At 71.2% G+C, this 175,884-nt stretch carries 170 protein-coding genes, 1 tRNA gene, 1 pseudogene and 1 riboswitch (1 of these 173 running past the window's edge); of the genes and pseudogenes, 77 read left to right on the top strand and 95 right to left on the bottom strand.

Going from position 1 to position 175,884, the window contains the following annotated elements; translation table 11 throughout:
- Positions 1-161: 161 nt before the first annotated feature.
- Positions 162-266: a DUF6368 family protein gene (locus AB0I28_RS29520; RefSeq protein ID WP_357498771.1), complete on the bottom strand. Its 105-nt coding sequence runs from the start codon at positions 264-266 to the stop codon at positions 162-164.
- Between the two features lie 703 nt (positions 267-969).
- Between AB0I28_RS29520 and AB0I28_RS29515 the strand changes: the two genes are divergently transcribed.
- The 4 genes from AB0I28_RS29515 to AB0I28_RS29500 all read left to right on the top strand — a co-directional run bounded on the left by AB0I28_RS29515 (position 970) and on the right by AB0I28_RS29500 (position 8,332).
- A complete protein-coding gene (locus AB0I28_RS29515; protein ID WP_357498769.1) occupies positions 970-2,184 on the top strand; it encodes a crosslink repair DNA glycosylase YcaQ family protein in 1,215 nt (404 codons plus the stop codon).
- Between the two features lie 55 nt (positions 2,185-2,239).
- Entirely contained in the window at positions 2,240-6,439 is a 4,200-nt protein-coding gene (locus AB0I28_RS29510; protein ID WP_357498767.1) for a glycoside hydrolase family 38 C-terminal domain-containing protein, read from the top strand.
- An 80-nt stretch (positions 6,440-6,519) separates the two neighbouring features.
- Positions 6,520-7,707 (top strand): hypothetical protein, encoded by a 1,188-nt coding sequence (locus tag AB0I28_RS29505; protein WP_357498766.1) that lies wholly within the window; start codon positions 6,520-6,522, stop codon positions 7,705-7,707.
- A gap of 52 nt (positions 7,708-7,759) precedes the next feature.
- On the top strand, positions 7,760-8,332 hold the full coding sequence (locus AB0I28_RS29500; RefSeq protein ID WP_357498764.1) for a hypothetical protein: 573 nt from the start codon (positions 7,760-7,762) through the stop codon (positions 8,330-8,332).
- On the opposite strand, the gene AB0I28_RS29495 is transcribed toward AB0I28_RS29500, so the two are convergent.
- Complete coding sequence (locus tag AB0I28_RS29495) at positions 8,329-9,039, bottom strand: alpha/beta fold hydrolase (protein WP_357498762.1); 711 nt, start codon at positions 9,037-9,039, stop codon at positions 8,329-8,331. The genes AB0I28_RS29500 and AB0I28_RS29495 overlap by 4 nt on opposite strands.
- 286 nt (positions 9,040-9,325) lie before the next feature.
- Here AB0I28_RS29495 and cysS point away from each other — a divergent pair, with 286 nt between their 5' ends.
- The 6 genes from cysS to AB0I28_RS29465 all read left to right on the top strand — a co-directional run bounded on the left by cysS (position 9,326) and on the right by AB0I28_RS29465 (position 17,181).
- Positions 9,326-10,753, top strand: coding sequence for a cysteine--tRNA ligase (gene cysS / locus AB0I28_RS29490; RefSeq protein ID WP_357498761.1), 1,428 nt, complete (start codon positions 9,326-9,328; stop codon positions 10,751-10,753).
- A gap of 2 nt (positions 10,754-10,755) precedes the next feature.
- On the top strand, positions 10,756-11,805 hold the full coding sequence (gene rlmB / locus AB0I28_RS29485) for a 23S rRNA (guanosine(2251)-2'-O)-methyltransferase RlmB (RefSeq protein ID WP_357498760.1): 1,050 nt from the start codon (positions 10,756-10,758) through the stop codon (positions 11,803-11,805).
- An 85-nt stretch (positions 11,806-11,890) separates the two neighbouring features.
- A complete protein-coding gene (locus tag AB0I28_RS29480) occupies positions 11,891-12,466 on the top strand; it encodes a Uma2 family endonuclease (protein WP_357498758.1) in 576 nt (191 codons plus the stop codon).
- A gap of 75 nt (positions 12,467-12,541) precedes the next feature.
- A complete protein-coding gene (locus AB0I28_RS29475; RefSeq protein WP_357498756.1) occupies positions 12,542-15,076 on the top strand; it encodes an Hsp70 family protein in 2,535 nt (844 codons plus the stop codon).
- Between the two features lie 79 nt (positions 15,077-15,155).
- Positions 15,156-16,571: an MFS transporter gene (locus AB0I28_RS29470; RefSeq protein WP_357498754.1), complete on the top strand. Its 1,416-nt coding sequence runs from the start codon at positions 15,156-15,158 to the stop codon at positions 16,569-16,571.
- A 10-nt stretch (positions 16,572-16,581) separates the two neighbouring features.
- Positions 16,582-17,181, top strand: coding sequence for a TetR/AcrR family transcriptional regulator (locus AB0I28_RS29465; RefSeq protein ID WP_357498752.1), 600 nt, complete (start codon positions 16,582-16,584; stop codon positions 17,179-17,181).
- Here the strand turns inward: AB0I28_RS29465 and AB0I28_RS29460 are convergent.
- Complete coding sequence (locus tag AB0I28_RS29460; protein ID WP_357498750.1) at positions 17,162-17,980, bottom strand: methyltransferase domain-containing protein; 819 nt, start codon at positions 17,978-17,980, stop codon at positions 17,162-17,164. The genes AB0I28_RS29465 and AB0I28_RS29460 overlap by 20 nt on opposite strands.
- A 112-nt stretch (positions 17,981-18,092) precedes the next feature.
- Here AB0I28_RS29460 and AB0I28_RS29455 point away from each other — a divergent pair, with 112 nt between their 5' ends.
- The 6 genes from AB0I28_RS29455 to AB0I28_RS29430 all read left to right on the top strand — a co-directional run bounded on the left by AB0I28_RS29455 (position 18,093) and on the right by AB0I28_RS29430 (position 24,558).
- A complete protein-coding gene (locus AB0I28_RS29455; RefSeq protein WP_357498748.1) occupies positions 18,093-19,742 on the top strand; it encodes an Hsp70 family protein in 1,650 nt (549 codons plus the stop codon).
- A gap of 58 nt (positions 19,743-19,800) precedes the next feature.
- Positions 19,801-21,468, top strand: coding sequence for a fumarate hydratase (locus AB0I28_RS29450; RefSeq protein WP_357498746.1), 1,668 nt, complete (start codon positions 19,801-19,803; stop codon positions 21,466-21,468).
- A 252-nt stretch (positions 21,469-21,720) separates the two neighbouring features.
- Positions 21,721-22,239, top strand: coding sequence for a SigE family RNA polymerase sigma factor (locus AB0I28_RS29445; RefSeq protein ID WP_357498744.1), 519 nt, complete (start codon positions 21,721-21,723; stop codon positions 22,237-22,239).
- A 41-nt stretch (positions 22,240-22,280) separates the two neighbouring features.
- Complete coding sequence (locus AB0I28_RS29440) at positions 22,281-23,393, top strand: hypothetical protein (protein ID WP_357498742.1); 1,113 nt, start codon at positions 22,281-22,283, stop codon at positions 23,391-23,393.
- A gap of 102 nt (positions 23,394-23,495) precedes the next feature.
- A complete protein-coding gene (locus AB0I28_RS29435; RefSeq protein ID WP_357498740.1) occupies positions 23,496-23,888 on the top strand; it encodes a hypothetical protein in 393 nt (130 codons plus the stop codon).
- Between the two features lies 1 nt (position 23,889).
- Complete coding sequence (locus tag AB0I28_RS29430; RefSeq protein ID WP_357498789.1) at positions 23,890-24,558, top strand: SUMF1/EgtB/PvdO family nonheme iron enzyme; 669 nt, start codon at positions 23,890-23,892, stop codon at positions 24,556-24,558.
- Here the strand turns inward: AB0I28_RS29430 and AB0I28_RS29425 are convergent.
- Together AB0I28_RS29425 and AB0I28_RS29420 are read right to left on the bottom strand one after the other, a co-directional pair.
- A complete protein-coding gene (locus AB0I28_RS29425) occupies positions 24,555-25,946 on the bottom strand; it encodes a class II fumarate hydratase (RefSeq protein WP_357498738.1) in 1,392 nt (463 codons plus the stop codon). The genes AB0I28_RS29430 and AB0I28_RS29425 overlap by 4 nt on opposite strands.
- Before the next feature lie 81 nt (positions 25,947-26,027).
- On the bottom strand, positions 26,028-26,435 hold the full coding sequence (locus AB0I28_RS29420; RefSeq protein ID WP_357498736.1) for a winged helix DNA-binding protein: 408 nt from the start codon (positions 26,433-26,435) through the stop codon (positions 26,028-26,030).
- A gap of 62 nt (positions 26,436-26,497) precedes the next feature.
- Between AB0I28_RS29420 and AB0I28_RS29415 the strand changes: the two genes are divergently transcribed.
- Positions 26,498-26,953, top strand: coding sequence for a MarR family winged helix-turn-helix transcriptional regulator (locus AB0I28_RS29415; RefSeq protein ID WP_357498734.1), 456 nt, complete (start codon positions 26,498-26,500; stop codon positions 26,951-26,953).
- A 922-nt stretch (positions 26,954-27,875) separates the two neighbouring features.
- Here the strand turns inward: AB0I28_RS29415 and AB0I28_RS29410 are convergent.
- The 12 genes from AB0I28_RS29410 to AB0I28_RS29355 form a co-directional block, all read right to left on the bottom strand.
- Positions 27,876-29,384 (bottom strand): serine hydrolase domain-containing protein, encoded by a 1,509-nt coding sequence (locus AB0I28_RS29410; RefSeq protein ID WP_357498732.1) that lies wholly within the window; start codon positions 29,382-29,384, stop codon positions 27,876-27,878.
- Positions 29,385-29,426: 42 nt separating this feature from the next.
- Positions 29,427-29,741: a thioredoxin domain-containing protein gene (locus AB0I28_RS29405; protein WP_357498730.1), complete on the bottom strand. Its 315-nt coding sequence runs from the start codon at positions 29,739-29,741 to the stop codon at positions 29,427-29,429.
- Entirely contained in the window at positions 29,738-30,058 is a 321-nt protein-coding gene (locus tag AB0I28_RS29400) for a hypothetical protein (RefSeq protein WP_357498728.1), read from the bottom strand. Before AB0I28_RS29400 ends, AB0I28_RS29405 begins: the two co-directional genes overlap by 4 nt.
- Positions 30,058-30,783, bottom strand: a complete 726-nt coding sequence (locus AB0I28_RS29395) for a hypothetical protein (protein ID WP_357498726.1) — start codon at positions 30,781-30,783, stop codon at positions 30,058-30,060. The genes AB0I28_RS29400 and AB0I28_RS29395 overlap by 1 nt, the downstream gene beginning before the upstream one ends.
- An 11-nt stretch (positions 30,784-30,794) precedes the next feature.
- Positions 30,795-31,415, bottom strand: coding sequence for a hypothetical protein (locus AB0I28_RS29390; RefSeq protein ID WP_357498724.1), 621 nt, complete (start codon positions 31,413-31,415; stop codon positions 30,795-30,797).
- Positions 31,408-31,899, bottom strand: a complete 492-nt coding sequence (locus AB0I28_RS29385) for a hypothetical protein (RefSeq protein WP_357498722.1) — start codon at positions 31,897-31,899, stop codon at positions 31,408-31,410. The genes AB0I28_RS29390 and AB0I28_RS29385 overlap by 8 nt, the downstream gene beginning before the upstream one ends.
- A gap of 8 nt (positions 31,900-31,907) precedes the next feature.
- The gene (locus AB0I28_RS29380) at positions 31,908-32,222 is read right to left on the bottom strand and encodes a hypothetical protein (RefSeq protein ID WP_357498721.1); all 315 of its coding nucleotides are present in this window, start codon (positions 32,220-32,222) and stop codon (positions 31,908-31,910) included.
- A gap of 1 nt (position 32,223) precedes the next feature.
- Complete coding sequence (locus tag AB0I28_RS29375; RefSeq protein WP_357498719.1) at positions 32,224-32,661, bottom strand: hypothetical protein; 438 nt, start codon at positions 32,659-32,661, stop codon at positions 32,224-32,226.
- 95 nt (positions 32,662-32,756) lie between these two features.
- Positions 32,757-33,953, bottom strand: a complete 1,197-nt coding sequence (locus AB0I28_RS29370) for a sigma-70 family RNA polymerase sigma factor (protein ID WP_357498787.1) — start codon at positions 33,951-33,953, stop codon at positions 32,757-32,759.
- A gap of 2 nt (positions 33,954-33,955) precedes the next feature.
- On the bottom strand, positions 33,956-34,336 hold the full coding sequence (locus tag AB0I28_RS29365; protein WP_357498717.1) for a YciI family protein: 381 nt from the start codon (positions 34,334-34,336) through the stop codon (positions 33,956-33,958).
- Positions 34,337-34,347: 11 nt separating this feature from the next.
- Positions 34,348-34,767, bottom strand: a complete 420-nt coding sequence (locus AB0I28_RS29360) for a hypothetical protein (RefSeq protein WP_357498715.1) — start codon at positions 34,765-34,767, stop codon at positions 34,348-34,350.
- Between the two features lie 229 nt (positions 34,768-34,996).
- A complete protein-coding gene (locus AB0I28_RS29355) occupies positions 34,997-37,702 on the bottom strand; it encodes an AAA family ATPase (protein ID WP_357498713.1) in 2,706 nt (901 codons plus the stop codon).
- Positions 37,703-37,933: 231 nt separating this feature from the next.
- Between AB0I28_RS29355 and AB0I28_RS29350 the strand changes: the two genes are divergently transcribed.
- Both AB0I28_RS29350 and AB0I28_RS29345 read left to right on the top strand, forming a co-directional pair.
- Entirely contained in the window at positions 37,934-38,401 is a 468-nt protein-coding gene (locus tag AB0I28_RS29350) for an SgcJ/EcaC family oxidoreductase (protein ID WP_357498711.1), read from the top strand.
- Between the two features lie 20 nt (positions 38,402-38,421).
- Positions 38,422-39,978 carry a multicopper oxidase domain-containing protein gene (locus AB0I28_RS29345; RefSeq protein ID WP_357498709.1) on the top strand — a complete coding sequence of 519 codons (1,557 nt, stop codon included), beginning with the start codon at positions 38,422-38,424 and terminating at the stop codon, positions 39,976-39,978.
- Positions 39,979-40,024: 46 nt separating this feature from the next.
- Here the strand turns inward: AB0I28_RS29345 and AB0I28_RS29340 are convergent, their stop codons facing one another.
- Positions 40,025-40,465 carry a hypothetical protein gene (locus AB0I28_RS29340; protein ID WP_357498707.1) on the bottom strand — a complete coding sequence of 147 codons (441 nt, stop codon included), beginning with the start codon at positions 40,463-40,465 and terminating at the stop codon, positions 40,025-40,027.
- Positions 40,462-41,295, bottom strand: a complete 834-nt coding sequence (locus AB0I28_RS29335; protein ID WP_357498705.1) for an alpha/beta hydrolase — start codon at positions 41,293-41,295, stop codon at positions 40,462-40,464. Before AB0I28_RS29335 ends, AB0I28_RS29340 begins: the two co-directional genes overlap by 4 nt.
- Before the next feature lie 278 nt (positions 41,296-41,573).
- Between AB0I28_RS29335 and helR the strand changes: the two genes are divergently transcribed.
- Positions 41,574-43,703 carry an RNA polymerase recycling motor ATPase HelR gene (gene helR / locus AB0I28_RS29330; RefSeq protein WP_357498703.1) on the top strand — a complete coding sequence of 710 codons (2,130 nt, stop codon included), beginning with the start codon at positions 41,574-41,576 and terminating at the stop codon, positions 43,701-43,703.
- A 24-nt stretch (positions 43,704-43,727) separates the two neighbouring features.
- Here helR and AB0I28_RS29325 read toward each other — a convergent pair whose 3' ends face one another.
- Positions 43,728-44,648 (bottom strand): hypothetical protein, encoded by a 921-nt coding sequence (locus tag AB0I28_RS29325; RefSeq protein ID WP_357498701.1) that lies wholly within the window; start codon positions 44,646-44,648, stop codon positions 43,728-43,730.
- A 59-nt stretch (positions 44,649-44,707) separates the two neighbouring features.
- Positions 44,708-45,841, bottom strand: coding sequence for an erythromycin esterase family protein (locus tag AB0I28_RS29320; RefSeq protein ID WP_357498699.1), 1,134 nt, complete (start codon positions 45,839-45,841; stop codon positions 44,708-44,710).
- 81 nt (positions 45,842-45,922) lie between these two features.
- On the opposite strand from AB0I28_RS29320, the gene AB0I28_RS29315 reads away from it, so the two are divergent.
- Positions 45,923-46,675 carry a TioE family transcriptional regulator gene (locus AB0I28_RS29315; RefSeq protein ID WP_357498697.1) on the top strand — a complete coding sequence of 251 codons (753 nt, stop codon included), beginning with the start codon at positions 45,923-45,925 and terminating at the stop codon, positions 46,673-46,675.
- A gap of 76 nt (positions 46,676-46,751) precedes the next feature.
- On the top strand, positions 46,752-46,997 hold the full coding sequence (locus AB0I28_RS29310) for a hypothetical protein (RefSeq protein WP_357498695.1): 246 nt from the start codon (positions 46,752-46,754) through the stop codon (positions 46,995-46,997).
- Positions 46,998-47,087: 90 nt separating this feature from the next.
- Here the strand turns inward: AB0I28_RS29310 and AB0I28_RS29305 are convergent, their stop codons facing one another.
- Entirely contained in the window at positions 47,088-47,231 is a 144-nt protein-coding gene (locus AB0I28_RS29305; RefSeq protein ID WP_357498693.1) for a DUF397 domain-containing protein, read from the bottom strand.
- A gap of 200 nt (positions 47,232-47,431) precedes the next feature.
- Between AB0I28_RS29305 and AB0I28_RS29300 the strand changes: the two genes are divergently transcribed.
- The 3 genes from AB0I28_RS29300 (at position 47,432) to AB0I28_RS29290 (ending at position 49,377) form a co-directional block, all read left to right on the top strand.
- Complete coding sequence (locus AB0I28_RS29300) at positions 47,432-48,370, top strand: SDR family NAD(P)-dependent oxidoreductase (protein WP_357498691.1); 939 nt, start codon at positions 47,432-47,434, stop codon at positions 48,368-48,370.
- Positions 48,371-48,652: 282 nt separating this feature from the next.
- The gene (locus AB0I28_RS29295) at positions 48,653-48,892 is read left to right on the top strand and encodes a hypothetical protein (RefSeq protein WP_357498689.1); all 240 of its coding nucleotides are present in this window, start codon (positions 48,653-48,655) and stop codon (positions 48,890-48,892) included.
- 92 nt (positions 48,893-48,984) lie between these two features.
- Positions 48,985-49,377: a hypothetical protein gene (locus AB0I28_RS29290; RefSeq protein WP_357498687.1), complete on the top strand. Its 393-nt coding sequence runs from the start codon at positions 48,985-48,987 to the stop codon at positions 49,375-49,377.
- Positions 49,378-49,457: 80 nt separating this feature from the next.
- Here the strand turns inward: AB0I28_RS29290 and AB0I28_RS29285 are convergent, their stop codons facing one another.
- The gene (locus tag AB0I28_RS29285; RefSeq protein ID WP_357498685.1) at positions 49,458-49,943 is read right to left on the bottom strand and encodes a hypothetical protein; all 486 of its coding nucleotides are present in this window, start codon (positions 49,941-49,943) and stop codon (positions 49,458-49,460) included.
- Between the two features lie 88 nt (positions 49,944-50,031).
- Positions 50,032-50,562, bottom strand: a complete 531-nt coding sequence (locus AB0I28_RS29280; protein ID WP_357498683.1) for a MarR family transcriptional regulator — start codon at positions 50,560-50,562, stop codon at positions 50,032-50,034.
- 82 nt (positions 50,563-50,644) lie between these two features.
- On the opposite strand from AB0I28_RS29280, the gene AB0I28_RS29275 reads away from it, so the two are divergent.
- The 3 genes from AB0I28_RS29275 to AB0I28_RS29265 are packed head-to-tail and all read left to right on the top strand — an operon-like array spanning position 50,645 to position 53,177.
- Positions 50,645-51,574 carry an EamA family transporter gene (locus AB0I28_RS29275; protein WP_357498681.1) on the top strand — a complete coding sequence of 310 codons (930 nt, stop codon included), beginning with the start codon at positions 50,645-50,647 and terminating at the stop codon, positions 51,572-51,574.
- 2 nt (positions 51,575-51,576) lie between these two features.
- The gene (locus AB0I28_RS29270; protein WP_357498679.1) at positions 51,577-52,449 is read left to right on the top strand and encodes an SDR family oxidoreductase; all 873 of its coding nucleotides are present in this window, start codon (positions 51,577-51,579) and stop codon (positions 52,447-52,449) included.
- Between the two features lie 17 nt (positions 52,450-52,466).
- Positions 52,467-53,177: a DUF6333 family protein gene (locus tag AB0I28_RS29265; RefSeq protein ID WP_357498677.1), complete on the top strand. Its 711-nt coding sequence runs from the start codon at positions 52,467-52,469 to the stop codon at positions 53,175-53,177.
- Here AB0I28_RS29265 and AB0I28_RS29260 read toward each other — a convergent pair.
- Complete coding sequence (locus tag AB0I28_RS29260) at positions 53,174-53,425, bottom strand: hypothetical protein (protein ID WP_357498676.1); 252 nt, start codon at positions 53,423-53,425, stop codon at positions 53,174-53,176. The two genes, AB0I28_RS29265 and AB0I28_RS29260, sit on opposite strands and share 4 nt — an antisense overlap.
- 19 nt (positions 53,426-53,444) lie before the next feature.
- On the bottom strand, positions 53,445-54,527 hold the full coding sequence (locus AB0I28_RS29255) for a hypothetical protein (RefSeq protein WP_357498674.1): 1,083 nt from the start codon (positions 54,525-54,527) through the stop codon (positions 53,445-53,447).
- Positions 54,528-54,913: 386 nt separating this feature from the next.
- Between AB0I28_RS29255 and AB0I28_RS29250 the strand changes: the two genes are divergently transcribed.
- Both AB0I28_RS29250 and AB0I28_RS29245 read left to right on the top strand, forming a co-directional pair.
- Complete coding sequence (locus AB0I28_RS29250) at positions 54,914-55,171, top strand: hypothetical protein (protein WP_357498672.1); 258 nt, start codon at positions 54,914-54,916, stop codon at positions 55,169-55,171.
- A 246-nt stretch (positions 55,172-55,417) separates the two neighbouring features.
- Positions 55,418-56,587: an FAD-dependent monooxygenase gene (locus AB0I28_RS29245; RefSeq protein WP_357498671.1), complete on the top strand. Its 1,170-nt coding sequence runs from the start codon at positions 55,418-55,420 to the stop codon at positions 56,585-56,587.
- Between the two features lie 108 nt (positions 56,588-56,695).
- On the opposite strand, the gene AB0I28_RS29240 is transcribed toward AB0I28_RS29245, so the two are convergent.
- Entirely contained in the window at positions 56,696-56,977 is a 282-nt protein-coding gene (locus AB0I28_RS29240) for a hypothetical protein (protein WP_357498669.1), read from the bottom strand.
- Between the two features lie 429 nt (positions 56,978-57,406).
- The gene (hppD, locus tag AB0I28_RS29235) at positions 57,407-58,576 is read right to left on the bottom strand and encodes a 4-hydroxyphenylpyruvate dioxygenase (protein WP_357498667.1); all 1,170 of its coding nucleotides are present in this window, start codon (positions 58,574-58,576) and stop codon (positions 57,407-57,409) included.
- Positions 58,577-58,708: 132 nt separating this feature from the next.
- On the opposite strand from hppD, the gene AB0I28_RS29230 reads away from it, so the two are divergent.
- Positions 58,709-59,197: an Lrp/AsnC family transcriptional regulator gene (locus AB0I28_RS29230; protein ID WP_357498665.1), complete on the top strand. Its 489-nt coding sequence runs from the start codon at positions 58,709-58,711 to the stop codon at positions 59,195-59,197.
- Positions 59,198-59,369: 172 nt separating this feature from the next.
- On the opposite strand, the gene AB0I28_RS29225 is transcribed toward AB0I28_RS29230, so the two are convergent.
- Positions 59,370-60,323, bottom strand: coding sequence for a helix-turn-helix domain-containing protein (locus AB0I28_RS29225; RefSeq protein ID WP_357498663.1), 954 nt, complete (start codon positions 60,321-60,323; stop codon positions 59,370-59,372).
- 70 nt (positions 60,324-60,393) lie between these two features.
- On the opposite strand from AB0I28_RS29225, the gene AB0I28_RS29220 reads away from it, so the two are divergent.
- From AB0I28_RS29220 to hisC, 3 genes are read left to right on the top strand one after another with little or no spacing between them, the layout of a single operon-like run.
- Positions 60,394-61,308 carry an alpha/beta hydrolase gene (locus AB0I28_RS29220; protein ID WP_357498661.1) on the top strand — a complete coding sequence of 305 codons (915 nt, stop codon included), beginning with the start codon at positions 60,394-60,396 and terminating at the stop codon, positions 61,306-61,308.
- A 59-nt stretch (positions 61,309-61,367) separates the two neighbouring features.
- Positions 61,368-62,252, top strand: a complete 885-nt coding sequence (locus AB0I28_RS29215) for an RDD family protein (RefSeq protein ID WP_357498659.1) — start codon at positions 61,368-61,370, stop codon at positions 62,250-62,252.
- Positions 62,227-63,309, top strand: coding sequence for a histidinol-phosphate transaminase (hisC, locus tag AB0I28_RS29210; RefSeq protein ID WP_357498657.1), 1,083 nt, complete (start codon positions 62,227-62,229; stop codon positions 63,307-63,309). Before AB0I28_RS29215 ends, hisC begins: the two co-directional genes overlap by 26 nt.
- A gap of 300 nt (positions 63,310-63,609) precedes the next feature.
- Here hisC and AB0I28_RS29205 read toward each other — a convergent pair whose 3' ends face one another.
- Positions 63,610-64,278 carry a helix-turn-helix domain-containing protein gene (locus AB0I28_RS29205; RefSeq protein WP_357498655.1) on the bottom strand — a complete coding sequence of 223 codons (669 nt, stop codon included), beginning with the start codon at positions 64,276-64,278 and terminating at the stop codon, positions 63,610-63,612.
- 61 nt (positions 64,279-64,339) lie between these two features.
- Here AB0I28_RS29205 and AB0I28_RS29200 point away from each other — a divergent pair, with 61 nt between their 5' ends.
- Complete coding sequence (locus AB0I28_RS29200) at positions 64,340-65,566, top strand: MFS transporter (protein ID WP_357498653.1); 1,227 nt, start codon at positions 64,340-64,342, stop codon at positions 65,564-65,566.
- Between the two features lie 96 nt (positions 65,567-65,662).
- On the opposite strand, the gene AB0I28_RS29195 is transcribed toward AB0I28_RS29200, so the two are convergent.
- Entirely contained in the window at positions 65,663-66,748 is a 1,086-nt protein-coding gene (locus AB0I28_RS29195; protein WP_357498651.1) for a hypothetical protein, read from the bottom strand.
- 555 nt (positions 66,749-67,303) lie between these two features.
- On the opposite strand from AB0I28_RS29195, the gene AB0I28_RS29190 reads away from it, so the two are divergent.
- The 3 genes from AB0I28_RS29190 to AB0I28_RS29180 all read left to right on the top strand — a co-directional run bounded on the left by AB0I28_RS29190 (position 67,304) and on the right by AB0I28_RS29180 (position 70,959).
- Positions 67,304-69,001 carry an NAD-binding protein gene (locus AB0I28_RS29190; protein ID WP_357498649.1) on the top strand — a complete coding sequence of 566 codons (1,698 nt, stop codon included), beginning with the start codon at positions 67,304-67,306 and terminating at the stop codon, positions 68,999-69,001.
- A gap of 52 nt (positions 69,002-69,053) precedes the next feature.
- Positions 69,054-69,722: a nitroreductase family protein gene (locus AB0I28_RS29185; protein ID WP_357498647.1), complete on the top strand. Its 669-nt coding sequence runs from the start codon at positions 69,054-69,056 to the stop codon at positions 69,720-69,722.
- A 73-nt stretch (positions 69,723-69,795) separates the two neighbouring features.
- Positions 69,796-70,959, top strand: a complete 1,164-nt coding sequence (locus AB0I28_RS29180) for a serine protease (protein WP_357498645.1) — start codon at positions 69,796-69,798, stop codon at positions 70,957-70,959.
- Positions 70,960-71,054: 95 nt separating this feature from the next.
- Here AB0I28_RS29180 and AB0I28_RS29175 read toward each other — a convergent pair whose 3' ends face one another.
- Positions 71,055-72,254 (bottom strand): serine hydrolase domain-containing protein, encoded by a 1,200-nt coding sequence (locus tag AB0I28_RS29175; protein ID WP_357498644.1) that lies wholly within the window; start codon positions 72,252-72,254, stop codon positions 71,055-71,057.
- Between the two features lie 139 nt (positions 72,255-72,393).
- On the opposite strand from AB0I28_RS29175, the gene AB0I28_RS29170 reads away from it, so the two are divergent.
- A complete protein-coding gene (locus AB0I28_RS29170) occupies positions 72,394-72,867 on the top strand; it encodes a sigma factor (RefSeq protein ID WP_357498643.1) in 474 nt (157 codons plus the stop codon).
- A gap of 21 nt (positions 72,868-72,888) precedes the next feature.
- Here the strand turns inward: AB0I28_RS29170 and AB0I28_RS29165 are convergent, their stop codons facing one another.
- Positions 72,889-73,761: an A/G-specific adenine glycosylase gene (locus tag AB0I28_RS29165; RefSeq protein WP_357498641.1), complete on the bottom strand. Its 873-nt coding sequence runs from the start codon at positions 73,759-73,761 to the stop codon at positions 72,889-72,891.
- Positions 73,762-73,826: 65 nt separating this feature from the next.
- Here AB0I28_RS29165 and AB0I28_RS29160 point away from each other — a divergent pair, with 65 nt between their 5' ends.
- Positions 73,827-74,504, top strand: coding sequence for a hypothetical protein (locus AB0I28_RS29160; RefSeq protein ID WP_357498639.1), 678 nt, complete (start codon positions 73,827-73,829; stop codon positions 74,502-74,504).
- A gap of 436 nt (positions 74,505-74,940) precedes the next feature.
- On the opposite strand, the gene AB0I28_RS29155 is transcribed toward AB0I28_RS29160, so the two are convergent.
- The gene (locus tag AB0I28_RS29155; RefSeq protein ID WP_357498637.1) at positions 74,941-75,339 is read right to left on the bottom strand and encodes a nuclear transport factor 2 family protein; all 399 of its coding nucleotides are present in this window, start codon (positions 75,337-75,339) and stop codon (positions 74,941-74,943) included.
- Positions 75,340-75,415: 76 nt separating this feature from the next.
- On the opposite strand from AB0I28_RS29155, the gene AB0I28_RS29150 reads away from it, so the two are divergent.
- Positions 75,416-76,030 carry a helix-turn-helix domain-containing protein gene (locus AB0I28_RS29150; protein WP_357498636.1) on the top strand — a complete coding sequence of 205 codons (615 nt, stop codon included), beginning with the start codon at positions 75,416-75,418 and terminating at the stop codon, positions 76,028-76,030.
- Positions 76,031-76,093: 63 nt separating this feature from the next.
- Here the strand turns inward: AB0I28_RS29150 and AB0I28_RS29145 are convergent, their stop codons facing one another.
- From AB0I28_RS29145 to AB0I28_RS29125, 5 genes are all read right to left on the bottom strand, one after another.
- Positions 76,094-76,855, bottom strand: a complete 762-nt coding sequence (locus tag AB0I28_RS29145; RefSeq protein ID WP_357498634.1) for a maleylpyruvate isomerase family mycothiol-dependent enzyme — start codon at positions 76,853-76,855, stop codon at positions 76,094-76,096.
- A gap of 1,384 nt (positions 76,856-78,239) precedes the next feature.
- On the bottom strand, positions 78,240-80,795 hold the full coding sequence (locus AB0I28_RS29140; RefSeq protein WP_357498632.1) for an ATP-dependent Clp protease ATP-binding subunit: 2,556 nt from the start codon (positions 80,793-80,795) through the stop codon (positions 78,240-78,242).
- A gap of 548 nt (positions 80,796-81,343) precedes the next feature.
- On the bottom strand, positions 81,344-81,703 hold the full coding sequence (locus tag AB0I28_RS29135; RefSeq protein ID WP_357498630.1) for an Lsr2 family protein: 360 nt from the start codon (positions 81,701-81,703) through the stop codon (positions 81,344-81,346).
- Between the two features lie 149 nt (positions 81,704-81,852).
- The gene (lysS, locus tag AB0I28_RS29130; protein WP_357498628.1) at positions 81,853-83,355 is read right to left on the bottom strand and encodes a lysine--tRNA ligase; all 1,503 of its coding nucleotides are present in this window, start codon (positions 83,353-83,355) and stop codon (positions 81,853-81,855) included.
- A 107-nt stretch (positions 83,356-83,462) separates the two neighbouring features.
- Positions 83,463-84,209 carry a class I SAM-dependent methyltransferase gene (locus tag AB0I28_RS29125; RefSeq protein WP_357498626.1) on the bottom strand — a complete coding sequence of 249 codons (747 nt, stop codon included), beginning with the start codon at positions 84,207-84,209 and terminating at the stop codon, positions 83,463-83,465.
- A 321-nt stretch (positions 84,210-84,530) separates the two neighbouring features.
- Between AB0I28_RS29125 and AB0I28_RS29120 the strand changes: the two genes are divergently transcribed.
- Together AB0I28_RS29120 and AB0I28_RS29115 are read left to right on the top strand one after the other, a co-directional pair.
- Positions 84,531-84,677 carry a hypothetical protein gene (locus tag AB0I28_RS29120; RefSeq protein ID WP_357498624.1) on the top strand — a complete coding sequence of 49 codons (147 nt, stop codon included), beginning with the start codon at positions 84,531-84,533 and terminating at the stop codon, positions 84,675-84,677.
- 84 nt (positions 84,678-84,761) lie between these two features.
- On the top strand, positions 84,762-84,917 hold the full coding sequence (locus AB0I28_RS29115; RefSeq protein ID WP_357498622.1) for a hypothetical protein: 156 nt from the start codon (positions 84,762-84,764) through the stop codon (positions 84,915-84,917).
- Between the two features lie 60 nt (positions 84,918-84,977).
- Here AB0I28_RS29115 and AB0I28_RS29110 read toward each other — a convergent pair whose 3' ends face one another.
- From AB0I28_RS29110 to AB0I28_RS29080, 7 genes are read right to left on the bottom strand one after another with little or no spacing between them, the layout of a single operon-like run.
- Positions 84,978-85,739: a type III pantothenate kinase gene (locus tag AB0I28_RS29110; RefSeq protein WP_357498620.1), complete on the bottom strand. Its 762-nt coding sequence runs from the start codon at positions 85,737-85,739 to the stop codon at positions 84,978-84,980.
- 14 nt (positions 85,740-85,753) lie between these two features.
- Positions 85,754-86,650: a carboxylating nicotinate-nucleotide diphosphorylase gene (nadC, locus tag AB0I28_RS29105; protein ID WP_357498618.1), complete on the bottom strand. Its 897-nt coding sequence runs from the start codon at positions 86,648-86,650 to the stop codon at positions 85,754-85,756.
- Positions 86,647-88,329: an L-aspartate oxidase gene (locus AB0I28_RS29100; protein WP_357498617.1), complete on the bottom strand. Its 1,683-nt coding sequence runs from the start codon at positions 88,327-88,329 to the stop codon at positions 86,647-86,649. Before AB0I28_RS29100 ends, nadC begins: the two co-directional genes overlap by 4 nt.
- Positions 88,326-89,795: a peptidase S10 gene (locus AB0I28_RS29095; RefSeq protein ID WP_357498615.1), complete on the bottom strand. Its 1,470-nt coding sequence runs from the start codon at positions 89,793-89,795 to the stop codon at positions 88,326-88,328. The genes AB0I28_RS29100 and AB0I28_RS29095 overlap by 4 nt, the downstream gene beginning before the upstream one ends.
- A gap of 18 nt (positions 89,796-89,813) precedes the next feature.
- Positions 89,814-90,257, bottom strand: a complete 444-nt coding sequence (panD, locus tag AB0I28_RS29090; protein ID WP_357498614.1) for an aspartate 1-decarboxylase — start codon at positions 90,255-90,257, stop codon at positions 89,814-89,816.
- Positions 90,257-91,093 carry a pantoate--beta-alanine ligase gene (gene panC, locus AB0I28_RS29085; protein ID WP_357498612.1) on the bottom strand — a complete coding sequence of 279 codons (837 nt, stop codon included), beginning with the start codon at positions 91,091-91,093 and terminating at the stop codon, positions 90,257-90,259. Before panC ends, panD begins: the two co-directional genes overlap by 1 nt.
- Positions 91,090-91,983, bottom strand: coding sequence for a DUF2520 domain-containing protein (locus tag AB0I28_RS29080; protein ID WP_357498610.1), 894 nt, complete (start codon positions 91,981-91,983; stop codon positions 91,090-91,092). Before AB0I28_RS29080 ends, panC begins: the two co-directional genes overlap by 4 nt.
- 633 nt (positions 91,984-92,616) lie before the next feature.
- On the opposite strand from AB0I28_RS29080, the gene AB0I28_RS29075 reads away from it, so the two are divergent.
- The gene (locus tag AB0I28_RS29075) at positions 92,617-93,258 is read left to right on the top strand and encodes an SIMPL domain-containing protein (RefSeq protein WP_357498608.1); all 642 of its coding nucleotides are present in this window, start codon (positions 92,617-92,619) and stop codon (positions 93,256-93,258) included.
- Here the strand turns inward: AB0I28_RS29075 and AB0I28_RS29070 are convergent.
- The 4 genes from AB0I28_RS29070 to AB0I28_RS29055 are packed head-to-tail and all read right to left on the bottom strand — an operon-like array spanning position 93,209 to position 96,796.
- Entirely contained in the window at positions 93,209-93,736 is a 528-nt protein-coding gene (locus AB0I28_RS29070) for a hypothetical protein (protein ID WP_357498606.1), read from the bottom strand. The two genes, AB0I28_RS29075 and AB0I28_RS29070, sit on opposite strands and share 50 nt — an antisense overlap.
- A 6-nt stretch (positions 93,737-93,742) precedes the next feature.
- Complete coding sequence (locus AB0I28_RS29065) at positions 93,743-94,807, bottom strand: hypothetical protein (RefSeq protein ID WP_357498605.1); 1,065 nt, start codon at positions 94,805-94,807, stop codon at positions 93,743-93,745.
- Complete coding sequence (locus AB0I28_RS29060; protein WP_357498603.1) at positions 94,808-95,728, bottom strand: hypothetical protein; 921 nt, start codon at positions 95,726-95,728, stop codon at positions 94,808-94,810.
- 39 nt (positions 95,729-95,767) lie between these two features.
- Positions 95,768-96,796 (bottom strand): hypothetical protein, encoded by a 1,029-nt coding sequence (locus AB0I28_RS29055; protein WP_357498601.1) that lies wholly within the window; start codon positions 96,794-96,796, stop codon positions 95,768-95,770.
- A gap of 49 nt (positions 96,797-96,845) precedes the next feature.
- Here AB0I28_RS29055 and AB0I28_RS29050 point away from each other — a divergent pair, with 49 nt between their 5' ends.
- Together AB0I28_RS29050 and AB0I28_RS29045 are read left to right on the top strand one after the other, a co-directional pair.
- On the top strand, positions 96,846-97,847 hold the full coding sequence (locus AB0I28_RS29050) for an SAM-dependent methyltransferase (protein ID WP_357498599.1): 1,002 nt from the start codon (positions 96,846-96,848) through the stop codon (positions 97,845-97,847).
- A 2-nt stretch (positions 97,848-97,849) separates the two neighbouring features.
- Positions 97,850-99,001: an NADH-quinone oxidoreductase subunit D gene (locus tag AB0I28_RS29045; protein WP_357498598.1), complete on the top strand. Its 1,152-nt coding sequence runs from the start codon at positions 97,850-97,852 to the stop codon at positions 98,999-99,001.
- Between the two features lie 24 nt (positions 99,002-99,025).
- Here the strand turns inward: AB0I28_RS29045 and AB0I28_RS29040 are convergent.
- Together AB0I28_RS29040 and AB0I28_RS29035 are read right to left on the bottom strand one after the other, a co-directional pair.
- A pseudogene (locus AB0I28_RS29040) lies at positions 99,026-99,142 on the bottom strand.
- A 90-nt stretch (positions 99,143-99,232) separates the two neighbouring features.
- Positions 99,233-100,210 carry a hypothetical protein gene (locus AB0I28_RS29035; protein WP_357498596.1) on the bottom strand — a complete coding sequence of 326 codons (978 nt, stop codon included), beginning with the start codon at positions 100,208-100,210 and terminating at the stop codon, positions 99,233-99,235.
- A gap of 139 nt (positions 100,211-100,349) precedes the next feature.
- Between AB0I28_RS29035 and AB0I28_RS29030 the strand changes: the two genes are divergently transcribed.
- A complete protein-coding gene (locus tag AB0I28_RS29030) occupies positions 100,350-100,628 on the top strand; it encodes a hypothetical protein (protein ID WP_357498594.1) in 279 nt (92 codons plus the stop codon).
- On the opposite strand, the gene hutI is transcribed toward AB0I28_RS29030, so the two are convergent.
- From hutI to hutU, 5 genes are all read right to left on the bottom strand, one after another.
- Positions 100,625-101,785 carry an imidazolonepropionase gene (gene hutI, locus AB0I28_RS29025; RefSeq protein ID WP_357498592.1) on the bottom strand — a complete coding sequence of 387 codons (1,161 nt, stop codon included), beginning with the start codon at positions 101,783-101,785 and terminating at the stop codon, positions 100,625-100,627. The genes AB0I28_RS29030 and hutI overlap by 4 nt on opposite strands.
- A 289-nt stretch (positions 101,786-102,074) precedes the next feature.
- Positions 102,075-102,842, bottom strand: a complete 768-nt coding sequence (locus AB0I28_RS29020; RefSeq protein ID WP_357498590.1) for a hypothetical protein — start codon at positions 102,840-102,842, stop codon at positions 102,075-102,077.
- Entirely contained in the window at positions 102,839-103,432 is a 594-nt protein-coding gene (shbA, locus tag AB0I28_RS29015) for an RNA polymerase sigma factor ShbA (RefSeq protein ID WP_357498588.1), read from the bottom strand. Before shbA ends, AB0I28_RS29020 begins: the two co-directional genes overlap by 4 nt.
- A 47-nt stretch (positions 103,433-103,479) precedes the next feature.
- Positions 103,480-104,301 (bottom strand): M55 family metallopeptidase, encoded by an 822-nt coding sequence (locus tag AB0I28_RS29010; RefSeq protein ID WP_357498587.1) that lies wholly within the window; start codon positions 104,299-104,301, stop codon positions 103,480-103,482.
- Positions 104,301-105,980, bottom strand: a complete 1,680-nt coding sequence (gene hutU / locus AB0I28_RS29005) for a urocanate hydratase (protein ID WP_357498585.1) — start codon at positions 105,978-105,980, stop codon at positions 104,301-104,303. Before hutU ends, AB0I28_RS29010 begins: the two co-directional genes overlap by 1 nt.
- A 156-nt stretch (positions 105,981-106,136) precedes the next feature.
- Between hutU and AB0I28_RS29000 the strand changes: the two genes are divergently transcribed.
- The gene (locus AB0I28_RS29000; protein WP_357498583.1) at positions 106,137-108,599 is read left to right on the top strand and encodes a S8 family serine peptidase; all 2,463 of its coding nucleotides are present in this window, start codon (positions 106,137-106,139) and stop codon (positions 108,597-108,599) included.
- On the opposite strand, the gene AB0I28_RS28995 is transcribed toward AB0I28_RS29000, so the two are convergent.
- The gene (locus AB0I28_RS28995; RefSeq protein ID WP_357498581.1) at positions 108,596-108,916 is read right to left on the bottom strand and encodes a cupin domain-containing protein; all 321 of its coding nucleotides are present in this window, start codon (positions 108,914-108,916) and stop codon (positions 108,596-108,598) included. The two genes, AB0I28_RS29000 and AB0I28_RS28995, sit on opposite strands and share 4 nt — an antisense overlap.
- A 71-nt stretch (positions 108,917-108,987) precedes the next feature.
- Between AB0I28_RS28995 and AB0I28_RS28990 the strand changes: the two genes are divergently transcribed.
- Together AB0I28_RS28990 and AB0I28_RS28985 are read left to right on the top strand one after the other, a co-directional pair.
- Positions 108,988-109,929, top strand: coding sequence for a helix-turn-helix domain-containing protein (locus AB0I28_RS28990; RefSeq protein ID WP_357498580.1), 942 nt, complete (start codon positions 108,988-108,990; stop codon positions 109,927-109,929).
- A 41-nt stretch (positions 109,930-109,970) separates the two neighbouring features.
- Positions 109,971-110,879 carry a methyltransferase domain-containing protein gene (locus tag AB0I28_RS28985; protein WP_357498578.1) on the top strand — a complete coding sequence of 303 codons (909 nt, stop codon included), beginning with the start codon at positions 109,971-109,973 and terminating at the stop codon, positions 110,877-110,879.
- Here the strand turns inward: AB0I28_RS28985 and AB0I28_RS28980 are convergent.
- Positions 110,876-111,469 (bottom strand): TetR/AcrR family transcriptional regulator, encoded by a 594-nt coding sequence (locus tag AB0I28_RS28980; RefSeq protein WP_357498576.1) that lies wholly within the window; start codon positions 111,467-111,469, stop codon positions 110,876-110,878. The genes AB0I28_RS28985 and AB0I28_RS28980 overlap by 4 nt on opposite strands.
- A 138-nt stretch (positions 111,470-111,607) precedes the next feature.
- Here AB0I28_RS28980 and AB0I28_RS28975 point away from each other — a divergent pair, with 138 nt between their 5' ends.
- Together AB0I28_RS28975 and AB0I28_RS28970 are read left to right on the top strand one after the other, a co-directional pair.
- Positions 111,608-112,576, top strand: a complete 969-nt coding sequence (locus AB0I28_RS28975; protein ID WP_357498574.1) for an ATP-binding cassette domain-containing protein — start codon at positions 111,608-111,610, stop codon at positions 112,574-112,576.
- Positions 112,573-113,394, top strand: coding sequence for an ABC transporter permease (locus AB0I28_RS28970; RefSeq protein WP_357498572.1), 822 nt, complete (start codon positions 112,573-112,575; stop codon positions 113,392-113,394). Before AB0I28_RS28975 ends, AB0I28_RS28970 begins: the two co-directional genes overlap by 4 nt.
- A gap of 41 nt (positions 113,395-113,435) precedes the next feature.
- Here AB0I28_RS28970 and AB0I28_RS28965 read toward each other — a convergent pair whose 3' ends face one another.
- A complete protein-coding gene (locus AB0I28_RS28965) occupies positions 113,436-114,818 on the bottom strand; it encodes an MFS transporter (protein WP_357498570.1) in 1,383 nt (460 codons plus the stop codon).
- Between the two features lie 95 nt (positions 114,819-114,913).
- Between AB0I28_RS28965 and AB0I28_RS28960 the strand changes: the two genes are divergently transcribed.
- The gene (locus AB0I28_RS28960) at positions 114,914-115,801 is read left to right on the top strand and encodes a LysR family transcriptional regulator (RefSeq protein WP_357498568.1); all 888 of its coding nucleotides are present in this window, start codon (positions 114,914-114,916) and stop codon (positions 115,799-115,801) included.
- A gap of 1 nt (position 115,802) precedes the next feature.
- On the opposite strand, the gene murQ is transcribed toward AB0I28_RS28960, so the two are convergent.
- Complete coding sequence (gene murQ, locus AB0I28_RS28955) at positions 115,803-116,717, bottom strand: N-acetylmuramic acid 6-phosphate etherase (RefSeq protein ID WP_357498566.1); 915 nt, start codon at positions 116,715-116,717, stop codon at positions 115,803-115,805.
- A 136-nt stretch (positions 116,718-116,853) separates the two neighbouring features.
- Here murQ and AB0I28_RS28950 point away from each other — a divergent pair, with 136 nt between their 5' ends.
- Positions 116,854-117,483 carry a hypothetical protein gene (locus AB0I28_RS28950; RefSeq protein WP_357498563.1) on the top strand — a complete coding sequence of 210 codons (630 nt, stop codon included), beginning with the start codon at positions 116,854-116,856 and terminating at the stop codon, positions 117,481-117,483.
- A gap of 1,334 nt (positions 117,484-118,817) precedes the next feature.
- On the opposite strand, the gene AB0I28_RS28945 is transcribed toward AB0I28_RS28950, so the two are convergent.
- The 5 genes from AB0I28_RS28945 to AB0I28_RS28925 form a co-directional block, all read right to left on the bottom strand.
- Positions 118,818-120,059 (bottom strand): threonine/serine exporter family protein, encoded by a 1,242-nt coding sequence (locus AB0I28_RS28945; RefSeq protein ID WP_357498561.1) that lies wholly within the window; start codon positions 120,057-120,059, stop codon positions 118,818-118,820.
- Positions 120,060-120,074: 15 nt separating this feature from the next.
- Positions 120,075-121,484: a sugar porter family MFS transporter gene (locus tag AB0I28_RS28940; RefSeq protein WP_357498559.1), complete on the bottom strand. Its 1,410-nt coding sequence runs from the start codon at positions 121,482-121,484 to the stop codon at positions 120,075-120,077.
- A 61-nt stretch (positions 121,485-121,545) separates the two neighbouring features.
- Positions 121,546-122,712 carry a hypothetical protein gene (locus AB0I28_RS28935; protein ID WP_357498557.1) on the bottom strand — a complete coding sequence of 389 codons (1,167 nt, stop codon included), beginning with the start codon at positions 122,710-122,712 and terminating at the stop codon, positions 121,546-121,548.
- A 120-nt stretch (positions 122,713-122,832) separates the two neighbouring features.
- Positions 122,833-124,083: a hypothetical protein gene (locus AB0I28_RS28930; protein WP_357498555.1), complete on the bottom strand. Its 1,251-nt coding sequence runs from the start codon at positions 124,081-124,083 to the stop codon at positions 122,833-122,835.
- The gene (locus AB0I28_RS28925) at positions 124,083-124,589 is read right to left on the bottom strand and encodes a SigE family RNA polymerase sigma factor (protein WP_357498553.1); all 507 of its coding nucleotides are present in this window, start codon (positions 124,587-124,589) and stop codon (positions 124,083-124,085) included. The genes AB0I28_RS28930 and AB0I28_RS28925 overlap by 1 nt, the downstream gene beginning before the upstream one ends.
- A gap of 166 nt (positions 124,590-124,755) precedes the next feature.
- Here AB0I28_RS28925 and AB0I28_RS28920 point away from each other — a divergent pair, with 166 nt between their 5' ends.
- Both AB0I28_RS28920 and AB0I28_RS28915 read left to right on the top strand, forming a co-directional pair.
- The gene (locus tag AB0I28_RS28920) at positions 124,756-125,436 is read left to right on the top strand and encodes a copper homeostasis protein CutC (RefSeq protein ID WP_357498551.1); all 681 of its coding nucleotides are present in this window, start codon (positions 124,756-124,758) and stop codon (positions 125,434-125,436) included.
- Positions 125,437-125,538: 102 nt separating this feature from the next.
- Positions 125,539-125,856, top strand: coding sequence for a hypothetical protein (locus AB0I28_RS28915; protein WP_357498549.1), 318 nt, complete (start codon positions 125,539-125,541; stop codon positions 125,854-125,856).
- A 53-nt stretch (positions 125,857-125,909) separates the two neighbouring features.
- Here AB0I28_RS28915 and AB0I28_RS28910 read toward each other — a convergent pair whose 3' ends face one another.
- The 3 genes from AB0I28_RS28910 to groL all read right to left on the bottom strand — a co-directional run bounded on the left by AB0I28_RS28910 (position 125,910) and on the right by groL (position 129,256).
- Positions 125,910-126,902 (bottom strand): S41 family peptidase, encoded by a 993-nt coding sequence (locus tag AB0I28_RS28910; protein WP_357498547.1) that lies wholly within the window; start codon positions 126,900-126,902, stop codon positions 125,910-125,912.
- A 105-nt stretch (positions 126,903-127,007) separates the two neighbouring features.
- Positions 127,008-127,475 carry a hypothetical protein gene (locus AB0I28_RS28905; RefSeq protein WP_357498545.1) on the bottom strand — a complete coding sequence of 156 codons (468 nt, stop codon included), beginning with the start codon at positions 127,473-127,475 and terminating at the stop codon, positions 127,008-127,010.
- Positions 127,476-127,633: 158 nt separating this feature from the next.
- Complete coding sequence (gene groL / locus AB0I28_RS28900) at positions 127,634-129,256, bottom strand: chaperonin GroEL (protein ID WP_357498543.1); 1,623 nt, start codon at positions 129,254-129,256, stop codon at positions 127,634-127,636.
- 293 nt (positions 129,257-129,549) lie between these two features.
- On the opposite strand from groL, the gene AB0I28_RS28895 reads away from it, so the two are divergent.
- The 5 genes from AB0I28_RS28895 to AB0I28_RS28875 all read left to right on the top strand — a co-directional run bounded on the left by AB0I28_RS28895 (position 129,550) and on the right by AB0I28_RS28875 (position 135,548).
- Complete coding sequence (locus tag AB0I28_RS28895; protein ID WP_357498541.1) at positions 129,550-130,593, top strand: GNAT family N-acetyltransferase; 1,044 nt, start codon at positions 129,550-129,552, stop codon at positions 130,591-130,593.
- A 5-nt stretch (positions 130,594-130,598) separates the two neighbouring features.
- Positions 130,599-131,624, top strand: a complete 1,026-nt coding sequence (locus AB0I28_RS28890) for a GNAT family N-acetyltransferase (protein WP_357498539.1) — start codon at positions 130,599-130,601, stop codon at positions 131,622-131,624.
- A gap of 50 nt (positions 131,625-131,674) precedes the next feature.
- Positions 131,675-133,354: a phenylacetic acid degradation protein PaaN gene (gene paaN / locus AB0I28_RS28885; RefSeq protein ID WP_357498537.1), complete on the top strand. Its 1,680-nt coding sequence runs from the start codon at positions 131,675-131,677 to the stop codon at positions 133,352-133,354.
- Positions 133,355-133,674: 320 nt separating this feature from the next.
- Positions 133,675-133,878: a cold-shock protein gene (locus AB0I28_RS28880; RefSeq protein ID WP_357498535.1), complete on the top strand. Its 204-nt coding sequence runs from the start codon at positions 133,675-133,677 to the stop codon at positions 133,876-133,878.
- A gap of 128 nt (positions 133,879-134,006) precedes the next feature.
- Positions 134,007-135,548 carry a hypothetical protein gene (locus AB0I28_RS28875; protein ID WP_357498533.1) on the top strand — a complete coding sequence of 514 codons (1,542 nt, stop codon included), beginning with the start codon at positions 134,007-134,009 and terminating at the stop codon, positions 135,546-135,548.
- Here the strand turns inward: AB0I28_RS28875 and AB0I28_RS28870 are convergent.
- The 7 genes from AB0I28_RS28870 to AB0I28_RS28840 form a co-directional block, all read right to left on the bottom strand.
- A complete protein-coding gene (locus AB0I28_RS28870) occupies positions 135,452-136,453 on the bottom strand; it encodes a GNAT family N-acetyltransferase (protein WP_357498531.1) in 1,002 nt (333 codons plus the stop codon). The genes AB0I28_RS28875 and AB0I28_RS28870 overlap by 97 nt on opposite strands.
- Before the next feature lie 82 nt (positions 136,454-136,535).
- The gene (locus AB0I28_RS28865) at positions 136,536-137,558 is read right to left on the bottom strand and encodes a GNAT family N-acetyltransferase (protein ID WP_357498529.1); all 1,023 of its coding nucleotides are present in this window, start codon (positions 137,556-137,558) and stop codon (positions 136,536-136,538) included.
- Between the two features lies 1 nt (position 137,559).
- The gene (locus AB0I28_RS28860) at positions 137,560-138,588 is read right to left on the bottom strand and encodes a GNAT family N-acetyltransferase (protein WP_357498527.1); all 1,029 of its coding nucleotides are present in this window, start codon (positions 138,586-138,588) and stop codon (positions 137,560-137,562) included.
- A gap of 7 nt (positions 138,589-138,595) precedes the next feature.
- The gene (locus AB0I28_RS28855) at positions 138,596-139,618 is read right to left on the bottom strand and encodes a GNAT family N-acetyltransferase (RefSeq protein WP_357498526.1); all 1,023 of its coding nucleotides are present in this window, start codon (positions 139,616-139,618) and stop codon (positions 138,596-138,598) included.
- The gene (locus AB0I28_RS28850) at positions 139,615-140,646 is read right to left on the bottom strand and encodes a GNAT family N-acetyltransferase (RefSeq protein ID WP_357498524.1); all 1,032 of its coding nucleotides are present in this window, start codon (positions 140,644-140,646) and stop codon (positions 139,615-139,617) included. Before AB0I28_RS28850 ends, AB0I28_RS28855 begins: the two co-directional genes overlap by 4 nt.
- Positions 140,643-141,671: a GNAT family N-acetyltransferase gene (locus AB0I28_RS28845; protein ID WP_357498522.1), complete on the bottom strand. Its 1,029-nt coding sequence runs from the start codon at positions 141,669-141,671 to the stop codon at positions 140,643-140,645. The genes AB0I28_RS28850 and AB0I28_RS28845 overlap by 4 nt, the downstream gene beginning before the upstream one ends.
- The gene (locus AB0I28_RS28840; RefSeq protein ID WP_357498520.1) at positions 141,659-142,690 is read right to left on the bottom strand and encodes a GNAT family N-acetyltransferase; all 1,032 of its coding nucleotides are present in this window, start codon (positions 142,688-142,690) and stop codon (positions 141,659-141,661) included. Before AB0I28_RS28840 ends, AB0I28_RS28845 begins: the two co-directional genes overlap by 13 nt.
- 128 nt (positions 142,691-142,818) lie before the next feature.
- Here AB0I28_RS28840 and AB0I28_RS28835 point away from each other — a divergent pair, with 128 nt between their 5' ends.
- The 8 genes from AB0I28_RS28835 to AB0I28_RS28800 all read left to right on the top strand — a co-directional run bounded on the left by AB0I28_RS28835 (position 142,819) and on the right by AB0I28_RS28800 (position 150,242).
- The gene (locus tag AB0I28_RS28835; protein ID WP_357498518.1) at positions 142,819-143,670 is read left to right on the top strand and encodes a helix-turn-helix domain-containing protein; all 852 of its coding nucleotides are present in this window, start codon (positions 142,819-142,821) and stop codon (positions 143,668-143,670) included.
- Positions 143,667-144,677, top strand: a complete 1,011-nt coding sequence (locus AB0I28_RS28830; RefSeq protein ID WP_357498516.1) for an adenylosuccinate synthetase — start codon at positions 143,667-143,669, stop codon at positions 144,675-144,677. Before AB0I28_RS28835 ends, AB0I28_RS28830 begins: the two co-directional genes overlap by 4 nt.
- Before the next feature lie 73 nt (positions 144,678-144,750).
- Positions 144,751-144,866: riboswitch (SAM riboswitch) on the top strand.
- Between the two features lie 14 nt (positions 144,867-144,880).
- The gene (thrC, locus tag AB0I28_RS28825) at positions 144,881-146,140 is read left to right on the top strand and encodes a threonine synthase (protein WP_357498514.1); all 1,260 of its coding nucleotides are present in this window, start codon (positions 144,881-144,883) and stop codon (positions 146,138-146,140) included.
- A 572-nt stretch (positions 146,141-146,712) separates the two neighbouring features.
- Positions 146,713-146,949: a hypothetical protein gene (locus AB0I28_RS28820; protein WP_357498512.1), complete on the top strand. Its 237-nt coding sequence runs from the start codon at positions 146,713-146,715 to the stop codon at positions 146,947-146,949.
- An 85-nt stretch (positions 146,950-147,034) separates the two neighbouring features.
- Complete coding sequence (locus AB0I28_RS28815; protein ID WP_357498510.1) at positions 147,035-147,898, top strand: aminoglycoside phosphotransferase family protein; 864 nt, start codon at positions 147,035-147,037, stop codon at positions 147,896-147,898.
- A gap of 51 nt (positions 147,899-147,949) precedes the next feature.
- Positions 147,950-148,456: a winged helix DNA-binding protein gene (locus tag AB0I28_RS28810; RefSeq protein ID WP_357498508.1), complete on the top strand. Its 507-nt coding sequence runs from the start codon at positions 147,950-147,952 to the stop codon at positions 148,454-148,456.
- A gap of 104 nt (positions 148,457-148,560) precedes the next feature.
- The gene (locus tag AB0I28_RS28805; protein WP_357498506.1) at positions 148,561-149,367 is read left to right on the top strand and encodes a hypothetical protein; all 807 of its coding nucleotides are present in this window, start codon (positions 148,561-148,563) and stop codon (positions 149,365-149,367) included.
- Positions 149,368-149,543: 176 nt separating this feature from the next.
- Positions 149,544-150,242, top strand: coding sequence for a hypothetical protein (locus tag AB0I28_RS28800; protein WP_357498504.1), 699 nt, complete (start codon positions 149,544-149,546; stop codon positions 150,240-150,242).
- Between the two features lie 77 nt (positions 150,243-150,319).
- Here AB0I28_RS28800 and AB0I28_RS28795 read toward each other — a convergent pair whose 3' ends face one another.
- The 5 genes from AB0I28_RS28795 to AB0I28_RS28775 form a co-directional block, all read right to left on the bottom strand.
- Positions 150,320-151,201, bottom strand: coding sequence for an ABC transporter permease (locus AB0I28_RS28795; RefSeq protein WP_357498502.1), 882 nt, complete (start codon positions 151,199-151,201; stop codon positions 150,320-150,322).
- Positions 151,198-153,771: an alpha/beta fold hydrolase gene (locus AB0I28_RS28790; protein WP_357498499.1), complete on the bottom strand. Its 2,574-nt coding sequence runs from the start codon at positions 153,769-153,771 to the stop codon at positions 151,198-151,200. The genes AB0I28_RS28795 and AB0I28_RS28790 overlap by 4 nt, the downstream gene beginning before the upstream one ends.
- A gap of 43 nt (positions 153,772-153,814) precedes the next feature.
- Positions 153,815-154,330, bottom strand: coding sequence for a type II toxin-antitoxin system VapC family toxin (locus tag AB0I28_RS28785; protein ID WP_357498497.1), 516 nt, complete (start codon positions 154,328-154,330; stop codon positions 153,815-153,817).
- Complete coding sequence (locus AB0I28_RS28780) at positions 154,327-154,590, bottom strand: type II toxin-antitoxin system Phd/YefM family antitoxin (protein WP_357498495.1); 264 nt, start codon at positions 154,588-154,590, stop codon at positions 154,327-154,329. Before AB0I28_RS28780 ends, AB0I28_RS28785 begins: the two co-directional genes overlap by 4 nt.
- A gap of 163 nt (positions 154,591-154,753) precedes the next feature.
- Positions 154,754-155,260 carry a hypothetical protein gene (locus tag AB0I28_RS28775; RefSeq protein WP_357498493.1) on the bottom strand — a complete coding sequence of 169 codons (507 nt, stop codon included), beginning with the start codon at positions 155,258-155,260 and terminating at the stop codon, positions 154,754-154,756.
- A 125-nt stretch (positions 155,261-155,385) separates the two neighbouring features.
- Here AB0I28_RS28775 and AB0I28_RS28770 point away from each other — a divergent pair, with 125 nt between their 5' ends.
- Positions 155,386-156,042 carry a hemolysin III family protein gene (locus AB0I28_RS28770; protein WP_357498491.1) on the top strand — a complete coding sequence of 219 codons (657 nt, stop codon included), beginning with the start codon at positions 155,386-155,388 and terminating at the stop codon, positions 156,040-156,042.
- 23 nt (positions 156,043-156,065) lie between these two features.
- Complete coding sequence (locus AB0I28_RS28765; RefSeq protein WP_357498489.1) at positions 156,066-158,264, top strand: AAA family ATPase; 2,199 nt, start codon at positions 156,066-156,068, stop codon at positions 158,262-158,264.
- A 36-nt stretch (positions 158,265-158,300) separates the two neighbouring features.
- Here AB0I28_RS28765 and AB0I28_RS28760 read toward each other — a convergent pair whose 3' ends face one another.
- The 7 genes from AB0I28_RS28760 to AB0I28_RS28730 form a co-directional block, all read right to left on the bottom strand.
- The gene (locus AB0I28_RS28760) at positions 158,301-159,188 is read right to left on the bottom strand and encodes a hypothetical protein (protein ID WP_357498487.1); all 888 of its coding nucleotides are present in this window, start codon (positions 159,186-159,188) and stop codon (positions 158,301-158,303) included.
- The gene (locus tag AB0I28_RS28755) at positions 159,181-160,059 is read right to left on the bottom strand and encodes a hypothetical protein (RefSeq protein ID WP_357498485.1); all 879 of its coding nucleotides are present in this window, start codon (positions 160,057-160,059) and stop codon (positions 159,181-159,183) included. Before AB0I28_RS28755 ends, AB0I28_RS28760 begins: the two co-directional genes overlap by 8 nt.
- Positions 160,060-160,198: 139 nt before the next feature.
- A complete protein-coding gene (locus AB0I28_RS28750; protein ID WP_357498483.1) occupies positions 160,199-161,059 on the bottom strand; it encodes a class II fructose-bisphosphate aldolase in 861 nt (286 codons plus the stop codon).
- A 15-nt stretch (positions 161,060-161,074) separates the two neighbouring features.
- Entirely contained in the window at positions 161,075-161,998 is a 924-nt protein-coding gene (locus AB0I28_RS28745) for a 1-phosphofructokinase family hexose kinase (RefSeq protein WP_357498481.1), read from the bottom strand.
- Entirely contained in the window at positions 161,995-163,101 is a 1,107-nt protein-coding gene (gene nagA / locus AB0I28_RS28740) for an N-acetylglucosamine-6-phosphate deacetylase (protein WP_357498479.1), read from the bottom strand. The genes AB0I28_RS28745 and nagA overlap by 4 nt, the downstream gene beginning before the upstream one ends.
- The gene (locus AB0I28_RS28735; RefSeq protein WP_357498477.1) at positions 163,098-164,021 is read right to left on the bottom strand and encodes an ROK family protein; all 924 of its coding nucleotides are present in this window, start codon (positions 164,019-164,021) and stop codon (positions 163,098-163,100) included. The genes nagA and AB0I28_RS28735 overlap by 4 nt, the downstream gene beginning before the upstream one ends.
- A gap of 29 nt (positions 164,022-164,050) precedes the next feature.
- Positions 164,051-164,929, bottom strand: coding sequence for a sugar isomerase (locus AB0I28_RS28730; RefSeq protein ID WP_357498476.1), 879 nt, complete (start codon positions 164,927-164,929; stop codon positions 164,051-164,053).
- Between the two features lie 147 nt (positions 164,930-165,076).
- On the opposite strand from AB0I28_RS28730, the gene AB0I28_RS28725 reads away from it, so the two are divergent.
- From AB0I28_RS28725 to AB0I28_RS28710, 4 genes are read left to right on the top strand one after another with little or no spacing between them, the layout of a single operon-like run.
- A complete protein-coding gene (locus tag AB0I28_RS28725; protein WP_357498475.1) occupies positions 165,077-165,862 on the top strand; it encodes a DeoR/GlpR family DNA-binding transcription regulator in 786 nt (261 codons plus the stop codon).
- A 45-nt stretch (positions 165,863-165,907) separates the two neighbouring features.
- The gene (locus AB0I28_RS28720; RefSeq protein WP_357498474.1) at positions 165,908-166,687 is read left to right on the top strand and encodes an HAD-IIA family hydrolase; all 780 of its coding nucleotides are present in this window, start codon (positions 165,908-165,910) and stop codon (positions 166,685-166,687) included.
- The gene (locus AB0I28_RS28715) at positions 166,687-166,947 is read left to right on the top strand and encodes a DUF3263 domain-containing protein (protein ID WP_357498472.1); all 261 of its coding nucleotides are present in this window, start codon (positions 166,687-166,689) and stop codon (positions 166,945-166,947) included. Before AB0I28_RS28720 ends, AB0I28_RS28715 begins: the two co-directional genes overlap by 1 nt.
- A gap of 14 nt (positions 166,948-166,961) precedes the next feature.
- Positions 166,962-167,261 carry a GNAT family N-acetyltransferase gene (locus tag AB0I28_RS28710; RefSeq protein ID WP_357498470.1) on the top strand — a complete coding sequence of 100 codons (300 nt, stop codon included), beginning with the start codon at positions 166,962-166,964 and terminating at the stop codon, positions 167,259-167,261.
- 612 nt (positions 167,262-167,873) lie between these two features.
- Here AB0I28_RS28710 and AB0I28_RS28705 read toward each other — a convergent pair.
- The 4 genes from AB0I28_RS28705 to AB0I28_RS28690 all read right to left on the bottom strand — a co-directional run bounded on the left by AB0I28_RS28705 (position 167,874) and on the right by AB0I28_RS28690 (position 172,369).
- Complete coding sequence (locus AB0I28_RS28705) at positions 167,874-168,836, bottom strand: NAD-dependent epimerase/dehydratase family protein (RefSeq protein ID WP_357498468.1); 963 nt, start codon at positions 168,834-168,836, stop codon at positions 167,874-167,876.
- A gap of 47 nt (positions 168,837-168,883) precedes the next feature.
- On the bottom strand, positions 168,884-170,062 hold the full coding sequence (locus AB0I28_RS28700; protein WP_357498466.1) for an aminotransferase class V-fold PLP-dependent enzyme: 1,179 nt from the start codon (positions 170,060-170,062) through the stop codon (positions 168,884-168,886).
- Positions 170,063-170,103: 41 nt separating this feature from the next.
- Positions 170,104-171,324, bottom strand: a complete 1,221-nt coding sequence (locus AB0I28_RS28695; RefSeq protein WP_357498465.1) for an APC family permease — start codon at positions 171,322-171,324, stop codon at positions 170,104-170,106.
- A gap of 112 nt (positions 171,325-171,436) precedes the next feature.
- A complete protein-coding gene (locus AB0I28_RS28690; RefSeq protein WP_357498463.1) occupies positions 171,437-172,369 on the bottom strand; it encodes a DUF6528 family protein in 933 nt (310 codons plus the stop codon).
- Positions 172,370-172,550: 181 nt separating this feature from the next.
- Between AB0I28_RS28690 and AB0I28_RS28685 the strand changes: the two genes are divergently transcribed.
- Both AB0I28_RS28685 and AB0I28_RS28680 read left to right on the top strand, forming a co-directional pair.
- Positions 172,551-172,623 (top strand) — tRNA-Thr (locus AB0I28_RS28685).
- 129 nt (positions 172,624-172,752) lie between these two features.
- Positions 172,753-173,067: a hypothetical protein gene (locus AB0I28_RS28680; protein ID WP_357498461.1), complete on the top strand. Its 315-nt coding sequence runs from the start codon at positions 172,753-172,755 to the stop codon at positions 173,065-173,067.
- On the opposite strand, the gene AB0I28_RS28675 is transcribed toward AB0I28_RS28680, so the two are convergent.
- The 3 genes from AB0I28_RS28675 to AB0I28_RS28665 all read right to left on the bottom strand — a co-directional run.
- A complete protein-coding gene (locus AB0I28_RS28675) occupies positions 173,048-173,491 on the bottom strand; it encodes a hypothetical protein (protein ID WP_357498459.1) in 444 nt (147 codons plus the stop codon). The genes AB0I28_RS28680 and AB0I28_RS28675 overlap by 20 nt on opposite strands.
- A 27-nt stretch (positions 173,492-173,518) precedes the next feature.
- Positions 173,519-174,037, bottom strand: coding sequence for a hypothetical protein (locus AB0I28_RS28670; protein ID WP_357498457.1), 519 nt, complete (start codon positions 174,035-174,037; stop codon positions 173,519-173,521).
- Between the two features lie 62 nt (positions 174,038-174,099).
- Positions 174,100-175,884, bottom strand: partial view of a DNA repair ATPase gene (locus AB0I28_RS28665; RefSeq protein WP_357498455.1) — the 3' end only. 3,165 nt of this gene lie beyond the right edge of the window; only the last 1,785 of its 4,950 coding nucleotides appear in the window; the start codon falls outside the window, past its right edge; its stop codon occupies positions 174,100-174,102.

The raw sequence follows: 175,884 nt of genomic DNA, 5'->3' as shown, positions 1-175,884 counted from the left end.
AGCAGGGTCCAGGGACGGAGTCCTTGGTGGGGGTCTGGGGGCGAAGCCACCCAGCGGGGGTGCTGGGGGCGGAGCCACCCAGCCGGATCTAACGCGAGGGACCGGTGCTGGGGGCGAAGCCACCCAGCCGATCGAACACCGCGAGCCGCGCACATCCACACCTACTTCACGAGGTGGAACCCAGGCTGCGCCAGCCAAGCCTCCAGAAACGCGGCGTCCCCGACGTGCACCACGAAACCGCCGCCGTACGTGACCGTCCACGGCACCGGCACCTGCACCGCACCGCACGCCAGATGCGTCGCCCCCGGCGTTATCCACAACCCGTCAGTTATCCACAGGCCCGGCGGTCTTGCCCTTAACAGCCACGTCTGGCGATCTTCTACAGTCAGAAGTGGGAGGCGGACCGGGTGGCCCCTCCGTTTCGATCCGGCGAAGAACAACCCGCTCCACGACCGGCTTCCACCGGCTCCGAATCGGCCTCCACGAGAACATCCGCGACCCCGGCGACCCCGGCGACCTCAGGCGTGGTCAGGCCGATCGGCGCCGGGTCGACCACGCGGAACCAGGCTCCGTCCTGGCGGAGACAGAAGCCCGAGAGCCACGCGGCGGCGGCCTCGTGGGGAACGGCGATGCCTGGGAGGAGCAGAGAGAGCGCGGGACCGGCCATGCGCCGAGCCTGCCTCACCCGGGCACAGGTGGTCGTCGCAAACCCGGCTGGGCGGCTCCGCCCCCAGCACCCCCGCCGGGACTCCGTCCCGGACCCTGCCAGGGACTCCGTCCCTGGACCCTGCTGGGAGGCTTCGCCCCCAGACCCCTGACCAGGGACTCCGTCCCTGGACCCGGAGCTCTGCGCGAGCTGCGGGCCCTACGGCGTTGGCCGACAGCCCAGCCCGACCCCACAACCCCACCCACCCCCCGTTCCTCCCCAATCCGCCCACACCCGCCCCACCCACCTGCCACCATCCCCCCATGACCACGGCATCCACACCGGCGTCCACACCCACACCCAAACCCCCACCCGAAAAACTCCGCGCCTGGTGGGCCCACCGCCAAGGCCTCCTCCCCCCGACCCCCACCCCGTCCCCATCCCCACCCGCGAACACCCTCGCCGCCACCGGCTGGGCCCGCTCGGTCGGCGGCGCGAACCCCTACGTCACCCTCTTCGCCCGCTCCCGCACCTCCCGCGCCGCCGCCGACGACGCCGCGGCCGCCCTCGACATCCACGAGCTCCCCTCCGCCCGCGGCTGCACCTACGTCCTCCCCGCCGCCGACTACGCCCTCGGCCTCACCCTCGCCCGCCCGGGCGCCCAAGCCGCCGTCAAGGTCCTCACCCGCCTCGGCGTCCCCGACGGCGAGGTCGACCGCCTCGCCGCCCAGGTCCGCACGGTCCTCGACGAGGCCTCCACCCCCCTCCTCCCCGCGGAGCTGCGCGAACGTCTCGGCGACGCCGTGCGCAACCTCGGCGACGAGGGCCGCAAGAAGGGCGCCTCGACGACCCTGCCCGCCACGCTCGGCGTCCTCCAGGCCGCCGGCGAGATCCGGCGCGTGCCGGCCGGCGGCCGCCTCGACCAGCAGCGTTTCGCCTACACGCGCTGGGACGCCACCGGGACCGTCGCCGACGCCGGCCCCGAACTCGCCCGCCGCTACTTCGCCTGGACGGGCGGGGCCTCCCTGGCCCAGTTCCGCTGGTTCTCCGGCTTCGGGGCCCGCGACGCCAAGGCCGCCGTGGCCGACCTGGAGCTCGTCGAGGTCGCCGGCACCGACCTGCTCATGAGGCGGGAGGACGCCACCGCCTTCGCCGATTTCGAGCCCCCTGCCGAGCCGTCCTACGCGCTGGTGTGCTGGATCGACGGCCTGATCCTCCTGCGCCGCGACCTCGCCTCGATGCTCGACGCCGCCGACGCCCGGCGCTCGGTCGTCGGCCACACGCTCGGCGGGCTCTCCGACCTCGCCACACAGGCCATTGTGGACAGAGGACGGCTCGTCGGCCTGTGGGAATACGACCCCGGCGCCGGCGAGATCGTGTGGGCGTCCTTCGTCCGGCCCGACGACGCCCTGCGCGCCGCCGTCGCCGAGACCCAGGACTACGTCCGCGACCAGCTCGGCGACCTGCGCGGATCGAGCATGGACACCGCGAAGGTTCGCAAACCGCGCATCGAGGCGATCAAGGCTCTCAAACTTTGATCATCGGCCCGGTGGCCGGGTTTCTTTTCGCCGAGTTCCGGATAAGGTGCCACGCATGACGGCACGCATCGAAGCAGTGGAATCGACCGATCTTTTCGTCGGCAGCCGAGCGGAACCCCTGCAGGTGATCCGGGTGACCGTCGCACGGGACGGCGGTGCGCACACCGTCACCGTCAGTGGCCGCAGTGTCAACGGCACCGCCGAAGTGCCCGCCGGCACCGGTGAGCTGGCCGTGGAGGTCGGCTGCGACATCGATGCGAATGTGCCGGACAACGATGTCGCCGTGACCCTCACCGACGCCGACGGCGCCGAACTGGCCCGCACGACCACCACGATCGAGCGCCACGAACTCGGCTGGACGATGCACCTCGTCTCCCACTTCCACTACGACCCGGTGTGGTGGAACACCCAGGCCGCCTACACCAGCCCCTGGGAGTTCCTGGCCGGCGACGGCTCGACCCGCCCCCTGTGGGCCGCCAACGGATTCGCCCTCGTCGAGGCGCACATGGACCTCGCCCTGCGCGACCCGTTGTACAAGTTCGTGCTCGCCGAGATCGACTACCTCAAGCCGTTCTTCGACACCCACCCCGAGCGCCGCGCCGACCTGCGCCACCTGCTGTCGACCGGTCAGGCCGAGCTGCTGGGCGGCACCTACAACGAGCCGAACACCAACCTCACCGGTCTTGAGACCACCATCCGCAACATCGTCTACGGCGTCGGCTACCAGCGCGGCATCCTCGACGGCGACCCCCGGACCGCCTGGCAGCTCGACGTCTTCGGCCACGACCCGCAGTTCCCCGGCCTGCTCGCGGCCGCCGGGCTGACCGGTTCGGCGTGGGCGCGCGGCCCCTTCCACCAGTGGGGCCCGATGCTGAAGAACTACGACGACTCCCCCGGCGACGCCACCGTCATGCAGTTCGACAGCGAGTTCGAGTGGATCTCCCCCTCCGGCATGGGCGTGCTCACCCACTACATGCCCAACCACTACGGCGCCGGCTGGCGGATGGACTCGGCGTCCACGCTTGAGGACGCCGAAAGGCAGAGCTACGAGCTCTACCAGGGCCTCAAGCCCGTCGCCGCAACCCGCAACATTCTCCTGCCGGTCGGCACCGACTACACCCCGCCGAACAAGTGGGTCACCGCGATCCAGCGCGACTGGAACGAGCGCTACGTCTGGCCGCGCTTCGTGTGCGCGACCCCGCGCGACTTCCTCGACGCCGTCCGCGACGAACTCGCCGCCCGGGGCGCCTCGCCCTCGCCGCAGTCGCGGGACATGAACCCGGTCTACACCGGCAAGGACGTCTCCTACATCGACACCAAGCAGGCGCAGCGGGCCGCCGAGGTCGCCGCGCTCGACGCCGAACGCCTCGCCGTGTTCGCCGGGATGCTCGACGGGCACGGCTATCCGCACGCCGCCCTGGACAAGGTGTGGCGGCAGCTCGCCTACGGCGCCCACCACGACGCGATCACCGGCTCGGAGTCCGACCAGGTCTACATCGACCTGCTCACCGGCTGGCGCGAGGCCTACGACCTGGCCGCGGGCGCCCGCGACGCCGCGCTGGACGCCCTGGCCGCGCGTGTCTCGGACGAAGGCGTCGTGGTCACCAACACCCTGTCGTTCCAGCGGGACGGGCTCGTCCGCGTCGCGCTGCCCGAGGGCGTCGACACCGCCGGGATCACCGACGAGGCGGGCGAGACCGTCGCCTCGATCGTCACCGACGGCCACGTGACCTTCCACGCGAGCGACGTCCCGTCGCTGGGCTGGCGCACCTACCGGCTGGTGCCGGGCCAGGGCGACGGCGGATGGACCCACGCCGAGGGCGCCAGAATCGAGAACGCGCACTTCGCGGTCACCGCCGACGCCGGCCGGGGCGGTGGACTGTCCAGTGTGGTCGACAAGGCCACCAAGCGGGAACTGCTGCGCGACAACGGACTCGGCAACGAGCTGCGCGTCTACGAGGAGTACCCGACGCACCCGCAGTTCGGTGAGGGGCCGTGGCACCTGCTCCCCTCGGGGCCGGTCCGCAGCTCCTCCGACTCCGCCGCCGAGGTGTGGCGCGAGGAGTCGGCGCTCGGCCAACGGCTGGTGATCCGGGGCCGCGTCGAGGACGTCGACTACGAGCAGACCGTCACCCTGCTGCACGACACCGAGCGCATCGACTGCCGCACCAGGGTTCTGGACTTCACCGGCGCCGACCGGCTGCTGCGCGTCAAGTTCGCCTGCGACGTTCCCGGCGCCCTTCCGGTCTCGGAGGTCTCGGCCGGCACCATCGGCCGCGGCTTCGCGCTGCCCGATGTGGACACCGCCAAAGCCCCGTGGACGCTGGACAACCCGGCCAACACCTGGTTCGGGCTGTCGTCGACCGCGCAGGTCCTCATCCTCGGCGGCGACGGCGAACCGGTCGGCAAGCGCGCCGTCGGCGTCGCCGAGATCGTCGCCCCCGAGGGCGTCGACGTGCGCGGACTGGTCGTCGAACTGGCCCGGATCGGCGTCACCGCGACGACCTCGCGCGCCGACGGCCCCCGCTACGGCTGGCTGCACGTCGACTCCAACCTGCCCGACTTCCGCGTCATCGTCGGCGGTCCCGACGTCAACCCCGTCGCCGCCGAGATCCTCGACAGCGCCGGCCAGGAGTACCGCGACGACTTCGACGAGCAGGTCGAGGGCGGGCAGCCGCGCGTCTGGGTGCCCGCGAACCGGCCACTGCGCGAGGTCTGGGAGCCCAACGCCGACCTGCGCGACCTGCGGGCGCTCCCGGCGCTGATCGTCGCCACCCCCGACGGCCTCGTCAACCCCGGCACCTCGGTCATCGTGGCGAGCACGCCCGGCGTCGAGGCCGTCGCCGACGACCTCGACGAGTACACCGTCGCCCTGCTCACCTACGGGATCCCCGGTTTCGCCGTCGACGCCACCGGCGCACTGCACGCGTCGCTGCTGCGTTCCTGCACCGGCTGGCCGTCGGGTGTGTGGATCGACCCGCCGCGACGGACCGCGCCCGACGGGACCGCTTTCCAGTTGCAGCACTGGACGCACGAGTTCGACTACGCGCTCGTCGCCGGCGCCGGTGACTGGCGGGAGAACGCGCTGCCGTCGAAGGGCCTGGAGTTCTCGACGCCGCTGCACGCCCGCTTCGCCGACGGTACGGGCGAACTGCCCGGGACGCACTCGCTGATGTCGGTGACGCCGGAGCGCGAGGTGCTGCTCACGACGCTGAAGGCGGCCGGGAACCCGATCGCCGAGGGCGCCACGCCGGTCGAGGACGGTTCGGTGACCATCCGCCTGCACGACGCCACCGGGCTGGGGTCGCGCGCGACGATCTCCTTCGCCGGCGGCCGGGAGACTCCACTGTGGACGGCCGATCTGCTGGAGGCCCGCGGTGAACCCGTCGAGGGCTCCACGATCGAGCTCGCCGGCAGCGAGATCGCCACGCTCATCGCCGAACCCGGGCACTCCGGCGCGATCGGCCCGGTCCTCGGCGCCGACACCGAGGTCGCCGAGCCGGTCTACGCGCGCTACTGGCTGCACAACAGGGGCCCGGCGCCGATCGGCTACCAGCCCGTCGGGATCGCGATCTCGCCGAACCTCGTTAACGTCGAGCCGGGCCAGGAGCTGGAGCTGGAGGTGCGGGTGTCGAGCCAGCGCACCGACGCCGAGGTCGCCGGGCAGGTGCACGTGATCACGCCGTGGCGTGACGACGACCTGGAGCTCTACGACCTCCAGCCGCGCGGCCACGCCGTGCAGACCCTGTCGATGCAGGTCCCCGACGACCTTCCGGACGGCGTGTACTTCATCCAGGCCCGCACGCACGACGGCCGGCACACGATCGAGGACACGCTCACCGTCGTTTGTGGAGCGTCGGACGTGCTGCCCGTCGGGGATCCCGAGAAGGCCTGGGACGAGTCGGCGAACGGCACGACCGCCGACACCGGCCGCGCCACCGGCCTGACCGCCGACCTGGCGACCGAGTCGCTGATCCTGGCCGCCGGCGAGAGCGCCGCGGTGGTCGCGCGTCTGGAGAACGGAACGGAGACGGTGATCTCGGCGGAGTTGCAGCTGGCCTCGCCGTGGGGGACGTGGGACCTGTTCCCCGAGGCGATCAAGGGCGCGACGATCGAGCCGGGCCGCACCGAGGACGTGGAGTTCCCGGTGCGCGTCCCGCGCGGTACGCCGCCGGGGCACTACTGGGCGATGGTGAAGGTCATGTGGTTCGGCCGGGTCGCGTACCTGCCGACCCTGCGAGTCGAGGTGCGCTGACCCCAAAGGCTGCCCCTTCGCCCTGTCAGGCCGCGCCACACCCGCCTTAGCGTCGAAACGGACGAAAGGTGGGTGTGGCCATGGCCATGGGAATGGAAGTGGAGATCCATCGCAGGATCACCAACGCGGCGGGGGACACGCTCGACGGGGACACGCCGTTGTTCTGGCACTGCTGGTTCAACCTCGTCAGCGACAAGATCGCGCCGGGCGGCGGCGCCGCCTTCTCCAACATGGAGTTCGTACTGGGCCACTTCGACCAGAAGACGGTGGCACCGGCCGTCGCGCTGACGAAGCTGACCAGGCGTGTCCAGGAGATGCGGAGCATCTGGACGCAGCTGTACGCGCAGACCGGAAGGCTGGGCACGGTCGTGCCGAGGGAGCAGCCCGATCACGCGCTGACCTACCACGACGACCCCGAACACGGTCGGACCGAGGGCCTGCTCGTCGGCCCGAGTCTGGCCGCCGACGACCAGCTGCTCTACGTGCACTACACGGTGGGTTTCGCGCCGCTGCAATGGCGGGACATGCTGCGCGGAGTCGCCGCCGTCGCCCGCCCCGACAACGCCGCCTCGCGGGCGCGGACACATGTCCTCAACGGCCTCGCGGTGGCGAGCGCGATCGTCGAGAGCCTGGACGAGGCCGTCCGGGGGTCGATGCCGGTCGCCGCCGCGACCGAGCTGGTCCGCGAGGAGCTGATCGGGCATCTGGCCCTGGTGTACATGCACGCCGGCGTCTTCATCGACCGGACGCTGACGCTCCACCTGGAGAGCCTGCGGAGGCGGGCGGTGCGGCAGGCGCGGATCGCCGCCGTGGCGCAGCAGCTGGGGTTCGAGTCCGGGCAGCCCAAGAACAAGATCGCCGCGCTCCCGCGAGCCGACCTGGCGCAGCTCTTCGGCGTCCTCTCGCAGGCCTCGCGGGAGGTCCTCTCGGAGAACATCGACGTGATCCTCGACGGCCTCGCCAGGAAGTTCGAGGAGACCCACCAGCTCGATTTCCCCGAGGGCTTCGAGCTGGAGAGCCCCGAGGACGGCTCGGCGACCCTCGGGGAGTTCGTCCGGGCCGGCCTCGACGGTGCCGACCGGATCAGCCAGCAGGTGCTCTTCGGCGGCATGAACCTGGTCGGGGTCGACGACTCGGTCCCCTCCCACCCGATGATCCCCTTCGAGTTCCGCAGCATTTACGCCGGCCGCGTCAGCTGGGCCCAACTTCTGATCGACGCCACGAAGATCCTGAACTGGTCGCGCGACCCCCGGCAGATCCTCGCCTGACACCGCCGTGCGCGCCGCGAGCCCCGCGCTCGCGGCGCGTTACCGTTCCTCCATGGCGCACGATCATCACCACGATCACGACCACGAGCCCACCGTGCTGGGCTACCTCGACGGCTCCCCCGTCGCCGTCGGCCTCCTCGACGAGCGGGTCGCGCGGCTGCGCGAGGGTCCCCGTTCGGCGGCGCTGCCCGTCCCGGGGAGTTCGGAGGACCGGCAGCTGCGCCGCTGGGTGGCGCAGGTGATCCTCACCGAGCGCCTGTGCGCGGCCGACTTCGGTGAGGGCGGGGACGTCCCGCTGGTGCGGCTCGACCCGCGCGAGTCCGTCGAGCTCGGCTCGATCAACTCCGCGGCCTACGAGGGCAGCCCGGCGGTCCGCGCGGCCTTCGAGCGCGTCACCGCCGAGGTCGAGGCGCCCGAGGAGGAGATCGCGTCCTACCTGTCGGCGACCTCGCACCGCCCGCGGCCGCCCGGCGCCGACGAGGCCCGCGAGCACGTGCGCGCGGCGGCCCGTCGGCGGCACTTCGTGATCTGGCTCGACGTGCAGCGCGAGGCCCGCGTCCGGCTGGTCCACGGCCTTGAGCACCCCGGCGACCCGTCGCAGCCGGACAACCACCACCAGCACTAGGGCCGGGTTTCACGGGCGGGCGGCCGGGCGGGCGCGAAGCCGTCGATGAGGGCGGCGAGTTCGGCCGGGGCCTTGCCGACGACGAGGTGCCCGACCGGGATCTCGGTCAGGCGCGCGCCCGGAATCCGCCCGGCCATCGCCGCGATCTGGTCCTGCGGGAGGTGACTCGACTCACCGCCGGCGACCACGAGCGTCGGCGCGGTGATGGCCGCCGACCCTTCCCGCCGGTCGCTCGACGGGTCGTTGAGCTGCCCGATCACCTGCGGGCGCAGCGCCCAGTCGTAGTCCAGCTCGCCCTCCGGGCGCACCGGCGGCGCGATGCCGAGCGGCACCGGCGGCGGTGTCTCGATCAGCAGGAGGCCGGCGACGCGCTCGGGTCGCGCGGCCGCGAAGAGGTGCGCGGCGATTCCGCCCATGGAGTGGCCGGCGACCACGGCGGAGGCGATGCCGAGGGCGTCCATGAACGCGGCGACGTCGTCGCGCATGGCCTCGAAGGAGTACTCGCCGGGCCAGGCGGAGGCGCCGTGGCCGCGCGCGTCGGGGGCGTAGACGCGCCATCGCGGGGAGAGCGCCTCGACGACCTCCTCCCACGCGGCACCGCTGCCGGAGGCGCCGTGCAGGAGGAGCAGCGGTGCGCCCTCGGCCGGGCCCCAGGTTCGGTAGGCGAAGCGGAGGCGGGGGGTATCGATGAAGATCGCTGGGTGCACCGGGTGAGCCTAGGCCTCGCGTGGGTGCATGAGGGCTAACGGGGATGCACGCCTGGCGGGCCGCCGAATCCGGGCACACGTCATCGCCGACCCCAAGGGGGCCCCAGAAACCACGATACGGCGCAGATGTGACATTTCCGTCGGACGGCGGTGTGTGGCCGGGTGTGCGGAGGCTGTCGACCCGCCCGCGCCGTACCCCGCACACACGCCCCCAACCTGCCCTCGCACCCACCCCCACAACGCCCGCAGTCCACACGGCCGCAATAGGCAGAGATACCCTGTATCGGTGAACCTGAGACTTCATGACACCAGCACCCGTACGGTGCGCGACTTCACGCCGCGCGTGCCCGGAGCGGCCAGTGTCTACCTCTGTGGTCTCACCGTTCAGGCCCCGCCGCACATCGGCCATCTCCGCGGCGGCGTGAACTACGACGTCCTCCGCCGCTGGCTGACCCATCACGGCCTTGACGTCAACTTCGTCCGCAATGTCACCGACATCGACGACAAGCTCCTGGCCAAGGCGCTCGAACACGATCGCCCGTTCTGGTCGATCGCCTACGAGAACGAGCGCCTGCTGGCGGCCGACTACGCCGCCCTCGGCGTGCTGGAGCCCACCTACGAGCCGCGCGCGACCGGGCACATCCCGGAGATGCTGACGCTCATCGGCGAGCTCATCGAGAAGGGGCACGCGTACCCCGCCGGCGACGGTTCGGGCGACGTGTACTTCGACGTGCGCAGCTTCCCCGCCTACGGGAGCCTGTCCGGGCAGCGCCTCGATCACATGCAGGCCGCCACCGACGCGCCCGAGCGCGCCAAGCGCGACCCTCGCGACTTCGCCCTGTGGAAGGGCGAGAAGCCCACGGAGCCGTCGAACGCCTTCTGGGACACCCAGTACGGCCGCGGGCGCCCGGGCTGGCACCTGGAGTGCTCCGCGATGGCCCGCCGCTACCTCGGCGACACCTTCGACATCCACGGCGGCGGGATGGACCTGGTCTTCCCGCACCACGAGAACGAGGTCGCGCAGTCGCAGGCCGCCGGGCTCGGCTTCGCGCGCTACTGGGTGCACGTGGGGATGCTCAACCTCAACGGCGAGAAAATGGCCAAGTCGGTGGGCAACGTCGTCGACCTGACCGCGCTGCGCAAGCACGTCCGGCCGGTCGAGGTGCGCTACTACCTGGCCGTCCCGCACTACCGCTCGAAGATCGACTACACCGAGGAGGCTCTCAAGGAGTCGGCCTCGGCGTACCGTCGGCTGGAGGGCTTCGTGCGGCGTGCCGCCGAGCGCCTGGGCGCCGACGAGGTGCGCGCCGACCTCGGCGAGCTGTCCCCCGACTTCGTCGCCGCCATGGACGAGGACCTCAACACCTCCGCCGCGATGGGCGCGGTGCACGAGGTCACCCGCGAGGGCAACTCCGCCGCCGACGCCGGTGACGACAAGGCCTTCGGCTTCGCCGCCGCCTCGGTCCGGCGCATGCTGGACGTCTTCGGCCTGGACCCGCTGTCTCCACAGTGGACCGAGGTCGACGGCGGCGGCGATCTGCGCGGCACTCTCGACGCGCTGGTCGCCTTGACCCTCGAACAGCGGCAGGCCGCCCGATCCCGCCGCGACTACCCCACTTCCGACATGCTCCGCGATCAGCTGACCGCTGCCGGTGTACAGGTCGAGGACACACCGCACGGTCCACGTTGGACGTACGAAACGAAGAAGGGCTGAACATGCCGGGCAACTCAGAGCGCCGCGGGAGCGTACGCTCCTCCGCCAAAAAAGGCGCCTCCAAAGGCTCCGGAGGACAGGGCAAGAAGGCCCTGGAAGGCCGCGGCAAGACGCTCGGTGCGACCGATCGTCCGTGGCACAAGGAATTCACCGGCGACGACAAGCCGCGCAAGACCCGCCGCAAGCAGGAGCGGGTCCGTCGTGAGGCCGCCGCCGAGGGCCGCGTGTCGCACATCGGGAAGAAGGCCCCGACCGGCCGTACCCCCGTCCGCCGCAAGGACCCCGACTCGCCCGAGGTGCTGGTCGGCCGCAACCCGGTCGTCGAGGCGCTGCGCGGCGGCGTTCCCGCCACCGCTCTCTACGTGGCGCGCGGGATCGAGCTCGACGAGCGCACCCGCGAGGCCGTGCGCCTCGCCGGGAACAAGGGCATCGCGATCCTCGAAGTCTCGCGCGCCGAGCTGGACCGGATGTGCAACCGGGCCCTGCACCAGGGCCTCGGACTCCAGGTCCCGCCGTACCACTACGAACCGCTCGGCGACCTGATCCGCATCGCCCGGGAGAGCGCGCCGGGACTGCTCATCGCCCTTGACGGCGTGACCGACCCCCGCAACCTCGGCGCCATCGTGCGTTCCGGGGCCGCTTTCGGCGCCCACGGGGTGTTCCTCCCCGAGCGCCGGTCCGCCGGTATGACGGCCACGGCCTGGCGCGCGTCGGCCGGCGCCGCCGCCCGCACGCCGATCGCGCGGGTGACGAACCTGACGCGGGCGCTCAAGGAGTGCCAGGAGGCCGGTTTCCTGGTCGTCGGGCTCGACGCCGACGGCGAACTGGAGCTGCCCGACCTGGCGGCGGCCGTGGACCCCATCGTGATCGTCGTCGGGTCGGAAGGGCGCGGACTGTCGCGCCTGGTGGCCGAGACGTGCGATCTGCGCGTGTCGATCCCGATGGCCAACGCGGTGGAGTCGCTCAACGCGTCGGTCGCCGCGGCGGTCACGCTGGCCGAGGTGGCGCGGCGCAGGAGTTCCTTAGGGGCATCGCCGGGGGCGGCCGCTTAGGCGAAACACGACACAAGATCAGATTTCCGACAGTTCATGGCGATCACCTCCGGTCGACTACGCTCGTCAACCGGAGGTGATCGCCATGACCGCAGTCTCGCGGCAGTCGGTAGGCACGGGCTGGGATGCCGCCTTGAGCCACGGCGGCCCCTGGACGGAGAGCGACTTCAACGCTCTGCCTGACGGGCTGCGCGCCGAACTGCACTACGGAAGGCTCATCTTGACTCCCAGCGCCACTTTCGGCCACGGAAACGTCATTCGCCGCATCTGCGCGATGTTCGACCTGTTCGTCGACGACCCGGACCAGGTGGGACAGCAGACCGACGTCCGTCTCGCCGACGGCCAGGTCTACTTCTGTCCGGACTTCCTGGTGCTGCGCGAGCCCGGGGAAGGCCGCCCCATCGCGGCCGCATCGGTGTTCATCGTCGGCGAGGTCCGGTCTCCCGGCGGCGGCAAGGAGTACACCGAGAAGATGTCGGAGTACGCGGCGGCCGGAATTCCGGGCTACCTCATCATCCGGGGAACGAAGGCTCAGGGCTACAGCGCCCAGTATTACCTGCTACGGGACGGCAGGTACGAGCTGGTCGAGAAGACCGACCCCGGCGCGATCCTCACGATCACCGAGCCGATGGCGGCCACTCTCAACCTCAGCCGTCTCTGAAACGCCCCCACCAGCCCCTTTGCCCCCATCGCCTAGGATCGACCGGGCACACCCCGACCCCTGGAGCGATCCCCGATGGCGACACCCCAACCCGGTTACCTGCTAGGCGTGGACCTGGGCACCTCGAACACCGTCGCCGTCATCCGCTGGCCCGACGGCCGCACGCGCCCCCTCCTGGTCGACGGAACGCCCGTGATGCCCTCCTCGGTCTTCGTCGACGAGTCCGGCCACATCCACGTCGGCCGCGACGCCCAGCGCCTCGCGCAGACCGACCCCTCCCGCTTCGAGCCGAACCCCAAGCAGCGCACCGACGAGCAGGCGATCCTCCTCGGCGACCGCGAGGTCCCGACCGTGGCGCTGCTCACCGCGATCCTGCGCGCCGTGGCCGACAAGGCGGTCGAGGCGATCGGCTTCCTGCCGCCGGCGATCCTGACCTACCCGGTTAAGTGGGGCTCGATGCGGCGCGACATGCTCCAGGACGCCGCCGCGAAGGCCGGCTTCCCGCCCGTGCACCTGGTCCCCGAACCGATCGGCGCCGCGCACTACTTCGCGCAGGTCATGAAGCAGCCGATCCCGGTGGGCGCCTCGGTCGCGGTCTTCGACTTCGGCGGCGGCACCCTCGACATCGCCGTGGTCCGCAACGAGGGCATGGCCGGTTTCCAGGTCCTCGGCGACGGCGGCCTGAAGGACCTCGGCGGCCTCGACATCGACGAGGCCCTCGTCGAGCACCTCGGCCGCACCATCGACCACAACGCCCCCGAGCTGTGGCAGAGGCTCGTGCACCCGCAGTCCACAACGGACAAACGCGGCCGCCGCCAGTTCTGGGACGACGTGCGCGGCGCCAAGGAGATGCTGTCGCGCACGACGGTCGCGCCGGTCGCCGTCCCCGGCGTCGACATCTCGCTGCACCTGACCCGCGACGAACTCGAACGCCTCGCCACGCCGCTGCTGGAGCGCGCGGTCATCGAGACCCAGCGCGTGATCAGCGCCGCGAGCCTCACCCCGCAGCAGCTACACGGCCTGTTCCTGGTCGGCGGCGCCAGCCGGATCCCGCTGGTCAGCCGGATGCTGCACCAAAAGCTCGGCATCGCGCCGATCGTCCTCGAACAGCCCGAACTGCCCGTCGCCGAGGGCGCTTTGGCCGCCGTGCCGCAGCACCAGCTGCACGAGCCGATGTCACTGGCGCAGACCAGCGGCGTCCCCGCCGGCCCCGCCGAGCCGTACACGCCGCCGCACGGCGCCGAGTCGCCGCACAGCATGAACGCCCCGCCGGAGAACTTCCTCGCGCCGACGGTGACCACGCCGTGGTGGAAGAAGAAGTCGTACTGGATCTCCGGAACGGCGGCGCTTCTGGTCCTCGTGATCGCCGGCTGGTGGATCCTGCGCGACCCCTACCCGCAGGAGCCGATGCACGGCCTCACGGACGTGGGCACGGTCGCTCTGGCCGCCGACGGCAAGGCCGACAGCTACTCGCGGGTCGACATCGAAAGCGGCGTCGCCTACTACTTCGCCACCACCGGCGTCGGCTCCACCACCGGCGAGGTCGTCGCCGTCGAACTGGAGTCCGGGAAGGAGAAGTGGCGCACCCCCGTGACCACCACCTCCACCTGGGGCAACGTGTGGGCCGAGAACGGCATCGTGACGATGAGCGCCGACAACAGCGCCGACCCGGACCTGATGTACGTCATCGACGCCGAGAAGGGTGGCGTGCTGTCGACCATCCCCCGCACCTCCTACGACGACTTCCTCGTCGTGGGAGACCGCCTCATCAAGCGCGAGGAGGCCGCCAAGAAGGTCCACGGCTACGACGCCTCGGGCAAGCAGGTGTGGTCCTTCGACTCCGAGGGCGACGTCAGCGAGGCGATGATCTGGGAGACCGCCGTCGAGCCGGCCAACAGCTCCGCGGAGGAGTCGAACCGCGTCTACGCCAAGGACACCAAGGGCACCGTCACGGTCTGGGAGACCGAGAAGGGCGAGCAGGTCGGGCAGGGCGTGATCGTCAAGGACGCCACCGCCGACGACCTGTTGGTCTACGGCGACGTCGTCTACGTGGCCAGCGGCGCCAACGGTTACAGCCTCGCGGCCTACGACGTCAAGACGATGGCCAACATCGCCACGATCCAGCTGGACGGCGCCGAGCGCACGCCCGAGGAGGTGACGGTCTGCGGCGAGCAGCGGATCTGCGTGCGGGAGAAGGCGATCGGGACCGATCCCAAGGCGAAGGTGACCGTCGTCGACGTCTCCGACGGCCTCAAGGCCGAGTGGACCACGCCGGAGGAGCAGGACGTCAAGGCGGTGACCGTGGTCGGCGAGTCCCTGGTGATCCAGTGGGAGGACTCGGAGTCGAAGACGATCACGAACATCTACGACGGGGACTTCGACAAGGTCGGCGGCGACCACTTCGGCTCGTACACGCGCATCGACTCCGGGAGCCTGCTGGCGTATCCCTGGACGGGTTCGCCGGGCGCGTCGACGATCACCGGCCTGGGCGCCCTGGACAGCAACGAGACGGTGCTGGGGCAGGTCGACGCGTCGGCGTGCAACGCCGACGCGATGTATCTCGCGTGTGTGACCGAGGCGGGCTACAAGGTCTGGAAGTTCCGCGACTAACCCGAACACCCGCGTTCGACTTAATCACATATCCGCGCTACCGTAACTCGAACATGCCTGTTCGAGTTACGGAGACGCGATGCACCCCCATCACGCACCACCCCACGCGACGCCCCACCCCCGCCGCTGGCGGGCGCTGGTCCTGCTCTGCCTGGCGCAGGCGATGCTCGTCGTCGACATCACCGTCGTCAACGTCGCCCTGCCCTCCATCGGCGCCGATCTCGACCTCGGCCGCGAGTCCCTGACCTGGATCGTCACCGGCTACACGCTCACCTTCGGCGGCCTGATGCTGCTCGGCGGGCGGCTCGCCGACGTCTTCGGCCGCCGCCGCGTGCTGCTCGCCGGCCTCGCCCTGTTCACGCTGGCCTCGCTGGCCGCCGGACTCGCCGGGGACGGCGCCGTCCTGCTCGCCGGGCGCCTCGCCCAGGGCGTCGGGGCGGCGCTGCTGTCACCGGCGGCGATGTCGACGGTCACAACGATGTTCCACGGCCGCGAGCGGCATCGCGCGCTCGGCGTGTGGGCCGCGATCGGCGGCGGGGGCGCGGCCCTCGGCGTGCTGATCGGCGGCCTGCTGACGGCCGGTCCGGGCTGGGAGTGGGCGTTCATCGTCAACGTACCGATCGGGCTGCTCGTCCTGGCGCTGCTGCCGCGCCTGCTGCCCATCGAGTCCACTTCGGACCGGCTCGGCCGGATCGACCTTCCCGGCGCGGTGACGGTGACCCTCGCGACGGCCTCGCTGGTGTACGGGCTCGTCCGCGCCGGCGACGACGGCTGGGGCTCGATCACCGCGCTGGCACCGATCGGGGCCGCCGCGGTGCTCTACGCGGTCTTCGCCGCCGTCGAGCGCCGGTGGCCGCAGCCGCTGGTCCGCCTGCCGCTGCTGACCCGCCGCACGACGCTCGCCGGAGTGTTCCTGATGCTGGTGGCCACCGGCCTGCTCATCTCCTTCTTCTTCCTGGGATCCCTTTACCTGCAGGGGGTCCGGGAGATGACGCCGCTGCGCACCGGCCTGCTCTTCCTGCCGGCGGCGGTGACGGTGACACTCGGCGCGCATCTGGCCGGGAACCTCGTCGGCAGGATCGGGCCGCGCGCGGTCGCCGTCGCCGGACTGTTCATCGCCGGGGCGGGCGCCGGATGGCTGGTGTGGGCGCTGGACCGCTCCGTCGCGGTCGGGTTCCTGCCGGGCTTCGCCGTCGCCGCCGCCGGACTCGGCGCGCTGTTCGTCACCGCGACGACCACCGCCATGTCGGCCGTCGACCACCGCGAAGCCGGCGTGACATCGGGGATCGTGACGACCTTCCACGAGCTCGGCGGGTCGATCGGCGTGGCGGTCATGTCGACGGTGGCCGCCGCAGGCATCGAGGGCGGCTCCGCGACCGGCTTCACCAGTGCCTTCGCCGTCTGCGCGGTCACGGCGGGCCTCGCGGCGCTGATCTGCCTGCGACTCGTGCCGAGTGGGCGCATCGACACCTCCGGGATGACGATGGCCCACTAGGCTGCCGGTCATGTCCGACTCCGTCCCCCCGTCGGCGCGGCCGCCCCGCCGCGCCGACGCGCAGCGCAACATCGACCGGATCCTCGACGCCGGGCTCCGCCTCTACGGCAGCGCGCCCGGCGTGAGCATGTCCGACGTCGCCAAGGAGGCAGGGGTCGGGCGGGTCACGCTCTACACGCACTTCCCCTCGCGCGCCGACCTCGCCCGCGCCGTCGTCGAGCGCGCCATCGACGACGCGGTGCGCTCGGTCGCCGGCCTCGACCTGTCGGACCTGCCCGCCGACGAGGCCCTGCTGACCCTGCTGCGCACGCAGTGGCACACCCTCGACCGGCATCGCGCGCTGCGCGGCAACGTCCGGTCCGATGTGGACCCCGACTGGCTCCGCGAGCGCCACGACCCCGCCATGGGAAACCTCGAAGCGCTGGTGGAGCGCGGGATCGCCGAGGGCCTGTTCCGCACCGACCTTCCGCGCGAGTGGTTGCTGGCGGCGATGTACCACCTCATCCACGCCGCCGCCGACGAGCTGTCGGCGGGCCGTCTCGACGAGGACCGGGCCGTCGACGTGCTCGGTGAGACGCTGCTGTCGGTGCTCAGGCCTTCGACGCCGTGAAGATCGCCGTTCCGGGGATCACCTTGCCGCGCAGGGGACTCCAGCCGCCCCAGACGTGACCGTTGCCCTCGGGCCACTCGGGTTCGGTGAGGTCTTCGAGGCGCAGGCCGGCCGCCGCGATCGCGCGGACCCAGTCGCCGACGGTCCGGTGATGCTCCACATAGGTCACCGCGCCGTCCTCGTCCTCCTCGACGTAGGCGTTGCGGTCGAAGTATGAGTGCACGGCGGCCAGTCCCGGCTCGCCCGGGTCGTCGAGGAAGCACCAGCGGATCGGGTGGGTCACGGAGAACACGATCCGGCCGCCGGGCCGCAGGACGCGGGCGACCTCGCGCAGCGCGCCGGCCGCGTCGGCGACGAAGGGCAGAGCCCCGTAAGCGGAGCAGACGATGTCGAAGACGCCGTCACCGAAGGGAAGCACCTGCGCGTCGGCCTGGACGGTGGGGAGCACGACGTCGGTGGTGACGTCGATGCGCCGGGAGTGCTGGAGCTGGCGCCAGGACAGTTCGAGCGCGACGACCTCGGCACCCTGCGCGACCAGCCAGCGGCCGCATTGCCCTGCACCGGCACCGATCTCAAGGATCCGCTGCCCCTTGACCTCGCCGAGGAGGCCGACCTCGGCCTCGTCGATTCCCTCGGGGCCCCAGACGAAGGCGGCCTCGCCGAGGAAGTCGCCGTGCTCGGCCTGGTAGGCGTCGGCGGCTCCGTCCCACCACCGCCGGTTGCCGGCCGCGCTCTCGGCGGTGGAGGCGGGACGCCTGACGACGCGTGCGGTGTCGGTCGGATAATCCGGTGCGGTCACCGGAGCATTGTCCCCGGCCGGGCCGCCGCGCAGGTCAGCGGGTCGGGCCGCCGCGGCCCCGCCGGCCGTGGGACGCGGGCGGCGCCACACCCGAGATCCCTAAACTGTGGCGATGAGCGGATACCGGCTTGGCGTCGACTACGGGACATCGCACACCGTCGCGGTCCTCGCCGGACCCGACGGCCGGACCCGCCCGCTGCTGTTCGACGGCACCCCGCTGCTGCCCTCGGCGGTCGCCGCCGACGGTGACGGCCATTTACTGACCGGAGCCGAAGCCCTGCGCACGGCCCGGGTCGCGCCGGCCTCGATCGAGCCGAACCCGAAGCGGCGGATCACCGACGGGGACGTGCTGCTCGACGGGCGCTCCCACCCGGTGGTCGCGCTGATCTCGGCGACGCTGCGCACGGTCGCCGAGGAGGCCGCGCGAGTCGCCGGTGAGATGCCGCGCATCACCGTCACCCACCCTGCCGGGTGGGGCGCGTCGCGCCGGGGAGTGCTGGCCGCGGCGATCGCCGACGCCGGCTACGACACGGCCGTCTACCTGCCCGAACCGGTCGCCGCCGCACGCTTCTTCACCGCGCTGCCCGGCGGAGGCGTGGCCGTCGGCGCGCACATCGTCGTCTACGACCTCGGCGCCGGAACCTGCGACGTCGCCGTCCTGCGCCGCACCGCCGACGGCTTCGACGTGGTCGGCGTGGGCGGACTCGACGACGTCGGCGGCCTCGATCTCGACGCGGTGGTCGTCGACATCCTCGGCCGGGCGGTCGGCGGCACCGAGGAGTGGCGGCGGCTCCTCGACGGCGATCCGGGCACGAACCCGAGGCACCGCCACGCGCTGTGGCAGGACGTCCGCGCGGCCAAGGAGAGCCTGTCGCGGCGGTCGAGCGCGCTGGTGCACGTGCCGGTCCTCGACCGCGACCTGCCCGTCTCACGCGAGGACTTCGAGGCGACGGCCAGGCCCGTCCTCGACCGCACGATCGCGCTGACCCGCAACGTGATCGCCTCCAGCGGCCTCGCACCCGGCGCGGTCGCGGGGCTCTACCTCGTCGGCGGCGCCAGCCGCGTGCCCCTGGTGGCGACGATGCTGCACCAGGCGACCGGGATCGCGCCGACCGCGCTCGACCAGCCCGAACTCGCCGTCGCCGAGGGCGCGGCGATGGCGCCGGTCGTGGCGAGCCCGCGAGCGCCCGCACCGAGCCCGGCTCCCGCCCCACCGCCCGTGGCCCCGCCGCCGCCGGCGGCCTGGCAGCCTCCTGCGGTGCCCGCGCGGCAGGCTCCCGCGCCTCCCGCCGTCGAAGCGCCGTCCGAGGAGACCTGGTTCCACTTCAAACCGTCGCAGGACCTCGTCAACCGGCGGCGGCTCCTGCGCGGCGCCATCGTCGTCGCCGGCGCCCTCCCGCTGCTCTTCGGGGAGTTCCTCGCCAAGGACATGGGGCTGGCACCGTACACGACCGCCGTCGTCCTGCTCGTCCCCTTGGCCGTGGCCGCCGGGATCGCGTGGTCGGTGCTCCGCGACATCACCGACTCCAGCGTCCTCGTCCACAGCGAGGGCGTCACCATCCGGCGCAAACGCCGCACCGCCGTCTACCCCTGGAAGCGCGTCACGCACATGCGGGTCGACGACGGCAGGCTGGTGATGTTCCTCTCGGAGCCGTTCGAGCGGATCGTCGTCGGCACCGTCGCGTGGCTGCGCCTGGACGCCCCGCGCTTGGCCGCGTCCGTACGCCACTTCTCCTCGGGCCGCTTCGATCCACGGATATGACGGCGGTCACCGTGACCCGGCGGACGCCCGGGCCGCACCCGCGAGCGGCGGGGATATCTTGGTCGTCGTGACTTCTGAGTTCGCCTACACCGACCTTCTCCCCCTCGGCCCCGACACGACGGAGTATCGGCTGCTGACCACCGACGGCGTCGAAGCCGTCGAAGGTCCAGGCGGACGGCGACTGCTCACCGTCGAACCGGAGGTCCTCACCGCGATCACCGCCGAGGCGATGCAGGACATCTCCCACCTGCTGCGCCCGGCGCACCTCGCGCAGCTGCGGTCGATCCTCGAAGATCCCGAGGCCTCCCCCAACGACCGCTTCGTCGCGCGCGACCTGCTCAAGAACGCCAACATCGCCGCCGGCGGCGTCCTGCCCATGTGCCAGGACACCGGCACCGCGATCATCATGGGCAAGCGCGGCCGCCACGTCCTCACCGACGGCCGTGACGCCGAGCACATCTCCCGTGGCGTGTTCGACGCCTACACGAAGCTGAACCTGCGCTACTCGCAGATGGCCCCGCTGAACATGTGGGACGAGAAGAACACCGGCTCCAACCTGCCCGCGCAGGTCGAGCTGTACGCCGAGGGCGACGACGCCTACAAGTTCCTGTTCATGGCCAAAGGCGGCGGCAGCGCCAACAAGTCCTTCCTGTACCAGGAGACCAAGGCCGTGCTCAACCCGACGCGGATGATGCAGTTCCTTGAGGAGAAGCTGCGCTCGCTCGGAACCGCGGCCTGCCCGCCCTACCACCTGGCGATCGTCGTCGGCGGCACCAGCGCCGAGTTCGCGCTGAAGACCGCCAAGTACGCCTCGGCGCACTACCTCGACGCGCTGCCGGCCACCGGATCGCCGATGGGGCACGGGTTCCGCGACGTCGAGCTGGAGGCCGAGGTGCTGGAGCTGACGCGCAAGTTCGGCATCGGCGCGCAGTTCGGCGGGAAGTACTTCTGCCACGACGTTCGCGTGATCCGCCTGCCCCGCCACGGCGCATCGCTGCCCGTCGCCATCGCCGTGTCCTGCTCGGCCGACCGCCAGATGCTCGGCAAGATCACCGCCGAGGGCGTGTTCCTGGAGCAGCTGGAGACCGACCCGGCGAGCTACCTCCCGGAGACGACCGCCGAGGACCTCGCCGGCGAGGCCGACGTCGTCCGCGTGGACCTCAACCGGCCGATGAGCGAGATCCGCGCGGAGCTGTCGAAGTACCCGGTGAAGACGCGGCTGTCGCTGACCGGCCCGCTCGTCGTGGCCCGCGACATCGCGCACGCCAAGATCGCCGAGCGCCTCGACGCCGGCGAGGAGATGCCGCAGTACCTGCGCGACCACGCCGTCTACTACGCCGGTCCCGCCAAGACCCCCGAGGGATACGCCTCCGGTTCCTTCGGCCCCACCACGGCCGGGCGCATGGACTCCTATGTGGAGAAGTTCCAGGCCGCCGGCGGCTCCTTCATCATGCTGGCCAAGGGAAACCGGTCGAAGGCCGTGACCACGTCGTGCGCGACCTACGGCGGCTTCTACCTCGGCTCGATCGGCGGCCCGGCCGCGCGCCTCGCGCAGGACTGCATCAAGAACGTCGAGGTCCTGGAGTACCCGGAGCTGGGCATGGAGGCCGTGTGGAAGATCGACGTCGTCGACTTCCCGGCGTTCATCGTCGTCGACGACAAGGGCAACGACTTCTTCGCCGAGACGAGCAAACCGGTGCTGACTCTCCAGACCCCCCGGCGGTGATCCGACAGCCCTCGGAGGTCTCTCCTCCGGGGGCCCGGATCTTCCACGAGATGTTCACTCTCGTCGTCCGAACGCGCCCACGAGCAAGCATCTACGGCTCCGCTCGGCGGCCAGAACCCTTACGCACCAACGCCACTCGGATATCCGCGCGCCTTTTTCCGGCCCGCATGCAGCGCCGGACCACCCGGCGGTGTCCTTGGATGTCATGAGACGTTTCCCCTTCCACCGGAGCCGACGTGAGCGGGGCCCCACGTGAGCCCGGAGCATGAGCGCGAGTTCCGCGACTTCACCGCCGCCCAGACCCCGTCGCTGCTTCGCCTGGCGTACCTGCTCACCGGGGACGTCCACCTCGCGCAGGACCTCGTCCAGTCGGCGCTGGCGTCCTGCGCCGGGCGCTGGCACCGCATCCGCAACCGCGAACAGCCCTTCGCCTACGTCCGCAAGGCGATGTACCGCTCCCAGTACAACGCCTGGCGGGCCAGGCGACGCAAACCCGAGTCCATCATGGACACCCCTCCCGAGCGTCCCGTCGGCCGCGACCACGCCGACGAGGTCGCCGAGCGCCATGACCTGCTCGCCGCGCTCGCCCGGCTCCCCTACCGCCAGCGGCTGATCGTCGTGCTCCGGCACTGCGAGGACCGTCCCGAGGCGGAGGTCGCGCGCATGCTCGGCATCGCCGCCGGGACGGTGCGCAGCCAGGCGTCGCGCGGGATCGCCAAGCTGCGGGAGATGCACGAGGCGAGTGAGCACCGAACGGAGGCACTGCGTTGAAACCCGAGGAAAGAATCATCGAGAGACTTCGTTCCGTCCCGATGCCCGGCGACCTGGCACCGCCGGCCGGTTTCGCCGACGAGGCCCTGCGCCGCCGGGCGCGCCGCCGTTCGCTGCGGACGATGACCGTCGTCACCGTGGTGTGCGTGCTGGCGGCGGGCGCGACGGCTGTCGCGAACAACACCGAGCAGGGCGCACCGTCGGCCGGCCCCTCCCCGTCGAGCTCGTCGACCGCTCCGCCCGACGACGTCGTGCTGCGTCCCGGCGGTGGCCCCCGGGTGGTCCACAGCTTCCACGACAACTGGTCGAGTTACCTCCTCGACCTGCGCACCGGTGAGTACCGGACCGTTCCCTTCGGCACCGTCGTCTCGCCCGACCAGCGGCACGTCGCGGTCGACGCGGAGGGTGGCGTGGGCGTGGCCGAACGGGACGCCTACCTCGACGCCGGCGAGGCGGCCGTCACCTGGATCGCCCACTCGCCGGTCCAAACCGACGACCTCGGAGGCGAGGACTGGTCGCTCGACGGCACCAAGTTCGTCACCTCCGTCCTGCAAGGCCCCAACTCCTCGCTGCCCCCGCACAACTCGATCACCAGCCATGACACCACTACCGGTGTCACCAGGGCGACTCCCGTTCCCGACGGCGTCGACATCACCGACATCACCTGGGCGCCCGACTCGCAGGGCTTCATGGTCGCCGTGGACCGCCAGGACGGTCCGTCGGTGCTGCGTTCCCTCTCCTTCGACGGTGTCCTCGGCGAGCCGGTCGAACTGGACGGCGAGGGCCCCATCGAGCTCGAAGGCTTCTCCCCGGACGGGGCCCGCCTGCTCTACGGCTACCTTTTCCAGCGCGAGGACGGCGAGGAGCTGGCGCGGACCGTCGTCATGGACACGGTCTCCGGCGAGACGACCGTGGCCCTGCCCGACAGCACCGACGCGGACCCGGCGGACGTGGCGAGCCTCGCCTGGGCCGACGAGACCAGCTTCGTGGTTCGCACGCGTGTCTCGCAGGAGCTGGGGTGGGGGCCGGTCGAGCTGTTCAGCGCCGTCGACGGCGGCCTCATCCGAGCCCTCGACTGGACCGACAGAGCGGGCTTCGTCAGCGTCGGCTCCTCGGCCGGTCTCCCGCCCGAAGCAGCCGACCTCGGCTTCTGAGCACGACGGTGCGGGCGGCGGATTCGAGCCGCCCGCACCGTTTCGACCTCTTCCGGGCGATTGATTCCCCATCGCCTTGCCGATTCCGCGTAGGCTGCCCGGATGGAACGGGAACGCCTCATCGAGCTGCTCACCGACGACACCGGCAGCGCCGCTGCCACTCCGGCCGCGGGCACCTGCCGCCGCGGCCTCGTGGACGGCGCCGAGTTCGTCGTGTACGAGGAGACCCTTCCCGCCGAGAGCCTGGCGGCGACCTACGCGCGCCGCGAGCTGCACCTGTCCAAGCTCGGGCTCGACTCGCTGGGCTTCGCCGAGTCGGTGCGGGGCCTGTCGGCGCTGCCGGCCGACACGCAGCTGCGTCTCGGCCACGTCGGCGTCGAGGACCCGCCCTTCTCCTTCGTGCTGTTCTTGGACAAGGAGGCGACGCGAGTCGTCGGGTGTGTCGGTGTGGCGCGCAACGATCCTCCTAAAGGGACGGACGAGGGCGGTCTCTGACATCGCCGACGGGCTGCTCACCGTCCACAAAGGATCGGTGCACCTCGCCGACCGCCGCACGCAGAGCACGTGGACCGTCGAGCTGGAGACCTTTCGGCTCGCCCGATATCCCGTCACCCGCGCCCAGTACGCCCACGTCACGGGGCAGACGCCCGGCACCACCCGGGGCGACCGCCTCCCGGTCGAGTCGGTGTCCTGGTGGGACGCGATCGCCTACTGCAACACGCTTTCCGCTCTCGAAGGGCTCACGCCGCCCTACCGCGTCGACGGCGAGGAGGTCGAGTGGGACGCCGCCGCCGACGGCTACCGCCTGCCGACCGAGGCCGAGTGGGAGTACGCCTGCCGCGCGGGGACGAACGGTCCGCGGTACGGGCCGATCGACGCGATCGCCTGGTATCGCGGCAATTCCGGTGAGCGCGTGCACGAGGTCGGGGAGCTTCGGGCGAACCCGTGGGGCTTCCACGACATGCTCGGCAACGTCTTCGAGTGGTGCTGGGACCTCTACGATCCCGAGGTCTACGGGACCTACCGGGTGCTGCGCGGCGGCGGATGGTTCGACGAGCACTGGAGCTGCCGGGCCTCGGTCCGCCGCCGCAGCCACCCGAGCTTCGCGGTGGACGACGTGGGGTTTCGGGTGGGGCGGTCGGGGGCTCCGACCGCCTCCGCCTAGCGGGTCATCGCCAGCACGTCGAGCGCCTTGTCGAGTTCGGCCTCGGTCAGCCTGCCTTGGGCGACGTGCCCGCGCTCGATCACGACCTCGCGGATCGTCTTGCGCTCGGCGAGCGCCTGCTTGGCGATCGCCGCCGCCTCCTCGTAGCCGAGGACGCGGTTGAGGGGCGTCACGATCGACGGCGAGCCCTCGGCGTACTCCCGCGCGCGCTCGACGTTGGCCTCCAGGCCCACGACGCAGCGCTCGGCGAAGACGCGTGAGACGTTGGAGAGCAGAGTGATCGACTCCAGGAGGTTCTTCGCGATCACCGGGAGCATCACGTTCAGCTCGAAGTCGCCGGCCGCGCCCGCGAAGCCGATGGCCGCGTCGTTCCCGACGACCTGCGCGGCGACCTGTCGCACCGCCTCGCAGAGGACGGGGTTGACCTTGCCGGGCATGATGCTCGACCCCGGCTGGAGGTCGGGGAGCCGCAACTCGGCGAGGCCGGCCCGGGGGCCGGAGCCCATCCAGCGGATGTCGTTGGCCACTTTGGACAGTCCGATGGCGATGGTGCGCAGCTGGCCGGAGAGTTCGACCAGGGCGTCGCGGGCCCCCTGCGCCTCGAAGTGGTTGCGGGCCTCGACGACCGGCAGCCCCGTCGTCGAGGCGATCAGTTCGATGGCCCGGGCGGCGAACCCGGGAGGCGTGTTCACGCCCGTGCCGACGGCGGTCCCGCCGAGGGCCAGCTCGGCGACCCGGGGAAGCGTCGACTGGATCCGCTCGACGCCGTAGCGCACCTGCGCGGCGTAGCCGGAGAACTCCTGCCCGAGCGTCACCGGAGTCGCGTCCATGAGGTGCGTGCGTCCCGACTTGACCACCTCGGCCCACTCGGTCGCCTTCACCCCGAGCGCGTCGGCGAGCGTGCCCAGCGCGGGGATCAGCTGGTGCACGGTGGTGTCGACGGCGGCCAGGTGCATGGCCGAGGGGAACACGTCGTTGCTCGACTGGGAGGCGTTCACGTGGTCGTTGGGGTGCACCGGGCGGCCGAGGCGCGCCGTCGCGAGGGTCGCGATGACCTCGTTGGCGTTCATGTTGCTCGACGTGCCCGAACCGGTCTGGAACACGTCGACGGGGAAGTGCTCGTCGTAGGTGCCCTCGGCGACCTCGTCGGCGGAGACAGCGATCGCCTCGGCCATGTCGGGTTCGATGACCGACAGTTCGGCGTTGACGGTCGCGGCGGCGGATTTGATCCGCGCCAGCGCGGCGATCAGCGCGTGGTCGAGTCGCTGGCCGGAAATGGGGAAGTTCTCCACGGCGCGCTGCGTCTGCGCCCGCCAGGCGGCCCACGCCGGGACCTTGACCTCGCCCATCGTGTCGTGTTCGATGCGTACGTCTTCGTCACCGCTCATGCCGTCCATCGTGCCGCAACGCGCGGTCGGCGAGGGGCGGTATGAGCGGGCTCACGGGGGAGTTGTGGTGGGGCGGGGTGGTCAGCGGCGGGATTCGAGGTTCGCGGCCATCCTGGCGAGGTTGTCGACGGTGGTGTTGTAGTCCTCTGTGGACATGCCGGCGACGAGTCGTTCGCGCAGGGCGTCGGTCTCGGTGGCGAGGCGGGCCTGGGCGGCTTGGCCGGCGGGGGTGAGGGTGAGGGTGTCCGGGTGGGCGGCCGCCAGCCAGCCGCGGTCGGCGAGGTGGGTGATCGCTTTGGATGTGCTGGTTTCTTCGAAGGGTGCCAGCTGGGCGGCCAGGTCTTCGTGCGTGGCGGGGCCGTGGGTGAGGGAGGTGAGGACCTGCCAGTGGCGGCGGGTGAGGCCGTGGGCGCTGAAGACGGTGTCGAAGGAGGTGGTGATGAGGTCGTCGAGGTGTTTGAGCCAGTAGCCGATGGGTTTGCGGTGCATGGGCGGTCCTTGGGTAGATGTAATGTGGCAAGTAGTTGTTGTTGAGTATGCATAGGGGTGTGATGGGGCGCAAGGAGATTGAGGTCATCGAAGGGCTTGAGCGGGCCATGATCGAGATTCGTCGTCGGCAGCGGCGGCGGGTTCTGATGCGCCGTGAGGTGGGTGGTTCTTCTGCGGCGCTCGGGGCGGGGTTCGACGTTCTCGACGTGGTGGAGGCTGCTGAGGAGCGAGGGGAGGCGGTGGGGGTGCGGGAGGTGGCGGCGGCGCTGTCGGTCGACCAGCCGCGTGCCAGCAAGCTGGTGGCGGGGGTGGTGGCGGATGGGTACGTGCGGCGGGAGGCTGATCAGGCCGACGGGAGGCGGGCGCTGCTGGTGTTGACGGACGGGGGGCGGGGGGTGCTCGCTCGTGCGCACGAGGCGCGGCGGGGGGCGATGCGGCGGGCGACGGAGGGGTGGACGGCGGAGGAGCGGGAGGTGTTCGAGGCGCTGTTGACGCGGTTTGTGGCGGGGTTGGGGTAGGGGCAGCGGGGTAGGGGCACGGGAGGGGGCCGGGTAGGGGCACGGGAGGGGGCGGGGTAGGGGCACGGGAGGGGGCGGGGTAGGGGCACGGGAGGGGGCGGGGTAGGGGCACGGGAGGGGGCGCGGTACGGAGGTGGCGCCGGGCGGGTTCGTGTGCGCTGGCGTCGGTGTTCGCCTGGCTGTCCCGTCTGCTGCCGACCGCGTCGCTTCGCTGCCGGGCCTGGGCCGCATGGGTGCGTTGTCGCGTCGCGTCTTTCACCTCGCTGCGGCTTTGCCGTCCGCTGCGGCTTTGCGTGGCCGACCTGCGTGTCGCCGCCGCTCCGACGCTCGTGCTTCCAGCTCGCGTCTGCGCTCGCCTCTTGTCTGCCGCAGCTTCTTTCGTCGGGTGTGGCTCTTGCGGTGCCTGGCGTGAGTTCCTGGGGCGCTGCCCCAGACCCCGGGCCTCGCTCTGGAAACGGTGGGGTGCTTCGGGTTTCTGGTTGGCGCCCCACTGGCGGTTAGATCCGCTGAAGGTTTGGGGTTGTGTGCTTGGGGTGTTTCCGTCTCACGGCTGGTTCAAGGGCACCTGGGGAACCTGTCGGGGTCAAGGGAAAGTGCGCCCTTGACCCCGACAGAACCCCCAGGTAGGTCCAATCACCGGCCGACCGACGGAAACACACCTCCAGGTCTGGTTTCTGCCGTGCTTCGCACGGCTCGCGGACGCCGAAGACGGAGGCGACAGCCGCGCACGAGATGGTTTGAGCGGCAGGGGTGCACGGGGTGGTGCGGGCGTCAGCCGCGCACGAGATGGTTTGAGCGGCAGCCGCGCACGGGGTGGTGCGGGCGGCAGCCGCCCACGAGACGGTCCAACGGTCAGCCGCTCGCGGGATGGTTCGACACCAGCCGCACACCAGCCTGCTCGCCCCGCGTGCGGCCGGCTCCCTCAGGCCACGTCCACCCTCGTCATCAGCGGGTGCCGGAGGTGCAGCTCCAGCCTCGGGCCCGTCAGCGGAACCAGATTCCACCTCGCGACCGCTGTCCCCGCCTCCGCGTCGACTTCCACCCGAACTCGGTGCGGGGTGGTGATCACGTAGAGGTCGGCCACGAACTTCTCGCCCTGCCACCCGCCGGATGCCGTGACGGGGCGTCCGAGTGGTGAGCTCTCCCGCCATTCCCCATGGCCGACCTCGACCTCGATCGTGTCCCCGAGCCGAAGCCGCCACCCGGCTCCGGCTCCGGCATCCACGGGGGCGGCCCCGTCGCCGTCGCTGCCGCCACCGTCTGCGCGCTCGACCGGCTCGACCTTCACGGCCACGCCGTCTGTCAGCGCCGAATCCTCGGCGGAGCCGTCTGCCCGCGCCTCAACCGACCCGGACGTCGCCCCCGACCCCGACCCGGCCCCCACCACCAGCGGCAGCGCCAGTCCTCGGAGCCGTTCCGCGAGCGCCGTGTCCTCCTGCGCACCGTCCCCCACCACTCCCACGCCCGGCCACAGGCACTCCCACACCGGGTTCAGCAGCGTTTCCCCGCCTGCGGCGATCGCCGCCGTCAGCACGATCACCAGTTCGTCCTCCGGCACGACCAGGCAGAACTGCCCGAAGGAACCCGCCCCGTGGTATCCGTGGCGGGACCTCCAGAACTGGTACCCGTAGCCGCAGAGGACGTCGGGGTTGTCCGACCAGCCTTCTACCTGGAACGTGTCGATCCTCTTGCCGGTGGCCAGTCGCACCCAGTCGCGCGGGACCAGTCGCCTTCCCTCCCACATGCCTTCGCGTCGCAGCATCTCGCCGAAGGCGGCGACGGCTTCGGTGGTGAGGTGGAGGCCGTGGAATCCGAAGGATGCTCCGCTGGCCACGCGGTCCCATTCGGCGTGGTGGATGCCCATGGGGTTGAGGAGGCGCCGGTCGAGGAATTCGGGGAGTTCTTGACCTGTCGCCCTTTCGACCATGCGGGCCAGCACGTAGGTGGTGGCGTTGTCGTAGGCGTGGCGGGTGCCTTCGGGGTGGGGGAAGGGGACGCGGAGGTAGCCCTTGACGAGGTCGGTCGGCTCCAGCTCCCAGGCTTCGGTGAGGCTGTCGGTGTCGTGACCGGCCGTCATCGACAGGAGGTGGTGGACGGTGATGCGGCGGGCCTGGTCCGACATCTCCTCGGGGATGCGGTCGGGGAGGACGTCGACGACGCGGTCGTCCAGCGACAGGAGGCCGTCGGCGATGGCCAGTCCTGCGGCGATCGCGGTGAAGGACTTGGTGAGGCTGTAGAGGAGGTGGGGGCGGTCGGGGGTGTAGGGGGCCCACCAGCCTTCGGCCACGACGTGGCCGCGCCGCACGACCATGAGGGAGTGGCACTCGATCTCTTGCTCTTCGAGCCGGTCGAGGAGGGCGTTGACCGCGCGGGCCGACACTCCCGAGGCGGTGGGCGTCGACCGTGGCAGCAGGGCGCGTTGGGTGTGCACCCCGGCACCTTAGACCGGGTTCTCGCCTTGCGGGACCTTGTTTTACAGGTGCTCCGCCAGGTCGGCGACGATCCTCGCGGCGGGGCGGACTCCGAGCAGCACGCGCTCCAGGACGCCGTCCTTGAGGAGGATCAGCGTCGGCAGTCGGGTGATGCCCCAGCGGGCGACGGTCACGGGCGCGTCGGGGACGTTGACCACGGCGACTTCGGCCTTGCCATCCAGCAGGCGGTCGACTTCGGCCATGACGCCGCCCAGGGCCTTCGACGGGCCGTCGTCGGCGGAGCCGAAGGCGATGAGGACCGGCACGTCGGGTGTCAGCACATCGCGGTCGTAGGAGCGGTCGGTCAGCAGGATCACGACTGGTCCACCCGCTTCCACTCCACGCGGGTGCGCCAGACGTTGTCGCCGCGCAGGTAGCTCAGGAAGACCTCCACGACCTCGTCGACGGGGCGGGAGTCGCCGGCCTCGTAGTGGCGGTCGGCGGACCCCTCGCGGAACTCCAGGTCGTAGAAGTCGCCCTGGAACTCGCTGGGCAGGGCCATCACGTAGTCCTGCTCGCCGGCGTCCAGCGAGACGTAGGACTCGCCCGCCGCGAGCATGCCGCGCAGGACCTGCTCGACGCGGACGGGCGTGGGGCCGTCGATCGTGGTGTTGCCGCTGATGTCCAGGCGCATCAGCCGTCACCCTCCGACAGGTAGCGGGTGGCCCAGTCGCCGATCTCGACGCCCTCCAGCGGCGCGCCGTCGATGACGTACCCGCCGTCCCAGGTGACGCGGCGGACCTGGTCGCGGAAGTTCTGCGCCTCGATCCACGACTTCGGCTTGCCCTCCAGCCCGGCGATCTCCTTGCGGAAGAAGTCGGGCTTGGTCAGCAGTCGTTCGTCGCCGACGGTGTGGGAGGCGCCGTTGTTGAAACGCATCTTCAGAAACGGCACGGGTTCGCGGCGCGGGTCGGCGATGTCCATCATGTCCAGCCGGCTGTACGCCTCGGCCTCGGTCTCGAGTCCGGAGAACTCGCTCCTCCAGGCCGGGAAGAGGGCGTAGGTGACCGCGTTGAGCTCGGGCATCTCGTCGTTGACGTCGGCGACCGCGGGGATGACCGCGCCGACCGAGTCGAAGCCGTGCCCGGCGGCGTCGAAGCCCTCGACGTGCGTCATCGGCGCGGCGGCCAGCAGCGCGGCCTCGTGGTGGCGCGCGAAGGAGATGACGTCGCGCACGACCGCGGCCAGGTAGACGTCCCGGCAGGTCACCTGGAACGCCGACTTGCGGTCGGAGCTCAGCGCGATGGTGTGCGTGAACCAGCCCCCGCCGATCGCCCAGTACCAGACGTCGTCGAGATCCGGGAATGGCGCCACATCCTCGATGCGGGCGATCTCGCCGGCGATATCCACTTCGGACACGTCCCCTCCGTCTAGTCGTATCTTCCGGTGGTGTCCTGCCTGAAGGTATGTCCCTGCGCCTGCATTTTGGCGCCCTTGGCGGAGTTCACCGGGCCGTTCATCGGTTCCATCACGTTCGGGTTGTCATAGTATGCGGCGCGTTCGGTGCGGGGGATCTTGTAGCCCTTGTCGTTCCAGTGCTCGACGACGGCCGGATCGTGGTCGTAGGTGACCGGCGGCTGCACCTTGCGGCCGCGCTTGTCGTACCAGGTCAGGTCGTCGCGGGGGATCTTGTTGCCGCTGCTGTCCAGCGGCCAGCCGTCGGTGTCCTTGGAGTGCGCGGGATCGCGGCCCTCCTTGGACCACTTCTGGGCCATCTCGCCGTGCGTCTTGTCGCTGTAGCCGTGCGGGTATTCACTGCTGCGGCTGTGCCGGGACGGTGCGTTCGGGTCGTGTTTCGGCTTGCCGGTCTTCCCGTCGCGCAGCCTGCCCTTGCTGTCGCGGAAGTCGGGTTTGCCGGGCCCCGACTGCTTCGGCACACGCTTGCGCGGGATGCCCTTCCCGACCTTCTTGGCCGGGTTGCCCATGCCCTTCTTGGCGCCCTTGGCGACGATTCCCGCGCCGGCCGAGGCCCCTTTCCGCGTCCTAGCCAAGGACGGCCTCCAGAGCCTTGTCAACGATCATGTCGATGGCGATGTCGGCGAGCTTCTTGAAGATCGGGATCTCGGCGAGCGTCGCACCGAAGGACACCGCGGCGGTGGCGATGGCCTGGATGATCTGGATGAGCAGGATGGTCAGCTGCACGATCACGCTGATCTTCAGGGCGAGCACGACCGCCGCGCACACGAACAGTGCTCCGCCGACGATCTGGGAGCCGATCATGGCGCGGTCGAGGACGCTGGTGGCCGAGTCCTCGTCCTCCCAGACCTTGGCGAAGGCCTCCATGGCCTCGCCGATGTTGCCGGTGCGGGCCTTGTCGGCGGCCGAGGCGGCCTCGCCGGCGATGGGCTGGAGCTTGCCGGCGAAGGTGAGCCAGTCCTGGCCCAGCTCGAACACCTTGGACTCGTCGGACTTCGGCCAGGTGTAGCCGAGTTCGTTGAGCAGGTCGGCCAGCTCTCCCGGGATGTTGATGCCCACGCGTCCCCCTAGCGCTCGAACTTCGCGAAGTTCTCCATCAGCGCGTTCTCGGTCTCGTCGTAGCTGGCGGCCATGCCGTCGAGACCTTCGCTGAATCCACCGAGGGCGTCGATGACCGAGGTGATGTTCTCGGCGGCGATGTCGTGCGCCGCCTGGTAGGACATGCCGATGAGTCCGCCGACGTCGTCGTCGCCGAAGATGTCGCCCATCGAGGCGACCTTGCCGTCGATCTCGGCCCACAGTTCGGCCAGCGACTCCGATGCCTGGCGCAGCAGGCCGGAGGAGTCGCGCAGGTTGTCGGGTTCGGCTTCGAAACCGGGCATGTCAGCGTCCTCCGCCCATGAGTTTGGCGACGACCTCGGCCATGGACTGCTCGAACATGGCCATCTGGCGCACGGAGGCGTCCTGGAGGCGGTTGAGCTTCTCGCCGAGGGCTTCGGTGTCGACCTCCGTGTCGGCTTCCTCGGCGGCGGCCTTGGCCTTGGCGCCGAGGTCGGCGAAGGCGTCGTTGACGGCTTTGAGGATCGCGGCGGCCAGTTCCTCGGAGTCGAGGCGGCGTGCGCGCGGGTCGAGTGTGAGTTCCACCAGGCGATTGGGGGCGACGACGGCCTTGATCTGGGTGTCGTCCTCGCCCGACTCGCCCTGGATGGGGACGGCGTCGGGGTCGGCGGGCGGCTGCCCCGCTCGGGCGGCTTCGAGTGTTTCGCGCAGGCCGGTGAAAAGCGCGTCGAATCGTGCGCTCTCGGAGTTCGGGCTCGTCACTTACCCTCCCATTCGGACGGTCCAGTGCCGACTGTAGTCAGCGCGCGCCCGTATCGTCATCCCCCAAATCGGGCTTGTGACAAGGATTGCGGAGTTTAGTGATCGACCCGGACGGCGCGGGCGAGCAGATAGCGGCGTTCGGGGCCGCTGGTGGTGGCCTTCGCGGCGGCCCGGTAGCACTCGGCGGCCTCGGCGAGGCGGCCGTCCATTTCGAGGAGGTGCCCGCGGACGGCGTCGACGCGGTGGGTGCCGGTGCGGTCGAGTTTCCCGGCGGCCCGGTCGAGCGCGGCCAGCCCCTCGGCCGGTCCGTGGACCTCGCCGACGGCGACGGCCATGTTCAAGGTGACCATCGGGTTGTTGGTCATGGCCTCCAGAAGGCGGTACAGGCCGAGGATCTGGAGCCAGTCGGTCTCCTCGACGCCGGGCGCCTCGTTGTGCACGGCCGCGATGGCCGCCTGTAGCTGGTAGGGGCCGGGCTTGTGCGCGGTCATGGCGGCGGTGATCAGCGCCGTGCCCTCGGCGATCGCCGGGGCGCTCCATAGTCGACGGTCCTGTTCGGACAGTGGGACGAGCATGCCGTCGGTGTCGGTGCGCGCCGCGCGGCGGGCGTCGGTGAGCAGCATCAGGGCGAGCAGGCCGGCCGACTCGCCGTCGTCGGCGGGCAGCATCCGGGCCAGCCGGATCGCCTCGGCGGACAGCTCGACGCGGGCGAGCCGTTCACCGGAGGTGCTGGTGTAGCCCTCGTTGAAGATCAGGTACAGGACCTCGCGGACGGCGTCGAGCCGCTCGGCGAACTCCGCGGGGGGCGGTGCGTGGAAGCCCGCACCCGACTGCCGCACGCGCGCCTTGGCGCGCGAGATCCGCTGCGCCATCGTCGATTCCGGCACCAGGTAGGCGCGCGCGATCTCGGCGGTGGTGAGCCCGCCGACCGCGCGCAGCGTCAGCGCGACCTGCGCGCCGCGGCCCAGCGCGGGATGGCAGCACATGACCAGCAGGAGCAGCGAGTCGTCGACGGAGCTGACCGCACCGCGCGGGATCAGCAGCGCCTCGGAGTCCTCTCGGTGGCGCCTGGCCTGGTCGGCGCGGAGTTGGTCGATCAGCCGCCGCGACGCCACCCGGATCAGCCACGCGCCCGGGTCGTCGGGGACCGACTCGGCCCACGCCGTCGACGCGGCCAGCAGCGCCTCCTGCACGGCGTCCTCGGCCGCCGGGAAGTGCCCGTATCGGCGCACGAGCGCGCCGAGGACCCGCGGCGCCGACGAGCGCAGCAGGTCCTCGACCTCACGTGTGATCCTCACGGCGCCGGCGGCATCGACTCTTCCGGGCCGGCGCTGATCGGCCGGACCTCGATCGGCTCGCCGAGGGCGTCGACGATCCGCGCGGCGATCTCCATCGCCCGGTCGTGCGAGGCGACGTCGACGATCGCGAAACTCGCCGCGACCTCCTTCGCCTCGGCATAGGGTCCGTCGACGGCCACGGCGCCATCCGGGCCCTTGCGCACGACTCGGGTGAGCGCCGGGTGCGCAAGGCCCTCGGTGGTCACCAGCTCGCCGGTGGCGGTCAGCTCCTTGCCCAGCTCCTCGTAGAACTCGCAGGCGGCGATGAACTCCGCGCTCGTCGGGTCCATGTCGTCCCAGCCCGAGATCTGCGTGTAGGCCAGCATCAGGTACTTCACGGTCTTCTCCTCTACTTCTTCACGCGGGTCATGGACGACTCGTAGCCGCCGCCGGGCCACACCCAGCTTCCGGTGACGGTGTCACCGTCGGCGCTGAAGACGCCCCGGTAGTAGGCGGGCGAGTTCCGCTCGCCGCCCCAGATGGTGAGGGTGTCGCCTTCGAGGTCGTAGACGTAGTCGAGGGTGTCACCGTCGTTGCTGTACATGCGGGAGACGACGTCCTCGCCGCGCTCCTGCATGAACGGCTTGTTGTGGCCGATGAGTTCGAGACCGCGAACGGTCGCGCCTTCCGGCGAGACCAGGTCGACGTGCTGGACGAGGAAGTGCTCACCCTCGATGTACTCCCACCGGCAGGTGCCCTTCGCGCCGCCGGTGACCTCCCAGGTGCCGACGAGTCGTCCGAGGGCCTTCATCTGCTCACTGTTGCTCATGACCGTTCCTTTCGGTTCGGGCGCCGGTTGCGCTCTCACGGATACCTCGGAGTGGGGACGGGGTTCTCGACAGAGACACGGGGGCTTTGACTGAAAGTATGAGGTTGCGCTGGTCAAGGGGGCCCAATGGCGGACAAGAGCCCGCCGAAGCGGGGCTCGCGGCGGTCGACCGCCTGGGTGGCGGGCCGTGGGGTGTCGCTCAGGCCGGGCTTCCGCCCGCCGGTGGGCGTCAGGGGGCCAGGAGCCTCCCCAGTTCGCCCCGCCCAGAGACCCCCAGCTTCGGGTACGCCTTGTACAAGTGGTGCCCCACCGTCCGCGGGCTCAAGAACAGCTGCGCCCCGATGTCCCGGTTCGTCGCCCCCGTCGCCGCCAACCTCACCACCTGCGCCTCCTGCGGTGTCAGCCGCGCCCACAGGTCCGGCTCCGTCACCCGCGACCCGTGCGTCTCCCCCGTCGCCCGCAACTCCGCCCGCGCCCGCTCCGCCCACGGCACGGCCCCCAGCCTCACGAACGCGTCCATAGCCCCCCGCAAGTGCGCCCGCGCCCGACTCCGCTGCCGCTCCCGCCTCAGCCACTCCCCGTACAGCAACGCCGTACGCGCCTCGTCGAACAACCGCCGCTCCCGCGCATGCAACCCCAACGCCCGCTCGAAGTGCCCCTCGACCGCCTCCGGAGCCTCCGCCGACAACCCTCTGCACCTCTCCAGCACCGCCAGCGCCCACGGCTGCCCGTTCGCCTCCGCCCAGGGCTCGAACAATCCCATCGCATCCACCCGCCCCAGGTCCCCTGCCTGTCCCACCTGCCCCACCCTCCCCGCCCGCATCAAAGCCTCCACCTGATCCGGCGCCCACGTCAGCGCCATCACCGTGTGCCGCTCCGGCCCGCGCATCGCCGCGTCCCACCGATCCGCCGCCGCCTCGAACCGCCCCGCCCCCAGGTCGGCCATCGCCAGCGCCCACGCCCCCGTCGCCACCGTGAACGCCAGCCCGTCCGACACCTCCCCCGACACCTCGGCCCCGCGCACCGCGTCGAGCCACGCCCCCAACGCCCGGAAGTACCCCGCGAGCCTCCGCTGCCCCGTGTCCTCGGCGATCCGCAGACCTTCCGCCGCGACGATCCGTGCGTCGGTGAACTGCCCGAGCCGCGCGCGGGCCTCGCCGAGCGTCGACAGCGTCGTCGGCAGCCAGCCCGCCATGCCGGTCGCGCGGCACTCGTCGGTGAGCGTCTGCGCGATCTCGGCCGCCACATCGTGATCACCGACCGCCGTGGCCAGCGTCGCCGCGTACTGCCGGGCACCGGGCATCCCGCCTCGCAGCGGCCGCGTGATCTCCACCAGCCGGCGAATGTCGGCCACACCCTCCCCCGGCGCCCCCGCCAGCAGGGCGGCGAGCCCTCGCGAAGCCGCCGCGCCCGCGGTGAAGTGCGCGTCGGTGAGCCGGACACCGTCGAAGATGGCGGCCGCCTCCGCCGCACGCTCAGGATCGCCGGTGCGCCAGGAACTCTCGACGATGTGCATGGCCATCACGGCGGCGCGCTCGGGATCGGCCGACGCGACCGCCCGCGCGCCGGTGAGCATCACGCGGTGCGCGGTGGCCACCGACCCGCCGAGTAGTTCGGCCTCACCGCGCAGCTCGGCGACGCGGGCGTGCACGTGCGGGTCGGAGGTGAGCACGGCGGCCCGTTCGGCCAGGTCACGGGCGCGTGAGCCCTGTCCGGAGTCGCCGGCCGACTCGGCTGCCGCGACCAGCCGGGCGGCCCGGGTTCGCGGGTCGGCGGTCAGCTCGGCGGCACGGACCAGCGCGGTCACGGCGGCGGCCTGCCCGCCCCGGGCCTTCGCCCGCTCGGCGGTGGCGGCCAGCTGCGCCGCGGCCTCGTCGTCGGGGCCGGTCGCGGCGGCCGCCCGGTGCCAGGCGCGACGGTCGGCGTCGGCGGCGCCTTCGAGTACTTCGGACAGTGCTTTGTGGACGGCCAACCGCTCGCCGATCGGGGCGGCCTGGCGCACGACGGCGCGGATCAGCGGATGCCGGAAGGCCAGCTCACCGCCGCTCAGTTCGAGTAGTCCGGCCCCGACGGCGGTGTCGGCCGCCGTCGCCGGGACCCCGAGGACCTCGGCGGCGCGCAGCACGACCCCCAGTTCACCGGTGTCCTCGGCCGCCGCGACCAGCAGGAGCGTGCGCGCGTCCGGGTCCAGCGCGGCGATCTCGGCCGCGAAGGCGTCCTGCACCCGGCGCGGCAGCGGCAGCGGCGCACCGGTGGCGTCCTTCGCGCTCGCCGACCTGGCCAGTTCCCGCAGCGCCAAGGGGTTCCCGCCGGTCTCGGCGATGATGCGGGCGCGCAGGTCGGGGGCCAGGCCGCTCGACTCCAGCAGTTCGCGCGCGGCGGCCTCGGCGAGGCCGGGGACGGCGAGTTCGGCGAGCCCGTCGGCGCGGAAGTCGTTGCCCGTGTCGCGAACGGCGAAGAGCATCGCGATCCGGTCGGCGTGCAGTCGGCGGGCGGTGAAGGACAGGGCGTCGGCCGACTCCCGGTCGAGCCACTGGGCGTTGTCGACGACGCAGAGGACGGGCGCGGTCTCGGCGAGTTCGGACAGCAGGGTGAGAGTCGCCAGACCGACGGCGAAGCGGTCGGGCGGGCCGGTCTCGGCGAGGCCGAGGGCGCCGCGGACCGCGGTGGCCTGCGGGCCGGGCAGTGCGTCCACTAGGGACATCGCCGGTCGCAGGACCTGGTGGAGGGCGGCGTAGGGCAGTTCGGCCTCGACCTGGACGCCGGCGGCGCGCAGGACGGTCATGCCGCCGGCCGCGGCGCGGACGTGGTCGAGCAGTGCGGTCTTGCCCGACCCGGGCTCGCCGCGCAGGACGAGCGCGGCGCTCGCGCCGTCGCGTACCCGGGCGAGTGCCTCGTCGAGGACGGCCAGCTGGTCTTCGCGCCCGTAGAGCATGGGTCGAATCTAGTTCGCGGCCGGCGCGACTTTCGCCGTACACCGTCTACACCCGTGGTCGTAGGGGTCCGTTGGGGGACAAACCCCGATGCCGAAGCCGGTGATCATACGTAGGCTTCCAACATATGAGGCGGACGCCGGTCACGACCTACGTCGAATGACCGGTTCGAGGGCCGCCACAACTTCCTAAAGTGGGTCTCACCTGCACCGATACCCACCAAGGAGACCGTGATGAGCATTCCCCGTCCGACCGTGACCGCCGACGTCCAGGCGATCACCGAACTCTTCGAGACCCTGACGACCTCCTGGGCCGCGATGGACGCCGAGGCCTATGCCGCGGCCTTCACCGAGGACGCCGACTACGTCACCTTCATCGGCACCCACCTCAAGGGCCGCCGGCAGATCCGCGAGTCGCACGAGGCCCTGTGGAGCCTGTTCGCGAAGAACACGCGCCTGTACGGCAAGATCATCGAAGTCCGCAAGATCACCGAGGACGTGGCCGTGCTCGTGACCCGGGGCGCGGTCCTCAAAGGTCGGCGGACCGAGCCGAAGCCCGCGCAGCTCAAGGTGCAGACGCTCGTAGCCCTTCGCGGAGCCGACGGCTGGCGGTTCAGCGCCTTCCAGAACACCAAGCACCGCCGGCTCATGGAGCGCTTCGCCGCCAAGAAGGACCCCCGCATCGCCCCCTCCGCCCGCTGACGCCCTCGAAGGAGCCCGCAGTGACCACGCCCGCCCCCGTCCCCGTCCCCGCCGCCCGTCCCGTCAAACGCCGCCGGCTGCTCAAGACCGCGCTCATCGCGGTGCCCGCCGTCGTCGTCGCCGGCGCGGGCGCCGCCGGGATCGTGTGGGCCAACTCGGTCACCGACACCACCGGCGAGGTCGACTTCAAGAACCCGCTCGCCGTGCCGCCCCTGGCACAGTCCACAGTCGATGGTGAGGGACGCCGGGTCTTCGAGCTCACCCTCCAGTCCGGACAGCGGCAGTTCAAGGACGGCGCGGCGACCGGTACCTGGGGCTTCAACGGCGACTACCTCGGCCCGACCATCCGCGCCACCCGTGGCGAGACCGTGCTGTTCAACATCCACAACACCCTCGGCGAGACCACTTCCGTTCACTGGCACGGGATGCACCTGCCCCCGACCGCCGACGGCGGCCCGCACCAGTCCGTGCACGCCGGCAACACCTGGTCGCCGAGCTGGAAGATCGAGCAGCAGGCCGCCTCCCTGTGGTACCACCCGCACCCGCACGGCGAGACCTTCCTGCACGTCTACCGGGGCCTGGCGGGCATGTTCCTCATCGACGACGAGGAGTCGGCCGCCCTGGCCCTGCCGAAGGACTACGGCCTCGACGACTTCCCGCTCATCGTGCAGGACCGCACGTTCGACGGCGACAACCAGTTCGACGAGTCGCAGGGCCTGATCGCCAACGTCGGATACCTCGGCGACGAGATCCTCGTCAACGGCACGCACTCGCCGTACCTGGACGTCACCACCACCCGCGTGCGGCTTCGCATCCTCAACGGTTCGGGGTCGCGGGCCTTCAACTTCGGCTTCGCCGACGACCGGACCTTCGCCCTCATCGGCACCGACGGCGGCCTGCGCGACGTCCCCTACGGCACCGACCGGATCCAGCTCTCCCCGGCCGAGCGCGCCGAGATCGTCGTCGAGATGACGCCCGGCGAGAAGGTCGTGCTGCGCTCGTACCCGGCCGAAGGCCTTGGCATGGACCTGTTCTCCTCGCGCTTCGACGGTTGCGACGACTCCTTCGACGTCCTCGAACTGCGCGCCGCCGCGACCCTCGCCGAGTCGCCCGCCGTGCCGGCCGAGTTGGTCGAGATCCCCGAGCTGGACGCCGACAAGTCCGCCGAGACCCGCGACTTCCAGATCTCCGGTTTCACACTCAACGGCGAGGCGATGGACATGGAGCGCATCGACTTCGCCGTGCGGAAGGACTCCGTGGAGATCTGGGAGCTGGAGAACTTCGACTCGCAGTTCCACAACTTCCACGTGCACGACGTCCAGTTCCAGGTCCTCAAGGTCAACGGCAAGAAGCCCCCGGAGCACCTGCGCGGATGGAAGGACACCGTGCACGTCAAGCCGGGCGGGAAGACGCGGATCATCATGCAGTTCAAGGACTTCGCCGACCCCGACATGCCCTACATGTGCCACTGCCACGTCCTCTACCACGAGGATCAGGGCCTGATGGGGCAGTTCGTGGTGCTCGACAAGGGACAGAAGGTCGGCAAGCCGCCGAAGGACGGGCACGTGGGGCACTGAGCACTCGTCCGCCGGGCGGCGGTCGTGGGCCGCCTTCGCAGGAGATCTAACCCCGGTACTCGCGCAGCATGGCGTCGCCGGCCTGCACGTAGGCCTCGAAGAAGTCGGCGATCCCGTCGAGCCGTTCGCGCGCGGGGTCGGCGTCGGTCAGGCCGGTGCCGCCGCGCAGCGTGCTCACGAAGCTGCGGGTGCGTTCGTGGCTGGCGGCCAGCAGCTGCTCGAAACCGCCCGTCGCCTCGATCAGCAGGCGGCGGCTGCCCGGCTGGGGAAGCGCCCTGGCCAGGCCCCACGACACCAGCTCCCGCACGGAAGTGCTCACCGCGCCCTTGCTGAGTTCGAGCGCCTCGCTCATGTCGTCGAGCGACACCGGCCGCGAGGTGAGCAGGAGGTGCCCGTAGACGCGCCCGGTGGCGCGGGGCAGGTTCCACGAGGCCAGGATGTCGCCCATGGAGGCGACGAAGGCCGTGCGGTCGTCGGGCATGCTCATCGCCCCTGTTCTGTGTTCGCGGCGGCCCCGGCCTCCCAGGACGCGATGAGTTCGCGCATCGCCCGGCTCGTCGCGGCGGGGTTGTCGAGGGTCACGATATGCCCGGCGCCGGGGATGACGTGTTCGGCCACGCGTTCGGCGGCCGCCCACCGGGGCATCGCGGTGGCGATGTTGCCGGTCTTGTCCTTCTCCCCGCGGATCAGCCCCAGCGGGACGGGCGTGCGGTAGGCCGCGTCGGGTTCGACGAGCGAGGTGGTCGCGCGCCACACGTCGAGGAAGACCGGCTTGGGCATGCGCGCGAAGGTCGCCTCCGCCGAGGCGATGCCTTCGGGGGTCACGGCCGAGGCCTTCGCCATGAGCGCGGGCAGCCGGGAGGCGGGGATCATGGCCAGCGACGGGGCCGCAAGGCGCAGCATCGCGCGCTCGAAACGGCTCAGCGGCCCGGTGTTCCAGGTCGAGTCGACGACGATGAGCGCGAACGCCCGGTCGGGCCGCAGACGCACGAACGCCTGCGACAGGTTGCCGCCGAGGGAGTGGCCGGCCAGGACCGGCCGGGAGAGGCCTAGGTGGTCGAGCAGCGCGCCGAGGCCGTCGAGGGCGATCCGCGCGGTGAAGCGCGTGCCCGGGGCGAGCAGGGACTCACCGTGGGCGGGCAGGTCCCAGGTGACGACGCGGTGGCCCTCGACGTGCAGGGCCTCGGCCTGCGCCTCGAACATGGCGTGGTCCATGCCCGCGCCATGGGTCAGGACGACGGGGCGTCGGCGTCCGGGCCGGTCGCGGTAGCGCAGGCGGGTGCCGGGAAGGTCGAGCAGGCCGGACAGATTCTCCATATTCAGATTGTAGTGAATATAAGCGGGCTGCCGGTCCCCGGGCAACAAAAAAGGAAGGCGAGCCCGGGGCTCCCTTCCACTATCAACATATATACAGGGCCCCGCTCACCAGGCCACACCGGCCCCCCTCTCCCGCCGTCGGCGTGGGCAATAATCGCTGCTCACAGCCATGACGCACACCGGGAGCTCCCATACGCACGCCGCCACACCCCAGCGCCGAGACCCGCACCGAAGCGACCGTACCCACCTCCGCACCGCACCCGATCGGAGCTGACGCCGTGACCGCCTTCGACCTTCCCGCCAACCTCGCCGCCAAGGCCGCCCCGGCCCTGATCGCCGACGACGAGCGCCACTTCGCCCTCATCGCCGAGACGCTGCGGAAGAACATCGACGAGCTCCAGGACCGCCTCGACGCCGCGCGCAGGACACAGACGCGCCACGGGCAGGCCGCCATGGACCGCGACGAGGAGATCTACCGCCTCACCGCGCGGCTGCGCACCTTGCGCCGGTTCGGGGTCGACCTCACCCTCGGCCGCATCGTCGGCGAGGACGGCCGCACACCGGTGTACGTGGGCCGCCTGGGTCTGACCGACGACGACGGGCGGCGTCTGCTCCTCGACTGGCGCGCGCCGGCCGCCGAGCCCTTCTTCGGCGCGACGCACGCCAACCCGATGGGCCTGGTCAGCCGCCGCCGCTACCGCTGGACCGACGGCCGCGTCACCGACTACTGGGACGAGGTCTTCACCGCCGAGGGCCTTGAGGACAACGCCGCCCTCGACGACCAGTCGGCGTTCATCGCCAGCCTCGGCGGCAGTCGCTCGTCGCAGATGCGCGACGTCCTCGGCACGATCCAGGCCGACCAGGACGCGATCATCCGCGCCGGCTCGAACGGCGCCCTGATCGTCGACGGCGGGCCCGGTACGGGAAAGACCGTCGTCGCCCTGCACCGCACGGCCTATCTGCTCTACGCCGACCCCCGGCTCGGCCACCGCAACGGCGGCGTCCTGTTCGTCGGCCCGCACCAGCCCTACCTGTCCTATGTCGCCGACGTCCTGCCGAGCCTGGGCGAGGAGGGCGTCAAGACCTGCACGCTGCGCAACCTCGTCCCGGAGGGCGCGGCCGTCGCCGAGGAGACCGACCGGGAGGTCGCGCTCCTCAAGGGGTCGATCGACGTCGTGAAGGTCCTCGACGAGGCCGTCCGCTTCTACGAGGAGCCGCCGGCCAAGGGCATGCTCGTGGGCACGCCGTGGTCGCAGATCCGGCTGACCGTCGCCGACTGGGCCGAGGCCTTCCGTGCCCCCGGCCCTGGGACGCCGCACAACGAGGCGCGCGAACAGATCTGGGACATGCTCGTGGCGATCCTGGTCGACAAGCACGACGACGAGGAAACCGCCGAGGAGCTGCGCAAGTCCCTCGAACGCAACGGGGAACTGCGCGCGGCGCTCAACCGCGCGTGGCCGCTGCTGGAGCCCGACGACATCGTCGGCGACCTCTGGGCGGTCCCGGCCTACCTGCGCAAGTGCGCGCCCTGGCTCGCGCCGCAGGACGTGCGCAGGCTCAAGCGCGCCGACGCGCAGGCGTGGACGCTGTCGGACATCCCGTTCCTCGACGCCGCGCGCCACCGGCTCGGCGATCCGGAGTCCTCGCAGCGGCAGCGCCGTCTCAAGGCCGCCGAGGCCGCCGAGCGCGAGAAGATGGACATGGTGGTCAGCGACCTCATCGCCGCCGACGACGGGGAAGGTCTCGTCACGATGCTTCGCGCCGAGGACATCCAGAGCGTCATCGTCGACGTGAGCCCGCACGACACCGGCGGCGAGGACGAGTACGCCGGGCCCTTCGCGCACATCGTCGTCGACGAGGCGCAGGAGCTCACCGACGCCGAGTGGCGGATGCTGCTGCTTCGCTGTCCCTCGCGCAGTTTCACCATCGTCGGCGACCGGGCGCAGGCCCGGCACGGTTTCACCGAGTCGTGGACCGAGCGGCTGGCGCGCATCGGCCTGACGAACGTCGAGACGGCCTCGCTGAGCATCAACTACCGCACGCCCGAGGAGATCATGGTCGAGGCCGAGCCGGTCATCCGGGCGGCGCTGCCCGACGCCAACGTGCCGACCTCGATCCGCAAGAGCGGCATCCCGGTCGTGCACGGGTCCACTTCGGACCGCGAGGCGATCCTGGCGAACTGGCTCGCCGAGCACCCCGAGGGGATCGCCTGTGTCATCGGCGATCCGGGCTTCGAGGCGCGCTCGCGCGTGCGCTCGCTGACGCCGACGCTGTCGAAGGGCCTGGAGTTCGACCTGGTGATCCTGGTCGACCCGGAGGACTTCGGTGAGGGCATCGAGGGCGCGGTGGACCACTACGTCGCGATGACACGGGCGACGCAGCGACTGGTGGTGCTGACGAGTGCGTAGGCGCTGGACTCCGGGCGTGGAGGCCTAGACCGAGGCGGACACCGTCAGCACGCTCACGGTCTCGTCCCCGACGAACATGACCGCGGCGATGACGCCGAAATCTTCATCGTCGTCGCTGTCGTTGTCGGGCAGGGGCACACCGATGCCGTAGACCGCGCGCACGTCGGCGCCCGCGAGTTCGCGGGCGCCGGCGAGCACCTCGTCGCCGAGGCGGCCGACGAGCCGGTCGCCGGGGTAGCGGGCCTCGGGGTCGCCGAGGGCGTCGTCGTCGATGAGTTCCATGGCCCAGGCGCCGCTGCGGGCGCCGGCGTCGTTGTGCTCGTGGAACCACTCGGCGAACTCGGTCCACGCCACGTCGTCGACGGGCACGGGTGGGCCGGGCTCGTCCCACAGGTGGCCGAGCAGCCGCTCGGCGGTGGTCGAGGTGGGCCACCAGGCGGCGAAGGCGGGCAGGTCGGTGGGGTCGTCGAGGCCGTGGCGTTCGGCGGAGACGTCGACGTCGAGCCGGTCGTTGTTGTTGAGCCACACGTACTCGCCGAGGACCGCGCAGGTGAGCCGCAGCCGCTCGAAGGGATCGGCCGGGTCCGTCTGCGTGGCGGGTGTGAGGGAGAGGCCGAAGACCTTGCCGCCCTCGGCATTCTTGCCGACCACGACGAGCTCGCCGGGCGTTGCGGTGGTGACCTGGACCAGCTCGCCGGCCTCGGTGGCGAGTGCGGCGGCGAGTGCGGCGATGAGGACGCGGGTGGGCTCGTCGAGGGGACGGCCGAGCGGCTGCTCGACGAAGTCGGTGAGCAGCCGCTCGACGGCGTCGGGTCCGTCGAGCGGGGTGACCGGAGAGCCCTGCGGGATCGCGTCGACGAACTCGGCGGCGACCGTCGGCGCGCCCTGTCTGACCAGCCAGTGGCCGAGGAGTTCGACGGCGGGACCGAATTCGAGCGTGGACATGGCTCTCCTGTCATCCGGGAAGACCCGACTCTAGTGCGGTCCGGCCGCCGGCTCGCCGATCACCGCGGACCGGTGACGTGGAGCAGCGCGTCGGCCTGATCGAGGGTCTCGGTGTCGAGGGGGAAGTAGCCCTGCATCGGGTTGGTGTCGGTGCGCGTCTGGGCGGAGCCGAGTTCGGGAACCGTTGTCAGCGACCACTTTCCGTCCGGTCGCTGGAGGGCCGCCTCGTAGGTGCCCGCGGGAGGTTCGCCGAGCTCGATGGCCGAGCTGCTGCCGAGGCTGCCGGCGATGAAGGCGTAGCGGTCGCCGAGGATCGGGGCGATGAGCGCGCCGGCCGGGGGCCAGGTGACGTTGTAGGGGCCCATCGTCATCTGGGCGAAGTTCTTCTGCAGGTGGCGGTTGTGGGCGTAGACGAGGGTGGGGCCGCGGTGGGATTCGCGCTCGCGGATGTCGAGGAGGTTCTTGGCCATGATGCCGTCGCGCATGGCCGACAGGCGGCAGATGCGGCGGGTCTCGTCCATTTGTTCGGCCGACTGGCGGTGGTAGCGCAGGAGATCGATGCCGGCTTCGAGGTGGAGTCGGGCGCGGTGCCAGGCGGGGTGCGAGCGGTCGCGGCTGTTGAGGGCGGTGCGGAGGTCTTCGGCGATCGCCCGGAGCCGTGCGGCTTCCGCAGAGCGGCCGGGGGACTTGGTGGAGTCCATGATGGACTCGGTGCGGTGCCACTTCTCGTCGTCGCCGGCGACCCCGGCGATGTCGAGGTCGAGCTTCAGGAAGTCCCGGGCGTGTTCGAGGTAGGTGCGGGGGCTGGGGGCGTTGACGGTCTCGGTCTGGAAGTCGAAGCCGTGGAAGGAGATGCGCTCGGCGGGCGGGCGGCCCTCGTTGTGGTCGCGCAACCAGGCGACGAGGGTGCGGTTGGCGGGGACTTTGCCGAACTCGTGCGAGAAGCCCTCGGACATCACGGAGTCGAGGGTGCCGACGCCTTCGCGGACGTAGTCGTCGACGGCGAGGCCCGCGATCCGGTCGCTCTCGATGGCGAAGGAGCGAAAGCCGAGGTCGGTGAGGGTGGCGAGTTGTTCGAAGAGCTCGTTGCGGTGGCGGGCGAAGGCCGGTTCGAGGTGGGTGGGCTCGCCGAGGCCGAGGAGTTCGCAGGAGGGCGGGACGAGGTCTTCGAGGGTCTTTTCGGTTGCTGGCATGTGTCCCAATCTTATCTTTGAGACAGCCGTTGAGACTTTGGCGGCGTTCGTCGCGTATGTGGTCGGTAAAGTCTCAACACGATGAGAAGACTGCGACCGACGGATCTGGCCCGCGAGCACGGGATCTCCACTCAGGCCGTGCGCAACTATGAGGCCGACGGCTTCCTGCCGGAAGCGGAGCGGACGGCGAGTGGGTACCGGGTCTACACGGAGGTTCACGCCGCTGCGCTCAGGGCCTATCTGGCTCTCGTCGTGGCCTATGGGTACGCGACGGGAGGGAGGGTGATGCTCGCGGCGAACGACGGGAACGTCGATGACGTGCTGCTGACGATCGACCGGGGGCACAGCAGGTTGTTGAGGGATCGGGCGACTCTTGAGTCTGTGCGTGAAGCCGTGGGCGACCTGGTGCGCGGGGGCGAGGATGAACCGGGTGTGGCCGACGGAGGGTCGGCGGGCTCGGCCGCCGAGCCTCGGTCCATCGGCGAGCTGGCTCATCTGCTGGGGGTGACGCCGGCGACGCTGCGGAACTGGGAGGAGCTCGGGATCCTCTCGCCCAGAAGGGATCCGGGGACGGGGTATCGGGTTTACGAGGCGGCCGACGTTCGTGATGCCGAGCTGGCGCATCTGTTGAGGCGTGGGGGTTACCTCTTGGGGCAGATCGGCGAGGTGGTGCGGCAGGTGCGGGCGGCCGGGGGGACGGAGGGTTTGTCTCGTGCGTTGAGCGATTGGCGGGACAGGTTGCGGTGGCAGGGTTTGGCGATGCTGAAGGCGGCCACTCGGCTGAGTGCGTACCTGGAGGTGCGGGGCGGGGACGCAGAGGGCGCGGAGAGTTGAGTGGTCAGGGACGGTTGAAGGCTGGGCAGCGGGAACAGAGCTGGTCGCATCGGTGAACAAGCTGGGATGGAGGACCGTGGTGTTCGTCGAGATCGTCTTCGTGGGGCTGCCGATCGACCGTGATGAGGTCGAGGAGGCGTTGGAAGCGGCGTTCGAGCTCGACGGCGAGGTCAGCGGGGCGGGCGGTGGCATGGGCCGCTGCCACCTTGACCTGGAGATCGCGGCGAGCTCGGACCCGACCGCGGCCCTGGAGCGGATCCGGGCCGTGCTGTCCGGGTTGGGAGTCGACGACTGCGCGACTCTGACCGTCAGCGCCGGATGAGCGTCCACAAAGGGCGGTGTTGGTTCACGGCCTGTCTCGGGCGTGTGCTGAGCGTGCCCCGAACTCGCCCGACACTGCACAAGACACGCCCTAGCCGTCGAACTCGCCGGACTTGAGGCCGGCGACGAAGCCGGTCCAAGTGTCGGGCGTGAAGGTGAAGACGGGGCCGGTGCGGTCCTTGGTGTCTCGGGGGCGATGCCGGTGCCGTTGGCGAGGTGGCCCGCTTCGATGCAATTGCCCGCGTTCCCGCCGCCTCCACCGCGGCTGCTCGTGCGCCGACTCCGCGGCCGCCACCGCATGTGGGACCTCCACGACCCCCAAGACCTCACCCGCTTCAGCTGACGGACCCGCCCCAAACCCTCCCGAACCGTGCCGCCCGAGCCATCCCCCCGAGCCTTGACCTAGAGCGCGCTCCAGGTCGTAGCGTCGCCGCCATGACCACACCGCAACACAAGATCGGTTCGGGCTTCGGCGCCACCAGCACCGCCTTCAACGTCCTGCGCGGCATCGACCTGCACGGCAAACTCGCCGTCGTCACCGGCGGCTACTCCGGCCTCGGCCTCGAAATCACCCGCGCGCTCACCGGCGCCGGCGCCCGGGTCGTCGTCCCGGCACGACGACCCGACGTCGCCGCCGAGAACCTCGCCGACATCCCCAACACCGAGGTCGACACCCTCGACCTCGGCGACCTCGACAGCGTCGCCGCCTTCGCCGAGCGCTTCAGCGCCTCCGGCCGCCGCATCGACATCCTCATCAACAACGCCGGCATCATGGCCTGCCCCGAAACGCGCATCGGCCCCGGCTGGGAAGCGCAGTTCGCCACCAACCACCTCGGCCACTACGCCCTCGCCAACCGCCTCTGGCCCTCGCTCGCACCCGGCGCCCGCGTCGTCGTCGTTTCCTCCGGCGATCTTCGGCGCTCACCGATCCGCTGGGACGACGTCCATTTCGGGCAGGGCTACAACAAGTGGGAGGCCTACGCCCAGGCCAAGACCGCCAACATCCTCTTCGCCGCCCACCTCGACGCCCTCGCCCGCGAGTCGAAGGTCCGCGCCTTCTCCCTCCACCCCGGCGCCATCCTCACGCCCCTCCAGCGGCACCTGCCCAAGGCCGAAATGGTCGCCATGGGCTGGATCGACGAGGACGGCAAGGAGATCGGCGAGGGCTTCAAAACCCCCGAACAGGGTGCCGCGACGGCCGTCTGGGCAGCGACCTCACCGCAGCTCGAAGGACTGGGCGGCGTGCACCTCCAAGACTGCGAGGTCGATGAGGCCCCCGACCCGGCACCGGAGGCCATCGCCCCCGCCGAGGCCGCGCGGCTGTGGACGCTCTCGGCGCAACTGACCGGAGTCGACGCCTTCGCCGGGAAGTAGCCTCCCGCCGACGCAAGGGTGGGACCGCGCGCAGGGTGGGGCTGCCGCGGTCCCGCCACCACAAGCGATCCCGATCTCCCCGACATTCCACAAGAGACGAAACCAGGCGTGCCGACGTCCCCCGAACGCTTAACCGTCCCGCCCCGACCCTCCTAGCCCCCGCCCCGCCCCGCCAAGCCGCATCCCTCGCAAGGACGACCGGTCAGGAATCGAGAAGCGCAGGTCACGGCCCCGCACTAGCGTCGAAGGCGTCAAAGCCCGACCTCACCACCGGAGGCCACGATGAGTTCCGACAACACCGCCGCAGCCACCCGCGGTCCGCGGGTCCGGACCTTCCACCGCTGGACGTCGATCGTGTTCACCACGACCACCGTGATCACCGCGCTCACCCTGGCGTTCGGCGGCCAGTCCCTCGCATGGGTCTCCTACGTGCCGCTGCTCCCGCTGGCGGCACTTCTCGCCACGGGACTATTCATGTTCTTCCAGCACTACGCCGCCAAGAGCCGCCGCGCGAAAGGCTGACCCGGGGCTCAAGATTCGCTCAAGGTAAACCGCCGGGCTCCTGCCTACCGTGGGCCGAAGATCCAGCCCACCCGACAGGAGCCTCGCACTTCATGCACCCGCTAGCCCGTGTGTTCCAGATCGTCCTGCTCGTCGCCGGCGTCGCGCTCGCCGGCATCGGCTACATCATCTACTACGACGACTTCCAGCAGAACACGTCGATCAGCTTCAACTGGGACTGCCAGGTCCGCAGCGAAGTCCAGGAATGCCGCTCCGTCAACGGAAGCCTCGACGCCGGTTCCCGCGACGAGGGTCTGATGAACATCGGCTTCGGCCTGGTCCTGGTCCTCGCCGGCGGCGTCGTGAGCATCGGGGGACGCCGCCGCGCCGACCAGTCCGCCCCGGTCTCGTCACCGGCCCCGGTCTCCGGACCGCCGCAGCCGGTCTACCAGGGGCCCCCTCCTCCACCGCAGCAGGCTGGACCAGTACCACCCCAGCGCTTCTGACGGTGTGAGAGCTTCCCGGCCGGTCCCATTGGGGCGGACCGGCCGGGACGGTCTCCTGTTCTCTACTTCCCTTACCGCGCCTACTTCGGCGCGGTCGCGTCGTCCGAACCGAGCGGCACCACGCACATCTCCCACGAGGTCCTGCCCTTGCGCCCGGCACCCTCGTAGAAGGCCTGACCGTCGGGGTAGGGATCGCAGGTGTGCAGGTCGCGGTCGTACTTTCCGCCGGTCTGCACGGCGACGACCTCATAGGCCGCCGTCGGGTCGGAGCAGTCGACCAGCAGCCAGCCCGCGAACTCCTTGGTCGTGGCGCTGAGGCAGTCGCCGACCTCGGGCCGTCCGTTGTAGATGAAGCCGTAGTAGACCCCGAAGTACGCCGCCGCACCGCCGAGCGCGATCACGATGATGATCCGCAGGAAGCGCTGGAGCTTCCTTCCCCGCTCCAGTCGGGGATCCGGCGCCGGGGGCGGCGGCGGTGCATAGCCCTGCGGCGGCGGAGTCCGCTGCCAGTTCTGGGGCGGGTAGTGCTGGTGCTGCGGGTGGTTCTGCTGCTGCGGGTAGCTCACTGTTCGGCCGGCCTTCCTCGATCGCTTGAGTCAGGCCAGTGTCGGGCGGCGGCCCGCGATAAACCTTGAGCCGAGCTTGAACGCGAGGTCAGGAGTTCAGCGGGTTGACGGGCGCCTCGTCACCGAGGCTGAGCAGCAGCGTCCGCAGCAGTCCGGCGAGTCCTTCGCGGTCGCCGGGGCTGAGCCGGTCGAGGATCTTCGCCTCAAGGTCGACGTGCGCGACGACGACCCGGTCGATCAACTCCAGGCCCGTCGGGGTCAAGGCGATCTGCACGCTGCGCCGGTTGCCGGGATCGACCTCGCGGGTGACCAGCCCTTTCGCGACGAGCCGGTCGATGCGGTTGGTGATCGCGCCGGAGGTGACCATCGCCGACTCCACGAGCTGCCCGGCGGTCAGCGCCGAACCCGAGCGGCGCAGGGTGCCCAGGATGTCGAACTCCCAGATCTGCAGGTCGTAGGCGGCGAAGTTGTCGCGCAGCTCGCGTTCGAGCAGCCGGCAGGCGCGCTGGATGCGGGCCACGACGCCCATGGGCGAGGGGTCGATGTCGGGCCGCTCCTTGCGCCACTGATCGAGCCGCCAGTCGACGTTGTCCTGCACGGTCTCCCCCTCGGCGAACATCTCAATGTCGAACAGTTTGACGTCACCATAACATCGCGCTAGTCTTCTCAACGTTGAAATGTTCAATGTTAAGGAGTTCCCAATGGTTCAGGCACTGAGCCGATCCGGCCCGCGCCCCGCGGCCCCGCCCGGCCGCACCCTCGGACTCACCCTGCTGACCGCCACCGCGCCCGCCAGCTGGGGCACGACCTACCTGGTCACCACCGAGTTCCTGCCCACCGGCCACCCCCTCGTCTCCGGCGTCCTGCGCGCCCTCCCGGCCGGCCTGATCCTGCTCGCCTTCACCCGCCGGCTCCCGCGCGGCGCATGGCTGTGGCGCTCACTGCTGCTCGGCACGCTCAACATCGGCGCCCTGTTCACCCTGCTCTTCGTGGCCGCCTACCGCCTCCCCGGCGGAGTCGCCGCGACCCTCACGGCCGTCCAGCCGCTGCTCGTCGTCGGCCTCGCCTTCCTGCTCCTCGGCGAGAAACCGACCCGCTGGCGCCTGGCCTGGGGAGCCGTCGGCGTGCTCGGCGTCGGGCTGATCGTCCTGCGCGGCACCCTCGCCTTCGACCTGCTCGGCGTCCTCGCCGGCGTCGGCGCCGCCGGAGTCATGGCCGCCGGGATCGTCCTCACCAAACGCTGGGGACGCCCCGAGGGCGCCGGCCCCGCCACCATCGCCGGCTGGCAGCTCACCGCCGGCGGACTCGTCCTCGTCCCGCTCGCCCTCGCCTTCGAAGGGCTCCCGCCCGCCCTCGACCTGCCCGCCATCGGCGGTTACCTGTGGCTCGGCGTGGTCGGCGCCCTGCTGTCCTTCGTCATCTGGTTCAACGGGATCGGACGGCTCCCCGTCGTCGCCGTGTCCTTCCTCGCCCTGCTCTCCCCGGCGGTCGCCACGATCCTCGGCTGGCTCTTCCTCGACGAATCCCTCACTCCCGTGCAGGGACTCGGATTCGTCCTCGCCTTCGCCGCCATCGCCGCCGCCCAGCTCACCCCCGCCGCCGTCCGCAACCTCTTCCACCGAGGAGCATGACCATGTCCCGCACCATTTTGCTCACCGGCGCGACCGGAACCGTGTCCACCGCGCTCATCGCCGAACTCGCCGAGTCCGATGTGGACCTGCGCGCGCTCGTCCTCGACGAGTCCGAAGCCGACGGTCTGCTCGCCCGGGGAGTCAAGCCCTACGTCGGCGACCTCGAAGACCCGCGCACCCTGACCCCCGCTTTCGAAGGCGCGCAGGACCTCTGGCTCCTGACGCCCAACAGTCCCCGCGCTCCCGAGAACCACATGAACGCCCTCTGGGCCGCCCGCCGGGCCGGGGTCGAACGCGTCGTGCGGATGTCGGCGATCGGCGCCGCCCACGACGCCCCCAACCGCTCGGGCAGGCTGCACGCCCTGTCGGACCGCGAGATCGAGAACTCCGGCATGCGCTGGACCATCCTGCACCCGCACTGGTTCATGCAGAACCTCCTCAACGAGGCCGGCGACATCGCCGCCACCGGCACCTTCTCGCTCAACCTCGCCGCCGCGCGCCTCGCCATGATCGACGCCCGTGACATCGCCGCCTCCGCCGCCCGCGTCCTGCTCGACGACCCCGGCCGCCACCACGGCAAGGCCTACACGCTCTCCGGCCCGCGCCTGCTGTCGATGGAAGAGGTCGCCGAGCACCTCGGCACCGTGCTCGGCAAGCCCGTGGAGTACCGCGCGGTCAGCGACGAGACCAAGCGCGCCACACTGCGCGGATACGGCGTCCCGCCCTGGATCGTGGACATGCTGGAGGAGTACGCACAGGCCTACGCCTCGGGCTGGGGCCAGTACTCCACCGACACCGTCGCCGAACTCCTCGGCAGGCCCCCGCGCGACTTCACCGACTTCGCCCGGGACCACGCCGAGGCGTTCGGCGCCTGATCACTACCGTGTCGGTCATGACGGACTTCTGGACGAGCCCGCCGGACACACTGGTACGAGGCTCGGGGATCTACACGGTCACGGTCGTGCTGCCACCGATCGAGTCCCCCGCCTGGCCCGCGAACGACCCCGCCCGAGCACGCGAGTTCGCCGCGGCCCTCGACACGGTCGACGAAGTCCTCGAATACGAGGGCGAACAACGCGTCGCAGGCGGCTTCGGGCTACAGACCCGCGCCGACCTGGAGTGGATCCAGGTCGGCGTGTGGGGCAACGTCATCGGCGTCTGCGACCCCGCGCTGGCCGACAACGGCAACTCCTGGCCGGTACTTGAGCAGGTCACCGAACTCGCGAAACGCCTCCCCGGCGCGAAGATCATCGGCAACGCCAGCGTGGACCGGGGTGAGTCGCACGAAGAGGTCGCGTGGGTCGTCCCCGGCTTCGAACCCGTGCACTCCGAGGGCTGGGCGATCAACGAAGACCCCGCGCTGTGGACGCTCACCGGCGACCCGCAGGCCGTCCTCGACGGATGCGGCCTGGCCGAGCCGTACAGCGGGATCCCTTACGACGCCGAGGATCCCACCGCCACCTACTGGGGCGGGCTGAGCGAGCTGATCCTCGGTGAGCACGACCCGTGGAGCCGGCGGCTGCGGGCCTCGGCGTTCCGGGTCCGCCACACCGAGGACGCCACCGACCGCATGGAAGAGGGCTGGCTCCAGGGCGTGCCTTAGCGCCTACCCGCCTTGCGGCCCTTGAGCTCGTCGGGCGTCGGGGTGTCGACCTTGCGCTCCTCGTCCAAGCGCAGCTCGAAGTGCGACTGGTGGGCCGTGGGGTACCAGAGCTCGTCGTGAGCGGCGAGGGCCGCCGCGACGGCTCCGCCCGACCCGCGCCTGCGCACCCGCCGGCCCGCCCACACGAGCCCGCCGATGACGGCGGCGACCCCGAGGGCGGTGAGAGCGTACGGCAGCAGCTGGTTCACGCCGTCGAGAATACGCCGTTCAGAGGTCCATGCCCGGATTCGCGCCGGTGGCGATCTGGCCGCCGAACTCCGGGTCGCGCCCCCAGCCGCCGTCGGCGCGTTTGGCCAGTTTCGAGATCGAGTGCCATTCGAGCTGGTCGGAGACGTTCCACTGCTGTTCCGCCAGCGTGTTCGTGGCCAGCACCCACTCACCGAAGGTCGCGACGTAGAGCACGTGCGTCGCCCGACTGGAGCGGTCGGGATAGACGGGGCCGGGCGCGTCGATCGAGTAGATGTGCCCGTCGCCGGTCGGGGTCAGGTGCTCGTCGGAGTCGTTGGAGTCGTCGTCGGTGTGGTCGAGACTTCTCTTGAGGGTCCACTCGCCGCCGACGCGGTAGTAGAGGCGCATGGTGACCCAGCGCTTGAAGTCGAAGGTCGTGTCGCCGTGGTCGCCGACGACGTCGCCGCGGATCTCCATGCCGTTGTTGCCGCGACCGGGGACCAGGCCGAGGCGTCCGCCGCCGAACTGCGCGAGATCCCTGCCCGGGGCCTGGTTCTGGCCGCTGATCGAGCCCTCGGCCCGGAAGCTCAGGTTGACCCACAGCGAGCCGTCGGGCTGCGGCCGGTGCCCGGCCAGTGGCCGGCCGAGCACCGCGAGCACCGAGCCTCGGCGGGCCGCGTCGGGGACCAGCGCGGCGAAGCGCAGCTGCGAGCCGCCGAGGAGCGCGTCCCGGATGATGTGGGCGTTGTCGTGGCCCTGCTTGCCGACGAGCGTGCGCAGCAGGGCGAAGCGGTTCGCCTCGCGCATGCGCATGACGGCCGTGGCCAGCTTGTTCGGTGTCGCCTCGATGACGTTGCCGAGCAGTTCGAAGGCCTCGGCCTCCGACATGGCGGCCGCGCCGGTGAGCAGCCGTTCCTCGCGCAGGGCGCTGTTGCCGGCCCTGACGAGTTCCCGACCGACCCCGGCGGCGTCGAGCACGCCGTCGCGCTGGAGGACCAGGTCGGTCACCGCCCGGTTCCCGGCGGCCCGCTGTAAGGCGAGAAGCGGATGAGTCCCTTGTGGAGTCTTCTGGCCGGTCGTCTTCGCCGTCATCGCGGCGACGGCCCCCCGGTACGCGCGCATGAGGCAATGCTAACTAGAAGCGCTCCCCACGACGCCATACGGCCACAATGGACTCGGTGGCGGAGATGTCGGCGGTCGGATCCCCTTCCGCCAGCAGCAGGTCGGCCTGGAGTCCCGCCGCGACCCGCCCCGGTCATCGAGGCCGAAGGTCCGCGCGGGAACCGAGGTCGCCGAGGCAAGGGCCTCCACCGGGCTCAATCCCGCCGCCACCAGCAACTCCAGCTCGCGATGCGTCGAGTCCCCGTGCTTGGGCGCCCACAGGCTCGCGCCGGTGCCCGCCAGCACCGGCACACCGGCCCGCCGCAGGGCGAGCGCCGCCGCGTCGCGAACTCGCCGACCGCGTCCCCGAGGGCCGCGGCCATCTCCGGCCTCATGCTCTGCGTCGGGTGCCCGCCCGGCGCCGTGGCCAGGACGCCGGCGCCGCGCAGATCGGCGACGTCGTGGCGGGCGGCGGCGGTGCGGCACTGGCGGGCGAGGTTGGCGGGGAGGCAGAACATGTCGAGTTCGGTGGTCACGCCGAAGCGCAGGGCGCGGGAGAGGTCGCCGTCGAGGACGTGGACGTGGGGGTCGATGAGTCCGGGGAGGAGCGTGCTGCCCTCGCCGTTGGTGACGAGGTCGGCAGGCGGGAGCGGTCACGGCGGTGATCGCCGGGCCGTCGACGAGCACGTCGGCGGCGGGGATGACCTCGACGCCGTCGAAGACGCGAACAGACCGCCCGCCTCGACCCGGCCGAACGCGACACCGTCGAGGCGGCCATGCGGGCCATGAGCCGCGCGTTCGCTCCCTGACCCGAGCGGTCAGCGGCCGTGCGCCGGCGGTCAGCCGCCGGTAAGCCGCACTCCGCAAGCTCGGTCTCGACAAGGAACACGAACCGAGCAGGGAGAAAGACCATGAAGACCCAGTCCGTCCTCATCTCCGGTGGCAGCATCGCCGGCACCGCCCTCGCGTACTGGCTGCGCCGCCACGGCTTCGAGGTCGCGATCGTGGAGCTGACCCCGCAACTGCGCAAGGGCGGCCAGGCCATCGACGTGCGCGGGCCGGCCGTCGAGGTCGCCGAGCGGATGGGCGTCCTGGAGAGCCTGCGCGCCCGCCGGATCGTCTCGCACGGCATGTCCATGGTGGACGGTGACGGCACCGAGGTCTACCGCAGCACCGAGCAGACCCTGACCGGCGGCGAGATCGGCAGCCCCGACGTCGAGATCCTCCGCGAGGACCTCGCCCAGGTCATGGCCGGGGCCGCCGAGGGCGTCGAGTACATCTTCGGCGACTCGATCACCGAGATCCGCCAGGACGGCGACGGCGTCACCGTCGAGTTCCAGAACCACCCCGAACGGCGCTTCGACCTCGTCATCGGCGCCGACGGCCTGCACTCCAACACCCGCCGCCTCGTCTACGGCGACGAGCAGGACCACATCACCCACCTGGGCACCTATCTGGCCGTGTGGACCGTGCCGAACTTCCTCGACCTGAAGAACTGGCAGGTGTTCCACCAGATGCCCGGCGACTCCTGGGGCGGCGGCGTCATGAGCGTCCGCGACAACACCGAATGCCGCGCCTACCTTGGTTTCGAGGAGGCCGAGCCGCTCGTCTACGACTACCGCGACCTCGACGCGCAGAAGCGGATCCTCGCCGACCGCCTCGGCAACGGCGCCTGGATCCTGCCGAAGCTGCTCGACCACATGTGGCAGGCCGACGACTTCCACTTCGACTCGATGGCCCAGATCCACCTCGACCACTGGTCGGTCGGCCGCGTCGCGCTGGTCGGCGACGCCGCCCACTGCGGCTCCCCCTTGTCGGGGCAGGGAACCAGCCTCGCCATGGTCGGCGCCTACGTGCTCGCCGGTGAGCTCAAGGCCGCCGGCGGCGACCATGAGATCGCCTTCGGCAACTACCAGGCCGAGATCGGCGCGTGGGTCGCCGATAACCAGCACATGGCGCTCACCAACAAGGCACGCGTCGAGGCCCAGCGCAACGGCGACAGCGAAGAGGAGCCCGGGCTGAGCACCGACGACGACTTCCGGCGGATCGTCGACGGCTACAAGCTCAAGGACTACGCGTAACCGAAAAGCGGCGCTCCGGGCGGCGGAGCGCCGCTTTCGCGTGCGCGCGATGTCACGAGAACACCCGGCCGGCCCGTCTCCTTTGCGAGCGACACGAACAGGAGAAGGCTACGACCACGCCGTCCTGGCCGTCGGCAGCAGCGTCCGGCCGATGGCCGCAACGGTGCCGGTCGGCTCGTGGGAAGGCGCCGAGCGCGCCCGCGTCGCGCTCACCGAGCTGCCCGCCGGAGGGGTCGTGACCGTCATCGGCGGCGGGCCGGCCGGCATCGAGACGGCCTCGGAGACCGCTGAAGCCCGGTCCGACCTGCGGGTGCGGCTGGTGGGGTCGGTGATCGGCGGCACCTTCACCGGACGCGCGAAACAGCGCGTGATCAGCGGCCTGAAGCACATCGGCGTCGAACTCGTCGCCGACGGCGCCACCGCCGCAGTTCCCGGGTCGGCGGCTGAGGCCCCCGGGCACGCGAAAGCCGCCCCGGCGAGGCCGGGGCGGCGGAGCGTTCGCTCGACACCGGTGACGCCGGGCTCGGGCGTCGCCCCGCGTTCCGGGCCCGAAACGAGCCCCGGCAGGGGAACGCGGGAGAGACGGAGTCTCCCCAAGCCCGTCGTCGGGCGCGGCTCTTCGGCGTCGCCGCCGTTGAGACCACAGGCATCTACCCGCACCGCGAGCACGGCAAACCCCGCGCACGCGAAAGCCGCCCCGGCCAAGGCCGGGGCGGCCGCGCGTTCGCTCGCCGACGTCGCCGGAAGGGCGTCCCCTCCGCGCCCCCGGCAGTGGGGCACGTCGGGAACGGAGTCTCCCCTACCTGCGGCAGCGGGCGATCACAGGTTTCCGCGTGCGTCCTGCTCCCGCTCGATGGCCTCGAAGAGCGCCTTGAAGTTGCCCTTCCCGAAGCCGAGCGAGCCGTGCCGCTCGATGAGCTCGTAGAAGAAGGTCGGCCGGTCCTGCATGGGCTTGGTGAAGATCTGCAGCAGGTAGCCGTCCTCGTCGCGGTCGACGAGGATCTTGCGCTTCTTCAGCTCCTCGATCGGCGCCCGCACCTCACCGATCCGCGAGCGCAGCTCGGGGTCGTCGTAGTACGAGTCGGGCGTGTCGAGGAACTCGACGCCGGCGGCGCGCATGGCGTCGACGGAGGCGAGGATGTCGTTGGTGGCCAGGGCGATGTGCTGCGGGCCGGGGCCGTCGTAGAACTCCAGGTACTCGTCGATCTGCGACTTCTTCTTCGAGATGGCCGGCTCGTTGAGCGGGAACTTCACCTTGCGGGTCCCCGAGGCGACGACCTTGCTCATCAGCGCCGAGTACTCGGTGGCGATGTCGTCGCCGACGAACTCCGCCATGTTCGTGAAGCCCATGACGCGCTTGTAGAACTCGACCCACTCGTCCATCTTGCCGAGCTCGACGTTGCCCACGACGTGGTCGACGGCCTGGAAGTAGCGCTTGGGGCCTTCGGTGCGGGTGACGATCGGGCCGCGCGCGACGAAGCCGGGCATGAACGGGCCGGTGTAGCGGGAGCGGTCGATGAGCGTGTGGCGGGTTTCGCCGTAGGTGTCGATCGAGGCGAAGCGCAGTTCGCCGTGCTCGTCGCTGACCGTGGTCGGCTCGGTGTTGCCGACGGCGCCCTGGGAGACGGCGTACTTGTAGGCGGCGTCGACGTCGGGGACCTCCAGCGCGATGTCGACGACGCCGTCGCCGTGCCGCGTGTGGTGGCCGGCGCCGGGCGCCTTGGCGTGGACCGCGCCGCGCAGGACGAAGGTCGCGCCGCCGGAGACGAGGACGTACTCGGCGTAGTCGCGATAGCCCTGCTCGGGGCCGCGATAGGCCTTGAGCTTCATGCCGAAGGCGGTCTCGTAGTAGTGCGCGGCCTGCTTGGCGTTGCCGACCATGAAGGTGATGTGGTCCCAGCCCTTGATGGGGAACGGGTCCTTGGTGATGTCGTGGTCGACGGCACCGACCAGCACCGCTTCATCGATCTCGGGTTCCACCGAAGTCATGGCCGCCTCCTTGCGCGCACGTGTGGGTTCTCGCGAAGCATCGCGTGCCGAACGGACGTTGGGCAACAGTGCCCGAGATCCATGGTCATCTTGACCAGATGTTAGAGCGTACCGCCGAGTACGGTGGGCAATATGACCAGCGAATCCCCGATCGACTCGCTCGACGCCCGGCTGATCAGGCTCCTCGCCGACGAGCCCCGCATCGGCATCCTGGAGTGCGCCCGGCGGCTGCACGTCGCGCGCGGGACGGTGCAGGCGCGGCTCGACAAGCTGTCCGCTCGCGGGGTCGTGCAGGGCTTCGGGCCCGACATCGACGCCGCCGCCCTGGGGTTTCGGGTGACGGCGTTCGTGACGCTGGAGATCCGGCAGGCCGGCGGGCACGACAGGGTCGGCCGGCACCTGGCGGGCATCCCGGAAGTGCTGGAAGCCCACACCGTCACGGGTGGGAGCGACATCGTCGCGCGGGTAGTGGCGAGGGACAACGCCGACCTGCAGCGGGTGCTCGACCAGATCGTCGAGTACGAGGGGGTGCTGCGGGCGTCGTCGGTGATCGCACTGGCCGAGCAGGTGCGGTACCGGACGCTGCCGCTGGTGGAGGCGGCGGGAAGGTCGGCGGCTTAGGACACGCCCTAGGGCGTGTCCGGGTGATCACTGCGGGGCTGCGGCGGACTCGTTCTCCCCCTGGCGGCACCGTTCTTTCGCCCAGGTACAACACCGGTACCAGGGCGCAAGAACGGCTTGCCAGAAGAAAAACGAGCCTCGCCTCGCACCCACAAGACCACCAGGACACGCCCTAGCCCCGCTCGCCGAAGGTGCGCCGGTAGGCGCCGGGCGTGGTGCCCAAGTGCGCCCGGAACCGGCGGCGCAGGTTGACCGCCGAGGCGAGCCCGACCCGGGTGGCGACGGCCTCCACCGGGAGGTCGGTCTGCTCCAGGAGGACCCGAGCGGCGTCGAGGCGCCGGCCGAGCAGCCATCGCCCCGGGCTGGTGCCGAGCTGTTCGGTGAACCGCCGGGCGAGCGTCCGGCCGGACAGCCCGGCGCGTTCGGCGAGGCCGTCGAGGGTCAGCCGGGCGTCGAGGCGGGAGGCGGCCCACTCCAGCAGCGGTGCCAAGGACTCGTCGGCCCGGGCCGGCGCGGGCTGTTCGGCGTACTGGAGCTGGCTGCCCTCCCGGTGCGGCGGCAGGACCATGCGCCGGGCGACCTGCGCGGCGTAGGCGGCGCCGAGGTCGCGGCGCACCAGGTGCAGGCACAGGTCGATGCCCGCGCCGGTCCCGGCGCTGGTCGCCACGTCGCCGTGGTCGACGAAGAGGACGTCCGGATCCATCCGCACCTCGGGGAAGGCGGCGGCGAAGCGGGCGGCGTTGCGCCAGTGCGTGGTGGCGCGGCGGCCGTCGAGCAGTCCGGCGTGGGCGAGGACGGTCGCCCCGGTGCAGATGGCGACGATCCGCGCCCCGCGGCGGTGGGCGGCTCGCAGCGCGGCGGTGACCGTCGGCGGGACCGGCGCGTCGGGCGGCTGCCAGCCGGGAACGACCACGGTGTCCGCCTCCCGCACGGCGTCGAGCCCTTCCTCGACGAGCATCGCGTATCCGGCGGTGGTCGGCAGGGGCCCGGGGCGCTCGGCGCAGACCCGGAAGTCGTAGCGGGGTGCCGCGTCCTGCGGTGCGGTGCCGAAGACCTCGGAGACGCAGGCCAGCTCGAAGGGCGACTGCGGCGGCGAGAGCACGGCCACCACACGATGGAGGGGCATGGCGAGAATGTACTCCAGGATGACTTTCCAGACTCTCGGCGGCGCGAACGGCGTCGGCGACAGTGGATCCATGAGCGACGACGTGAAAGTGCTGCGGGCCGAAGTCCGGGTCGACGGCGAACCGGCCAGTCACCTGACCGTCGAGCGGGACGGGCCGGCCGTACTGCTGCTGCACGGGACGTACTGGAGCCGGGTCTGGTTTCCGGTGCTGGGCGACCTCGCCGAGGCGGGGCTGCGGCCCGTGGCGGTCGACCTGCCCGGCCTCGGACGCTCGGGAGGCGGACTCACCCTGGAGACGGGCGCGGTCCCGGCGCTGGCGGACTGGGTGGCGCGCTTCGCCACCGCGCTCGGGCTTTCCGGGCCGGTCGCCGTGGCCGGTCACGACATCGGCGGCGCCGTCGCCCAGCACCTCCTCGTCCATGACCGACTGGAGGTCTCCCGCCTGGCACTGGTCAACTCCGTCACCTACGACTCCTGGCCGGTGTCGAGCGTCGCCCGGTTCCGCGACCCCGAGGCCGTCGCCGCGATCACCGCCGGCGAACTGCTCGCCGCCCGCCGGGAGGCCGTGACCGCCGCGCTGGCCGGTGCCGCCACCGAGGAGTTGATCACCGAGTACCTGGACCCGTGGAACGACGCCCGGGTCCGCCGGTCCTGGATGGCCATGGTGGGCGCGGCCGACCACCGCTACACGCGGGAACTGGTTCCCGCGCTGCGGCGGAACACCACACCCAAGCTGCTCGTCTGGGGAGAAGACGACGGGTTCCAGGGCGTGGGGTACGCCGAGCGCTTCGCCGCGGAGATGCCGGCCAGCAGGCTCGTGCGCGTGCCGGGGGCGGGACACATTCCCATGGAGAACGCGCCGGGACGGGTCGCGGGGGCGCTCGCCGACTTCTTCGGGGGGTTATGCGGGGGCGTGGCGCGAGCGGGAGTGGAGCGCGACCCAGGCCCGGGCGACCCCCTCCCCCACCCGCCCTCCCGCCGCTGAACGGCGGCTACCCAGGCCGCCGGCGCCGGTCGGCCGAGCGCACTGTCAGAATTGCGCGGGTGAGCAGCATCGAGCCCGGCTGGTACCGGGACCCGGCCGAACCCGAGACTCAGCGGTACTGGGACGGCGAGCAGTGGATCGGCAAGCCCCTGCCCGCCGACGCCGACGCACCCGACGGCCCTCCCGAACCCGAGCCCGAACCGCCCCTCGCCATCCCCGCCGACCCCGGCCAGCAGGGCCTCCCCGGCCGGGCGGACCCGACGTGGGCCCCGCCGCCGGCAGGCGTGACACCCGTCGACCGGCGTCCCCCGCAGGAGATGGGCCAACGTGGCGGCCCGGCCCTCCCACCGGGCTTCCCCCAGCCGTCCAGTGACATGAAGAAATACACCCTGGCCTCGCCGGGGCAGCGACTGTCGGCGCGGCTCATCGACCTCGTCGCGGTGCTCCTGCTCAACGTCGTCGTCAACGGCTACTTCATCTACCGCTTCTTCCAGGAGGTCACTCCGGCGGTCGAGGCGGCGATGCGCGAAGGCGGCCAGCTGGACCCGTTCACGCTCTCCGAGAGGGCCAACAACCTCCAGCTCACCATCATGTTCATCGCCCTGCTCCTCTGGTTCGTCTACGAGGTCCCGATGACCACCTACACCGGGCAGACGCTCGGCAAGCGGATGGTCGGCATCAAGGTCGTGCCCCTCTACGGGCAGCCGCTCAAGCTCGGGTGGGTCGGCCTGCGCTGGTCCTTCATGGCCCTGCCGTTCATGTTCCTGGCCTGCGGGATCTTCCTGCTCCTCGCCGACGCGCTGTGGTGCCTGCGCGACCGCCCGTATCGTCAGTGCCTGCACGACAAGTCACCCGGCACCACGGTGGTGCTCGTCCCCGCCACCGCCGGCCCCGCACAAAACGTGAAAGGAGACACCGATGTCTCGTCGCCTGACTCGCGCTGACCTCGACGCCCTCCCCAGTTACGTCCCCGGTCGCAACCCCGCCGACCTCGCCCGCGAGCTCGGCCTCACCGAGGCCATCAAGCTCGCCAGCAACGAGGTCCCCTACGGCCCGCTCCCCGGCGTGCCGGAGGCGATCCTGGAGGCCGCGACGCAGGTCCACCGCTACCCCGACATGGGCGTCCTCGCGCTCCGCGAGACCCTGGCGGCGCGCCTCGACGTCGGCATCGAACGGATCGCGACGGGCTGCGGCTCGGTGGCCCTGTGCGAGCACCTGCTGAAGGCCGCGACGGTCCCCGGCGACGAGGTCGTCTTCTCCTGGCGCAGCTTCGAGGCCTACCCGATCATCGCGGCGACGGCCGGCGTCACCGCCGTGAAGGTCCCCAACAAGGCCGACCACGGCCACGACCTCGACGCCATGGCGGCGGCCGTGACCGACAAGACGCGCGTCGTCTTCGTCTGCAACCCCAACAACCCGACCGGCACGTCGGTGCGCCGCGACGAGCTCGCCGCGTTCATCGACCGCGTCGGCCCCGAGGTCCTGGTGATCCTCGACGAGGCCTACCGCGAGTTCGTCACCGACGACGAGGTCCCCGACGGCCTCACCGAGTTCGGCGACCGGCCCAACGTGGTCGTCGTCCGGACCTTCTCGAAGGCGTGGGGCCTGGCCGGCCTGCGCGCCGGTTACCTGGTGGCGCAGCCCGAGGTCGCCGACGCCGTCCGCAAGGTCGTCACCCCCTTCTCGACCAACGCGTGCGTGCAGGCCGCGGCGCTCGCCGCGCTGCGCGCCGAGGACGAGATGGAGCGCCGCGCGGCGCTGGTGATCAGCGAGCGGACGCGGCTGACCGAGGAGTTGCGCAAGTTCGTCCCGGACGTGCCGGAGAGCCAGGCGAACTTCGTGTGGCTGCCGCTGGCGGAGCGCTCGGTGGAGTTCGGGAAGCACTGCGAGTCGCGCGGGGTGATCGTGCGCCCCTTCCCCGGCGACGGCGTGCGGGTGACGGTGGGAACGCCCGAGGAGAACGACACCTTCCTGAAGGTCGCGGCCGAGGCCGGGCTCTAGGGTGTGTCCTGGTGATCTTGTGGGTGCGAGGCGAGGCTCGTTTTTCTTCTGGCAAGCCGTTCTTTCGCCCTGGTACCGGTGTTGTACCTGGGCGAAGGAACGGTGCTGCCAGGGGGAAAACGAGTCCGCCGCAGCCCCGCAGTGATCACCAGGACACGCCCTAAGGCCCTGAGCTTCGGGTTCGAGGTCCCGGGTCCGGGGTCTCGAACCCGAAGCTCCCGGCGGCTGCCTCACCGACGAGCGCGAACCGGGATCCTTCCGCTCGCGCCGGGTCCGGCCTTCACCCCGAAGAGCTGCCCCTTACCCCTCGCCGACCTCCCGCAACGTCCCGTCCACCAGCGCCCGCAGTCCCGCCGCGTACCAGTCCCGCGTCGTCAGCTCCGGCCACTGCTCCGCGATCCCCGCCAGCGCCGGGTACTCGTCGGGGTCCAGGCTCCGCACCAGCGCGTCGCCGTACGTCGTTCCGCCCAGCTCCGCCCGGCGCCTCGCGGAGTTCGCGCGCACCAGGATCTCTCCCGCCGTGTAGCTCCACACCGCTCGGTACAGCGCGACCGCCTCGGGCGGGGTGCAGCCCGCGTCCAGCGCCGCGGCGATGATCGTCTCGACCAGCCACATCGCCGAGTCGCCGGTCAGGTCGCCGTCGGTGAGCACTTCGGCCAGCCACGGCCATTCCGACAGCCCGGCGTGCATCACGGTCGCGGCGGCGATGATCCGCCCGCGCGGATCGGCCGGCAGCGTCGGGCGCTCGATGGCGTCGGCGGCGTCGTCGAGGAGCTGCTTGAGCAGGTCCTCCTTGTCGCGGATGTGGTGGTAGAGCGTCGTCGGCGCGACTCCCGCCTCGGCCGCCAGCTTGCGGATCGTCAGCTTCTCCCAGCCGTCGCGGTCTATCAGCCGGCGAGCGGCGGCCATGATGTCGGCCCGCGAGGTGATGGGCGGGCGACCGGTACGTCCACTTGATTGACCTGCCACGACTCCATCATCCCCAACCGGGCGGTTGACGTCGGCCCCGCCCCGCGACTACTTTACGAACATGTTCGAAAAGTTCAAGCAGCGACCCGTCCTACTCGTCTGCCTCGCGGTCTTCGGAATCATGACCGGCCAGCAGATGGTGAACCCGGTCCTCGCCCCACTCGCCCGCGAGCTCGGCCTCGGCGAGATCCACCTCGGCATCGTCATGACCGTCGGTGCTTCCGGCGTCGTCCTCATCAGCCCTCTCTGGGGCCGCGTCGGCGCCCGGCGAGGCCACAAACCCGTCCTGCTGTTCTCTCTCGTCGGCGCGGGCGCCGGGCTCCTCGCGTTCGCGCTCATCGCCCGGCAGGGCCTCACCGGCGCCTTCGCCGTCCCGGTCCTGTTCGGACTGATCCTGCTCGCGCGCGGGCTGATCTTCGGCCTGGCCTGGGCCGCGGCGCCCGTCACCGCCGGCGCCTACGTGTCCGACGTGACCACCGGCGAGACGGAACGCGTCAACGGCATGTCCATGATCGGCGCCGCCATCGGTCTGGGCACCGCCGTCGGACCGGCCCTCGGCGGCCTCCTCGTGGGCGGCGGCCTGCTCGTCCCGCTCTTCGTGGCGCCGGTCCTGATCGCGGTGATCACCGTCTTGGTATGGCGCGGACTGCCCGCGCCCGACCGGCACCGCGTCCCCCCACCCGCCGTCAAGGTCCGCGCCCGCGACCCGCGCATGTGGCCTTTCCTGCTCACCGGCTTCGGCATGTACTTCGCCATCGGCGTCGTCATGATGACCGTCGGCTTCCTCCTCCAGGACCGCCTCGACCTCGGCTCCCAGGCGACCGGCCGCGCCACCGGCCTGGTCATGCTCGCCGGAGCGGGCATGATGCTCCTCGCGCAGGCCTTCCTCGTCCCCCGGCTCGGGTGGCGTCCGCTGCGGCTCATCCGCGTCGGCGCCGTCGTCATGACCGCCGGGATGCTCGCGCTGGTCCTGGCGCCGAACGTGCTCGTGATCGCCGTCGGCGTCGCGGTCGTCGGCGGCGGGATGGGTTTCGGCCTGCCCGGCTACATGGCCGCGCCGACGCTGCTCGCCGCGCGCGAGGAGCAGGGCTCGGTCGCCGGGCTCGTCGCCTCGGCCAACGCCATGTCCTTCGTGGTCGGCCCGCTCGCCGGAACCGCGCTGTACGAGGCCTCGCCGGTGGCGCCCTACGCGCTCTGCACGGTCATGCTCGTCGCGCTCATCGCCTTCGTCGCGCTCCATCCGGGCGTGCGGCGGGTTCAGACCGGGCCGGCCGAGATCCCGGCGTAACCACCGGCCAGGGGCGCCCGCGGCACGTGAAGAGGGCCGCAACCTCGATGGTTGCGGCCCTCTTCGTGGACCGGCCCGAAGACCGGTACCGCGGGTCTAGCGCTTCACCAGGTCCCCGGGCAGCGCCTTACCGGTCGTGCCGGCCAGGTCTCCGACGAGCGGCAGCCCGCCGAGCAGGTCGGTCGCGACCGGCATGCCGAACTTGCCCTCAGCGGGGGTCTGGCCGCCAAGGACGGGCAGGCCGCCCTTGGTCAGGCCGCCGACGACGGGGAGACCACCGGTGGCACCGGTGACCGTCGACAGCGGGCCGCCCGCCAGGCCGCCCGCGATCGGCAGACCACTGACGAGACCCGAAACGGGGTCCGCCTGCGGCTGCGGAAGCGGCATCGGCTGGTCGGCGGGCTTGTTCTTCTTCTCGGTGGCAACCGGCGCGTCGGCCTTCGGCGCGTCGGACTTGCCCGGCTTCATGGGCTTCGGCGCCTGCGGAGCCGAAGCCTGCCCACCGGTCAGGCCACCCACCAGGGGCAGGCCGTTGGCGAGGCCACCGACGGGCAGGGACCCAGTGAGGTCCTGCGCCGGGATCGCGCCCGCCACACCGCCGACGATGTTGCCGGCGCTGCTGTCCAGGCCACCGACCGGGAGGGGGAGCCCCTCGGCCGACGCCGCCTGGTCGAGAACATCCTGGACGGACATGAGGTCGGCGACGACGTTCTGCGAGTCCAGGCTGGTCACGTCTCCGGCGGCCGGGATCATGCCCAGGGGCAGGTTCCCGACCGACGGAACGCCGCCGTTGAGCGGCAGTCCCTTGCTGACGCCCTTGTCGACGCCGTGGGTCAGACCGCCGGCCATCCTGCCGAACGCGTCGGCCGGACCGGCTTCCTTGACGCCCTTGCGGTGGTGACCCTTGTCGGAGCCCCCGAACAGGCTGCCCGTGGGCAGCGCGCCGAGTGCACCGGCCGGGTTCGACAGCCCGAACGGGCTGTTACCGGAGAGAGCGCCCGTGGTCCCACCGACCAGGTCGGTGGGGTTGAGCATCTGGCCGAGCCCCGCGACACCCGCGGTGGGCGCTTGGGCCTTGCCGACGGTGGTTCCGTCGGCGGCCTGCGCGACCCCTGCCGCCAGCAGGACAACCCCGCCGGCGACTCCCATGGTGCCCACAGTGCGTGTAAGCCACTTGTTCATTGCATACCTTTCAACATTCGTCACTGCCGATGGGTCGCCTGCTCATCCCGCAGGCGACTACTGCGGCCTGTTCGCCGCCGCGAGGTCCGGTGCGCCGTTCGGCGCACAGGGCGTCGCGGTGCCGGCCGGGCTGGAAACCGGGCTGGACGGTTGGGTGCGAAGTCGCGGATTCGTGTGGCCGACGCCGATCGATGACGATCGGGGGCACGCGCAACAGGGGAGCGCACGTTGACCGGACAGTCGCCAGGCCGGTCTTGACACCCGTGCGCGCACAACGTTTCGCGAGGCACGCGGGGCTGGGGGCGCCGCGCGCACGTCGGCCGTCGCCTTGAATCCGGACCGGCGGTCCCAGGCGAGCGAGGCCGTCAGACACTGGCTGTGCCTCACTCGATACAACGAGCGACCGAATGGTTAGGGCACTGTCTGCGACGGAGAAATAACCGAGAGAGCGGATCTCTTGCGCCGGCGGTGTTCGCGGTGGTAGAAGCGCGGCGGTCGTACGTCCATGATCGACCGTCCTCGATCCCTTGGCGCCGCGCGGATAGCCTTTGGCTCATGCTGGCCCCCCTCGCCGCGCGGCGGCGCAAATCCCACCTGATCGTGTGCGGGGACGACGCGCTGGCCTTCCGCCTCGTCGAGGAACTCTGCGAGCGCGAGGAGCAGGTCACGGTCCTGCTGCGGTCGAAGAAGCGCGGCCACGGCCCGCAGATCGCGCGGATCTCCAAGGTCATCGTGATCGAGGCCGAGCGGCTCGACGAGGACGCGCTGCGCAGCGCCGGGATCGACAACGCCAAGTCGATCGCGTTCGTGCGGCAGGACGACGTCGACAACGTGCACGCCGCTTTGCGGGCGCGCGCGGCGAACGCGCGGATCCCGGTCGTGCTGCGGCTGTTCAACCTCTCGATCGCCTCGCGGGTGCGGGTTCTGGTGGGCGACTGCTCGGTCATCTCCGACGCCGAGATGGCCGCACCGTCCTTTGTGGCCACCGCGCTCGGGGAGATCCCCGACTCGCACGTCGAGATCGGCGACAGCCAGACGCTCTACCTGACGCGGATCGGCGCGCTTCCCGACGCCAAGACGGTCTGCGGGATCCGCGACACCATCGACGGCAAGAAGCTCGTCCCGGCGACGCATCCCGAGGCGCGGCTGGTGCTGACGCTGTCCGACGAGCCGCCTTCGGAGTCGCTGTCGCTGGTGCGGCACCGGGTCCGGCGCGCGGTGACGAGGATGTGGGACGTGCTGCGCGAGACCGTCGACCGCAAGCTGCGGATCGCGACGCTGGGACTGCTGCTGTTCGTGGTCCTGGGAACCTTCATGATCGCCGAGAACCACGAGCCGTCGATCAGCTGGCTCCAGTCGGCCTACATCGTCATGCTGACCACCGCCGGGGGCATCGACCCCGACCTCAAGGCCGCCGGCATCGAGCAGGTGACGCACATGCTGGTCGCCTTCGCCGGGGTGGCGCTGGTGCCGGTGCTCACGGCGTCCATTGTGGAGACCGTCGTCGGACGGCGGCTGGCCGCGGCGACCGGGCAGCTGCGCCGGCCCATCAGCGACCACGTGATCGTCATCGGGCTGGGCAACATCGGCGTCCAGGTGATCACGCAGCTGGCCAACCTCGGGGTGCCGGTGGTGGCGATCGAGGAGAACGAGCTGGCGCCGGGAATGGAGAGCGCGCGGCGGCTGGGCGTGCCGGTCGTGCACGGCGACGCCAGCCGCGCCGAGACCTTGCAGGCCGCGCAGGTGCGCACCTGCCGGTCGCTGGTGGCGGTGACCAGCAGCGACGTCGCCAACCTCGAAGCGGCCTGGAACGCCCGGGAGATCCGCTCCTCGCTGCGGATCGTGCTGCGCGTCGGCGACGGCGATCTGGCCATGCGCATCGATGAGCGCTCCGACGGCGCCAGCACTCTGAGCGTGTCCACGGTCGCCGCTCCCGCCTTCGCCGCCGCGATGACCGACCAGGACGTCAAGGGCACCATCACCGTCGACCGGGCGGTGCTGGTGATCGCCGAGGTCGAGGTCGGGCGCGGGTCCGAACTGGACGGTGCGCCGGTCGCCGCGATCCGGGAGGGCGTGGTGCGCACCGGGGTCTGGGTCTTGGCCGTGCGCGACGAGACCGGCCTGAACTTCTCGCCGCCGGCGGCGCGGATCCTGCTCGGCGGGCAGCGGCTGCTCGTCGTCGCCGGGCGCGCCGATCTCCGCCGGACCATGCGCCGCACGGCCGCCCCACCCGAACCGGAGGCCGGGGTTTAAGGGATTTGATCACCCTTGCCCGCCCGGCGACCGGGCCGGTAGACCTGTACGCATGCCTGTCGACCTGAGCGCGCCGTACCCGACCGTCGCCGCCCCCCACTTCGGCCTCGGCCACGAGGAATCCCGGCGGCGGGCCGTGGAGTTCGCCGACCGGCTCGCCCTGCGCCGCACCATCCGCGACTTCTCGCCCGAGCCGGTCCCGATGGACATCATCGAGACCGCCGTGAGGGCCGCGGCGACCGCGCCCAGCGGCGCCAACATCCAGCCCTGGCGCTTCGTGGTGGTCACCGACCCCGCGCTCAAGGAACAGATCCGCGCCGGCGCCGAGATCGAGGAGCGCGAGTTCTACCGGCGCCGGGCATCGGAGGAGTGGCTGGCCGCCCTGGCGCCCCTGGGCACCGACCACGACAAGCCCTTCCTCACCACGGCCCCGGCGCTCATCGTCGTCTTCGAAGTCCACAAGGGAGCCGGCGAGCCGCGGCCCTACTACGTCAAGGAATCGGTCGGCATCGCCGTGGGCTTCCTGCTGGCCGCCCTGCACAGCGCCGGCCTGGCGACCCTGACGCACACGCCGTCCCCGATGCGCTTCCTCGGCGAGATCCTGGGCCGTCCCGCCAACGAGCGCCCCTACGTCCTCGTGCCTGTCGGCTATCCGACCGCCGAGGCGCGCGTCCCCGACATCGGACGCAAACCCCTCGACGAGGTACTCGTCCGAAAGTGACAGGGCGTGTCCGCAGCCTCTCCGCGTCGTTACATCAGGTGGGCCGACAAACTCTCACCAGCAGGGGTAGAACGTGCGCGGACACAAGAAGATCTGGATCGGCGCTGCCGCGCTGCTCCTCGGCGGGATCGCCTTCGTGGTGGGACCCAACGCGTACGCGGGCGACGAGGAGACCACCATCGCCGCGCCCGCGCGCACACCGGCCGGGGCGGCCACCGTCGGGGTCGAGGAGGCCGCCGACGCGGTCCTCGGATACGCCGGTGAGAGCACCCGGACGCTGACCTATCCCGGCGCGTCCTTCGTGAAGGTCCACTTCTCGAAGCTGCTGCTCGCCGAGGGCGACTACGTCACCGTGTCCAATGCGGACGGTTCGGAGACGCACCGCTACGACAACACCGACGGGCCCGGCACGTGGGCGATGTCGGTCGAGGGCGAGCAGGCCGTCCTGGAGCTGCACCGCTCGGCCGGTTCGCTGCTCGGTGAGCTGCCGCTGTTCGGCGCCTCGGTGGACAAGGTGACCCGCGGCCTGGCGCCCGAGGAGATGACCGGGCCGCGTGCCCCGGAGAGCATCTGCTCGCGCGACGACAAGCGCGACGCGGTCTGCTACCAGGAGAGCGACCCGGCCGCGTTCAACCGCAGCGCCGCCGTCGCCCGCCTGCTCATCGACGGCACGACGCTGTGCACGGCGTGGCGCGTCGGCGCGAAGAACCGGCTGATGACCAACCACCACTGCTTCGAGTCGACCGGCCAGGCGCAGGCCACCGAGGTGTGGTTCGGCTACGAGTGCACCAGCTGCGGCGGCGAATACGCCCACGACCCGGTGAAGGTGCGCGGCGAGGAGGTCCTGGCCACCGACCAGGTCTACGACTACACGCTCTTCACCGTCGACGACTTCCCCGCGATCGAGGACTTCGGCTACCTGGAGTTCGACAACCGGGTCACCACTCGCGGTGAGAAGCTCTACATCCCGCAGCACCCGAGCGGCAAGCCGCTTCAGATCGCGGTGGACTCCGACGCCGACGAGGGCGGCCACTGCCGTGTCGAGGCGCCGAAGTACCAGGGCTACGAGGCCGAGACCGACGTCGGCTACAAATGCGACACCGAGTTCGGGTCCTCGGGTTCGCCGGTGATCGCGCGCTCGACGGGCAAGGTCGTCGCGCTGCACCACTTCGGCGGCTGCCCGAACTCCGGAGTAAGGGCCGATCTCCTCTGGACGGAGCTCAAGCGCCTGCTGTAAACGTTGCCCGGTGGGGCGCGGACTTCCGGCCGCGCCCACATCCCCGGGGGTGGGGATCGGCGCGGGAGCCCAAGGCTCCCGCGCCGCAAACGTGTCTAGAGCCCGGTGATGACCCGGCGCAGGAGCGAGTCGACCGGGGCGGTCGTGCGGTCGCCCATGTTGCTCAGCGTCGCCACGACCCAGTCGCCGCGCTCGTACCACTCGACGTTCGCCGACACGCCGGGCGCGCCGCCGTTGTGGCCGCTGATCCAGTCGCGGTCCTCGATGAGCGACACGCCGCAGACGTAACCGGCCATCGGAGTGAGGCGCGGTGCGCCGGGCAGCGGGGGAAGCGGCGGTTTCATCAGCTTCGGCGTCGTCGCGATGCGCGTGAACGGCTCCGAGAGGAGCACGTTCCCGAGCAGCGCCTTCTTGAAGCGGGCCAGGTCGGCCACCGTCGAGAAGGCGTTGCCGGCGGGGTTGCCGATGAAGAAATGCCGGCCCTCCAGGGTGTCGACGACCCGCCCGTCCTCCAGCTGGTACGGCCGCGCGATCGTGGGGTCGTCGCGCCATTCCGGCTTGGTGGGGAACCCCGACGCGGACATGCCGGCCTTGGCGAACACGGTGTCCCGCACGACGTCGTAGTAGCTGCGCTGCGACACCGCCGCGATGAGCGCGCCCAAGATGTAGTAACCGCTGTTCGAGTAGGTGCCCCGGACGCCGGGCGTGAACTGCGGCGTGTCGCGCCGGACGAACTCCAGACCGCCCTCCCACGCCTGCTCGGTGCTCGTCCAGGTCTGCGCCGCCTCGAAGAAACCGGGGACGCGCATGTAGTCGCCCAGGCCGGAAGTGTGCGTGAGGAGGTGGTGGGCCGTGACGCTGTCGGCGATCTCGGGCGCGAACCCGTCGACGAAGGCGCCGATCGGCGTGTAGAGATCGAGCCGGCGGGACTCCACGAGTTGCATGACCGACACGGCGGTGAACATCTTGGTGATCGAGCCCACCGACATACGGGTGTCGCTGCCGTGGGAGATGCCGCGCACGCGGTCGGCGAGACCGATGGAACGCTCGTAGACGGTGCGGCCCTTGCGCGTGACGAGCACGGTCCCGCCGAACTTGTCCTCCGCGTGCAGCGACTCGACGAGCCGGTCCAGCTCACCGCCCCGGCGCAGGGGCGCGGGTACGCCGCCGTGACCGGAGGCCGCCGAGGCCGGTGCCGAACTCCCCGCCAGTACTCCCCCGGCGGCCAGCGGTGCAGCGCCGAGCAGACCGAGGACGGAACGGCGCGAAGCCTGGAACTTGGGTTCTGAGGTCATCCGGCGACGCTATTTCCGCCGCCCGTTCACGCGCGTCTGCCGCAGGTCGCATGCGCGGGTATGTCCTGAGAGGTACGGCGGTCACATCGGCGGTCCCCGGCGCGTCACCCCGTTGACGACTCCGATGAAAGGCCCCGCCATGAATCCCGAGCACGAGTTCCTCTCCGAGCGCTTCACGGCCGCGAGGCCGCGCCTGCACGCCGTCGCCCACCGGATGCTCGGCTCGGCCGCCGAGGCCGGGGAGGCGCTCGACGAGGCCTGGCTGCGGCTCAGCCTCGCCGGAGAAAACGGTCTCGACACCTGGCTGACCACCCTCGTCGGGCGCGTCTGCCTCGACCGCCTCCACGGCCGTCGGGGGTCCACCCGGCCCGAACGCGCGCCCGGTCGGCACACGGCGGCCGCCGACTCGGTCGGGCTGGCGCTGCTGATGGTCCTGGAGACCCTGGAGGCCGACGAGGGGCTCGCGTTCGTGCTGCACGACGTGTTCGCGCTCGGTTTCGGGAAGATCGGCGAGGTCCTCGGCCGCACCCCCGCCGAGGCGAGCGCGCTGGCCGCCGGTGCCCGTCGCCGGTTGCGGGGTGGTGCGCGCGGTGGCATCGACGGGCAGCTGTGACGGCGGAGCCGCCGGCGGGAGTCAGGGCAGCCGGAACGCGCCCGCCGACTCGACGATCAGGCCGTCGGCGAGCAGGCCCGCCATGGCGCGTTCGCGGCGTTCGGGTTCGTGCCAGACGGTGTCGAGGGCGGCGCGGGCGACGGGGTCGGCGGCGTCGCGCAGGACGGCCATGATCAGGCCGCGGACGTGGCGGTCGGTGCCGGTGTAGCGCTGGGGTTTGCGGCTGGGGCCCTCGGGCAGCTCCTCGCCTTTGGCGTGCCAGGCGCAGACGGCCCGCAGGGGGCACGCGGGGCAGGCGGGGGCCCTCGCGGTGCAGACGAGGGCGCCGAGCTCCATGATCGCCGCTGAGGCGGTCGCGGCGGCCTCGTCGTCTTCGGGGAGGAGCGCCTCGGCGGCGCGGAGGTCGGCGGCGGTGGTGGCCATGCCGGCGTCGGGGTCGCCGGCGACGGCGCGGGAGACGACGCGGCGGACGTTGGTGTCGACGACGGGGTGGCGCTGGCGGTAGGCGAAGGCGGCTACGGCGCGGGCGATGTAGGTGCCGATGCCGGGGAGGGCTTCGAGTTCGGCGATGGTGTCGGGGACGACGTTGCCGTGGTCCTCGGCGACGGCGGTGGCCGCGGCGTGGAGGCGCAGGGCGCGCCGGGGGTAGCCGAGGCGGCCCCAGGCGCGGATGGCCTCGCCGGTGGGTTCGGCGGCGAGGTCGGCGGGGGTGGGCCAGCGGGCCATCCACTCCAGCCAGGCGGGGGCGACACGGCGGACGGGGGTCTGCTGCGACATGACCTCGCTGACCAGGACGCCCCAGGCGGTGGTGTCGGGGCGTCGCCAGGGGAGATCGCGGGCGTTGGCGGCGAACCAGTCGGTGGTCAGGCGCCAGATCGCTTCGGATTCGCTCATCGCGAACGATGGTCGCATGGCGTGTCGTGATCTTTTTCGGCGCGGATGGGGTTAGCGTCGCGCCGATGAGGACGATCGTCGGGCGCGAAAATCCGAGGACGTACTGGCGGCGGCGGGCTGCGGTGCTCGGCGCCGGGGTGGTGCTGCTCGGGGCGGGGTTGTGGGCCTGCGGCGGGTCGGGGGACGACCCTGCGGAGCCGTTGGCGGGTGAGCCCTCGGCGGTGGCGCCGTCGAGCGCTTCGCCGTCGAATTCCTACAAGCGGCCGTTCGTGGGAGGCGCCTCCTCGGCGCCGCCACCGTCGGACTCGGCGTCGGGCCCCGTGGCGGTGCTGCCGCCGACGGGCACGGTTCAGGGCGGGCCGTGCGCGGACGTCGACGTGCGGCTGGAACCGGCGCCGGCGACGGCGGTGATGCCCAAGGGCGGGTACCTGACGATCGAGTTCCGGGCGACGAACGCGGCGCCGGTGTCGTGCACACGCGACGTGGGGTCGAAGGCGCAGGAGATCCAGGTGAAGGCGGGGGCGGAGCGATTGTGGTCCTCCGACGACTGCGCCGGTGGCGGTGAGGTGTCGCGGCGGACGCTGCAACCGGGGGAGGTCGTGACCTCGCGGATCACGTGGGACGGCAAGACTTCCACGCCGGGGTGCAAGAAGAGCCCGCGGGTGGTGCCGTCGGGGAAGTACCAGGTGCTGGCGCGGCTGGGGACGGCGTGGAGCGAGCCGGTCGAGTTCACCATCGATTGAGATCTTTTCGGGTTTGCCCCGGATCTTGCGTGGTAACTTTGGCTACAGAGAGTTAGTTAGAAGTAGCTCAATGTCTAACGGGCTCTTCGACCGGGGCCTCGGCCCCGGCCCACCTTTGAATGACGGCTGACCGCCGCCAGGGCAGCACCGGTCACCGACTCGTCCGCCGACGTCACCGTCGGCGTGGTGACGTGCCGCCGACGCACACCGCAATACATCCCAGCGCCGCCGAGGACCTCACACCAGTCGACTCGCCGGCACGGATGCCCCTAGGGCGGTGTGGCGATGCCGACGTCGGGGACGCGCTGCCCCGACGACCGGCGGGCGGGCGAGCAGGCCGTGGCGTGCCGCGCTGTCGATATGCGCGCCGACGCCGCCGCCGCAGAGGCGGCAAAGGTGGATAGGACGGACCGGGTGCGCGTGCCCGGTCCGTCTTTTACGTGCCCAACTCCCGGGCGATGCCCGCGACGTCCTGGTACTCCCGCCAGTGCGAGACGAGACCGTCGCGGGACTTGAGGACCAGGACGAACGCGGCGGTGGCACTGTGGCCGCTCGGCGTGGTGCCGGTGATCTCGTACTCGGCGACGAGGGTGTCGGGGTCAGCGGTGCGATGGAGCGCGACGTCACGGAAGTCGTCGAAGCGGATCGGCAGCGCGGCACGGCCCGCAGCGGTGAAGGCGGCGACGGCCTCACGGCCGGCAAGGCGGCGGGGCGCACCGGGAGGGGCGAAGGGAAGGTCGAGGACGACGTCGGCGGCACACATGTCGGCGGTGAGGCCGGGAGCCCCCGAGAGGACGTTGGTACGAAAGCGGGCGTAGAGGGCCTCGGGGTTCATGCGCACTCCGGTAAAGTGAGTAGGGACTCAACTTGAGCGTACTGGTTTCAGACTGGCGATGGGGAGTGTGAAGGCAATGCGAGCCGACGCGCGGCGAAACCGAGCGCGGATCCTGGACGCGGCCGAGGAGATCTTCGGGGAGCGCGGGCCTGGAGCGTCGACGGAAGCGATCGCGATCAGGGCCGGAGTGGCGATCGGCACCGTGTTCCGTCACTTCCCGACGAAGGAGGACCTGCTGGCCGCGATCATGAAGCGGCTGCTGACGGAGCTGGTCGAACACGGGGAGACACTCGCGGCCGACGGGACCGGGGCGACGGCGCTCTACGAGTACTTCGGGTACGTCGTGGAGAGAGCGGCGGGAGCGCGCACAGTCGTGGGGGCCTTGCGGGCGGGGTCGGAAGAGCTCACGGCCAGGACGGCGGCGAGCAGCGGAGTCGACCAGGCTGCCGACGACCGGAGCAAGCGCGCGGGAGGCGACCCGCTGGGGGCGGTCGGCGAACTGCACGGAGTGCTGGAGACCTTGGTGGCGAAGGCACGGGAGGCAGGAACCGTCGGAGACGGGGTCACCGGTCGCGACGTGGGCGACCTACTGACGGCGGCCTGCCACGGGGCCCTGTACGGCGAATGGGACGAGGAACGGCGGGGAAGGGCACTGGCCGTGATGTTCGCGGGCTTGCGAAGCGCGAGGTAGCGCGGTGGGCTTCGATACCGAAACCCGCCGCTCCTCACCAAAACCGACGTACGAGTACGCGTCCTACGCGTTCGGGTCCCACTCCGCAAGCTGCTCCATCGGCGTGGCGTCGCCGGCGATCTCCAAGCCGTCGAGCGAAACACGCGCGTAGAAGTACAGGACCAGATCGCTCGCCGCACCCCGCATCACCATGTCACCCGGCTCCGCCTCGGCGGCGAGGTCGTCGCAGCGAACACCGTCGGCGTTGAGCGTCAGGCGCCAAGAACGCCCCTCGGCCGCGTGCAGGTCGATCGTCGCCGGCTTGAACGGCCAAGGCACGGTCGTCGCCGAGACGGTCGTCAGGAACTCGTCGACGCCCTCCACCGCGACGTCCGTCGGCAGCGGCTGCGCGGCCCCCTGGGTGAGCTGGGCGTCGTAGGTGTGAACGGCGATCTCCTGGATCTGATGCCGGGCCACGGCCCCACTCGTCCCCGGAGCCTGCGAACGGCCCCACCAGGTCCAGCAGCCGCGGTCCGGGCCGGCCTCACGCATCGCGTCGAGCATGAGTTCGGTCGACTCAGCAAGCCAGGCGTCCAACCCTTCACGATCGCGGGGCGCGGTCGGGGCACCCTTCGGGTCCGTCTTCGCCGGGGGCTGCGCACCCGGACCCGCCGCGACGATGGCCGCCTGGCGACGGCGACCGTCGCCGAGATGCTGCGCCAGTTCACGCAGCGTCCAGTCCGGACAGGACGGGACCTGAACGTCAAAGTCGGGGGCGGACGCAATCGCGGCGCGGAACGCGGCCGAGCGGTCTTCGATCAACCGCAGGACCTCGGGGAACTCCAAGATGTGTTGCACCCCGGATGTGTACCACGACGCTCCGGCCGCAAGGTAGCGAATATGGCGGGGGAAGCGCGCCGACGGCCGGGCAACGGCGGGGTCCGCCGGACGAACAGGGCGGGGGGCGAGGGCGGGAGGGCGAGGGCGAGGGCGGGGGCGGGGGCGGGAAGGCGAGGGCGGGGCGGGGCGGGGCGGGGCGGGAAGGCGAGGACGGGGGAGGGAGGGAGGGAGGGCGGGCGCGGGGGCGAGAGGGCGAGGGTGAGGGCGGGAAAGAGAAGGCGGGCGATGCGTGCGGCTGCCGTCCGAACCAGCGTGTGAGCCGCTGTTGGCCGAACCACCCCGTGTGCCGCTGCTGGCGAACCATCTCGTGTGCCGCTGCCGCCTCCGTCTTCGGCGTCCGCTGCCGTGCGAAGCACGGCAGAAACCTCGCCTGGAGGTGTGTTTCCGTCGGTCGGCCGGTGATTGGACCTACCTGGGGGTTCTGCCGGGGTCAAGGGCGCACTTCCCCTTGACCCCGGCAGGTTCCCCAGGTGCCCTTGAACAGGCCGTGAGACGGAAACACCCCACACACCCAACCCCAAACCTTCTGCAGGGTGAAGCGCCAGTGGGGCGCCAGCCAGGAGGGAGAGGCACCCCAACGTTTCCGGAGTGAGGCCCGGGGTCTGGGGCAGCGCCCCAGGAACTTACGCCAAGACCACGCAAGAGCCACACACGACGAAAGAAGCTGCGGCAGAGAAGGGGCGAGCGCGCAGCCGCAAGACGCAGAGGGACGAAGGGCAGAGGTGGAGGTGGAGGGACGAAGCGCGGAGGGGTGCAGGCGTGACGCGAGGCGCGAGGTCACGGAAGGGGCGAACGGGCCGAGGGATGTAAAGACGGAGGAGCGAAGCCCCAGAGACGTGGACGCAAGCCACGAAGGCACCGAGACGCGGAAGGCCCAAGCGTGCCCCAAGACGCGAGACGCGAGGTCACGGAGAAGCGGCGGGGCGGAGACACGAAGCCGCGGCGACACGTGGCGCAGCCCGCAGGGCACCAGGGACCGGAAGCGTAAAAGCAAACGCGGAAGGCCGGAGCCACCGAGACGTCGACGCAGGCAGGAAAGCGCGGAGACGAAGCCGCAACGCGCGAGGGCACGCCTGCCTGACCCCCCAGTCGTTAACGCTCAGCACCCCGGCACGAAGGCACCCCGGCACGAAGGCACCCCGGCACGAAGGCACCCCGGCACGAAACACACCGAAACGAAAGCACAGGCCGGCACGCACCCCTCCCCCGCCCACCACCCACCCACGCGAAGCGGCGCCGCCGGTCCTCACGGACCGACGGCGCCGCCGTCGTCTCACACCACCCAGAGCGGCCCACCACCGAAGCAGCACGCCACCCCAGAGCAGCCCGCCTACTTCTTCTTCTCGTCCCCACCGTTCGTCGTCGGCTCGGCCGTCAGGTCGGCCGGAGGCGCGTCGGGCACCTCCACCAACGCCGGCTTGTCGGCGGCGCGGAACGTGAGGTGGGAGTTCTCGATGTCGGTCGGCTCGCCTTCCACATCGACGATGACGATCTGGCCGGGCCGGATCTCGTTGAACAGGATCTTCTCCGAGAGACTGTCCTCGATCTCGCGCTGGATCGTGCGGCGCAGCGGCCGGGCGCCCAGAACGGGGTCGTATCCCTTGGTGCCCAGGTACAGGCGGGCGCCGGGGGTGGTCTCCAGGGTCATGTCCTTGTTCTTGAGCTGCTCCTCGATGCGGTGCAGCATCAGGTCCACGATCGAGACGATCTCGCTCTCCGAGAGCTTCGGGAAGACGATGGTGTCGTCGATGCGGTTGAGGAACTCAGGCCGGAAGTGCTGCTTGAGCTCGTCGTTGACCTTCTGCTTCATCCGCTCGTAGCTGGCCTCGCCACCGTCGTCGTCGGACTGGAAGCCCATCGAGACGGCCTTGGCGACGTCACGCGTGCCGAGGTTGGTGGTCAGGATGATGACGGTGTTCTTGAAGTCCACGATCCGGCCCTGACCGTCGGTCAGGCGGCCGTCCTCCAGGATCTGGAGGAGCGTGTTGAACACGTCGGCGTGGGCCTTCTCGATCTCGTCGAACAGGACCACCGAGAACGGCTTGCGGCGCACCTTCTCGGTCAGCTGGCCGCCCTCGTCGTATCCGACGTATCCGGGAGGCGCACCGACGAGGCGGGACACCGTGTAGCGGTCGTGGAACTCCGACATGTCGAGCTGGATCAGCGCGTCCTCGGAACCGAACAGGAACTCGGCCAGCGCCTTGCTCAGCTCGCTCTTACCGACGCCCGACGGTCCGGCGAATATGAACGAGCCGGAGGGCCGCTTGGGGTCCTTCAGGCCCGCCCGGGTACGGCGGATCGCCTGCGACACGGCCTTGACCGCGTCGGTCTGCCCGATGATGCGCTTGTGGAGCTCGTCCTCCATGTGCAGCAGACGCGAGGTCTCTTCCTCGGTCAGCTTGTACACGGGGATGCCGGTCCAGTTCGCCAGCACTTCGGCGATCATCTCGTCGTCGACCTCGCTGACGACGTCGAGGTCCCCGGCCTTCCATTCCTTCTCGCGACGGTCGCGCTGGTCGATCAGCTGCTTCTCCTTGTCGCGCAGCTGCGCGGCGCGCTCGAAGTCCTGCGCGTCGATCGCCGACTCCTTGTCGCGCCTCGCCTGGGCGATGCGGTCGTCGAAGTCGCGGAGGTCCGGCGGCGCGGTCATGCGGCGGATGCGCATGCGGGCGCCGGCCTCGTCGATCAGGTCGATCGCCTTGTCCGGGAGGTAGCGGTCGGAGATGTAGCGGTCGGCGAGGGTCGCCGCGGCGACGAGGGCGTCATCGGTGATGGACACGCGGTGGTGCGCCTCGTAGCGGTCGCGAAGGCCCTTGAGGATCTCGATCGTGTGAGCGAGGGTCGGCTCGTCGACCTGGATCGGCTGGAAGCGGCGCTCGAGAGCGGCGTCCTTCTCCAGGTACTTGCGGTACTCGTCGAGGGTCGTCGCGCCGATCGTCTGGAGTTCGCCGCGGGCGAGCATCGGCTTGAGGATGCTGGCCGCGTCGATCGCGCCTTCGGCGGCACCGGCTCCGACGAGGGTGTGGATCTCGTCGATGAACAGGATGATGTCGCCGCGGGTGCGGATCTCCTTGAGGACCTTCTTCAGGCGCTCCTCGAAGTCACCGCGGTAGCGGGAACCGGCGACGAGCGCGCCGAGGTCGAGGGTGTAGAGGTGCTTGTCCTTGAGGGTCTCGGGCACCTCGCCCTTGACGATGGCCTGCGCGAGGCCCTCGACGGCGGCGGTCTTGCCGACGCCGGGCTCGCCGATCAGCACGGGGTTGTTCTTGGTACGGCGCGACAGGACCTGCATGACGCGCTCGATCTCACGCTCACGGCCGATGACCGGGTCGAGCTTGCCGTCCCGGGCCGCCTGCGTGAGGTTGCGGCCGAACTGGTCGAGGACCAGCGACGTCGACGGGGACTGCTCGCCCGTCGCGGCGCCGGCCGTGGCCTGCTCCTTGCCGCCCTGGTAGCCCGACAGCAGCTGGAGGACCTGCTGGCGGACGCGGTTCAAGTCGGCGCCGAGCTTGATGAGCACCTGAGCGGCGACACCCTCGCCTTCGCGGATCAAGCCGAGAAGGATGTGCTCAGTGCCGATGTAGTTGTGGCCGAGCTGCAATGCCTCGCGCAAGGACAGCTCTAGGACCTTCTTGGCGCGCGGGGTGAACGGGATGTGCCCACTCGGGGCCTGCTGGCCCTGCCCAATGATCTCCTCCACCTGCTGGCGGACGCCCTCGAGCGAGATGCCGAGGCTCTCCAGAGCCTTGGCGGCGACGCCTTCACCCTCGTGGATGAGCCCGAGCAGGATGTGCTCGGTGCCGATGTAGTTGTGATTGAGCATCCGGGCCTCTTCTTGGGCCAGGACGACAACCCGCCGCGCTCGGTCGGTGAACCTCTCAAACATTCTCTCGTGCTCCTCACATACCTGCGACGGGGCTCCCGACGCCGGCCGGACCTCTATACCTCAGTGGCCCGGCGTGTTGCCGGTCCGGGTCGGTTAGTGCCAAGTGCCCGGGTCTTCACTCTATCGTCGGTCACGGACACTCCAAGTGCCCAACCTACGTGGCGGGCGGTGTGTTCCGCCGGAGTGTGGTTGTACGCCATCAGCGAACACGGGAAGCAAACGTGTCGGGGGTTCGAGGGCCCGGACAGGGCTCGAACCGGACGGCTCGTGACGCTCGGGAGGAAAGCGGGCGCTTGGGGCGGGGCGCCCGCCGGAGGCACGCGCGGCGGCTCTCCGGGCATCAGGTGGCGAAGTGCACTGTGTGACGGCTGCCGTCGCGGCGACAATGAGCCCTCGCACCGGACGGGCCGGGACTCGGCGGACGTCGAGGGAGAAGAAGCGCCTGAAATGGCAGAGCCCGCACAAACCGCCCCGACAACATCGTCACAAATAACACGACCCCACCACACTTCGCGTGGTGGGGTCGTGACCGTTATGCCGAGCCGACGTCAGTGTCCGGCCTGCGCGTGGTACTCGTCGATGATCTCCTGCGGAATGCGACCGCGGTCGGAGACGGGCTTGCCTTTGCTCTTGGCCCAATCGCGAATGGCCTTGTTCTGCTCACGATCGGTAGTCGGGCGCACCGCGCGACCCGGCACGCCGACCGGAGCTTTGCCGCCGATCGAAGGGAACCGGCCAATGGGACGCCCGGCCGCGACGTAGTCGGCGAGGGCCTCACGCAAGGTCTGCGCCTTGTCGGCCGCCAGGTCGATCTCATAGATCTTCCCATCGAGACCGAACTTCACGGACTCGTCGGCCTTGCCGCCGTCGAGGTCATCGACGAGGATTACCTGAACTTTCTGCGCCACCTGGGTTCCCTTCGTGAATGCCCCGAAAGTTTATTCGTACGAGCATACGATAGCCCACGCTATAGCCAAACAAAACCGCAAGCTCTCTATTAGCGCGTCGACCTGCGGTTCATGAGCCCGACTGATGATCTTCGACTCGTCCGTTCGGCCTACTCGGGCCGCAGCATTGGGAAGAGGATGGTTTCCCGGATTCCCAGGCCGGTGAGCATCATCAGCAGCCGGTCAATGCCCATGCCGAAGCCGCCCAGCGGGGGCATGCCGTACTCCATTGCCCGCAGGAAATCCTCGTCGAGGCGCATCGCGTCGGCGTCGCCGCGCGCCGCCTGACGCGCCTGCTGCACGAAACGTTCTCGCTGGATGACGGGGTCGACGAGCTCCGAGTAGCCGGTTCCCAGCTCGACGCCTACGGCGTAGAGGTCCCATTTCTCGGTAAGGCCCGGTTCGCTGCGGTGGTCGCGAACCAGGGGGGACGTCTCCACCGGGTAGTCGCGCACAAACGTGGGCGCGACCAGTTTGTCGACGACGAGTTCCTCGAAAATCTCCTCGGCGAGCTGACCGGCGCTCCAGACCGGATCGACGTCCAGTTCGATCCGCTCGGCGTGCTTCTTGAGGGTTTCGTACGGGGTCCGGACGGTGACTTCCTCACCCAGCGCTTCGGAAATGGCACCGAACAGCGTCACTTCCCTCCACTGTCCGCCCAGGTCGTACTCGGTTCCGTCGGCGTGGGTGACCACAGTGGAGCCAAAGGCGTCACGCGCGGTGCCCTGGACTAGATCACGAACGAGAGCCGCGACGGTGTCGTAGTTCCCGTACGCCTCATAGGCTTCGAGCATTGCGAACTCCGGCGCGTGACTAGAGTCACTGCCCTCGTTGCGAAAATTCCGATTGATCTCGAATACCTTGTCCAGTCCGCCGACCACGCAGCGTTTCAGGTACAACTCCGGTGCGATCCGCAAGAATAGATCCGTATCGAAAGCGTTACTGTGGGTCGCGAAGGGCCGCGCCGATGCTCCGCCGTGAATCGGCTGGAGCATGGGGGTCTCGACCTCCATGAAACCACGCTCGTGGAACTGTTCGCGAAGAGACCGTACGACAGCCGAACGGGTCCGCACCGTCTTCTGCGCGCCGGGACGCATGATGAGGTCGACATAGCGCTGCCGGACGCGCATTTCCTCGCTCATGTCCTTGTGCGCGACGGGAAGGGGCCGAAGCGCCTTCGCGGTCATCTCCCACTCGTCGGCGAGCACGGAAAGCTCGCCCCGGCGGCTGGAGATGATCTCGCCGGCGATGACGACCTGGTCGCCGATGTCGACGAGGTGCTTCCACTCGCCGAGTCGCTCCTCGCCGACATTGGCCAGCGAGAGCATGGCCTGCAATTCGGTGCCGTCGCCTTCGCGAAGTGTCGCGAAACACAGTTTGCCGGTGTTGCGCATGAACATGACGCGCCCGGTCACGGACACTTTGTCGCCGGTGGCGGTGTCGGTGGCCAGCTCGGCGTACTTCGCGCGGATCTCGGCGAGGGTATGCGTGCGCTTGGCGCCCAGCGGATACGGTTCGGCGCCCGAGGCGAGCAGCTCGGCACGCTTCTCGCGCCTGATCCGCATCTGCTCGGGCAGATCCTCGATTCCGGGTACGGCTGGGCTGTCGCTCACGGCGTATGTCCTTCTTGGTGGAAACTCGGCCGGTCCGCGCATTCGCGCGGGCCAGAAGAAAAATCCACCCCAGAATACGTGCCGCCCCGAAGCGCTCTCGACGGCTTTTAGCCGTTGTGCCGTAGACGGTAGGCGACGGTCACGTAGGGCAGCTCGAAAGTGTCGCGGCCGGCGAGGTCGGGGTGGGTGTGGACGAGGTCGCGGGCGCGTCGTTCGAGTTCGGCGCGGTGGGCGTCGTCGCCGGTCAGGTAGTAGGAGCGGGACTTGACCAGTTCGACGAGCGCGTCCTCGTCGAAGGGCCTGGTGTAGCGGGTCTCGAAGCGCTCGGTGGGTTCGAAGTAGGGCGGGAAGTGGCTGCCCTCGAGTTGGCGGACGGTGCGTTCGGCCTTGGAGGTGCCGATGTACTCGGACATCTCGGCGACCCAGGGCACGGAACTGTCGCGGATGTTCCAGATGGGCACGAACACACCGCCGGGGCGCAGGACGCGCGCGATCTCCGGGTGGGCGTGTCCGGGGTCGAACCAGTGATAGGCCTGGCCGGCGGTGACCGCGTCGGCGGAGGCGTCGGGGAGCGGGATGTGCTCGGCGTCGCCGGGTCTGGCGTCGGCGACTCCGGCGCTCTTGGCGCGCAGGGCGGCGAGCATCTTGTGGTCGGGGTCGACGGCCGTCACACGGTGCCCGACGGCGGCCAGCAGGCGGCTGAGGATGCCGGTGCCTGCGCCGAGGTCGACGACCTCCAGCGGCTCGGTTCCCAGCGCCCATTCGATGGCCTCGCGCGGATAGCTGGGCCGGATGGCGTCGTAGGCGTCGGCGGCCTGGCCGAAGGAGCGGGCTTGACGATCATCGGCGGTCATGACCCCGATCATCCCACCGGAAGGCCCTCCGGACCGGCCGCTCCCGGCGGACGGCGGCCGAGTTCGTTCGACGAGGTCCCGCCACGCGTGGAGTGATCACCGACCGCGCGGGGTCGACTGCTCAACGACACCCCGCTCCCCCTGGATTCGTGCGGAGAGGAGCACGTGATGGCCGAGGGCGACCGAAAACCGCACATCCCACCGCATATGAGATCGGGGCGAACAAGGACGAACCATCCGGCGGGGTATTGACCGGGCATCCGAGCGTCGTGATCATGGCTTGCAGGCCGGTGCCCGACCGGTCCCATCGAGGAGGTTCCCATGAAGAAGCTCGCGAAACTCGCCGACCGCGTCCTCGGCCGGCTCGTCCCCAAGACCGACGCCTCGGCGACGGTGTGCTGGATGGAGGAGCGGCCCGAGGGCTACTGCAACGTCTGCCTCAACGGCCAGGTCGGGCCCTGCTTCTAGACCGCCATGACTGCCCCCGGGGCCGCTCCCCCGGCCCCGGGCGGCGACCGGAACCACCTCACCATTCCCAAGGAGGAACCCGTCATGAAGAAACTCGCCACGATCACCGACCGCGTACTCGCCCGCCTCGTCCCCAAGCAGGAGGCCAAGGCCGCCGGTTGCTACTGGGAGTACAACTCGCCGCTGTGCCAGGGCTTCGACGCCTACATCTGCGGCCCCAAGGTGTACTGCACCGGCTGATGACGTGAAACGACGACGGCCGCCTCTCCACGGAGGGGCGGCCGTCGTTCGCGTTACGGGTCAGGCGTTCTTCTCGTAGATCATCCGCAGCCCGATCAGCGTCAGCATCGGCTCGTAGTGCGTGACCGTCGCGCACTCCCCGATCACCACCGGCGCCAGACCGCCCGTGGCGACCACCGCCGCCACCGACCCGCCCAGCTCGGTGATCATCCGCGACACCAGCCCGTCGACCTGCCCGGCGAAGCCGTACACGATCGCCGACTGGAGGCACTCGGTCGTGTTCTTCCCGATCACCGAGCGCGGCTTGACCGGCTCGACCTTGTGCAGCTGCGCGGCCCGCTGCGCCAGGGCGTCGATGGAGATCTCGATACCGGGCGCGAAGGCCCCGCCGAGGAACTCGCCCTTGCCGCTGATCACGTCGATGTTGGTGGAGGTGCCGAAGTCGACGATGATCGCCGGGCCCCCGTAGAGGGTGTAGGCCGCCAGGGTGTTGGTGACCCGGTCGGCGCCGACCTCCTTGGGGTTGTCGATCGCCAGGTGCACGCCGGTCTTCGTGCCGGGGCCCACGACGACGTTGGGCACGCCGCCGTAGTGGCGCTCCAGCATCCGGTGGATCTCGCGGCCGGCCTGCGGGACGGTCGAGCACAGCGCGACGCCGGTGATCTGCACGTTGTCGCCGGCCAGCAGCCCGCGCAGCATGAGCGCGAGCTCGTCGGCGGTGGCCCGCGAGTCCGTGCGGATTCGCCACGAGTGCACGAGCTTGTCGCCGTCGAAGGTGGCCAGGACGGTGTTGGTGTTACCGACGTCGATGCACAGCAGCATCCGATGCTCCTATTTCACTGCCTCAGGTCGAGGGCGATGTCCACGATGGGCGAGGAGTGGGTCAGCGCGCCCACCGACAAGTAGTCCACACCCGTCTTGGCGTAGGCGACCGCGTGGGGCAGGGTCAGGTTTCCCGTCGCCTCCAGTTCGGCGCGGCCGCCGACGGCCACGACGACCTTCGTGAGGGTTTCGGTGTCCATGTTGTCGCACAGCAGGAAGTCCGCGCCGGCCTTGACGGCCTCCAGGGCCTCCCCGACGGTGGTCACCTCGACCTGCACGCGCACCTTCGGGAACGCCTGCCGCACCCGCTGGTAGGCGGCGGTGATGCTGCCGGCGGCGAGCTTGTGGTTGTCCTTGATCATGGCGACGTCGTAGAGGCCCATGCGCTTGTTGTCGCCGCCTCCGGCGCGTACCGCGTACTTCTCCAGGATCCGCAGACCGGGCGTGGTCTTACGGGTGTCGAGGACGGTCGCCTTGAAGCCGTGCAGGGTGCGCGCCCAGGCGCGGGTGTGGGTCGCCACGCCGGACATGCGGCACAGCAGGTTCAGCGCGCTGCGCTCGGCGGTGAGGATCGAGCGGGCCGGGCCGGTGACGGTGCCGAGGATCGTGCCGGGTTCGACCTCGGTGCCCTCGTCGACGGCGTAGACGAACTCGGCGGCGGTGTTCGACGCCGCCTCGAAGACCATCGCGGCCACCGGAAGCCCGGCGACGACGCCCTGAGCGCGGGCGACGATGTCGGCGGTGGCGACGGCCTTCTCGTCGATGGTCGCCACGGAGGTGACGTCGGCCCCGTCGGGGCCGCCGAGGTCCTCGGCGAGGGTGTTGCGGACGATGCGGGTGACCTCCAGGAGGTCGAGGCCGGCCGCTTCGAGGCGGTCGACGGTGTTCCTGGTGTCGGTGGTCGGGCTCATCTGATGGCCTCCCAGGCGGTGGTGAGCTGGTCGTCCGGGCCGATCGACGCCAGCAGATGACCACGCCAGGCGTCGACGGCTTCGGGGTGGTCCTCTCGCCAGTGGCAGCCGCGCGTCTCGGTGCGACTGTGCGCGGCCGAGACGAGGGCGCTGGCGACGGTGAGGAGGTTGGTGACCTCCCATGTCTCGGTGCGCGGACGGCCGCTACGGGCCTTGCCGAGCGCGCCGAGGGTCTCGGCGACCTCCGACAGGCCGTCGGCGTGGCGCAGAACCCCCGCGCCGCGGGTCATGGCGCGCTGGAGTTCGGCGCGCGAGGCGGTCGACGCGACCCACTGGGGGCAGTCGCGGGGCATGGGCTTGGGATCGGACTGACTGGGCAGGTCGCGGGCGAGGTCGTCGGCGATGCGGCGCGCGAAGACCAGGCCCTCCAGGAGCGAGTTCGAGGCGAGCCGGTTCGCGCCGTGCACACCGGTGCAGGCGACCTCGCCGCAGGCGTACAGCCCGGGGACCGAGGTGCGTCCGTGCAGGTCGGTGCGGACACCGCCGGAGGCGTAGTGCGCGGCCGGGGCGACGGGGATGAGCCCGTCGACGGGGTCGACGCCGACGGCGCGGCAGGCGGCCAGGATCGTCGGGAAACGCTCCTCCAGCATGGCCTTGCCGAGGTGGCGGGCGTCGAGCCACACGTTGTCGGAGCCCTCGCGGAGCATGACGCGCGTGATGCCCTTGGCGACCACGTCGCGCGGGGCGAGCTCGGCCAGTTCGTGCGCGCCGACCATGAAGCGCTCCCCGTCGGCGTCGACGAGGTGCGCGCCTTCGCCGCGGAGGGCCTCGCTGATGAGGGGCTGGCGGTCGTCGCCGCCGCGGACGCCGCCGAGGTACAGGGCGGTGGGGTGGAACTGGACGAACTCCAGGTCGGTGACGACCGCGCCGGCGCGCAGCGCGAGCGCCACGCCGTCGCCGGTGGACACCGACGGGTTCGTGGTGGTCGCGAAGATCTGCCCGAGGCCGCCGGTGGCGAGCACGACCGCGCGGGCGAGGATCCCGCCGACGCCGTCCTCGGTGCCCTCGCCGAGGACGTGCAGGCTGACGCCGCAGGCGCGCCCGTTCTCGTCGGTGAGGAGGTCGAGGACCAGGGCGTGCTCGATGAGCCGGATCCACGGGTCGCGGTGCACGGCGGCGTGCAGGGCGCGCTGGACTTCCGCGCCGGTGGCGTCACCGCCGGCGTGGATGATGCGCTTGGCGCGGTGCCCGCCCTCGCGGGTGAGCTGGAGGGACCCGTCGGCGTTGCGGTCGAAGGCGGCGCCGGTGCGGATCAGTTCGCGGACCTGCGCGGGGCCTTCGTTGACGAGGACCTTGACGGCCTCGGGGTCGCAGAGGCCGACGCCGGCGATCTCGGTGTCGACGGCATGCGCGGCGGGGGTGTCGAGGGGGTCGAGGACGGCGGCGATGCCGCCCTGCGCCCAGCGCGTCGAGCCGTCGTCGATGTCGACCTTCGTGACGACGGTGACGTGCAGGCCCGCCTCGCGCAGGTGCAGGGCGGTGGTGAGGCCGGCGATGCCCGAGCCGATGACGCACACGTCGGTCGTCTCGGTCCAGGACGGGTCGGCGGCCTTCAGGCGCCTGGGCAGGCGCGGCAGCGTGCCGAGCCCGCCCAGGTCCGGTCCGGTCGGGGTCGTCACCGCTCGCCTCGGACGAACGCCGCGAGGTCGGCCGACTGTTGCAGGCGCGACTCCTCGTGCACGTACATCATGTGGCCCGCCTCGTAGTACTTGTACTCGATGTTGCCGTACAGCTCGCGGCTGACGGCCAGGCGGTTCAGCGTGTACTCGGCGGCGAAGTGCGGCGTCGCCGCGTCGTGGTAGCCGCAGGCGACCTGGACGCGCAGGGCCGGGTTGACGCGCATGGCGGCGGCCAGCTTGTCGGCCACGGAGATGTTGCGGCCCTCGAACTCCTTGTACGACCACGGGTGCACCCGGCGCGAGATGACCTCATAGGGCAGGTCGCTCTCGTAGGTCAGCTCGGCGCGCAGATAGTGGTTCAGCGCGGCCGTGTAGGGCCCGCTGATCGCCGACATGGACGGGTCGGCGCTCCAGTGCTCGCGGCCGTAGTCGCTGTCCTCGCCGGTGAAGCGGCCGTCGAGGCGGCCCACGACCAGGCGCTCGCTGCGCAGCAGCTCCGAGGAGAAGCGGATGTGCTCGACGCGCAGGTCGACGCGGTCGACGTAGTCCTCCGACAGGCCCGTCAGGCGCGCCAGGGTCGACACGGCCTCCGCCCGCTCCTCGGCGGTGAGGCGGTGGCCGCGCTGGAGTGCCCACGGGTAGTCCTTCGCGGCGTAGGCCTCGGCCTCGGCGACGACGTCGGCGAGGGAGCGGTCGCCGTGTTTCCCGTGGTAGTGCGCGATGGCCGCGTACGTCGGGAGGTAGGTGATGTAGGGGATGTCGTTGTGGTCGGTGAAGTCCAGGGTGCCCAGGTCGATCGTCAGCGAGATCATCGCCAGACCGTTGAGGTACATGCCGTGGCGGTTCTGGAGGTGCTCGGCGACCGCGGCGGCGCGCAGCGTCCCGTAGGACTCGCCGCACAGGAACTTCGGCGACAGCCAGCGGTTGTTGCGCGTCACCCACAGGCGGATGACCTCGCTGATGGACTCCACGTCCTTGAGGTACCCGTGGTAGTCCTTGGCCTTCCCGCCTTCGACGGCCCGCGAGTAGCCCGTCGACACCGGGTCGATGAAGACCAGGTCGGAGTCGCGCAGCAGCGTCTCGTGGTTGTCGGTCAGCCCGTACGGGGGCGGAAGCGGGGCACCGGCGTCACCCATGACGACCCGGCGCGGACCGAGCAGGCCCAGGTGCAGCCACACGCTGGACGAACCCGGACCGCCGTTGAACGCGAAGGTCACCGGGCGCTGGGGCCCGTCCCCGTTGTCCACGACATAGGACGTGATCGACAGCTCGGCCTTCGCCTTGTGGCCCTCGAACACGTCGTCGGTGTGCTCCTCCTCGCGCAGGACGATCCGTCCCGTCGTGGCGGTGTAGTGCAGATCCTCAAAGCCTGGAGAGGTCAGGGTGTGCTGCGTCGACACCAGGTCGTCGCTCGGCTCCGGCTTCTCGGCCTTCTCGGCCGCGGGGGTGTCGCCATTGCTTGCCATGGGATCGGAGCCTACGGCCTAACGACCATGACCGTGCACCGATATAGCGTGCGGAGAACGGCGGGGGTTTCCCGCGGTCCCGGCGACGGCCGCCGAGGGGTCGGCGCCCAGCTCGATGACCTGGTTGTCGGCGTTGACGTGCACGACCCGCGGCTGATGCGCCCGCGCCGTCGCGTCGTCCATCTGCCCATAAGAGATCAGGATCACCAGGTCACCGGGATGCACCAGGTGCGCCGCGGCGCCGTTGATGCCGATCACGCCCGAACCGCGCTCACCCGGGATGACGTAGGTCTCCAAGCGTGCGCCGTTGGTGATGTCGACGATCGCGACCTGCTCGCCCGCGATCAGGTCGGCGGCGTCGAGGAGGTCCTCGTCGACGGTGACCGAGCCGATGTAGTGCAGGTCGGCCTGCGTGACCGTGGCCCGGTGGATCTTGGACTTGAGCATGGTACGGAGGAGCATCACTTCGCCTCCACGGTGAGGGGGATGTTGTCGATGAGCCGGGTGGCGCCCAGTCGGCCGGCGAACAGTAGCCGGGCCGGGCCTACGGTGGGCGCCGGCCCCAGGTCGGGTGAGGTGACCTCCACATAGTCGAGGTCGATCCCGCCGGGGAGTTCACTGATCACATGGGCACGAACGTCGGCGGCGCTCGCTCCTTTACCCGCGAGTGACGCACCGGACTGCATGGCGGCGTGGATGCCGGGGGCGGCGGCGCGCTCCTCGTCGGAGAGGTAGACGTTGCGGCTCGACTTGGCCAGGCCGTCGTCCTCCCGCACGGTCTCCACGCCGATGACCTCCACGGGAAAGGACAGGTCGTCGGCCATCGCGCGGACCATGGCGAGCTGCTGGAAATCCTTCTCGCCGAAGCAGGTCACGTCGGGCCGGGTGACGTTGAGGAGCTTGGCGACGACGGTGAGCACGCCGCCGAAGAAGCCGGGCCGAAACGCGCCCTCCAGGATCGCGCCGGCCGGACCCGGGTCGACGGTGACCTTGGGTTTCCCGCCCGGGTACATGTCCTCGCGGGTAGGAGCGAAGACCGCGTCGACGCCCTCCTCACGGCAGACGGCCAGGTCGGCGTCGAGGGTGCGCGGGTAGCGGTCGAAGTCCTCCGTCGGCCCGAACTGGAGCGGGTTGACGAAGACGGTGACGATCACGTGGTCGGCGCGCCCGCGGGCGTCGCGCATGAGAGCCCGGTGGCCCTCGTGCAGGGCGCCCATGGTCATGACGACCGCGACCCGGCCGGTCATGCCCGCGCGGACCTCGGCCAGAGCGGCCCGGTCGGGGACGAGAACGGTCATGACGACTTCTCCTGAGGGCGATCGGCGAGCACGCCGAGAAGGGGTTCGGCGGCTTCGGGGGAGAGACGGTGACTGTCGATGGCGCGGTCGGCGGTGCGGCGGGCCAGGGCGACGTAGGCGGCGACGGAGTCGGGGGCGTCGGCCACCAGGGCCTCCAGGTGCGCCGCGACCGTGCCGACGTCGCCGCGTGAGACGGGACCGGTCAGCGCCGAGTCGCCCAGGCGCAAGGTGTTGTCGAGGGCCGCCGACAACAGCGGCGCGATCATCCGCTGGGGCATCAGGACCCCGGCTGCGCGCAGCACGTCGCAGGCCTCGTTGACGAGCGTGACCAGGTGATTCGCGCCGTGCGTGAGACCCGCGTGGTAGAGCGCGCGGTGCTCCTCGGCGATGAACTCCGGCTCCCCGCCCATCTCGACGACCAGCGCCTCGGCGATCACCCGCGCCGGCTCGGGAGCGGTGACACCGAAGGAGATCCCGGAGAGACGCTCGACATCCTCGGCGCGACCGGTGAACGTCATCGCGGGGTGCAAGGCGAGCGCGAGCGCGCCTTGCCGGGTGACGGGTTCGAGAACGCCGATGCCCTGGCTGCCGGACACGTGGGCGACGATCCGCCCCGGAGCGATGTGGCCGGTCTCGGCGAGACCCTTGACGAGGCCCGGAAGGGTGTCGTCGGGAACAGCGAGGATGAGCAGTTCGGCGAGATCGGCGACCCGCTCGGCTGGAGCCAGTTCCGCCTGCGGCAGAAGACGCTCGGCGCGGGCACGAGAGGCATCGGAGACCGCCGTGACGGCGATGACGTGATGACCCGCGCGAGCCAAAGCGGCACCGAGCACAGAGCCCACACGTCCAGCGGAGATCACACCGACGGTGAGGCGGGCGGCGTTCGTCATCGAACTCAGGCTCCTGATCCAGTCCAACGGGGGGTACCGGTCAACCTGCTCAAGTATCCCCGAGGAAAAGGGCACAGGGGGAGACCTTCGAAGGGTGAGGTTTCGCATAGTGGGTTGCCAGTGGCTCCGCCCGTTGCTTCTGGCGGCTGCGCCGCATCCGTGGCTTCGCCACGGTCCTCGGCTGGGCACGGCGATCACCTCCGCCGTCTGTGCTCGGCGGGGTGGGGGTCAGGCAGAGACGGCTGCGGTGGCCACCGCGCCGTACGCCGAGGACGGGGGGTGGCCCGGGTTGGGGCGGGTGAGGGGTGCGTGGGTTGCCGACGGCTCCGCCGCCACCCACGTTCGGCCGTCGCCGCCCACGCGCGCCAGGCGCAGCGCGCCCGCGCTGGCGCGGGCCGACCTTCGCTCACGGCACCGCTCTACGACCCGCAACCCAGGCGCAGGTCCGGGTCCAGGGACGGAGTTCCTGGCGGGGTTTGGGGCAGCGCCCCAGCAGGGTCCAGGGACGGAGTCCTTGGTGGGGGTCTGGGGGCGAAGCCACCCAGCGGGGGTGCTGGGGGCGGAGCCCTCAGCCGGATCTAACGCCAGCCACAACCGCCCCCGTCGGACGGGTTTCCTCCCTAGACTGCCGACATGTCCGCTCAGATCGGCAACCCCTGGGGCCTCACCGCTCACGGCTCGGCCCGCGCCCACGCCGCCCCCGACGTGGCCCGCGTCCAGCTCGGCACCGCCCGCGTCGAGCCGAGCGCCGCCGAGGCCTTCGCCGCGACCCGCGCTCTCGTCGAGCGCATCCGCGCGGCCCTGCGCGAGCGAGGCGTCGTCGACGAGGCCGTCGAGGAGTCACGCCTGTCGCTGTCGACCGAGTACGACGGCTACGGCGAGGAGCGGCGTTTCCTCGGCTACCGCTGCGAGGCGTCCTTCGCCGTGGAGCTGCGCGACCTCGACGCCCTCGAACCCGCCCTGGTCGCCGCGACCGAAGCGGGCGCCAACCGGGTCGACGGCGTCGTCTTCACCGTCGCCGACCCCGCCGCGCTCGAAGAACGCGCCCGCCGCGACGCCGTGAAGGCCGCCCGCAAACGCGCCGGCCTGCTCGCCCAGGCAGCGGGCGTCCGCCTCGGCCCGGTCGTCCACCTCGAAGACCTCGACGGCCCTGAAGAGGGCCCCGTGATGTACCGCGCCATGGCCGAGTCCGCCCCGGGCGGCGGCGAACTGCGCCCGGGCCGCGTCAGCGTCGCGGCACGCGTGGTCGTCGGGTTCGCGATCCTGCGCGACTAGGTCGCGAGGGCTTCGCGGGCCCGGTCGGTCGCAGGCCACGTGTCAGCCGCCCGAGGAGACCTTCGCTCGGCGGGTTCAGCGCACTCAACAGCCCCAGGCCGACCGCGCCGCCGCCCAGCGTCAGCAGCGTCGTCACCGGGTCACGCGCCATGCCGCTCACGACGAGGAACGCCATCCCGACGAGCCATGCGCGCTGGGGCCAGCGGCGCTTCGGTCGCTGCGGGGGCGTGGGGGCCTCGTCCTCTGCCCGGTGCTCGGCGGGTTCCCGCAGGAGAATGCGCACCGCCGTGATGAAGACGGCGGCGCAGGCCACGGCGACCGGCGCGGACGCGAGGTAGACCCAGAGCCGGGACCCGGGGACACTCCACCCCACCGCCAGCCCACCCAGCATGGGGAGGGCGAAACCGCCCAGAACGACGACCGGGACCAGAAGGGACGTCCAGCGTGGTCCGCGCAGGGTCGTTAGCCACTCGCGCATGGGCACCTACGGTTTTCCGGTCGGGCGCAGGAAGTCCCGCGCAGCGGTCAGGTGGACACTCGCCCCCGGCGCGGGCGGGTGCCCGGCGAGGTCGGCGAGGTCGGCCAGGGACTTCTCGACCGCGAAGAGGACCCCGGCGTGCAGGGAGACCATTGCGGTTCGCAAGTTCGGGTCCGGGCGGAAGCGGCAGACGGCGGGGTCGGCGACGCGCAGAGCGATCACCGCCAGGCTGCCCTGGAGCAGGCCCAGGTAGATCGACGTCGCGGAAACGGACGCCGCCGTCCAGGCCAGCGCCGAGCAGGCGGCGAAAGGGACGCTCGCGACCTCCCACCACGGTCGGCGGCCCCGAAGCTCGTCGGCCGCCGCGCGGAGACGGCCGTGGGCGGCGTCGTAGCGGGCGAGCCGGTGCAGGGCGTCGTCGGGCTCGTCGGCGGCGGCCGCTTCCTCGCCGGTGACGTGCGCGAGCTCGTGCACCCGCCGGGCGATGCCGTCCACCACGCGCGCCTCGCGCCTCGACCACCTCGGTCGCGGTGGGCCGGCCTCGGACTCCGGCACCGCGAGCAGTGGACCGCCGTGAACGAGACTCCACGCGCGGGCCGCGCAGGCCTCGGCGTGCGCGATCCGAAGGCGAAACTCCCGCCCGGCCAGGATGCCGAGGCCCTGGAGCGTGCCGGTGATCTCGTCGACCAGCGCCGCCGGCCCGCCCGACGGCTCAGGCTGCCGGGAACGGACGAGGCGGCGGCGCCACAGGGACCGGAACAGCACGAGCGGGACCGCGCAGATCCCGGCGACGGGAATCGCGAGCGCGAGACGCAGCCGCCACTCGTCGGGTCCCTCCAGGCGTAGCAGGAGCCCGGCCAGGACAGGGAGCGCAAGAAGCACGTACGTCCCGGTGATCCGTGCGGTGAATCCTCGGCCGGAGAGTTCGCCGAGTTTCCAGCGGAGTTCCTCGACGGCGGGGCGCAGCGTGGCGGCGCGCTCGGCGTCGAGGTCGTGCTCGCCGGTGTCGAGGCGGGTGAGCATGGCACGCGCGCAGGCGTCGGCGCGCGACAGGTCATGGCGTGTGGACACCTACGTGCCTCCGGTCGAGCGCAGCAGTTCGCGGGCGGCGGCGAGTTCGGCGGTCGCACGGGCGGCGGGCAGGCGGGAAACGGCCGCCAAGACCCTTTCGACCTCGGTGAGCACACCGGCGTGTTCGGCCGCCACCGACCATGTGAAGTTCGGGTTCGGGCAGGCCTGCTGCCTGACTCTCTGGCCGGCGGAGACGACGAGGAGTCCGAAGACCATCCCGAGCATGTACGGGGCCAGCGCGGCCGCGAGGCCCACATACACCGGCAGGATCGCGAGCACCATCGCCCGCGCCCACCCGGGCAGCCGTCCCCGCAGCAGCTCCGCCGCGACGCCGAGGCCGCGGTGGGCCGCGTCGAGGCGGGCGAGCCGGTGGATGATCTCGTCGGGATCGTCGGCGGCGGCCGCCTCGTCGCAGGTGAGGTGGATCAGGGTGTGCAGCCTCTCGGCGGCTTCCCGCAGGCGCTTGGCCTCCTGCCGCGACGCCCTCGGCTGCCAGGGGCCGGGCTCGCTCTCCCCGACGGGAAACAGCGGGCCGCCGTGGACGAGGCTCCAGACGCGGGCGGCGGCGACCTCGGCGTGCGCGACGCGGACCCGGGCACGTCGGCCGGCCAGGATTCCCAGGCCCTGGAGGATGCCGGCGACCTCGTCGGCGAGGTCTTTCAGCCCGCCGGGCGCCTCGGGCTGCCGGGAACGGACGTGCGCGCGCCCTTGACGCGAGGTCGGCAGGACCGGGACGGCGAGCGCCGCGACCGCCGCGACGCACCGGATGCGCAAGGACCTGATCCGGGCGGATCTCGCCAGCCGCCCCCGCAGCTCCTCCAGCGTCGCGCGCAGGGCGACCGAGCGCGGATCGGCCTCCGGCGCGTCGAGCCGCTCGATGGCGGCGCGCGCGCAGGCGTCGGCGAGGGCGAGGTCGTGCATGGGCACCGTCCTGGGCAAGGCGGAGTGGGCGCTCGCAGCTTACGTCCTTCGCCGCCCCCGCAACAGATCCCGAACCCGCAGCAGCTCCCTCGACACCGGCTCGGCGACGGTCTCCGCGACCTCCTCGGCCTTGCGGGCCGCCTCGACGGCGAGCACGCCGCTGTCGCAGCCGCGCGCGAAGGAGGCGGCCCCCGGGCAGTCGTCGGGGCCGACGGGGAGCACGGCGAGGTAGGCGAGCCCGGCCGCCACCGCGGCGAGTCCGGCGGCGACGGGCCAGGGGCTCACGGTGGCGGCCGCCGGGAGCGCGGTCCAGGCGAGCGCGCCGGCGAGGTCGGCGACGGTGGTTCCCGTGGTCGTGGGTGCGGGAGGGGTGTGGCGTGCGACGAGCCGGTAAGCCGCGTCCATGTGCGCGAGCCTGCGCGTTCCCCGCGTCGGGTCGCGGCTCCACTCTGCGTGGGCCTCGTGGACGAGGGCGTGGATCCATGGGAGGGCGGTGCGCAGGCCGGCGGCGACCTGGGGGTCGGGCTCCAGTGGAGGGACGGCGACGTCCTCGCCGTCGAGGAGGGCGCCGATTCGAGCCGTGCAGGCGTCGGCGTGGACCGACAGGGGCGCGGGGGCGCGGGCCTTGGTGGGGGTGACGCGCCAGGTCAGGGTCTCGGCCGTGACCGACGTGACGGCCTCGGCGAGGGCGGTGACGAGCGTACGAGGGTCGTCGGTGGCGGGGACGGGGACGTCGCGGACGGTCAGGTCGACATCCGGAACGCCGGGCTTCGAGCGTGCGCGCAGCGCCCAGCCGGTCAGGCCGAGCACCGCCGCCAGGGGGAAGAGCACGAACCAGGGGCCCGGCACGGCGAAGGCCGCGGCGACCAGGGCCACCAGTCCGAGGCCCGTTAAACCGGGGCGCAGGCGGTGTCGGCGCGCGGCGACCGCTCCGGCGAGTTCGCGCAGGTGCCCGCGCAGTTCGACCAGGGCGTCGCGGACGGGCTGGTCGGGGATGCGCAGGTGCGCGGCCAGGGCGAGCCGGTCGGCGCGCGCGAGGGTGTCGAGGAGACCTTCGTGGCCGGGCATCGCCACCGCCCTTCGCGTGGGGTACGGCAAGCCTGCCAGACTCCCCGGTGTGGCGGTGACGACGTGGCGCAAGGCCATCCAGGAGGCGCTGTACGGCATCGACGGCTTCTACCGGCGGCACCGTCCGGCCGATCATTTCGCGACGAGCGCCAACCGGTCGGCGGTGTTCGCCGAGGCGATCGTGCGCGTGCTGCGGCGGGTCGACGCTGCGCTGGGGCATCCCGAGGAGCTGACGGTCGTCGACATCGGCGCGGGTTCCGGGGAGCTGCTGTCGGCGGTGCTCGCGTTGTCCACAGACCCTGTGGACAACTCTGTGGATAACCCTGTGGACAAGTCCTTCGCCGACCGGCTGCGGCCCGTCTGCGTCGAGCTGCGCCACCGGCCTGTCGGGCTCGACCCGCGCATCGAGTGGCGCGACCTGCCGCCGTCGCGGGTCACCGGGGCGGTGCTGGCGTGCGAGTGGCTCGACAACGTGCCGCTGGACGTCGCGACCGTCGACGAGGGCGGGCGCGTGTGCGCCGAGCTGGTCGACCCGGTCTCGGGTGCGACCACGACCGGCGAGGCCGTCGACGACGAGTGGCTGTCGACGTGGTGGCCGCTGTCGGAGCCGGGCCAGCGCGCCGAGATCGGCAGGCCCCGCGACCTTGCCTGGGCCGGAATCGTGTCCACGGTGAAGCGCGGAGTCGCACTAGCCGTCGACTATGGACACACGCGGACCCACCGGCCGCCCTTCGGGACGCTCGCCGGCTTCGCCGCCGGGCGCGAACTGCCCCCGGTCCCCGACGGGTCGCGCGACATCACCGCGCACGTCGCCATGGACGCCGTCGCCGCCGCCGGAGTCGCCGCGGGCGCCCGCACCACCAGCCTCGCCCGCCAGCGCGAAGCCCTGCGGGAACTGGGTTTCAGCGCCGAGCGGCCGCCGCTGGCGATGGCCTCGCAGGACCCGGCGGGGTACCTGCGGGCGCTCGCGCGGGTCGGCGAGGTCGCCGAACTGACCGATCCGTACGGATTGGGAGCGCACTGGTGGCTGCTCCAGCGAGTAAGTTGCTGAGCATGGCCACAGCGCGGGAGATGACCGTCGGCGTCGGAGCGGGCGCCGAGCAGCTCGACACCACCGAGATGGTGCTCAACATCGGGCCGCAGCACCCGTCGACGCACGGGGTGCTGCGCCTCAAGCTGCACCTCGACGGGGAGCGCGTGACCGCGTGCGAGCCCGTCGTCGGGTACATGCACCGCGGCGCCGAGAAGCTGTTCGAGGTGCGCGACTACCGGCAGATCCTCATGCTCGCCAACCGGCACGACTGGCTGTCGGCGTTCTGCTCGGAGCTGGGCGTCGCGCTGGCCGTCGAGCGCCTGATGGGCATCGAGGTGCCCGAGCGCGCGGTGTGGCTGCGCACGGCACTGGCCGAGCTGAACCGGGTGCTCAACCACCTGATGTTCCTCGGGTCCTACCCGCTGGAGATCGGCGCGATCACGCCGGTGTTCTACGCGTTCCGCGAGCGCGAGACCCTGCAGGCGGTGTTCGAGGAGGTCGCCGGCGGGCGCATGCACTTCATGTTCAACCGGATCGGCGGGTTGAAGGAGGAGGTGCCGGCGGGCTGGACTTCCCGTGCGCGGCAGGCGATCGGGGAAGTCCGTCGGCGGATGCCCGACCTGGACACGATCATCCGGCGCAACGAGATCTTCCTGGCGCGCACCGTCGGCGTCGGGGTGCTGTCGGCCGAGAAGGCCGCCGCCTACGGGGTGAGCGGGCCGGTCGCGCGGGCATCCGGGCTCGACTTCGACCTGCGCCGCGACGAGCCCTACCTCGCCTACGGCGAGCTCGACGTGCCCGTGGTGACGCGGACCGCCGGGGACTGCCACGCGCGCTTCGAGTGCCTGCTGGATCAGGTGTACGTGTCGCTCGACTTGGCCGAGCAGTGCCTCGCGCGCGTCGACACGCTGACCGGGCCGGTGAACACGCGGCTGCCGAAGGTCGTGAAGGCGCCCGAGGGGCACACGTACGCGTGGACGGAGAACCCGCTGGGGATCAACGGGTACTACCTGGTGTCGCGCGGGGAGAAGACGCCGTGGCGGCTGAAGCTGCGGACGGCGTCGTACGCGAACGTGCAGGCGCTGTCGACGCTGCTGGTGGGGTGCCTGGTGCCGGACCTGGTGGCGGTGCTGGGGTCGATGTTCTTCGTGGTGGGGGACATCGACAAGTGACGGTGCCGGAGCTCGGGGCGGCTGCGGTGCCGACGGGATTCGAACCCGCGGACGGTTAGGGGCAGGCCCGCCCCGTCCCCATCACTCGACGTGGGGGGACCTCCCCGCGTCGATCGCATTGGGCCGCTCTGCCACGGCACCGCAGCCTGCGGGACCGCGCGCGGTCCCGCTTCGGCTCAGGGTAGGGACCTCGGGTCCGTCCGACAAGCGGCTATCGGCGACCGTGCCCGCTCAGCCCGGGTGGCTTCGGCGGCCGTAGTCCCAGTGCTGCGCCTCGCCCTCGGTCTCGCGGTAGGGCTCGCCGAAGGTCTGCCGGTGTCCGAAGTGGACCTCGGCGCTGCGCTCCTCGGTGCGGTATACGCGGGGGGCGGGTTCGGCGTAGCGGGAGGGGCTGCGGTACTCGCTGTCGGGACCGCGCCAGAACTGGCCGGTGTCGAACTTCGACTGCTCCGGCTCGCGCGCCGCCTGCCGCTCGGTCTCTCGCAGCGCCGCTATCCAGCCCTCCGCGACGGGATCGTCGGCGGGGTGGCGCGGGCGCGACGGCAAGCGGGTGCGCCGGGGGTCGGGCGAGGGGACGACGGGCGCGGCCTCGGAGCCGTAGGTGACCGGGTTGCGGTACGGCGTCGGGGAATGCGTGGTCTCCCGCCGGGTCACCGAGACGCGCTCGGTGGTGTGCGAGACGACCGACCCGAGGTTGGCCGCCAGCTGGATCTCGGGCTCCTCGTCGGCGGCGGCGTGGCGCGGGCGCCGGTCGTCGCCGGGGGTGCGGCGGGGCAGGTTCGCCGGGACGGCGCGCATGAGCGGTTGCTGCCCGGTGCGGGTGTCGAGGGCGTCGCGGGTCTGCTGGGCGGTGCCGACCAGGCGCGCGCACAGGTCGTCGACGACGAGTTTGAGGTCGCGGGTCTCGGTGCGGGCGCGGACGATGGCCTGCCGGGCGGCCTCGTCGGCGTCGGTGAACTCGTAGCGGACCTGGGCGATCTCGTCGCTGAGCTCCACGTAGACGATCTGCGGATCACTGCGCAATCCGATGGACAGTCCGATGAGGACGATCGAGGACACGGCGAGCAGGACGGACGTGCGCGACGGGCCCCCACCATCGCCCAGCAGCAGCGTTCCCGCCGCCACCGGGGCCAGCCCCACACCGCACCAGAACAGCACGGTGAACAGACGTCCTCCCCGCTGCCTCTGGCGAGGCGACGAGGGTGGCATAACGCCAGAGGTTACGCCTAAAGAGGTCGTAAAGGAACCCCTGAACCGCGCGTCGACCTGCACAGTGTCCATTGTGGAGCACTATGTACCGGTTCGGTTGATCTTGGGGGCCTTCGCGAGAAGCGGGTATGTTGCCTGCATGCCCTCGAGAACACGCCCCGAGACCGCCCGCGACATCACCATGCTGTCCGGCCTGATGCTCTTCCTCGGGTTCGTCGCGCTGGTCTGGTCGGCGGTGGCGACCTTCGGCAAGGACTACCCGCAGAGCGTCTCGGCCGCGCTGCTGGGAATCGGCCTCATGCTGGCCGGTATCGGCATCCGCCTGAAGCTCCTCGCACCCGTCGAACCCGCCGAGAAGCCCGAGGCGCCCGCGCCGGCCCCGCCGCCCGAGCCCCGTCCCGACCCCGACCAGTTCTAGACGACGACCTCGCCGCCCCGTACGACCTTGCGCACCAGCGGCACACCCGGCCGGTAGGCCAGATGCAGGGCGCTCGGCGCGTCCAGAATGGACAGATCGGCCCGCGCGCCGACACCCAGGTGCCCGACGTCGTCGCGCCGCAGTGCCCGCGCGCCGCCCGCCGTCGCCGCCAGGATCGCCTCCGGCACGGTCATCCGCATCTCCCGCACGGCCAGGGCGATCATCAACGGCATGCTCGACGTGTAGCAGGATCCGGGGTTGCAGTCGCTGGCGATGGCCACCGAGACACCCGCGTCGATCAGCCGGCGCGCGTCGGGATACGGCTGCCTGGTGGAGAACTCCACACCCGGCAGCAGCGTGGCCACAGTGGACGATGCGGCGAGCGCGTCGACGTCGGCGTCCGACAGGAACGTGCAGTGGTCGGCCGAGGCGGCGCCCAGTTCGACGGCCAGGCGCACGCCGGGGCCCTCGCCGAGCTGGTTGGCGTGCACGCGCAGCGCGAGGCCCTTCTTCGCGGCGGCGGTGAGGATCGTGCGGGCGGCGTCCTCGTCGAAGGCGCCGCGCTCGCAGAACACGTCGGCCCACTTCGCGTAGGTGGCGCAGGCGTCGAGCATCTCGCCGGCGGCGAGCGCGACGTATTCGGCCGGGTCGGTGTCGGCGGGGACGACGTGGGCGCCGAGGTAGGTGGTCTCGGCGGTGAACTCGCGGGCGATGCGCAGACTGCGGGCCTCGTCCTCAGTGGACAGTCCGTAGCCGCTCTTGATCTCGATCGTGGTGGTGCCCTGGCGCAGGGCCTCGGCGACGTGCCGGGCGGCGTTGGCGCGCAGGGCCTCGTCGGTGGCCGCGCGGGTCGCGGCGACGGTGGTGCGGATCCCGCCGGCCCGGTAGGGCTCCCCGGCCATGCGCGCGGCGAACTCCGCCGAGCGGTCCCCGGCGAAGATCAGGTGCGCGTGGCTGTCGACGAAGCCGGGCAGCACGGCGCCGCCCCGCGCCGACAGGGCCTCGTCGGCGGCGGGTGCCGAGGCGGCCGGTCCGAGCCAGGCGACGCGTCCGCCGTCGATGACCAGGGCCGCGTCGCGCAGGAGGCCGGTCGGGCCTTCGCCGAGTGACGGGTCGCAGGTGGTGAGTTCGCCGATATCGGTGATCAAGAGAGTCACACCGTCGACTCTATGCGCCCGGCCGGGACCGCGGCGGCCCTTGGGCGGTGCCGCGGTGGGCTGGCGAGGCGGGACCCGTCGACGGGGGTGAGTGCGACGGGCCCCGCCTCCGGGGAGGCCGCACCGGAACATGGCGGCGAACCGGTGGGCCTCGGAGCGCCGGGAGTGGTGGTAGCCCGTCCACCGTCTCCCGGACGGGGTGAAGTCCGGGTCTCACTGTGAAATCGCGGCGGCGGGACGGAACGCAACAGTCCCGAAGGGCTTTTTTCCGGCGCACGGCGCCCGGGCCTCACTTCGACGGCGTGTCCGGCATTCCCGGCAGTGTGACCGGCAGGTCCTCGCCCGACCAGCCCTCGCCCGACCAGCCCTCGCCCGGCCATCCCGCGCCGGGCAGGGTCGGGACGGGAGGTTCGGGGTCCTTGCCCTCATCGCCCTGCTCGTCGTCGGCGCCGTCCTCGGGCGTCGGGATCGGCGGTTTGGGGCCTTTCGGCTTCGTGGTCGGGTCGGACTCGTCCGGCTCGTCGGTGGGCGGCGGCGGGGTCGCCATCAGTTCGGGCTGTTCGGTGGGCTCCTGCTCGACGGGGGGCAGTTGCCCGCGCAGTTCGAGGACCTGACTGACCAGGTGATCGCGGTGGACCTCGTCGGTGAGCGTGGGGATCAGCCCTTCGAGTTCGGACAGCAGGCGCCGCACCTCGGCGACGTCGCCCTCGGCGAGCGCTCGGCGGGCGTCTTCGAGGAGGGTCTCGGCGTTGCGGTCGGCGAGTTCCTCGGCGGCGTGTTCGGGGGCGAGCAGCCGGGTGAGCGGCCACAGTGGACTGTCGGGCGAGGCGTTCGCGGCGAGGAATCCCAGGGAGGCGGCGGCGACGAGCACGAGCGCGGCGGCGATGGCGAGGCGGAAGCGGCGGGGAGCCGGGGGCGGCGCGTCGAGGGTGAAGTCGGGGAGGTCGGCGGCGATGTCCTCGCGCCAGGCGGCGAGCATCGGCGCGAGGCTGTCGGCGGAGGGTTCGGCGTCGCCGCGCGCGAGGGCGTCGAGGAGCCGGTCGTCGTCGGCGTTCATGTCACCACCTCTCCGAAGCCTCGGTCGAAGGAATCGCTCGCGAGTGCGCGCAGTCGCGCCAGGGCTCGGGACTGGGCGACGCGCACGTGCGGCGCGCTCATGCCGAGCACCTCACCTACCTCATCGGCGGACAGGCCCACGGCGATACGCAGCACCAGGATCTCGCGCTGCCGTTCGGGCAGCAGGCACAGGTAGGCCGAGAGCCGCTGCGCCAGATCGGCGTTGAGGGCGCGGTCCTCGGGTCCGGGGGCGGGATCGGTTCGTTCGGGCGGGTCGTCGACCGCGACGACGGCCGACGCGGTGCGCATCGCCGAGCGCTGGGCGTCGGCGACCTTGTTGGCGGCCACCGCGAACACGAAGGCGGCGAAGGGGCGTCCCCGGTCCCGATACCGCGGCAGGGCACGGAAGACGGCGAGGCAGACTTCCTGCGCGACGTCGTCGGCGCTGGTGTAGGCGCCGCCGATCCGCCCGAGACGGGCGCGGCAGTAGCGCACGACGCCCGGCCGGATGGCGGCGAACAGCTCGGTGACGGCCTCGGGTTCGTTTCGCGTCGCGCGCTCGACGAGCCCCTGATCGGGGGAAGCCGACATCGACGTGCCTTTCGTCCACCGGGGGTAGGGCCAACGTTACGCGACGGCTACAGCGGCACTCTCCCGAGCTGGATGATCAGCAGCATGACCCGGTAGGCCTCCTCGAAGGAGTCCGTCTCGAAGCGGACCGTGCGACCGTCCACTCGCGACACACCGGGGACGAGCACCGCTAGGTCCACGGCGACGGGCCGGCTCAGGTCCATCTCCAGCTCGACCGGTCCCTCGGCCGACAGGGCCCCGACGTGCGCCCGGCGGGCCATCGCGCGGGCGGCGCCCTCGCGCAGCCGCGAGCAGATCACCTTGGGGTGCACCGTTTCGGCGGCGAACTGGCCGAGAGCGCGCTTGACCTCGACGCTGACCGCGCCGGACACCAGGGCGCTGAACTCCGCGCAGGCCGCGTCGTCGCCGGACATGAACAGCACCGGCGCACCCATGCGCCCGGCCAGCAGCGCGTTCATGCCGATCTCGCCGTGGGAGCGGCCGTTGACGCGCACGTCGAGGACCAGGTCGCTCGACGTGTGCGCGAGCACGGCCGGACCGGTGCCCGCCTTGGCGTGGTAGCCGACGAACAGAACGGCGTCGGCGCCCGACTCCAGACCGCCCATCATGGACAGTCCGCGCGGCTTTCCCCGCACCAGCAGGACACGCGGGTCCAGGTCGTCGACGAGGATGTTGCGGAACGGACCGTGCGCGTCGGCGACCAGCACCGACGCGCCCGGCTCGGTCTCCAGCACACCGGCGATGACGGCGTTGACCTCGGCGGTCATCCAGCGACGGGCGCGCTCGTAGTCGTAGCGCTCCGGCTGCGTCTCGGCCCCGTGCACGACGGCGGCCACCCCTTCGAGATCCGCCGAGATCAGGACCCGCATCAGCCCTCCCGCATCGGCACGCGCACACCGGTCTCGGCCGCGACCTGCTCGGCGCGCTCGTAGCCGGCGTCGACGTGCCGGATCACGCCCATGCCCGGATCATTGGTCAGCACACGCCGGATCTTCTCGGCCGCGAGCGGAGTGCCGTCGGCGACGGTGACCTGCCCGGCGTGGATCGAGCGGCCCATGCCGACACCGCCCCCGTGGTGGATCGACACCCACGAGGCGCCCGAGGCGACGTTGACCATCGCGTTGAGCAGCGGCCAGTCGGCGATCGCGTCCGAACCGTCCAACATGGACTCGGTCTCGCGGTAGGGGGAGGCCACCGACCCGCAGTCGAGGTGGTCGCGGCCGATCACCAGCGGCGCCTTGAGCGTGCCGTCGGCGACCATCTCGTTGAAGCGCTCACCGGCCTTGTCACGCTCGCCGTAGCCGAGCCAGCAGATGCGCGCGGGCAGGCCCTGGAAGGCGACGCGCTCGCCGGCCAGGCGGATCCAGCGGGCGAGGGACTCGTTCTCGGGGAAGAGGTCGAGGATCGCCTTGTCGGTCTTGTGGATGTCGGCGGGGTCGCCCGACAGCGCCGCCCAGCGGAAGGGTCCCTTGCCCTCGCAGAACAGCGGGCGAATGTAGGCCGGGACGAAGCCGGGGAAGTCGAAGGCGCGGTCGTAGCCGCCGAGTTTGGCCTCACCGCGAATGCTGTTGCCGTAGTCGAAGACCTCGGCGCCGGCGTCCATGAACCCGACCATCGCCTCGACGTGCTTGGCCATCGCCTGACGGGCGCGGTCGGTGAACTCCTCGGGCTTCTTGGCCGCGTAGTCGGGCGCGTCGGCGAGGTCGATGCCGTCGGGGAGGTAGGCCAAGGGGTCGTGCGCGGAGGTCTGGTCGGTGACGATGTCGATCGGCACGCCCATCCGCAGCAGTTGCGGGACGAGCACGGCGGCGTTGCCGACGACGCCGACCGACAGGGCCTTCTTCGCGGTGCGCGCGTCGACGGCGAGCTTGACGGCCTCGTCGAGGTCGGCGGCGACGACGTCGAGGTAGCGGGTGTCCACCCGGCGCTTCAGGCGGACCGGGTCGACGTCGATGACGAGGCAGGCGCCGCCGTTCATGGTGACCGCCAGCGGCTGCGCGCCGCCCATGCCGCCGCAGCCGGCTGTCAGCGTCAGGGTCCCGGAAAGGCTTCCGCCGAAGCGTTTTTCAGCGACGGCCGCGAAGGTCTCGTAGGTGCCCTGGAGGATGCCCTGGGTGCCGATGTAGATCCACGAACCGGCCGTCATCTGGCCGTACATCATCAGGCCGAGCTGTTCGAGGCGGCGGAACTCCGGCCAGGTCGCCCAGTCGCCGACCAGGTTGGAGTTGGCCAGCAGGACCCGCGGCGCCCACTCGTGGGTCTGCATCACGCCGACCGGACGTCCACTTTGGACCAACATGGTCTCGTCGGCCTTGAGCGTGGTCAGCGTGCGCAGCAGCGCGTCGAAGCTGGGCCAGTCGCGGGCGGCCTTGCCGGTTCCGCCGTAGACGACGAGCTGGTCGGGGGCCTCGGCGACGCCGGGGTCCAGATTGTTCTGGAGCATCCGGAAGGCCGCCTCGGTCTGCCAGTTGTCGCAGGTCAAGGCGGTGCCGATGGGGGCCCGAACCGGCCGGGGTCCGCTCGTCGGAGCGTCGTTGCTCTCGGTCATAGGGCCGAGCGTACCGATGATCGCCCCGGACAGCGGCCGGGTGTCGATTCAGTGGATCACGCACCGGCCGGGCGGTCGGGAGGGCCCGCCGACGCCACGGGACGGGCCGTGCCGACCACCACGGTCCCCGGGCGCCGACCGCCTAGGGTTGACGCCGTGACCGAGTCCACGCCGCACGCGCCCGAGCCCGAAGGACGCCTCGAACCGGCGCCGCCCCCGCCGCCCACCGCCGTCGGGACGCTCGACCCGCCGCCGCCCCCTGCGGCGCCGCCCGAGCGGCCCTCGACGTGGGGTCCGCTCGCGGCGATCTACGCCGTCCTGGCCGGCGTGTGGGTGCTGACCTGGACCTTCGTGCTCCAGACGGGCGCGTGGGTGTGGTGGCAGCTCCAGGCCTCCGGCGACGAGCCGGTCTCGGCGGGCCTGTGGACGCTCGTGGCGATCGCCAACGCCATCATGGCCGCCACCGCGATCCTCCCCATGCTGTTCATGCGGCGCTGGCCCCGGCTGTTCGTGACGGCCGGCGCGTGGCTCTCGGCGGTGGCGGTGCTGCTGGTGATGGCCGCGACCCGTCTCATCCCCGGCGTCGCCAACGAAATCCTGCTGGGCGCGCAGGGCGTCGGTGCGCTACTGCTGGCCGCGATCGCGTGGGCCGTGCGCCGTCGGCGCGACGCCGACGCCGACGCCGAAGAGGACAAGGCCGGCGGCGGGCAGTGGTGGGCGCTGGTCGCCGGTGGCGTGACGCTGCTGCCGTGGCTGTGGTCGGGCGGCCTGGGCAGCCTGTGGGAGACCCTGGCGGCGGCCGTCGCCGCGACCGGGCTCGCCGCGCTCGCCGGGACGGTCCTCGGGCGCCGCTTCTGGGCGCCGTTCACGCAAGGAGGCGGCTGGCGGCTGATGCTCGGCGGCGGGACCGCCGCCGGTGTCGCGCTCTACGTCCTCGGCTCGGCCTTCGGCGGCACCGGTGTGCAGATCCCGCTGATGGTGCTGCTCTCGGCCCTCGGCTTCGCCGTCGCCGCCCTCCAGCGCGGCCCCCGGTTCGCCGGGCGCGTCGTGGCCTGCGCGGTAGGCCCGGCGGCCTTCGGGCCGCTGGCCTTCATCGACTCCGACGAGTTCCTGCCGCTGGTGCTCGGCCCGGAGGACTTTGGGAAGTGGTCGGGGATCGCGCTGCTGATCGCCGTTCTCGCCGCCTGGGTGGTCGCGGGCGTCTACATCGCCCTGTCGAGGCGGCTCCTGGAGCTGCCGGCCGTCGGCGCGGCGGTCTCGGTGCTGGTCCTGGCGACGGCGTGCGCGGTGTACTTCACCGGCAGCCCCGGCTTCACCGGCGAGCGCGTGGTCGTCGTGCTGAGCACGCAGGCGGACCTGTCCGGTGTCAGCGAGATCGCCGACCGCGACGAGCGGCTGACCGAGACGCACCGGCGCCTGGTCGCGCACGCCGAGGAGAGCCAGGCCTCGCTGCGGTCCGAACTGGACGACCGCGGGATCGCCTACACGCCCTACTACCTGGTCAACGCGATCGAGATCGACGAGGGCCTCGACGCGCGCCTGTGGCTCGATGACCGTGACGACGTGTCGGCGGTGCTGCTGAGCCCGCAGCTGCGGCCGGTGCCGGAGGCGGCGCCGGTGATGAGCGGTTCGGACGAGAGCGTCGCCGCGGCACAGCCGAACATCTCGCTCATCGGCGCCGACAAGGCGTGGGAGTCCGGTGTGGACGGTTCGGGGATCACCATCGGGATCTCCGACTCCGGTGTCGACGGCTCGCATCCGGCGCTGGAGAACGGGTTCCGGGGCGGCGACGACTCGTGGCTGGACCCCGACGGCGGCACCACGACGCCCAATGACCCCAACGGCCACGGCACGCACGCGCTGGGACTGGCGCTCGGCGACGACGGGATCGGTGTGGCACCGGGCGCGTCGTGGATCGGCTGCATGAACCTGCCGCGCAACCTGGGCAATCCCGCTGACTACATCGCCTGCATGCAGTTCATGCTCGCGCCCTACGGTCCCGGCGAGGACCCGTTCACCGCAGGGGACCCGACCCGCGCGCCGCACGTGCTGACCAACTCCTGGGGCTGCCCGCAGATCGAGGGCTGCGACGAGTCCGTGCTCGGTCCGGGGGTCGACGCGCTGACGGCGGCGGGGATCTTCGTGGTCGTCGCGGCCGGGAACTCCGGCCCGGCGTGCGAAAGCGCGTCGACGCCACCGGCCCGCTACGACGGCGCCTACACCGTCGGAGCCGTGGACAACGCGGCGAAGGTGGCCGGGTTCTCCAGCCGCGGGCCGATCTCGGGCACCGGGGCGGCCAAGCCCGACATCGCCGCGCCGGGCGTCGAGGTGGTGTCCTCGCTGCCCGGCGGCGGCTACGGGCCCCTGTCGGGGACTTCGATGGCGACGCCGCACGTCGCCGGGGTGGTCGCGCTGCTGTGGCAGGCGAACCCCGAGCTGATCGGCGACATCGCCGGCACGGAGGCGATCCTGGCCTCCACGGCGACCCCGGCGACGGGTGCGCTCGACCTCCTCGACGAGGAGGTCCCCAACGGGCTCGACGCGTGCGGCGGCGCGAAGAACCTCGTCGGCGCGGGCGTGATCAACGCCTTCGCCGCCGTGGAGGCCGCGCGAGGCTAAGCGGCCTTGGCGGTGAACACCAGGATCCTGGCGCCCGACTCGGTTCCCGGCTGGTGCCGGGAGCCCGGCCAGTAGTGCAGGAAGGATCCGGCGGGGTAGCGGCGGCCGTTGTCGAGCAGTTCGCCGGAGGCGACGTAGACGAGCTCGTCGGCGCCGTGGACGTCGACCTCGGGCCACTGCGTGCCTGGCTCGAAGTCGAAGGCGCGGGCGGCGACGGCGTCGCCGGGCAGGCCGATGCGGGTGATGCCGGGGGCGATGTCGGAGGTCACGACCTCGTCGAGGTGGACGGCGGTGACGCGGTCTTCGGGTGCTGTCATGTCCACCATCCTGCGGTCGAAGATCACGCCCGGGCAGTGGCAGTGAAGTCATCTTTGGATATGTTTCTGCCATGCACAAGGTCGTCGCACTCCTGCACCCGCCGCAGTCGCCCTTCGAGCTGGCCTGCGCGGCGGAGGTATTCGGCCTGTCGCGGGCCGGCCAGCCGTCGCGGTACTCCTTCGACGTATGCGCGCTGCGCCCCGGGGTGATGCCCACGACGATCGGCTACGGCCTCACCGTCGAGCACGACCTGTCGCTCCTCGACCGCGCCGAGACCGTCGTCATTCCCGGCTGGCAGGCGCGCGAGGAGCCGGTGCCGGCCGAGATCCTCGACGCCGTGCGCGCGGCGCACAAGCGCGGCGCGCGCATCCTGGGCGTCTGCTCGGCGGCCTTCGTGCTGGCCGAGGCCGGGCTCCTCGACGGCCGCCGCGCCACCACGCACTGGCGCGCGGCGGCCGAACTGGCCGCCCGGCATCCGAGCGTCATCGTCGACGAGGACGTCCTCTACGTCGACCACGGCGACGTGGCGACCAGCGCGGGCACCGCCGCCGGCGTCGACCTGTGCCTGCACGTCGTGCGCGGCGACCACGGGGCCGCCTACGCCGCCGAGATCGCCCGGCACATGGTCCTGCCGCCGCACCGCGAGGGCGGGCAGTCGCAGTACGCCCGGCGGGAGGTGCCGGCCGCCGGGGACGGGGGCCTCGCTGGCGTGCTGGCCTGGGCCGGGGAGAACCTCGACGCCGACCTCGGCGTGGTCGCGCTGGCCCGGCGGGCGCGGATGTCGACGCGGACCTTCGCGCGGCGCTTCACCGCCGAGGTCGGCGTGACCCCGGGCGAGTGGGTGCTGGCGCGGCGCCTCGACGCGGCCCGCGAGCTGCTGGAGCGCGCGGACCTGACCGTCGACGCCGTCGCCGGGCGGGTCGGGCTGGGCTCGGCGCTGAACCTGCGGCGGCACTTCCGGGCGCGGCTGGGCACGACCCCGGCCGGCTACCGGCGGGCCTTCGCGGGCTAATTCCCTTGCCGGCAAAGCGGAAGCGCTCCTAGCGTGCGGGCATGCTCTATCAGCACCCGCTCGCCTACCTGCTCGGCATCCAGGGCATCGCGCTGATGCGCAGCTGGGGCGGCGGGCGCGACCGCGCGTTCGTGCAGGCCCGCATCGACGAGATCCGCGCCCTCCTCGACGACGCCGAACGCTGGGGCGAGGGCACGGAGGCCGAAGAAGCGCCCGCGGCCGACGTCTACGCCGCGTGGGCACCGAACTACGACGATCCCGGCAACGGAATGATCGACCTCGAACAGCCCGTGGTGCGCCGCTTCCTCGACCGGTCCGAACCGGGCCTCGCGCTCGACGCGGCCTGCGGCACCGGGCGGCACGCCGCCTACCTCGCCTCTCGCGGGCACCGCGTCATCGGCGTCGACACCTCCCCGGCGATGCTGGAGCCGGCGCGCGCCAAGCTCCCCGGCGCCGAGTTCCACCAGGCACGACTGGAAGAACTGCCGCTGCCCGACGCGCACGTCGACGTCGTCGTCTGCGCCCTGGCACTGTGCCACGTGCCGGACCTGGCGCCGGTGTTCGCCGAGTTCGCCCGGGTGCTCAAGCCCGGCGGGCGGCTCGTCGTGTCCGACGTACGCGGGATCCAGGGGCTCTACGAGGAGCCGATCGTGCGCCGCGCGGCCGACGGCCGCGTGATCTACGTGCGCAACCTGGGCCGGTCGGCCGCCGACTACCTGACCACCGCCATCGCGCACGGCTTCGAGGTCCTCGACTGCGTCGAACCGCGCCTGCCGGGAAGCCACGTCGACGAGGACGGCGTCCCCGGCAACGCCACCGGCCCGGCTCCGGAGTTCTCACCCGAGGGCCCGCCCGACCGCTGGGCGCTGCACCCCTTCGCCGCCGAGGCGACCAACGCCGCCTTCGACGGCGCGCCGGTCCTCATCGCGTGGGAGTTCCGCAAGCGCTAGTTCCCCCGGTACAGGCCGCGCTCGAAGGTGCGGATGACCGTCGCCGCGACGCCGTGCCTCGGCAGCTCGCCCTTCGCGCCCGCCTCGCCGCCGGTGTAGGTCAGCGCCCACAGGGTCTGCTGGATCCAGTCGACGCTCACGTCGGGGTCGAAGACGCCCTCGGCCTGCCCGCGCGCGATGAGCTCGCGGACGGAGCGGTCGGCGATGTCGGGGTTGTCGGCGGGGTCGATGAGTTCGAGCATGGCCGGCTCGCCCCACAGGAACATCATGTGCTCGTAGGTGTCGACCATGGCCGTGATGAGGCGGTGCATCGCCTCGCGCGCCGGGCCTTCTTCGAGGCGGGCGTCGAGGATCGAGTCGCCGATGGCGGTGATCGAGTCGGCGACGGTGGCCTTGATCAGCTCGTCGCGGTCGGCGAAGTAGCGATGCACGGTGGTGCGCCCGACCGCCGCGGCCTCGGCTATCTCGGCGAGGGTGGCCGACCGGTTGCGGGCGAGCACGGTGGCCGCGGCGGTGAGGATCGCGCGGCGGGTGCGGCTGCGGGTCGGCGACTCTGCCGATGCGGTCGACTCGGCGGACGTGCTGGTCATGGGCCGATCGTAGCGGGCGGACTCGGCGGTGCCGCACCGTTCCGGTCTCTCAACGCCTCAGAATGGAACATGAATGTTCCATAATGGTAGTGTCGGCTTCCCAAACGAAGCAAGAATGACTCAAAGGAGGTGGGAGACGTGCACGCGCTGGTCGCCGAAGGACTGCGCAAGACGTTCGGCAAGACCCGGGCACTCTCCGGTTTCGACCTGGCGGTGAAGGAGGGGACCATCTGCGGTCTCCTCGGACCGAACGGTTCGGGCAAGACCACGGCCATCCGGATCATGGCCACGCTCCTGCGGGCCGACGGCGGGACGGCCACCGTCGCCGGCTTCGACGTGACCCGCAAGCCCGGCCAGGTCCGCCGCCGCATCGGCCTGACCGGGCAGGAGGCGGCCGTCGACGAGATCCTCACCGGGCGGGAGAACCTGGAGATGTGGGGCCTGCTCTACCACATCGGCAAGAAACGGGCCAAGATCAGGGCGGGCGAGCTGCTGGAGCAGTTCGCCCTCACCGAGGCCGCCGACCGGCGCGTCAAGCACTACTCGGGAGGCATGAGGCGGCGGCTCGACCTGGCCACGACCCTCATCCTCGCCCCGAAGGTGCTGTTCCTCGACGAACCGACCACCGGCCTCGACCCCCGCAACCGCAACGAGGTCTGGTCGGCCATCCGCTCCCTTGTGGATGGCGGCACGACCGTCCTGATGACCACCCAGTACCTCGACGAGGCCGACCGGCTCGCCGACCGGATCGCCGTGCTGGCCGCGCTTCCCGGCGAAGGCGGCCGGATCATCGCCGAGGACAGCCCCGACCGGCTCAAGGCGATGATCGGCGGCGACCAGATCGATCTGGTCGTGCGTGACGAGTCCACCTTGGACACCGCCGCGAAGGCGATCGGCCGCATCAGCGCCGCCGAGGTCGAGGTGAACACCGACGAGCGGCGCCTCAACGCGCCCGCGCGCGACCGGATCGGCGTGCTCACCCAGGTTCTGCGCGAACTCGACGACCTCGGCGTCGAGGTGGAGGACGTCGCGCTGCGCAGGCCGACCCTCGACGAGGTGTTCCTGCGCCTGACCGGGCGGCACATTCCCGGCGAGGAGGCGTCGTGACCACCTTCGACGAGGCGAGCCCCTCGCTCGGTTCGCACCTGTACTGGGCGATCCGCGACGGCTGGACGATCACCACGCGCGGGCTGGTCCACTGGATCAGGAACCCGGCCGTGGCGATCGGCGGCCTGCTCTACCCGATCGTGATGGTCGCGCTGTTCGGGCTGGTCCTGGGCAGCGCCATGACCGTCGAGGGCGGCGGGGACTACGCCGAGTTCCTGATGCCGGGGATGTTCGCGCAGGCCATGGCCAACGGCGTGATGGCGACCATGGCGATGATCAGCAGCGACGCCTCCCGCGGCGTCACCGACCGCTTCCGCACGATGCCCATGTCGCAGACCGGCGTCGTGCTGGGCCGCAGCTTCGCCGACATGATCAATTCCGTGCTGGAGCTGATCATCCTGCTCGGCTGCGGCCTGGCGATCGGCTGGACCTGGCACGGGACCTGGGGAGCGGCGCTGAGCGCGGTCGGGCTGCTGCTGCTCCTGCGCTTCGCGATGATCTGGGTCGGCATCTACCTCGGCCTGTTCCTCAAGCCCGAGGCGGCCGGGGCGGCGTGGATGGTGCTCATGCCGATCACCATGCTGGCCAACACCTTCGTCTCGCCCGAGCAGCTGCCGGGCTGGCTGGCCCCGATCGCCGAGTGGAACCCGCTCTCGGCGACCGTGGCCGCCAGCCGGGAACTGTTCGGCAACCCCGGAGTCGTCGGCGGATCCTGGCCGGCCGACAACGCGCTCCTGCTGGCGATCGTCTGGCCGCTGGTCGCCTTCGCGGTGTTCCTGCCGCTGTGCGCGCGCAAGTACCGCAGGCTCAGCCGCTAGCCGGGGCCGTGGGTCCGTCCACTGGGGACGGACCCACGGGTTCAGGCCGGCACGGGCACCGGGCGTCGCGAGCGCAGGCCGAAGGCGCTCACGACCGCCGCGATCACCGCCAGCGCAAGAGGAAGGACCAGACCGGCGCGGTAGCCGTCGAGGACCGCCGCCGGTGACGTGCCGTCGGTGGCCGCGACGCTGATCGCGGTGACGGCCGACAGTCCGAGCGCGGCGCCGAACTGGAAGGACGTGTACAGCAGTCCGCCGGCCAGTCCCTGCTCCTTCTCGGCGACGCCGTCGGTGGCCGCGATGGTCAGCGGGCCGTAGGCGAAGGAGAAGGACAGGCCGATCAGCAGCAGGCTCGGCAGCATCACCGCGTAGGCCCAGTCGCCGCTGACGGGCAGGAACAGCGCGTAGGCGACCGCCGCCATCACGAGGCCGCCGAAGATGACCCGGCCGGTGCCGAAGCGCCGGACGAGCACGGGCGTCAGGGTCGGCGCGATGATCACGTCGATGCCCATCACCAGCAGCGCGAGGCTCGTCTCCAAGGTGGACCACCCGCGCCACTCCTGCATGTACAGCACCACGAGGAACTGGAAGCCGAAGAAGGCCGCGGCCATCAGCAGCGTGCCGAGGTTGGCGCGGATCAGCGCCGCCGAGCGGAAGATCCCCAGGCGCACCAGGGGATGGGCCGTGCGGCGCTCGATGGTGACGAACAGCGCCAGCGCGGCGAGCCCGGCGGCGAAGGTCGCCAGGGTCGTGCCGAGACCGACGTGCGAGGCGCGCTCGACGCCGAGCACCAGCAGCACGATCGCGCCCGTGATCGCCGCTCCCCCGCCGAGGTCGACGCGGCTGCCGGGAACGCGTTCGGGCTCGGCGGCGCGCGGGATCAGGATCAGCGCGGCGGTGAGGATGATCGCGGCGAGCACGACCGGGGCGCCGAAGACCCAGCGCCAGTCGACGGCGGTGAGCAGTCCGCCGATGACCAGGCCGACGGAGAAGCCGCCGGCGGCGGTGCCGGAGTAGATCAGCAGCGCGCGGTCGCGGGCCGCGCCCTCGGCGAAGCGCGTCGTGATGATCGACAGGCCGGCCGGGGTCATGAAGGCCGCGGAGACGCCGGTGACGAACCGCGCGACGATCAGCACCCAGCCCTCCTCGGCGAAACCGCCGAGGCCGGAGAAGAGCAGGAAGACCGCGAGCCAGCCGACGAACACGCGACGGCGGCCGAAGAGGTCGGCGGCGCGCCCGCCGACGAGCATGAACCCGCCGTAGCCGAGGACGTAGGCGCTCACCACCCACTGGAGCTCCCCGGTGGTCATGCCGAGGTCGGCGCGGATCGCGGGGAGGGCGATGTTGAGCATGGCGATGTCGATGCCCTCAAGGAAGATGGCGCCGCACAGGACGAAGAGCACGCCCCAGTCACGTTTGGTCATGAACCCAACATCTCCGCGGGCCGCGCCGGGAACAACGGCGAAGATCGAAACGTATCGTTCAGTGGGGCTTACCGATGGCGGAGAGGACGGCGGGCGTGGACTGCGACGAGCTCGAATGCTTCATGGTCCTGGCGACGGAACTGCACTTCGGGCGCACCGCCGAGCGCATGCGGCTGTCGCGGGCGCGGGTCAGCCAACTGGTGCAGAGGCTGGAGCGGCGGATCGGCGCGCCCCTGTTCGCGCGCACGAGCAGGCGGGTGTCCTTGACCACTCTGGGCCGCCGGCTGCGCGATGACCTCGAACCGCACCAGCGCGGGATCAAGGCGGCGATGGCGCGGGCGATGGCCTCGGCGAAGGGCATCGACGAGGTGCTGCTGGTCGGTTTCACCAACCCGCTCACCGGCGAGGTCGTCGTCAAGGCCGCCGAGGCGATGCGGACCAGGCATCCCGAGATCGCCGTCGAGATCTGCGAGGTGCCCTTCAACGACCCCTTCTCGCTGCTTCGCAAGGGCGAGTTCGACGTGCAGCTGAGCCCCTTCCCGGTCCGGGAGAGCGACCTGGGCGAGGGGCCGGTTCTGTTGTCGGAGCGGCGAAGTCTGGCTGTCCACACCGGACACGAACTGTCTAAAAGGGACGAGATCTCACCGGAGGACCTCGCCGGGGTCGAGCTCATCGACCTCGAAGGCGAGCCGCCCGGGTACTGGCGCGACTTCCACTCCCCGGCGCGCACGCCGTCGGGACGGGCGATCCCGCGCGGTCCGCTGGTCGCCAACCACCAGGAGGCGCTGACGCTGGTCGGCGCCGGGAAGGGCGCGCTGCTGTCGGCGGCGCACGCGGCCGTCTACCACCCGCGCCCGACGGTCGCCTACGTCCCGCTGGACGCCGAGCCGGTCGGCTACGGGCTGGTGTGGCGGGCCGGAGACGAGAACAGGGCGGTCCGGGCCTTCGCCGAGACCGCCCTGGACGTGGTGTCCGCGGACTGACCTACTTGCCGAGCGCGACGGCCAGACGCCCGCCGGCCTCGGCGAGCATGCCGACGCCGGTCTCGGCGTCGACACCGCGCTCGATCATCAGGACGGCGAGTTTGGTGTTGTCGCCGGCCTTCGCCAGTGCCGTCTCGGCGGCGGCGAAGTCGACGCCGGTGATCTCGGCGACCATGCGCGCGGCGCGAACGGCGAGCTTGTCGTTGAGGATCTGCATGTCGACCATGCGGTTGCCGTAGGTCTTGCCGAGCTGGACCATGGCGATCGTCGAGATCATGTTCAGCACGAGCTTCTGCGCGGTGCCCGACTTCAGGCGCGTCGAGCCCGCCACGACCTCCGGGCCGACGGCGATCTCGATGGCGAACTCGGCCGTGGCCGACAGTCGCGTGCCGGTGTTGCAGGAGATGCCGACGGTCAGCGCGCCCAGCTCACGGGCGCGGGCGACGGCCGCGATGGCGAAGGGCGTGCGGCCGCTGGCGGCGATGCCGATGACCACGTCGTCGGGGCCGATGCCGTGGTCGTCCATCGCGGCGGCGCCCGCCGCCTCGTCGTCCTCGGCGCCTTCGGTGGACAGCACCAGCGCGTCGGGGCCGCCGGCCATGATCGCCTGCACGAACTCCGGGGGCGTGCCGTAGGTCGGGGGGCACTCCGAGGCGTCGACGACGGCCATCCGGCCGGCCGTGCCCGCGCCGACGTAGCGCAGGCGCCCGCCGTTCTTCAGGCGCGGGACCAGGGCCTCGATGGCCGCGGTGATCTGCGGCAGCGCGCGGGCGACCGCGCGGGGGACCTCGGTGTCGGCGTCGTTCATGGTCGCGGCCAACTCGCCCACGGACATGCGGTCGATGTGGGCGTATCTCGCGTCGGCCTGCTCGGTGCCGAGCTCCGCCAGTGTGGCCGCGTCGTTGACCGTCGTCATCAATCTCCCCAGGCTCGGAGCTTTCCTCCGCCATGGAGGCTCCGCAGTGAAGGCTAGCAACGCTTCCTCGGCATGGAAAACTGTCGTACCCCACGCCTAAAGTAAGGGGTACAGACGCGGAGGGAGGGGTACAAAAATGCCCAGCCAGTTCGAGATCACCCTCAATGGATTCGTCAACTTCCTGCGGACCCGCGGCGCCGCACGGGTGGACGTGGTAACCCGCCAGCTCACCCAGTACACCGAGCCCTACTCCCCGGCTCGCGACTTCTACCGCCGCATCATCAACGCGATGGTGAGCGGCCGCCGTGCCAATGACGACGCGGCCATCTGCAAGGCGGTGCTCGACGCGGCACCGCAGTACAAGAAGGCGCACTACGAGTCGGTCGTGGAGGGCTGGCTCAAACTGCTGCCGGAGTTCACCGGCACCCGCCTGCTGCCCGTGCACACCGGGCGGTGGCACAACGAGTCCGTGACGGTGCGGGTCACCCCGCACATGCTTCTCGCCTTCGACGACGGCCACAAGGAAGCCCTGTGGATGTACGTCAAGGCCGAACCGCTGCCCGCCGCCGACGCCGAGGCGATGCTCTGGCTCGCGCGGGAGGCCATGCCCGAGATCCACGCGGGTGCCACGGCGGTCGTCGTGGACGTCCGCCGGGAGAAGGTCTGGCGGGCCACGCCGGACGGCGGCGAGTACGGCGCCTGGCTGGAGGCCGAGGCGAACGGTTACAAGTTCCTGGCCGAGCGTTGGGAAGGGACGCAGATCTGACGCCGGGACGGGATTCACGGCAGAGTCCGACATGACGAGGGGTGCCGCCGACGGCGCCGGGGCCGGGAGGTCTGGCGTGGGACGGGAGTTCTGGTTCGGCGGCCGGGGGTTCGACTGGGAAGGGACGCCCCGCACGCGTGACGCGTGCGGGGCGGTTCCGTGGGGTTTGGGTTGGTGGGGTTGGTCGCTCGGGGGCGCGGCTGGGGGCACGGCTCGGCGCCGGGTGGTGGGGGGCTGGGGGCACGGGTGTGGGCTTGTGGGGCGGAGATAGGGCCGCGCCCTTGGGCGTGAGGCCCGGCGCCCGGCGACCCGGCTCGAAGTCCGGGGGTGGCGAGCCCACGCCGTGGCGGCAGAGGCGGTCCGCTGGCGGTGCCCGCGAGGCTCGCGTACCCGGCCTGGGCTCCTCTTGCCGCGACCGATTCGGGGTCCAGCGCTGGCGGAGGCCGCACGCCGACGGAAGGGGCGGAACCCGCGACGCCCGCACGTCGCGGGAGGTGGAGTTCAGCACGGAGCCCGCGTCCAGCGCCCGGGTGATCTCCGCGCCGGCGCCGGCCACGCGACTGACTGCGGGGTTTCGCCGATGACGCCCGGACGACCCCTGGTGTGGCGTCCGGCGCCCATCCGACCGCAGGACCGCCAGTGGTTGCCGGTGCACGCCGATGCCCAGCGCCCCGACACGGCATCCGCATCAACGAAGTCGCTCACCGACTATCTCGACGACCCGACGCGATGCTCGGGACTCGCTAGACCGCGAGGGCGACAACGGCGGCGGGGGCGGAGGAGGCAGGTGGGTCGCCTACGCCGTGGAACCCGTGTGCCCCCGCGACCGGCCCGGTCTCCGGCACCAGCGACCAGCACAGTGGGCGGCGAAGTCAGCCCGCCCCCGCCCCGTGAGGCTCGCATGCGACGCGATGTGCCCGACGGCGCGTCTCGCCCCGCACAACGCGCAGGAACCCGGCACCGGGTCCGCACCGAGGGCCAACGCGGCTGGCGGTGAGGTCAGGTTGCCGCTCACCAGTGACGCCTGCGTCCCCGGCGCCGCAGTGAACCCGGCGAACCCCGGCCCAAGGCTCCGCGTCCGCGACAACCGCACCGCCCAGGGAGGCAAAGTGCACAGCTCGCGCCGAGGCCTGGGCCTGCCCACCATGATGTAAAGGCGCCTGTGGCCGCGAAACCCGCTCGCCGGCGATGAGGGCGGGTGCATGGCCGTGTCGCAGCCCCGCGCGCCCGTATCGGTATCCGGCACCGGCGAGCCGCGCAGCCAGCGGTGGAGCCAGGAGAGCCGCTCCCGCAACCCCACACACCCCACACCCCACGCCCCGCCCACCCCCGCCTCACAACGAATGCCGCAACGCCTTCGGCCCCGCGACTATCGCCCCCACCAGCATGCCCAGCCCGATCGCCATCAGCAGCTGGGCCATCGACGCGATGTCGGTGAGACCCTCGACCTGGTCGCCGCCGAGCCAGGTCTCCAGTCCCCGCAGCCCGTGGGCGCCGGGCGTCAGCACGTAGAACGCACCGAGGTGCAGCACGTAGGCCGGCGGCAGCCGGTGGAACCGCCCGAGGGTCAGGGCGGTCACCGTCATCACGACCGCGCCGATGAAGGTCCCCGTGGGGTCGCCGACCGCCCGTGTTCCGATCTGCACGGCGGCGACGGTCACCAGCACCACGAGCAGTGCCCAGGGCAGGTCGCGGGGGGTCATGGAGAAGCCGAACATGATCCCGACCGTGAACAGGCTCCACCCGATCCACACCGCCCACGGTCCGAGGTCCCCACCGCCGTCACTGTCGAACAGGGCGTCGGCGGGCACGTCGGCGACGAAGGTGGCCAGGGACGCGCCGAAGGCGAGCACGAGCAGCGTGACCATCGCGTACACCAGGCGGGCGGTGCCGGCGGTCATCCGTCCGACGACGAGTTCGAGGCAGGCGGCCGAGAGGGCGTCGCCGGGGATGAAGTAGAACAACGCCGGCAGGATCAGGGGGATCGGCGCCCCCTCGACCCAGTCCTGCCGGTAGGCGAACAGCACCACCGAGGACACCATGATCGAGCCGATCAGCGGCGACGCCAGCGTCAGCCACAGCTTCCCTCTCCCGGCGGCGACCAGCAGCCCGACGAGCAGGCCGGTCACCGTGCACACGATCACCTGCTGCCAGCTCGGCTGGATCGAGATCCCGAACCCGACGCTGAACAGCACCAGCCCGAACACCTGCCAGGGCCTGCGCCAGCGCGGGGGACGCTCGGCGTCGGCGACGATCCGCGCGCGGGCCTCGCCGGGCGTCAGGGAACCGTCGTGGATCCCGATGAGCACTCGCTTGAGCCTCGAAATACGGTCCAGGGGCGGCACGTCGGGGGTGGCGGAGAACGACGCCGTGCGCTCGCCGAGGGTGAGGATCGCCGAGTCGGCGAGGAAGGTGACGTCGACGGTGTGTCCGTAGGTCGCCGCGACTTCCCTCACTAGCGTCTCGCAGGTGTACGTGCCCTCGTAGCTGCCGTGCAACAGGGTCCGCACGAGGTCCGCCAGGAGAGGGAAGAGGTCGGCGTGGCTGACCGCCACACCGACCGGCTTCGTCGTCATCGCACCCGACCGTGGCTAGGCCATGTCCTCCAGTTCGCGGCCCTTCGTCTCGCGCACGGCGCGCCACACGAAGATGAAGGCCAGCACCGCGAAGGTCGTGTACAGCCCGTAGGCCAGGCCGAGACCGATCTCGGCGAGGATCGGGAAGGTCGTCGAGATCAGCCAGTTGGCGACCCACTGCGCGGCCGCCGCGACCGCCAGGGCCGTCGCGCGGATCTTGTTGTTGAACATCTCGCCGAGCAGGACCCACACCACCGGACCCCAGCTGGCGCCGAAGAAGAAGACGTAGGCGTTCATGGCGATCAGGGCGGTCGTCGACATCGCGTCCGACAGCTGCGGGGTGTCGTCGATGACGGTCGCGCTGGTGAACGCCCACGTCATCGTCCCGAGGGTGACGGCCATGCCCGCCGCACCGATGAGCAGCAGCGGCTTGCGCCCGATCTTGTCGACCAGGGCGATGGCGATCAGCGTGGTGACGATGTTGGTGATCGAGGTGATGACCGAGGTGAGCATGGCGTCGGACTCGCTGAAGCCGACCGACTGCCAGAGGGTCGACGAGTAGTAGAAGACCACGTTGATGCCGACGAACTGCTGGAACACCGACAGCAGGATGCCGACCCAGACGATGCCGAGCAGGCCGAGCGTGGGGCCGCGCAGGTCCCGCAGGTGCACGGCCTTCTGGCCGGCGAGGCTGCGGGCGATCTCCTTGATGCGCTGGTCGACGTCGCCGCCGACGAGTTTGCGCAGCACCTGGCGCGCGGTGCTGACCTTGTTGATCTTCACCAGGTAGCGCGGCGACTCCGGGATCTGCAACGCGAGCACGCCGTAGACGATCGCCGGAAGCACGGCGGAGGCGAACATCCAGCGCCAGGCGGTGCCGCCCCACGGAACGGGGTTGGAGGCGCCGCCGGCGGCTTCGGCGAGCACGTAGTCGATCAGCAGCGCGGCGAAGATACCGGTGACGATCGCGAGCTGTTGCAGCGAACCGAGTCTGCCGCGCATGTTGGCCGGGGAGATCTCGGCGATGTAGGCGGGGGCGATGACGCTGGCGGCGCCGATCGCGAAGCCGCCGACGACGCGCCAGCCGGCCAGGCTCAGCGCGTCCCAGGCGAGGGCGGAGCCGACGGCGCTGATGGCGAACAGCGCGGCGGCCGCCAGCATGACGCGCAGGCGGCCGTACTTGTCGGCGAGCGGGCCGGCGAACCAGGCGCCGATGGCGCAGCCGAGCAGCGCCGAGGAGACGACGAAGCCGAGGACCGCCTCGGAGATCCCGAACTCGTCGCGGACGGCCTCGACGGTGCCGTTGATGACTGAGGTGTCGAACCCGAACAGGAACCCGCCGAGCGCGGCCGCGCCGGCGACCAGGATGGTGGCTCCGTGGCGGGCGGGCTCCGGTACCGCGGTCGCCCCCGATTCGCGATGCATGCCACAGCTTTGCACCGTCCGCAGTGGATACGGGGTGGTTTCGCCGGTTTTGCCGGAACGGTCAGGGCACGTAGGCGAGCAGGGTCGGCTCCTCTTCCCACATCGGCTCGCTGAGCTCGTCGAGTTCGGCTCCGTCCGGCGACAGCAGGCGCAGCTCGGTGCCGCCGTCGTCGGAGAACACCCTGGCGACGAAGGAGTCGGCGAACATCAGGGCCTGCTGGAGGCCGGCGCCGTCGACGTCCACTTCGACCACGTCGGGGCGCCCCCGTTCCTTCGTCTCAAGGCGCAGGATCGTCGTGCAGAAGTCCGAGCGCAGGTCACTGGAGTCGGCGGGGAAGGCCGCCTCCTCGATGGTGTCCACGCACATCATGTCGGCGTCGGCGGACACCGAGAAGGGCTGGTAGATCCACCGTCCGGGCAGGACGTTCCAGTCGACGACGGCGTCGGGCTCGGCATCGTCGGCGCCGCGCACGACCGTCGTCTGGTCGTCGGTGCCGTAGGCGGTGTAGGTGAGCAGGTCGCGGCCGGTCTCGTCGGCGCCGACCCGGACGTGGCAGCCGGGCACGTCGCCGACCTGGGTGAAGGTCCCGGTGGTGATGTCGTAGAACCCGGCCGGGCCGCCCTCGCCGGGTGCGCCCCGGTGCACGAACAGGCGGCGGGCGTCGGGCGCCCACACGGGCACGGCGCACAGCTGCTCGTCGGAGTACTCCATGATCGGCCACTGCCGGCCGCTGGCCAGGTCGCGGATGACCAGCCGCCCGCCGGAGACGTAGCTGAGGTAGCGGCCGTCGGGCGAGACGTTCGCCGTCGGGGTCAGCGGCATGTCCTCGACGACCGTCCGCGGGGTGCCGCCCTCGCGCCAGCTCAGCAGGTCCTGCGTGTCGGCGCTCATCCCGTCCTCGCCCCGGGGAACGTAGTCGGGCTTGAGGTAGTAGAAGGTGCCGGTCAGCTCGACGACCGACTCCTCGACCGGCGACGGCTCGGGCAGCAGCGGCGGCCCGCTCGGCTGCTCGGCCGTCGGTCCGCCCTCGGGACCGGCGCGGTCGGTCCCGACGGCGTTGAAGCCGACGAAGGCGATCAGCACCGCGGCGACCGCGCCGGCGACGCCGGTGGCGACGCGCCGCGCCCGCAGCCGCGACGAGGCGGCCAGCGCGCGATCTCGGAGGTCGACCGTCTCGACGGCGTCGGCGAGGTCGCGCAGCCCGTCGCCGAGGCTCTTCAAGGTCATGGCCGCTCACTCCAGGTCGCCGGTCGCCGCGTCAATGTCAACACTTCGCGCGTCAACAATCAAGATGCGCGGTACGGCGTGACAGGTTGCCATCGCACAAAGGACTATTCCGGGCGAAACTCATGTCACGAAGGTCAGCAGCCGGGCGTCGGACAGCTCGGCCGGCTCGTCCGTTCGGGCCACCAGTTCCATCCCGAACACCTCCACCTCCGGCACACCCTCGTCCGGCGGGTCGACGGTCTCGGTCTCCAGGGTCACGTAGGCGATCACCATCTCCCCACCCGGTGACGACACGCGAAGCATCACGTCCCCTGGTGAGGAGACGAGCCCCTCGCCGGGAGATCCGGGGATGGTCTCGTCGGTCGAGTCGAAGAAGGAAACCCCGACCAGGTCGCCGTCGACGGGCAGCTTCACCGCGATCGGCCCGCTGCGGGTCGCCAGCGCGTCGCACGTGGCCCTGCGCCCCATGGGATCGTCGACGGCGTCCGTCCAGGACACGCACTGGAGGGAACCGGAGGCGTTGAGCGAGGCCAGACCGGTCAGCTCGAAGCCCACCTCGTCGGCGTCGTAGAGGACGGGGGCGCCGAGCGAGGATCCGTCGTCGGCGTCCTGATAGACGACCTCGCCGCCTACCTCACCGCTCACATCGGTGCGCACCGAGGCGATGCCGTGGCCGTCGGGCTGCGACGAGCGGTTGAACAGCCGGGCGTGGCAGCCCTCGGGACGGCCGGCGTCGACGACCCGCGGCGAGTCGGCGGTGAAGTCGGCCAGCTTCGAGACCGTCTCGTCCTGCGCCGACAGCAGCACCGCCGAGGAGTCGGCGGTCCAGGCCGGTTCGAGGCAGGGGTCGCCGGTGCCGGGGACGGAGACCACGATCGCGTCGCTGCCGTCGTTGAGGTCGGCGACGACCATCGTGTCGGTCGTGTAGTAGGCGGCGAACCGGCCGCTCGGGGAGACCGCGACGCTGTCGGCGAAGGTCGCGTCACCGCTGAGTTCGAGTACCGGGTCGTTGCCCTCGACCCAGGAGTAGACGCCGAAGGACTCCGGCGCGGTCTCCTTCAGGTAGTAGCCGATCGCCACGGGCATCCCGTACGCCTGACCGTCCTCCGACGGATCGGCCGTCGACGACGCGCCGGAGGAGTCGGCGGCCCGGTCGGTGGCCGGCGCTCCCCCGCCGTCACCGAACTGGTGCCACGCCAGGCTCACGCCGATGACCAGGGCCAGGAGCATGCACAGCCCGCCCGACATGATCGCCGCAGCGCGCCGCGCCCGCAGCCGCCGGGACGCGCCGATCGCGCGGGCGTGCAGGTCGACCGGCTGGACGTCGTCGGCGAGTTCGCGAAGGCCCTCGCTGAGGTCGCGCAGAGTCATCACAGCCGCCCTTCGAGCAGTCCGGCCATGCTCGGCATGAGCTGGCGGAGCCGGCCGAGGGCCTTGGCGGTCTGGCTCTTGACGGTCCCGGTGCTGCACCGCAGGACCGCGGCGGTGTCCTCGACGGAGCGGTCCTCGTAGAAGCGCAGCACGATCACCGCGCGCTGCTTGTCGGTGAGCTGGGCGAGCGCCTTTTGCAGGATCAGGCGGATGTCGGCGGCCGCGGCGACGTCGGGTTCGGGTATCGGCTCGGTGGTGGTCGAGCCGAGCCACTCGCGGATCCGGCGGCGGCGCCAGGTGGCGACCTGCAGGTGGTACATGGTGCGCCGGACGTAGCCGAAAGGGCTGTCGTCGATGCGGTGCCAGCTGCGGTGGGCACGGGCGAGCGCCGACTGTACGAGGTCCTCCGCGTGGTGCTGGTCGCCGGTGAGGAGGTAGGCGGTGCGCAGCAGCGTAGGCGTATATGCACGGACGAACTCGTCGAAGTCGTCCGCGGGGGCACTCATGCTCGTGAATCTCCCGGGGTGCTGGTGCGGTGGAATTCCACCTGGATAGACGCTCGCCCCGGGTGGGTGGGTTGCCGGTGGTGCCCGAACTATTTTGCAGATGGTTCTTCACTTCACCCCATCGCGGTGATCAAGGTCCCAGCCCCCGGCGCTTAAGATCAGCTCCATGCTGCTTGAGGTGATCGCTCTCGATGCCGTGGACGCCGCCGCCGCCGCTTCCGGTGGGGCCGACCGACTGGAGGTCATCGCCGACATCGCCGCCGACGGGCTCACGCCCGCACCGGAGACGGTCACGGCCATCAAGGAGGCCTGCGACCTGCCCCTGCGCGTGATGCTGCGCTGCAACGACGGCTTCACCGCAACGCCCGCCGAGCTCGACGCCCTGCGCGAGGCCGCCCTCCGCCTCGACGCCCTGATGGGCCCCGCCGACGGCTTCGTCTACGGCTTCCTCACCGCCGAGGGCGCCGTCGACGTCGACACCGTCACCGCCCTCCACGCCGCCGTCCCCCACCGCGCCTGGACCTTCCACCGCGCCATCGACCACGCCGCCGACTACGCCGCCGCGTGGTCGGCCGTCGAAGCCCTCGACGGGCTCGGGCAGGTACTGACCGCCGGATCGGCCGCCGGCGTCGCCGACGGGCGGGCCGCGCTCGCCGAGCAGGCCCGGCCCGCGCTGACGATGGTCGGCGGCGGACTGCGCCCGGCGCACCTCGCCGAGCTGGTCGCCCTGGGCGTGCGGGCCTTCCACATCGGCGGGATGTCGCGGCACGGCTGGGGAAACCCCGTCGACGCCGAACTGGTCCGCAACTGGCGCCGGGTGCTCGACACCGACGTGCCGGTCTCCTGAGGCCGTTCTCGCGGAAACAAGGCGCCCGCGAGCGTCAACCCGCCCCGGGACGGGCCGCGTCTAGGTGTGTGACAGCACGCCACCGCCCCGGGGGAGAACACGATGACCGACACCGCGGCCGAGTTCACCGGATTCGCTCGTCGACGACTGCGCCAGATCCTCCACAGCGTCGCCGAAGAGTCTCGGCCCGTCCCGCTGGAGGAGGCCGCCATGGCCGGAGACTACCGCCTCGAACCCGTCGGCTCGGGCCTCGCGCTGTGGACCGACGACATCATCACGCACGAGATCGTCGACGGGTCGGTGCACCTCTCCAACCACGGCGAGGACACCTCGCGATCCTGGACGACTCCCGAGTTGCCCGAACTCGCCACCTCGCTCCTGATCGGCTACAGCTATCCCGACGACGAGATCCTGGAATAGCGAGCGCCACCACCGGAGGGCCCGCGTCCACTCAGGACGCGGGCCCTCCGCCGTCACGCGACAAGCCGCTCCACCGCCTCCGACGCGATCCGCCGCGAATTCTCGTCCTCGCGCCCCGCCACCCTCCCCGCCACGTGCTCCAGCGAGCGCTCGTATGCCACGTCGAAGGCCGCGCCGGCGGGCACCTCGACGTCGGGCACCACCCCGACCCCCTCCCAGTTCGAGCCGGTCACCGCGTTGACGGGCCGCTCGTCGGGCACGCCGACCTCGATGTGCCCGTCGATCCGGTACAGGCTGAACGCGTGCGCCGCCCCGCTGGTCGCCTCGCCGACGACGGTGGCGCGGCCGAGGCTCTGCAAGGTGTAGGCGAGGTCCTCGCCGCCGGAGAAGGTCCGCGAACTGGTCAGTACGTGCACCGGCCGGTCCAGGTACCGGGGCCCGGGCACGTAGGCGGGCGTCCAGCACTGCCGGCGCTCGGCTCCCTTGTGGACGACCGCGACCTGCACCGGTTCCGGCCCGACGAGATGTGCGCAGAACTGGACCGCCGACTGCGGCCAGCCGCCCCGGTTCGCGCGCAGGTCGACGATGAGCGCGTAGGTGTCGGCGAGCAGGCGCATCGCGGCCTCGTAGGCGGCGCCGGCGCCGGCCGGGTCGCCGAAACCCGCCAGTGCGATCAGGCCGACGTTGCCCGGCAGCCGCTCGACGCGGGTGACGCCCTCGGCTTCGAGGCGGAAACGCTCGCGCCACCGCTCGACGGCGGCGGCCTCGGCACCGGGGTCGGGTTCGCCGAGCGGCTCGTCGTGCCAGGTGACGGTGAGGTGGCGGTCGTCGTAGACCGAGCGCAGGTCGGCGGTGACGGCCGCGCAGAACTCGGCTCCCGACAGGCCGGCGTAGGCGCCGTCGGCGCGTCTGGCGCGGACGCGGGCGGCCATCGCGGCGGCGGTCTCGGGGTGGACGTAATGGGCGCGGACGGTGTCGAGGACGGCGTTCAGGGCGGTGTCGAGGGCCGGAGACAGGCCGAGGACAAGAGATTGGTCTTGACTCATTCACGAATACTAACGATATATCGAAGACTTTCACAACCGCTCGCCAGCGCCTCCCCCGGGCAACAAAAAGCCGCCCCGCGATGCGGAGCGGCCGTCGTACCCGCCTCACGCCTTGACGAGCGTGTAGGTCGCGCCCTTCTCGTCGGTGACGTCGAAGGTCTCGGCCTGCGCACCCGGCTTGAGCGTGAGCGTCCACTCCATCAGCTCGGCGTCGGTGCTGGTCAGCATGATCGTGAACCCGCCCGCGCCGTCGGGCTCGACGGTTCCCTGGTAGCCCCTCGTCTCCAGCGCGCCGTCGGCGGCCGGGACCTCGGCGGTGCCCTCGTCGGTCACCGTCAGCGGGGTCTTGGTGTGCGGCTCGGTGGGCACCAGCTCCCACTCACCGACCAGGGCCTCCATGTCGGAGGGTCCGTGCTCGTCGCCCTCTCCCATGTCGGAGGGCTCGTCGACCGGGTAGGACTCCATCGGCGGCGAGGGGTTGTCCGAGGCTTCGTCGGAACCGCCGCAGGCGGCCAGTCCCAGGCCGAGCAGGACGACTCCGGCCAGTGCGGCCAACCGGGATGAGGCGCTCAATTGCCACTCCTTCGTGAGGGATGAGCGCACAGTGTGCCAGAGGCGTGGAAGCGGGCACGAAAAATCGGCCCGCTCCCGAAGGGGCGGGCCGATTTCTTGGCCTGGGAACCAGGCCGGGCCTGGAACTCGCAGATCCTAGTGGAGAACCTGCAAGGGCTCTAGAAGCCCATGTCCGGAGCGCCACCGGGTCCGGCGTCGGCCTTGGCCGGCTCCGGCTTGTCGGCGACGACGGCCTCGGTGGTCAGGAACAGGGCCGCGATCGAGGCCGCGTTCTGCAGAGCGGAACGGGTGACCTTGGCCGGGTCCGGGATGCCCGCGGCGAGCATGTCCACGTACTCGCCGGTCGCGGCGTTGAGGCCGTGTCCGACGGGCAGGCTGCGGACGTGCTCCGCGACGACGCCGCCTTCGAGGCCGGCGTTGATCGCGATCTGACGCAGCGGGGCGTCCAGCGCCGACTTCACCAGCAGAACGCCGGTGCCCTCGTCGCCGGTGAGCTCCAGCTTGTCGAAAGCGGAGACCGCGGCCTGAGCCAGGGCCACGCCGCCACCCGCGACGATGCCCTCTTCGACGGCCGCCTTCGCGTTGCGAACGGCGTCCTCGATGCGGTGCTTGCGCTCCTTGAGCTCGACCTCGGTGGCCGCGCCGACCTTGATGACCGCAACGCCGCCGGCGAGCTTCGCCAGACGCTCCTGCAGCTTCTCACGGTCGTAGTCGGAGTCGGAGTTGTCGATCTCGTTGCGGATCTGCGCGACCCGTCCCGCGATCTGCTCCTCGTCACCGGCACCGTCGACGATGGTGGTCTCGTCCTTGGTGATGACGACCTTGCGGGCACGGCCCAGCAGGTCGATGGTGGCCGACTCGAGCTTCAGGCCGACCTCTTCGCTGATGACCTGACCGCCGGTCAGGATCGCGATGTCGGTCAGCATGGCCTTGCGGCGGTCGCCGAAGCCGGGAGCCTTGACGGCGACCGACTTGAACGTGCCGCGGATCTTGTTGACGATCAGGGTCGCCAGGGCCTCGGCCTCGACGTCCTCGGCGATGATCACGAGGCTCTTGCCGGCCTGCATGATCTTCTCGAGGGTCGGGAGAAGGTCCTTGACCGCGGAGATCTTCTGGTTGGCGATGAGGATGTAGGGGTCCTCGAGCACCGTCTCCATGCGGTCGGGGTCGGTCACGAAGTAGCCCGACAGGTAACCCTTGTCGAAGCGCATGCCCTCGGTGAGCTCAAGCTCCAGGCCGAAGGTGTTGCTCTCCTCGACGGTGATGACGCCTTCCTTGCCGACCTTGTCCATCGCCTCGGCGATGATGTCGCCGACCGTGGTGTCACCGGCGGAGATGGAGGCCGTGGACGCGATCTGGTCCTTGGTCTCGACGTCCTTGGCGATCTTGGCGAGCTCCTCGGCGACCGCGGCGACGGCGGTCTCGATGCCGCGCTTGAGCGCCATCGGGTTCGCGCCGGCGGCGACGTTGCGCAGACCCTCGCGGACCAGCGCCTGAGCCAGGACGGTCGCCGTCGTGGTGCCGTCACCGGCCACGTCGTCGGTCTTCTTGGCTACCTCTTTGACGAGCTCGGCACCGATCTTCTCGTACGGGTCCTCGAGCTCGATCTCCTTGGCGATGCTCACACCATCGTTGGTGATGGTGGGCGCGCCCCACTTCTTCTCAAGGACGACGTTGCGTCCCTTGGGGCCGAGCGTCACCTTCACGGCGTCGGCAAGGATGTTCATGCCGCGCTCAAGGCCCCGGCGCGCTTCCTCGTCGAACGCGATGATCTTGGCCATCTGGCGTTGTCCTCCGGATTACGTATGTCGCACGCCTTCGCGACGCGCTTCACAATGCTTGATCCGGTCGGGCGGATGGCCCGCGACGATAACGACCGCCCCTGTTGGGAGACGGTCCCACCACCCCGACCTTGGCACTCACGGGTCGCGAGTGCCAACACCTTGTTTAGCACTCAGACCCCGAGAGTGCAAGCCGCACAGGGCGAGGAGGGACGCGGTTCACGCGCCGGACGCGAGGAAACAGCCGGCACGCAAGCCTTGTGCTGACGTCACTTAGCCGTCATGATGAGGTCATGCCTTCGGTCAAGTCTGACGTCGTTGACGTCGTCCGCTTCCACCCTTCCGACGTCACCATGGGCGACGAGGTCTACGCGGGCTGGCGCGACGCCCAGCTCAACGACTTCCCCGACCAGACACCCCTCGACCGCGCCTCCATCCAGAGCCTGCTGGAGAACCCGCCGCACGGCTGGACCGGCGAGTTCTACGCCGCCACCGTCGACGGCCGCATCGCCGGCGCCGTACTCCTCTTCCTCCCGGGCCTCGACAACACCCACCTCGCCCACGTCGAGGGCTGGGTCCACGTCGGCAGCCGCCGGCAGGGTGTCGGCCGCGCCCTCTACGAGCGCACGCTGGAGCGGCTGCCGGAACTGGGCCGCACCACGCTGATCGTCCGCATCCACGACCGCGCCGACATCGACCCGCCCGCCGCCGGGCCGCGCTTCGCCGAGGCCGTCGGCATGAGCTGCGCGATGACCGAGGTGCAGCGCCGCCAGTACCTCGACGAGGTCGACGACGGCGTCTTCGCCGCGATGCTCGCCGACTGCTGGGAGCGTGCCGAGGGCTACGAGGTCGTCCGCTGGACCGACGGCGCCGACGGCCCCACGCCCGAGGAGCACGTCGATGACCTCTCCCAGCTCTTGGTGCGGCTCGACACCGACGCGCCCCACGGCGACCTGCGGATCGAGGCCCGCGAGCCCGACCCGGAGGCCGTCCGCGCCCTCGACCACCGCAACCGCGCCGCCGGCATCAGGCTCGTCCACACGGGCGTCCGGCACGTCGCGAGCGGTCGTATCGTGGCCTGGACGACCATCAGCACGCTCCCCTCCGATCGCGGCCACGGCCAGCAGCAGATCACCGTCGTCGACCCCGGCCACCGCGGCCGCCGTCTCGGCACCCTCGCCAAGCTGGAGAACCTCGCCTACGCGCGCAGGGTCGAGCCGGGCCTGCGGCTGGTGGAGACCTGCAACGCCGACGAGAACGCGCACATGATCGCCATCAACGAGACCCTGGGTTACCGGGTCCACGGCCGGGTGCACAACTTCCAGAAGGAGATCTGACGGCGATGGAGTTCCAGCCCTTCACCAGGCACGACCTCGACCTGCTCGGCGATTACCACGCCCTCGCCCTGGACAACCATGAGGCGCGAAAGGGACCGGCCCCGACCTGGGAGCGGCTGCGAAAGGCCTTCGGGACGGTCCGTCCGGGCATGGCCCAGCGCGACTGGCTGGTCAGGGACGGCGGCGAGGTGGTCGGACACGTCGCGCTCGCCCTGCCGGTGGCCGAGAACCGGCACCTGGCGATGGGCGTCGTCCAGGTCCGCCGGGACCTGCGCCGGCGCGGCATCGGGCGCGAGCTCTACGACTTCTTCGTCGGACGCTCGCGCGAGGAGGGGCGCACCACCGTCATCGCCGGCGTCGACGAGCCTCTTGCCGGGGTCGAGGCCGAGATCGACCGGTCGGGCTCGCGGTTCCTGACCGCGCTGGGCTACGAGGTCGCGCTCACCTCGGTCCACTCGCGACTCGACATGTCGACCGTCGAGGCCGGGGCGCACGAACGGCTCGCCGAGCAGGCCGGGCCGCACGCCGCCGGCTACGAGACGTTGAGCTGGATCGAGGGGAAGGGAGGAGGCGAGTGCCCCGAGGAACTCGTCGAGGACCTCGGCTACCTGGAGTACCGGCTCACCACCGACATGCCGCTGGGCGACATGGACTACGAGCCTGAGCGGCCCGACGCCGCCCGGGTGCGCGAGCGGGCGCTGACGGCCATGGAGACCGGGCAGAGCCTGGTGCACGCCGCCGCGCGGCACAAGGCCACCGGCAAGACCGTGGCGTGGACCTTCGTCGAGCTGTCGCGCGACGACGACGAGTACGCCCACCAGGCGATCACCGTCGTCGATCCCGAGCACCGGGGCCACCGCCTGGGGACCCTCGTCAAGCTGGAGAACATGCGCGCCGCGCTGGCGCTGCGGCCGGCGCTTCGCTACGTCGACACCGACAACGCCGCCGACAACACGCCGATGATCGCGGTCAACACCGCCATCGGCTACCGGCCGACGCACGCGCAGGTCACCTACCAGCGAAGGATCTAACGGTCACCAACCGTCGCGCTCGACCGGTCACCTGCGGCATCATGTGAACCATGACGCACCCGATGCTCACGAAGCACCGTGACACCCTCGACCGCGCGCTCCAGGCGATCGGCGAGCGCGGGTACTGGTCGGCCTACCCCGAGTCGCCCAGTCCCCGCGTGTACGGCGAGACCGCCGCAGCCGACGGGAAGGCGGCGTTCGAGTCGTTCCTCGACGCCGACTTTCCGCTCGACCAGCCGGGGGGCGACGCCCGGGTGGCCACCGAGGTCAGCCCGTACGGGATCCCGCTGGGAGTGCGCTATCCGCGTGCCGACCCGCGCGCGCTGATCGACGCGGCCGCCGCGACGCAGCCGGCGTGGCGCGAGGCGGGTCCGGCGGTGCGGGCCGGGATCTGCCTTGAGATCCTCGACCGCATCGGGAAGCAGTCGTTCACGCTGGCCAACGCCGTGCAGTTCACCACCGGCCAGGCTTTCGTGATGGCCTTCCAGGCCGGCGGTCCGCACGCGCTCGACCGGGGCCTTGAGGCGATCGCCTATGCCTACTCGGAGATGACGCGGGTCCCGGCGACGGCGTACTGGGAGAAGCCGCAGGGCAAGCACGAGCCGCTGCGGATGTCGAAGACCTACCATGTCGTGCCGCGCGGGCTGGCGCTGGTGATCGGCTGCAACACCTTCCCGACCTGGAACTCCTACCCCGGTCTGTTCGCCTCGCTGGTGACGGGGAACCCCGTGATCGTCAAGCCGCACCCGGGCGCGGTGCTGCCGCTGGCGATCACGGTGAAGATCGCCCGCGAGGTCGTCGCCGAGGCCGGCTTCGACCCGAACCTGGTGACGCTGGCCGCCGAGGACCCGGCCGACAAGGTCGCCTCGGTCTTCGCCACCGACCCGGCGGTCAAGATCATCGACTTCACCGGCGGGACCTCCTATGGGGACTGGCTGGAGGCCAACGCGCGGCAGGCGCAGGTGTACACCGAGAAGGCGGGCGTCAACACCGTCATCATCGACTCGACCGACGACCTGAAGGGCCTGGCGCGCAACCTCGCCTTCACGTTGTGCCTGTACAGCGGTCAGATGTGCACGACGACGCAGAACATCCTCATCCCCGAGGGCGGCATCGACACGCCCGAGGGCAAGGTGTCCTTCGACGACGTGGCCGCCGCGATCACCGGCGCGGTCGCCAAGCTGACCAGTGACCCCGCGCGGGCCGTCGAGCTGATCGGGGCGATCGTCAACGAGGGCGTCACCGACCGTCTCGCGCGGGCCGAGAAGCTCGGCGAGGTGCTGCTGCCCTCGCAGGCGCTGACCCACCCCGCGCACGCCGACGCGGTGATCCGCACGCCGCTGATCGTGAAGCTGGGCGCGGGCGACTCCGATGTGTACGGCGAGGAGTGGTTCGGGCCGATCGCGTTCCTGATCGCCACCGCCGACACCGCCGACTCCTTCCGGATCTTCCGTGCGACCACCGGCGCGAAGGGCGCGCTCACGGCGGGGATCTACTCCACCGACGAGTCGGTCCTCGACGAGGCCGAGTCGGCCGCGTGCGACGTGGCCGTGCACCTGTCGTGCAACCTGACCGGCGGCGTGTTCGTCAACCAGTCGGCGGCCTTCTCCGACTTCCACGCCTCGGGCGGCAACGCGGCGGCCAACTCGGCCCTCACCGACGGCGCCTACGTGGCCGGCCGCTTCCGTTTCGTGCAGAGCCGAAGGCACGTCGCGGCCGAGTCCGAGTGACCTTTGTGGACCCGTCCGGAGGGCCTCTCCGGGCGGGTCTCGGAGCGGACACGAAACGATTAACCTTCGGGCGGGTCCGGTGCCGCCACAGGCTTCTGACCGGGGGTTTCCCTGCGACAAACTCCGTCGTTGTTCATCACGTTCCGACGCCCGGAGAGGGCGCGCATATCTAGCCACGGAAGCGCGGCTCGTGTAGCGTGCGAAGTCGGTCATCTCTCTCGCAAACGCAAGTCCACCATCGGTGTGGGTGCGCCGGCGGTGGGCGATGGCCCCGGCCTCGCGCCGCGGCGCCGGTGAGAGAAGAGTAAGGGAAGTGCACAGTGGCACAAGGCACCGTCAAGTGGTTCAACTCCGAGAAGGGCTACGGCTTCATCGCCGTGGACGGCGGGGCGGACGTTTTCGTTCACTTCTCGGCGATTCAGCTGGACGGATACCGTTCGCTGGATGACGGGCAGCGCGTCGAGTTCGACGTCGCGACGGGCCAGAAGGGCCCGCAGGCGGAGAACGTCCGGGTCATCGGCTGATCCGGATCCACCGACCTACCCGGGGCCGAAGACGCGAGATGTCTTCGGCCCCGGCGTTTGTCCCGTGGTCATCGATCAGCATCCCCGAATGTCCTAAATAGAGGCATTTGAGTTGGTAGCTTGCGAAGATGACCACGACACCGCCACCGCCTCCAGGCGGTCACCAGTCACCTGACGAGCCGTACGACCAGAACGCCGACCCGCACGCCCAGGGCGGCGGCCCCCCGCGACCGCCCGACCCGACAGGCGACCGGCCGGCCGAACCGCCCCGCTCCGAGGGCTACCCCTCGCAGCCGGCGCAGGGCGGCCAGTACCCGCCGCCGCAGCCGCCCCATCCACCGCAGGAGCCCTATCCCGCCCAGGGCGGCGACTACCCGCAGCAGGGCGCGACCTACCAGCCGCCGCCTCCGGCGCAGGATCCCCACTCGCAGCCGCCGCAGTCGGGCGCCTACGGCGACACGCAATCCGGTCACTACGGCCAGGGTGGGACCTACGGCCCGCCATCGGGTTCATACGGCAACGACCAGGGCGGATACCAGGCCCAGGAGCCCTACACGCCACCTCCCTCGGGCGGCTACGCTCCCCCGCCCGCGGCGGGAGGAGGCGGAGGCGGATACCCGCCGTCGCCACCGGACGGCCCCTACTGGCCTCCCGAGCCCGGACAGGGCGGGCCGGACCCCTACGACCCGATCGTCGCGACCGACTTCAACACCTGGTTCAACCGGGTCATGGGCGTGTTCCAGCGCAGCTGGAAGTCCATCGGCCTGATCATGCTCGTCGGCGCGGTGATCCCGAGCCTCGTCGTCGGCACGGTCAACACCGCCGTCGGGCCCGTCGGCGACGACATGTCGACGATCGAGTGGTCCGACTACGCCGGCAGCGGCCTGTGGTCGCTGCTCGCCTGGATCATCACCGGGTTCCTCGCCGCGGCGGCGGTCGTGGCCGCCATGCGCGTCGCGGTCCGCGAGGGCACACCGGGCGTCCAGGTCCCCTTCGGAGAGTCGATGTCCTACGGCTTCGGCCGGGCTCTGCCCATGTGGGGCTGGACGATCATCGCCTCGATCGTGATCACCATCGGCCTGTGCGCGTGCATCCTGCCGGGCATCTACCTGGCGATCGCGCTGGCGCTGATCGCGCCGGCCTTCGTCTTCGAAGGCGGCAACCCCTTCGTCCGCAGCTTCAAACTGACCCACAGCGACTTCGGCCGCGCGCTGTCGCGCCTGCTGGTGGCCTTCCTGGCCTTCCTCGTCTACGGCTGCATCATCAGCATCCCGCTCGGCCTGATCGAGGGCGCGGTCGCCGAGAACGGGCTCAGCTTCGGCGGCTTCATCGTCGTGCTGATCCTGGAGGCCATCCGGGCCGTGCTGCTGCTCCCGGTCGCCATCGCCGCCGTCGCCGTCATCCTGGTCACCTACGCCGAACTGCGCTCGCGCAAGGAAGGGCTCAGCACCCGCCAACTGGTCTCGGAGGCCGACGCGGCCGGCGGCCGCTTACCCGGGTTCTCCGTCGAGGAAGCCCCCCGGTGCTCTCCCACCGGGGGGCTTTTCCCTGCCTGGAGCCGCGCGCCTTCGGGTCACAGCCGCGCGCGGAAATGCACCGTCCGGTCGAGGTCGGTGAAGCCCAGCGAGGCGTTGACCGCCCGCATGGCCCCGTTCACCTCGGCGTTGTAGGTGTCGATCGTGCGCAAGTGGGGCCGCAGCCCTTTGGCCTGCGCGAGGTTCGCCGTCTTGAGGACCCGGCCGAGTCCGTGGCCTCGGTGCTCGGCGGCCACGATCGTGTAGCCCTGGGTGGCGTGCTCGGTGTCGCGGCCGGCCGACAGCGCGGTCCAGCCGACCAGCCGGCCGGTGGCCTCGTCGACGACGCCACTGTGGATCTCCGTGCGGCCCGCCGCGCGGGCGGTCGCCGCCCAGGCGAGGATCCGGGCCGGGTCGTAGACCTCGACCTCGGTGTCGAGGTCCCCCTGCGGACTGTCGGTGCTCATGCGCGTGGCGAGCTCGGCGAGGTCTTCGAGGTACTCCGCCGGCGGGTCGCCGGGCAGGCCGTCGGTCCACTGGACGAGCCGGTAGCCGCCGGGAACGGGATCGGCGGCGGGCGGCTCGCCGGGCACGTCGAGGCGGCTGCGCACGTCGCCGAGCACGGCCCGCATGCCCATGGCCGCGCAGAACATGCCGGGTCCCTCGCTGCGGGCCAGCGGGCTGCCCTCGATGGGCGAGACCGCGTTGACCAGGACGACGTCGCGGCCCAGCTCCCTTGCCCGCCGGGCGACGTGGGCGAAGAGCGCCCGGCCGAGTCCGGTGCGTCGTGCCGAGGGGCGCACCGAGCCTTCGAGTTCGACGACGTCGCGGTTGTCGAGGCCGGGGAGGAACATCAGGGCCGCGGCGACCAGACGGCCGTCGCGCCACACGCCGTGGTACTCCGAGGTCTTGCCCGGATGGAGGTGCGTCAGCAGCGCCCGCAGGGTCTCGGGGTCGGTGTGCGGGCTCTCCGGCCTGTCGGCGGTGTGGGAGTCGCGGTGCAGGTCGAGGAAGGCGGCGAAGTTCGGTTCGGCGCGCAGGTCGAGCGGGGCAATGTCCACAGTGGTCGATGATCCTTCGGGTGACGCGACGGCCCGCCGCCCCCGTGGCGGGGATGGCGGGCCGTCGCTGCGATGGTCGCGATCAGAGCTTGAGCTGGTAGATCACGGCGTCCTGGAAGGGCTCGAAGCCCATCGCCACGTTCACCGCGAGCATGGGCGCGTTGTCCTTGGCGTTGTCGGTGTCGATGACGGCCAGGGACGGCGCGGTCCGCACCGCGAGAAGCAGGTTCTCGGTCTTGAGGACCGTCCCGAGCCGGTGGCCCCGGTGCTCCCTGGCGACCATGGTGATGCCCTGCATCCCGTACTGGGGCGCGGAGTCGCGGAAGTGGATCTTCGTCCAGGCGATGACCTCGCCGCCGGCGTCGTGCCGGATCGCGGTGTTGACCGTCCGGCGGTTCTGTCGGGCGTTGCGCGCGTTGTCGGCCAGGATCCGTTCGGGCGTGTAGGCGAGTTCCTCGACTTCGAGGGTGCCGGTCGGGGTGTCGCCGTAGAAACGGCTGAGCAGCGCGGCGAGCCCTTCGAGAACCTCGGCGGGGGTGTCGCCGTCGGCGCCGTCGATCCACTGGACCGGCGAGTAGCCCGCGGCCTTCGACCACGCCTCGCGCCGCAGCCTCTCGATCGCGGACTCGTCCACGGTGGACAGGTCGAGACGGAGGTAGTTGGAGGCGCTGGCCGCCTCCATGCCCGCCGCCTCGCAGAAGCGACGGCCGTCGAGACTGCCTCCGCCACCGTCGATCGGAACGTTGACCTCGGCGTGGAGGGTGTCGCGGCCGTGCTCGCGCATGACCTCGGCGACGGAGTCGAACATGGCGCGCCCGATCCCCTGGTGGCGTCGGCCGGGCTCGACCATCGCCCAGACGTCGGCGAGGTGCCGGTTGTCCTCCTCGTGCATCTCGACGAACGCGAAACCAACGACCCGGCCGCCCTCGCGGGCCAGGACGGTGACGTTGATCCCGCCGTGGCTCGGGCCGGTCAGCAGCGCCCGGAAGGCGTCCCGTGCCAGCAGCGGCACTCCGGGGCGGTCGACGGCGAAGGCCGCGGCGGCCACCTCGTGGGCCTGGTCGACCGACGCCGTGTCGGCGTGGTGAAGACGGCTGGTCTCCATCTCAGAGTTCCCGCACGTATTCCACATAGGACTCCACCGGGACGAAGCCGAGTTCGTCGTTGACGGCGATCATGTGGGTGTTCTCGGCGGCGTTCCAGGTGTCGATCCAGCGCAGTCGCGGCTCGATCTGGCGGGCGTAGCGGTGCAGCCCGGTCTTGACGAGCATGCCCAGCCGGTGGCCGCGGTGCTCGGTCATGACAACGGTGACGCAGTGCTCGGCATGGCGGCCGTCGGGCGAGACCAGTGCGAGGAAGGCCCAGGCGACCAGGCGCCCGCTCGGCTTGTGCAGGGCGGCCACGTGCGGCCGCCGGTGCAGGCGCGCGGCGGCGGCCTCCTGGTAGCCGAGGATCTTCGCGGAGTCGTAGGCCGCCGGCTCCCAGTCCTCGATGTAGCCGGCGGTGTCCTCCGACAGCCGCGCGTTCATCGCGGCCAGGTCGGCGAGGTACTTCTCGGGCACCGGTTCGATGAAGCGCACGAGTTCGTAGTCCTCGCCCGCCTTGGCCGCGGCCTGCTCGAAGAACCGGGTCTCGGCGTCGAGGTCCACTGTCGACAGATCGAGCTGCCGCCGGACCTCGTCGCCGACCCGGCGGTAGCCGGAGGCCGCGATGAAGGCCTCGCCCGACTCGTCGCGGGCGACGCCGCCCGGCAGCGAGGCCACTCCTTCGGTCATCGCCCGGGTGCGGCCTTCCGCCTTGAACCTGGTGTACAGCAGGTCGAGCGCCTCGCGGCCGATCCCCTGCCGGCGCAGTCGCGGCGTCACGGTCACCGACACCCACCCGCTGTTGGTGTTCGCGTCCTGCGGCAGAGACATCTCGGCGACCGCGACGGCCTCACCGTCGCGGCGCACGAGGAAGTGCGTGGCGTGGCTACCCGGCCACGGATGGCCGAGCCCGCCGATCTCGCTCTCCCGCCACAGGGCGGGGAGGTTGACCGCGTCGACCGCATGGGCGGCCGTGCGAACGGCCATCCATGCGTCGAGGTCGGCGGTGGGCGAATCGGCGGTGACGTCCGTCAGATTCAGCGTGCTCATGGGTCTCTCAGATCTTCTTCTGGTAGGCCAGCCAGCGCTCCTGGGCGCGGTAGCCTACGGCTTCGTTGATGCTGATCATGAAGTCGTTCTCCTCGGCGTTCCACGTGTGCACGTACTTGACATGCGGGCGGTAGGCGCGGACGAGACGATGGTTCTCGATCTTCAGGATGGTGCCGATGCGGTGGCCCCGGTGATCGGGATCGACGATCGTGATGCCCTGCCAGGCGTGCTCCTCGACGCCCGACTGCACCATGATGTCGGTCCAGCCGGCGACCGTCCCGCTCTCGATGTGCCGCACCACGGTGTTGACCTTGAGGTCGCCGCGCGAACTCGCCCGGCGCTCGTTCTGCCGGACCCGCTCGGCGTCGACCTTCTGCGGCTCCATGTCCAAGGTGCCCATCGGGGCGTCCTGGAGCAGGCGGCCGTCGAGGTAGGCGATGCCGTCGACGAGTTCCTCGGGCGCGTGGTTGATCCACTGCACCAGTTCGTAGCCCTCGGCGCGCTCCCACGCCCCGGCCAGCTGCTCGTCGAGCTCGGCGGCCGGGACCAGGTCCAGGTCGGCGGTGCGGCGGACCTCGTCGAGTCCCTTGGTGTAGCCGTGCTTCTCCAGCAGGGCCTGCCCGGCGACGTGCTTCGGGTAGTCCTCACGCAGCTGGTCGGGCGCGTAGATCATCAGGGTGCGGCGGCCGTCGGCGACGGCGCGCCTCTCGATGTGGTCGAGGATCGCCGTGGCCACGCCCCGGCGGCGGAACTCGGGGTGCACGTCCAGCTCGAACTCCACCAGGTGGGTGTTGTCCTTGAGGTGGAAGACCGCCTCGGAGACGCCGACGATGCGGCCGTCGACACTGGCGGTGATGTACTCGGTCCGCACCGCCTCGGCCGGCAGCATCAGGCTGATCATCAGGTTGGGCTTGGACGGCGCCGGGAACAGCGGCAGGTCCTCGGTCCAGGAGGCCTTGACGGTCTCGGTCCACTGGTCGATGCCCGCGAGGTCCCCCGGAGCGAGCGTCGAGATCTTGATGTCGGTCATGGCGTGGCTACTTCCCCTTGATAATCGACCCACGAGTCAACGACCCGGTAACCGATCTGCTCATTGATCTTGATCATGTACGCGTTGCTCGCGGCGTTCCACGTGTCGACGGCGACCAGGGCGGGAGCCTCGGCGCGCACGAAGCGGTGGAGTTCGAGCTTGGCCACCGTGCCCAGCCGCCTGCCCCGGTGCTCGGGATCGACGATGGTGATGCCCTGGAATCCCTTGTGGACGTGCGCGGGACCGAAGACGATCATCGTCCAGGCGGCGACCTTGCCGGTCTCCTCGTGCTGCATCGCCACGTGGAGGCGGATCCGGCCGCGTGCGTCGGCGGTCGCCTCGGAGGCGCGGAAGCGCTCGGCGTCGACCTTGGGCGCCTCGAAGTCGAGATCGCCCATCGGCGCGTCGAGGATCAGCCGCCCGTCGAGGTAGGCCAGCCCTTCGACGAGGTCGTCGGGTGCGTTGTCGGTCCAGGTGCGCACCCGGTAGCCCTCGGCGTGCTTCCACGACTCGGCCAGCAGTGCGTCCATCGCGTCCCAGTCGACGCCGCCGAACTCGATGCGGCGGCGTTCCTCGGCCAGTTTGGGTTCGAGGCCCATGGCGCCGAGGAACTCGATGCCGTGGTGGCCGCGCGGAATGCCGCCCTCGACGGACTTGCAGGCCGTGGCGCCCATGTTGGTGCGGCCCTGGTCGGCGGCCCTGATGTTGGCGTGCGCCCACAGGGTCCGGCCGATGCCGCGCCGGCGGAAGTCGGGGTGCACCGAGATCTCCGCCCACGCGTTGTGCAGGTTCTCCAGTGTGGAGAGCTCGACGCAGAGGTGGGCGACGACGCGGCCGCCGGCGACGGCGACGTAGTCCTCGCGGAGCTGGCCCGGCCACAGCGCGGTCAGCGCCAGACGCTCCTCGTCGAGGGTCGGCGGGACGTTGTCGGGCAGGTCGTGCGCCCAGCACGCGTTCTTGACGTCGAAGACGGCCTCGACGGTGGCCTCGTCCGCCGGATCGACCCGACGAATGTCCACTGTGGTCATGGAGTGACACCTCCCTGGAAGTCGACCACCATGTCCAGCGGACGGAAGCCGACGAGGTCGTTGATGCGGATCATGTGGCCGTTCTCGGCGGCGTTGTAGGTGTCCACGACTCGCAGCGCCGGCGTCACGGCCCGGGCGTAGCGGTGGAGTTCGAGCTTCACGACGGTCCCCAGGCGGCGGCCCCGGTGGGCGGGATCGACGATGGTGACGCCGTGACTGGCGTGCCCCTTGTGGTCGAGGTCGTGCGACAGGCAGCTCCAGGCGGCGACCCGCCCGGTGCCGGTGTGCACCAGCGCGACGTGCGCGGTCGTGCGCATCCTCACGGCGCTCGACGCCTCGGCTCCGCGGACGCGCGCGGCGTCGACCTTGAAGGCCTCGATGTCGAGGTCGCCGGTCGGCGAGTCGGTCAGCACGCGGCCGTCGAGGTAGGCGATGTCGTCGATGAGGTCGGGCGGGGTGAAGTTCACCCACGCCCGCAGTTCGTAGCCCTCGGCGCGCGACCAGGCCTCGGCGAGCAGGCGGCCTCCCGCCTCCTCGTCCACGGTGGACAGTTCGGCGCGGCGGCGCACCTCGGTCAGCTTCGCTTCGACGCCCATCGCGGCCAGGAACTCCATGCCGTGGCGGTCGCGCGCGGGGCCGCCTTCGACGGCGCCGAACGCGGTCGCCTGGACGACGGTGCATCCCTTGGCGCGCATGCGGTCCAGGGCGTACTCCCACATCGCCCGGCCGAAACCGCGGCGCCGGAAGTCGGGGTGGACGCAGCCGCCGACGTTGGCGATGTGCTTGTTCTCGATGGTGCTGAAGTCGACGCGCATGGAGGCGACCACGCGCCCGTCGAGGAGCCCGACCCACTCTTCGGGGACGCGGCCGGGGCTGGGGTGGGTGAGGCTCGCGATGACCGGACCCCGATCGGGCGCGGGGTCGTCGGGCAGATCGACGGCGAAGGACGCCTGTCGCAACGCGAACCAGTCGTCGACCAACGCGGGGTCGTCGAGGTCGAGCGGCTTGATCTCTACAGTGGACATGGTTTGGGCTCCCCCTGGAAATGAACCGCGAGGTCGTGCGCCTCGAAGCCGATGGCCTCGTTGATCGCGATCATGTGGGCGTTGTGCACGGAGTTGGTGGTCTCGATGTGCCGCAGAGCCGGCTCGGCGGCGCGGATCGCGGCGAGGTTGCCCAGTTTCACGACGGTGCCCAGACGCCGGCCGCGGTGCGCGGGGTCGACGATCGTGGTGTTCTGGCGGGCCAGTGAGCGCGGGTTCTTCGGCATGATCAGGCCGGTCCAGGCCGCGACCTCACCGGTGACGGTGTGCCGCGCGGCGGCGAAGTAGGTCGTGCGCAGCTGCCGGACGCCGGTCTCCTCGATGGCGCGCCAGCGCTCGGTGTCGAAGGCCTGGGGTTCGCGATCGAAGTCACCGGAAGGCACGTCGGTGCCCATGCGGCCCTCCAGGTAGGCGATCCCGGCGGCGAGCTCCTCGGGCGCCCGGTCGGTCCAGGTCACCAGTTCGTAGCCGGCGGAGCGCTCGCGCGCCTCCTCGGCGAGCCGGCCGAGAGTCTCTTCATCCACTGTGGACACGTCGAGGCGGCTGCGGACCTCGTCGAGTACGCGCCGCAGACCCATCGCGGACAAAAAAGAAACACCGGGCTCGTCCCGGGTGACCTTTCCACCCTTCGCGTGCCCGGTGGCGTGACCGGAGATCTTCGTCCGGCCGGCGGCCACGGCCTCTGCGGAACAGCGCCCGAAGAGAGCCTTGCCGATTCCCTGTCGGCGGTATCGCGGATGCACACAGCCTTCGATCTCGGCCGAGGTGCGGTTCTCGCGCTGCGGGAGCATGAGCTCGGCGTAGCCGGCCGGCTCGCCGTCGACACGGATCACCCAGTGCTGGAAGTCGTTGCCCGGTCGCGGGTTGCGCAGATATGCACCGAGGTATCCGGCGTCGAGCGCCGGCCGCTCGGGCTCGTCGTGGGCGAAGCAGGCGCGCTGAAGCCCCGCCAGTTCGGACACGGCGGCGTCGTCGTCGATGACGAGGGCTTCGATGCGCATGGTCGTAGCATCGCTGCGGGCCGCAATCGCCGCCACCGAATTACGCAAGGGGGCTCACGCAGGGAGATCAACCTCGCCGGCGGGTAGTAGTTGTCTTCGCTACTACGCTTCTGCTAGCGTGGCGACACGTGATCGAACGACTCACCGCCCTCGGGTTCACCACCCAGGAATCCCGCGTCTACATCGCGCTGCTCCAGCAGCCCTTCACCACCGGCTACGAACTGGCCAAGGCCACCGGCCTCCAGCGCGCGAACGTCTACCAGGTCCTCGCCGCGCTCACCGACCGCGACGTCATCGCCCGCGCGACCGCCGACACGCCCGCGAAGTTCGTCGCCCATCCCCCCGCCGAGGTCCTCGGCCGCATCAAGCGGCAGACCGCCGCGCGCGCCGACAGCCTCATCGCCGACCTCGCCGAACTCACCGCGCCGCAGGAGCAGGTCGCCTTCACGCTGCGGGAACGCGAGGAGATCACCGACCGGATCGTCACCCTCGTCGGGGAGGCCCGCGAACGCGTCGCCGCCTGCGTGTGGGCCGAGGACCTCTCCTGGCTGGCCGGGCCGCTGCGCTACGCCTCGCAGTCGGGCTGCCAGGTCGTCGTCAACGTCTTCGGCGACACCGAGGAGGAGCTGTTCGGCGAGGTCTACCGGCACGAGCCCGCCGCCCGCACCGTCGGCGGCAACCTCCTGACCGTCGCCGTCGACTACTCCACGGCCCTCGTCGCGTCCTTCGACGACCCGCCCGGCGCGGTGTTCACCAGCCACCCCGCGCTCGTGCGCGTCGTGGAGAAGCTCATCCGCGACGAGACCTACATCGCGGCCATCTTCGACCGCCTCGGCCCCGCCCTCGAAGCCGAGTTCGGGCCGCACATGGTCGGCCTGCGCTCCCGGCTCCTGCCCCCCGACCAGGCCGAACGGCTCATCTCGATCGTCGGCTTCGGCGCCGGCGACGCCACCTTGCTGACCGAAGGAGAACGCGCGTGAGCGCCACCGTGATCGTCGACGCCCTGTGGGGCGACTCCGGCAAGGGCAAGACCTGCGCGCACCTCGCCCGGCGCGACGACCCCGAGCTGACCGTGCGCGCCGGGATCGGCACGAACGCCGGCGCGAGCGTCACCCTCGACGACGGCACCCTCCTCAAGGCCCGGCAGCTCCCGACGGGCTGGGTCAACCCCGGCACACGCGCCGCGGTCGGGCCGGGCGTCCTGGTCGACCCGCGCGTCCTCGCCGACGAGGTCGAGCGCTTCGGCCTCGCCGGGCGCGCCTTCGTCGACGGCCGCTGCGCGGTCATCACGCCCGAGCACATCGAGGCCGAGCGGGCCGACGAGCACCTGTCGCGGACGGTCGGCTCGACCTGCACCGGCAACGGCCGCGCCCGCGCCGACCTCGTCATGCGCAGGGCCCGGCAGGCCCGCGACGTCCCCGAACTCGCGCCCTACGTCATCGACGTCCCCCGCGAGGTCAACAAGGTCGCCGCCGGACCCGGCAACGTCATCGTCGAAGGCTCGCAGGGCACCATGCTGTCGCTGACCTACAGCCCCGACTACCCGTACACGACCTCCGGGAACTGCACGACCGCCGCCGCGCTCGACGACGTCGGCCTCAACTGGCGGCACCTCACCGACGTGATCATGGTCGTCAAGGCCATGCCGACCCGCGTCGGCGAAGGCCCCCTCCCGCACGAGCTGGCCCCCGGCGAGGCCGAGGCGCGCGGCATCGCCGAGTACGGCGTCAACACCGGCCGCCCCCGCCGCAAGGCCGAACGCCTCGACTTCGGCCTGCTGGAGTACGCCGCCATGCTCAACGGCCCCACGCAGATCGCGCTCACCTTCTGCGACCACCTCGACCCCGAGATGCGCGGCCGTCGCGACGCGCGCGGGATCACCGGGAAGGTCCGCGAGCTGATGTCACGGGTCGAGGAGGCCACCGGCGCGCCGGTCACGCTGCTGGACACCGGACCGGGCCTGAGCGACGTCATCGACCTGTCATGAAGTAGTGACCCGCGTCCCACCCGTTGACGCGGGTCTTTACACACCCGCCCCCACCTGGCTTACACTCCACCCGTACTCATCCAGAGGAGCTGAGGGACCGGCCCTGCGACGCTCCGGCAACCACCGCCGCCCATCCGGGCATGCGGAAGGTGCCACTTCCGTCCCGCGTTCGCGCGGGGAAGATGAGGGAGGAGCCTCTCTTTATGTCCGCACCCACTGTGCCCTTCACGTCCAGCCCCGCCATCGGGCTGATCTGCAGAAACTGCCAGGCCACATACCCGATCGCCGCCCAGCACGCCTGTTGGCAGTGTTTCGGCCCGCTCGAAGTGGACTACGACCTCGACCAGCTCGCCAAGGTCACCCGCGCCGACATCGAGGCCGGGCCGCAGAACATCTGGCGGTACGCGCCCCTCCTGCCCGCCGGCGTCGACCCGGCCACCCGCGTCACCCTCAACCCCGGCATGACGCCGCTCATCAAGGCCGACAACCTCGCCGCCGAACTCGGCATGAAGACCCTGTGGGTCAAGGACGACTCGGGCAACCCGACGCACTCCTTCAAGGACCGCGTCGTCTCCGTCGCCCTCACCGCCGCCTCCCAGCTCGGCTTCGACCGCTTCGCGTGCGCCTCCACCGGCAACCTCGCCAACTCGGTCGCCGCGCACGCCGCCCGCGCCGGCGTCCCCTCGATCGTGTTCATCCCCTACGACCTCGAACCCGGCAAGGTCACCGCCTCGGCGGTCTACGGCGGGCAGCTCGTGGCCATCGAGGGCTCCTACGACGACGTCAACCGCCTCTGCTCGGAACTCACCGAGACCGACGAGTTCGAGTCGACGGCCTTCGTCAACGTCAACGTCCGCCCCTTCTACGCCGAGGGCTCCAAGACCCTCGGCTACGAGGTCGCCGAGCAGCTCGGCTGGCGGCTCCCCGAGCAGGTCGTCATCCCGATGGCCTCCGGCGAGCTGCTCACCAAGATCGACAAGGCCTTCACCGAGCTCGCCGACATCGGCCTCGTCGAAGGGCACAACGTCAAGGTCTTCGGCGCCCAGTCGGCCGGCTGCAACCCGATCGCGACGGCCCTGCACGCGGGCACCGACGTGATCACTCCCGTCAAGCCGACCGGGATCGCCAAGTCGCTCAACATCGGCGACCCCGCCGCCGGGCCCTACGCCATCGAGTCGGTCACCCGCACCGGCGGCTGGATGGACTTCGTCTCCGACGACGAGATCCGGGCCGGCATAACGCTTCTGGCCCGCACGACCGGCGTATTCGCTGAAACGGCCGGAGGTGTCGTGGTGGCGACTCTCCGCAAGCTCCTCGCTTCGGGGAAGCTCGACCCCGAGGCCGAGACGGTCATCTACAACACCGGGGAAGGACTCAAGACCCTCGACGCCGTCGCAGGTGCGCCGACGCACCAGGTCAGGCCTTCCCTCAAAGCCGTGCGCGAAGCGGGGTTGCTCGGCTAGCACGCACATCCGGCCGCCGAGCGCAACTGTCGGATTCCCGGCAGTTGGACCACGGGTCCTAACCCTTGACCCGCACGCGAATCGGGCGCAGAATACGCGGTGCGGGAGGTTGCAGCACCACTGTCGTACCTGCTTTTCCAGCGGTGCGGCGAGCAGCGTCGGAGGCGCTGTGGTGATGCCAGCCTCCCGACCAAACTTCGACGAGACCCCGGTCGGCGACCGGGGTCTCGTGCTGTCCGCGGGGTGATCCCCGCCGCCCTCGACCCCACCCGGACGCCCGTCACACTTTAGCGGCACAGCCGATTCCGCGCGACCGTTTGCCCAGGTGAGAGCCCCCGGCCTCGATGCAAACCCACCGCCCGGTCCCAACCGCCGACCCGTCCCGGCGACCCCGCACACCCCCCGAGCCGGGCCTCCTCAACCCCTCCGCCCCACCAGCGGACCGACCGTCCCATCACCGCCGACGTCCGTCCACCCGGCCACCGGATCTTCGTCCCATCCCGGCCGCCGAACAGCCCGAACAGGCACGAAAGTCCGGTCTCGGCCGGACCTCCCCGCGTACGGTCGCGAACATGGACGCCCCCACGCCCTACCGACTCACCGACGACGACCAAGACGGCATCGTCCGCAAGGCGGCGCACGCCGCGGGCCATCTCCCCGCGAGCCAGCGCGACGCCGCGGTGGCCCTCGCCCTCGACCTGTACGAGGCCGCCGCCCGGCATGGGCACGAGCCCGCCTCGATCAACTCGGTGACCTCCATCCCGACAGCCGCCGCCGAGCTCGCCCAGCGCCTGGTGACGGTCTCGTAGGGGAGAGAACGACACCCGCAATCGGTTTGCGTCGACGGACGAGGTGAAGCACCATCACGATCAAGAGATCCGTGAAGGAGCGCCCTTGCCGTCCGTCGACGAAGACCTCGCCCACCGCCTGCTCGCCTCGCAGTTCCCCCAGTGGGCCGAACTGCCGCTGAAAAGGCTCGAACCCGCCGGGTCCGACAACGTGATCCTCCGCCTCGGCGAGGAGCTCTCCATGCGCCTGCCGCGCGGCGCCTGGGCCGCCGGGCAGGCGACCAAGGAGCACCGGTGGCTGCCCCACCTCGCCCCGCGCCTCCCTCTCGCGCTCCCCGTGCCCGTGGGACTGGGCACACCCGAGTTCGGCTACCCGTGGGACTGGTCGGTCTCCCGCTGGCTCGACGGGGAAGCCGCCACCGTCGACGGCCTCACCGACCCGGCCGAGGCCGCCGCCGACCTCGCCGCCTTCTTCACCTCCCTGCGCGGACTCGCGCCCGCCGACGAGCTGCGCGACACCTCCGAGCGCGAGACCCTGCGCAGCCGCGACCACGACACCCGCGAGGCGATCGCCGCCGTCGAGGGCACCTTCGACACCACCGCGCTCACCGAGGTCTGGGACGCCGCCTTGACCGCCCCCGAGTGGGCCGGTGAGCCGGTCTGGGTCCACGGCGACATGCACAACGGCAACCTCCTGACCGTCGACGGCCGCCTCAGCGCGGTCATCGACTTCGGCGGACTCGGCATCGGCGACCCGGCCTGCGACCTGGTCGTGGCGTGGACGCTCTTCCCCGCCGCCACACGGCCGCTGTTCCGCGCGGCCCTCGGCCTCGACGACGCGACCTGGGCGCGAGGCCGCGGCTGGGCGATCTCCACCGGCCTCAACGCCTACACGACCTACGCGGCGGCCAATCCCCTGGTCGCGGCCAACACCACCCGCCAGATCACGTGGGCGCTGGCGGACCGGTAGAGCCCGGAAGCCTCCCGGCGGTTCACACGCGCACCCGGCGATACTGAACCCATGGCAGGTACCGAACAGACCGAACCCGCCCGCGCGACGGACGCCGAGCTCGCCTTCGTCGAGGAGTTCGCGCTCACCCTGGAGCGCATGGGCCTGGTGCGCATGGCGGGGCGCGTCATCGCCTGGCTCACCATCTGCGATCCGCCGGAGCAGACCTTCAACCAGATCGCGGACACCCTCCAGGCGTCGAAGGGTTCGATCAGCAACTCCCTTCGCTTCCTCACGACCGCGAAGTGGGTGATCCGCTCCTCTCGCCCCGGTGATCGCAAGGACTACTTCCATGCCCGCTCGGACGCCATGACCGAACTCGTCGGTGTACAGAGCAGCCAGTACGGCCCCTTCGTCGACGTCACCTCGCAGGGCCTCGACGTGCTCGCCGACGCGCCCGCGGAGCGCCGCGCACGCCTGCAGGAGATGCACGACTTCTTCGCCTGGCTCGACAAGGAACTCCCGATCTTCATGCGCCGCTGGGAGGCCGAACGCCCCAAACGAACAGATCAGGCGTAGTTTCCGGCGCGGCGAGCGCCGGTGACGCCCGAGGACCCCCCACCGCCCCGCCCCGGCATGGTGCACTATCGGTAGAGGCACCGACCGCCTACCGAGGAGTACGCGTGACCGACCCCGCGAACCGCCCGGCACCGGACGGCGAAGCCGTCCCCACCGGCCTGGGGAGCCGTCCGGAGCACGCCCCGGACATCGTGGCGCCGACCTCGCCGCAGTTCACCTCCGACTTCCAGCCCGATACCGATCAGCGCGCCTGGGCGCCGCAACCGGAGGACTCGCCGGGGCAGCGGGGCCCGGTCGTGCTCCTGGCCGCTTTCGGGGTCATCATTCTCGCCGTCGTCGCCGTGCTCGGCCTCTTCCTCGTCAACGGCGGCAACCCCCGCGAGCCCGGCGACCCACTCCAGGAGGACCCGCCCGTGGCGGTGCCCGCGCCGCCTTTCGAGGAGCGGCTGCACGCCGAGGAGCTCTACGGCGAGGACTGGGACTTCCGGATGGGCGAGGCGAACGGGTTCGCCGAGCTGGTGAAGAACTGGGACCACGACGACTGCTCGTCGGCGGCCCTGTTCAGCCAGGACAGCGACCTGCTCGTGGAACTCGGCTGCCAGTACCGCATCGAGGGCGCCTACATGTCCAAGGACGGGCACACGCTCCTGGCCGAGCAGGTCCTGGTCTTCGAGGACGACATCTCCGCCGCCGACGCCGCCATGCGCCTGGACTGGACCGCCTACGCCTTCCAGCCGGAGGGGACATCCCTCGACGCGGAGATGTCGGGCGGCAGCGCCGACGCCAACAAGCAGTACCTGATCGTCACGACGGCCGGGATCGACACCCGCGACGAGACGATCGTGTCGGAGGCCGAGGAACTGCTGCACTACTTCCACGCCGACCACGTCGCGGTATTCCACTGGCGGTGAGGCACCCGGGCTGGGGCATCATGTACAAGCCCGCATGATCGCCCTTCAGCCCGAGAACAGGTCGCCCGATGCCCGACACCCCCCAGGGCTCCGCTGTGCCCGATTCAGCCCCTGAACCCGTTCCCGCGACGTATCCGCCGGTCGCGCCGGAGCCCGCGACGGCTCCCGTGTCCGCCGTGCCGTCAGCCCCCGTCTACCCGCCCGACGCGCAGGCCTGGCCGGCGCCCGCCTACCCGCCTCCTCCCCCGCCTCCCGCGCCGAAGCGCAAGGTCCTGCCATTCGTCATCGGGCTCGCCGTCGTCGTGGCGATCGGCGGCACCGTCCCGTTCCTGGTCAGCGGACCCGACACCTCGGCGTCGATCGTCGCCGCACCATCCCCCTCGGATACGGGGCCGCGGCCGCTGCTCGCCGACGACGTGTTCATCGACGACTTCGAGGTGACCGCCGAAGGCGGCGACGTCTACGGTTTCGAGCGCATCGGCGCCTGGGACCACGACGGCGACTGCCCGAAAGCGGGCAAGGGCAAGGCTTCGGAGAAGTTCCTGGCCGGCTGCGTCAGCCGGGTCGAGGGCGCCTACGAGACCCGCGACGGGAAGTTCCGCTTCGCGACGCAGATCTTCGGGTTCTCCGAGTCCGTCGTCAGCAACCCCGGCTTGAGGAAGCCACCGGAGGACTTCGAGCTCGACTGGCGCCCGAAGTCCATGATGGAGGGTCCGTACTGGTGGGGTTGGGACGCCGCCGGGGACTATCTGATCATCGTCTACGTCGGGCCGGTGCGCACCTTCAACGCCCGCACCGACAAGGCCACCGAAGCCCTCGTGGGGCGGATTCGCGAGTGGACGGTCAACGCCGTCAAGGAGTCCGTCTACTGGTAGAACCCCTGCCACGAAAGTGAACCGGAGGACGGGCCCGCCCCCGTCCTCCGGTCACGTCTATCTCCGCGCGCCCGACGTCAGGACGTGACGTCCTTGCGGGTGAACCGCCAGAAGGCCAGCGAGGTGAACACCGCGCCGTAGACCAGTCCGACGACTATGCCGCGGACCATGTCGTCGGTCTGCGCCGATGGGGACAGCAGTCCGAGCCAGGCCGTGCTGTAGCGGGTCGGGAGGATGTCGCGCAGGTCGCCCAGCGCGGTCACCGCGTCGAGGATGTTCGACACGATGAACAGCAGGACCGCGCCGCCGACCGCGCCGAGCGGCGCGTCGGTCAGCACCGACAGCAGGAAGGCCAGTCCGGCGACGACGAGCAGCGACACCGCGAGGTACCCGGCGACGGCCAGGACCCGGTAGATCGCCTCGGGTGAGGCGATCTCGCCGCCCAGCGGGGCCCGCAGCGGACCCCAGCCGTAGGCGATTCCGCCGACCACAATGGACATGACGGTGAGGACCGCCATGGACAGCAGGCAGTAGGCCAGGGCCACCGCGAGCTTCACCGACAGCAGCCGCCCGCGCGGCACCGGAGTCGCCAGCAGGTAGCGCAGGCTCCCCCAGCTCGCCTCGCCGGCGATCGTGTCGCCGCAGAACATCGCGAAGACGACGACCAGCAGGAAGTTGGAGGTCACCAGCATCGCGAAGAGCGTGAAGTTCGCCGCTCCGGCGGTGCCCAGGTCGGCCATCGCGTCGAAGCCGCCGCCGTCGTTGCCCTCTTCGGCCTCGCCGCCGACCTTGAAGGCGACCAGGAGGAGCAGCGGAAGCAGGGCGAGCAGCCCGAGCGTCCACTGTGTACGGCGGCGGGTCAGCTGGCGCCGGAACTCGGTGGCGAAGGTCAGCGTGCGGCCCGCCGAGTAGGTCGCCGCGGCGCCGTTGGCGCGGGGCGGTGCGGTCTGGGCGGTCATGTCCTGCTCCCTACGTTCTCCACCAGCGTCAAGAACGCGTCCTCAAGGCGGGCACCGGTTCCGGTGCCGATGACGTCGGCGACCTCGCCGGCCCCGACGACCTGCCCGCGGCTCATCACGACCACGTGCGTGCAGGTCTGCTCGACTTCGGCGAGCAGGTGCGAGGAGACCAGCACCGCCCGGCCGTCGCGGGCGTAGTCGTGCAGGACGCGGCGCATCTCGGCGATCTGCGGCGGGTCGAGCCCGTCGGTCGGCTCGTCGAGGACCAGCAGCTCCGGCAGGCCGAGCATGGCCTGCGCGATGGCGATGCGCTGCTTCATGCCGTGGGAGTACTTGCGGACCTTGCGGTCGATGCGGTCGCCGAGGTCGGCGATCTTGACGACCTCGTCGAAGTGCGCCTCCTCGGCCGGGCGGCCGGTGGAGCGCCAGTACAGCCGCAGGTTGTCCATGCCGGACAGGTGCGGCAGCAGTCCCGGTCCCTCGACGAGGGCGCCGAGACGGGAGAGGACCGGCGCGCCGGGCCCGACCTTGTGGCCGAAGACGGTCATGGTGCCGCCGGTCGGCTGGAGCAGGCCCATCAGGGTGCGCAGGGTCGTGGTCTTCCCGGCGCCGTTGGGGCCGAGGAGGCCGACGACCTGGCCGCGCTCGACGCGGAAGTCGACGCCGTCGACGGCCACGAACCCGTCCCGGTAGGTCTTGCGCAGACCCGAGACGACCAGCGGGGTGTCGGCGTCGGGTTCGTAGACGCTGTGATCGCGGCGCCGGTTGCGGTAGCGGGCGATCAGCCACGCGGCGAGGATCCCGCCGGGGATGGCGATCAGGACGACGATCAGCGCGATCTTCCAGACGCTGTCCTCGCTGGGCAGCACGTCGGCCGTGACCACCGGTGCGGCGAGGGATCCGGCGACGGCGACCTGGTAGGTCACCGGCTCGACCGGGTTGGCGTAGGCCTGGTCGGCGGTGGCGATGACCAGGCGCAGCTTGTGCCCGGCCTCGAAGCGGTGCGCGATGCCGGGGAGGCGAACCTCGACCGGCTGCGCGGCGGCGATGTCGGTGGACAGGCCGGTGAGCTTCACCGGCGCGATGAGTCCATTGGGGAGGGTCGCGCCGCCGTCGTCGGAGACGTCGTAGAGCTTGAAGTAGAGCGTGGCCTCACCGGTCGGCGAGGCCGCCTTCACCGTGACCCTGGGGGTTCCGGTGATCTCCAGCGGCGCCGACAGCGCCTCGGACTGGAAGGCCGCGAACTGGCCGGGCAGGTCGAGCGAGAGGCCCGAGCTGACCAGGCTGGACAGCGCCCCGACCGAGGGCAGCGAACTCAGCGCCGCCGGGGTTCCGTTGGGGGGACTGGCGATCGGCTGCGGCGGCCCGTTCAGGGCGATGTCGCTGCTGGTCGAACCGTCGAGGCCCGGGTAGGCGTCGGCGACATAGCCCAATGTGGACATGTCGAGCTGACGGTTGCGGACGCCGGTGACGGTGCTGTAGGTGAAGGAGTCGCCGGGGACCTCGCCCTCGCCCTTGAGGTAATGGTTGAGCCACTGCCCGGTGAGGAGGTTGACGCGGTTGACGTCGCCCTCGGGGCCGGTGGCGTCGTGGCCGCCGGCGTACCAGGCGACCCGCACCGGCGCGCCGGTGATCCCGCGCGCGTTGGCGTCGGCCTGGTCGAGGCCGAACAGCGTGTCCGCCTCGCCCTGGACGAGCAGCGTCGGCGCGGTGATGCGGTCGAGGATCGTCTTGGGGCTGGCGCCGTCGAGCAGCGTCATGGCCTCTTCGTCGAGCCGGCCGCTGGCCACGATGCGCTGGTAGACCGCGCACACGCCCGGATCCCAGCGACCGCAGGCGGGGTCGTAGAGCGTGGGGTCGGCGGGGGCGTTGCCGTTCTGGAAGAAGCCGCCGCCGCCGGACATGCCGCTGGCGAAGAAGAGGCCCGCCCAGGTGCGCTTCAGGACGCCCTGGTGCGGCTCGGTCGGCTCGAAGGGCGTCTCGGGCGTGACGACGTTGTTCGGGTACAGGGCCGTCGACAGGTCGTTCCAGGTGATCTGCGGGACCACCGCGTCGACCCGGTCGTCGTAGCCGGCGAGCAGGAGCGCCAGGGCGCCGCCGTAGCTGCCGCCGACCGCGGCGACCTTCGGGTCGCCGGCGCGGTCGAGTTCGACCTCCTCGCGCGCGGCGAGCCAGTCGAGGAGCGCGCGGGCGTCGTTGACCTCGTAGTCGGGCTGGTTGAGGTGGATGGTGCCCTCGGAGTCGCCGAAGCCGCGGGCGGTGTAGGTCAAGACGGTGTACCCGGCGCCGGCGAGCTCGGCGGCCTGGGAGTCGACGGAGTCCTTCGTGCCGCCGAAACCGTGGGCGAGGAGCACCGCGGGTGCGGGGGTCACGTCGGGGACGTAGAGAGCCGTGTCGAGGGTGATCGCCTCGACCCGGCCGGGGCCCGATTGCACGGTGAGGCGTTCCTCGTGCTTCTCGAACCCGCCGGGGCCGGTCGCCTGTTGCCAGACGAGACCACCGGCCGCCACGACGAGGACCACCGCTGCGGCGATGACCCAGGCCCGGCGTTTCGCCAGCCATTTGCGCATGCGGCGAGACTACGGCCGAGGGTGGGGGTGGGGCGCGCGATCCTCAGGCGAGTCTCAGGTGGTGGGGGCGGGGACTCAGGTTGGGAGGTTCGGCCAGGGGATGGCTGGTGCCGGGACCGGCGGCGGGGACGGTCCCGGCAGTGGGTAAGCGGGGGTCGAAGGGGTTGACGATCGCGACACCCGCTCGCTTGAAGTCGGCGACGTTGCGTGTCACGACGGCAAGGTCATGCACCCGGGCTGTCGCGGCGATGAGGCCGTCGAGAGCCGGAAGCGGGTCCGGCACGCTCATGCGAGCCCAGTCGACCATGATCGGAAGCGTGACGGGAAGCAGACGCTCACTCCCCCAGGCGACTAGATCGTCGTACCAGGGGTCTCGCCTGGCGGCCTGAGCGGGGTCACGACGCCGAAGACTTTCAATGCCCCTCTTGATCTCACCGATCACGATGACGCTCGTGCACATCCACCGCTCTTCGACCTCGTCGAACCACTTGATGAGTTCGTCGTCGGGTTTGGGGCGCTGCAGTTCGCTCAGCACGTTGGTGTCGAGCAGGTACCTCACCTGTCGTCGCCTTCGAAGCCGAGGTCGATCTCGCGCGGCAGTTCTCGCGAGCGCTCTACTTCGAGGCCGTCGAAGAACGGCTCACGGCGAAGCAACTCCTTGAACGTCGGCCTCGGGTGTCGCAGCTTTGCCAGTTCTTCCATGGAGAGAACGGCGACCACGGCTTCGCCATGACGGGTGATGTACTGGATGCCGTCCGTTTCAGCCGCACGAACGAGTTCGCTGAGCCGTTGCTTGGCTTCCTGCAGTTGCCAGTCCATGGGGGCACTCCCTGAGGTCGTTGCCATGGACAGTCTAGACAGTCTTACTCCGAAAGTGGTCATACCCTGGTCAACGAGTCACCTTCATACTACGTAGCGGCACTGTCACCTACCGGACAAACGTTCGAGGACTCGAACCTCAGGACCAGGACTCGAACCCGCCCTAATCCCCCACCAACCGCCCCACCAGCACGTTCGTCCCGTATCCGCCCCCGCCGATCCCGCTCCCGCTGCCCCCCGAGATCTTCAGCGTCCCCTTCTCCCCGGGCTCCAGCCGGTGGCTGGTCACCGCGCCCGCCATCGCGCACGGCAGCGAAGTGGTCACCCCGGTGTCCCCGAGCGTGAACTCGATGTAGGACTCACCGGTCCCCACGCACACCAGGTCGAGGGTGTACTCGCCCGGCTCGATGGCGTCGTCCAGTTCGTAGCTCGACCCGGAGCTCACCGTCCCCGACCAGACGACCTTGCCGTCGGTGTCGGGCAGCCTCTCCTCGCCGACGTCCTTGAAGGAGTTCCATTCCGACTCGGTCAGCTCGTCGGCGGCCGAGGACTCCGTGGAGGGCACCGGGTCGCCGGCACCGCCGTCCTCGGTGGGATCATCTCCGCAGGCCGCCAGAACCGCCGCCGTGGCGAGAAGGGCCGCCCCCGTGCGCAGGTTTCGCATCGTCATCCGTTCGTTCTCGCAGGGCAATCAAGATCGGCTCAGCATAGGCGTGCGGGGTCGCTGCGACGCCCGCCACATTGCTACTGACCAGTAACCTACGATGGCGTAGGTTTGTTGCGGGAGGTGACTCGATGATCGAGACCGAATCGCTGCTCGACAAGCCGCGCCTGCGCGGAGCCCTGCACGCCCTGGCCTTCCCGGTCGTGCTGGTCGCCGGACTGATCCTCGTCGCGACGGGGCCGACACTGCCGTCGCGCCTGGCCGCGGTCGTCTACGTGCTGGCCTCGGTGTCGCTGTTCGGCGTCTCCGGCTGGTACCACCGCGCGAACATCGCGCCGCGCACCGCCGAGCTGCTGCGCCGCTTCGACCACGCCAACATCTACCTCATCATCGCCGGCACCTACACGCCCTTCGCGGTCGTCGCCCTCGACGGAGCCCCGCGACTGACGCTCCTGCTGGTCATCTGGATCGGCGCCGCCGCCGGCGTGGTCTTCCGCGTGCTGTGGATCGGCGCCCCCCGCTGGCTCTACACCTCGCTGTACATCGCCCTCGGCTGGACCGCCGTCTTCTTCCTGCCCTGGCTGCTGCCCGGCGCGGGCGTCGGCCCGAGCATCCTCGTCCTCACCGGCGGCCTCCTCTACAGCTTCGGCGGCCTCGTCTACGGCCTCAAGCGGCCCGACCCCTCCCCGAAGTGGTTCGGCTTCCACGAGGTCTTCCACTCCTTCACCGTCGCCGCCTACGTCGCGCAGTTCGTCGCCGTGGCGCTGGTGGTCTACGGCGCGGGCTGACCGCGCGCACTACGCTCGGTCCCGTGGCCGCACTCACCGTCTCGATCCTCCTCAAGCCCGCAGCGCTCGACGCCCGGCGCGGCATCGTCCGCGTGCACCCCGAAGTGCTCACCGCCCTCGGCCTCCAGGCGGGCGACCCGGTGCGGCTGACCGGCGAGCGCGCGACCGCCTGCATCGCCCTGACCGCCGACGGTGAGGCCGGGCGCGGCTCGGTGTACGCCGACGACCTCACGCTGGGCAACCTGGGTGTGCGTGACGGCGACTCGGTGGTCATCGAGCCGGTGAGCCTGTCGGGCGCGCGGCGGATCGTCGTCGACGGGCCGATCGAGGTCGCCGCCGCGGTGACCAGCGACGTCCTGCGGCAGGCGCTGCTGAGCAAGGTCGTCAGCCTCGACGACAACGTCTCCCTGCTGCCGCTCGACATCGGCGGCGCCCCGCGCGAACGCGTCGAGGCGACCCGGCGCTCGCTGTCGAACACCGTCGGCTTCGCCTACACCACCACGCTGCTGACCGTCGTCGAGTGCGACCCGCCCTCGGCGGCGATGGTCACCTCCGACACCGTCGTCACCTGGCGCCGCTCGGGGACGGTCGCCGTCCGCTCGGCGGTGTCCACGCCGGTCCCGGTCGCCCCGCCGTTGAACGAGCCCGCCCGGGAGAAGGTCCCGCCGGTCGCCGACCTCGCCGGGCTCTCCGCGCAGGCCGAGCAGCTCCACGAACTCCTCGACCTCGGCTTCCACCACGCCGAGATCCTCGAGTCGGTGGGCACCCAGGTCTCCCTGGGGATCCTGCTGACCGGCCCGACCGGCGTCGGCAAGACCACCCTCGCCCGCGCCGTCGCGGCCGAACTCGGCGTGTACGTGACGCACCTGTGGGGGCCCGAGATCGCCGCGCTTGCCGTCAACGACGCCGCCGACAGGCTGCGCCGGGAGATCGCCGCGCTGCCGAAACCGGCCGTGCTGCTGGTGTCGGGCGTCGAGGAGCTGGCCCCGCGCGACGACAACACTCCACTGTCGACGGTCTTTCGCCGCCTCGTCCGCGACCTCATCGCGGCCGGGAACGCCGTGGTGTGCACGACCTCGCGGCCCGAGGAGGTCTCGCCTCTGCTGCGGCAGCCGGGGATCCTCGAACACGAGATCAGCGCCCCCATGCCCGACGCCGCCGCCCGGCAGGCCCTGCTCGGCGTGCTCACGCGGGACATGAGCCTCGCCGACGACGTCGACCTCACCGCCGTCGCCGGCCGCACGCCCGGTTTCGTCGTCGCCGACCTGGTCACCCTCGTCCGCGAGGCAGGGGTGCGGGCCGCCATGCGCGCCAAGGGATCCGGCGAGGCCGCCGCCGAGGTGACCGGCGCCGAACTGCTGTCGGCGGCGCAGACCGTGCGGCCGTCCTCGATGGCCGACTCCTCGCTGGAACTGGCGCAGGTGACCCTCGACGACGTCGGCGACATGGCCGAGGTCAAGCAGGTCCTCACCGAGACCGTGCTGTGGCCCCTGACCTACCCCGACGCCTTCACGCGGCTCGGCGTCGAGGCACCGCGCGGCGTGCTGCTCTACGGCCCGCCAGGGTGCGGGAAGACCTACCTGGTCAAGGCGATCGCGGGTTCCGGGCGCGCCAACGTGCTCAGCGTCAAGGGCGCCGAGCTGCTCACCAAATGGGTCGGCGAGAGCGAGTCGAGCGTCCGCGACCTGTTCCGCCGGGCCCGCCAGGCCGCGCCGACGCTGATCTTCCTCGACGAGGTCGACGCGCTGGCGCCGGTGCGCGGCCAGTCGACCGACGGCGGCACCACCGACCGCGTGGTCGCCGCGCTGCTCACCGAGCTCGACGGGGTCGAGGATCTGCGCAACGTCGTGGTCATCGGGGCCACCAACCGGCCCGACATGATCGACCCCGCGCTGCTGCGGCCCGGCCGGCTGGAGCGGATCGTCTACGTGCCGCCGCCCGACGCCACCGCGCGCACGGCGATCCTGCGCTCGGCGTCGAAGGGCGTGCCGCTGTCGTCCGATGTGGACCTCGACGTGCTCGGCGCCGACCTGGAGCTGTTCAGCGCGGCCGACTGCGCCGCCCTGATCCGCGAGGCGGCGCTCTCGGCGATGCGCGAGTCCCTCGACGCCACCGAGGTCACCGCCGACCACGTGAAGGCCGCGCGCACGCGGGTGCGGCCGTCGCTGGAACCCGGGCAGCTCGCGGCGCTGGAGGCCTACGCGAAGGGGCGGCAGGGGTAGGACGCGGCCGTCCTCATCTCTGCGCGGGCGGCTCGGTCACTCCCCCACCAGCGTCTCCGCGTTGTCCAGAATCCCCGCCAGATCGGCGCGCCAGGAACGGATCTGGGGCAGCTGCTCGGTCACCAGCCGGTCGACGGCGGTCTCCCAGGACGCGGTGTGGACCTCGCGCCAGCCGGAGGCGTCGACACAGGTGGCGACGGTGACGGCGAGCTCGCGCCGCTTCGCCTCGCCGGTGGTGGCCGCGGCGCGCTCCCGCGCCTCGCCGAGGGTCTCGAAGGACGGGTATCCGTCCTTCTTCACGCACGTGCGCCAGGACTCGGCGGCGGTGACGACGGCCGGTATCGCGTAGTACATCTCCCAGCTGGCGGTCTCGTCGATCGTGGCCGGCACCGGCATCGGTTGCCAGCCACCCGGCTGGGCCGTCTCGCCGAACATCTCGTGGTGCACCCGGGCCGTGCAGGAGTCCGGGTCGATCGCGGCCTCTCCGGAGGCTTCGGGGGTGTCGACCTCACCGTAGTAGTAGCGGTAGTACCGGTCGCGGTAGTCCTGGTCCTGCTCGGCGAACTCGCCGCCGGCGGCCGGGTCGGGCTTGGTGGGCGGCAGTTTGCCCGGCAGCAGGGAATCGAGACCGTTCTGGCGGGCCTCCTCGACGCTGGGCGCCAGGATCGGCGCGGCCCGGTCGACCGGACGCCAGGCGGCGAGTTCGGCCTCGTCGAGGGCCGGGTGGACGTCGAATCCCTTGTCCTCCATGCATTCGCGTTCGAGTTCCCAGCGGATGTGGCCGAGCCGGACGTAGATCTCGGTGCCCTCGTCGAGCACGGCCCAGCCGTCGGGGGCGGCCGGCTCGTAGCCGCCGAGGGAGGATGCGCCGCACCCGGCGAGGACGAGCAGGGAGCACAGGGCGGCCAGCGACCGCCTAATCATCGGCCTCGGTACCGGTGACCGCCAGCGCGGCCGCGATCGTCTTCGTCCACTCCTGGATCTGGGGCAGGAAGTGGGCGTAGAGGGTGGCGCGGGCGGTGTCGCGGGCGGCCTTGTAGGCCTCGCGCAGGCCCGATCCGCTGGCGCAGGTGGACACGTCGACGGCGAGGGCGAGTTCCTTGCGGCGGGCCTCGGCGTAGTCGCGTTCGTCCTCGTAGTACTTCTCGGCGAACTTGCGGGCCTGGTCGACGGTGGCGAAGTCGGGGTAGTCGCCTTTGCCGCGCAGGCAGGCGCGCCAGGTCTCGTAGGCGGCGTCGAGGGCGGGGTCCTCGCTGAGCAGCGCCTCCTGGTTGGCGGCGTCGAAGGCGCCGGGGCGGGCGGGGGCGATGCGGTTGCCGTAGAGGCGTTCGTTGACCTCGGCGAGGCAGGTCCCGGCCGTCGGCGGGACGCCCGACATGCGCTCCCAGTCCTTGTCTCCGGCGAAGGCGAGAAGGTAGGCCTCCTGGTAGACGAGGGGTTTGGAGGTGAAGGCGGACGCCTCGGTGGCCTCTTCGGCGTTGACGAAGCCGTACTGGGAGGCGTCGTCCAATGTGGGCACGAGGAGGTAGTCGGCGTGGTCGACGTCGTCGGGGTGGTCGGTGAATCCGCGCGCCTCCATGCACTCGTGTTCGAGGCGGAGGGCGACGCCGTAGAGGCGGCCTTCGAGGTCGAGGGCCTGTTCGGCGGCGGCGACGGGGTCCGAGGCCTCGGCCGGCGTGCCCGACAGCAGCGGCAGCGCGATGCCCGCGGCGACGGCGAGCGCGGCGGCCGAGATCGCCGATACCGTCAGATACCGGGTGATGCGCTTTTTGCGGGCGGACCGGTTGGGTCGCATCTTTTCCTCCGTTTCGGTGCGTCCACCTTTAGAACGGGGCCGGACGGCGGAAAAGTTGCCCTGGGAATGTCATGGCTCGGTAACGAACCGAAAGGCCGCCCCGTGTGGTGCGCGGGACGGCCTGGTGAGCTGTTATCGGTCAGGCGGCGGGAGTGCCCAGTACGCCGAGGAAGTGGGCGACCGTGGCGGCCATGGCCTCGCGGCCGGCCTTGACGTACTTGCGGGGGTCGACGACGTCGGGGTTGGCGGCCAGGTGTTCGCGGACGGCGCCGGTGAAGGCGATGTTGAGCGCGGTGCCGATGTTGATCTTCACCATGCCGGCCGCGACGGCCCGGGCCAGCTCGCCGTCGGGGACGCCGGAGGAGCCGTGCAGGACCAGCGGAACCGGTACGGCGGCGGCGATCCGGGCGATCAGGTCGTGATCGAGGGCGGCGTCGCGGGAGGTCATGGCGTGCGAGGAGCCGACCGCCACGGCGAGCGCGTCGACGCCGGTGGCCTCCACATAGGACAGTGCCTCGTCGGGGTCGGTGCGGGCGCCGGGGGCGTGAGCGCCCAGCGGTTCCTCGCCCTCCTTGCCGCCGACCTTGCCCAGTTCGCTCTCGACGTAGAGGCCGTGCGAGCGCAGGTATTCCACGGCGTGCGCGGTGGCGGCGACGTTGCCGTCGTAGGGGAGCTTGGAGGCGTCGACCATCACCGAGCCGAAACCGAGCGCGGGCGCCTGCCGCCACAGGGATTCCGACTCGACGTGGTCGAGGTGGAGGGCGACCGGGACGCCGGCGTCCTTGGCGATCGCGGCGCTGGCCAGCGCGATCGGGGTCAGGCGGCCGTGGTGGAACTTGACCGCGTTCTCGCTGATCTGGAGGATCACCGGCGATCCGGCGGCCTCCGCGCCGGCCACGATCGCCTCGGCGTGCTCGATGGCGATGACGTTGAAGGCGCCCAGTCCCCGGCCCTCGGCGCGGGCCTCGGCGACGAGCTGTGCGGTGGGTGCGAGGGGCATGGCGGACTCCTTAGTTCACCGGGGGTCGAGTGCGGTCACGGCGACGCCGTGGCGAAGCGACTGGAAGGTGCGGACGTCGAGGTCGCCGGCCTGCGGGGAGGCGACCGCTGCGGCCGAGGCGGCAACGGCGTCGCGCAGGGCGCCCGGCCAGGGCGTGCGGTGCCGCCAGGCGCGCGCGATCGCCGCGACGCAGGCGTCGCCGGCGCCCGTGGGGTTGCCGCTGACCTCGTGCGGGGGCACGGCACGGAAGGCGCCGTCGGGGGTCAGCGCGATCAGCCCTTCAGGCCCGCGCGAGGCCAGGACCGTGCCCACACCGCGTTCGCGGAGCGCGGCCGCGGCGGCCAGCACTCCGTCCACGGTGGACAGATCGGCGGACGGTGCGACCTCGGCGAGTTCCTCGGCGTTGGGTTTGACCAGGTCGGGCCCGGCCGACAGCGCCGCGTCGAGGGCCGGTCCGGAGGTGTCGAGGATGACCCGCACACCGGCCTCGCGCGCGGCCGTCACGAGCACGGCATAGGCGTCGACGGGCAGCCCCGCAGGGAGGCTTCCCGACAAGACCGCCACCCGGGCGACCCTGAGCAGCGCGGTGTAGCGGTCCACGAAGGCGTCCCACTCACCGGCGGACACGAGCGGTCCGGGCTCCCAGAAGCCGGTGGCGTCGCCGTCGACGACCACCACCGTCCGGCGTGTCTCCCCGGCGACGGTCGCGAAGGCCGCCGGCACGTCGAGGAGCTCGGCGACCCGGGAACCGTTGCGGCCGCCCAGAAGTCCCGTCGCCACGGCCTTCTCGCCGAGCCGGGTCAGCACCCTCGCGACGTTGAGGCCCTTCCCGCCCGCCTTCTCGACCACAGTGGACACTCGATGCGCCCGGTGCGGCACCAGCGCGTCGACCTCGTAGGTCAAGTCGAGCGCGGCGTTGAGAGTGACGGTGAGGATCACGCCTCGTGCACCCAGACCCCGGCGCGCATGACCCTGCGCAGGTTCAGGTCGCCGTCGAGCTCGACGAGGTCGGCGCGCAGTCCGTGCGTCAGGGAACCCACGTCGGACAGGCCCAGCAGACGCGCGGGCGTCGTCGCGGTCATCCGCACGGCGTCCTCGACGCTGACACCGGCGCCGTGCACGGCGTTGCGGAACGCGTCGGCCATGGTGATCGTCGAGCCGGCGATCGAACCGCCCTCGACCAGGCGCGCGGCACCCTCGGCGACGCGCACCTTCAGCCCGCCCAGCTCGTACTCGCCCTCGGGCATGCCCGTCGCCGACATCGCGTCGGTGACCGCGGCGATCCGGTCGGCGCCGATCGCGTTGACGGCGAAGGAGACCGTCCCCATGTGCAGGTGGACCGGGTCGACGATGAACTCGCAGACCACTTCGGGAGAGTCCATGACCGCCACGACCGGTCCGGGATCGCGGTGCCCGATGGGCCGCATCCCGTTGAACACGTGCGTGGAGGCCGTCGCGCCGGCCGCGACACCGGCCTTGGCCACCTCGTAGGAGGCGTCGGTGTGTCCGATCGAGGCGACCACCCCGCGCGAGACGAGATAGGCGATCGCCTCGGCGGCGCCCTCGCGCTCCGGCGCGATCGTCATCATCTTCACGCTGCCCTCGCCGGCGTCGATCAGCTCGGCGAGTTCGGCGAGGTCGGGGTCGCGCAGGTAGGCCGGGTTCTGCGCACCGCAGCGCGAGGACGCCAGGTAGGGGCCCTCGAAGTGGATGCCGGCCAGGATCCCGTCGGCGACCAGCGGCGTGAAGGCCTCCACGGCCTTGACCATCAGGTCCTTCGGCGAGCTGACCAGCGAGGCCAGCGTCGAGGTCGTGCCGTGCCGCAGGTGGAACTCGGCGGCGACGATCGCCTGCTCGGCGTCGCCGACGGTGTAGGAGGCGCCGTCACCGCCGTGGCAGTGGATGTCGACGAAGCCAGGGACGATGTAGGTGTCGCCCTCGACCGTGGCGTCGGCCTGCACGCCGACGATCCGGTCCCCGTCGAGCAGGACCTCACCGCGGACGATGCCGTCGGGCGTGACGATGTTGCCGGTCGGGCTCATGCCGAGATCTCCTTAAGCCGGTCGAGGCCCAGCAGCGCGGCCCCGATGCAGCCCGCCTCGTCGCCGAGTTCGGCGCGGACAAGGCGCGGCAGGGTGTGGAAGGTGGCCTTCTCCCGCAGCGACTTCTCCAGCGGGTCGAACAGGGTCGCGCGGGCCTCGGCGAGGCCGCCGCCCAGCACGATCGTGTCGGGGTCGTAGAGGCTGACGCCGGTCAGCAGGCCGCGCGCGAGGATCTCCACCGCGCGCTCCCACACGGCGACCGCCGCAGGCTCGCCCTCGGCGGCCCGGTGCGCTACCTCGGCCGCGCCCAGGTCGTGGCCCGTGGCGGCCGCGTAGGCGCGCGCGATCGACGAGGCCGAGGCGACCGCCTCGACGCAGCCGCGCTGGCCGCAGCCGCACAGCTCGCCGCCGGGTTCGACGACGATGTGCCCGATCTCGCAGGCCGAGCCGTGAGCGCCGTCGAGGCCGACACCGCGCGGGAAGAATCCGGCGGCGATGCCCGTCCCGATCGCCACGAACAGCATGTACTCGCTGCCGCGCCCGGCGCCCAGGCGCGCCTCGGCGAGGCCGCCGCTGCGCACGTCGTGGCCCAGCGCGACCGGCACGCCCAGTTTCGCCTCGGCCAGCGCACGGAACGGCACGTCCCGCCAGCCCAGGTTCGACGCGTAGACGGCCACGCCGTTGTCGGTGTCGATGACACCCGGCACGGTCAAACCCACCGCGAGCGGGTTGCCGCCGAAGCTCCTGGCCTGCACCGCGAGGTCGGCGAGCGTCCCGAGGATCGCCTCGACGATCGCGTCCGGGCCGCGCTCGCGGTCGGTGGGACGGCGGACGCTGTGCAGCACCTCACCGCCGGTGGACACCAGCGCGCACTTCATGAGCGTGCCGCCGACGTCGACGGCGATGACGACGTCGCCCATCGGCTCCTTGGGCGCCGGCCCCGCCGCGCTCATGACAAGACGACCGAGCGCGTCAGGTTGCGCGGGTTGTCGGGGTCGAAGCCCTGGTGCTGGGCGAGCGCGACGGCCGCGCGCTGCGCGCGGATCAGGTCGGCGACGGGGTCGAGGGCGCTGGTCACGAAGGACCCGCCGGTCGCGGCGACGTCGGCGTCGAGGCCCGCGGGCGCCTCGCCGAACATCCACGCCACCCGCTTGGGCCCGGTGATGCTGATGGGACCGTGGCGGTACTCCATCGCCGGGTAGGACTCGGTCCAGAAGGTCGCCGCCTCGCGCATCTTCAGCCCGGCCTCGGCGGCGAGCCCGACCGTCCAGCCCCGGCCCAGGAAGGTGACCTGCTCGACGGTGGACACGTCCAGCGGGAGCGGCTCGGACACGGCCGTCTCGGCGTCGGCGATGGCCTTGGTGAGGTCCTCACCGAGGCTCGCGCGCAGGACGGACAGCGCGGTGGTGGCGAAGCGGGTCTGCACGACCGACTTCTCGTCGGCCCAGTCGAGGATGACGCTGTCGCCGACCAGGCCCGGCAGAGGCGTGTCCGGGTCGCCGATGATGGCGGCGGTCGGCACGTCGCCGCCGAGGCGCCCGAACAGGTCGAGGACCTCGGTCGTGGTGCCCGAGCGGCAGATCGACAAGACGCGGTCGTAGCGGCGGCCGTAGGGGAACTCCGAGGCCGCGAAGGCGTCGGTCTCACCCTGTCCGGCGGCCTCGCGCAGGGCCGCGTAGGCCTGGCCCATGAACCAGGAGGTGCCGCAGCCGACGACGGCGACGCGCTCGCCCGGCCGGGGCAGCGCGGCGGCCCGCTCGGCGGCGACGTCGACGGCACGGCGCCACAGCTGCGGCTGACTGGCGATCTCCGCTTCCACGTACGTCATAGATCCTCCTGTTTTTGCGCGGTCCACGTTCTTAAATATTCCAGTTCAGCAAAAACGCGCATCGGGTTCGACGCTGCGGCCCTCTTTCGCGCATTATTGTGCACACCAACCCGCTCACAGTCGAGACCGGGGGGAAGAAGGGATGCCGTGGACCGCTACGCCCGCTGGAACACGCTGTTGGAGATCCTCGCCTCCGACGGCCGGATCACCGTAGAGGAAGCCGCCGCGCGCATGCATGTGTCGCAGGCCACGATTCGGCGCGACTTCGATCAACTCACACAACAGCAGATGATCACCCGCACAAGGGGCGGGGCGGTGGCCAACGGGGTGTCCTACGACCTTCCGCTGCGCTACAAGTCGGCCAAACGCATCGACGAGAAGCACCGCATCGGCGAGGCCGCCGCGGCTCTCGTCGGGCCGGGCATGGTCGTCGGCCTCAACGGTGGCACGACCACGACCGAGGTCGCGCGCTCGCTGGCGACCCGCCCCGAACTCGTCACGCAGTCGGGGACGACGCCGCTGACGATCGTCACCAACGCCCTCAACATCGCCAACGAGATGATCGTGCGCCCGCACGTGAAGGTCGTCGTGGTCGGCGGTGTCGTGCGACCTCAGTCCTACGAGCTGATCGGGCCGCTCGCGGCGCCGATACTGCGCGAGATCACCCTCGACGTCGTCTTCCTCGGCGTCGACGCCATCGACGTGCGCCTGGGAGCCGCCGCCCACCACGAGGGCGAGGCGGCGATAAACGCCCTCATGGCCGCCCGGGCGCGCCGGATCGTCATCATCGCCGACGGATCGAAGATCGGCGGGCACGCCTTCGCGCGCATCTGCCCGATCGAGAAAGTGCACACCCTCGTGACCGACACCTCGGTCGCCCGCGAGGTCACCGACGAGTTCGAGACGGCGGGCGTGACCGTCGTCCGGGTTTGACCGAGCCGTACCACAGATGTCACATCGACCTGGGACGATCAGATCATGAGTGAGCGCAAGCCGATCGAATGCTGGCTGTCGGACATGGACGGCGTCCTCGTCCGCGAGGGCATCCCCGTGCCCGGGGCGAAGGAGTTCATCAACAGGCTGAAGGAGACCGGCCGCCGGTTCCTGGTGCTGACGAACAACTCCATCTACACCCCCCGCGACCTGCACGTCCGTCTGCGCAATACCGGCCTGGACGTTCCCCCGGAGGCGATCTACACCTCCGCGCTGGCCACCGCGGACTTCCTCAACACCCAGCGCCCCAAGGGCAGCGCCTACGTCATCGGCGAGGCCGGCCTGACCACCGCGCTGCACGAGATCGGCTACGTCCTCACCGACATCTCCCCCGACTACGTCATCCTCGGCGAGACGCGCTCCTACAGCCTGGGCGCCATCACCCGCGCCATCCGGCTCGTCGACGCCGGGGCCCGCTTCATCGCCACCAACCCCGACGCCACCGGCCCCTCCCCGGAAGGCATCCAGCCGGCGTGCGGGGCCGTCGCCGCGCTCATCACCAAGGCGACCGGCGTCGAGCCGTACTTCGTCGGCAAGCCCAACCCGCTGATGATGCGCAGCGCGCTCAACAAGGTCGAGGGGCACAGCGAGTCGACCGCGATGATCGGCGACCGGATGGACACCGACATCGTCTCGGGCATGGAGGCCGGCCTGGAGACGATCCTCGTGCTGACCGGCATCACCGGACGCACCGAGGTCGACCGCTTCCCCTTCCAGCCCAACCGCATCGTCAACTCCGTCGCCGACCTGGTCGACGTGGTCTGATGCCCGAGGTACCCGCCCCCCGCCGGCCCCTCAGCGATGAGGAGCGGGCGCTGCTCGCCTTCGAGAAGCGCTGGTGGCGGCGGGCGGGATCCAAGGAACAGGCGATCGTCGCCGCCTTCGGCGGGACGGTGACCAGGTACTACACGCTGCTCGGGGAAATGCTCGACGACCCCGTGGCGTTGGAGGCGGCGACGGAGGCCGAACCGGCCGTCGTCCGCCGGCTCCTCGCCGCACGCGAGGAACGGCACCGGTTGCGCTGAGACGAGGAGTGAACATGGCGGATGTTGTGGTGACCGACGCGGCCGACGAGCGGCGTTTCGAGGCACGCGTGGACGGGGAGCTCGCGGGTTTCCTCGACTACGCCCGCGACGACGAACGCATCGCCCTGGTCCACACCGAGGTCGATCCCGCCTTCGAGGGCAAGGGGATCGGCTCGGCACTGGCCCGCTTCTCCCTCGACACGGCACGAGCCGACACCATCCGGGTGCTGGCGCTGTGCCCCTTCGTGGTGCGCTGGGTCCAGAAGCACCCCGAGTACGCCGGAATCGTCGACTACGCCAGAACCCGCGACTAACCCAACGGCTCCGCCGCCAGGACAAACCAAGGACAAACCAACGGCGGCAATGGCGCCGGACTGCCCCACAACGGCCCGGCCGCCCCAGCCGGGGTGACCCACCACAACCCGCAGCCCAGGCCCACAACCGGGTCCAGGGACGGAGTCCCTGGCGGGGTCTGGGGCAGCGCCCCAGCAGGGTCCGGGACAGCGTCCCGGTGGGGGTCTGGGGGCGAAGCCACCCAGCAGGGTCCAGGGACGGAGTCCTTGGTGGGGGTCTGGGGGCGAAGCCACCCAGCGGGGGTGCTGGGGGCGGAGCCACCCAGCCGGGTTTGTCCCACACCATGGCGGTAGCCGTTCCGGGTCCAGGGACGGAGTCCCTGGCGGGGTCTGGGGCAGCGCCCCAGCAGGGTCCAGGGACGGAGTCCTTGGTGGGGGTCTGGGGGCGAAGCCACCCAGCGGGGGTGCTGGGGGCGGAGCCCTCAGCCGGTTGTCCCGGCGCCCCAGCCCGAAGCGAAGCGAACGGGCGCGTGCCCAACCCCCACCCAGGAAGGGCACCTGCCCACCACGCCCCGGGCCCTGCCCACCCGGCCCAGACCCTCCCCACCACGCCCCGGGCCCTGCCCACCCGGCCTAGACCCTCCCCACCCCCCTCAGCAACCCCGCCTCCCGCTCCGCCGTCAACCCGTTCCCCAACTCCGGCCGCCCCCGCGCGTCGTCCCACGCCTTCAGGTCCCCCAGCGTCCTCCCCAGCGCCGTCTTCGGCATCCCCGCCGCCCAAGCCTTCGACCCGTCCCGCTGCAACGTCGCCCACAGCCCCCTCGCACGCGTCAACGGAAAGAACCGCGGCACCGCCTCCAGCGGCACCCCCACCAACTCGACCTCCACCCCCGCAAGCCGCGCCGCCTCCCGGATCACCCCGCCCAGCGTGACCTCCTCCGCCGGCCCCACCGCGTGGAACGCCCCACCCCGGTCGTCCTCCACAAGCCGCACGATCAACCGCGCCAGATCCCGCGAGTCCACGAACTGACAGGGCTGCTCCGGCGACCCCGGCACCGCGACCCTCCCGCCCCGCTCCGCCCGCCGCACCCAATAGGTCGCCGCGTCCCGCCCGTCATGCGGCCCCACCACCTTGATCGGCCGCACGACCGTCGCCCGCTCCCCGAACCGCTCCACGACGTCGTCCTCGCACGCGACCTTCAACCGCCCGTACGTCTCGTCGTCGAGCACGTCGGCCTCCCGCAACGGCTTCCGCCGAGGCGCGTCCTCCGTCCCACCGGGAGCGTTCCCCCGGTCGTAAACGGCGTGACTCGACACGAACACATACCGCCCCACCCGGTCTCCGACAGCGTCCATCGCCCCCGCGACCTGCCGCGGGTAGTAGCCGCTGAGGTCCACCACCGCGTCCCACTCACCACCCCGCAGCGACGCGTAGTCGCCCGCGTCACGGTCGCCGACCAAGCGGGAAACCCCGGGAAACAACTCCCGCCCACTTCGACCACGCGTGAACAACACCGGCTCATGCCCGTGTGCCAGGGCGTCTTCGACGACCGCACGCCCGATGAACCCCGTACCGCCGAGCAGAAGGATGCGCATGACGCCCGAGGCTACCGCCGCGCCGTCGCCCTGCCGAGCGACCCGGGCTACCGCCGCGCCTTCGGCAGGGCCTCCACCAGCCGGCCCAGCTCCTCCTCGGTGTTGTAGTAGTGCACCGAGGCCCGCACCAGCTCGTCGAGACCGCGCCCGGGCATGTCGTACCGCGCCGAACTCGCGCGGGAAACACTCGTGTTGACCCCCGCCAGCGACAGCCGCTGCTTCACCTCGTCGGCCGGCACACCCGCGACGGCGAAGGTGACGATCCCGCAGCGGTGCTCGCCCTGGTCGTGGACGGTGACGCCGTCGTGCGAGGCGAGCAGGACGCGCAGGGTCTCCCCGAGCCTCAAGACGCGCTCCTCGATGGCCTTCATGCCCCATTCGGAGGCGTAGGCCGCGGCGACGCCGAGGCCGATCTTGCCGGCGTAGTTGGTCTCCCAGTTCTCGAAGCGGCGCGCGTCGGCGCGGATCTCGTAGGTGTCCGGGCCGGTCCAGGCGGCGGCGTGCAGGTCGAGGAAGGGGGGTTCGAGCTTCTCGACGAGCGCGCGGCGGACGTAGAGGAAACCGGTGCCGCGCGGGCCGCGCAGGAACTTGCGGCCGGTCGCCGAGAGGATGTCGCAGCCGATGGCCTCGACGTCGAGGTCGAGCTGCCCGATCGACTGGCAGGCGTCGAGGAGGTAGGGGATCTCGGCCTCGCGGGCGATCGCGCCGACCTCGGCGGCCGGGTTGATCAGGCCGCCCTGCGTGGGGACGTGGGTGATGGAGATGAGCTTGACGCGCTCGTCCACGCGGCGCCGAAGGTCGTCGACGTCGAGCTGGCCGTGCTCGTCGTCGTCGACCACCTCGACGACGGCGCCCGTCCGCGCGGCGACCTGGAGGTGCGCGATGGCGTTGCTGGCGTACTCGCTGCGGCCGGTGAGGATCTTGTCGCCGGGCGTGAAGTCGATGCCGTAGAAGGCCATGTCCCAGGCGCGGGTGGCGTTCTCGACGACGGCGATCTCGTCGCGGTGGGCGCCGATCAGCGCGGCGATCGCGTCGTAGGTGCCTTCGACGCGGGAGGCGTGGGCGTCGGCGGCTTCGTAACCGCCCATGCGGGCCTCGACGCGCAGGTAGTCGATCATCGCGTCGGTCACCCGCGCGGGAGGCAGGGCGGAGCCTGCGTTGTTGAGATGGGCCACGCGCAGGCAACCGGGAGTTTCCTCGCGGGCACGGCTGAAGTCGAGGGTCACGGAATGAGGGTAGGCGGGCCGAGCGGGACCGGCAACGTGCGTCAGGCGGCCCGCGCGGCGCGGACGAGATGCACGAGGGCACCGACGGCGAGGAGCGCGGCACCGGGGACGAGGCTGCTCAACGGGAGGCTGAAGGCCACGGCGAGGCAGCCGGCCAGCCCGGCGACGGCGACCGTCCGCCGCCACCCGCCGCCGAGCGTCCAGGCGGAGGCGTTGGCGATGGCGTAGTAGCCGAGGACGGCGAAGCCGGAGAAGCCGATCACACCGCGCAGGTCGGCGACGGCGACGAGCAGGACGACGACCGCGCCGACGACGAGTTCGGCGCGGTGCGGGACTTGCCGGACGGGGTGGACGGCGGCCAGGGCGCCCGGCAGGTCGCGGCGGCGGGCCATGGCGAGCGTCGTGCGGCCGATCCCGGCGAGTAGGGACAGCAGGACTCCGACGACGGCGACGCCCGCGCCCACGCGCACGACCGGCGCGAGGGCGGGCAGCCCGGCGGCGGTGACGACGTCGGCGAGAGGTGCGGTGGAGGTCGGCAGCGACGGTCCGAGCACCAGGAGGGCGATGACGGCCAGCACGGCGTAGAGGACGACGACGATGGCCAGTGCGAGGCCGATCGCACGCGGGATGGTGCGCGCGGGGTCGCGGACCTCCTCGCCGAGGGTCGCGATGCGGGCGTAACCGGCGAAGGCGAAGAACATCAGCCCGGCCGCGCCCAGGACGCCGTACACGCCGCCGTCGGCCGGTCCGAAGTCGACGGTCGCGGGCAGCGCCGCCGCGCCGGAGACGACCACGAAGGCCAGCACCGACAGCGTCACGGCGAGGAACACCCGGGCGGCGAGGGCGGTCTTGGCGACTCCGCGCAGGTTGACGGCGGTGAGCGCGACGACTGCGGCGATCCCGACCGGCCGCGCGTACGCCGGCCACAGGTAGGCGCCGATCGTGAGGGCCATCGCCGCGCAGCTGGCGGTCTTGCCGATCACGAAGGCCCAGCCGGCCAGGAAACCCCAGAACGGGCCGAGGCGTTCACGGCCGTAGACGTAGGTGCCGCCCGACTCGGGATGGCGCGCGGCCAGCGCGGCGCTGCTGGAGGCGTTGCAGTAGGCGACCACCCCGGCGACGGCGAGCGCGGCGAGCAGGGCCGGGCCGCCCGCGAGGCTCGCAGCGGGGGCGAAGACGACGAAGACGCCCGCGCCGAGCATGGCCGACAGGCCGATGACGACCGCGTCGGCGAGCCCGAGACGCCGGGCGAGTTCGGGCATGCCACCGAGTCTAGGGAGCGGGGGTGACGGGCAGGTGTCCACTGGGCGGCCTGTGGCTCCACCGCCTGAGCGCGGCGGCGGGCACCTTTCCGGGCGCCCGCCGCCGTCGCCGCTATTCGTACAGGTGGCTCCAGATCCGCGCCTTGTAGAACTCCGCGCCGGTGCGCTCGCGGTCGGCGGAGTCGGAGAAGCGCAGCCAGGGGCTGCCCCAGTCGCGGGATCCGGCGTTGTCGCCGCGCACGGACAGCAGCTCACCCGAGGAGTGGCGCACCAGCGCCTTCACGCGCGTCTCGGTCGACAGCCGCGTGATGGCCTTGGTGGAGGTGTTGATCTGGTAGGTGCCGTAGGAGGCGGTGAACAGGAGGTAGCCCTTGTTCTTGTAGTCGGGCTGGAGGTCGTGGCCGAGGCCGCTGATGGTCTTGCTGCCCGACAGCGACAGCCGCGTGTTGCGGTAGGTGCCGGTGACCTTGTACCAGCGGATCTGCTTGTCGCCGATCGCCCACAGGAGCTTCATGGAGGGGTCCCACAGGACGCCGTGCGCACCGGCGAAGCTGTAGGTCTTGACCAGGGCGAGCGTCGAGGGCTTGCTGACCGCGGTGGGGCTGTACAGGTTGAGGTACCCGTTGGAGCTGGCGGTGACGATCGAGCCGTTGTTCTCGATGCGCTCGATGGCGTGCGGGTTGCCGCCGGCGGTGCTCCACCAGAGGACGTCGTTGAGTTCGGCGTCCTTCTCGCTGGTGTGGTTGATCATGCCGACCCGGCCGCCTGAAGCGGCGACGAGCACGATGTAACCGTGGGCGGCGGTCTTGCGGAGCTTCACGTCCGACAGGTTGGACCATCCGCTGGTCGAGCCGGGATCCCAGCTCCACAGGCGGTTGGCGACGCTGAGGGACTTGCCTTTGGGCCACACGTAGATCTTGTTGGCGGTCTGCTCGGTGGCGACCACGCTGTACTGGGCGGCCTGGGCTTCACCCCCGAGGAGCACGGCCGCGGGGGCGGCGGCCGCGCCGAGGGCGAGGCCCCGGAGGATGCTGCGTCGGTTCATCAATCGACTCCTATCGAATGGTGACTCGCGAGTATGCCCGCGCCCCGCCAGCCCGCTATGTCCCTTCTCGATGGCCGTGCGTGCGCGCCGGCTCGCGCCTGTCACTGTGAGAGATGCACCGACAGGGCCGGGACGTTCGCGCCCGTCGCGGTCCCCCCGGTAACATCGGTGTCGGTTCCTCGCTGACGTGGCGCAATTGGCAGCGCAACCGCCTTGTAAGCGGTAGGTTGCGGGTTCAAGTCCCGCCGTCAGCTCCCGAAACGGCCCTCTGCCAGGCACGACGCCAGGCCGGGGGCCGTTGCCGTCGCCGCAGTCTTCCCCGCGCGAGCCGACGCGGCTAGCCTTCTCCAACATCACCTTCAACACGCCGCCGGAGGAGCATCGTGACCCAGCCTGTTCTCGCCGACGTCGCCACCGAACGCCGCCGCCAGGACGACCTCTGGGGTGAGCAGAACCATCCCGACGGTACCGGGCTGCCCGCGCAGGTCGCGGCGGCCGAGGTCGCGCGCGCCATCACCGACCGCTCCGCCGAGGCGGGCACGCTCACCTGGGCGGAGATCTTGACCGAGGAGACCACCGAGGCGCTGGCCGAGACCGATCCGGCGAAACTGCGCGACGAGCTCGTGCAGGTCGCGGCGGTGGCCGCGGCGTGGATAGAGGCCCTCGACCGGCGGGGGGTCAGGTCCGCAGGGTCGTGAGGATGCGCGCGGCGGCGTCGGTGGTGACCGAGTCGTCCTCACCGACGACGGTGAACACGCCGGGATCGGCGTAGGCGACGGCGATCAGGCCGGGATGCCGGGCGGCGGGGTAGCCGGCCAACCGGGGTCCATTGACTCGTTCGGCGAACTCGCCGTACTCGTCGAAGCGGTCGAGGCTCACCATGAGCGGTGAGGCCCGCAGCGGCCCGGCCGACCAGGCGCAGAAGTCGTCGTGGGCGTCGGGGAGCACGTCGCCGAAGCCGAGCGCACGCAGGTCGGCACCGGTGAGCAGGTCGCAGGCCGCACGGTCGCCGATGTCGAGGTCCTCGGCGGGCAGCGCAGAGCGGTCGACCAGGATCGAGGCCGCGGCGACGGCGACGAGGGTGCCGCCGATCACCGCGACGGGGAGTGCGTACCGCCGCATGCGGGGACGATATCCGCCCCCGGCGCCTCAGCCCCGCAGCGACACGTGCAGCGAGGTCGCCCACAGCGTCACGGCGGTGCCGAGACCGGCGGCGGCCATCGACGGGTTGCGCAGGTTGGCCACGAACAGCACCAGCGCGACGCCGGCCGCCAGGCACATCCCGACGCCGGTCCAGCGGTACTGGGGCTGCCCGAAGACCCGGGCGAGCGGGAAGAAGTGCGCGCCCACGACCAGCGCGACCGCGGCGGGCATCAGCTCGGCGAGGCCAGTGGGCACCAGAACGGCGGCCGCCACCGCGATCCCGGCCAGCTCCAGCAGTCCGACGCGGTTGAAGGTGCGCTGCCAGCCCTCGGCGGGCTCTCGGCGGGGTCCGGGGCGGCGGCCGAACTGGATCGCCAGGCCGACGCAGGCGGCGGTCAGGACGAGCGAGGCGATCCCGATGGGCATGTTGGCCGCGCCGAGGTCGGCGATCATCGTCCACGGCAGTGCCGCGATGCCCGTGATGAGGGCGCCGCGCATCCGGAAGTTGGGGTGGGCGGTGGTCATGAGGGAACGCCTCCGTTACGCCGAAGTGGCTGCGAGCGATCGTACGTGATCATGGCTCACGTTCACCCGGACGCCTCCCGGATCGCCTTCTCGACCGAGCCGACGCGGTCGGCGAGCAGCCCGACGGCGCCGACGGCCCTGCTGACCGGGTCGTCCCCGTCGCCGCCGAGGGCGCGGGAGCGCAGGTATGCCTCCTTGACCTCGGCCCAGCGGGCGGCCTGCTCGGGGGTGAGGCGGCCGCGCAGTTCGGCGAGTTTGAGCAGGTTCGCCTCGGCGCCGCTGGTCAGGGTCTGCGCCTCGCCGAGGTAGTGGTCGTCGATGACGGCCTCGACCTCGGCGTCGTTCATGGCGGCCACGACGCGCTCGGCGAGCTTGTTCATGTTGCGGTAGCTGCCCTGCAGCTGGAAGGGCGGCTCGGTGCGGGCTGCGTCGGACTGCCCGGCGGAGGCGATGTAGGCCTGGTTGTTGGCCAGCACGGTCTTCTGCACGTGGCGCAGTTTGCGCAAGACCGACAAGACGCGTTCCAGCTCGGTGGGCGAGTAGGGGTGCGCGAGCTGCTCGGGCGTCGCCGACTGGTCGCCGGAGGCCAGGCGCACCAGCACCTCCACGTCGCCGCGCTCCCTTGTGGACAGCGGGGCGAGAACCGCGTTGGAGGTGAGCGAGTTCTCCAGGTAGCTCAGCGCGAACAGCTCCTCGCGGCCGGACAGGACGTCGCCGAGGTTCCACACGTCGGCGCGGTTGGCCAGCATGTCGGGGATCCGGAAGCGCTGCCCCGACTCGGTGTAGGGGTTGCCGGCCATGCACACCGCGAAGCGCTTGCCGCGCAGGTCGTAGGTGCGGGTCCGGCCGTTCCAGACGCCCTCCATGCGGCGCTGCCCATCGCACAGGGAGATGAACTTCTGCAACAGTTCCGGCGAGGTGTGCTGGATGTCGTCGAGGTAGAGCAGGACGTTCCCGCCGGCCTCCAGCGCGAAGTTGATCTTCTCGACCTCCTGGCGCGCGGTCGCGTTCGGCGCCTCGGCGGGGTCGAGTGAGGTCACGTCATGGCCCAGCGAAGGACCGTTGACCTTGACGAAGACCAGCCCGAGCCGGGAGGCCACGTACTCCATGAGCGTGGTCTTGCCGTATCCGGGCGGGGAGATCAGCAGCAGCATGCCCGACTGGTCGGTGCGCTTGTCGTCGCCGGCCGCGCCGATCTGCTTGGCGAGGTTCGCGCCGATCAGCGGCAGGTAAACCTCGTCGAGCAGGCGGTTGCGGACGAAGGAGCTCAAGACCTTCGGCTTGTACTCGTCCAGACGCAGACGCTCGCGCTCGGCGTCGACGAGAGAGTTGCGGATCCTCTGGTAGGCACGGAATCCGGGCACGCGCTCACGGCGGAAGCGCGTGGTGCGGGCGAGGAGTTCGTCGAGACGGATCTCCAGCCTGCGGCCCTCGATGCGAGCGTGTGTCCCCAGCAGACCGTCCACGGCGCCCGAGAGCGTCACCGAGGAGTCGCGGCGGGGCAGTTCCTTGCCGAGGACCTCGATCGCGACGGCCTCGGCGAGGTCGGTGGCGACCTCGCCCGTCGAGGACAGGAAGGCACCCAGCCACGCCGACACGAGCTGGTGGCGGGCGGCCAGATCGTCGCCGAGTCCGCGCAGGTCGTCCTCGTAACCGGTGTGGCGAGCCGATCCGGGGCCGCCGAGAGCCGCCCGGAAACGCTGGACGAGCGACTTGGCCGCCGCGCTGGTCACGAAGCCGTTGCGCGAGCCGGCCAGCTCCTCGAAGAGGTACTCGGCGGCCAGGGCCGGGTCGGCGACCGCACCGAGTCCACTGCCGACGTGGAAGGCCGCCAGTTCGCCGGTCAG

Origin of the sequence: Phytomonospora sp. NPDC050363, assembly GCF_040655735.1 — a bacterium.
Lineage (GTDB): Bacteria > Actinomycetota > Actinomycetes > Mycobacteriales > Micromonosporaceae > Phytomonospora.
The sequence above is the reverse complement of the archived record's forward strand: the minus strand, read 5'-3'. Positions and strand labels throughout refer to the sequence as shown.

What these genes read in the sequence shown, in the direction of transcription:
- AB0I28_RS29515 (WP_357498769.1), top strand. Translation starts at nt 970, where the DNA reads ATGACCACGGCATCCACACCGGCGTCCACACCCACACCCAAACCCCCA.
- AB0I28_RS29510 (WP_357498767.1), top strand. Translation starts at nt 2,240, where the DNA reads ATGACGGCACGCATCGAAGCAGTGGAATCGACCGATCTTTTCGTCGGC.
- AB0I28_RS29505 (WP_357498766.1), top strand. Translation starts at nt 6,520, where the DNA reads ATGGCCATGGGAATGGAAGTGGAGATCCATCGCAGGATCACCAACGCG.
- AB0I28_RS29500 (WP_357498764.1), top strand. Translation starts at nt 7,760, where the DNA reads ATGGCGCACGATCATCACCACGATCACGACCACGAGCCCACCGTGCTG.
- rlmB (WP_357498760.1), top strand. Translation starts at nt 10,756, where the DNA reads ATGCCGGGCAACTCAGAGCGCCGCGGGAGCGTACGCTCCTCCGCCAAA.
- AB0I28_RS29480 (WP_357498758.1), top strand. Translation starts at nt 11,891, where the DNA reads ATGACCGCAGTCTCGCGGCAGTCGGTAGGCACGGGCTGGGATGCCGCC.
- AB0I28_RS29475 (WP_357498756.1), top strand. Translation starts at nt 12,542, where the DNA reads ATGGCGACACCCCAACCCGGTTACCTGCTAGGCGTGGACCTGGGCACC.
- AB0I28_RS29470 (WP_357498754.1), top strand. Translation starts at nt 15,156, where the DNA reads ATGCACCCCCATCACGCACCACCCCACGCGACGCCCCACCCCCGCCGC.
- AB0I28_RS29465 (WP_357498752.1), top strand. Translation starts at nt 16,582, where the DNA reads ATGTCCGACTCCGTCCCCCCGTCGGCGCGGCCGCCCCGCCGCGCCGAC.
- AB0I28_RS29455 (WP_357498748.1), top strand. Translation starts at nt 18,093, where the DNA reads ATGAGCGGATACCGGCTTGGCGTCGACTACGGGACATCGCACACCGTC.
- AB0I28_RS29440 (WP_357498742.1), top strand. Translation starts at nt 22,281, where the DNA reads ATGCCCGGCGACCTGGCACCGCCGGCCGGTTTCGCCGACGAGGCCCTG.
- AB0I28_RS29435 (WP_357498740.1), top strand. Translation starts at nt 23,496, where the DNA reads ATGGAACGGGAACGCCTCATCGAGCTGCTCACCGACGACACCGGCAGC.
- AB0I28_RS29425 (WP_357498738.1), bottom strand. Translation starts at nt 25,946, where the DNA reads ATGAGCGGTGACGAAGACGTACGCATCGAACACGACACGATGGGCGAG.
- AB0I28_RS29420 (WP_357498736.1), bottom strand. Translation starts at nt 26,435, where the DNA reads ATGCACCGCAAACCCATCGGCTACTGGCTCAAACACCTCGACGACCTC.
- AB0I28_RS29415 (WP_357498734.1), top strand. Translation starts at nt 26,498, where the DNA reads ATGGGGCGCAAGGAGATTGAGGTCATCGAAGGGCTTGAGCGGGCCATG.
- AB0I28_RS29400 (WP_357498728.1), bottom strand. Translation starts at nt 30,058, where the DNA reads ATGCGCCTGGACATCAGCGGCAACACCACGATCGACGGCCCCACGCCC.
- AB0I28_RS29380 (WP_357498721.1), bottom strand. Translation starts at nt 32,222, where the DNA reads ATGCCCGGTTTCGAAGCCGAACCCGACAACCTGCGCGACTCCTCCGGC.
- AB0I28_RS29360 (WP_357498715.1), bottom strand. Translation starts at nt 34,767, where the DNA reads ATGAGCAACAGTGAGCAGATGAAGGCCCTCGGACGACTCGTCGGCACC.
- AB0I28_RS29355 (WP_357498713.1), bottom strand. Translation starts at nt 37,702, where the DNA reads ATGCTCTACGGGCGCGAAGACCAGCTGGCCGTCCTCGACGAGGCACTC.
- AB0I28_RS29350 (WP_357498711.1), top strand. Translation starts at nt 37,934, where the DNA reads ATGAGCATTCCCCGTCCGACCGTGACCGCCGACGTCCAGGCGATCACC.
- AB0I28_RS29340 (WP_357498707.1), bottom strand. Translation starts at nt 40,465, where the DNA reads ATGAGCATGCCCGACGACCGCACGGCCTTCGTCGCCTCCATGGGCGAC.
- AB0I28_RS29335 (WP_357498705.1), bottom strand. Translation starts at nt 41,295, where the DNA reads ATGGAGAATCTGTCCGGCCTGCTCGACCTTCCCGGCACCCGCCTGCGC.
- AB0I28_RS29325 (WP_357498701.1), bottom strand. Translation starts at nt 44,648, where the DNA reads ATGTCCACGCTCGAATTCGGTCCCGCCGTCGAACTCCTCGGCCACTGG.
- AB0I28_RS29320 (WP_357498699.1), bottom strand. Translation starts at nt 45,841, where the DNA reads ATGCCAGCAACCGAAAAGACCCTCGAAGACCTCGTCCCGCCCTCCTGC.
- AB0I28_RS29315 (WP_357498697.1), top strand. Translation starts at nt 45,923, where the DNA reads ATGAGAAGACTGCGACCGACGGATCTGGCCCGCGAGCACGGGATCTCC.
- AB0I28_RS29300 (WP_357498691.1), top strand. Translation starts at nt 47,432, where the DNA reads ATGACCACACCGCAACACAAGATCGGTTCGGGCTTCGGCGCCACCAGC.
- AB0I28_RS29295 (WP_357498689.1), top strand. Translation starts at nt 48,653, where the DNA reads ATGAGTTCCGACAACACCGCCGCAGCCACCCGCGGTCCGCGGGTCCGG.
- AB0I28_RS29290 (WP_357498687.1), top strand. Translation starts at nt 48,985, where the DNA reads ATGCACCCGCTAGCCCGTGTGTTCCAGATCGTCCTGCTCGTCGCCGGC.
- AB0I28_RS29280 (WP_357498683.1), bottom strand. Translation starts at nt 50,562, where the DNA reads ATGTTCGCCGAGGGGGAGACCGTGCAGGACAACGTCGACTGGCGGCTC.
- AB0I28_RS29275 (WP_357498681.1), top strand. Translation starts at nt 50,645, where the DNA reads ATGGTTCAGGCACTGAGCCGATCCGGCCCGCGCCCCGCGGCCCCGCCC.
- AB0I28_RS29270 (WP_357498679.1), top strand. Translation starts at nt 51,577, where the DNA reads ATGTCCCGCACCATTTTGCTCACCGGCGCGACCGGAACCGTGTCCACC.
- AB0I28_RS29265 (WP_357498677.1), top strand. Translation starts at nt 52,467, where the DNA reads ATGACGGACTTCTGGACGAGCCCGCCGGACACACTGGTACGAGGCTCG.
- AB0I28_RS29255 (WP_357498674.1), bottom strand. Translation starts at nt 54,527, where the DNA reads ATGCGCGCGTACCGGGGGGCCGTCGCCGCGATGACGGCGAAGACGACC.
- AB0I28_RS29245 (WP_357498671.1), top strand. Translation starts at nt 55,418, where the DNA reads ATGAAGACCCAGTCCGTCCTCATCTCCGGTGGCAGCATCGCCGGCACC.
- AB0I28_RS29240 (WP_357498669.1), bottom strand. Translation starts at nt 56,977, where the DNA reads ATGTGCTTCAGGCCGCTGATCACGCGCTGTTTCGCGCGTCCGGTGAAG.
- hppD (WP_357498667.1), bottom strand. Translation starts at nt 58,576, where the DNA reads ATGACTTCGGTGGAACCCGAGATCGATGAAGCGGTGCTGGTCGGTGCC.
- AB0I28_RS29230 (WP_357498665.1), top strand. Translation starts at nt 58,709, where the DNA reads ATGACCAGCGAATCCCCGATCGACTCGCTCGACGCCCGGCTGATCAGG.
- AB0I28_RS29225 (WP_357498663.1), bottom strand. Translation starts at nt 60,323, where the DNA reads ATGCCCCTCCATCGTGTGGTGGCCGTGCTCTCGCCGCCGCAGTCGCCC.
- AB0I28_RS29220 (WP_357498661.1), top strand. Translation starts at nt 60,394, where the DNA reads ATGAGCGACGACGTGAAAGTGCTGCGGGCCGAAGTCCGGGTCGACGGC.
- hisC (WP_357498657.1), top strand. Translation starts at nt 62,227, where the DNA reads ATGTCTCGTCGCCTGACTCGCGCTGACCTCGACGCCCTCCCCAGTTAC.
- AB0I28_RS29200 (WP_357498653.1), top strand. Translation starts at nt 64,340, where the DNA reads ATGTTCGAAAAGTTCAAGCAGCGACCCGTCCTACTCGTCTGCCTCGCG.
- AB0I28_RS29195 (WP_357498651.1), bottom strand. Translation starts at nt 66,748, where the DNA reads ATGAACAAGTGGCTTACACGCACTGTGGGCACCATGGGAGTCGCCGGC.
- AB0I28_RS29190 (WP_357498649.1), top strand. Translation starts at nt 67,304, where the DNA reads ATGCTGGCCCCCCTCGCCGCGCGGCGGCGCAAATCCCACCTGATCGTG.
- AB0I28_RS29185 (WP_357498647.1), top strand. Translation starts at nt 69,054, where the DNA reads ATGCCTGTCGACCTGAGCGCGCCGTACCCGACCGTCGCCGCCCCCCAC.
- AB0I28_RS29175 (WP_357498644.1), bottom strand. Translation starts at nt 72,254, where the DNA reads ATGACCTCAGAACCCAAGTTCCAGGCTTCGCGCCGTTCCGTCCTCGGT.
- AB0I28_RS29170 (WP_357498643.1), top strand. Translation starts at nt 72,394, where the DNA reads ATGAATCCCGAGCACGAGTTCCTCTCCGAGCGCTTCACGGCCGCGAGG.
- AB0I28_RS29165 (WP_357498641.1), bottom strand. Translation starts at nt 73,761, where the DNA reads ATGAGCGAATCCGAAGCGATCTGGCGCCTGACCACCGACTGGTTCGCC.
- AB0I28_RS29160 (WP_357498639.1), top strand. Translation starts at nt 73,827, where the DNA reads ATGAGGACGATCGTCGGGCGCGAAAATCCGAGGACGTACTGGCGGCGG.
- AB0I28_RS29155 (WP_357498637.1), bottom strand. Translation starts at nt 75,339, where the DNA reads ATGAACCCCGAGGCCCTCTACGCCCGCTTTCGTACCAACGTCCTCTCG.
- AB0I28_RS29150 (WP_357498636.1), top strand. Translation starts at nt 75,416, where the DNA reads ATGCGAGCCGACGCGCGGCGAAACCGAGCGCGGATCCTGGACGCGGCC.
- AB0I28_RS29140 (WP_357498632.1), bottom strand. Translation starts at nt 80,795, where the DNA reads ATGTTTGAGAGGTTCACCGACCGAGCGCGGCGGGTTGTCGTCCTGGCC.
- AB0I28_RS29125 (WP_357498626.1), bottom strand. Translation starts at nt 84,209, where the DNA reads ATGACCGCCGATGATCGTCAAGCCCGCTCCTTCGGCCAGGCCGCCGAC.
- AB0I28_RS29120 (WP_357498624.1), top strand. Translation starts at nt 84,531, where the DNA reads ATGAAGAAGCTCGCGAAACTCGCCGACCGCGTCCTCGGCCGGCTCGTC.
- AB0I28_RS29115 (WP_357498622.1), top strand. Translation starts at nt 84,762, where the DNA reads ATGAAGAAACTCGCCACGATCACCGACCGCGTACTCGCCCGCCTCGTC.
- AB0I28_RS29110 (WP_357498620.1), bottom strand. Translation starts at nt 85,739, where the DNA reads ATGCTGCTGTGCATCGACGTCGGTAACACCAACACCGTCCTGGCCACC.
- nadC (WP_357498618.1), bottom strand. Translation starts at nt 86,650, where the DNA reads ATGAGCCCGACCACCGACACCAGGAACACCGTCGACCGCCTCGAAGCG.
- AB0I28_RS29095 (WP_357498615.1), bottom strand. Translation starts at nt 89,795, where the DNA reads ATGGCAAGCAATGGCGACACCCCCGCGGCCGAGAAGGCCGAGAAGCCG.
- panD (WP_357498614.1), bottom strand. Translation starts at nt 90,257, where the DNA reads ATGCTCCTCCGTACCATGCTCAAGTCCAAGATCCACCGGGCCACGGTC.
- panC (WP_357498612.1), bottom strand. Translation starts at nt 91,093, where the DNA reads ATGACCGTTCTCGTCCCCGACCGGGCCGCTCTGGCCGAGGTCCGCGCG.
- AB0I28_RS29080 (WP_357498610.1), bottom strand. Translation starts at nt 91,983, where the DNA reads ATGACGAACGCCGCCCGCCTCACCGTCGGTGTGATCTCCGCTGGACGT.
- AB0I28_RS29075 (WP_357498608.1), top strand. Translation starts at nt 92,617, where the DNA reads ATGTCCGCTCAGATCGGCAACCCCTGGGGCCTCACCGCTCACGGCTCG.
- AB0I28_RS29070 (WP_357498606.1), bottom strand. Translation starts at nt 93,736, where the DNA reads ATGCGCGAGTGGCTAACGACCCTGCGCGGACCACGCTGGACGTCCCTT.
- AB0I28_RS29060 (WP_357498603.1), bottom strand. Translation starts at nt 95,728, where the DNA reads ATGCACGACCTCGCCCTCGCCGACGCCTGCGCGCGCGCCGCCATCGAG.
- AB0I28_RS29055 (WP_357498601.1), bottom strand. Translation starts at nt 96,796, where the DNA reads ATGCCCGGCCACGAAGGTCTCCTCGACACCCTCGCGCGCGCCGACCGG.
- AB0I28_RS29045 (WP_357498598.1), top strand. Translation starts at nt 97,850, where the DNA reads ATGGCCACAGCGCGGGAGATGACCGTCGGCGTCGGAGCGGGCGCCGAG.
- AB0I28_RS29035 (WP_357498596.1), bottom strand. Translation starts at nt 100,210, where the DNA reads ATGCCACCCTCGTCGCCTCGCCAGAGGCAGCGGGGAGGACGTCTGTTC.
- AB0I28_RS29030 (WP_357498594.1), top strand. Translation starts at nt 100,350, where the DNA reads ATGCCCTCGAGAACACGCCCCGAGACCGCCCGCGACATCACCATGCTG.
- AB0I28_RS29020 (WP_357498590.1), bottom strand. Translation starts at nt 102,842, where the DNA reads ATGAACGCCGACGACGACCGGCTCCTCGACGCCCTCGCGCGCGGCGAC.
- shbA (WP_357498588.1), bottom strand. Translation starts at nt 103,432, where the DNA reads ATGTCGGCTTCCCCCGATCAGGGGCTCGTCGAGCGCGCGACGCGAAAC.
- AB0I28_RS29010 (WP_357498587.1), bottom strand. Translation starts at nt 104,301, where the DNA reads ATGCGGGTCCTGATCTCGGCGGATCTCGAAGGGGTGGCCGCCGTCGTG.
- hutU (WP_357498585.1), bottom strand. Translation starts at nt 105,980, where the DNA reads ATGACCGAGAGCAACGACGCTCCGACGAGCGGACCCCGGCCGGTTCGG.
- AB0I28_RS28995 (WP_357498581.1), bottom strand. Translation starts at nt 108,916, where the DNA reads ATGACAGCACCCGAAGACCGCGTCACCGCCGTCCACCTCGACGAGGTC.
- AB0I28_RS28990 (WP_357498580.1), top strand. Translation starts at nt 108,988, where the DNA reads ATGCACAAGGTCGTCGCACTCCTGCACCCGCCGCAGTCGCCCTTCGAG.
- AB0I28_RS28985 (WP_357498578.1), top strand. Translation starts at nt 109,971, where the DNA reads ATGCTCTATCAGCACCCGCTCGCCTACCTGCTCGGCATCCAGGGCATC.
- AB0I28_RS28980 (WP_357498576.1), bottom strand. Translation starts at nt 111,469, where the DNA reads ATGACCAGCACGTCCGCCGAGTCGACCGCATCGGCAGAGTCGCCGACC.
- AB0I28_RS28965 (WP_357498570.1), bottom strand. Translation starts at nt 114,818, where the DNA reads ATGACCAAACGTGACTGGGGCGTGCTCTTCGTCCTGTGCGGCGCCATC.
- murQ (WP_357498566.1), bottom strand. Translation starts at nt 116,717, where the DNA reads ATGACGACGGTCAACGACGCGGCCACACTGGCGGAGCTCGGCACCGAG.
- AB0I28_RS28950 (WP_357498563.1), top strand. Translation starts at nt 116,854, where the DNA reads ATGCCCAGCCAGTTCGAGATCACCCTCAATGGATTCGTCAACTTCCTG.
- AB0I28_RS28945 (WP_357498561.1), bottom strand. Translation starts at nt 120,059, where the DNA reads ATGACGACGAAGCCGGTCGGTGTGGCGGTCAGCCACGCCGACCTCTTC.
- AB0I28_RS28940 (WP_357498559.1), bottom strand. Translation starts at nt 121,484, where the DNA reads ATGCATCGCGAATCGGGGGCGACCGCGGTACCGGAGCCCGCCCGCCAC.
- AB0I28_RS28935 (WP_357498557.1), bottom strand. Translation starts at nt 122,712, where the DNA reads ATGACCTTGAAGAGCCTCGGCGACGGGCTGCGCGACCTCGCCGACGCC.
- AB0I28_RS28930 (WP_357498555.1), bottom strand. Translation starts at nt 124,083, where the DNA reads ATGACTCTGCGCGACCTCAGCGAGGGCCTTCGCGAACTCGCCGACGAC.
- AB0I28_RS28925 (WP_357498553.1), bottom strand. Translation starts at nt 124,589, where the DNA reads ATGAGTGCCCCCGCGGACGACTTCGACGAGTTCGTCCGTGCATATACG.
- AB0I28_RS28920 (WP_357498551.1), top strand. Translation starts at nt 124,756, where the DNA reads ATGCTGCTTGAGGTGATCGCTCTCGATGCCGTGGACGCCGCCGCCGCC.
- AB0I28_RS28915 (WP_357498549.1), top strand. Translation starts at nt 125,539, where the DNA reads ATGACCGACACCGCGGCCGAGTTCACCGGATTCGCTCGTCGACGACTG.
- AB0I28_RS28910 (WP_357498547.1), bottom strand. Translation starts at nt 126,902, where the DNA reads ATGAGTCAAGACCAATCTCTTGTCCTCGGCCTGTCTCCGGCCCTCGAC.
- groL (WP_357498543.1), bottom strand. Translation starts at nt 129,256, where the DNA reads ATGGCCAAGATCATCGCGTTCGACGAGGAAGCGCGCCGGGGCCTTGAG.
- AB0I28_RS28895 (WP_357498541.1), top strand. Translation starts at nt 129,550, where the DNA reads ATGCCTTCGGTCAAGTCTGACGTCGTTGACGTCGTCCGCTTCCACCCT.
- AB0I28_RS28890 (WP_357498539.1), top strand. Translation starts at nt 130,599, where the DNA reads ATGGAGTTCCAGCCCTTCACCAGGCACGACCTCGACCTGCTCGGCGAT.
- paaN (WP_357498537.1), top strand. Translation starts at nt 131,675, where the DNA reads ATGACGCACCCGATGCTCACGAAGCACCGTGACACCCTCGACCGCGCG.
- AB0I28_RS28875 (WP_357498533.1), top strand. Translation starts at nt 134,007, where the DNA reads ATGACCACGACACCGCCACCGCCTCCAGGCGGTCACCAGTCACCTGAC.
- AB0I28_RS28865 (WP_357498529.1), bottom strand. Translation starts at nt 137,558, where the DNA reads ATGGAGACCAGCCGTCTTCACCACGCCGACACGGCGTCGGTCGACCAG.
- AB0I28_RS28860 (WP_357498527.1), bottom strand. Translation starts at nt 138,588, where the DNA reads ATGAGCACGCTGAATCTGACGGACGTCACCGCCGATTCGCCCACCGCC.
- AB0I28_RS28855 (WP_357498526.1), bottom strand. Translation starts at nt 139,618, where the DNA reads ATGACCGACATCAAGATCTCGACGCTCGCTCCGGGGGACCTCGCGGGC.
- AB0I28_RS28850 (WP_357498524.1), bottom strand. Translation starts at nt 140,646, where the DNA reads ATGACCACAGTGGACATTCGTCGGGTCGATCCGGCGGACGAGGCCACC.
- AB0I28_RS28845 (WP_357498522.1), bottom strand. Translation starts at nt 141,671, where the DNA reads ATGTCCACTGTAGAGATCAAGCCGCTCGACCTCGACGACCCCGCGTTG.
- AB0I28_RS28840 (WP_357498520.1), bottom strand. Translation starts at nt 142,690, where the DNA reads ATGCGCATCGAAGCCCTCGTCATCGACGACGACGCCGCCGTGTCCGAA.
- thrC (WP_357498514.1), top strand. Translation starts at nt 144,881, where the DNA reads ATGTCCGCACCCACTGTGCCCTTCACGTCCAGCCCCGCCATCGGGCTG.
- AB0I28_RS28820 (WP_357498512.1), top strand. Translation starts at nt 146,713, where the DNA reads ATGGACGCCCCCACGCCCTACCGACTCACCGACGACGACCAAGACGGC.
- AB0I28_RS28810 (WP_357498508.1), top strand. Translation starts at nt 147,950, where the DNA reads ATGGCAGGTACCGAACAGACCGAACCCGCCCGCGCGACGGACGCCGAG.
- AB0I28_RS28795 (WP_357498502.1), bottom strand. Translation starts at nt 151,201, where the DNA reads ATGACCGCCCAGACCGCACCGCCCCGCGCCAACGGCGCCGCGGCGACC.
- AB0I28_RS28790 (WP_357498499.1), bottom strand. Translation starts at nt 153,771, where the DNA reads ATGCGCAAATGGCTGGCGAAACGCCGGGCCTGGGTCATCGCCGCAGCG.
- AB0I28_RS28780 (WP_357498495.1), bottom strand. Translation starts at nt 154,590, where the DNA reads ATGGACTGGCAACTGCAGGAAGCCAAGCAACGGCTCAGCGAACTCGTT.
- AB0I28_RS28775 (WP_357498493.1), bottom strand. Translation starts at nt 155,260, where the DNA reads ATGACGATGCGAAACCTGCGCACGGGGGCGGCCCTTCTCGCCACGGCG.
- AB0I28_RS28770 (WP_357498491.1), top strand. Translation starts at nt 155,386, where the DNA reads ATGATCGAGACCGAATCGCTGCTCGACAAGCCGCGCCTGCGCGGAGCC.
- AB0I28_RS28760 (WP_357498487.1), bottom strand. Translation starts at nt 159,188, where the DNA reads ATGATTAGGCGGTCGCTGGCCGCCCTGTGCTCCCTGCTCGTCCTCGCC.
- AB0I28_RS28755 (WP_357498485.1), bottom strand. Translation starts at nt 160,059, where the DNA reads ATGCGACCCAACCGGTCCGCCCGCAAAAAGCGCATCACCCGGTATCTG.
- AB0I28_RS28750 (WP_357498483.1), bottom strand. Translation starts at nt 161,059, where the DNA reads ATGCCCCTCGCACCCACCGCACAGCTCGTCGCCGAGGCCCGCGCCGAG.
- nagA (WP_357498479.1), bottom strand. Translation starts at nt 163,101, where the DNA reads ATGAGCCCGACCGGCAACATCGTCACGCCCGACGGCATCGTCCGCGGT.
- AB0I28_RS28735 (WP_357498477.1), bottom strand. Translation starts at nt 164,021, where the DNA reads ATGGGCGACGTCGTCATCGCCGTCGACGTCGGCGGCACGCTCATGAAG.
- AB0I28_RS28730 (WP_357498476.1), bottom strand. Translation starts at nt 164,929, where the DNA reads ATGACGTACGTGGAAGCGGAGATCGCCAGTCAGCCGCAGCTGTGGCGC.
- AB0I28_RS28720 (WP_357498474.1), top strand. Translation starts at nt 165,908, where the DNA reads ATGAGTGAGCGCAAGCCGATCGAATGCTGGCTGTCGGACATGGACGGC.
- AB0I28_RS28715 (WP_357498472.1), top strand. Translation starts at nt 166,687, where the DNA reads ATGCCCGAGGTACCCGCCCCCCGCCGGCCCCTCAGCGATGAGGAGCGG.
- AB0I28_RS28710 (WP_357498470.1), top strand. Translation starts at nt 166,962, where the DNA reads ATGGCGGATGTTGTGGTGACCGACGCGGCCGACGAGCGGCGTTTCGAG.
- AB0I28_RS28705 (WP_357498468.1), bottom strand. Translation starts at nt 168,836, where the DNA reads ATGCGCATCCTTCTGCTCGGCGGTACGGGGTTCATCGGGCGTGCGGTC.
- AB0I28_RS28695 (WP_357498465.1), bottom strand. Translation starts at nt 171,324, where the DNA reads ATGCCCGAACTCGCCCGGCGTCTCGGGCTCGCCGACGCGGTCGTCATC.
- AB0I28_RS28690 (WP_357498463.1), bottom strand. Translation starts at nt 172,369, where the DNA reads ATGAACCGACGCAGCATCCTCCGGGGCCTCGCCCTCGGCGCGGCCGCC.
- AB0I28_RS28675 (WP_357498459.1), bottom strand. Translation starts at nt 173,491, where the DNA reads ATGCGGCGGTACGCACTCCCCGTCGCGGTGATCGGCGGCACCCTCGTC.
- AB0I28_RS28670 (WP_357498457.1), bottom strand. Translation starts at nt 174,037, where the DNA reads ATGACCACCGCCCACCCCAACTTCCGGATGCGCGGCGCCCTCATCACG.